This is a genomic window from Bradyrhizobium sp. B025, from assembly GCF_042257955.1.
Classification (GTDB): Bacteria; Pseudomonadota; Alphaproteobacteria; order Rhizobiales; family Xanthobacteraceae; genus Bradyrhizobium; species Bradyrhizobium diazoefficiens.
In genome coordinates, this window is the sequence record NZ_CP170150.1 from 2,067,867 (window position 1) to 2,294,984 (window position 227,118).

A 227,118-nucleotide genomic window follows, 5' to 3' on the forward strand; every position below is an offset into this window, starting at 1 on the left:
TTCACGAGCTTCCCCTTTCTCCGGAAGCCAGACACTGACCTTTCCGTAGTGAAGGTTTTCAGCCCCGTGATGGTTGATGGCCGCCCTCAACATCTCCAGATCACGGCGTGCGCCGCCGGGGCCGCCGCCTTTCTTTTGGCGGTGCTTGACGTAGCCCTTAGACTCTCGCGTGTTGATGTCGGTCAGGACCTTGCCGCCCCAATATTCATTGAGGCGGCCAATCGCTTGCACTAAGTGGCGCTCCTGGGCTGTAAGCTCGCTTTCCGTCTTCTCTGGGTCGACATGGTCGTCGAGGTAGATCGAAAGAACGTCAGCGATCGGAATGTCGTCGATCTCTCGCGCCTTCCGCTCAGGCCTCACCTGTTTGATTAGGTAGTCCGAGAAGAATTTGACTGCTTCCGCTGGAGCCTTTGACTGATCCGGAGTTGCAGCAACTCCTGTGGAGATTTCCTTGCTTCCGTCGAGCACAACCCAGACTGAATTTCGCACGATTGCCCCGTTCTTTCGGCGCGCAGCGCGCTTATAGAGGCGTGGCCCTTTACTGGTACGCGACATAACTTCCTCATTTCCTCTATATCGTTGAGCGTGACGTAGTGTTTGTTTGCGATGACCTCATAGGCGAGCCGGCCACGAGCAATCTCACGACGCAGTCCGGCCACCTTCATTGATCCATCTGGGAACGCGAGCTTGGCTGCTGCTTCCAATCTCAAGGGCGTCGTCGGCCCTATGATGCCGATGTCGGAGGAGAAGGGGGGCACCAAAACAGGTCCATCGTTGTCCTAAGTAGATGTGGAGCGTTGCGCTCCACATCTTTCGGAATCAGTGATTTCTACCGGACCATTTCGCGATCGAAGTGCCGCAGCCCATACCCGCTCTTTGTCTCCGAGCGATCGCCGTCCATGTGTAAGGAGGCGGGCGGGGGGGTAACGATGCCAGCTGCCACTAGGTTCTCCAGTGCCTCTCCTGCCCGGCGCGAGTTGAGCCCAGCCGATCGTACGATCTGCTCGATAGACATGTTTGAGACGCCGTCTGCGAGCGCGAAAAAGCACAAGGTGGACGCAACCCGCACTTCATCGAGGTTCGTGTCCGGATGGTCCCAAACCTCGCCGATCAGCTTTCCGATCGCGTAGCTCGCTGCGCTCAGATTCGCTTGCGCGAGGCGCCCTTCGCATTCTGCGGAGGGCGTCTCTCGATCAGTGGGGTGTTGCGGCTGGTTAGATTGCAGTTGGTTCAACAAATGAGTGCCTCTTCTATTCTGGGTGGCGACTGCCAACCTCTCATTTGCTTTATAACGATATACTGCAAAAAATGCAAGCGCATCGAGTGTTGTCGTTTGGCTCGAATTCGGCGATGAGGCAGCTGATCGGATAATCCTAGCGTGTCGAGGATTTGCATTTATTTGCATGACTTGCATTATATTTGCATTCGTGTTAAAGGCGAATGCTTCTCAGGGAGAACTATCGGAATGGTGCGTGGTCGCCGAAAATCGGGTCGATCGAAAGAGGCTGCTATCGAGTGGATCAGGCTTCTTATGCGGAAGAGGGATTGGAGCGGCTCGGATCTCGCCCGCAAGGCAGGCATCTCGCCGTCAACGATCCTTCGGGCTCTCAACCAGTCAGACTATGAATACGTCTTTTCACAGAGAACGCTGGAGAAGATCGCTCGCGGGGCAGGAGAGCCGTTGCCCGTCCACTTAAGGGACGACGCAACCGAGGTCGATCAGCTTAGCGGGAGTCATCCCACCAAATGGGGGTGGCAATCATCGTCTCATCCCTACCGGCTTATCGAAGTGCGGAGCGTATCTGCTCTGCCAGTCAGCTCTCATTCTAGGGTGAAGGTGTCAAAGGCTGAAGTCGTGCCGGCACCGTTTCGTTTGGAAGACGATAACACCGCGTTTGCGTTTCGAAATCCGGATGAGGCGCTGGGGCTGTGGTTCCGGCCGCGTGCGCTGATGTTTGCAACGAAGGCCCGTGATCCGAGCGGCGGAGACCTCGTGATGCTGACGGGAAAAGACGGTCGGACAAGAGTCCGGCTGCTGATGGGGATCAATGAGGGCGGCCTAAGCTTGTCGAAGTCCATGCCGGCCAAGGAGGATGAAACGATGGCGTTCGATGAAATCGGAGATATTGCGGTGATCGTGGAGGTCATAACCGACTGAGAAATCAATACGTGCAGGTCGAAACAAACTTCTAACAACAAGCTCAAGCGTTGACCGGCGCCAGAGCCTGAAACCAAGACGCTGAGGATCAGTAGGTCGAAAATGCTACGCGACGAGAGCAAAGATAACTCTAAGCCGACTCCCATCGAGTCACCGGATGGAATCCGAATCCTGATTTCGACCGGCAATAAGATGAAATTTCGGAACGCAATCCATGCGGATCGCGAGCTACCCGAGTTGATGAAGTCCATCCTCTACTTTCTGGTCGACAAGACAAACGAGGGGTATGGTGACGACCCGCGGCGGTTCGGTTGGGCTTATCCATTGCCCAGCACCATCGCCAAAAACTGCGGTTGCTCAGAGCGGGCGGTTTGGGACAACTTAGTTGCACTTGAAGACGGCGTGACCAAAAGTGGAGTGATCATCCCGGAGCGGTGGCGCATTCGGGTGAACCGCCACGGACAAGAGAAACGCAAGGGCGGCGGGCGCAATAAGCGCAGCTGGTACTTTCTCAATGCATGGCACGAGTTCGGTGCCGTGGATGAGCCTGCTGGCTATAAGAGGTCTGGCAAGCTTCACCATGTGTCTGGTGCTTACGGAGCATTTTCATTCCTGGACGAGGCCGATGGAAATTTTGTGTCGACCACGGATGGGATGTCCCGAAGGCAACAGTTCATTTCGCTCGCCAACTTGCATCACGAAATCTTCGGCCCGGTTGACCAGAGCGTTCTAGACCAGGCGTGGATGGCCTTCGAGAGCGGAATCAACTTTACGATCGCGGCGGTAAACATCTCCGGCAATGAGGAGCGAGCCTGGAGCACCTCGCTAGTCGAATGCTTGACCAAGAGGTTGTTTGATATCGAAGAAGAACCTGAAGGTACGAAACAGGAGGGTCATGTGCCGTCCTGAGTCGCTGCCGGTGTCGCTACCAACGGCACCGGCATGTTTGACGGTTCATCAAAACACTGAACGGCGCAGGAAAACTCTGAACGATCGGAAAACACTGAAGCCCATGCACTCAAACACTGAATGCCGTGCGCCTAAACACTGAACTCCATGCACCCAAACACTGAACGCCGTTCAGTCGACTCTCTTCACACCCTCTTTCTTGACCCCCTTAGAAACGCACATAAACACCGCGCCTCCGGCGGATCGCGGATACGCTGACTGACGGGGCCCGAGATTCGACGTCGGTATCCGTCCGCGCCATTTCAAGTTCGTCACATAACTGCCCCATACCCTGGGCCGATGACGTTCGAGACCGAGGACGCCCGCGGCAAGATCTTCCGCCTGCACAGCATCGCCGTGAACGGCAACGACGTCTCGTCGTGGGATATGCGGATCATCACCAGCGAATAGCATCAAGGTCGAGCGCTACTGAGCCGATCGGATTGCCGCATGAGCGGCGAGGCCTTCGCCCTATAGATTCCAGTCGCGACGTCGCGGCCGGCGTCGCGGATTGCCGGTTCTTTTGCCGGCCGTCCCAGTGTTCGGCTGTCCCACACACCTGGGGACTGGGACACTGGGACATTTCCCAGGGGCTAGACCGGCCTGAGCAGCAGGACGCCGACCAGCACCACCAGCTCCGCCACCAGGAAGCAGACGGCGCCGAGAGCCCCCTCAAAACGGATGCTGAACGGGTTCAGGGAAAAGTGAACCATGGTTTTGTGCCTCTCAATGCGCCGAGATCCACGGGGCCACGGACCCGGCCGCGCCAGGCACTCCTCATTTTCACCGGATCGCAGCAAGCCGCGAAAAAAAAGCGACGAGGGCTTCGCCCTGGATCAGATTGTCGCATGGTGGGCAAGCGCTCCGCGCTGGTACTCAACACCTCCCGCCTGGAGTGCTTATGAGATCACTGGCTTTGCTGTCCCTGCTTCTCCTCGGAGCCTGCGGGGGTGGCCACGGTCGCTATGAGCCGCCGGCCGTCGACAGCTACGGCAAACCTCCGGAGCAGCTCGCCAAGGACCAGCACGAGTGCATCGAGGAGAAGCGCACCCACGGCTTCGTCGGTGACGCTGGCATGATTACCGCGTGCATGGAACGCCGCGGCTACACCATCCTGACCCCGAAAGGCTGATCGTGCGTTTAATGATCTTGCTGGCCATCCCCATTCTTTCCAGCTGTGCGGCCCGCACCCCCTACGTCGAGCCGCCTGTCGTCGACATGGGCGGCGTCGATCAGAACCGCTACAACGCCGACCTGTCGGCCTGCACCAACGAGAAGATCGCAGCGACCTCGACCACCATCTGGACCAACGACATGATCTCGGTCTGCATGGAGCGGAAGGGCTATCGGGTGCTCTCTCACAAAGGCTGATGGCCGCTTCACCCTTCTTGCCGATTTAAATTTTACACGCTCCATAAAAGATCAATTAAAAATTCAAGAAGTACGGCGATACAACTCAAAATTCGTTTGCGCGGAAGCGATATCGTGCTACCTTTTCATACACAGTAGCACTTTTGCACACAGAACCCGGGTTAGCTCCCGAGGCAAGTTTCAGGGCCCCGATTTGGGGCCTTTGTCATATCTACACCGCGAGCCGCCCGGCATGACCGAGGCGGCTCTTTTTGTTGGAGTTCCCATGAAGAAGAAACCACTTTTCGGGGCGGACGAACTGATCTGCTCTCCGATGGCGCGCGGCACGTTCCGCCTTCCTAAAGTCCTGCTCGAGAAGGTCGATGCTGCGGCAGCCCAAGACGATCCGAGTTCGCCTAACCGCTCATCGGTCGTCAGGCGCGCCTTGATCCAGTACCTCCATCGCCAAGCAGAGGTTGCCGCCTAATGGCCATCGAAATTGAGGATGCGATCGTTGCGGCTGCACGATCTATCGGCTTCGCGATCAACTCCGCGACCATGACCACCGTCGCAATCGACCTTGCGGGATCGACAATCAAAGATGGCGTGATCATGGTTCCAGGCAAGGGCGGGTTGAAAGTCGAGGACTATCTCCAAGACCTGCGCGCCCGGGCACCAAGCGGCTTCAGTAAGGTGCAGCCACACGAGAAACCGGAATCTGAACGCACGGTCTCGGAAATGCGCCGCGGCCGCCGCCTGGATGCCGCGTGGCACGCACGCCATGCCAAGGCTACAGGCATCACCAAGGCCATGATGGACGAAATCATGAGGAACCGCGCATGACCTATCGAAGACTACGAAGTGCAGTTGCCACAAGGGAATCTGCCGGACAACAAGCGGCCGATGTCGGAGCAGAAGTTTGTTCAGGATCCCCTGGAGTCCATTCGGCGCGTCTCCGGTTCGCTGGGCAACGTCGTCGAGCGTTTAGGCCAGATCCAGCGCGACAGTCGCCTCTGCGAAGCCACTGAGCGTTGGGAGGTTCGACTGAGTGCGTTGGGCATTTTCGAAATGGTCGCCTCGGAAGCCGGCCACGCGTTTGGCTTGCCACATCTGCCCGAGGATCCGGTCAGCGAACACTCGCTGTCGCGAGGGATGGTGCCTCTCGTCGCTCACGCGGTCGTCTATCTCGAGGGAGGCGGGTTGAAGTATGAAATCAAGCAGCCGGTCTTTCAGGGTAAAATCTGGGCGGAAACCGCCGGAAAGATCGCTCGGGAGGTTCGTAGCCGGCTGTCGTTCGAGGGGACCGAGATTGCGCCGACGGGCGATCAATTGCGTCCCGACCAGCAGGGCGGCGGACTTGAGGTCAAGGATCGGGACGATTGAATTGCGGCGCGACGCGCGGGAAGGCGGGCGGCGGGCAAGGCATTGCCGCCAAAACGACAAGAAGCGGCTCGACCGTGATCGTGGTTCACTGGCCAGCTGGTGGCAGCGGCAGGCCCGTATCAATCTTTATCGCTGACCAGAGGAAATGATGCTCGATCCAGCAGCCGGCATCGAGGCCTATTTCGAGGCGCTCGCCAAATACCCCCGGCTCTTCGAGCCGCGCCGATATCGGCGGCTCGTGCTCGACCGTGCCCGCCTGGAGAGCTACGCGCGCGAGCATGGTGTCGCGCTCGGGCTTACCTTCTCCAACGACTACGTGCTCGTGCTTGTCGATCTGGTCGAGGTGGGCGAAGGCCCGGCCACGATCGTCCATCCTTATTTTCGGATCGTCTCGCGCGGTCAACTGCTGGGTGGGCACAATGTCGTGGTGGTGGCCACGGTTGCTGACCCGAAGCTTGGGAATGTCGGCGACATCGTGATGGTCGAGCAGGAGCGTCATGCGCTCGGACGGCTCATGCTGGAGCTGCCGCGCGGATTTGCCGAGCCGGGGATCGGGTTGGAGGCCAATGCCTTGAAGGAGTTGGAGGAGGAGACCGGCTATCTCGGTGCCGAGCCGCGGCTGATCGGAACCGTCTTGACGGATACCGGCCTGATGGACAACGAGGTCCACATCGTGCACGCCTCGGTCGTCGGCCGCCGGGAGCGATCTCCCGAGATCCGCGAGGTCATTACCCGAACTCTGTTGATGCCGGCCGATATGATCTGGTCGAAAATCCTGTCGCGCGAGATCAAGGACAGCTACACGCTCGAGGCAATCGGGATCTGGAGCAGGCTGTCGACGCACAGCACTTCTCGATGATGCTCGCTACCGCCGCGCCACCAGCACGCCCACCAGGAACGCCACCATCAGCGACGGCAGCGGCGCCTCGCGCACCATGCTGCGGACGATGTCCGGCCAGTGCTGCTCCGGGACCAGCCCTGGAGACCTGACTTCGGCTATCGGCGTCATGCCCCAATCCGACGCGAGGTCGGCGATCTCGCTCGCGGCCAGACGCGAACCGTCGCGGACGCGGAAGATGGCGGCCTCCGATCGCTCGCGTGGCGCGAGCGCCATCAGCGTCGCGATCGCCGTGCGCAACGTCATCTCGCCAAAACCTTGCAGCCGCACCGACTCCTCGGGCTCGGAGGTCATGCGAAAGCCCTCACAGCGCGAAGTGGTGTGCGATGGTGAATGCCATCGTCGCGCACAGGACCAACGTGGAAACCGCGCCGGCCACGCCGCGCGCGAGATGGGCTCGCGTCAGGTGCCTGGTCATGATTTTGCTCCATGCTCTGCATGGCAATGGCGGCGGCGGATGTTGGTTCCCAACGCCCCACCGAATCGCCGCTGTCCCGCCTACTTCCGCAGCAATTCGCTCAATGCCGCCGTCGCCTCGGCGCAGCGGATGTCGTCGATCTCGCGCGACAGGCTGAGTGCGCTTGATCTCAGCTCTTCGACCTTCCAGCTCTCAGGATGCTGGCTTTCGAGCTGACTGAGACGCTTGTTCAGATCGTCCAGTCTGGATTGGAGCTGCCCGATGCTGGCGGCCCCGTTCACTTTCCAAACGCGTTGTGCACGCATCGTAGTTCCCCTGTAGTCTCACGGCGTTGTGAGCGGGGTTCGTGGCTGGAATGGGAGTTTCTTTTGTCCGGCTTCAGACCGTGGGGAACCGTTGCAAAAGGGCAACGCGCGTTCCTGCGCGTCGACCGGCGCGGACAGTGCTACCGCCCATAGCCCGCGCCCTCCTGCATATGCCGTCGCGTTGCCTGGTCGGGCCCGGCACTGTTCGCGTCAGGCGGCGTGCGGCCAGTCGGTTGATCGCTTTTCAATGCGGCTTTCCAGGATCGCGATGCTCACCTGGAGGTTGTCGCGCCGGGCTCTCAGGTTCTGCGCGAGTATCGGGTAGGCGAGATTCTTTGGATCGGAGATTCCGGCCTTCCGCTCTTCCTCCAGAATGTCGGCGTCGAGCAATTGCGCGCGCCAACGCAGATCGGAGATCAGGGCGTGGAGCTGTGTCGGGATAGTCGCTTCGAAACGGGACGTCGGCTGCATATGATCGCCTCACTATGAGACAGGCCCACTGCGGGTCTGAGGGATTGGCGGAAGAGCAGCAAGGAGAGTGCCAGCGCGCCGGCTGAGGGCGAAGGCCTGCCCTGTCGTTGGGCATCGTGCCGGACAGCGAGGCTGTGCGCGTGACGCGTCGCGCGTTAGGGTCTGCCTCGACGTGATTCCGAAAGAGAACAAAGGAACGACGCGTGGCGAGATTTGTGACTATCGCGGCCGGCCAGCTTGGCCCGATTGCCCGAGCTGAGACGAGGACGGAGGTCGTGGCGCGGCTGATGGCGTTGATGCGCCAGGCGCGGGCCAACGGCTGCGACCTGATCGTCTATCCCGAGCTCGCCCTGACCACGTTCTTTCCGCGCTGGTATTTCGAGGACCAGGCGGAGATCGACGCCTTCTTCGAGCGCGAGATGCCGGGGGCGCAGACGCAAGCGCTATTCGACCTCGCCCGCGAGATCGGCATCGGGTTTTGCCTCGGCTATGCCGAGCTAACGGTCGAGGCCGGCGTCACCAGGCGCTACAACACCTCCATCCTGGTGGACAAGAGCGGCGCGATCGTCGCGAAATACCGCAAGGTTCATTTGCCCGGCCATGCCGAGCATGAGCCATGGCGCGAATTTCAGCATCTGGAAAAGCGCTACTTCGAGCCCGGCAGCGGCTTTGGCGTGACCAATGCCTTCGGCGGCGTGATGGGAATGGCGATCTGCAACGACCGCCGCTGGAGCGAGACCTACCGGGTGATGGGCCTGCAGGGCGTCGAGATGGTGATGATCGGCTACAACACGCCGGTGCACAATCCGCCTGCGCCCGAGCACGACGATCTCTCGCTGTTCCACAATCACCTGGTGATGCAGGCCGGCGCCTACCAGAACGGCACCTTCGTGGTCGGCGTCGCCAAGGCCGGCATCGAGGAGGGCGTCGACCACATCGGCGGCAGCTGCATCATCGCACCTTCGGGTGAGATCGTCGCGGCGTGCACGACCAAGGGCGACGAGATCGCGCTGGCGCGCTGCGACCTCGATCTCTGCAACTCCTACAAGCGCACCACCTTCAATTTCGACGTCCACCGCCAGCCCCGCGCCTACGGGATGATCGTCGAACGCAAGGGCGTGACGACGATGGCGGATGGGACACAAGTGCCGACGAAGGGGTGATGCTCCCGCCCGTTGTCTTGCGTTTCCGTCTCTCCCGCGTCGTCCTTGCGAAAGCCAGGACCCATTACCACAGGGAGAAGTTTGGCGAAGACTGGTTGGGCGGGACTAATACTGCCTTAAATCGATAAACCTCGCGGTATGGGTCCTGGCTTTCGCCAGGACGACGGTTGAGTTGAGCGCTTCCCAGATCCGCGGAGCGTCACGGTTGCCCGACGGGCAAAACACCTGCGAAGCTGTCAACCCGCCTTCGCTAAAATATTCCACTTTACCGAAATTCGGAAATGGCGTACGTCTCGCCCATCCCGGCTCATCCTTGAGGGGCGATCTTGTGTCGTCACGTTTCGCGAGCCGGGCTTGCGGTGGACGCGGCAGCGTCGGGTGCGAGGCCAAGGGCAGGGCGGATTGCTCTCCGTGAGCCCAGAACTTCGTGCTGGATGAGCGGCGCTGTCAGGTTCGTCTCGTCTGTAAGTTTCCGGCTCCGTCGACAGGGCTGGGAAAACTGCGGCGAAATGGCGGGCCGTGCGTACGGCAAAACCGTGTGGTCCTGGCCGTCGTTGCTACGGTCAAGCCTTGGCGGATGGGGCAGTCGCGTCAACCGGCGCGGCGCCGGTGAATTTCGCTGGGGTGAGGGAGGCCAGAACGAACTCGGCTCCCGGGAGAGCACGGCATAAGCCGTCCAACCACTGCGCAGGGAAGGCCGAGTGATTGGCTACACCTGTATGCTGCTGTGCGGTTCTTTTGCGCTACATCTTCGCGCAGCGGACCGCGGGTGCTAGATCAGCACCCGGCCTTCCCTGCGCCCTCTTGGCTCAAGAGTGTGGAGCGACGAGGCAAAGCTCGGGCGAAATGCGCCGCGAGGATGCGAAGGCGCGTCTGCGAGTTGAGATGCGAGTTAGAGGATGACGACGATGCCCCTTGCTCCGTCATTGCGAGCGCAGCGAAGCAATCCAGAATCCCTCCGCGGAAAGACTCGGGATTGCTTCGCTGCGCTCGCAATGACGATGTGGAGGCGGACGTGCGCCATTTCATCACTGTCACCCCCGCGCAACAGCGAAGCCGTTGTCGCCGGAGATGCGCGCTCAGTGGCGCAACCGCGCCGTTGAGCAAGCGACTGGTAACGGCACGCGGCAGGTCCCCCCAATCACAACCAGGTGTCTTGATTAGGGAACAACCATTCCCTATTATCCCGCAATGCAAAAATCCGCCCGCCGATCGCAAGCCATTGCTCAACCACCCGGTCGTCCCCGGGAGTTTGACATGGACACCGCCCTGGACGGGGCGGTGCGGGTGTTTTGCGAGCGCGGCTATCATGCCACCTCGATCGGTGACCTCACTGCCGCGATGCGGCTTGCCACCGGCAGCGTCTACAAGGCGTTTCGCGACAAGCACGCCGTGTTCCTTGCCGCCTTCGAGCGCTACGCCACGGTGCGCCGGGAGCAGACCCGCAGCGCGGCCGCGCGCGGTGTGAACGGCCGCGAGCGGCTGCGCCATGTGCTGCTGTCCTATGTCGAGCACTCCCAGGGCAGCGAGGGGCGCCGCGGCTGCATCGTGGTCGGCAGTGCGGTCGAGCTCTCCGCGGTCGATCCTGCGGTCCGCGCCCGCGTCAATGCGCAGCTCGCGACCAACGAGAACTTCATCGCCGGCCTCATTCGCGAGGGGCAGGCCGACGGCTCGATTCCTCGCCATGTCGCGGCCGACGACACCGCGCGGCTGATGATCTGCATCACGCAAGGAATGCGCGTCGTCGGCAAGGCGCGCCTGCCGCTCGACGGGACGCGCCTCGTCGGCGTCGCGATGAAGCTGCTCGCCTGAATTCTTGTCATATTAGGGAATGATCGTTCCCAATCTCTGGAGACCGTGTCAATGACGATGAATGCCACCATCGAGACCGCGCCCGAACCGGATGCGGTGTCGCAGCGCCTGACCTTCGTGCTTGCCGCGGCCTGTGGCATGGTTGCCGCCAATATCTACTATGCCCAGCCGCTGATCGCCCCGATCAGCGCCGCGCTGGGCCTGTCGCATGCCGCCGCCGGGCTGATCGTCACCATGACGCAGATCGGCTACGGCACCGGGCTGCTCTTCATCGTGCCGCTCGGCGATCTCGTCGAGAACCGTACGCTGATCTGCTCCGTCATCACGCTCGGCGCCGTGGCGCTGCTCGCCGCCGCGTTCGCGACGCACGCCCTGCCGTTCCTGATCGCCGCGCTGTTCATCGGGCTCGGCTCGGTGGCGGTGCAGATCATCATTCCCTATGCGGCGCACCTGGCGCCCGAGGCCATCCGCGGCCGCGTCGTCGGCAACGTCTCGACCGGCCTGATGCTCGGCATCATGCTGGCGCGGCCGGTATCGAGCTTCGTCACGGCGGCCTCGTCATGGCATGCGGTGTTCTTCGCCTCCGCGGCGCTGATGATCCTGCTCGCAGCCGTGCTCTGGATGGTGCTGCCGACGCGCAAGCCGGTGGCGCGCATGCATTACGGCACGCTGCTGCTGTCGATGCCGCATCTGGTGCGCACCATGCCGCTGCTCCGGCGGCGCGCACTCTACCAGGCGAGCCTGTTCGGTTGCTTCACCCTGTTCTGGACGGTCGCACCACTCCAGCTCGCCTCCGAGTTCGGCTTCTCCCAGCGCGGCATCGCGCTGTTCGCGCTGGCCGGTGTCGCCGGCGTGTTCGCCGCGCCAATCGCGGGGAGGCTCGCCGATCGCGGCCATAGCCGCATCGCGACGCTGATTGCGATGTTGCTGGCGGCCGCGGGCTTCCTCGTGACCTATATCGGCGCGGCCGGCTCGATGCTGAACCTCGCCTGCCTGGTCGTGGCCGCGATCGCCATCGATATCGGCGTCCAGGGCAACGTGGTGCTCGGCTTCCGCGCCATCTTCGCGCTCGGGCACGAGCATCGCAGCCGCCTCAACGGCCTCTACATGGCGACGTTCTTCGCAGCCGGCGCGGCCGGCTCCGCGGTCGGCGCCTGGGCCTTCGCGCAAGGCGGCTGGGCGCTCGCATCGGGAATCGGCCTCGCTCTGCCCGTCGCGGGCCTGCTCTATGCGGCCACGGAGTAGCGGCGGGATGGTGCGATGCGGCGTTTACCAAACGCCCGGGCATGCGTTTTCCGCCTCGCGATTTCCGTGCCGCTGTAGTACTTTGGTCGCAAGCGGGCCCGGTTAACGGGCGGCAGGGGGAGGCTGATGAGGCGTGCGGGGCTGTTTGGCGTACCGTGGGTACGGCCATGGTCGTGGCAGGCGTTTCTGCTGGGATTGGTCGTCGTCGGACTATCGGCGGTGTTTCAGGGCATCTGCGTCGCGCTCGGCGCAAAACTCTATTTCGCGGCGTTCCTGCCTGGCCTGTTCGTGCTCGGACTTGTCGCGGGCGCGCCGGCGGCGGCGTTCGCCACGTTGCTCACCATTCCGCTGGTTTGGTGGGCGTTCATGCCGCCCTTCTTCGAGTTCAATGCGCTGACCAGCGCAAACACCGATTCCATCAACCTGTTCTGCCTCCTCGCCGTGCTCCTGATCGGCCTTGCCGATCTCTGCCGGGAGACGATGACGATCGTCAACCGCGGCGGGCTGAAGCGTTCGGGCGAGAGCGCGGCAACGAATTCGCAATAAATCGGCGATGCGCTCGCGCCCACGTTGCGCGCGCGCAACAGTCCGGCAACCATTCGCCAGCTTGCCGCGCGCCGCTAACTTTTCGAAAAAGATTTGGCCGCAATTTCTCCCCCGGGAATGACGAGGGAGTTTTCGGACATGAACGGCCAGATCAACGGGAACGCCATCTTGGAGAACGTGCGCCGCTATCGCGGCATCGCATCGCTCTATCGCCAGACTGCTGCATTCCGCCCGGGCCAGAGCTGGTCGCTGCTGGAGCAGGCGAGGGATTGGGAAGCGCGGGCGCTGTCGGAGCTGGAAGCCTATTTCGCCACGCACATGGATCACACCGCTCCGCGCGCGGCCTGATCGTTAACCATCGCCGCAAGCAGACCGGCGACGAACATCGGCGATCGCTGGCTTCATTCGGCAGCGGAACCCGTGGCGACTACGGGGTTACCCCGGCGCCCGCACATGATAGCCAGTCGCCCGGATCTCCTTCACGTCGGCCGGGGGCGAGCGATGACCACCTTCAACCGTATCTTCACGACAGAGCGCCTGCTTCAGATCATCGTCATCCTCGCGGCGACGATCGCAATGAAGCTGATGGGCTGAGCATCGGCGAGCTAGCGCTCGCCGAACTCGGGCACGTCGGGCAGATAGTTCGACCCTTCCGAGCCCAGAAAGTCGAACATCGCCTGTGCCGGCGGCAGCAGCACCTTGTCGCTGCGGCGGATCACGTACCATTGCCGCACGATCGGCAGGCCGGCGACGTCGAGCACGATCAGCCGGCCCTCGGCAAGCTCGTGCGCCACGGTGTGGGCCGAGATGAAGGCGATGCCGAGCCCGGCGATCACCGCCTGCTTGATGGTCTCGTTGCTGCTCATCTCCATGCCGATGACCGGCTCGAGATCCGACTTCTGGAACATGCCCTCCATGAGCGTGCGCGTGCCCGAACCCGGCTCGCGGGTCAGGAAGGTCTCGTGCACGAGGTCGGTCAGGCTGAGGCCGGAATCCTTCTCCAGCCAGTGCCCCTTGCGAGCGACGATGATGTGCGGATTGCGTCCGAGCTGACGGACGTCGACGCTGACGTCGGCCGGTGGCCGACCCATCACCGCGAAATCGAGGTCGTAGCCGTGCATGGCCTCGCGGATCTCCTCGCGATTGCCGATGGTGAGCCTGATCTCGATCTTCGGGTACCGCTTGGTGAAAGCCGCGATCGCATGCGGGACGAAATACTTCGCGGTCGAGACCGCGCCGAGATGCACGGTGCCGCCGGTTCGCCCCGCGAGCAGGTCGAGCGCGCCCTGGCAGTCCATGATCGCGGCCTCGACGCGCTCGGCGAGCGCCAGAACCTCCTTGCCGGCTTCCGTCAGCAGCATGCCGTCGCCGGTCCGCTGCACCAAAGGCAGGCCGGCGAGGTCCTGAAGCTGGCGCAACTGCTGGGTCACAGCCGGCTGCGTCAGGCCGAGATGGCCGGAGGCCGCCGTCACGCTGCCCTTGGCCGAAAGCGCCGCGAGCGAGCGAAGCTGCCGGATCGTCAGATGCCGGAGCTGGGCCGCCGCATGGCTGGGGCCATTATAAGAAAATTCTTTGGCGCTCATTATGAATAGAAATTTTCCTTATTAAGCCTCCCCTGTCAATCTCCTCATGCCGGGACCGACCGCATCGACCTCCACCGGGGAGGGAAATGGATGCGGCGCCGGCCAGGGGATGGACGCAGATGACCGGGCAACTCAGGCTGGACGACCACCTTCAACGGTACTCGGAGACCGCACCCCACGCGCTGGCGGTGGCGACCGCGGTCGATGCCATCGCGGCGGCGGCGATCGAGATCGCCGACCTCATCGGCGCCGGCGATCTCGCGGACGCCTCGGGCCTGACCACGGGCCGCAACAGCGACGGCGACGTCCAGCGCGATCTCGACGTGCAGGCGGACGCGATCCTGCGCCGCTGTCTCGGCAAGCTGCCGATCGCAGCGCTGGCGTCGGAGGAGATGCGCGAGCCGCAGATCGGCGACCGCGCGGCCAGGATCTGCGTCGCGATCGATCCGCTCGACGGCTCCTCCAACATCGACATCAACATGACCGTGGGCACGATCTTCTCGATCCTGCCCGCGCCCGACGATCTCGCGCTCGCCTTCCATCAGCGCGGCTCGGCGCAGCTCGCGGCGGGCTTCGTCACCTACGGTCCGCAGACCTCGCTGGTGCTGACGCTCGGCGACGGCGTCGACATCTTCACGCTCGACCGCAAGGCCGGCTGCTTCCGCCTCGCGCGTAGCGCCATCCAGATCTCCGAGGCGGGCGAGGAGTTCGCGATCAACGCGTCGAATCGCCGGCATTGGGATCCTCCGGTGCGTGCCTTCATCGACGAATGCCTCGCCGGCGTCGAAGGCCCCGCCAATCACGATTTCAACATGCGCTGGGTCGGTTCGCTGGTCGCGGAGGCCTATCGCATCCTCACCCGCGGCGGCGTGTTCCTCTATCCCTCGGACGCGCGGCCCGGCTATGGCGACGGCCGCCTGCGCCTCACCTACGAGGCGCATCCGATGGCCTACATCATCGAGCAGGCCGGCGGCTCGGCCTCGACCGGACGCGAGCGCATCCTCGACCTGTCAGCGCAAAGCCTGCACCAGCGCGTGCCGCTGATCATGGGCTCGAGCAACGAGGTGCGGCGCGTCGAGGAGCTGCATTGCGATCCGCTGCTGGTTGCCAGCATCTCAGCGCCGCTGTTCGCGCGGCGCGGCTTCTTCCGGCTGTAAGCGAGGCGTCCCATGTCCAGGAAGCATCCGATCATCTCCATCACCGGCTCCTCCGGCGCGGGCACCACCTCGGTCAAGAAGACCTTCGAGCAGATATTCTTCCGCGAGAAGGTCAATGCCGTCTACATCGAGGGCGACGCCTTCCATCGCTACGACCGCGCCGAGATGCGCACGCAGATGGCGAAGGAGGCCGAGCGCGGCAACAGGCATTTCAGCCATTTCAGCCCCGAGACCAATCTGTTCGAGGAGCTGGAGCGTGCCTTCCGCGACTACGGCGAGACCGGCACGGCGGTGACGCGACACTATGTGCACGATGCCGAGGAATCTGCGCTGCACGGCACGCCTCCCGGCACCTTCACGGAATGGGAGCGGCTGCCGGAGAATTCGGACCTGCTGTTCTACGAAGGCCTGCACGGCGCCGTCGTCACCGACAAGGTCAACGTCGCGCGTTATGCCGACCTCAAGATCGGCGTCGTGCCGGTCATCAATCTCGAATGGATCCAGAAGCTGCACCGCGATCGCAGCGCGCGGGGCTATTCGACCGAGGCCGTCACCGACACCATCCTGCGGCGGATGCCGGATTACATCCACTACATCTGTCCGCAATTCACCGAGACCGACATCAATTTCCAGCGCGTGCCGACCGTGGACACCTCCAATCCGTTCGTCGCGCGCTGGATTCCGACGCCGGACGAATCGATGGTCGTGATCCGCTTCAAGAACCCGCGCGGCATCGACTTTCCCTATCTGCTCTCGATGCTGCCGCACAGCTGGATGTCGCGCGCGAATTCGATCGTGTGTCCCGGCGCCAAGCTTGATCTCGCGATGCAGCTGATCCTGACGCCGCTGATCATGCAGCTGATCGAGCGCAAGCGAAACCTGAAGTGAACAAGGGGAGAATTCGATGAACATCTCCGTCCATGCCGAAGCCGACGTTACGGCTGTCGCGCATAACGATCTCGCCAACGCCGTCCGCTTCCTCGCGGTCGATGCCATCGAGACATCGCAGTCCGGCCATCCCGGCCTGCCAATGGGCATGGCCGATGTCGCGACCGTGTTGTTCTCGCGTTTCCTGAAGTTCGACTCGGCGCACCCGAGCTGGCCGGACCGCGATCGCTTCGTGCTTTCCGCGGGCCATGGCTCGATGCTGCTTTATGCGCTGCTCCATCTCACCGGCGGCGATGTCAGCCTCGACGACATCAAGGCCTTCCGGCAGTGGGGCTCGAAGACGCCGGGCCATCCGGAATACGGCCATACGCCGGGCGTCGAGACCACGACGGGGCCACTGGGGCAGGGGATTGCCACTGCCGTCGGCATGGCGCTCGCCGAGCGCATGGCCAATGCGCGGTATGGCGATGGGCTCGTTGACCACTTCACCTATGTCATCGCGGGTGACGGCTGCCTGATGGAAGGCATTAGCCAGGAGGCGATCTCGCTTGCCGGCCATCTCCAGCTTGGCCGCCTGATCGTGCTGTTCGACGACAACGGCATCTCCATCGACGGGCCGACGTCGCTTGCGACATCGGACGACCAGCTCGCGCGCTTCGCCGCCTCCGGCTGGTCGGTGCGCCGCGTCGATGGGCACGATCCCGAAGCCGTTGCGCAGGCGATCGCCGAAGAGCGCGAGACCGCAAAACCGTCGCTGATCGCCTGCCGCACCGTCATCGGTTATGGCGCCCCGGACCGGCAGGGCACAGAGAAGGCCCATGGCGCGCCGCTCGGCACCGAGCAGACCACGGCGGCGCGCCGAACGCTCGGCTGGGATTATCAGCCGTTCGTGGTGCCGATCCCGATCCTCAAGGCGTGGCGCATGATTGGACAGCGCGGGCAGGTCGAGCGTCTCGCCTGGCTCGATCGCTACGAGAGTGCGACGCCCGAGCAGCGCGATTTGTTCGTCGAAGGCAAAGTCGTCGCTCTGCCGGCCGCCTATGCGCTGGCCGCGGCGAAGTTGCGCGAACGTTTTGCGAGCGAGCGGCCGAAGCTCGCGACGCGGCAGGCCTCGCAACAGGTGCTCGACGGCATCGCCGGGACAATTCCGGGCCTCGTCGGCGGCTCGGCGGACCTGACCCATTCGAACCTGACCCATGCCAAGCCGCAGACTCCGGTCACGCGCGGCGCCTTCGCCGGCGACTATATCCACTACGGCATCCGCGAGCACGGCATGGCGGCCGCGATGAACGGCCTCGCGCTGCACGGAGGCTTCATTCCCTATGGCGGCACGTTCCTGGCGTTCTCCGACTATAGCCGGCCGGCGATCCGCCTTGCCGCCTTGATGCGGCTGCGCGTCATCCACGTGATGACGCACGACTCCATCGGTCTCGGAGAGGACGGCCCGACGCACCAGCCGGTCGAGCATCTCGCCGCGCTGCGCGTGATCCCGAACCTCCTGGTGTTCCGCCCGGCCGACGCGGTGGAGACGCTCGAGGCCTGGGACTGCGCCCTTGCGGCGGAGCATCGTCCTTCCGTGCTCTGCCTGTCGCGGCAAGCCTTGCCGACGTTCCGCAGCGATGCGCGCGGCAGAAACCGAGTCGCGCGCGGTGCCTATCTCGTGGTCTCGCCGGACGGCGGCCGCGATGTGACGCTGATGGCGACCGGCTCGGAAGTCTCGATCGCGCTGGAAGCCGCCCGCCTGCTCGCGACCGAGCACATTCGCGCGGCCGTCGTCTCGGCGCCCTGCCTCGCGCTGTTCGAGGAGCAGCCGGAGGATTATCGCGCCACCGTGCTCGGCATCGCGCCGCGTGTCGGGATCGAGGCGGCCGTGCTCGGCGACTGGCCGCGCTGGATCGGCGCCGACGGTGAATTCGTCGGCATGCGCGGCTTCGGCGCCTCGGCGCCGGCGCCGGTGCTGTATCGCGAATTCGGCATCACCCCGCAAAGCATTGCGGAAGCCGCCCGCCGGGCGATCGCCCGCAAGAGCCAATAAGGAGGACGACCCTTGGCCCGTATCACCCTTCGCCAACTGCTCGATCACGCCGCCAGCCACGGCTACGCGGTGCCGGCGTTCAACATCAACAACATGGAGCAGGGCATCGCGATCATGCAGGCGGCCGCCGAGGTCGATGCGCCCGTGATCATCCAGGCCTCGCGCGGCGCGCGCAGCTATGCCGGCGATCTCATGCTTTCGCACATGATCGACGCGCTGGAGCGGACCTACCCGGACATCCCGCTCTGCATGCACCAGGACCACGGCAATGACGAGGCGACCTGCGCGTCCGCCATCGCGCACGGCTTCACCTCGGTGATGATGGACGGTTCGCTGAAAGCCGACGCCAAGACCGCGGCCGACTACGACTACAATGTCGCGATCACCCGCCGCGTCGTCGATCTGGCCCATTGGGTCGGCGCCTCGGTCGAAGGCGAGCTCGGCGTGCTCGGCTCGCTCGAGCATGGCGGCGGCGAGCAAGAGGATGGTCACGGCGTCGAGGGCAAGGTCAGCCACGACCAGCTGCTGACCGATCCCGACCAGGCCGTCGATTTCGTCCGCGCCACCAAAGTGGACGCGCTGGCCATCGCGATGGGTACCTCGCACGGCGCCTACAAGTTCAGCCGCAAGCCCGATGGCGATATCCTGGCGATGCGGGTGGTCGATGAGATTCACCGCCGGCTGCCGAACACGCATCTCGTCATGCACGGCTCGTCCTCGGTGCCGCAGCCGCTCCAGGACATGTTCAACCAGTTCGGCGGCGAGATGCCGCAGACCTGGGGCGTGCCGGTCGAGGAGATCGTGCGCGGCATCAAGAGCGGTGTGCGCAAGGTCAATATCGACACCGACTGCCGCCTGGCGATGACTGCCGTGTTCCGCAAGGTCGCGGCGCAAAGTCGCAATGAGTTCGATCCGCGAAAATTCCTCAAACCCGCGATGGACGCGATGCGCGACCTCTGTCGCGAGCGCTTCGAGCAGTTCGGCACCGCGGGCCACGCCGGCAGGATCAAGGTCGTTCCCTTGAGCGAGATGGCGCGGCGTTATCGCGCCGGCGAGCTCGATCCGCGCGTCGATGCCCGAGAGTCAGTCGCCGCCTAGTCATTCAGAGAGAGAAGAACAGGAGAGAGTCATGAACGCACATACCGGCACGGTTCGCGGCAAGGAGCGTTATCGCTCGGGCGTCATGGAATACAAGCGCATGGGCTATTGGGAGCCCGACTACACGCCAAAGGACACCGACGTCATCGCGCTGTTCCGCGTCACGCCGCAGGAGGGCGTCGATCCGATCGAGGCGTCCGCTGCGGTTGCCGGCGAGTCCTCGACCGCGACCTGGACGGTGGTGTGGACGGATCGCCTGACGGCCGCGGAGAAATATCGCGCGAAATGCTATCGCGTCGATCCGGTGCCGGGCACGCCGGGCTCGTATTTCGCCTACATCGCCTACGACCTCGACCTGTTCGAGCCGGGCTCGATCGCCAACCTCTCGGCCTCGATCATCGGCAACGTGTTCGGCTTCAAGCCGTTGAAGGCGCTGCGGCTCGAGGACATGCGTTTCCCCGTCGCCTATGTGAAGACGTTCCAGGGGCCGGCGACCGGCATCGTGGTCGAGCGCGAGCGACTCGACAAGTTCGGCCGGCCGCTGCTCGGCGCAACCGTGAAGCCGAAGCTCGGGCTTTCGGGGCGCAACTATGGCCGCGTGGTCTACGAGGCGCTGAAGGGCGGGCTCGACTTCACCAAGGACGACGAGAACATCAACTCGCAGCCCTTCATGCATTGGCGCGATCGCTTCCTCTATTGCATGGAGGCGGTGAATCGTGCGCAGGCCGCTTCCGGCGAGGTGAAAGGCACCTACCTGAACATCACCGCAGGGACGATGGAGGACATGTACGAGCGCGCAGAGTTCGCCAAGGAGCTCGGGTCGTGCATCGTCATGATCGACCTCGTGATCGGCTACACCGCGATCCAGTCGATGGCCAAGTGGGCCCGGCGCAACGACATGATCCTGCATCTACATCGCGCCGGCCACTCGACCTATACGCGGCAGAAGAGCCATGGCGTGTCATTCCGTGTCATCGCCAAATGGATGCGGCTCGCCGGCGTCGATCACATCCACGCCGGCACGGTGGTCGGCAAGCTCGAAGGCGATCCCAACACCACGCGCGGCTACTACGATGTCTGCCGCGAGGATTTCAATCCGACCAAGCTCGAGCACGGCCTGTTCTTCGACCAGTCCTGGGCGAGCCTGAACAAGATGATGCCGGTGGCCTCCGGCGGCATCCATGCCGGCCAGATGCACCAGCTGCTCGATCTGTTGGGCGAAGACGTCGTGCTGCAATTCGGCGGTGGCACGATCGGCCATCCCATGGGGATTGCGGCCGGCGCGATCGCCAACCGCGTGGCGCTGGAAGCGATGATCCTCGCCCGCAACGAGGGGCGCAACTACGTCCACGAAGGCCCGGAGATCCTGGCCAAGGCAGCCCAGACCTGCACGCCGCTCAAGTCCGCGCTCGAGGTCTGGAAGGACGTGACCTTCAACTACCAGTCCACCGACACGCCGGACTTCGTGCCAACGGCGCTGGAAACCGTTTGAGGAGATGAGACATGAAACTGACTCAGGGCTGCTTCTCGTTCCTACCCGATCTGACCGACGACCAGATCTATAAGCAGGTGCAGTATTGCCTCGCCAAGGGCTGGGCGGTGAACATCGAGTTCACTGACGATCCGCATCCCCGCAACACCTACTGGGAGATGTGGGGCCTGCCGATGTTCGACCTCCAGGACGCCGCCGGCGTGATGATGGAGCTCGCGGAGTGCCGCAGGGTGTATGGCGACCGCTACATCCGCATCAGCGGCTTCGATTCCAGCCCTGGCTGGGAGTCGGTGCGAATCTCCTTCCTCGTCAACCGGCCGCCGCAGGAAGCCGAATTCGAGCTGGTGCGGCAGGAAGTGGGGGGACGCGCAATCCGCTACACCACCGTGCGAAAGGCGCCCGCACACGTGTCCTAGTCATCCGGTTCCGCGCGGAGCTCTCCCTGCTCCGTATCCTTGGCGGACCACTGCTTCGCCGCCTCCCCGCGGCGAAGCTCTTTTCTTCGAGGTGCCGATGCTTGACGTGCCCCATGCGACGGCCGCCGAAGGCGGCGAGACCAATTTCGATCTCCGCAAGGAAGCCGAAGCGGCCGGGATCACGGATACGCTGCAGCAGCTCGAGCAGGAGCTGGTCGGCCTCCGGCCGGTCAAGAACCGTGTGCGCCAGATCGCTTCGCTTCTGCTGATCGAGCGCATCCGGCAGCGTGCGGGCCTCGCCTCCGCACCGCCGACGCTGCACATGTCGTTCACCGGCAATCCCGGCACCGGCAAGACCACCGTGGCGCTGCGCATGGCGAAGATCCTGCACGGCCTTGGTTTCGTGCGGCGCGGTCAGGTGATCTCGGTGACGCGAGACGACCTCGTCGGCCAGTATATCGGGCACACCGCGCCGAAGACGAAGGAGATCTTGAAGAAGGCGATGGGCGGCGTGCTGTTCATCGACGAGGCCTATTATCTGCACCGGCCGGACAATGAGCGCGACTACGGCCAGGAGGCGATCGAGATCCTGCTTCAGGTGATGGAGAACCAGCGCGAGGATCTCGTCGTGATCCTCGCCGGCTATGGCGAGCGGATGACCAGCTTCTTCGCCTCCAATCCCGGCTTCCGTTCGCGCATCGCCCACCACGTCGAGTTTCCGGACTATGCGGAAGCCGAGCTGCTCGTCATTGCCGAGCTGATGCTGAAGGAGCGCGGCTATCGCTTCTCGGCGGCCGCGCGCGAGGCCTTTGAGAGATACATCGCGCTGCGGCGGACCCAGCCGTTCTTCTCCAACGCCCGCTCGATCCGCAATGCCGTCGATCGCATGCGGTTGCGGCAGGCCGATCGCCTGGTGTCCGATCTCGACCGGGTGCTCGACATTTCCGACCTCGAAACCATCGACCCCGTGGACGTGCTGGCGAGCCGCGTCTTCAGCGGCGGGGCCGACGTGCGGAGTGCAAAGCCATGACCAGCGAGATTCTTATCGCCCCCTCGATCCTGGCTGCAGACTTCGCCCGTCTCGGCGAGGAGATCGCGGCCATCGACGCGGCCGGCGCCGACTGGATCCATTGCGATGTCATGGACGGACATTTCGTCCCGAACATCAGTTTCGGCGCCGACGTCATCAAGGCGATCCGGCCGGTGACGAAGAAGGTCTTCGACGTGCATCTCATGATCGCGCCGGTCGATCCTTATCTCGAGGCGTTCGCGAAGGCCGGGGCCGATGTCATCACCGTTCATGCCGAAGCGGGCCCGCATCTCGACCGCACACTGCAGGCGGTCCGTGCGCTCGGGAAAAAGGCCGGCGTCAGCCTGTGCCCGGCGACATCGGAAAGCGCGATCGAATACGTGCTCGACCGTATCGATCTGGTGTTGGTGATGACGGTCAATCCGGGCTTTGGCGGCCAGTCCTTCCTCGAGTCCCAGCTTGAAAAGATCAAGCGCATTCGAACCATGATCGGCGACCGGCCGATCCGGCTCGAGGTCGATGGCGGCATCACGCGCGACAACGCAGCTGCTGTAGCCGCCGCGGGTGCCGATACGCTCGTAGCGGGTTCCGCGGTGTTCCGCGGCAAGAGCAGCGCCGACTACGCCGGCAACATCGCGGCCATTCGCGTCGCCGCGGAGGCCGGTCGGGTTCCGAAGCTGCAGGATATTTCGGTGCAGCCGATGCGCGCCGGCGAAAGCGCGCGCCTCCGGTAGACTACGGGAGCCGTGCACTCCGGGTGCCGGTTGTGCCAACGCGTGCCACTTTCCTCCGGGGTTCCACGGAACCTGCCGCACAAGGCGATCGGATTCCTTCAGGTCGGGGTAACCACCGCGTCCGAGGCGAAGGTGCGATTAACGCCCGCGCAATGCTAGGTGTCTCAATCTGCGGTTCAGGAACGCGAGAGAGCGCGGGGATGCGGATCGAAGACATTTGCGGGCATGAGGCCCGCACGCGGCGTGGGGCGATGGCATGAGCATGCATCGCTTGTTCGCCGAGCAGCTTCGCTGTGCCACCGGAGTGACCGGCCAGCTCGATGTCGTCAAGCTGGGCGAGCTCGTCAGTGCGGCCTATGAGGCGAACGAACGCGACCGCCACCGGGTCATCGACGCACGTGCGCACACGCACGATGAGGTCGAGCAAGATCTGCTGCGGACCCGGGAGTTCCTCGACACCATCGTCGAAAACATCCCGATTGCCGTGTTTGCGAAATGCGCGAAGGATTCCCGCTACATCCTGCTCAACCGTGCCGGCGAGGACTATTACGGCCTGCCGCGTGAGCAGATGCTGGGGAGGACGCCCGAAGAGATTTTCCCGGCCGACGTCGCCCGCGTCGTCAACGAACAGGACCGCCGGGTCGTGGACACCGGCGAGCCGATGTTCCTGGAGGGGCATCTGCTCGAAGTTGGTGTCAACGGTCACGATCGCGTCGTCAATTCACGCAAGCTGCTGATCAGGGATGGGAACGGTACGCCTCAATACGTGGTCGGTGTGATCGAGGACGTCACCGAGCAGCTCGCGAGCCAGGCACGCATCAGTCATCTTGCCCATCATGATGCCTTGACCGACCTGCCGAACCGCAGCGCCTTCAACGCGGAGCTGGACGAACGGCTCGAGCTGGCGCAGGAGGCGTTGACCAGTTTTGCGGTGCTCAGCCTCGATCTCGATCGCTTCAAGGAGGTCAACGACGTGTTCGGCCATCCCGTCGGCGACATGCTGATGCGGGCGGCGGCGGATCGCCTTGCCGCGGAAGCCGACGGCGCTTTCGTCGCCCGCATCGGCGGCGACGAGTTCATGATCCTGATGCCGGACAACGCCCGCCGCGAGGATATGCTGACGCTCGCCGAGCGCCTGGTCGAGGTCATAGGCAAGGAGCTCGAGATCGACGACTATCTCTCCCAGGTCGGCGTCAGCGTCGGCATCGCCGTTTATCCCGATGACGGCGTGGATGCCGCGACGCTGCTCGCCAACGCCGATTCCGCGCTCTATCGCGCCAAGCGCGAGGGCAGGGCCAGGGTCCGCTTCTTCGAATCCGAGACGGACCAGGAACTGCGCGATCGCAGGCTGTTGCAGCACGATCTGCGTCAGGCGCTGGAGCAGAACCAGTTCCTCGTCCACTTCCAGCCGCAGGCGCGGATGGATGGCGAGGTCATCGGCTTCGAGGCGCTGCTGCGCTGGAATCACCCGACGCGGGGCTTCGTGCCGCCGGACCGGTTCATTCCGCTCGCCGAGGAGAACGGGCTGATCGTCCAGATCGGCGAATGGGTTCTGCGCGAGGCTTGCCACGAGGCGGCATCCTGGCCGCGGCCGCTGCAGGTCGCGGTCAATTTGTCACCGGTCCAGGTCCAGGCCGGCGACCTCGAGCGCTCGATCCACCAGATCCTGCTGGAGACGGGGCTTGCGCCGACGCGGCTCGAGGTCGAGATCACCGAGGGCGTGCTGATCGGCGATTTTACCCGCGCGCTCAACCTGCTGCGGTGGTTGAAGGCTCTCGGCATCCGCATTGCGATGGACGATTTCGGCACCGGCTACTCCTCGCTGTCCTATCTCCAGTCGTTTCCGTTCGACAAGATCAAGATCGATCGCAGCTTCATCTCCAACCTCGAGGCGACGCCGCAATCGGCCGAGATCGTCCGCGCGGTCCTGAGCCTCGCGCACGCGCTGAATATTCCGGTCATCGCTGAAGGGGTGGAGACGGAGGCGCAGCGCGCCTTCCTGACGCGCGAGGCCTGCGAGGAGATGCAGGGCTATCTCGTCGGCCGTCCCGACCTGATCGAACGCTATCTCGACCTGGTCGGCGTGACCGTGGAACGCCGCCTCTACGCCTAGCCATCGCCGCCAGAAACGAAATGAGCCGCCGGTTCCATGCCCGCGCGGCTCCAAAGTCGCAGGCTGCGTTGATAGCGTAGCCTTGGTGTACCGCCGTTACCTTGTTTGCGGCCATACGCAAAAATTTATACGCGCGATAGGGACGTCCGGCTGTGCTTTGCCTCACACATGCCGTAACTTTGTGGCTGGGTCGGCATTGAGCCGTGCCAAGAACAATCGCCAAACAATTGTAAAGTTTGCGCCAAAGCAAAGCGGCCGCGTTGCAGCACAGGTTAACATTCCCGAGACCGACCGGCATTGCGCAGAAAATGTTTCGCACAAGTGCAATGCCCCTGACGCAAACCGGAGAAATAAGCCGGGTGTGACCGAGAGGGAGATTCTCATGGAGAACGTACGTCGCTACCGGGCGCTTGCGTCCCTCTGTCGCCAGCAGGCGGCCTATCGGCCGCTCCAGAACTGGGAACTCCTCGGCCAGGCCGAACATTTCGAATACCTCGCCGAGCTCGCGCTGAAGGCGCATTTCGATGCGTGCAATGTGCAACGCGACGAGGACGCCACCGCAACCGCTGGATGGGAGACCCCCGCTGCGGCTTGAGAGCGTCGGGCCGGCTTCGGTCAGTGCGACATCAGCGTCGGCACCGTCATGGCTTCCAGCATGGCGCGGGTGACGCCGCCGAGAACGCGCTCCTGCAATCGCGAATGGCCGTAGCCGCCCATCACCAGGAGATCGAGGCTCTCGTCGGCCGCCAGCGACAGGATGGTCGGCTGAATCTCGGAGCGGGTCGCTGACAGGCCGACCGTGCGGGTCGAGAGCCCGCGCCGGCCGAGATGTCTTGCCAGATTGCCTGCCGACACTTCGCCGGGCACCGTGTCGGCTTCGTTGATCGTGATGATCACGATCTCTTCGGCGCGGGCCAGGAACGGTGCGGCGTCGCGCATCGCGCGGGCGGCGAGCCGGCTGCCGTCCCAGCAGATGCCGATCCGGTTCGCCTTGAAGGCGCCACGGAAGGTGTAAGGCAGGAACAGCACGGGGCCGCCCGCGTGGAACAGAATCTCGCGCGGCAGGTCGTTGTCGAACGAGCCTTGCTCCGGATTCGGCTGAAGTACGATGCTGAGATCGTGCAGTCGCGCCATCTCGCCGAGCGAGCCGGCCGCGTCCGCCGGAATCGCGCCGATCGGGCGGCACGTGTAGGAAATGCCGGCGTTCGCCGCTTCGCTTCCGAACACCGCGAGCGCGGCCTCGGCCCGCTCAACTGCCCGCTCGCGTTCCAGTTCGAACACGGCCGCCACGGCGGCCCCGCCCTCCATGACATAAGCCGCGCTGGTTGCGACATAGCCGACCGCGACCGCGTCGAGATGGGCGTTGAAATGCGCCGCGAGCGAGATCGAGCCGTCGATCACGGGACGCATCGGGCGCTCGGTCGGGACGTGGACGAGAATATCTTTGTACATGGCGCGCCTCCGATGGACATCATTCGGTGGCCGCAGTCTTTCACCGCGCGAAGGGGCGGCGTTGAGCTGCATCAAATGTGCGGCCCCGATTTTTGGCCCGGCCGCTGACCGCACCACCTTTGCCAAGATTTAATCGCGCGGACGGGACGCCGTAAGGTCGCGGCGGCCATGTTGCGTGCAAGGCGACACCTGACCCAACATGGACATTTCGACATGAATGACCGCGTCAATTCCGACATCACCACGTCCCGCAGGATCTTGAAGCCGCGCCGGCTCGCGCTGCTCGGCACCGTGGCCGCGCTTGGCGTGGCTGTGCTGGCGGCATCTCCCGGCTCTTCGCCGCTCGGCGTGACCTCCTTCATCGCGCCGGCCCAGGCCGCGGAAAGCGCTGCGACTCCGCCGGGCTTCGGCGACCTCGTCGCCAGGGTCAAACCTGCCGTCATCTCGGTGCGGGTCAGGATCGACCAGGACAACGACAAGAGCGCGATGCTGCAACAGAACCGGATGGATTCCGACGAGGACGCGCCGTTCGACCAGTTCTCGCGGCAGTTCGGCTTCCGCCTTCCGGGTGGCATGAACGGCATGCCGCGCCAGCGTCACCAGATGGTCACGGGCGAAGGCTCCGGCTTCTTCATCTCAGCCGACGGCTATGCCGTGACCAACAACCACGTCGTCGACCACGCCGAGTCCGTGCAGGTCACCATGGACGACGGGACGAGCTACACCGCGAAGGTGGTCGGCACCGATCCGAAGACCGATCTCGCGCTGATCAAGGTCGATGGCAAGAAGGACTTTCCCTTCGTCAAGTTCTCCGACCAGAAGCCGCGGATCGGCGACTGGGTGGTCGCGGTCGGCAATCCCTTCGGCCTCGGCGGCACCGTGACCGCCGGCATCGTCTCGGCGAGCGGCCGCGACATCGGCAACGGCCCCTATGACGACTTCATCCAGATCGACGCGCCCATCAACAAGGGCAATTCCGGCGGCCCGGCCTTCGACATGAGCGGCAACGTGATCGGCGTGAACACTGCGATCTTCTCGCCGTCGGGCGGTTCGGTCGGCATCGGCTTCGACATTCCGGCCACAACCGCAAAGCTCGTCGTCGCGCAATTGAAGGACAAGGGTGCGGTCACCCGCGGCTGGCTCGGCGTGCAGGTGCAGCCGGTGACATCAGAGATCGCCGACAGCCTCGGCCTGAAGGAGGCGCGCGGCGCGATCGTCGACAATCCGCAGGACAATAGCCCGGCGGCAAAGGCCGGCATCGAGGCGGGCGACGTCATCACCGCCGTCAACGGCACCGCGATCAAGGACTCCCGCGATCTCGCCCGCACCGTCGCCACGCTGGCGCCGGGCACGTCCGTGAAGCTCGACGTCTTCCACAAGGGCGCGAGCAAGACGGTGACCCTCGCGCTCGGCGAGCTGCCGAACGAGCGGCAGGCTCAAGGCAAGGCCGACGAGGGCAAGGCGCAGCCGGGCAACGGCACGCCGCGCCTCGGGCTCAGCCTGGCGCCGGCCGGCGACGTGCAGGGCGCCGGCCAGAAGGGCGTCGTCGTCACCGAGGTCGATCCGCAAGGGCCAGCGGCGCAGCGCGGCATCCAGACCGGCGACGTCATCCTCAATGTCGGCGGCAAGCCCGTCGCCAATGTCGGCGACGTCCGCGCCGAGCTGGCGCAGGCGAAATCGTCCGGCAAGAACAGCGTGCTGTTGCAGGTCAGAAGCGCGGACGCGACCCGGTTCGTCGCGGTGCCGCTCGCGTAAGTCGAGCTCCACCAGCGCAAATCCAAAAGGGCGGCCTTCGGGCCGCCTTTTCTCGTTTGCATCCGGGATACCAACAGCCCGCCGATAACATTCTCGTTAACGGCAGCATTGGTGACGGGTTCGTCCGAAAAAGCCGCGTTCGCTCGTCAGAGTTCGAAATCGCGTGTCGCCTTGGCGGCAATGAAGACGCCAAGGCGAGCTGCTAGAGTGGAACTTCGGACGTCCGGCCGTTTTGTGGAACCGGCCGGCGGTTCGTATTTGATCGGTGCCGACATGGATCGATTGAAGCTCTCGCTGAGATGTGCGCTGCTCGTGGCGCCGCTCGTACTGTCGGCTGGAAGCGCCCTGGGGCGTGATGACGGCCGCTACGCCGATTCGCCGCTCAAGCCCTGGTTCGACAGTCTGCGCAGCCATCTCGGCCCGTGCTGCTCGGATGCCGACGGATTTGCCGTCTCCGATCCCGATTGGGAATCGCATGACGGGCACTATCGCGTCCGCCTCGATGGGCAGTGGGTCGATGTGCCCGATGAAGCCGTCATCACCGAGCCGAACCGCGCCGGTCGCACCATGGTGTGGCCGGTGAAGACCGCGTTTGGCATCTCGATCCGCTGCTTCATGCCGGGCAGCATGATCTAGCGCCGATTGCCACTACCGCTTGGCGGATTTGCGCTTGGACTTTTTCTTGGCTGCTCTCTTGGCCGTCTTCTTCTTGGCAGTTTTCTTCGAGGCCTTTTTCGGGACCTTCTTGCCTTTCTTGCGCGCCTTCGACAGGCCGATTGCGATCGCCTGCTTGCGGCTCTTCACGCGTCCGCCGCGACCACCGCGGCCGCTCTTGGCCGTGCCCTTCTTGTAGCGCCGCATTTCGCTTTCGACATCGCTCCCGGCGCTGCGCGAGTAACGGCGCTTCTTTGCCTTGCGTGCCATTCAGATTCTCCCTTGGCCGGGAGAAAACCATTCGACACAGGCATGGTTCCGAAGGCGCGCCCGCAACGTCCGGATGCGCGACGCAGCCTGGCTAGAAGGAATTCGCCAGTTCGATCTCCGCCTCGAGCACCTGGATGCGGCGCGCAGCTTCAGTGAAGGACAGACCCCGATCATATTGCGTGGGCTGATAGGCCTCCTCGCTGAGCCGCTTCAACCTCAGGCCTTGTGCCCGCGTCATCTGCTCCGCGAGGAAAACCCTGGCGTCGTATTTACCTTGAACCTGCATCTGGCCTCTCCGTTCTGAAATCGTGACTTGACTATATGTTCTTATTTTGTTCTAACAAGCCATGGACAACAGAATTAATGAAATTCGACGTAAGATCAGTGCCTTGAGGCTGGAAATGGCCGATGTCGAGGCGTCCGTGCGCGAGCTCGTCGACCGCGATCGCGACTGCACAGAAAAGGCCCTGGCGCAGATGGATCTGCGCCGGAAAATCAATCTGCTGATCGGCGAATGGAAGGCGGCTGGCGGTGGTGATGTCCTGCCGGATGTTCGCGATCGTGTACGTCTTCGTTCCCTCAAGAAAGCCGCTGATCCCGCGCGCGCAATCGTGCGTCGCTGAGACATTTGGGAGCGTGCCGTGGAGGAAGACCCGGACACGTACCGGATCTTGAGACTGCGCGCCGAGATCCTGGAGCTGGGGTCCGCGATCCGGCAATTGCAGCGTGAGGGTCTCGACGACGCTGCGGCCCAGCTTCTGATCGCGCGCAAGCGGGCGCGGCTCGACCATCTCGTGAAGACAAACTCCGCAGGCGGCCCGAACATCGCCGACATCCGGCGCAGCTAAAGGCGTGCGCCGACGATGTGGCGTGAGAAGGATTGTATCGAACAGCAAAGCAAGAAGGCCCCGCGATCACGGGGCCTTCGATGAACGGCGGCGAGTCTACTTGGTGTTGCCAGTACCCTTGTTCGTCATGGTGCCGCCCTGATCGGAGCCGGGACCGGAGCCGCCCTGACCGGAAGGATCGGCGCCCTTGGATTTCGTGTTGGCGCCCGTCGTCTGCGAGGACGACGTCGAGGACTCATGTTTCGCCTTGTGCGACTTCGCCTGTGCGGCGAACGGGGCGGCGGCGAGGCCGGTTGCCAACATCACGGCGAGGGCGAGCTTGGTCGTCTTCATGCGCAGGAACTCCCTGAGTTAAAATGACGCAGGCAGCCAACTGCCATTCGCCGCAGGAGTTCCCGGCAAAGCAGCCTCGCGGGTTTCACGCGCGCTTCAAAATTCCTTGTCCTCGGCGATGATGAACACGATGCCCGTGAGCATCGCGCCGATCGCGAACGTCGTCACCAGCGTGACGACGAAAACGGCCGCGGCTGAATCTCCGCCATGGTTCAGCAAATTTGCCACCGCCGGGTTGGACAGAATGAGCACGAGACCGAAGGCGAGGCCGATCGCCGCGCCCATCATCGCGTGCGTCAAGAGCGTGATGATGCCGGAAGGAGAGATCAGCCTTGGCGACTTTTTCGGCGACTTTTTCGCGCCCATGGAACCGCCCTCGATCTTGCATGCAACGCAGCCGGCGATTGCGGGTTCCATCGGCATGAACGATTTGTCACGTCGGGCTTCATCCGACGTTCATGCCCACCTTGCGACCATGGAGCCCGTCAACACGGGAACATTCGATATGGGTAAGGTTGTCTTTCTCTATCGCTCGCTGGCCTATCGAAACGCGGCCGCCGACATGCTGCGCAAGGCGCGCAAGCTGCCGCGCGGTGCTGAGCGAAGCGCGGCCCGCCGCTATGCGATGGCGTTACGCGATCTCGCGCAAACGGAAGCTTGGCTCGAAGGGCGCATCGCCCATGAACCTCGGCCGGTGCGGCGCATGAAGGTCGCCGCGTCGGGTTAACCCGACGCGCGCTGGAGCGCGAGGGAGGTGGTGCCCTCGAACTTGCCGTGCGCGGCGCCGGTTGGGGTCTTCCGGGTCAACGGCACTTCCAGGCGGCACAACAGGCCCTCGGCGCGCCAATCGAATTGCGCCTTTCCGCCGAGCTGGGACTCGACGCTCGCAAGCAGGCTCCGCGTGCCGAAGCCGCGAGATTTCGGCGTCCTCACCAGCGGACCGCCGGATTCCTCCCAGATCAGTGTGAGGTGATCCTCCTCGACCTGCCAGCCGATCATGAGCCGGCCCGACCGCGTCGAGAGCGCGCCATACTTGGCCGAGTTGGTGAAAAGCTCGTGCAGCGCGAGCGCCAGCGTCTGGGCGGTTGCCGGCAGCAACTGAACCTCGGGCCCCGCCAGCTTGATCTGGCCACCGAGCGAGTAGGGCGCGAGCTCCTCGTCGATCAGCTTCGAGAGTTCGGCGCCCTGCCAGCTCGACAGCGACAGGATCGTATGCACGCGCGCCAGCGCGTTGATGCGTCCCTCGACGGCGTTGACGTAGGCCTTGACCTCGTCGGCACGGGTGAGACGCACGATCGATTGCGCCAGCGCCAGCGCATTCTTGGCGCGATGATCGACTTCCCGCGCCAGCAGATTCTGCCGCTCCTCGGCCCGCTTGCGCTCGGTGATGTCCACGGTGACACCGCTCACGCGCACCACGCGGCCGCTATTGTCGGCGGTGGCGGCAGCCGTGCCGACACACCAGCGCACATCGCCGTCGGGCCGCACAATGCGGAATTCCGTCTCATAGGCGCGTGTGCCCTTGCTGAATTCGGCGATCGCCTTGCGCAATTGGTCGACGTCATCGGGATGCAACAGTGCCTGAACGTTGGCCGGATTGACCTCGAAGCTCTCCGGGCTCACGCCAAAGATGCGATACTGCCCCTCGTCCCACATCCAGTCGCCGCTGACCCAGTCCCAGTCCCATGATCCCATCTTGCCGGCGGCGATCGCCATGCTGCGACGCTCTTCGCTCTCGCGCAGCTTCGCCGTGGAGTTCTCCAATTCCGCGGTGCGTGCACGGACACGGTCTTCGAGATCGTGGTTCAGCCGTTCGAGCTCGCGGGTCTTCCGGTACAGCTCGGCAAACACCTTGACTTTGGCGCGCAGCACCTCCGGCACGACCGGCACCGGAACATAGTCGACCGCACCCATCTCATAGCCGCGCAACCGGTCGATGTCGCTCACCTGAATGGCCGAGATGAAGATCATCGCCGTCTTCTGGAAGCGCGGATGCTCCCGGATCATCGCCGCGAGCTCGAAGCCGTCGAGCTCGGGCATGCAGACGTCGACCAGGATCACCGCGATCTCGGTCTTGAGCAGAACCTCCAGCGCTTCGCGGCCGGACGAGGCGATCACGAGGTTCTCGCCGAGTTCCTTCAAGATCACCTCATAGGCGAGCAGCTTGGCCGGCTGGTCGTCGACGAGGAGGATGTTGACCTTTTCGTGGTCCATTCGCGCATCCAGCTCAGCGGTGCAGCCACATGCGGATCGCAAGCAGCAATTGATCGGTGTTGACGGGCTTGGCGAGGTAGTCGGACGCGCCGGCCTCCAGGCATTTCTCGCGGTCGCCCTTCATCGCCTTGGCGGTCAGCGCGATGATCGGCAGGCGCAAGAAGGCCGGGTTCTCGCGGATCACGCCGATGGTCTGATATCCATCCATCTGAGGCATCATGATGTCCATCAGGACGATGGCGATTTCCGGGTTGGACTCGACCAGCGTCACCGCCTCGCGGCCGGTGGTCGCCGTCAGCACCTTCATGCCGCGCCGTTCCAGCACGCTCGACAACGCGAAGATGTTGCGGGCGTCGTCGTCGACGAGCAGCGCGGTCTTGCCGATCAGGTCCTCGTCGGAACTGTTCAGCTTCTCCAGCATGCGCTGCTTCTCGACCGGCAGTTCCGTGATCACGCGATGCAGGAACAACGCGGTCTCGTCGAGCAGGCGCTCCGGCGATTCCACGCCCTTGACCACGATGCTGCGCGCCATGGTGTGGAGCTCGGCATCTTCCTCCGCCGAGAGCTCGCGGCCGGTGAACACCACGACCGGAATGTTCGAAAGTGCTTCGTCGTGACGGATCTGGTCCAGCACCTCGAAGCCGCTCATGTCCGGCAATCTCAAGTCCAGCACCACGCAATCGCAGGGCGCCTCGCGCAGCGTCGAGAGTGCGCCTGCGCCGGTGTCGGTCGTCACGATCTCGATGTCGTCGTGATGCAGGAGCTCGCGGATCGAGAGCCGTTCGGCTTCGTTGTCCTCGACGATCAAGAGCCGCTTGCGTCGCGGCCGCGCATATTCCTTGATCTGCGTCAGCGCGGCCGAAACCCCTTCGGTCGTCGTCGGCTTGTTGACGAAGGAGAAGGCGCCGCGCGCCAGCGCATGCTGGCGGTCCTCGTCGAGCGTGATGATCTGCACGGGGATGTGGCGCGTCAGCGGATTGTGCTTGAGCTGGCTCAGCACGGTCCAGCCGAGCATGTCCGGCAGGAACACGTCGAGCGAGACCGCTCTCGGCTGGTATTGCTTGGCAAGTTCCAGCGCCTCGGCACCGCGGGCCGCAACCAGCACCTTGAAGCCCTTGTCGCGTGCGAGATCGACCAGCACGCGTGCGTAATGCGGGTCATCCTCGACGATCAGGAGGATGCTGTCGCCGGGTTCGAGGTTGAGGCGGTCGTCGGGAAGCTGCTCGATGACGCGCTGCTCGGGCGCCGTCGGTTGCAGCGCCGGCGGCTGGCTGTATTGCTGTGGCGTGGCGCGCGGCGCAAGTGTCGGGCCGGAATATTTCAACGGCAGATAAAGGGTGAAGGACGAGCCCTTGCCCGGTGCGCTGCGCAGATGGATTTCGCCGCCGAGCAGGCTGGCGAGCTCGCGGCTGATGGCGAGGCCAAGCCCGGTGCCGCCGTATTTGCGGCTGGTGCCGGCGTCGGCCTGCTGGAAGGCCTCGAAGATCAGCTTCTGCTTCTCCAGGGGAATGCCGATGCCGGTATCCGACACCTCGAACGCGATCACGGCCGGCGCGGAGTTCAGCACCGGGTGATCCGTGCCCCACCCGCCGAGCGCACCGCCGACCTTCAGGCGCACTTCGCCTTCGGCGGTGAACTTGAAGGCGTTGGAAAGCAGGTTCTTCAGGACCTGTTGTAGGCGCTTGGAGTCGGTGACGATGCTGCGCGCGAGGTTCGGGTCGACGTCGATTTTGAATGACAGGTTGCGGTTTTCCGCCTCGTGCCGGAACGGCCGCCCGACGGTTTCGAGCAGGTTCGCGGTCAGGATTTCCTCGGCGTCCACCGTCACCGTGCCGGACTCGATCTTGGAGAGATCGAGAATGTCGCTGATGAGGTTGAGCAGGTCGGTGCCGGCGCCGTGGATGGTGCGGGCGAATTCGACCTGCTTGGCCGAGAGGTTGCCGTCCGGGTTGTCGGTGAGCTGCTGTCCGAGGATCAGGATCGAGTTCAGCGGCGTGCGCAGCTCGTGGCTCATATTGGCGAGGAATTCGGACTTGTACTTCGAGGTCAGCGCGAGCTCGGTCGCCTTCTCCTCGAGCGCGCGGCGGGCCTGCTCGATCTCCTGGTTCTTGCGCTCGACCTCGACGTTGCGCTCGGCGAGCTGCTGCGCCTTCTGCTCGAGCTGGTCGTTGGTCTGCTGCAATTCGCGCTGCTGGGTCTGAAGCTCGCCGGCCAGCTGCTGCGACTGCTTGAGCAGGCCTTCGGTCTGCATCGTCGCCTCGATCGAGTTGAGCACGATGCCGATGGAGTCGGTGAGCTGCTCCAGGAAGGTCATCTGCGAGGTCGTGAACGAGGTCAGTGAGGCGAGCTCGATCACGGCCTTGACCTGGCCCTCGAACAGCACCGGCAGCACCACGAGGTTCTTCGGGGCGACGCGGAACAGCGCCGAGTTGATCGGCACCACGTCGGAGGGAATATCCGCGACCACGCGCGGCCGCCTGTCGAGCGCGCATTGGCCGATCAGGCCGTCGCCGAACGGCAGTACGCGCTGGTAGGGGTAGATGCCGTCGCCGGCGTAGGAGGCGAGCAGCAGGAGCCGTGGATTCTCCTCGTTCTCGACCTGGTAGATCACGCCGGTATGCGCGTTCACCAGCGGCGACAGTTCGGTCAGCAGCAGCCGGCCGACGGTGGCGAGGTCGCGCTGGCCCTGAAGCATGTTGGTGAATTTCGCGAGGTTGGTCTTCAGCCAGTCCTGCTCGGTGTTCACGTCCGTCGTGAGACGGAGGTTCGTGATCATCGTGTTGATGTTGTCTTTCAATTCCGCGACTTCGCCGCGGGCGTCGACCTGGATCGACCGCGTCAGGTCGCCCTTGGTCACGGCGGTCGCCACTTCCGCGATTGCGCGCACCTGCGAGGTGAGGTTGGCCGCCAGGAGGTTGACGTTGCCGGTGAGGTCCTTCCAGGTGCCGGCCGCACCGGGCACGTTGGCCTGGCCGCCGAGGCGGCCCTCGACGCCGACCTCGCGCGCCACCGACGTCACCTGATCGGCGAAGGTCGCGAGCGTCTCGGTCATGTTGTTGATGGTGTCGGCGAGCGCCGCCACCTCGCCCCGCGATTTCATCGTCAGGTTCTGCTTGAGGTCGCCGTTGGCGACCGCGGTCACCACCTTGACGATGCCGCGCACCTGCTCGGTCAGGTTCGCGGCCATCAGATTGACGGTGTCGGTGAGGTCCTTCCAGGTGCCGGCAACGCCGGGCACCGCGGCCTGACCGCCGAGCTTGCCTTCGGTGCCGACCTCGCGCGCGACGCGGGTGACTTCACCGGCGAAGGCGTTGAGCTGGTCCACCATGGTGTTGATGGTGTTCTTCAGCTCGAGGATTTCCCCCTTCACGTCGACGGTGATCTTGCGCGACAGGTCGCCGCGGGCCACGGCCGTGGTCACTTCGGCGATGTTGCGGACCTGCGTGGTGAGGTTCGCAGCCAGGAGGTTGACGTTGTCGGTGAGGTCCTTCCAGGTGCCGCCGACGCCGGGCACGACGGCCTGACCGCCGAGCCGGCCCTCGGTGCCGACCTCGCGCGCCACGCGCGTCACTTCGGCGGCGAAGGAGCGGAGCTGCTCGACCATGGTGTTCAGGGTGTCCTTGAGCAGCAGGATCTCGCCGCGCACGTCCACCGTGATCTTCTTCGACAGGTCGCCGCCGGCGATCGCGGTCGCGACCTCGGCGATGTTGCGGACCTGGGCCGTCAGGTTCGAGGCCATGAAGTTGACGTTGTCGGTGAGGTCCTTCCAGGTGCCGGCGACGCCGGGCACCTCGGCCTGGCCGCCGAGCTTGCCTTCGGTGCCGACCTCGCGCGCGACGCGCGTCACTTCGCCCGCAAAGCCGTTGAGCTGGTCCACCATGGTGTTGATGGTGTTCTTCAGCTCGAGGATTTCGCCGCGCACGTCCACGGTGATCTTGCGCGAAAGGTCGCCGCGCGCCACGGCGGTGGTTACCTCGGCGATGTTGCGGACCTGGGCGGTGAGGTTGCCCGCCATCGAGTTCACGCTGTCGGTGAGATCCTTCCAGGTGCCGGCGACGCCGGGCACGTTGGCCTGGCCGCCGAGCCGGCCCTCGGTGCCGACCTCGCGCGCCACGCGCGTCACCTCGCCCGCGAAGCGGTTGAGCTGGTCGACCATCGTATTCAGCGTGTCCTTGAGCTGAAGGATCTCGCCGCGCACGTCCACCGTGATCTTGCGCGAGAGGTCGCCGCCGGCGATCGCGGTTGCGACCTCGGCGATGTTGCGGACCTGCGCGGTGAGGTTACCGGCCATCGAGTTGACGCTGTCGGTGAGGTCCTTCCAGGTGCCGGCGACGCCGGGCACCTCGGCTTGGCCGCCGAGCTTGCCTTCGGTGCCGACCTCGCGCGCGACGCGCGTCACTTCGCCGGCGAAGGCGTTGAGCTGGTCGACCATTGTGTTGAGCGTTTCCTTCAGCTGAAGGATTTCGCCCGACACGTTCACGGTGATCTTCTTCGACAGGTCGCCCTTGGCCACGGCGGTGGCGACTTCGGCGATGTTGCGGACCTGCCCCGTCAGGTTCGAGGCCATCGAGTTGACGCTGTCCGTCAAATCTTTCCAGGTGCCGGCGACGCCGCGCACCTGGGCCTGGCCGCCGAGCTTGCCTTCGGTGCCGACCTCGCGGGCGACGCGCGTGACTTCGCCGGCGAAGGCGTTGAGCTGGTCCACCATGGTGTTGATGGTGTCTTTCAGCTCGAGGATCTCGCCGCGCACGTCCACGGTGATCTTCTTCGACAGGTCGCCTCCGGCGACCGCCGTCGTCACCTCGGCGATGTTGCGGACCTGTGCGGTCAGGTTCGACGCCATCGAGTTGACGCTTTCCGTGAGGTCCTTCCAGGTGCCGGCGACGCCGAGCACGTTGGCCTGACCGCCGAGCCGGCCCTCGGTACCGACCTCGCGGGCGACGCGCGTGACTTCGCCGGCGAAGGCGTTGAGCTGGTCGACCATTGTGTTGAGCGTTTCCTTCAGCTGAAGGATCTCGCCGGACACGTTCACGGTGATCTTCTTGGAGAGGTCGCCGCCGGCGATGGCGGTGGCGACGTCGGCGATGTTGCGGACCTGCGCGGTCAGGTTCGACGCCATGAAATTGACGTTGTCGGTGAGGTCCTTCCAGGTGCCGGCCACACCGGGCACCTGGGCCTGGCCGCCGAGTTTGCCTTCCGTGCCGACCTCGCGTGCGACGCGCGTCACTTCGGAGGCGAAGGAGTTGAGCTGGTCCACCATGGTGTTGATGGTGTCCTTCAGCTCCAGGATTTCGCCGCGCACGTCCACCGTGATCTTGCGGGACAAGTCGCCGCGCGCCACGGCGGTGGTGACGTTGGCGATGTTGCGGACCTGAGCCGTGAGGTTGCCGCACATCGCGTTCACGGAGTCGGTGAGATCCTTCCAGGTGCCGGCGACGCCGGGCACGATTGCCTGGCCGCCGAGCTTGCCGTCGGTGCCGACCTCGCGCGCCACGCGCGTCACTTCGGAGGCGAAGGAGCGGAGCTGGTCCACCATCGTGTTGATGGCTTCCTTGAGCTGAAGGATCTCGCCGCGGACGTCGACGGTGATCTTCTTGGACAAGTCGCCGTTGGCGACCGCGATCGTCACCTCGGCGATGTTGCGAACCTGGTTGGTCAGGTTGTTCGCCATCGAGTTGACGCTCTCGGTCAGATCCTTCCAGACGCCGGTCACCTCGGGCACCTGGGCCTGGCCGCCGAGCTTGCCTTCGGTGCCGACCTCGCGCGCCACGCGCGTCACCTCGGAGGTGAACACGCCGAGCTGCTTGATCATGGTGTTCACGATGTTCGCCGACTGCAGGAATTCACCGCGGAGCGGACGGCCGTCGACGTCGAGCTTGACGGTCTCGAGCAGGTCGCCTTGCGCCACCGCCGCGACCGCGCGGGTCACCTCGCGCGTCGGCCACAACAAATCGTCGATCAGCGTGTTGACGGAGCCTTCCATGTCGGCCCAGGAGCCGGAGGCGAGGCCGAACTTCACACGCTGCCGGGTCTTGCCCTCGCGTCCCACCACCTGGCCGACCAGCTCGAGCTGCTGCGCCATGCGCTGGTTGGCGGCGATGATTTCATTAAAAGTGTCGGCGATCTTGCCGTCGATGCCGAGATAGTCGCCGCTCATACGCACGGAGAAATCGCCGCTACGCATGGCCTGTAAGGCGAGGAGCAATTCCGGTCGGGAATCGGGCTCCGACGTACCGTTGATTTTTGGCTTTGGGACGCGACGACCGGAGCGTGATGCAGATCCGGGATCGAGGTCGCTCATACTGATTCCCCCGCAAGCGTCGGCCGAATCTTAGGCGTGACGCAATTAGTCAAACTAGAGCGTCAGCCTAATTCGAAATCAAGCGCCAAGGTTGCGGCGCGAGGAAATGGAACCTGCTTTGCTCAGCCCGACCACAGCAACGAAGAAAAAGCCGATTGGTTCCAAACGGTTCCAAAAGAATTTTGGGCCGGTTCGCCGCCTCTGCTGGCACTTGCCTGCCAATCGGCGGGGCGGGCACCACGGGCGGCGGCGGACGAAGGACGAAAGGGGCTATTTGTCTGCCATCGTCCGCTCAGCATCCTTCATCTGCGAACGCAGCACCGGCAGCTGGCCGTGGGCAAAGGCGGCTAGTGCGGCGTTGTCGGGAGCTTTGAGATAGTGCTCGAGCAGGCCAATGGTGGATTCATATTCAGGGATCTGCGCGGCATAGAAGGTTCGGACGTAGGCCGGTCCGTCCGAATTGTCGGGCTCGGCGAGGCTTGTGCTCGCCGTTGTCTTGCCGACGCGCGGCTCAGCGCCGATCGCCTCTTGTATGTCCTTCAACGCTTTGTCGCGTTTCGCCGCTTCCTCGGCGCGCAGGGCGGCGAGGTTCTTCATCTCCGCGTTGCCCTTCAGGTCGGTGCTTTCCAGCAGGCCCTGCTGGAAGCGGCTGAACGCGTAGAGGCCGTTGATGACATCGGTCGCCGTCGGCACGCGTTCGCCCGGCCTTCGCTCGCCGGTGCTATCGGCAAGCGCTGCGGTGCTGATGAACATCAGGATGATCGCGACAAGAACTCGCATCGATATCAATGACCGATGGCGTGCAAGGTTCCCTGAACGTTACGATCCGGTAAGGGCGGTTGCGACGCGACAGTTCCGTCCCCACGTCATGATTCATGAAACAGTCTGACATTTACAGGGACAACGCCGACAACTGCTTGCAACTCGCCGAGCGGGCGGAAGGGCAACCTGCCTATAAGCGCTATTTGCGCATGGCAGACGCCTGGACCGCGCTCGCGACAGAACAGGACTGGCTTGATGGCGAAATTCCGCCCGTAACGACCCGTGCCTCCCAAAAGCAGGATGCATAGGCGCTCTCGTTTGGGTGTGACGCCGCGCACGGAATGCAAGTGACCAATCCAGGATCATTCGGGAACAGTCAATCGCGTTGATTTTCGATTCCAGAAGGAGATTTTGCAATGGCTCCACGTCTTGCTCTTCTTTCACTCATTCTCGCTTTTGGCGTCTCGGTGGCGTTCGCGACGGTGACGACGGTGCGGCAGGTGCATCTGGAGAACGCATCGGCTGCGGTGCATGCGGCGCATAGCTAGCGCCGCGGCCTCTCGCCTGAACCGGAACATTCGACGCGCCGGTGCGTAAGCGCTTCGGGACATCTGGAGAAGCGAGAGGACATCATGGCGCATTCCGACCACGGTATCGTCAGGGATCAGCGCGCGGAGGATCAACCGCGCGACAAGCAGCGTGCGCAGACCGCGCACAAGACGGGCTCGCACAAGACGGGATCGAAGGGCTCGCCGTCGCGCGAGGCGACGCGCGATCCCAAGCTCAACGACAACAACAAGACGCCGGGATCCGGCGTGATGCCGGACGATTCCGGCGACGCCCCGACAGGCTAGTTCTCGCAAGGAACGAATCCCTGCGCGAAGAGTCGACGGATTGCTTCCGGTTGTCATGCCCCCGGTGCGCCGGAAGCAATCTCCAAGGACGGCCCTGGCACCCCACTGTGCCGGGGTCGTTCTGTCTTGCGAGGCCGATCGAATCAATCCTCGGCGTCGTTCTCGGATTTTCCTGGGGCGTGTCCGTCTGGCCCCCGGCCAAATACACCAAACTCGCTTGATTTGACGCCCGTTGACGGGTCGATGCTCGTCTCGATGCCCGCGGCTGCGAGTCCGAATTTGAGCAGTTCGCGTACCGCTGCGGCACGCGTTGGCATGCGGTGCTTGAACCGGAAATCATCCACTGCGGCCAGCTCTTCCGGGGAAAGCATGACTTGGAGCCGCTCGGCGCGAAGGTCGTTCATGGTCAATCACGCAAATTGAGCAAGAGCAAATTGAGCAAGATGAGTAATTTGCTAAACCGGCCAACTTGCCGCGAGTTCCACAGGAGTCCAAAAAAGCGCCAGTTGAGCAATATAGTCTAAATAAATCAATAGGTTAGTTGAAACGATTCGCGCGGAGGCGCATTCTCATAGGGAAAGGGAGATGCGTCATGACGGACGAGGTCAGGTTACCCCGCAAGCTTTCTGAGGAACGCGAAGCACAAAGGCCGGTGCGTCCAAGCCATCAGAAGGTCATTGAGCAAGTCGAGCGCTGGGCCAACAGCCCGGGCCTGCAACCCCCGAGGACGGACGATGCGAAGACGGTCTGAGCCCCACACATTCGCGCAACGTCTCGACGCGCACAGGCAACGGCTCGAGCATGAGCTTGCGAGCTTGCCGGTCGGCGTTCAGCGCGATTCCGTTGCCGCGCGCATCGAGCAGCTTCAGACCGCGGCCGAGATGTTTGAATTCCTGATGCCGCGGGAAGCTCTGGTGCCTCGCTGACCGCGGCCGGCATCAGGACGTTGAGCGTCGGGAAGCGATGTGAAGCTTTCGCCTCAGCCACCAGATCGACACGGAGACCGCGGCCCAGGTTGCGACGGCAGCGACGAATGCGCCGATGGTGCCCACCCAGCAATGAAGCGCAGGACCTGTTCGGTCATTGCCGTGCCCGCATCCTGCGCTTGTGGATCGGTTTCGCCAGCGTCCATTGCCGCAGCAGCCCGGCTAGTCGGCCGGATTGCGGCCGGTACGCGGATTGATGGGGTCGGTCGGCTTGCGCCGCAATCGCTCCGGCAGGAACGGTTCTTCCGGCGAGGCCGACGGCGCTGACCGTACGTCGGCATGGTGCTGCGCACGCTCATGCGGTGTCTGGGTGGAGTTGATGTGCCGCTTCACGTCGAGCCCATCGACGGGATCGTTGACGCCGTGCTGGATGTCGCGAAAGTCGCTCATGGTTCATTTCCTTTAAAGACTCAGAGAACCGCTCGTTTCCGGCGATGTTCCTGATGAGTCGCCGAACCGAACCCAATTTGGAACGATCACAATCGGAACCGGTTGGTCCACGCACTGGCTGAGTGGAGAAATGAGATGTTGAATCAACGCGAACTGGACCGCAGCGAAATGGGCCGGTTGATCGGCAGCGACAGGGTCGAGGGAACGTCGGTCTATGGCGCGGATCGCAACAAGATTGGTTCAATCGAGCGGGTGATGATCGACAAGATCAGCGGCAAGGTGTCCTACGCGGTGCTCGGCTTCGGTGGATTTTTGGGCGTCGGCAATGACCACTATCCCTTGCCGTGGCAGTCCCTGAAGTACGACACCGATCTCGGTGGCTACGTGACCGGGATTACAGCCAAGGAGCTGCAAGGCGCGCCGAAATATGGTGATCAAAGCGATTGGAACTGGGGTGACGATGCTGCGGTGCGCGGCATCAACTCCTACTATGGCGTTCCCTTCGCGTAGGCCCCGCACCAGAGGAGATCCGATGAGCAAGGAAAAGCCCACCGACGATCCCCGTCATCAGAACGATTGGGGATCGCACGCCCAGACGGACAAGCCCTGGAAGGGAAATCCGGAGAAGGAGCAGCGATCGGGCGAGGCGAAGCCCGATCTGGAAAAATGGCAAACCACCAAGACGCACTGACCCAGGTGCGCCGAGGCTGAAAGTATCACGAATGAAGAGCGCGGCATCGGCACCGCGCTTTCGCCCGCGATCGTCAACCGTGCCGATGATCTCACGGCGGCAGTGCTGCGCGCGCCAGCGCCGCTCAACCCACCGTTTCCCTCCGCCCGGGCCCCGCATGCACATGCACCTGCTTCGCATGCAGCACCTTGCCGCATTCCGAGCACACCATCACCGGGTCGAACAGCTTGCCGCAAGTCTTGTGCTCATGCAGCATCGGGCGACCGCGCTCGTCGCCCATGTGGGTGTCGCCCCAATGCACCATCGCCATGATGATCGGGTAGAGGTCGAGGCCCTTCTGCGTCAGGATGTATTCGTAGCGCTTGGGCGCCTCGGAATAGGGGACGCGGCGCAGGATGCCGAAACGGACCAGCTTCTTCAGCCGCTCCGACAGAAGATGCCGTGTGATCTGGAGCGAGGACTGGAATCCCTCGAACCGTCGCACGCGCAAAAAGCATTCGCGCAGGATCAGAAGCGTCCAGCGGTCGCCGACCACGGCGACGGTGCGGGAGAGCGAGCAGGACTCTTCGTCCAGCGTGTCCCACTTCATGATACGGTCTCCGACGCAGGCGTAGTAAGTCAGAAAAAGGAACTGACTTGAATGATCAGTGCAATTTGCACATGAGACTAGCATTCTGCCTCGCAATTTGACAGTTCTATTTTAGAACTATAGCCTTTGCTCCAAACATATCCGCACCGGAGGAGGCGACCTTGTCCAAGCGAAACGCGACAGCTGCCGTGATCGGGGCCGGCGATTTCATCGGCTCCGAAATCGCGAAGAAATTCGCCGCCGAAGGTTTTTCGATCTTCGCCGGCCGCCGCAACGGCGACAAGCTCGCGCCGCTGGTGAAGGACATCGAGGACGCCGGTGGCGAAATCCACGCGCGCTCGCTCGATGCGCGCAAGGAGGAAGAGGTCATCTCCTTCCTCGATGACGCCGACAAGCACGCGCCGCTGGAAGTTTGCATCTTCAACGTCGGCGCCAACGTCAATTTCCCGATACTCGACACCACCGAGCGCGTGTTCCGTAAAGTCTGGGAGATGGCCTGCTATTCCGGCTTCCTGGCAGGCCGGGAAGCTGCGCGGCTGATGCTTCCGCGCGGCGGCGGCAAAATCTTCTTCACTGGCGCAACGGCCTCCTTGCGTGGCGGCAGCGGCTTTGCCGCGTTCGCCAGCGCAAAGTTTGGTCTGCGTGCGGTGGCGCAGGCGATGGCGCGCGAGCTTGGGCCGAAGAACATCCACGTCGCCCATCTCATCATCGATTCCGGTGTTGACACCGAGTGGGTGCGGCAGCGCCGGCTCGAAGCGCTCGGCCCGAACGCGCTCGACAATCCCGACCTGCTGATGCCGCCGTCGGCCGTGGCCGATTCCTATTGGCAGCTCTACCAGCAGCCGAAGAGCGCTTGGACATTCGAGATGGAGATCCGGCCCTTCGGAGAGAAATGGTGACCGCGGCACGAGACTGCGGCTAGACTGATCCCAAGAAAACCGAAATCCGGGAGGAAGCCTACGTGAAGACCGCGATCACCGAACTGTTCGGCATCGAGCACCCCATCATCCAGGGCGGCATGCATTTCGTCGGCTTTGCCGAGCTGGCTGCCGCCGTCTCGAATGCCGGCGGGCTCGGCATCATCACCGGCCTCACGCAGAAGACACCGGAGCTGCTGGCGAAAGAGATCGCGCGCTGCCGCGACATGACCGACAAGCCGTTCGGCGTGAACCTCACGTTTCTGCCGGCCTTCTCGGCACCGCCTTATCCGGAATACATCGCGGCCATTGTCGAAGGCGGCGTCAAGGCGGTGGAGACTGCGGGTCGCAGCCCGGAACAGTATATGCCGGCACTTAAGGCGGCCGGCATCAAGGTGATCCATAAATGCACGTCAGTTCGCCATTCCCTGAAGGCCGAGCGCATCGGCTGCGACGCCGTCAGCGTCGACGGCTTTGAGTGCGGCGGCCATCCCGGCGAGGACGACATTCCGAACATGATCCTGCTGCCGCGCGCGGCAGAGGAATTGAAGATCCCGTTCGTGGCCTCCGGCGGCATGGCTGACGGGCGCAGCCTCGTCGCGGCGCTGTCGCTGGGCGCGGCCGGCATGAACATGGGCACGCGCTTCATCGCGACCAAGGAAGCGCCGGCGCATCAGAACGTGAAGAACGCGCTGGTCGCCGCCACCGAGCTCGACACCCGTCTGATCATGCGGAGCTTGCGCAACACCGAACGCGTCCTGAAGAACGCCAATGTCGATCGTCTGCTCGAGATCGAGCGCGAGAAGGGCGACAAGCTCACCATCGACGACATCCACGACCAGGTCGCGGGCGTCTATCCCAGGATCATGCTGGACGGGCAGATGGATGCGGGCGCCTGGAGCTGCGGCATGGTCGCAGGCCTCATCCACGACATCCCCTCCTGCAAGGAACTCGTCGATCGCATCATGAGTGAGGCGGAAACCATCATCCGCGGCCGCCTGATGGGGTTCCTGGACGGGACGGGTGCGACACGAAAGGTCGCCTGAACACCGCCGAACTTCTTAACCACGGTGGGACTTGACCGCTGGAATTGCGCGCGAGGCTTCCTAAATAGGGGTAAATTACCCCTTTAATAAATCAATTTCAGGAGGCGTCCGTGGTCCTGAAGAGCGCTCATTTTGCTGTTGCCGTTGCCCTCGTGCTCGCATGGGGCGGCGCATCGCGCGCTGATGACTACAAGCCCGATGAATATTTCGGTCTCGATCTGTCCAAGGCGGTGTTGTCGCCGAAGCGGCTCGGGCCGGAGACGCGGTTCGCACCGGTCGCGTTAGAGGCCCGCGGCGGCAACGAGGCGCAAGCCCGTGCCGAGCCGGTTGACGTGCCGAAGAAGGTCGCGGCCGAACGCGTGCACGTGGCCGAACCGAAGGCCGCGCACGTCAAGGCCGCGCAGCCGCGTGGTGCGGCCCGGACCAAACTCGCGCATCGCCACGGCAATCCGTTGGATGCGCAGGCGAGAGATACCCGTATCCAGACCTGGCCGTGCCGCTCCGGCGGCATCTGCAACTGGCAGCGCTAGCCGCGGACACGCCTTCTTCACCTCGCCCCGCTTGCGGGGAGAGGTCGGATTGCGAAGCAATCCGGGTGAGGGGGTACAGGTCCATCGATGATCTCACCTGTGGAGAGAGGCCCCTCACCCCAACCCTCTCAGGGCGAGCAAAGCTCGTCCCGACCCCGTAAGAACGGGGCGAGGGAGCGCACCGCGCTCGGGGCTGCATCTCACACGTCATCCCCGCGTCGCAAAACCGTAGGCGCGGAGTCAAGAAACCGTAAGGGTAGGAGTCAAGGAGCGCAGGCACCTTCCGTCGCGATTCGACGAAGGTCTCCTGAATGGCAACGCTCCGCGCCCCGCGCGCATGGACCCGGCGGCAATTCCTGGTCCGCTCCACCTCCGGCCTCGCCTTGGCCGCGCTCGCAAAGCCATCCATCAGCCGTGCCGCCGACCGACCGCAGATCGCCGGCGGCATCCAGTCCGGCGACGTCTCGGACGGCTCCGCCGTGATCTGGGCGCGCGCCGATCGGGCCGCGCGCATGCAGGTGGAATGCTCGACCGTCGAGAGTTTCAAGACCATTGTTGCCGCGGCCTCCGGCGACGCGCGGCCGGACGCCGACTTCACCTCGAAGCTGCTGCTGAGCGATCTGCCGCCAGGGCAGGACATCTTCTATCGCGTCCGCTTCGATGACATCGCGACCGGCATCGCCGGCGAAAGCCGCGTCGGCCATTTCCGCACTGCGCCGGCCGCAGGGCAATCGATCTCGTTCCTGTGGTCCGGCGACACCGCGGGGCAGGGCTGGGGGATCGACCTCTCGCGCGGCGGCTATCGCAGCTATCGCACCATGCTCGACAACCGCCCTGACTTCTTCATTCACTCCGGTGACCATATCTACGCCGACTGCACGATTCCATCCGAACAGAAGCTGCCGAGCGGCGAGACCTGGCGCAACATCGTCACGGAGGAAAAATCGGAGGTCGCGCACACGCTGGCGCAGTTTCGCGGCAACTACAAATACAACCATCTCGACGAGCATTTTCGCGATTTCCACGCGAATGTGCCGATGTTTGCGCAGTGGGACGATCACGAGGTCACCAACGACTGGTCACCGTCCGGCAGCTATGACGAGGCCGGTTATGAGGACGACGGCACGCCGCGCCTGGTCGCGCGCGCCCGCCGCGCCTTCTTCGACTTCATGCCGATCCGCGACATCGGCGCACGGCAGGGGCGGGTCTATCGCAAGATCGCTTACGGTCCGCTGCTCGACGTCTTCATGATCGACATGCGCAGTTTTCGGGGTGACACCTGGAACAAGGGCAGCGATCATCGCGGCTGGATCCTCGGCGCCGAGCAGTTGGCCTGGCTGAAGCGGGAGCTGGCCGCCTCGCGCGCGACCTGGAAGGTGATCGCCGCCGACCTGCCGATCGGCCTGATCAGTCTCGATGCGGTCGCGCTCGGCAATGGGCCGCCTGATAGACGCGAGCACGAGATCGCCGATCTGCTCGGCTCCATCAGGCGCGCCGGCGTGCGCAACGTCGTCTGGCTCACCGCCGACATGCACTACACCGCCGCGCACTACTACGATCCCAACAGGGCGCAATTCCAGGACTTCGAACCGTTCTGGGAGTTCGTCTCCGGCCCGCTGCATGCCGGCACCTGGGGCCCGGGCGAGCTCGACGACACTTTTGGTCCGGTCGCGATGTACCAGAACGGATGCAGCGAAGCGCAGGGCGAGAACCTCGCGCCCTGCTTCGGATTGCAGTTCTTCGGCCGCGTCGACATCGATGGCGCGAGCGGCGTGATGACCGTGACGCTGAAGGACGTCGACAACCGCGACCTCTGGTCGGTCGACATCGTGCCGCAGTCGCAGGCGCGCCCGACCGTGGTCGCGCAGCATTCGTGAGGCCGGTTCGTCATGCCCGGGCAGGAGCGCGAAGCGCGTCTTCGCGCTAGATGTTCCGGGCATCCACGTTCTGCGTGCCAAGGGGCAAGTCGTGGATGGCTGGGTCAAGCCCGGTCACGACGTTGGGGAGGCACTCAGTGCGCCGACGCTAACCCGATCTTGATTGGCCGCTCCGCGTCTCCCGCGCTACACTGACCGCTCCCGCCACCTCGTTTCCATCAACGAAGCGTCTGTCCCCGCGGCCTCACCGCGGGCATCTCGCGGGCTGAAATACGTCAGGAGCCTGTTTTATGGACAATCTGAACACACAGGGCATCAGCATGCCCAAGCTCGGCCTCGGCACCTTTCGCATGCAGGGCGATGCCTGCCGCGCCGCGGTCGAGAGCGCGCTGTCGGTCGGCTACCGCCACATCGACACGGCCGAAATGTACGCCAACGAGGAACCCATCGGCGCCGCGCTCGCCGCGGCCCGGCTGCCGCGTGGTGAGTTGCACGTCACCACGAAGGTCTGGCACGAGAATTTGGCGCCGGATGCGATCCGGCGGGCCTTCGACGCCAGCCTGAAGAAGCTCCGGCTCGACCACGTCGATCTCTATCTCGTGCACTGGCCGTCCAAGTCTGCGAACTGGGGCGCGGTGTTCGAGACCTTGATGAAGCTGAAGGAGGAGGGACGCACGCGGGCGATTGGCGTTGCCAATTTCACCACGGCGCTGCTCAAGATCGCGGTCGAGGACATCAGGGCGCCGATCGCCTGCAACCAGATCGAATATCACGCGATGCTCGATCAATCGAAGGTGCTGGCCTATCTCAATGCCAGGTCGATCCCGCTGGTCGCCTATTGCCCGCTGGCGCAGGGACGCGTTGCCTCCGATCCGGTGCTGGCGGAGATCGGCGCCAGGCACAACGCGACCGCTGCACAGGTTGCGCTGAAATGGCTGCTCGACCAGGGCGGCGTTGCGGCGATCCCGAAGGCCTCGCGCCGCGAGAGCCAGCAGGCCAATCTCGATGCGCTGAAGATCACGCTCGACGATGCCGACCGCAACAAGATCGCAGCGCTACCGAAGGACAGGCGTTGCGTCAATCCCGGCTTTGCGCCGGCGTGGGACTGACCATAAGCACGTCGCGAACGCAAAGAAATGGCCCCGCGAGGGGCCATTTCGATGTTGCGTTGCGCGTTAGTCCCAGTGGTGATGGCTGCGCTTGACCACGACGACACGATCGCGATGGTGCCAGCCGCGATGCCAGCCATGATCACGATGCTCGCGCATTTCGGCGCGGGCACCGTAACCGTAGCCATGGTGGCCGTCCCTGATCACCACCGTTTCGGCACTCGCCATCGTCGGTGCAATGATCGCGAGCGCGCCGAGAGCAGCAACCACATAACCAAGCTTCTTCATGATGTCCTCCTCCAACTCAATGCACATGAGAACCGCGCATTCGCGCGAACGTTCCGGAGGAACTGGCAGAGAATTCTGAACGGATGTTCAGATGCTCAATCGCAGCGTTGCTGCGCAGGGGTCGGCGCGCCCGTGGCGACGTATTTGCCGTCCCTGATCGTATATGCGCCGCGCTCGCTGCGATTGTAGATCGCGCGCAGGCTGCCGTCCTTGGCCAGCAGCAGCCCGAACTCGCGGGTCTGATGCAGCGATGGAAAGTACACCATCACATTGAGCAGGCCCTCGGCGTTGACCGTGGCGGACACGACTTCGTTCTCGTCCTTGGCCTCGCCGAAATTGCGCCGGTACATCACCCGGCCGTCCTTCTGGATCTCGTAAGTCAGGAGCGCCCCCCTGTCGCGGTCGGGCCGGGCCGCGCAATCGACCGCCCATGAGCCGAGCAGGCCCCATTGTTCGACCGTCGCCGCAAGCGTCTCGGCACCGGCCGTGGACGTGAACGCGACCCACACCACCGCCGCCGTGGTCCAGCGGCTCAACCAACGCGTCATGTCCTGAAAGGCCCCACCTCGAAGAATTCCAAAGTGTAGCATCCCGCCCGCGGTCGTCCACGCCAGCCGCCGATCGCTCGCGAATTTGATCCGCGTCAATGAGGCCGGCCGTATCGGGGGTAGGATGGCTGCTCCCGAAGGCGAACGTGGATAGACCAATGCTGAATCAAGTCATGGATTTTGCGGGCGAAGTGCTGCCGGGGAGCTGTGCCGTGCCGCCTTATTCGGAGACCGCGTTTCTGGCCGAGCTGGGCGACCGCTTGAAGTCCTCGCGCACGCGCTGCGACCTCTCGCGCCGGGAGCTGGCCCGCCGCTCCGGGATTTCCGAGCGCTATATCGCCCAGATCGAGGCCGGCAAGGGCAACGTCTCGATCGTCCTGTTGCTGCGGCTGGCCTCCGCGATCCACGGCAGCCAGCCCCAGGCGGCTTGACGAGGCGTTAAGCCCGCTTCTCCACATTGGCGCTGCGGGCCGGCACGCCGAACTCCTTGCGGCAGACCTCGGCCAGCACAGCGACGCCCTCGCGGATCTGCTGATGCGTCGGGCTGGCAAAGCACAGCCGCAGGCGTGAGCTGGAATGGCTCTTGCTGGTGGACCATTCCGGCCCCGGATTGATCGAGACACCGGCGGCAAGCGCGGCCTGATAGAGCTTCAGCGTATCGACCTGGTCGGGCAGCTTCACCCACAGGAAGATGCCGCCCTTGGGCTCCTCGAACTCCGCCGCCGTTCCGAACTGCTCATTGAGGGCTTCCATCAGCGTATCGAGCTTGGTGCGCAGCGTCTTCGTCAGGGCCGGCACGTGGCTTGCGAAATGCGGCTTGCAATAGGCCGCCAGCACCATCTGCTCCAGCGCACCGGAGCCGGCATCCGTCTTCAGCGACAGCATCCGCGACATCACATCCCAGGGCGCGACGATGAAGCCGACGCGCAGCGCCGGCGCGATCGATTTCGAGAACGAACCGATGTGGATCACGCCGCCGTTCGGGCTCATCGCATAAATCGCCGGCGGCCGCTGTCCCGACCAGACGAGATCGGCATAGCAGTCATCCTCGAAGATCGGCACGCCATACTCGGCCGCGAGCCGCACCAGCTCGGCGCGGCGGCTCTCCGGCATGATGCTGCCGGTCGGGTTCTGCACCGTCGGGATGGTGTAGATGTATTTTGGCCGGATGCCCCGGCTCTTCAGATCGGCCAGCGTCGTGGCCAGCACGTCCATGCGCATGCCGTCCGCATCGAGCGGAATGCCTGCTACGTTGACGCCGAGCCGTGCCAGACGGTTCAGCGAGCCCTGATAGCTGTCCTGCTCGAAGATCACGGTATCGCCGCGGGCGAGCAGCGTATTGTTGACGAGGTCGAGCGCCTGGAGCGAGCCCGAGACGATCAGGAGATCGTCGACCGTGCAGTTGATGCCGGCATCGCGCTTCAGTTTTGTTACGAGGAATTCGCGCAGCGGCAGGTAGCCTTGCGGCCCGTGCGCCAGACCGTAAGTGGCGAGCGATCGGCCCTCGCGTTGCAGGGCGAGGTTGGCCGCCTCGATCAGCTCATCCAGCGGCACCTGCTCGGAATCATTGTTGCCGCCGACAAAGCTGTATTTGGCAAGGCCCGTCCAGCGCGCGGAAGGGGCCGGCAGCCCTGCGGGAAACAGGGGCGCGAAATCGAAGCTGGACGTCATGGGAGCGTTCCTCGTGTTGTTCTTGTTGAGCGGCCGGCTTTGCGCCGGCCTGCCTTACGTCTTGTTGGCCGTCCGGGTCGGACGGCTTCTACTTCTTTGTGGCAGTCCGGGTCGGACGGCCCTGGCTGATGAAAGCGTAATGCGCATTGGCGACGCCGCCAACCATCAAGGCCTCGACCACCGGCTCGGCGATGTCGCCCGTTGCGGCCCAGTCGACAATGAAATTGGCCCCGGTCCCGCCGCGCACGTCATCGGTCGGAATGAAGATCGAGACGGTGGCGAGGGGCTTCAAGGCCACCGGCGCTTTCAGATAGCTCTCGACCTGTTTGCCTGCGGTGTCGAAATAGGCGATGCGGTTGACCACCAGCGGCTGGCTCTCGGAGGCGTTGTGAACGCTCAAGGTCACCGAGAAGTCGACGCGCAGCTTGCCCTGGCTCATCGCGACGCTGGAATAGGCCGGCACATAGAACCCGCCGGCGACGGCGAGTTGCTCCTTCGGCAGCACAGTGAGCGAATCGGCAAAGTTTTGTTCGATATTGACCTTGGATTGCGCCGCGGCCGGCAAGGCGAACGCGAACGGAGCTAGCACGGCTATCAGCCAGAGCACGATCCGCATGTGACGAATTGCTCGCTTGCCGCGGCGCAACCTGTCTCTAGGGTGCGGCAAAACGGACCAATTTCGCATGCATGAGCTTATTCGCGACATCACTCTCTGTATCCTGTTTGCCTGGATGCTGGGCCTGCTCGCCCATTTCTCCCGGCAACCTCTGATCCTGGCCTACCTTATCGCCGGCTTCTGCATAGGTCCATTCGGCGCCGGCTGGGTCAAATCGCAGGAATCGATCAGCGTCATCTCCGAGCTCGGCCTGATCTTCATGCTGTTCATGATCGGGCTGGAGATCGACCTGAAGAAGATCGTGCGGGCGGGAAAGGTGATCCTGTTCGCGGCGGGCGGCCAGCTGCTCGGCGGCTGCCTGCTCGGGGTCCTGTTTTTCGCCGGCATCGGCCTGTCGCTCGGCGGCGGGCATTTCGATGCGGTCTATCTCTGTATCGCCTGCGCGCTGTCGAGCACCGTCATCATCGTCAAGGTGCTCTACGAGAAGCGCGAGCTCGACACGCTGCCCGGCCGCATCACGCTCGGCGTGCTGGTGCTCCAGGACATCTTCGCCATCCTGTTCCTGGCGGTGCAGCCGAGTCTTGCCAATCTGCAAGTGAGCGTCATCCTGCTCTCGATCGGCCGCGTCGCGGTGCTGGTCGCCGCCGCGCTGCTGGTCAGCCGCTATGTGCTGCCGCGCCTGTTCCACCAGATCGCCCGCCGGCCCGAACTGATCCTGCTCGGCGCGCTCGCCTGGTGCTTCCTCGTGGCCGAGACCGCGGAGCGGCTGTCGCTGTCGCGCGAGATGGGCGCCCTGATCGCCGGCGTCTCGCTTTCGACCTTTCCCTATGCGCTCGACGTCACCGCCAAGGTCACCACGCTGCGCGACTTCTTCATCACGCTGTTCTTCGTCGCGCTCGGCATGACCATTCCCGTGCCCGGCCTCTCCGTGATCGGGCTTGCCTTGATGATCGCGGCGTTCACGGTGGTGAGCCGGCTCGTCACGACCTTCACGCCGCTCTACCTGATGAAGCAGGGGCTGCGTGCCAGCCTGTTGCCGGCCCTGAACCTCGCGCAGATCTCCGAGTTCTCGCTGGTCGTGATCCAGACCGGTGTCACCGACAACCACATCGCAGCCGAGACGGCGAACGCGGCCTCCTTCGCCTTCGTGGTGCTGGCCGTGCTCTCGACCTTCGTGATGACGCGCAGCGACGAGATCGCCCGCTGGGCGATCGGCCCGTTGAAGCGGATCGGCCTGCGCGATCTCGATCACGGCAATGGCCATGCCGAGGAGGGCCACGAGGGCGGCCATGGCGAGGCTCGCCGCATCGTCATCCTGGGCTTTTTCCGCGCGGCGAGCGCGCTGCTGGCCGAGATCGAACGGCAGGCGCCGGTGTTGCTCGAGCAGATCACGGTGGTCGATTTCAACCCCAATGTGTACCAGACCCTGCTTTCACGCGGCCTGCACGTGATCTATGGCGACATCAGCAGCGCGGACACGCTGCTCCATGCCGGCGTCGGCAAGTCCGAGATGATCATCCTCAGCGTGCCGGATGCGCTTCTCAAGGGCGCCAGCAACGAGAAGCTGGTCCGCCACGTCCGCACCCTCAACCCGACCGCCATGATCGTGGCTACGGCCGATCTTTTGTCGGATGTCGGCGAGCTCTACGAGGCCGGTGCCAGTTACGTCACCGTGACCCGACTCAGCGACGCCCACGAGCTGTTTACCGTGATCGAGGCCGCCCAGGCCGGCCTGCTCGCGGATAAGCGCGCCGAGCTCGACCTGCGGCTCGGCGAGCGGAGAGAGGTGCTGCCCTGACGGCGTCCGGCCGTCTTCCTTCCGGGGTTTGTGCGCCTATATCCCTGGTATCTTCGGTGCAAGCCTGAGACCCGCCGCCCTGACGGCCGTCTGGCATATGCGGTTGCGTCCAGGACACTAGCGCTTGGGGCCAAGTCCGGCTAAGGCGTCCGGCTAAGCCTCCGGCCCATAACCGATAGAGATTGGGAAATGCCCGATACCGTCCAGGAAGTCTTGCAGGCCTTTGCCAGGGGCGAGCTCGTCGTCGTCACCGACGATGAGGACCGCGAGGGCGAGGGCGATCTGATCGTCGCGGCCTCGCTCTGCACCGCCGAGAAGATGGCGTTCATCATCCGCCACACCTCCGGTATCGTCTGCGCGCCCGTGACCACGGAGGACGCGCGCCGCCTGCGGCTCGATCCCATGGTCGCCCACAACGATTCCGCGCATACCACCGCGTTCACGGTCTCGATCGACTACAAGCCCGACGGCGGCACCGGCATCTCCGCCGAGGAGCGCGCCTCGTGCTGCCGCGCGCTGTCCAATCCCAATGTCGGCGCCAACGATTTCGCCCGGCCCGGCCACATCTTTCCGCTGATCGCCAAGGACGGCGGCGTGCTGCTGCGCTCCGGCCATACCGAGGCCGCCGTCGACCTCTGCAAGCTCTCCGGCCTGCCGCCGGTCGGCGTCATCAGTGAGCTGATGAACGACGACGGCAGCGTGATGAAGGGCGAGCAGGTCGCCCGCTTCGCCGCCCAGCACAAGCTCAAGCACGTCACCATCGCGGACATGATCGCCTACCGCCAGGTGCGCGAGAAGCTGATCGAGCGGGTCTCGACCTTCGTCACCGACAGCCCGATCGGCCCCTTGCAGGGCTATGCCTATCGTTCGCCGTTCGATTCCATCGCCCACGTCGCCTTCGTCTACAACGGCGTCGGCGACGGCAAGAACGTGCTGACGCGCTTCCACAAGCCGAACATCGTCAAGGACATCTTCACCGGGCACAAGCGCATGGCGGCCGTGCTCGAGCATTTCGAGAGGTCCGGCCGTGGCGTGCTGGTTTACTTGCGCGACGGCGCTGCCGGCGTGCCGGTGGCTCCGCTGCCCGACGAGACGTCGACGGAGGCCGACCGCAACCGCCAGTGGCGAGAGATCGGCGTCGGCGCGCAGATCCTGCGCGATCTCGGCGTCACCTCGATCCGGCATCTCACCTCCTCGGTGCACGACTACAAGGGCCTGTCGGGCTTCGGCATCGAGATCGTCGCCAACGAGCTGCTCGAAATCTGACGACGTCGTTTCCGGGCGCGCGCCGTTGCGCGAGCCCGGAATGATCGAAACCAGGATGCAATTGAACTTGTTGCCGCGGCGCTTTACTTTGTCGGGCAATTGTTGACGGAACCAGACGCGAAAGGACGTTTCATGAGCGTGCGCCCTCAGACCAAGGACAAGCCGGCTGCGGCTTCTTTCCAGTGGGACGATCCGTTCCTGCTCGACGAGCAGCTTACCGAAGACGAGCGCATGGTGCGCGACACCGCGCGCGCCTACGCCCAGGACAAGCTGCTGCCGCGTATCACCAAGGCCTATCTCGAAGAGACGACGGATCGCGAGATCTTCAACGAGATGGGCGAACTCGGCCTGATCGGCATCACGCTGCCCGAGGAATATGGCTGCGCCAATGCGAGCTACGTCGCCTACGGCCTGGTCGCGCGCGAGATCGAGCGGGTCGATTCCGGCTATCGTTCGATGAACTCGGTGCAGTCCTCGCTGGTGATGTACCCGATCTACGCCTATGGCGACGAGAACCAGCGCAAGAAATACCTGCCGAAGCTCGCCAGCGGCGAGTGGGTCGGCTGCTTCGGCCTGACCGAGCCCGATGCCGGCTCCGATCCGGCCGGGATGAAAACCCGCGCCGAGAAGGTCTCCGACGGCTACCGCCTGACCGGCAGCAAGATGTGGATCTCGAACGCGCCGATCGCCGACGTGTTCGTGGTCTGGGCCAAGTCGGCCGCGCATGACAACCAGATCCGGGGCTTCGTGCTGGAGAAGGGCATGAAGGGCCTCTCCGCGCCGAAGATCGGCGGCAAGCTCAGCTTGCGCGCCTCCATCACCGGCGAAGTCGTGATGGACGGTGTCGTGGTTCCGGAAGACGCGCTGCTGCCCAACGTCTCCGGCCTCAAGGGCCCGTTCGGCTGCCTCAACCGCGCCCGCTACGGCATTTCCTGGGGCGCGCTGGGCGCAGCCGAGGACTGCATGCACCGCGCCCGCCAGTACACGCTCGACCGCAAGCAGTTCGGCAAGCCGCTGGCCGCGACCCAGCTGGTGCAGAAGAAGCTCGCCGACATGGAGACCGAGATCGCGCTCGGCCTCCAGGGCTCGCTTCGCGTCGGCCGCCTGATGGACGAGGGCAAGTTCGCCCCCGAGATGATCTCGATCATGAAGCGCAACAATTGCGGCAAGGCGCTCGACATTGCCCGCGTCGCGCGCGACATGCACGGCGGCAACGGCATCTCGATCGAGTACCACGTGATGCGCCACGTCCATAACCTCGAGACGGTCAACACCTACGAGGGCACCCACGACGTCCACGCCCTGATCCTGGGCCGCGCCATCACGGGCATTCAGGCGTTTTTCTGACGAGGTCATCCGTCATTCCGGGGCGCGCGAAGCGCGAACCCGGAATCTCGGGCCGCATTATTCCTGTTCCATCGAGATTCCGGGTCTGGCCCTGACGGGCCATCCCGGAATGACGTCAAAGAACAAAGAAGAAGCCATGTCCGACAACGACGACGTCCCGTTCAACCGCAACTTTCCACTCAAAGCCGGAATCGTCGAGGAAGTCCGCCCCGGCGTGCGGCGCGTGCTCTGTAACAATCCGAGCCCGTTCACCTTCAGCGGTACGGTCAGCTACATCGTCGGCACGGGCAACGTCGCGATCATCGATCCCGGTCCTGATGATGCGGCGCATGCGGCTGCGTTGCTCGATGCCGTGCGCGGCGAGACGGTGAGCCACATCTTCGTCACCCACACCCACCGCGACCATTCGCCGAATACGGCGCGGATCAAGCAGGCGACCGGCGCGCCTGTTTATGCCGAGGGCCCGCACCGCGCCTCGCGCCCGCGCTTCGAGAGCGAGAAGCACAATCCGGAATCCGGCGTCGATCGCGATTTCGCGCCCGATATCAGGATCGCTCATGGCGACGTCGTCGAGGGCGCGGGCTGGCGCCTCGAGGCGGTGGCGACGCCGGGTCATACCGCCAACCATCTCGCCTTCGCCTGGCCCGAGCGAAAATTCAACTTCGTCGGTGACCACGTGATGGGCTGGTCGACCTCGATCGTTGCGCCGCCCGACGGCTCGATGATCGACTACATGGAATCGCTCGATTGCTTGGCCGCCCGCGAGGAGGATCTCTATTTCTCAGGCCATGGCCCCGAGATACCGGATGGTCCGCGCTTCGTGCGTTTCCTGATCCGCCACCGCAAGGCGCGCGAAGCCTCTATCCTGCATCGTCTCGCCAAGGGCGAGGCCGACATCCCGACCATGGTGCGCGCGATCTATATCGGCATCGATCCACGGCTGACGACGGCCGCGGGCTATTCCGTGCTGGCGCATCTGGAAGATCTGGTCGCCCGCGGCGTGGTGGCGACGGATGGCGATCCCGTGATTGGCGGGACATACCGGATGGCGGGAGCCTAGCTCACCGTCACTTCTTCACCGTCTTCGCCGGTGCCTTCGGCGGCGTCACCGGGGTCTTCTTCACCGGCTTCAGCGCGTCCGCATCGGCGGCGGTGTTGAGATCGTCGATGAATTTTGTGACGCGGGCGGCGTTGCTGCCGAGGTCGCTCTCGAAATAGCGCGAGGCGGAGCGGATATCGACGCGGGAATCGTCGCCGTCGGGCACAACCCTGATGGAAATGTCCTCGCGCAAACCCATGATCGGCGTGCGCGCCACCGCCTCGATGCGTCCGATGCGGCGCGGCGGCTGCGGCGCGCGCTCGTCGATGACGAGCCATTTGCGCTTGTTGACGATCTGGAGTGCGATCGCATAGGCGCGGTCGACCGGGATCTCGAGCTCGATCGGCTCGATATCGGGATAGAAATGGCGCTGCTGCTCGGCCGAATAGAGGCCGGCATAAACCGCGGTATTGGCGCCTTCACCGGTGCGCAGGCGCGCCAGCGCGTCGAAGCGGGGCGGGTCGATCGGGTCGGTCGTGACGTCGTGGATGGCCGGCAGCTTGCGGTATTGCAGGCCGAGATAGGCCGGGTAGGCGAGGATCATGCCGTCGATCAGGAAGGCGAGCAGGATGCGCGCCATGCCGCGCGAGCCGTTCTGCCAGATCGCGGCGAAGCCGGCGAGGCCGAACAGGATCGAGAGCGCGGCGATGGCGAGGCCGCCGAAGAAGGTGGCGAGCGCCGGCTTCGGCTCCAGAAAGCCGAACCGGACGACGAGGATCGACACCGCCACCGCCACCACCGCGAACACGGCCAGATTGCGCGCCCAGCTGGCGAGGCTGGACACGGGCTCCGACTGGTAGGGAGCGGAAAACCTGCGGGCCATCGGGTGAGCTCTGCCGGGGTTTTGGAGGCGGTGCCGCGCCGATCTGGCGCGACGATAGGAGGCGTTGAGACCACGCCCCGGCGGCAAATTCAAGGGAGACCGGGTTGCTACTGCCCGTCATTCCGGGGCGCCCGAAGGGCGCCCCCGGAATCTCGAGATTCCGGGGTCGATGCCGTTGGCGTCGCCCCGGAATGACGTGTAAGTCCTACGCCGCCGCGTTCGGGAAGCGGTAATCCTTGAACTGGTCGCGCAGCGCGGTCTTCAGGATCTTGCCCGTGGCGGTGTGCGGGATGCCCTCGACGAAGGCGACGTCGTCGGGCATCCACCATTTGGCGATCTTGCCGTCCATGTACTTCAGGATGTCCTCACGGCTGGCCTGCTGGCCCTGCTTGAGCTGCACGATCAGCAGCGGCCGCTCGTCCCATTTGGGGTGGAAGACGCCGATCACGGCGGCCTCCGCCACGGCCGGATGGCCGACCGCGAGGTTTTCGAGGTCGATCGAGGAGATCCACTCGCCGCCGGACTTGATCACGTCCTTGGAGCGGTCGGTGATCCGCATGTAGCCGTCCTCGTCGATGGTCGAGACGTCGCCGGTGTCGAAGAAGCCGTCCTCGTCGAGGATGTTGGCATCGAGCCGATAATAGGCCTTGGCGACGGCGGGGCCGGAGACCTTGAGGCGGCCGAAAGTCTTGCCGTCCCAGGGCAGCTCCTTGCCGGCATCGTCGGTGATCTTCATCTCGACTGCGAAGGGCGCGTAGCCCTGCATCTGGAGCACGTCGAGCCGCGCATCGCCGGTCGCGTTCTGGAACGGCGGCTTCAGCGCCGCGACGCTGCCGATCGGGCTCATCTCGGTCATGCCCCAGGCGTGGCGGACGTTCGAGCCCATGTCGAGGAAGGCCTTGATCATCGAGCGCGGCATCGCCGAGCCGCCGCAGATCACCATCTTCAGGTGCGGCAGCTTCAGATTGTTGGCGGTCATGTGCTGGAGCAGCATCAGCCACACCGTGGGCACGCCGGCGGTGTGCGTCACCTTCTCGGTCGAGAGCAATTCATAGACCGAAGCGCCGTCGAGCTTGGCGCCGGGCATCACTAGCTTGGTGCCCTGCGAGGGCGCGGAGAAGGCGATACCCCAGCTGTTGGCGTGGAACAGCGGCACCACCGGCAGCATCGTCTCGGAGGCGCTGGTGCCGAGCGCATCGACGTTGTTGGCCATCAGCGCGTGCAGCACGTTGGAGCGATGCGAATACAGCACACCCTTCGGATCGCCCGTGGTGCCCGACGTGTAGCACATCGCCGCCGCCGTGTTCTCGTCAAAGTCCTTCCATTTGAATTTGCCGTCGGCCTGCGCAATCCAGTCCTCGTAGGCCACCGCATTCTTCAGCGTGGTCTCGGGCATATGCGCCTTGTCGGTCAGCACGACGTAGCGCTCCACGCTGGGCAGCTTGTCGGCGATCTTCTCCAGGATCGGAACGAAGGTGATGTCGGTCATCACGATGCGGTCCTGCGCATGGTTGATGATCCAGGCGATCTGCTCGGGGAAAAGGCGGGGATTGACGGTATGGCAGATGGCGCCGATCCCCATGATGCCGTACCACGCTTCGAGATGGCGCCAGGTGTTCCAGGCGATCGTTGCGACGCGGTCGCCGAGCTTGATGCCGTCGCGCTCCAGCATCTGCGAGACCTTGAGCGCCCGCTTGTGGATCTCGGCGTAGGTGGTGCGATGGATCGGTCCCTCGATCGATCGCGTGACGACCTCCTGCTTGCCATGAATCCTGGCGGCGTGTTCGATGATCCGGTGGCAGAGCAGGGGCCAGTCTTGCATCAAACCAAGCATTCCGACGTTCCTCCGAGAAGTCGCTGGACGCGTTATCGCTCTCAGCGTTGGGCCAAAGAATTGTCATGAGTTTTAGCCTGCCGGACTTTCGCCGCAAATGGTCTTGTCGCGGCTATATGTCCGCCGGCGCGGCAATGGTTACCGTCGCGCTGGGGCTGACGCTTGGGCTCGCGGATCGGGCGGAGGCGCGAAAATATGCTGCGCCGCTCGATATCTTTGGCTTTGGTACACCACGGCCGCGCGCGAAGGTTCATTCCGCCAAGATCCCGCTACCGAAACCTCGCCCCGCGGAGGCCCCCAAAGCACCGGACGGGGCCGCACCGGAGGCCGACGGCAAGCCTTCCCCGGACAAGCCGGCCGAGGCGCCGCCGCTGCCCGAGAAGCAGGTCTCGGCCTGCCGGCTCGCGCTGACCGAGGAGATCGCAATTGCACCCTCCATCCCCGATATCCGCGGCCCCGGCGGCTGCGGCGGCGAGGATCTGGTGCGGCTGGAGGCCATCGTGCTGCCGGACAAGCGCAAGGTGGCGGTCAAGCCGGCGGCGATCCTTCGCTGCACCATGGCGTCTGCGATAGCCGACTGGGTGCGCAAGGACATGGTGCCGCTGGCTACCAGTCTCGGCTCGACCATCAGCGATCTCGACAATTTCGATAGCTTCGAGTGCCGCGGCCGCAATCGCATCGTTGGAGCGTTGCTGTCCGAGCACGGCAAGGCCAACGCCCTCGACGTCCGCGCCGTCAAGCTCGCCAACGGGCAGTCGATTGGCCTCACCGATCGCACCATGTCGCGTGACGTGCGCGAGCGTGTGCTGCATTCGGTGTGCGCGCGCTTTTCCACCGTGCTCGGCCCTGGCTCGGACTGGTACCACGAGGACCATATCCATCTCGACCTGGCGCAGCGGCGCAACGACTACCGGATCTGCCAGTGGAACGTCTGGGATCCCCTGCCGCAGATCGCGCCGCTGCTGCCGGCGGAACGGCCCGAGGAGGCGCCGCCGCGCGAGGTCGCGTCCAAGCCTGAGGCAAAGGATGGGGCTGGTGACGAGGCGGCGGAGAAATCCCCCGCGCCTGCGGACAAGCCGGCGGCCGACAAGGTCCAGCCGTCCAAGCCGGCAACAAAAAAGCGCCGGTAAAACCGGCGCTTTTGAATGTCGGAGATCGGGAGAGGCGATCAGTAGCTGCCCGCCTGGCCAGTTCCGCCGGCGCCGAGCGCCAGGCGCGAATTGTAGGGCGAGTCGCCGTGCTTCGGCTCGAGCACCACCACGATGGTGCCGACCTTGACGCGGCCATAGAGGTCGATCGCGTCCTCGTTGGTCAGACGGATGCAGCCCGACGAGATCGAGGCGCCGATATATTCCGGCTGGTTGGTGCCGTGGATGCGGAACAGCGTGTCCTTGCCGCCCGAGTAGAGATACATCGCGCGGGAGCCCATCGGATTGTCCGGACCGGGCGCAACATAGGTCGGCACGCCCAGGCGCGAAATCTCGCCCGGGGTCGGATGCCAGGCCGGCCACTCGGTCATGCTGCCGACCTTGGCGATGCCTGACCAGGCCATGGCTTCTTCGCCGACGGTGATGCCGTAACGGATCGCCTTGCCGCCATCCAGCACGTAATAGAGGTAGTGGTTGTCGGAATCGACCACGATCGAGCCGGGCGATTCTTTGCGGTGATATTCGACGATGGCGCGGCGGAACGGCTCTGCGACCGGGGTGTTTTCGTACCGGACCTTGGCGAGCAGTTCCTTGTCCTTCGGCTTGAAGGCCTTGGTGTCGGTCGCTTCGAAATGCGTGGCCTGCATGCAGCCCGACAGCATCAGGCCAGCGGCCAAAATCCCCAACTTAACTTTCAGCGACGACATGATTTGGTTCCAATCAAAACAATACCGCGCGGGAAAGCCTGAGCTTAGCGCCCAACTTCCTCGACTCCGTTAATCCCATTATCGTTGAAATCTGCCACAATTCCAGCACTCAAGGCCTTTTCCCGCGCTGCGAGACCTCAGCTGTGGCTTTTTTGCCGCAAGTTTTTCAGGTTTACGCGGGTTTTGGGGCAAAGCGTGCCGGATTGTCGATTCTGTGTCACGGTTGGGCCACGGCGTCGCCACAAATGCAAACGCTCCGTTAATGTGCTTGTCATGATGAACTTGTCAGAATCGCGCTAAAGGCTGTCATTCTGTCGCAGGTTCTCTGGAGTTGTTCATGTTTTCGGTGTTTGTTCCCTCCGAGTCCTCCCTCAAGAAGGCCGTCATCGAGGATCTCACGGCGCTGCCGGAGAATGCGGTCTGGATCGACCTCTTCAGTCCGAGTGCGGCCGAGGACAAGGCGGTGGAGCGGCTTGCGGGCATCGCCATCCCGACCCGGGAAGACATGCAGGAGATCGAGATCTCCAGCCGCCTCTATATCGAGAACGGCGCGCGCTACATGACCGCGACGCTGATGTGCCACTCCGATACCGACATGCCCCGGACCACGGCGGTGACCTTCATCCTCGGCGACCACCGCCTGGTGACGGTGCGCTACGACCTGCCGAAGCCGTTCGCCCTGGTCGAGGCCAAGCTTGGCCGCTCGTGCACGCCGGCGATCACCGGCGAGATGGTGCTGATGGAACTGCTGGACGCCGTGATCGACCGCTGCGCCGACATTCTGGAGCGCTGCGGCGCCGAGATCGACCAGGTCTCGCACGACATCTTCGAGCCCGAGAGCGAGCGCCACGGCCACGCCAAGCAATATTCCCAGATCCTGATCTCGATCGGCCGCAAGGGCGATCTGACCTCCAAGGTTCGCGAGAGCCTGGTCTCGATCGGCCGCGTCGTCGCCTTCCTCTCGGCGGTGGTTGAGGGCGTGAAATGGTCCAAGGACATGCGCGAGCAGCTCAAGACCATGCAGCGCGACGTCTCCTCGCTGACCGACCACGCCTCCTATCTCTCCAGCAAGATTACCTTCGTGCTCGACGCCATGCTCGGCGTCGTCAATCTCGAGCAGAACAACATCATCAAGCTGTTTTCGGTCATGGCTGTTGTCCTGATGCCGCCGACGCTGATCGCCTCGATCTACGGCATGAACTTCAAGTCGATGCCGGAACTCGAATGGGCGCACGGCTATCCGATGGCACTGGTGCTGATGCTGATCGCGGCCATCGTCCCGTACTGGATCTTCAAGCTCAAGAAGTGGCTCTGATACCTACCGAGACCTTACGCCGTTCGTCGAGACATGGTGGTTGGTGTCGCAGAATAGAGCGGGATTGCGGCGTCGCGGTGATGCGTGGCTGCCGCCCCAATTCCTCCGGTAAAATTTGAGCGGTGAGCTGAACGTTTGCGCGAAACTTGTCTGCGATAAGTAGTGCGTAGCCGCGAGGAACAGCCATGGTTGAAAAACACATAACGTCGCCCCGGAACGTCATCGATCTGGCGAACTATCGTCAGGCCCTGGCGAACGGCAAGGCGTCGTCGATGTCGGCACGCATGTGCCGGCACTGTGGTGCTCCGCTGCTCGATGGTGAGAACGACGACGACTGCTCGACTGCATTCAGCACGGCCACGCCAAGGCCGCGCGAGAGGTCACGTCGGATTCGACTCGATTGAGCAACGGAAGGTAAGGGCGATCCAGGTCTTGCGGCGGCTTTGTCTGGATCGCCTGCTTCCCTAGGCACTTTTTCCAATTCCGTCATTGCGAGAAGCGAAGCGACGAACCAATCCAGACCGTCTCCGTGGGGGCGGCCTGGATTGCTTCGCTGCGCTCGCAATGACGACCGCTAAAAGCTGGTCTAGACGTGCTGGCCGCCGTTGATGTGGATCTCGGCGCCATTGACGTAAGACGAGGTGTCCGTGCACAGCACGTAGACGATCTTGGCGACCTCGTCGGGCGTGCCGAGCCGGTGCATCGGGATCTGCTGCTCCACGATCTTCTCGGTGCCGGGCGACAGGATCGAGGTGTCGATCTCGCCCGGCGCGATCGCGTTGACGCGGACGCCGACGCGGCCGAAGTCCGAGGCCATCTCGCGCGTCAGGGATGCAAGCGCGGCCTTGGAGGTGGCGTAGGCCGCGCCTGCGAAGGGATGCACGCGCGAGCCCGCGATCGAGGTGACGTTCACGACCGAGCCCCTGGCCGCCTTCAGCTCCTCGATAAGTCCGCGCGCCATCATGATCGGCGCGAAGAAGTTGACGTGGAAGACATGCGTCCAGGTATCGAGGTCGGTGTCGACCGAACCGAGCCGGGAGCCGCCCGGGCCCTTCGGCGAGATCGCGGCGTTGTTGACCAGCGCATGAAGCATGCCGCCCTCGAGGCGGTTGCGGATTTCGGAGATCGCGCGGGTCGTGTCCTTGGGGTCGGCGAGGTCGACCTGGATGTGGTCCTCAGGGCCCGCATCCCAGGGGCAGTCCTCCGGGAAGGGATGCCGCGAGCAGGTGATGACGCGCCAGCCCGCCGAGGAGAAGCGGATCACGGTAGCATGGCCGATACCGCGGCTCGCTCCGGTCAGGAGCAGCGTGCGTCGCGGTGCGTTTGACGAATGCGGCATGAAGGTCTTTCAGGTCGGGGCCTAAGGGTACATCCGCGTCTTGGACCACTTCTGGCCCGCGGCGTCACGACGAAATTCGATGCGGTCGTGCAGACGGAATGGGCGATCGTGCCAGAACTCGATGCGGACCGGCGTGATGCGCCAGCCGCTCCAGCCGGGCGGCCGTGGCACCTCGCCGATGATGTATTTGGCCGCGACTTTTGCGATGGCCTGTTCGAAGGCGAAACGGCTCTCCAGCGCCTCGGACTGCTTGCTCGCCCAGGCGCCGATCTGCGCCTGCTTGGGGCGGGTGGCGAAATAGGCGTCGGCCTCGGCGTCGGTCACCGGCGTCACGTTGCCGCGGATGCGGACCTGACGGCGCAGCGACTTCCAGTGAAAAAGTAACGCTGCCTTAGGATTTGCGGCGAGTTCACGGCCCTTCTGGCTCGCGATGTGGCTGTAGAAGACAAAACCCTCGGTATCGAAGCCCTTCATCAGCACCATGCGCACGTCAGGCAAGCCGTCCGGGTCGACGGTTGCGAGCGCCATGGCATTCGGATCGTTCGGCTCGCTCTTGATCGCTTCGTTCAGCCAGGTCTCGAACAGCGCAAAAGGCTCGTCGGCGGCGGTGAAATCACCGGATGTTAAGGGTGTCTGGTGTTTCATCGAGGTCGTGTCGGTCATGTCTGGAGTCCGAGTTGCGTTCCGCGGCCCAAAACGCGTTGTTGTCCGCTACCGCCCTATATAGGGCATGGGGACGCGTTGGCCTATCGGCGATCCGGCCGTCCGGCCTTGTCATGACGATGGTCCTGATCGGCTTCGGCGCCGGCGGCTGCAGCTTTTCGCGCAACGACACCAGCGCCTATGCCAAGGCCGACGACAGCGACCTCACCGGCTCGATCGCGCGGCCGGCGAATGACGCAGCACCGACCGAGACCGATCTTGCCTTCGCCCGCAACGCCGCCTCCGACGTGCTGAGCAAGGGCGACAAGGATTCCAGCCAGCACTGGGAGAATCCGGTGACCGGGGCGCGCGGCTCGGTGACGCCGATCGCGCAATCCTATGCCGCCGAGGATGGCCGCAGGTGCCGCGACTTCCTCGCCAGCTACGTCAACGGCAATACCGAAAGCTGGCTCCAGGGCGCCGGCTGCCAAAGCAGCCGTGGCCGTTGGGAGATTCATACGCTAAAGCCGTGGCGGAGCTAGGATTCGGCCGGCAATCCTAGTTGCAAAAATGCCACTCTCTCCCCACATGGTTCGCAGGTGGGGCGGGGAGCCCTTTGAACAATTCGATTTCTTTGAAGGAGACGTGACGGATGCGCGACCCCTATGAGGTCTTGGGGGTGCCGCGGAGCGCCAATGCTGCCGCGATCAAGAGCGCCTATCGCAAGCTTGCCAAGAAGCACCATCCCGACAGCAACAAGGACGACCCGAAGGCCGCCGAGCGTTTCGCCGAACTCAATTCGGCCAACGAGATCCTCGGCGACGAGGACAAGCGCAAGCAGTTCGACCGCGGCGAGATCGACGCCGACGGCAAGCCGCGCTTCCAGGGCTTTCCGGGCGGCGGCGGGCCGCGCGGCCGCGCGGGTCCCGGCGGGTTCGAGAGCTATACGTTCCGCTCCGGCGGCGGCCCGGGTCAGGGCGGCGGCGCGTTCGAGGACATCCTGAACAGCATGTTCGGCGGAGGGGTGCGCGGCGCGCGGCCGGGGGCCGGCGGCGCCGGGCAGTTCGAATTCGACACCGGCGGGATCGGGCTCGATCTCGACGTGAACGTCGCCATGTCCGTCTCGCTGGAGGAGTCGGTCAAGGGCGGCGAGAAGCGCGTCCGTCTTCCGACGGGCAAGGAGCTCAACGTCAAGATTCCGGCCGGCGTCACCGAGGGCCAGCAGATCCGGCTGCGCGGGCAGGGCGAGAGCGCCCAGGGCCATCCGCCGGGCGATCTTCTGATTACCATCGGCATCGCGCCGCACCCGCATTTCAAGGTCGAGGGCGCGGATCTCAGGATCGACCTGCCGGTCACGCTCTACGAGGCGGTGCTCGGCGGCAAGGTCCGCGTGCCGACCCTTGGGAATGCAGTCGAACTCTCGGTCCCGAAGAACACTTCCAGCGGCCGCACCTTCCGGCTGAAGGGCAAGGGCCTGCCGAAAGCAGGCGGAACCGGGGATCTCTTCGTCACTGTCAGGATTATGCTACCGGACGGGAACGACGCTGAGCTTGAAGCATTGATGGAGAAGTGGCGGGACCAACACCCCTACAATCCACGTAGCGGGCTTGGTTAGGGCGCGGTCGGAACTGAAGGGGTTTTCCTAAGGTCTACAGCATCCTCTCTTGCAGATGATGCTCATCATATGCCTGAGGCGCGATAGCGCTTCTCGGCTCATATGCTCGACGTGTCGGCTGTCCGGCGGGGCAGCCGATAAAAAGGTGCGGCCTCGAGAGGGGGACCAGCGCGGTACCAAAAACCCCAATCGAGGCCGCCCGCGTCGATCGGCGGATCGAACGCTGCTCATTTTCGCGTGATCATCCGGTGCGATAATGAGACGCGCCGATGTCTTGATTCCAAATTTTCAATGACGGAATCGAGGCACCGCGCTTGCGCGGTTGTCTAGGTGCCGTTTTTCTCTGCCTGGTCGTACACGGCCTGCGCCACCTTGGTCAGCCGGTCGCGATCGCCACCGCCGCTGACGACGTAGCCGACCCCGCGCTCCGCCCAGAACAGCGCGCCGTCCTTGTCCGTCTTGGCGTACCGCATCTGCGTTGCACCATTCTCGGTCTTGGCGGTGTAGATCGTGTACCGCTCGCCCGAGGCGCCCTCATACATCAGGAACGACGCCGGACCGTTCGGCCCTGGCAGGAGCCGGCCGCCGACCAGCTTCAACCCGCTCGCCTCCAGGTTCGGCGCGAACACGGTCCAGCCGCAGCGCCGGGTCAGCCAGGCCTGGAGATGGTCACGCTCGTTGCCGCCGACCTCGACGGGGTGGCGGACCTCGACGACATAGAGACGGTGGGCGTCGAGTGCGTCGGCCGTAAAACTCTGGAAGGTCGAGGGGGAGTTGGCGGCGCCATGCGCGATCCAGCCGGCGGTGCCGCCGGCGACGAAGGCAACCAGCACAGCCGCGGCGGCGCCATAGAGCCATTGCCGGGGGCGGCGCTCCAGCCGTTCGAGCTCCAGCCGTACTGGCACCGGCTCCTGGGCGACGGAATCGTAGCGGGCGTGCAGCATCTCGGCCATGTCGCGCCAGGACTGCACCCGCTCGGCATCGTCAGGATGGGCGGCAAGCCAGGCCTCGACGTCGGCGCGGCGCTCGGCCGGCAGCTCGCCATCGACATAGGCGTGCAACTCGTCTTCGGTGATCGGAATATTGCGGTCGTTCATATCGATCGTCTCTGGCTCTGCGGCCCAAAATATCCTTCGTGACTCAACTTCGCTCGCTTTGTCGGCAGGCTGCGGACGGACCCAACGCGTTGCATCAACCCTGCCATCATTTCACCCGCCTGAGCGCCGGGCGCTCACCCTCCAGCGAGGCTTTGACGTGGGCGCGGGCGCGTGCCAGGCGCGACATCACGGTGCCGATCGGCACGCCCTGGATGTCGGCGACCTCGCGGTAGCTCATGCCCTCCAGCATCACCAAAAGCAGCACCGAGCGCTGCTCCTCGACCAGCGTTGCCAGCGCCTTCTCGATGTCGCGTCCCTCGGCTTCGGTCCCGCTGGCGTCCGGGTTGTTCTCCGTCAGCTGCATGAATTGCGGCCGCCTTGCCAGCGAGCGTCGCCGGTTCTTGTTGAGGTTGGTCAGGATCGTATAGAGCCAGCTCCTGACGTCGCCTCCGAGAAACAGGCGCTCCGAACGCAGAGCGCGCACCAACGTATCCTGCACCAGATCGTCGGCCGCATCCGCATCGCGCGTGAGCGCGCGGGCGTAGCGGCGCAACGCCGGGATCATGGCTTCCACACTTTGGCGAAACGCGCTCATTGCCGCCTTGACGTCCTGGTGTTCGGCGCAAGCGCCTTACCCATCATAACACCCGAACGGAACGGCTATTCCGGCGCTCGAAACAGCGTTAACGCCGCGTATTAGGACTGTACCGCGAAGGAGGGCTGGTGTACCTCCAGACCTCAACGAGAGCTCGACGGGACGTTCAAAAATGGCGCAGAATTCAGGTCTGATGCAAGGCAAGCGCGGGGTGGTCCTCGGCGTTGCCAACAACCGCTCGATCGCCTGGGGTATCGCCAAGGCATGCCACGCAGCGGGCGCCGAGCTCGCCTTCACCTATCAGGGCGATGCGCTGAAGAAGCGCGTCGAGCCGCTCGCCGCCGAGATCGGCGGACTCGTGCTCGGCCATTGCGACGTCACCGACGCTGCGACCATCGACGCCGCCTTCGCGGTGCTGAAGGAGAAGTGGGGCAAGATCGACTTCCTGGTGCACGCGATCGCCTATGGCGAGCAGCTCGACGGCCGCTACGTCGACACCACGCAGGAGAATTTCTCCAAGTCGATGTTGATCTCCTGCTACTCGTTCACCGCCGTGGCGCAGCGCGCCGAGAAGCTGATGACCGACGGCGGTTCGCTCATCACGCTCTCCTACTACGGCGCCGAGAAGTGGATGCCGCATTACAACGTGATGGGTGTCGCGAAGGCGGCGCTGGAGGCGAGCGTGCGCTATCTCGCCGCCGACCTCGGCGAGAAGAACATCCGCGTCAACGCGATCTCGGCCGGGCCGATCAAGACGCTCGCGGCCTCCGGAATCGGCGACTTCCGCTATATCCTGAAGTGGAACGAGCACAACGCGCCGTTGCGGCGCAACGTCTCCACCGAGGACGTCGGCGGCAGCGCGCTGTATTTCCTCTCCGACCTCTCGCGCGGCGTCACCGGCGAGGTGCATCACGTCGATTCCGGTTACCACGTGCTCGGTATGAAGCGCCCGGACGCGCCGGATATCTCGCTCGGTGGCAAGGACTAGCCTTTAGCTGGAATGCCCGTGCCCACGATCTACTATCTTCGCCATGGCGAGACCGAGTGGAATGCGCTCGGGCGGCTCCAGGGCACCAGGGACGTTCCGCTGAACGCGCGCGGCCGCAGCCAGGCCGTGCAGGCCGGCGGCATTCTCGCCGATCTGTTCAAGCGCGACGGCCGCGACAAGGCGGCGCTGCCCTATGTGTCGAGTCCGCTCGGCCGCGCGCGCATGACCATGGAACTTGCGCGCGGCATGCTCGAATTGCCCGTGGCCGACTATTCGCTCGACGATCGCCTGCGCGAGATCGGCTACGGCGTCTGGGAAGGGCTGACGCTGGCCGAGAGCGAGGCGACCGATCCCGAAATCTATGCCAGGCGCCTTGCCGACAAATGGACGGTGGGCCCCGTAGGCGGGGAGACCTACGCCGATGTACAGGTCCGCGTGCGGGCCTGGTACGATCAGCTCCGGACCGACACCGTCGCGGTCGCCCATGGCGGGACCTGCCGGGCCCTGATGGTTTCGCTTGGCCTGGAGACGCCGGCCAGCGCCGCCGAGCTCTATATCGAGCAGGGCGCCGTCTACGTGTTCCGGGACGGGCGGCTGGAGAAGTTTAGTTAAGCCAAGTTTTCGTCATTCCGGGGCGATGCGCAGCACCGAACCCGGTGCGCCCTTGCGCACCTGAGAATCTCGAGATTCCGGGTCTGGTCCTTCGGACCATCCCGGAATGACAGGGAGTGTGCGGGTTTGACCCCCGGCCCCCCGCGCGTTACCACACGCCGGAACCGAGCGAGCACCAATGTCCTTCAACACCTTCGGCCACATGTTCCGCGTCACGACCTTCGGCGAGAGCCACGGGGTGGCGATCGGCTGCGTGGTCGATGGCTGCCCGCCCATGATCCCGCTCACCGAGGCGGACATCCAGGGCGATCTCGACCGCCGCCGGCCCGGCCAGTCGCGCTTCACCACCCAGCGCCAGGAGCCGGATCAGGTGAAGATCCTGTCCGGCGTGATGGCGCATCCGGAGACCGGCGTGCAGGTGACGACGGGCACGCCGATCGGGCTCCTGATCGAGAACACCGACCAGCGGTCGAAGGACTATTCCGAGATCAAGGACAAGTTTCGGCCGGGCCACGCGGACTTTACCTACGAGGCGAAGTACGGCCTGCGCGACTATCGCGGCGGCGGCCGCTCCTCGGCGCGCGAGACCGCGACGCGCGTTGCCGCCGGTGCCATCGCGCGAAAGGTGCTGCCCGACGTCAAGGTGCGCGGCGCGCTGGTGCAGATGGGCCCGCACAAGATCGACCGCGAGAAGTGGGACTGGGACGAGGTCGCCAGGAATCCGTTTTTCTGTCCGGACAAGGACAAGGCTGCGTTCTTCGAAACCTATCTCGACGGCATCCGCAAGAGCGGCTCCTCGATCGGTGCGGTGCTCGAGATCGTCGCTGAAGGCGTGCCGGCGGGCCTCGGTGCGCCGATCTATGCCAAGCTCGATTCCGATCTGGCGGGTGCGATGATGACCATCAATGCCGTGAAGGGCGTCGAGATCGGCGCCGGCTTTGGCGCGGCTGAGCTGACCGGCGAAGAGAACGCCGACGAGATGCGCACCGGCAATGACGGCACGCGCTTCCTGTCCAACCACGCCGGCGGCGTGCTGGGCGGCATCTCCACGGGGCAGCCGGTGGTGGTGCGCTTCGCGGTGAAGCCGACCTCGTCGATCCTCCAGCCTCGCCTCACCGTCGATCGCCAGGGCGCCGACACCGAGATCATGACCAAGGGCCGCCACGACCCCTGCGTCGGCATCCGTGCCGTCCCCGTCGGCGAAGCCATGATGGCCTGCGTGCTGGCGGATCACTTCATCCGAGACCGCGGGCAGGTGGGACGCTAGAGCGGGGTGAGGCGTTAGTGTCGCGGTACCAGCCCACCGCGCAGCTTGACGTCCCCAGAACTTCGTCCGCAAATGCGGACATGCAAAACTCCGAGCTCCAGCGCATCACCAACTGGCTGATCGACGGCGCGAGGTCGTCCGGGACCCCGGCCGAGATGATCGCCGACGTTTGCGAGCATCTGGTCGCAGCTGGCCTGCCGCTGTGGCGGTTCGGCATCTTCATCCGTACGCTGCATCCCGAAATCTTCGGCCGCAACTTCATCTGGCGGGAAGGCCAGGAGGTCGAGATCGGCACTGTCGATTTCGAGATCCTGGACACGCCTGAATTCGCACGCAGCCCGCTGCGGATCGTGTTCGAGGAGGGGCTGGAGGTCCGGGGACGGATGGACGACCCCGACAGCAAGCGGTTTCCGTTCCTCGACGACATGCGCGCCGAAGGCGTGACCGACTACCTCGCGATGCCGATGCCGTATCTCGACGGCTCGATCCACGCAACGAGCTGGACCACGCGTCACCCCAGCGGATTCAGCGACGACGACGTCGCGGCGATCCGGGCCATGATGGCGCCGCTCGCGCGCGTCAGCGAGATCGTCAGCCTGCGCCGTACCGCCGAGATGCTGCTCGACACCTATGTCGGTAACCGCGCCGGCGCGCGCATCCTCGGCGGCCAGATCCGCCGTGGCCACAACGACACCATGCAGGCGGCCATCTGGCTCTCTGACTTGCGCGGCTTCACCGCGTTGTCGGACCGGCTGCCGGCCGAGACCGTGGTCGAGATCCTCAATCAGTATTTCGACTGCCAGGTCACCGCAATCCGGGGCCATGGCGGCGAGGTGCTGAAGTTCATGGGCGACGGCCTGCTCGCGGTGTTTCCAATCGACGAGTATGTCGGCGATGCCGCCCATGTCTGTTCGCGCGTGCTGGAAGCCGCGCGCGAATCCCGCGCCAGCGTCGAGGCGCTCGCCTTTCCGGTCGGCGACGTCGTCGAGCGCTTCCGCTTCGGCGTCGCGCTGCATGTCGGCCACATCCTCTACGGCAATATCGGCGGCGGCAACCGGCTCGACTTCACCTGCATCGGCCCTGCCGTCAATCTCGCGGCGCGGCTGGAGAAGATCGCCGGCCGGCTCGGCCGCACCGTCGTGGTCTCGGAGGTCTTCGCGAACGCCTGCCGCCACGACTGGCGCGAGCTCGGCGAATTTCCGATCGCGGGGTTTTCGAAGGCGCAGCGCGTGTATGGGCTGACCGAAGAGACGCCGGTGGTGATGGCCTAAGGGCGTTCAGACCGACGATCGCGCCGGTCGGCTGAGCAGAGAGCTGCGGCCGCCGCTCCTGGCTGCTGCGCGCCTCAGTCCGTCCGCTCCAGATTGTCATGCACGCGCCGCTTCAGTGCATCGATGTCGATCTGATGCACGCTGCCGCTGCCGGCGAGGTCGAGCGCGTGCGCAGCGGCGGCGCCCATCGCCATGCAGGGGCCCATCACCCGAACGCTGGAGAGTGCGGCCTTGTCGGCATCGATGCAACGGCCGGCGGCGACGATGTTGTCGGCTTCCTGCGGCGTCAGGCTGCCGAACGGCACATAGTGGACGTGGTCCTTGTCGAAGACGTGCCAGTGATGGCCGGAGCCGTGGTCGTGCAGTTCGATCGGCCACGCCGTGCGGCCGATCGCGTCTTCGAATTTGGTGCCGGCGCGGACGTCGTCGACCGACAATTGCTGGCGGCCGACGATCCAGCGCGTCTGGCGGATCCCGGGAAAGCCATAGGCGCGGATGCGCGCCTTGCCGAAGCAGGCGGGGAATTCGTTCCTGAGGAAGGCAAAGGCGCGATCGGCCTGGTCCTTGCCCTCGATGCCCTTGCGGCTCGCCTCTAGCGGCTCCAGTGGCGTCTCGACATGGGTCATGTTCATGGCGGCAACGCCGCGCCCGGGAATGACGAAGGACAGGCCCTCGCGCCGCAACAGGCCGTAGTCGCCGGCCTTCTCTCGCATGCGCGCCGGCAATTCCTCCCGGCTCGGCACCTTGCTCTCGTCGATATTCTCGACGATCAGCATTTGCGTGCCGTAGATCGGGCCGTCGTCCGGCTCGCGGCAGGCAAAGCCCGCCTGCCACACCAGCGCGGCGTCGCCGGAGGCGTCGACGAAGCCGTTCGCCTCGACCTCGACGTCACCGTAGCGGGTGGAGAGATCGATCCCGGTCACGCGCCGACCGGCGACGCGGACGTTGCGCATCACGGCGCCGACGATCACGGTGACGCCGGCCGCAAGCATCGCCTTCTCGACCCAGCGTCCGAGCGCGACCTCGTCGTAGTAGACGACGGTGGTGTGCGGCCCGCGGCGGTAGAACAGCGCGTTCTCCTGCGCACCGAGGTCGCCAAGGAGATCGTCGGCGATGCCGTGGGTGAACTGGTAGCCGTCGCTGCCGTTCGAGAACAGGCCGCAGAAGGTGCCGATGATGGAGTTGACCGCCTGGCCGCCGAGCGCGGGCAGGCTGTCGACCAGCACCACCTTGCGTCCGGCACGCGCGCCCTCGATCGCCGCCGACATGCCGGCAGCACCCGAGCCGACCACGCAGATGTCGGCGACGACGCGCGAGGGCTTTTGGTTCGCGGCACGCCGGACGATTTTGGTGCCCGCGGTGACTTCGCTCGCGCTCATGGGTAGCTCCGTGTTCTTGTTGTCGTTGTCGTCAGTCATTTCGGCGCCGTCGGCCGGTCCGGGACGAAGGATTTGTCGATGATCTTCTCGGCATCGATATCGGGTTCGATCATCTTCTGGCGCTTGAACCAGGCGATCTGACGGGCGATGTCGGCGCTGTCGAGCGCGGGGTCGACGACCGACAGCCCGATGCGGAGCTGCTCGACCTTCTGCTCGGTGTATTTGGAGATGATCGCAAGCATCGCGTCCCCCTCCTCGCTGCGGACGAATTTGCCGTCCGCATCGCGTTTCAACAGCACGCGCACATAGTCGTCGGCGCCGCGGCGGTAGACGGCCAGCACCTTCTCGACCAGCTTGCGGTTCTTCTCGATCGTCGCGGTCGAAGCCACGACGCAGCCGAGCATCCAGGGCGTCTCGTCGCCGACGAAGCCGAGCACGATCGCGTCGCCAGAGGCGACCACCGGGCTGATCGTGGTCGTGGCGGTGAGCGCCGCGTCGAGCTGGCCGCCCTTGATGGCCGCGGCGACATTCGGCAGCGACTGCAGCGGAACGACCCGGACGGAGGTCACGTCGAATTTCAGCTTGTCGGCGATCAGGCCGAGCGAATAATGGAAAGTGGAGCCGACTTGCGTGATGCCGACGGAATGGCCGGGCAAGTCCTTCAGCGTCTTCAGGCCCGAATCATAAGCGCGCTTGGAGGCGACGTAGGCCGTGTTCTGGAAGCCGGGTGCCTCGCGCGCCGTGCCGGCAACCACCTTCAGTCCGCCCTTGCCCGCGAGGTTGTAGAAAGCGGCCGTGAAGCCGGTGAAACCGATGTCGATATCGCCGGACACGCTGGCTACCGCGATCGGCACGGCGGCATCGAAGAATTTCAGATCAGCCTCGATCCCTTCCTGCTCGAAATAGCCGCGCTCCTTGGCGAGGAACAACGGGGCTGCCGAGGAGAGCTTCAACAGCCCGATGCGGAGCCTTTCGCCCGCTTGCGCCATGCCGGTGGTGAAGAAGGCGATCGCCACCAGCGTCAGGACCAGTCGGCCTCTTGTCACGAAGCTTCTTATTGATATGCCCACGTCCGTCGTTTCCCGCTTTGCTTATTGTTCGGCCTGCGCCGGTTTTGCGGCATTGTCGGCGATCCCCGGCGGGAATGCAAAGTCGGAAAGCGCGGATGGCTTATTCCTCCGGCTCAGTCGTCAAAAGCAGTGGCGCGATGTTTCTGTGATCACCAGACGTCCCCCTCAATAAGCGACCTTCATCGCATCTTGCAAAACTTCTCGCCACCATGGTGCAGGCCGGCCGCGGCATGGCCTGGCTGCAGGAGAACCTCATCGCCGATCAGCTCGCATCGGGCGAACTGGTGAAGGCGGGCGGGCCGGAATGGGAGATTCCAATCGAGATCCATGTGTATCGTCCGAGATCGCGACTGACGCCTGCGGCGGAGGCGTTCTGGAAACACGTTCAGGAGCACCCGCGCCCGAGCACTGTGCGCAAGCCAGTGCGTTCCCGTCGCGGCCGGGGCTAGCGGCCTATTCCTCCGGCTCGGTCGTGAACAGCAGCGGATAGCCCTTGGCGCGGCCGGCGTCGGTGGCGCGGGTTGCCTTGGTCTCGGCGACGTCCCTGGTGAACACGGCGACCACGCAGGCGCCCAGCTTGTGCGCCGTGATCATCACCTTGTAGGCCTGATCTTCCGTCATGCGGAACTCGGCCTTGAGGATCATCGTGACGAATTCGCGCGGCGTGTAGTCGTCGTTGATCAGGATGACCTTGTGCAGCTTGGGCCGCTCGACCTTGGTCTTGGTTCTGGTTTTCGGCTTGGTGACGGCGTCGTTCATTCCGCCTCCTGGACACGGCGGGCTCTGGTTCCCTGCCGGAGCGATCAGCTCGCGGCTTTCTCACCATATTGCAGGACCTGCACCTTCTCCAAGGTGATCAGCCCGCTCGACATCATGCCATCCAGGATGGGCAGGAATGCGTTGATGTTGTCCTCGCTGTCGACGATTTCGATCAGCAGCGGCAGGTCTTCCGAGAGCCGCAGGATTTTCGAAGTATGCAGCCGGCTCGACTTGCCGAACCCCATCGGACCGCGCAGCACGGTGGCGCCGGCGAGGTGCAGCTCGCGCGCCTTCATCACGATCGCTTCATAGAGCGGCTTGCCGTCGAAATGGTCGCTCTCGCCGATGAAGATGCGGAGCGAAACAGCCTGATTGGGAATTTGCATGGTCAGCTCCTTTTCAAGCGGTTGTAGCGGCTCGCCATGATATGGCCGAGCCAGACCGACACCAGCCAGCAGACGACGGAGGATGCGACATAGGCCAGCGCGATGTATTTCATGCCGCCGTGGAACAGGCGGAATGTTTCCAGGCTGAAGGCCGAGAAGGTGGTATAGCCGCCACAGAACCCGGTCATGACGAACTGCCGGTGCTCGGGCCGTGCCAGCATCCGGCCGTCCGGGCCGGTCAGCGTCGCATAGAATCCGATGATCAGCGAGCCGGTCGCGTTGATGAACAGTGTCGCGAAGGGAAAGCCTGGACCGGTATCGAGCGCGAGCCCGACCAGGTAGCGCGTCAGGCCGCCGACGACGCTGCCGGCGGAAACCCAGGCATAGAGCATCGCGCTGCGCCAGCGCTCGGCGGAGGAGGGAACGTTCATCGGCCTCTACCCTCCAAGACCGTCAGCGAGCAGGAAGCCGCAGCTCACTGCGGCGAGGCACAGTCCAACCGAGAAGGCGACATTGCCGAGCGCGTGCATCGGCTCGCCGTTGCGGGCGAGCGTCAGCGTTTGCAGGCTGAACGAGGACACCGTGGTGTAGCAGCCGAGGAAACCGGTCACTGCGAACAGCCATGGATTGGGCGAGGCGAACATCGAGCCCGGATGGGTTGCCAGCGCGCCAAAAATGCCGATCAGGAAGCCGCCGGTGACGTTGATGGTCATGGTGCCCCACGGAAAGGTCTCGCCCAGCCGCCGCGCGACAGCGCCTGAGATGAAGTAGCGCGCACAGCCGCCGAGCACGCTGCCGACCACGATTGCGATCACTCCGCTCAGCACGACGAACGACCCCCCATCCTCATTTGCCCTCCGCTGCCAGCCCGTTGCCGACGGCGAGCAGCCCTACGAGCGACACCAGCGCGAAGCCGAGCCCTGCCAGGAACGTGCCGGCCGGACCATAGGCGTCCCACAGCGCACCGGCGATCACGCTCGCGGCCAGCAGTGCCAGGCCGGTGAACAGGTTGAAATAGCCGAATGCAGTGCCGCGCAAGCTTGGCGGCGCGGCGTCGGCGACGAGGGCCGAGAGCAGGCCTTGCGTCAATCCCATATGCAGCCCCCACAGCACGACCCCGAGCGCGAGGCCGCCGAGGCTCGGCAGCAGCGCGAGCGCGAGATCGGCGCCGGCGAGGAAGACGAGACCGAGCGCGAGCAGGCTGGTCCGGTTGATGCGGTCCGACAGCACGCCGGCCGGATAGGCCGACAGCGCGTAGACGATGTTCATCAGCACCAGCACCGCCGGCACCCACATCGCATTGAGGCCGATGTTCTGCGCGCGCAGGATCAGGAAGGCTTCGCTGAAGCGCGCCAGCGTGAAGACGATTCCGACCGCCACGACACGCCAGTAGACCGCTCCGAGCTGCCGCATCGCGGCGAGATTGAGCGGATTTTTCGCAGATTCCCGGCTCGGGTCCGGCTCCGGCTCGCTCACGGCAAAGGCGATCAGGCCGAAGGACAGAAAGGCCGGCAGCACGGCAACCCAGAACACGGCGGTAAAATTGTCAGCCGTCCACCACATCAGGCCGATCGCCGCGAGCGGTCCGACGAAGGCGCCGATGGTGTCGAGCGATTGGCGCAGGCCAAAGCTCGCGCCGCGCAGGCCGACGGGTGCGATATCGGCGATCAGCGCATCGCGCGGCGCGCCGCGAATGCCCTTGCCGACCCGGTCGATGAAGCGCGCCGCCACCAGCCATTCGACGCTGGGCGCGAGCGGGAATAGCGGCTTGGTGACGGCTGCCAGCCCATAGCCGAGCGCGGCAAGCAGCTTGCGGCGGCCGAGCCAGTCCGACAGCGCGCCGGAGAAGATCTTGGTGATCGAGGCCGTCGCCTCCGCAATGCCCTCGATGAAGCCGACCGTGAGCGTCGAGGCGCCGAGCACGGTGACGAGATAGACCGGCAGCAGCGCGTGGATCATCTCGGAGGAGACGTCCATCAGCATCGAGACGAAGCCGAGCACCCAGATCCCCCTGGGCAGCCCCGCGCGCGCAGCATTCGGTGTCGTCGTCGTCACGCCTTGGACTTCCCCTCGAACGTCCCCTTGGCCTTCACGTCCCGGCCTTCGCCTTCAGGCAACAAAAAACCCGCCATTGGCGGGTTTGTCCATGCTCCCGCCAAAGGCAGAGGCTCAAAAATTGCCCCACCTCAAGCAGGAGTCATCAGCCCATCACGGTCACCGACCGCCGGGCGGTTGTCGGGGGACTCCATCCCCATCTGTGCGGCCAGCCTAGCATGGAAATCACGCCGGACAAGTGGGCGGGGTGCGTGTCCGGTACTGTCATTCCGGGGTCGGCTCTTCGAGCCGCCCCGGAATGACGGAGCCTGTGGTCGCACGTGTTCCGATGACGCTAGCGCGGCAACACGGCGGCAGCTTTGCGTAATTCCTAACTCGAATGTGAAGCGCAGGCGATCTTCGCACTTTGCGGCAAGGCGATTGCATGTCACCATCGCGTCATACGACGGGAGACTGCGATGCGCTTGCTGTTCTCGATCGGGGCTGTGCTGGTGGCCGGCGTGCTTGCCGGGGGGGACGTCGCGGGCATCGCGGCACCAGGGCCGAAGTTTGAGCCGCCCAGGACTCAGCGGCTGGCGGCCGACAAGGATGCGCAGACGGTCGATGTCGAGCTGATCCTCGCGGTCGACGTGTCCTACTCCATGGACATGGACGAGCTGGCGATCCAGCGCGAGGGCTACGCGCAGGCGATCCAGTCGAAAGAGTTTCTCCAGGCGCTGAAGATGGGCCCGAACGGCCGGATTGCGGTGACCTATTTCGAGTGGGCCGCCTCGACCGACCAGAAGATCATCATTCCCTGGCGGCTGATCGACGGACCTGAGACCGCGGACGCGGTCGCCACCGAAATCATGAAGACGCCGATCCGGCGCGCCTCGCGCACCTCGATCTCCGGCGCGATCACGTTCGCGATGCCGCTGTTCGACGAGGATCCCTATCGGGGCTTGCGTCGCGTCATCGACATCTCCGGCGACGGCCCCAACAACAATGGCGGCCCGGTCACGGTGGCGCGCGACGCCGCGCTCGAGAAAGGCATCGTCATCAACGGCCTGCCGATCATGGTCAAGGAGCCGTCCTATTCGACCATGGATATCGACAATCTCGACTACTACTACGAGGATTGCGTCATCGGCGGTCCCGGCTCATTCGTCATCACGATCAAGGACCGCGAGAAGTTCAAGGAAGCGATCCGCACCAAGCTCCTGATGGAGGTCGCAGGCCGCGTGCCCGAGCGTCCCGTGATGCGGGTCGCCGACAAGGAGCCGCGCGTCAGCTGCCTGATCGGCGAGAAGATCTGGTCGGACCGCTGGGGACGCTAAGCGGCCTGGAACGTCACCGGGCGCGGCGGGGTCAGGCTCGCCTTCTAGGGCGCGGACTCATTGACGCGCAGCCAAGGCCTTATTGACGCAAGCTGGACGAAGGCCAAGTAGTTGACGGCAAGCTTGCCGGCGCGCCTCGGCTGCGAGCGCGTTATTTACCAGGTGAGGCGGAAGCCTCCAGTGCCCTTGTAGTTGCGGTTGTCCGAGCTGTTGTTGAGGCTCGCATTGTAGGAGACTTCGCCGAAGAGGGCGTAGCGCCCGTTCGCCCAGCTGTAGGTGCCGCCGCCGCCGATGCTGTCCCACAGCCGATCCTGCGCATTGACAAAACCGGTACCTGCGACATCGACATTGGTGCCGTTGAGAAACTCGTAACGCAGATTGGCGATGCCGTAGACATCGGATCGCACGATGCCCGTGCCGTCGCTCCATATCCTCTGATGATTGAGCGCAAGTCCGGCGCGGCCGAGCAGGCTGTCACCATCGCGCAACGACACCGGCGCGCCGAACCGATCGGCAAAGCTGTCGAAGGCGACCTTCGAATAGGAAAGCTGCGCCTGCGGCGTCAGCGACCAGCCGTTGCCGAAGCCGATCCGCTTGCCGGTTTCGGCGCTGAAGGCGTAGCCGAACCCTTCATTGCCGTGGGTCAGGCTGCCGGCCAGCACGGACGACAGATCGCTGCGATAGAACATCGACTGTGCCTGACCGTCGACATAGAAGCCGTTGTCGCCATACCAGGTCAGCGTGCTGCCGGCGCCCGTTCCCTCGACGCGAATACGTCCATTGCCGAAGAACGACGCGACATTGGCGGTCGTCAGGCCATATTGGGCGGTGAGGCCGACGAACAACCGGCCCCGTTCGTTCTCCAGCACAAGGCCATCGAGTCCTGTCTGCACTTTCAACTGGTCGGCCTTGTAGGTCGAGCCGGTGGTGTTGGCGGGCTGCAAGTCGGAATGGCCACCTTCGATGCGGCCCCAGAACGCCGTGGGCGCCGGCGAAGCCGCGGCTGTCAACGGCGCGGCACCGGCGCGCGCCATGGCGTCGCTGCCGCCCCAATAGCGGTTGCCGACGCGTTGCTGCAGCGTCGGCAGATCATTCATGCCAAGCAGCACTTGCGCATAGTTCTCGTAGAGCGGAACGCCCGGCTGATACAGCGGGCCGGGCGGTGCCGTCACCGGCGGATTGATCAGGCTCGAGCGCAGATACCAATCGCCGTCACCGGGTGTGGCGATGCCATTCTTCTGCAACGTATAGGCATAGGCGCCGCCGACCACGGCCTGCTCGCCGTGAAAGACGTAGCTGCCTAGAAGCGAAAAGCTGCCGTTGGACGCGCCGACCACGTCTATCACCTTGATGCCTTCGGTGGTCTGCGCGCCGGCGCCGCCGACATTGGTGACCCGGAGTGATGACGAGCCCGATGTGCTTCCTTGCACCCGCAACAGATCGGTCGGCGAGCTGTCGCCGCCGAGCCTGGCGTTGAGTTGAACCGTGCCGCCATTGCCCACGTAATTGCCGACCACGGTCAGCGTGGCTCCAGGGGCGCCGCCGAGAGTGACCGTGCCGGCATTACCGAGCGAGGTGAGCGTTTGATTAAAGCCGGCGAGGTCGAGTGTGCCGCCGGCGGCCACGTTGAAGGCCGACGCTGCGCTGAATGTATTCGCGGCTCCGGCGCGCAGGGTGCCGCCGTTCACATTTGTCGCGCCGGTATAGTTGTTGGCGCCCGACAGCGTCTGGGTGCCACCGGTAACGGTCAGGCCTCCCGTGCCGCCAATCACGCCGGCGAACGTGTCGCTCGCGTTTGTGATCGTCAGGTTCTTCGCGCCGAGGCTGACGCCGCCGCTGCCGGCGAGGCTCTGAATGCTGGTGCCGCCAGCGCTGATGCCGGAAATATCGAACGTCCCGTTGGTGACAACGCGGCTTGAATTGTTGATGGCGCCCGCACCGGTGAGCGCAAGGATACCGGCCTGGACCACGGTTTGGCCGGCATAAGGGCTGCTGGCGGCCAGGTTCAGAGTGCCGTTGCCGATCTTGGTCAATCCACCGGCGCCCGTGAAGGCGGAGGTGGCATCGGTGCCGACCGTGAACGCTCCGGTGTCGATCGTCAGCCCGCCCGCGAGGATGTTGAGCTTGGTTCCTGAAAATCCGTTGATGAAGGTCGCGTTGCTGGCAGTCGCCCGCAGGATACCATTGTCGAAATTGGCCTGGCTCGTCCCGGCCGCGCCCCGCAAGGATTGAGTTTCCAGTATGCCGCCGCCACTGATGTTGAGCGTGCCGGAAGATGAGGCGAAGTTACCCAGGACCGTGCCGGCTCCCGTAACGACAGCCCCGCCGTTTTGAATGTTAAGCGTGCCGACGCCTAGAAAGCCGACATAAAAAGTTGCAGCGGGGATGTTCCATTGCGACCCCGCACCGGTGACGGTCACGATGCCGGTGGCTCCAGCCGATATCCCGAGCCGCGATGAGCCGGTACTCGTCAACGTGCTGCCGTTCTGGATCGTCAGATTGCCGGCCGTTCCACCGCTGTTGCCAATGGACATAGTCCCCACCGAGACGTTGACCGGGCCGCTGACACCGAGGATCGTCTCCCTCTGCGGCGGCGCGCCCAGGATACCGATGTTGACGGTTTGACCCGGGATCGGAGGGGCTGCGGTCGTCCAGTTGCTCCCGGCCATCCAATCGTTGCTGGTCAAACCGGTCCAATTCGCCTGGGCCGAGGCTGATCGCGTGAACAGCGCCGATAGCACCACAACCAGCAAGCTCGCCAGGAGCAGGCGAAGCATTCGGGTTCGGCGGGTGCTGGCGGAACAATGCCGAGTCCGATTCGGACTCCTGCGAAGCGTGTCATCTGATTGCCGTCGGATGGTCGCAGCAGCCCCGATGCATTCGCGCATGCAGTATTCCAATTGCGTCCACACCGTTCGAGGGTGCGGATTGTCGTTGTCGTGTAGTCCACGAAGTACAACCACAACGCTAGGCGAGCAGAAGCGATCAGACAACAATCGAAACGTGCTTCTCAAAAGATGCATGCGGCGTGTGCCGTTTGCGCAACGAAAGACGCTTAACAAAGTTCTTTCGGGATCAGATCCGGTTGTCCGCCTCCCGGCCATTGACACGCGAGACTTACCTGAAATGAGACCATTTGCCCCATCTCGCCTTGCGGTTGAATTTAACCGACCGTTAACCGCCGCATGGCCCTAATCGGATTGTTTCCGTTTGCTTCCAGGTCTGTTCCGACATTGCTGTCCGGCGCACACGGCAGCGGATTCGCGAGACCTGTCCGCCGAGCAATCCAATGGCCATCGTCACATCGAGTACCAGCCAGATTTCGCCCGCGAACGAGCGGATCTTTCACCAGAGCGCTCTGGTCGGTGACTGGAAGGGCAATTGGGTGGGCAACAACCAGCCGGTCGGCTTCAAGGTCGTGAACATCCGCGGTGCGCGGGCGCAGGTCGAATACACCCATAACGGGCACACCGAGCGCGGCTTTGGCGAGGTCCAGGGCTCGCTTATCACCTTCGGCGGGGTCACCGTCGGCACCAAGGACGGCAAGAACATGGTGCTGCTGTTCTCTGCGGGCGGCGCCGGCAAGCAGACCGCCAATCTCGAGAAGCAGGCGCCGCCGGCCTCCGACAGCCGTCTCATGGGAAGCTGGGGCGGCTATTCCAGCGACAACGGCAAGAGCGCGAGCTTCAAGGTGCTCGCCGTCAACGGCAACGAAGCGCAGGTCAGCGTCACCACCGACGGCATCACCCGGCAGGGCACCGGCATCGTCTACAAGAACGTCATCATGTTCGGGCAGGCGCAGATTGCGACCGATGATGGGAAGAACGGCAAGGTCATCTACCAGGTCGGCACCAAGTCCTTCATGGTGCCGGTGACGAAATATCCACCGGCCGATTCATCGTCTTCGGTCGACAAGACCGCCTGAACGCTTCGCGTTCCCGACGCGCGCGGCGGCCGGCCGTCCTCACCATTTCGGTGCCCGTTTCTCCACGAACGCCCTCAGACCCTCCTGCGCCTCGTCCGACGTCGCGACGTTGCAGAAGTCGTCCACGGCGCTGGCAATGCTGCGCCGATAGTCGAGGTCGATCTGGCGCATGAAGGCGGCCCGGCCCATCCGCAGCACCGCGGCTGATTTCGCGGCGAGCTGCGCCGCGAGCCTCACGACCTCGGCCTCGAGCTCCGTATCTCCCACGACGCGGTTCACCACGCCGAGCTCGCGTGCCTCGGCGGCGCTGAAGACGCGGCCGGTGAACAGCAGCTCGAAAGCGCGGTGGCGCCCGATGATGCGCGGCAGATGCGCGTAGTGGATCGCGGGAATGACGCCGACGTCGATCTCGGGATAGCCGAACGTCGCGCTCTCGGATGCCAGCACCACGTCGCAGGACACCGCCATGGTCATGCCGCCGCCGCGGGCCGCGCCGCCGACCGCGGCGATCGACGGCTTTCCGAGACCGTACTGGGCGTCATAAAGGTCGATATAGAGCGCCTGGAGGAATTCGCGGATCTCGGCACCGGATTTGCCAAGCAGGATGTCGAGGTCGAGGCCGGCCGAAAAGCGCCTGGCGATCGCGCTCGCCAGCACAACCACGCGCGCATCCGGATCGTCGGCGGCGCGGCGCAGTGCCGCGACCACCGCCCGGATGACCTCGAGGCTCAGCGCATTGACCGGCGGGCGGTTGAGCGTGATGCGGGCGATGTTGCCCACGCATTCGTAGGCGACGGGGCTGTCAGATGTCACCGGGGTCTCCAGGCTTCTTGGGATCGTGCGGTATCAACCGCGGTTGCTGCGTGGCTATTTCGCAGCCAGCGGCGGCAGCGGGGGCACGCTGTCGTTCGGCGCTTCCGCCTGCATCGTGATCAGCGTCATCGAGACCAGGTCGTAATAGCCGATCAGGCCGATGACATCCATGATGCCGCGCTCGCCGAATTTTTGCTGGGCCGCGCGGTAGATATCGTCGGACACCTTCTTGTCGCGATAGAGCGCCATCGCGAGGTCGTAGAGCGCGGCCTCGTCGTCCTTCATCGCCTTCGGCCGCACGCCGTTGGCGACGTCCTTGGCGACATCAGGATCGAGCCCGGCCTTCATCGCAAGCGGATAATGCGCGAACCATTCATACTGCGCCGTCCATTGCCGCGCGGTGATCAGAATCGCGAATTCGCTGAGGCGCGCCGGCAGTGACGAATTCCAGCGCAGATAGTCCGACATCGCAGAGAGTTTTGGCGCCAGCTCCGGGTTGCGGATATAGGCGCGGTAGGGCGGGTTGGTGAATTTCGCGTTGCGCGGGGGCACCGCGATCGCGTCCGCCCATTCTCTCTGCGACGACGAAAGTTCGTCGGGTTTCAGCGGCACGAAGCGGGTCGGCTCGGCCGCGCGGCCGGCTTCCGAGGTCGCGATGGTGAACAGCACAGCCAGCGCCAGACCCAGATATCGCATCGTCATCCTCCCATTGCGGCGGACTCGCGCCGCCTGCTCGACGCCAACTTACGTTGCGGCGCGAGTGAGGCAAGGATGTCGGCACCGGGCGAGGCTGCGGTACGGGCATGGCCGCATGCCGCCTCCGTGCGCCCGGCGCGATCGAGATCAGATCCGCGCCTCCAGGATCAGGTTGAAGGGCGTCTCGGCGGCGCGACGGAAGCGCGTCAGGCCGCCTTCGCGGGCGACCTTGCGCAGCCTTGCTTCGCCCGCTTGTGCGCCCAGCGCCAGGCCGACCTCCTGGTCGAGCGAGGCCGGTGTGCAGATCATGGTCGACGCCGCATAGTAGACGCGACCGACCGGATTGAGATTGTCTTCGAGGCGGTCGCCCGCGAACGGCTCGACCAGCATGCAGGTGCCGTCCTTGTCCATGGCTTCGCGTACGTGGCTGATGGCGCCGACGGGATCGCCCATGTCGTGCAGGCAATCGAAGAAGCAGACGAGATCATAGCCTTCGGCCGGATAGGTCTTGGCCGAGTGAACAGCGAAGCTGACCCGGTCGCCCAGCTTGGCCTCATTGGCTGCCTTTCGCGCGGCCTCGATCGAGCCCTCGTGATAGTCGAAGCCGTAGAACCGGGAGTTCGGGAAGGCGTTCGCCATCAGCCGCGTCGAAACGCCATGCCCGCAACCGACGTCGGCGACCTTGGCGCCGCGCTTGAGCTTGTCCACCACGCCGTCGAGCGCGGGCAGCCACTCCTGCACTAGATGATGCATGTAGCCGGTGCGGAAGAAGCGGGCGGTGCCGCAGAACAGGCACTCGCTCCGCCGGTTCCAGCCGACTCCCTTGCCGGACTTGAATGCATCCGTAATTTTCGGCTCGTCGAGGAACGCCGCGGCAATGACATTGCCGACTGCGCCGAGGAACACCGGGCTGTCCTCGTCGGCAAGCGCCATCGCCTGCTCCGGCAACATCGAGAATTTTCCTGAAGCGGTATCATATTCGACGTAACCAGAAGCCGCCTGGCTCGACAGCCACTCGCGGACGTAGCGTTCGTTCGTCCCGGTGGCGCTTGCGAGTTCGGCAGAGTTCATGGGCCCCTTGGCGGCGAGGGCGCGGTAGAGGCCGAGCTTGTCGCCCAGCAGGACCAGCGATGCGTTCATCGCGGCCCCGACCTCGGTGATCATCTTGCCCATAAAGGCATTCAACCTGTCGGAATTGACCTCCATGACGACCTCCATGCTGTGTCGGGCATTTTCAAAGGTCAGCGCAAACTGCGCATTGCTGGATCGCACGAGGCTCTGGCGATCGCGATGACGGCTCGAGCTTGCGCGTCCTCTATGTGGGTCAATCCGGCGGATGGGAGGTTCAATTTGTCAGGAATACGTGACCCTGGAACCGGGGCCGCGGGGACCGCCATTGCTTCGCTGGCCATCGCGATATACCGAGGGTATAATTTGTGAGCATTTTGACGGTAGCCGGAATGTCCAGCCTTGCAGGTTCTTGCGGTCTCGCAGCTCTCTTCGCCGTGCTTTGCCTCGGCGGAGCGCCCGCTCATGCGCAAGTTGCACCCTTGAGGTATTGGATACCGGGCGGACCTTTCGGCTTTGGCGGCAGCGATGGCCAGAGCTCCGAAAGTTACGGCAATTTTCCAGGCTTCAATGCCAGCGACGCAGGCGGGCGCGCCAACTTTGCGAACGGCTTCTTCGTCGGTAGCCAGCGTGGCAACCTCAATTGGAGCGGTCTCGGCCAGGCTGGACAGGCCGGCAATTTCAGCGCGCTCTCCTATGACAGCACGCAGTTCGGCTACAACACCAAGACGGCGGGCGGCATGCCCGTCACGTTCTTTGCCGGCTTCGACACGCTGAAATACGGCAACGGCATTGGCAGTTCGCTTGCGCCGCTCACCTCCGGAGCCGGGCCCGGCTACGGCGCGTTCGCGGGGGTCGAATTCAAGCCGACCTCCAACCTCAGCCTGTCGTTCGGGGCCGGGTTCACCCAGCAGGACTCGGGCCGCATGGACAGCGATATCAGATCGAACATGCTGCCCGGCGAGTCACCGGCGCTCGGCGGCCTTCGGCGCTAGGAGACTATTGCGTCGGCCGCATCACCAGTTCGGGAGCGCGGCGGAGCGATTTCGGCAGATCGGGCCCGGCTCCGAAGCGCATCACGATATCGGGACGCCGCTCGCCGAGTCCGAGCGAGACTGCGAACTGCGGCCTTAGCGTCGCCACCTCGATCGGCTGGTTGACGAAGGAATATTTGAGCCCGAGCGCGGTCGCCTGCAGGCCGAACCGCTGGCAGGCACGGCCGACCGCAATCCAGTGCGACGTGTCGCTACGATCGGCGGCAAGCACGACGACACCCGCGGAGCTGTCGAGCTCGGCGCGGTATTTCCCGCTCTCGCCGCTTTCGGTGAAGAAGAACCTGAGCAGCGGTCGCGCGATCCATGCCGGCAGGGACGGGCTTCCCGAGGCCCGCGAGAACAACCCGTCCATGGTCGCGACCGCATCGGCCTCGTTGAAGCGCATCCAGCCCACGAGCTCGCGCATGAAGGCCTTGTCGCGCATTTGCGCGGCATTGCCTTCGAGCACGTAGTCGGTGATCTTTGCGATGGCGGCGCGTTCGGTCATAAGGATTGCCGAGACGTTCGGCTCCCGGCAGGCGTTCTCGAGCTGGCGCAGAATGTCGGGCGCCACCGGCTTGCCGTCGAAGGCTGCACGGGTGCATTGCCTGAGGGGAATCGCGTTGACGAGCGACGACGCTTCGGGGCGCGCCTGCTCCAGCGCGATCCGGACCTTGTCACCGTCGATAATCGGGTTCGCGCGCCAGCCGAGCGCTGATGCCGCGAGAACGAGGTTCTCGGCGGCGCAGCCGAGGCTGACGAAAAGGTGGTGATCGTCCGGATCGACCACCGGACAGCGGCGCGCGAAATCGGGCGCAATCACGATTTCATTGCCGCGGGCGGAGAAGATCCAGGGTTGGGTGTTGTGGCTGTTGGCGGCGAGCGTGGCAAAGCGCACGAGCTCGCGGTCCCGCGGCACCGATTGCAGCGGCGCTCGCGACGCTCGCACCGTTTCCTCATAGGTCGTCGTCGCCGCAGCCGAGGGGCGGGCGGTGATTGCCGCCGCGGAAAGTCCGAGCGCGGTGGTCATGAGTTGTCGCCGGTCGATCGCCATCATCCGCTCCACGGCCCTTTCGCCACGACGCTTCTAGCGTCCCCGGAAGCTCGGGCGGTTGACCGGTATCAAGGTTCGGATCGGCACCGGGTGAGGCGCCCGCGGCGGGCCGTCCCACGAGGCTTGCAGCTACCGCGCAAACCGCGCCACCAGCTCGACATGCGGCGTGTGGCGGAATTGGTCGACCGGCACGACGCCGTCGATCCTGTAGCCGCCGTCGATCAGCAGCCGTGCGTCGCGGGCGAAGGTTGCAACGTTGCAGGACACCGCGACGATGACGGGCACCGTGCTCGCGGCGAGCTTCAGTGCCTGCGCCTGTGCGCCCTGGCGCGGGGGATCGAACACGACGGCGTCGAAGTCGCGCAGCTCCTGCGGCACCAGGGGGCGGCGGAACAGGTCGCGCGGCTCGGACCTGATTGGCTTCAGGCCGGGCGTGCGCGCGGCCTTTGCCAGCGCGGCAACTGCGCCGGCGTCGTTGTCATAGGCGGCGACGCGCGCCTTCTCGGCGAGCCGCAGCGCGAATGGTCCGACACCGCAGAAGAGGTCGAGAACCTCCTTGGCCTTGCCGACGCGTTCGGCGACGAGAGACGCCAGCGTCTCTTCGCCCGCGACGGTTGCCTGCAAGAACGAGCCCGGCGGCAGCGTCACTTCAGTGCGGCCCATCTTCACCGTCGGCGGCAGGCGCTGCAGCACCAGCTCGCCATGCCGCGTCAGCCGCGCGAGGCGATGCTGCTCGGCGACGCGCGACAGCGCCGTGACCAGCGGCGTCGGCAGCGGGCCGGAGCCGCGCACATCGACATCGAGGCCGTTGGTGGTGGCGGTGACCTGGATGTCGAGCGGCTTCGTCACCGGCATTTTGGACGTGAGCGGCTCGGCCAGCGCCCAGGCGGCATCGAGCGCGCCGTCGAGTGCGGGATCGAGGATCGGGCAGCGATGAATCGGGATGACGTCGTGCGAGCTCGCTGCCGAGAAGCCGACCTTGAGGATGTCATGCGTGCCGAACCGGCCGTGCAGCGTGACGCGCCTGCGCCCCACGCCATGGGCATCGACCAGCGGCGCGACCTCGCAATCGATGCCGGCCTGCGCCAGCGTCTCGACCACGATGCTGCGCTTCCAGGCATGATACGGCTCGGCCGCCCAGTGCTGGATCGCGCAGCCGCCGCAGATGCCGAAATGCGGGCAGAACGGCGCGACGCGCTCGGGGCTTGCGACGTCGACCGCCAGCAGCTTGCGGCGGTCGGGATGGTTGCCCGCGACGTGGTCGACCTCGACGGTCTCGCCGCCGAGCGCATACGGCACATAGATCGCTTCGCCGGCGCCGAGCGCGACGCCGTCGCCGCGATGGCCGACGTGATCGATCCTCAGGCGCTCAACCACGGCGCGCGCCCAGGAAGAATTCGATGTTGCCGTCGCCGCCGGTGATCGGCGAGGGGAACACCTCGATGTCGGTGCAGCCGAGCGAGGCGGCGAAGGCTGCGATATCGTCGCAGATCTGCTGATGCACGGCGGCGTCGCGGATGATGCCCTTCTTGTTGTGCTTCCGCTCGGCCTCGAATTGCGGCTTGATCAGCGCCAGCAGGCTCATCGGTGCGGCCGCCAGCGACAGCGCCACGGGCAGCACGGCCTTCAGCGAGATGAAGCTGACGTCGATCACGACGACATCGGGCCGCGCCGGCAGGCGTCTGCCTTCATAGGCGCGGATGTCGGTCTCCTCCATCGACACGATTTTGGGATGATCGCGCAGCGAGGGATGCAACTGGCTGGTGCCGACATCGATGGCGAACACCAGGCTTGCGCCATTGGCCAGCAGCACCTCGGTGAAACCGCCGGTGGAGGCACCGACGTCGAGGCAGACATGGTCCTCGATCTCGATCGGGTAGCGCTCCAGCGCGCCGGCGAGCTTGACGCCGCCGCGCGACACGTAGGGGTGCGCGGGCTCGGCCTGGATCACCGCATCCTCGGCGATGGTCTCCGACGGCTTCGTCACCTGCTTGTCGTCGGCAGTGACGAGGCCGGCCTCGATGGCCGCGCGCGCCCGTGCCCGGCTCTCGAACAGGCCGCGCTCGACCAGCAGAATATCCGCGCGTTTGCGAGAAGGGGACATCACGCTCTCATGAGACGATTCTTGAGACGATTCTTGGGACGATTGATGCGCTTATGGTGCAATCAATCGCGCGGCCGCCATCCGGACGCAAGCCTCGAACGCGGCGAGATCGTGCCAGACGTCGATCGGCATCGTGGCCGGCGTCACCAGCGGGCAGCCGTGCAGTTCCAGCGCATGGATCATCATGAGGTTGTCGACAAGGCCAAAATCCTCGACCGTCAGGCCCTGCGCATCGACCAGCCGCCCGTCCTCGGTCGTGACGTCCATGAAACGGCCGACGCGGTCGGCATAGGTGGCGCCATCGTTGGAATAGGCGAGACACAATTTACGGCGCCCGGCCATGTAGCCAAGCTCGTAGACGGTCCCGGGATCGGCGCCGGCACCGCGGAACGGCGTCAGGTTGGCGATGATGGCGTCGGCCGCATCCATCATCGCCTCGTTGCCGCAAAAGATCTGCCGCGAGGCGTCGGGGGCGGTGAGGTCGATCTCGTTGTCGAGAGGATAGAGGCCGGTGAGCCCGAAGCGCTCGCAGATCTCGGCCTTGCGCCGGCCGATCTCGACCGCATCCGGCAGGAACACGTCGGGGCCTGCCAGATAGATTTTCATGGGAATACCGACCGAGGAGGCATCGAGTTGCCGCGGCGTCGGCGGTGCAAAACCTCTTCCGAAGGGAGAGGTCGCGCCGAAGGCGCGGGTGAGGGGTTACGCTCTCACGTGGGACCTGAACCCCCCACCCGGATCGCTTGCGCGATCCGACCTCTCCCAATGGGAGAGGTGGGTCCAGTGCCCGTACGACGTATCAAGCCAGCTTGACCGTCTCGGTCTTCACGTCCTTGCCGAGCGCTTCGAACACCTTGGCGACGATGCCCTTGGCGTCGAGACCGGCACGGGCGTACATCGCGGCCGGCGTGTCGTGGTCCTGGAACACGTCGGGCAGCACCATCGTGCGGAACTTGACCATGCCGCTGTCGAGCGCACCCTGGTCTGTCAGGAACTGCGCGACGTGCGAGCCGAAGCCGCCGACCGAGCCTTCCTCGATCGTGATCAGGATCTCGTGGTCGCGGGCGAGCTTGAGCACCAGCTCGGTGTCAAGCGGCTTCATGAAGCGCGCATCCGCGATCGTGGTCGAAAGGCCGTGCGCGGCGAGTTCGTCGGCCGCCTTCTCGCATTCGGCGAGGCGGGTGCCGAACGAGAGCAGGGCGATCTTGCTGCCCTGGCGGATCATGCGGCCCTTGCCGATCTCGAGCGGAATGCCGACCTCGGGCATCTCGATGCCGCGGCCTTCGCCGCGCGGATAGCGCAACGAGCTCGGACGGTCGTCGATCGCGACCTGGGTTGCCACCATGTGCACGAGCTCAGCCTCGTCGGCCGCCGCCATGATCACCATGTTCGGCAGACAGCCGAGATAGGCGTTGTCGAACGAGCCGGCATGCGTCGCGCCGTCGGCGCCGACGAGGCCGGCGCGGTCGATGGCGAAGCGGACGGGCAGGTTCTGGATCGCGACGTCATGGACGATCTGGTCGTAGCCGCGCTGCAGGAAGGTCGAGTAGATCGCGCAGAACGGCTTGTAGCCTTCGCTCGCAAGACCGGCGGCAAAGGTCACCGCGTGCTGCTCGGCGATGCCGACGTCGAAGGTGCGGTCCGGGAACGCCTTGTTGAAGATGTCGACGCCGGTGCCGGACGGCATCGCCGCGGTGATGGCGACGATCTTCTCGTCCTTCTGCGCTTCCTTGACGAGGCTCTGGCCGAACACGTTCTGGTAGGCGGGCGCGTTCGGCTTGGCCTTGGCTTGCGTGCCGGTCGCGACGTCGAACTTGACGACGGCATGGTACTTGTCGGCGGAAGCTTCCGCCGGGCCGTAACCCTTGCCCTTCTGCGTCACGACGTGGACCAGGATCGGGCCTTCCTCCATGTCGCGGACGTTCTTCAGCACGGGCAGGAGGTGGTCGAGGTTATGGCCGTCGATCGGGCCGACGTAATAGAAGCCGAGCTCCTCGAACAGCGTACCGCCGTCCATCATGAAGCCGCGCGAATATTCCTCGACGCGGTTGGCGCGGTTGGCGATGATCTTGGGCAGGCGCTTGTTGATCTGCTTGGCCGCCTCGCGCAGCGTGCGATAGGTCTTGCCGGAATACAGGCGCGACAGATAGGCGCTCATGGCGCCGACCGGCGGCGCGATCGACATGTCGTTGTCGTTGAGGATGACGATCAGGCGCGAGTTCATCGCCCCGGCATTGTTCATGGCCTCATAGGCCATGCCCGCCGACATCGCCCCGTCACCGATGACGGCGATAACGTTGTTCTTGCCGCCGGAGAGGTCGCGTGCCACGGCCATGCCGAGGCCGGCGGAGATCGAGGTCGAGGAATGTGCCGCGCCGAACGGATCGTAGTCGCTCTCGCTGCGCTTGGTGAAGCCGGACAGGCCGCCGCCGGTGCGCAGGGTGCGGATGCGGTCGCGCCGACCGGTGAGGATCTTGTGCGGATAGGCCTGGTGGCCGACGTCCCAGATCAGCCGGTCGCGCGGCGTGTCGAAGACGTAATGGATCGCGGTGGTGAGCTCGACCACGCCGAGACCCGCGCCGAAGTGACCGCCGGTTACCGAGACGGCATCGATGGTCTCCTGCCGCAGCTCGTCGGCGACCTGACGAACCTGCTCGATCTTGAGCTTGCGCAGGTCGTCCGGCGTCCGGATGGTGTCGAGAAGCGGCGTCTTACTGTATGCGTTCACGGCGATTTCCAATTTGTCAGCGCCGGAAGGTCGTTCCAGTGCGCGATGGGTTTGCACAATATCGGCGCAGCGCGAGTCCTTAAACCGTCGGAGCCACCTGCATGGGGCAAGGCCCCGTCTTCAAGCTTAGGTGAGCTTAAGTGCGCTCCGGTTCAGTCTCTGTGATCCCTGTCACTTAGATCGGCTTCGTCCGTCCCAGCCAATTTCATTAGCAATTTGAAGCACTTGTCGTCGGTAATCGATGCCTACGCAAGGCTAACAAAAAGCCACACTCCGCGCAGCTTTACACCAAAGCTTGGGCCAAAGCCAACCCGCTGGGGCGATTACGGGCATACGCCTGCAACCCCCGGGCCAGAGTGGTTAACTGCGGCGCCCGCGGCGGGGTTCCTGCCTTGCCCGGCTCCCCGGCAGGATTTTCGGCGAGAGGAGGGCTATTTTCCGCTCGATTCGCGGGGCCGAATGGCCCCGGCGGGGGAACTCTTCGATCTCGGTGCCCGGCCGCCCGCCCCATGAGCACACACAGCTGCGTGCGATCATGAAAAAATTGCAGGCGTCCGATGCCCGAAAGAGGCTTGGTCGGGGTCCCTTACTGGACGTCGAGCGGCGCGGTGCCGGTGGCCTGGCCGCTCGCATCGGTGGTGATCTTGTCGACGCGGGCTTCGGCCTGGCGCAGCAGTTCCTCGCAACGGCGCTTCAGCGCTTCGCCGCGCTCGTAGATCGTCACGGATTCCTCGAGCGGCACCTTGCCGTCCTCGAGCCGCTTCACGATCGTCTCGAGTTCCTCGATCGCGCGCTCGAAGGTGAGCCTGGAGACGTCGACTTGGGTATTTTCGGCCATATCCGTTTCCGATTGCCCGATTCGCTTGCCTCGCAGTGAAGGCGGGTTTTGCGGGCTTAATGTGGCGGGCGTCGTCAGGCGCCCATCAGGGCGCCGACATGCGCCGTAACAGATTCTTTCAGTCCTTGCAGGTCATAGCCACCCTCGAGCACCGAAACAACGCGGCCCCCGGCGGTCCTGTCGGCAAGGTCCATCAGCTTGCGCGTCACCCAGGCATAATCCTCCGCGCGCAGATTCAGCGAGGCCAGCGGATCGCGATAATGTGCATCGAAGCCCGCAGAGATGATGAGGAGCTCGGGGCTGAATTTTTCGAGCTGCGGCAGAATCAGGTTCTCGAAAGCGCTGCGGAATTCCGGGCCACCATCCTCGGACGCCAGCGGCGCGTTGACGATGGTGTCGTGGTCGCCGCGTTCGCCCTTCGCGCCGGTGCCCGGAAACAGCGGCATCTGGTGCGTCGAGCAGTACATCACCGTGGGGTCCGACCAGAAGATGTCCTGCGTGCCGTTGCCGTGATGCACGTCGAAATCGACGATGGCCGCGCGCGTGATGCCGTATTTGCGCTGCGCGTGACGCGCGGCGATCGCAACATTGTCGAAGAAGCAGAAGCCCATCGGCTTGCCGATCTCGGCGTGATGGCCGGGCGGGCGCACCGCGACGAAGGCGTTGCGGTGCTCGCCCGCCATCACCGCTTCGGTCGCCGCGATCGCGCCGCCGACGCCGCGCATCACCGCTTCCCAGGTGCCCGGCGACATCGAGGTGTCGCCGTCGATATAGACGAGCCCGCTGGATGGCGCGATGTGGCGCAGCTCGGTGACGTAGTGCTCGTTGTGGCAGAGCGTGACGAGATCGAGATCGCCCTCCGGCGCCTGGTCGCGGACCAGGAACTGGAAGCGCTCGTGCGACAGCGCTTCCTCCACTGCGCGCAAGCGGTCCGGCCTTTCGGGATGTCCCGGCGGCGTGACGTGGTCGAGGCAGGCCTTGTGGGAGAGGAGAAGCGTGCTCATCAGGTCGGGCTCACTGGGAACGGGCTCTTGACGTCGCTTGGCGCATCCGGCGCCAAAACGCAATGCAAAACGCAATCTATGCGCTCCACCGGGAATGGCAAACGGTTGTCCCGTTCCGGCCCGTTTGATCCGGATCAATTCACGCGCAGGATGCGGCTCAGCGGCAACGGGCCGATCGGCCCGTGCGCCTGGAAAAACCCGAACAACGCGTCGGCGTCGTAGCCGCCATATTGCGGCGCCGTGCCCTGTCTGGCGACCGTGAAGCCGTCGCCGCCGACGGCGAGGTAATCGTTGAGGGTGACGCGGTAGCCGCTTCCGGGCTCGATCGGCCTGCCGTTGAGCGTCATCCTCTCGGCCATCACGCGTTCGCCGAACGGCTTCGACGCATCCCAGGCGTAGCTGAACCCGTTCGACACCTGGAGGATTCGCGGCCGCCTCGGATCGAGCCATTGCTGCTCCAGCATCTCCTTGAGCTGGTTGCCTGTCAGCGTCATGGTGACGAGGCGGTTGCGGAACGGCTGGCTCGCGAACAGCTCGCCGAAGGACACCGCGCCGTTCTCCTTCGGAACGATATCGGTGCGGATGCCGCCGGGATTGGTGAGCGCGATGACAGCGCTGCCATTCATGGCCTCCTTGGTCGCGGCGAGCTGCGCGTCCGCGATGACGTCGCCGAGCGGGCTTTCACCGGCTTCGTTCGGAATGCGCGACAGCGTCTGCGTCACCGATCCGGCCGGGCGATTGGCGATCGGCGCGGCGAGCTTGTCATAGGCCTCGATCAGCGCGGTCTGCTCCGCGTCCTTCGCCAGCGAGGCATTGGCGACGATGACGTTCTCGGCCTTGGCGCCGACGATGTCGCGCGTTGCCGGATCGAGCTTGAGATCGATCGCCGTGACCAGCGTGCCGTACTTGTCGCCGCTCGTCACCAGCCGTCCGTCGATATTGCAGACATAGGCGCGATGGGTGTGGCCGCTGACGACGACATCGACGGCGCGATCGAATTTCTTCACGATCTCGACGATCGGCCCCGAAATGCCCGGGCATTCATTGTAGTCGCCGGCAGGCTCGCCGCCTTCGTGGATCAGCACGACGATCGCTTCCACCCCGCGCGCCTTCAGTTGCGGCACCAGCGCATTCACCGTTTCGGCCTCGTCGCGGAATTCGAGGCCGGCAATGCCCGAGGGCGACACGATGCCGGCGGTGCCTTTCAAGGTCAGCCCGATGAAGGCGACGGGAATGCCGTCGAACTCACGGATCTCATACGGCGGCAGCACGCTTTGACCGGTCGCCGTCTCCACGGTGGAGGCGGCGAGATAGTGAAATTTGGCGCCCGTGAAGGGATGCGGTCCCTGGCAGCCGTCGACCGGATGGCAGCCGCCGTTCTGCATCCTGAGCAGCTCGGCCTTGCCCTCGTCGAACTCGTGATTGCCGACCGAGGTGATCGCGAGCCCCATCATCGAGAGCGCTTCGACCGAAGGCTCGTCGTGGAACATCGCCGATAGGAACGGGCTCGCGCCGATCAGGTCGCCGGCGGCCACGAAGATCGTGTTCTTGTGCCCGTCGCGCAATTGCTTCACCAGCGTCGCCATGTACTCGGCGCCGCCGGCCGCCACCATGACCTTCTTGGCTCTGTCCTCGGGATCGTTGATGCGGATGCCGCCGGGCGGCGGCCGCAGATTGCCGTGGAAATCGTTGATCGCAAGGATGCGCAGCTCGACCGGCGCGGCGGTCTGGGCAGAGGCGGGCAGGGCGGCGAGCGCAAGGGCGAAAATGGTCAGGCGGAGAAGATGTCGCATGGAATAAGATTAGTCGTTGCGCGCGAAGATTTCACGAAGGTTCTCGCTGTCATTCCGGGGCGCGCGTAGCGCGAGCCCGGAATCCATTCATCTACCAACTCTGCGGCCCAATGGATTCCGGGCTCGCCACTTCGTGGCGCCCCGGAATGACGGGATCTACCGCTTCTTCCTGCTCGCAAACGCGTTGAACGCAGCGATGGCATCGTCCGACTTCAAGCGCTCGCCGAACAGATGGGCCTCCTGGTCGATGCGGCGGGTGAGTTGCTCCGGCGGGGCACGCAGCAGCTTGCGCGAGGTCGCGACAGCCTCGGCGGGCAGCCGGCAGATATCGCGCGCCACCTTGCGCGCCTCGACCTCGGTGTGCCCCGGCGAGACCACGGTGTTGACGAAGCCGGCGGCGTGCGCCTCCGCGGCGGTGAAGGTTCGTCCCATCACCAGCATCGCGAAGGCGCGCTGGTAACCCATCGTGTTCGGCATCAAGAGGCTGGCGGCGCCGACCGGCACCAGCCCGAGATGGATATAGGGCGCGGAGAAGGTCGCCGCGTTCGAAGCGAGCACGTAGTCGCAATGGAACAGCATCACGGTGCCCATGCCGATCGACGCGCCGTCCACGGCCGCGATGATCGGCTTGACGTTGAGGGCGAGCGAATAGAGAAACTTGGCGCCGTCCGAAAGCGTCTCCGGGCGTGCCGTGTCGGCCTTGAGAAAATCGTCGATGTCGTCGCCGGCCGTGAACACGCCGGAGCCGCCGGTGATGATCATGCAGCGGATATCGGGGTTGTTCTGCGCGGTGTCGATCGCGCGGCTCATCTCCCGATACATGTCCTGCGTGATCGCGTTCTTCTTGCCCGGACGGCGCAGGGTGATCACGCGCGTTCCACGCTCTTCGGCGACGATGATATTGCCATTCGGCATGATGACCCCCTGCGGTCGCCGCGACGGCTTGCCGCCGGCGAGTCTCGCAAGCATCAGCCTACATCATCTTGCAGACGTGCCAATCCGCCCGCTCGGCCTTTTCGACGACGATTCCCTTGATCCCGGCGCATGGCGCCGCCCGTCGCGGCGGTATTCCGTCCAGGGAACCATGATCGGCTGGATCGCACCGGCGCATCGCTCATGGACCATTGCGCATTGCAACAAATGGCTACAATGTTTCATTTGAAAAACCGGTGGTTGTGGTGCACGATCGTGCCGTTCCATTTGGCCGATTGCTCGATTGATGATTGCCGCGACGAGTGTCGACGAATCCTCGCTGCATTATCGCGGCTGGCGCGTTGTGCTGGCCTGTTTCCTGATGGCCTTCTTCATGTTCGGCTTCGGCCTCTACGGCCAGGGCGTCTATCTCGCCGAGCTTCAGCGCGCCCATGGCTGGCCGGGCACGCTGGTCTCCGCGGCCAGCACCTTCTCGTTTCTGCTGACCTCCGTCCTCGTCATCTTCACCGACGATCTGCTCGCCCGTATCGGGCTGCGTTCGCTGATCCTGTGCGGCCTCTCGGCGCTCGGTGCATCGACTGTTCTGCTGGCGCTGATGCAGACGCCCTGGCAGCTCTATCTTGCCTATGCGCTGATGGCGGTCGGCTGGACCGGCATGGGCACCGTGGTGATCGCGACGGTGCTGAACTCCTGGTTCGATCGTCGCCGCGGCCTCGCGCTCAGCCTCGCCTTCAACGGCGCGACCTGCGGCGGCATCGTCCTCGTTCCGCTGTTGCTGTCGCTGACCGCCAGCATCGGCTTCCGCTCGGCGATGCTGGCGGCCACGACGGTGATGGTGCTGCTGGTGCTGCCGGTGGTCGTCGGCTTCATCGGCTGGCCGGCCGGGCTGCCGCTGGCATCGGGCGAACGCCCCGCCGGTGGCGGCACGCCCGCGCCGGCCCATTCCCGCAAGGCGCTGCTCGCCAACGCGGCGTTCTGGACCATGGTGCTGCCGATCGCGATCGCGCTGCTGGCGCAGATGGGCTTCATCGTCCACCAGGTGACATTCCTCGAACCGCTGATCGGGCGCGCCAGCGCCGGCCTTGCCGTGACCATCATGGCCGCGATGGCGGTGGTCGGGCGCCTGTCGCTCGGCCTGTTCGTCGACCGGCTCGATCCGCGGCTCGCATGCGCGGCGTCGATGACGAGCCAGGCGGCGGCGCTGTTCGTGCTCCTGCAGAGCACGAGCCCGACGGCGCTGCTGGTGTGCTGTGCCGTCTACGGCTTCTCGATCGGCAACATGATCACGTTCCCACCTTTGATCATCCAGCGCGAGATCGGCTCTGCCGCCTTTGCCGCCGCGATGGGCTTGGGCACGTCGATCAGCGGCGTCGTCAGCGCCTTCGGCCCGGGCATCGTCGGCCTGGTCCGCAGCCTGACCGGCAACTACACGACGGCGTTTGCGATGTGTGTGGCGCTGGATCTCATCGCCGCGAGCATCGTGCTGTGGCGACCGGGGAGGCGGGCGAAGCTCGCAGCTTCATAGCCTGGATGGAGCGAAGCTCCAGGATGACCGACTGTGGGCCAACTGCGTCCCCAACATTCGGTGTCATCGCCCGACTTGATCGGGCGATCCAGTACTCCGAGACATCCGTAGTTTACCGAGAGGCCGCGGCGTACTGGATTCCCCGCCTTCGCGGGGAATGACAGCGGGGAGGAGGGTAGACCTTACCCCAGCAACACCGCATCCGCCGCCGCGACCGACTCCGCGCTTTCCGTCACGGTGCGCTCCAGCCCCGCCGCCTGCACCGTGATGTTCTCGGCGAAGAAGCGGGCGAGCGAGACGTAGCGCTGTGCATCGGCAAGGCCGTCGCTCTTCGCGGCGAGCGCCTCGGACGCCAGCATGCAGCCGCCGAGCGTGGCGCCGAACTGCTGCAGATACGGCGTTGCGCCGGCAAGCGCCTCGTTCGGCGCGGACGTGACGCGCTCCAGCAGCCACTTGCTGGTGCGCGTCAGCGCGTCCAGCGCTTCGCGCAGCTTTGCGCCCGTGGTGCCGAAAGCGGGGTCGTTGGAGGCTTCGACCTGCTTGACGACGGCCGAGAGCTCGTCGAGCAGCGCCCACACCGCGGCGCCGCCATTGGCCGCGAGCTTGCGCGTGACGAGGTCGATCGCCTGGATGCCGTTGGTGCCCTCGTAGATCGCCGTGATGCGGGCGTCGCGATAGTACTGCGCGGCGCCGGTCTCCTCGATGAAGCCCATGCCGCCATGCACCTGCACGCCGAGATAGGCGACCTCGTTGCCGATATCGGTGGAATAGCCCTTGGCCATCGGCGTCAGCAGCGCCGCGCGCGCCGCCGCGTCAGCGCGGACCTTTGGATCCCTGGCGCGGGTCGAAACGTCGATTGCGACCGCGGTCGCGTAGCAGATGGTGCGCGCCGCCGCGGTCTGCGCCCGCATCCGCATCAGCATGCGCTTGACGTCGGGGTGGACGAAGATCGCGTCCGAACCGTCGCCCTTCTTGCCGACGGCGCGGCCCTGCTTGCGCTCCTGCGCGTAGGACAATGCCTGCTGATAGGCGCGATCGGCGACGCCGACGCCTTCGAGGCCGACGCCGAGGCGGGCCTGGTTCATCATCGTGAACATGCAGCGCATGCCCTGGTTCTCTTCGCCGATCAGGAAACCAATGGCGCCGCCATGGTCGCCCATGGTCATGGTGCAGGTCGGCGAAGCATGCATGCCGAGCTTGTGCTCGACGCCGCTCGCAAAAATGTCGTTGCGTGCGCCGAGCGAGCCGTCGGCATTGACCATGAACTTGGGAACAAGAAAGAGAGAAATCCCCTTGGTGCCGGCGGGCGCATCCGGCAGACGCGCCAGCACGAAATGCACGATGTTGTCGGTCATGTCGTGCTCGCCATAGGTGATGAAGATCTTCGTCCCCTTGATGCGATAGGTGCCGTCGGCCTGCTTTTCGGCGCGGGTGCGCAGCGCGCCGACGTCGGAGCCGGCCTGCGGCTCGGTGAGCTGCATGGTGCCGGTCCATTCGCCCGAGACGAGCTTCTCGAGGTAGATCGCCTTCAGCTCGTCGCTGCCATGCGCATCCAGCGCCTCGATCGCCGAGGCCGTCAGCAGCGGGCACAGGCCGAAGGCGACGTTGGAGGCGCTCCAGATCTCGGTGCAGGCGGCGTTGATCGCAACGGGCAGGCCCTGGCCTCCGAACGCTTCAGGCCCGGACACCGCGTTCCAGCCGCCCTCGGTCCAGCGCTTATAGGCATCGGGCCAGCCCGGCGCAGTCGTGACTTTCCCGGCGTCGAGCTTGATGCCGTGCTCGTCGCCGACACGGTTGAGCGGCGCCAGCACGTCGGTGGCGAACTTGCCGGCTTCCTCCAGCACGGCGGCCACGATGTCGGCGTCGAAATCGCCGTAATGGCCGGCTTCCACGGCGGCCTTCAGGCCGGCGCCATGATTGAGCGACAGCAGCATGTCAGAGATTGGCGCGCGGTAGGTCATGGCTCACTCCCGTGGACAGATGTTGGCGCCGTCTTCCCATGAAACGCCGGAGGTCTCAACTGCCCGGACGCCGGCCGCCGGACGGCTCCGGCCCGGAACGGGCCTTCGTCCCGGGCGTATAATAGAGTGTGGCGCGGCCGGTCCCGGAAGCTGTGGTATTTTGCGCCTTCAGGCGGTTGAAATGCCGCGCCGCACCCTATAGACCGGCTGCGACCGAAGGGAATCTGCGGTAGCCAGTTCTTCCGCCGACCCCGGGTCGCCTGTTGGGGCGTAGCCAAGCGGTAAGGCAGCGGATTTTGATTCCGCCATTCGGAGGTTCGATCCCTCCCGCCCCAGCCAGCGCTTCCGACCAGCCTGAAATCGCGCACGAGGCCGGCCTGGCCGGGGAACTGCTGCACGGCTCTGCGACACATTGCTGCTGCACGGGGTGTCGTTCGAGATGGCTTTCCACACCTTTCGCCGGGACGCGGTGTATGTCTAAGGGGAAAATCGCGATCCGAAGGTTGCAGACAGAGCGACGCAATTCGTGGCACGATATGTTGCAGCATCTGGCGGGCCTTGCGGGTAAGCAAGGTTTGCGTCGAACTCGGAGCGGTTGATGAGGTTTCGGTCCGTTCTGAAGGCCGCTCTCGGGCTCGCCCTGATCTGTCCGGCGGCAAGCGCGTTGGCCGCTGAGGCCGATGACGACAGCGACGGCGACAAGAAGCCGGCCGTGCCGACGATGTACCTCGATCTCAGAACCTATTACGCGCAAATCCCACAGGGATCCTTGGCGTTTGGCTTTGGTCATCCCTCCTTCTTCAATGCGGTGCCAACGCTCGCCGGATCGAACGGCGCTGCATTGTCGACCGGATTGCCGGCAGCAAAATCACTCAACGTCGATCTTCCGTTTACGATCGATGTCACCGATCGCGTCTCGCTCTACGCCGGCGTGTCCGGCAGTTCCACGCAGTTTGCGGGCAGCGGATGGTCTTCGTTTGACATCACCAGTTGGAATATCGGTTTCCAGGCCGACATCTACCAGCAGAATGGCGGGAATTTCCCGACCGTGACGCTGCAATCCACGATCACCCAATCCGTTCCAAACGGCCCACTGACCGCAACGTCTTTCAACAACATTCTCGAGTTCGATTATGCTCTGGACAAGGACGAGACTCGCGGCTTTCTCGTAGGCATCCAGCACACACGCGTTGATGTGGGCAGCGCAGCGGTGAGAGTTAATCCAAATACGATCGGTTATGTCGGCGGCTATTATCAATGGCCGAATAACTGGAAGTTTACGGGGCGCGTCGGGGTACAGTCGTTCGAAGGCGCCCAGCTTCTGAACCTCGCGCCGATCCAGTCGTTCACCCAGCCCATCGTGCGACTCGATCTGGACCGCATGGACGACAATGACAACCGACTGTTTGGCTTGACCGCCGAGATCATGTGGCTGCCGAAACCGGCGTACCAGCTCACGCTCAGGACGCCACTATACGCGGTGCGCAACTAGCCGAGCGGCAGAGTCTCGCTAGTCGGCTATTGCTTGAGCTGCTTGATGAGATCTTCAATCTCGCGATTGCCTGGCATCAAGCGCGAGAGTTGCTCGGCATAAGCCCAAGGCAGAGGCGGAATCCCCTTTTTCGCGGCTCAGCGCGAGTGCCGCAGATAGGGTGTCCCGATCATCCGGATGCGCTTGCAAGTTGGTACTTAGAACGGCAAGGGCGCGGATATTGTTCTGGTGCGATCGTTGACCTGCATCAAAATGTCGTGCTCTTCCACAACATATCCTGCCAACCTAGCGGTCGGTCTGTCAGGAAGGTTGCGATTATGAAATCCATAACACGCAGAACTTTTGCCTGCGGAATTGCTCTGCTCCCGTCTTTCCGTTCCGCGCTTGCGCGCGCACAAGCCGCGGTCAGTCCCACCGAAGCCCGCGCAATTGCCAAGGAAGCCTATGTCTAGTACCCACTTTTCTTGGAACGTGAGTCGTGATTCAAGGTCGGGATGATACCCGAAGCAAGAGAAGTCCACCTTTCGAGGAAAGATCGCAAGGTGCTTGAGGCGTGCTGTCGCTCACCGGTGACGTTGCAGCGCGATTTGAAGCGGGCGCGGATAGTTCTGTTGGCGGCGGATGGGCGCAGCACCCGGTCGATCGCCAAGGAAGTTGGGGTCCAGCCGCGGATTGTCAGCCTTTGGCGGCATCGCTATGCCGACCATGGCCTTGAAGGGCTGCAAGACAAGCCGCGGCCTGGCAAGCAGCCGATCTATACGAAGACGACCGACAAGCGGATTCTGAAGCTGCTGGATAAGCCGCCACCGCAAGGGTTTGCGCGCTGGACCGGCCCCCTTCTGGCCGAGGCGCTGGGCGATGTCGATGTCCAATATGTCTGGCGGTTCCTGCGCAGCCACAAGATTGACCTGGTGGCTCGCAAGTCCTGGTGCGAGAGCAACGACCCGAACTTTACGGCCAAAGCCGCCGATGTTGTCGGCCTCTATGTCGCGCCGCCGGCGAAGGCCATTGTGCTGTGCGTGGACGAGAAGCCCTCGATCCAGGCTTTGGAGCGAGCGCAGGGTTATCTGAAGTTGCCCAATGGCCGCGCCTTGACCGGCCAAAGCCACGATTACAAGCGGCATGGCACCACAACATTGTTTGCGGCGCTCGAAGTCGCCACCGGAAAGATCATCGCGACCCATTCAAAACGCCGGCGCCGCGTCGAGTTTCTCGATTTCATGAACAGCGTCACCGCGACTTTTCCGAACCGCAAGCTTCACGTCATCCTCGACAACCTCAACACCCATAAAAAGAACGAGGACTGGCTCAAGGCCCACCCCAACGTGCAATTTCATTTCACGCCGACAAGTGCGTCATGGCTCAATCAGGTCGAAGTATGGTTTTCCATCTTGCAGGGGCAGTCGCTCAGCGGCACCTCCTTCACGAGCCTCAAGCAGCTTCAGGAACACATCGATGCCTACGTCAACGCATACAACGACAGAGCCGAGCCCTTCGTCTGGACCAAGAAAAAGGTCCGTCAACGCCGTTTCAAAGGCCGCCGTATCACTCAGCTCTGATTCCGGGTACTAGGCTACCCAATGGTGGATAGCTATCGCATCCAGCATGCCTATTTCGTGGATGCCAAGAACCCCGAATATAAAGCGCCATGGAACGAGCTCCGTAACTTCTCTCGTGTCTTCACCCCGGAAGACAAGGCGGTGCAAACGCCCAACTCGGACACACCCTACTCTTTCCTCGGCATGGACTTGCGGGCCGAACCCATCGTGCTCACCGTTCCGGTGATCGAAAGGGAACGGTATTTCAGCATTCAGCTCATTGACGCCTATACTTTCAACTTCGACTACATCGGGAGTCGTAGCACCGGCAACAATGGCGGTAGCTTCCTCATCGCCGGACCTAATTGGCAAGGCTCAACCCCGAAGGGGGTGACGAAGGTTTTACGCGCCGAGACCGAATTTGCGCTGGCTGCGTACCGCACGCAACTTTTCAACCCTGGCGACATCGACAACGTGAAGAAGGTGCAGGCCGGCTACAAGGTGCAGACGCTTTCGGCTTTCCTTGGCGCGCCGGCGCCGAAGGCCGCCTCCGCGATCGATTTCATCAAACCGCTTACGTCCGACACCGAAAAGACCTCGCTTGAGTTTTTCAACATCGTCAACTTCCTCCTACAGTTCTGCCCCACGAACCCCTCCGAGAAGGAACTGATGGCGCGGTTCGCCAAGATTGGCGTTGGGGCTGGCAAGAACTTCAACGCAAGCAATCTCACGCCTGAACTGAAAACTGCCATTGAGCAGGGTATGGCTGATGCTTGGCAGGCATTGGCCCAACTGCAAAAGCGAATGGATGCTGGGGAAGTAACCAGCGCCGACACCTTCGGCAGCCGAGCATATTTGAAGAACAACTACCTTTACCGCATGGCGGCTGCCGTGGTGGGCATTTACGGTAACTCCAAGCAAGAAGCGATGTATCCGCTGTATCTCGTAGATGCGGACGGTCAGAAATTCGATGGGGCAAACCGTTACACGGTGCGCTTTGCACCGGGCCAGTTGCCGCCGGTAAATGCCTTCTGGTCACTTACGATGTACGAACTGCCGTCGAGCCTGCTCTCGGCCAATCCAATTAACCGCTACTTGCTCAACTCGCCGATGCTGTCACAGTTCAAGCGCGATGCGGACGGCGGAATTACCTTCTACATCCAAAACGAGGCTCCGGCAGCAGACAGGCAACCCAACTGGCTGCCCGCACCCAAGGGTGGCTTCTTTGTCGTTATGCGTCTCTACTGGCCGAAAGCTGAGGCGCTCGAAGGGAAGTGGAAACAGCCGCCGATGCAGCGAGCAGTATAGTTTTCGTTCCTGCCGCCGAGGCATTGCAACGTCTGTTATTGGGCCCTTCCGCGACTTCCGGCGACGTCGAAAACGCCCTGGTTATGAGTACACGGCTTAGCCGAGCCGCTGATCCTCATCGCCAGCCTCTATTGCTTGAGCTGCTTGATCAGATCTTCAATCTCGCGATTGCCGGGCATCAAGCGTGAGAGTTGCTCAGCGTAGCCCAAGGCAGATGCGGAATCCCCTTTTTCGCGGCTCAGCGCGAGGGCCGCAGAAACTGATTCACGATCGTTGGGATGCACTTGCAAGCTGGTCCGTAGAACGGCAAGGGCGTCATCGCGGCGGCCAGAGGAGTGTAGCCCCACGGCATAGACGTAAGCATAGCGCGGTTGACCGGGGTCCAGCTCCGCTGCTTGACGCAATTCACCGAGCGCCTCATCGGCGCGCTTTTCCCGCACGAGCACGAGGCCGAGCGCGTGGTGAAGTGAGGCATTTTGCCCGGACTTGGTCAGGGTCTCGCGAAGAATGCGTTCGCCATCGCTGTCGCGCCCAAGCTGCCGGTAGAGATCGGAAAGATTGATGGCGGCAGGCGGGAACGATGGATCAAGCCTGAGGGCCGCCCGATATTCGGCCTCGGCTTCGGCGGCACCGGCCTGTCTTGCAAGGAAGTTGCCGAGCGCAGCCCGGGCGTCCGGACGATCCGCATTCAATTTCTGCGCCGCCACGAATTCGGCGGCGGCTTGCGTGAACTTGTTGCGATCGGCGGCCGGCTGGCGCGATGGCGGAACGGAGGCAAGAAGCTCGGCGGCGCGGATGCGCACGCCGCGCACCGGATCGGTCAATTGCGCAGATGCGAGCGTCCAGAGCTGGTCGGCCGGAATGCCCTCCAGCGCATCGAGCGCGCCCAATCTCACGAGTGGATCGGGATCGGAGAGAGCGCGACGGATCAGATCGGCGTCGGGAGCGGGCAACTCGGCCAGCGCGCCGGCGCGGACTATCCCGGGAGCGTCATTCGCGACAACGGCCGAAAGGAGAGCCTGCGCGTCGGCCGCTTCGCTCCATGCCGCATGAAATGCCCGCGCATAGGCCTGAAAACCCAGGCGCTGCGGACCGAACCAGGTTTCGACCTGTCGCGCCGCCCATGCGGCCGGCTTGTCGCGGTGGCAGTCGTTGCAGGCATTCGGTGTGCCAAGCTGCACGGAGAGATCGGGGCGGGGGATGCGGAAGCCGTGGTCGTGGCGGCGATCGACAACCATGTAGCGACGTTCCGGCATGTGGCAGGAGGCGCAACCTGGCGGCGGCGATACATTGGCATGCTGCCGGTGGGCGGCAGCTTCATACTTGGCCGGCGCATGGCATTGCGCACAGACGCCATCGCCGGGTGCTTTGAGTGCCGCACTGTGCGGATCATGGCAGTCGCTGCAGGTGACGCCCTTGGCGAACATCTTGCTCTGCTTGAACGAGGCGTAGTTGTAGGTCTCCTCGTCGTCGCGCATCTGGCCGTCGGCATGGAAGCGTTGCCGGTCGAGCAGCGACACCCGATGGGTTTCCGACAGGGACTTGCCCGGCGTCCAGTCTTCGGAGAACTGTCCGCGCCGCGCGTGGCAGCGCCCGCAGGTCTCGACTTCCTTGCGCAATGCTGCCGGAGACGTGCTGCGCACCGGAATCATGGTTCCGGCATCGGCTGACCAGGTGATGCCCGAGCGTTCGTCGAACCGGACAAGCAGGCCATTGTCCGGGCCGCGCGCTGCAGGCTTCTGCTGCGCCCATGACACATGTCGCGAGCCTGCGCCGTGACAGGCCTCGCAGCCGACGCTGATCTCGGAGAAGCTGGTCGCGAACCGGTCCTTCGCGGCGTCGTAATTCTTGTGCACGTTCGTCGAGTGGCACTCGGCGCACATGAAATTCCAGTTCTGATTGAGCCTGGTCCAGTGCAGGGGATCGCTGCTGGTGACGGCAGCATCCGGATAGAGATGGAACCAGCGCTGCCCGCCCTGATCTTTGGGGCGCGTGTCCCATGCAATCGACAGAGCCTGGATGCGCCCATCGGGGAATTCGATCAGATATTGCTGCAGGGGATCGACCCCGAAGGCGTATTTCACCTCGAACGTCGCAAGCTTGCCGTCCGGCCCGTCTGTCTCGATCAGAAATTTCCGGTCCTTGCGGAAGAAGCGCGAGCGTGTGCCGGCATATTCGAACGCGGCGTCGTTGAAGTCGCCGCGGACCGACGTGTCGGTCGCGTGATCCATGGCGTGGCGATGTTGCGAGCTTTGCCACAGCCGCGTCTCCGCCTGGTGGCAGCCGCTGCACGCCTGACTGCCGACAAAGCTCAGTTCTGCCTCGCGGGTCGGCGGAGACGAGATTTCGGACGTCTTGAACCAGGAAAGCCCGCTTGCGAGCAGAAAAAACAGCGCACCCGACCCGATTGCCAGCAGCGCGGCAGTTCGCAGGCGGAATGTCGGCGCGGGGCGTTGAGCAGGAGCCGAACGGCCTTGTTCAGGCCGGGCCTTCGTGGGGGCCTGCTGACGCCTGCGGCTCTTTCGAGAACCCTTCGTCACGTCCGATCACCCATCGCGTGCTGCGCAGGAAGATTTACATGCGAAGGTCGTTGTCGTGAAGGGCAATTCGGGTTTCGCGAGCGAGGTCGATGAGCGAGGCGCAGAACATCAGGAGCGCGGCCATGAACAGCATCGCAACGCCATATTCGTGGGCCACGTTGAACAGCGCACTGATGAAGGCAACGATGATGATGAGGGCGGTGAGGATCGCAGAGAGGATGGAGCAGAACAGCGACCTGTTCAAGAGCGACGCCCGGTGCCGCAGCCGGGGAATATCCGTCTTGAGGTAAGCCTTTGAGGCATCACCATCGGTGATGCCGTGAAGAAATTGGGCCCGGTCGACCACCCGGTTGATACGGGAAACGAGGACCGAGATGAAGGACGCGACGGCTCCCAGCAGGAAAGCCGGAGCCGCCACGTTGCCGATGATCCGTGCCAGCTGGTCGATCGAAGGCGTTACCGGTATTAACTGAACCACGTTCTCCATCTTCGCTCGATTCTCCAGCTTCCTCAGGTGTCGCGAATGCGCCGGATGGACGAGATCTTGAGCGTGTCGTCCTTCAGCGCAGTCTTGGTCTGGCAGATCCGAACGCTGAGATTGAAGGACAGGTTTGGCGGGCAGGCAGCGCGGCACCTACTGCGGTTGCGATGAAATCGCGGCGACGAAGGGCAATCGCTCCCGGTTCGGGAGCGCCGTCGAGCTCCGACACGTCGGTGCCGCCCTGCCATACGCTGGACAGCAGCCATCACTCCATGCACTTCCGGACGAACTGCACGCGTTCCACAAGCCCAAGGCCTTTCGCCTGCTTGCGGCAGCCTTCCAGTTTGTCGATGCGCAGCTCGACCTTCTGAGCCAAATTGAGTCCGATGTCGCCCGAAACCTGTGGCGCGGTGCCACCGGTCGGGGCCGTCTCGGCATCGGCGGACGGACCGTCTCCGGCGGCCCGCGCCGCAGCCTGCAGACGCTTGATGTCTTCGGGCGACAGCTTTGGCCGGTCGATATTCAGCGTGATCTTGTTCAGCTTGCCGGTGAAGGCGAACGGCGTGCTGTAGTCGTTATCGTCGACCGGCGTGCCGGTATCGGAGCCGATGTCGAGCGATTCGTCGAATTGCAGGATGAAGGGAAGCGTATGCTCCATCTTTTGGGTTGCGACCTCGGCGCCGTCAACCTTCAGCACCCCGGTGCCGCCCTTGCCGACGCCGCTGTAATCGCCGAACGCCATCGTCGCCGGACCGAGTCCATCATACCTGAAATCGAATTCAAGTATGTGCTTGCCGGGCGTGAGGTCCGGTCCTTCCCAGCGCACGCGCTTGAGATCGACCAAATTCCAGGTGAACACCGGCTTGTTCTTCAACACGTAGAAGCCGTAACCCGCGAACCGGCCGCCTTGGGTGATCAGCATGCCGTCGCTGCCGCCCTGAGGTATCTCGATCTCGACCTTGAAGTTGTAGGATGTATTGAGGACGCTCGGCGCGTCGCCGTTCGGAGTGCCGGTGATCGGCCTTGTCCAGACGAACTGCGAGCGGCCTGCGCTCAGGCTCGGCCGCGGTGCGAGGGCTCTGGCGACCAGCGTCGAGTCGAGCGGGAACACCTGGTACTTCGTTGCCTCCTTGACGAACAAATCCTGCAGTTCCTTGAGCTTCGCCGGGTTCTTTGCGGCGAGATCATCGGACTGGGTCCAGTCATTGCGCAGGTCGTAAAGCTCCCATTGGAAGTTCGCCGGGTCGACAGTCTTCGCGACTGTCACCCAGGGCGGCCGTATCACCGTGGTGCTGGCGATCCAGCCGTCGTCGTAAATGGCTCGATCTGCCATCATCTCGAAATATTGCGTCTTGTGCGTCGTGGGCGCATTCGCGTTGCTCTTGTCGAAGGTGTACATCATGCTGACACCTTCGATCGGGCTCTGCTTGATACCGTCCACCATGTCGGGCTGCTTGATCTGTGCCGCTTCGAGAATGGTCGGAACGATGTCGATGACGTGGTGGAACTGGTTGCGAATCCCGCCCTTATCCGTGATCACCTTCGGCCATGAGATCGCCATGCCTTGGCGGGTCCCGCCGAAGTGCGACACGATCTGCTTGGTCCAGGAGAATGGCGTATCGAACGCCCAGGCCCAGCCAATCGACATGTGGTTGTAGGTACGGTCAGTGCCCCAGACGTCGTAGAAATACTTTAGCTGGTCCTCGACCGATGGATTGGCGCCATTGAACATCGCCATTTCGTTCGGAGTGCCGTTGGGCTGACCCTCGGCGCTGGTGCCATTGTCGCCCTCGATGTATATGATCAACGTGTTGTCGAGCTTGCCCATGTCCTCGACTGCCTGGATCACGCGACCGATCTCGTTGTCGGCGTAGGCGGCATAGGCGGCGAACACATCGGCCTGGCGGACGAACAGCTTCTTTTCGTCGGCGCTAAGCTGATCCCATTCCTTGATCAGATCCTTCGGCCACGGAGTCAGCTTGGCGTTCTGCGGGATCACGCCGAGCTTCTTCTGGTTGGCGAAGATGGTCTCTCGCAGCTTGTTCCAGCCATCGTCGAACAGATGCATGGCGCTGATCTTGTCGACCCATTCCTTGGTCGGGTGATGCGGCGCGTGGGTCGCGCCCGGCGCAAATTTGATGAGGAACGGCTGATCGGGCGATAGCGCGTTCATCCGGTTCATGTAGTCGATGGCTTCGTCCGCCATCGCTGTCATCAGATTCCAGCCCGGCTTGTCGACAAAGGGATAGATCGGCGTGGTGTTGCGGACCAGCGTGCCCGACTGCCACTGGCTTGTGTCGCCGCCCATGAATCCGTAGAAATACTCAAAGCCCATGCCGGTCGGCCATTGATCGAACGGTCCGGCCTGGCTCGCCTGATATTCCGGTGTGTTATGGTTCTTGCCGAACCACGCGGTGTGGTAGCCGTTGTCGGTGAGGATGCGGCCGATCGTGGCCTTATCTTTGGTGATGATGCTGTCGTATCCGGGAAAGCCTGTGGCTTGCTCTGCGACCACCCCGAAGCCGGCCGAATGATGATTGCGCCCGGTGATCAGCGCGGCGCGGGTTGGCGAGCACAGTGCGGTCGAATGGAAATTGGTATAGCGCAGACCGTTCGCGGCGATGCGGTCGAGCGCCGGAGTCGGGATGACCCCGCCGAACGTGCTCGGTACGCCATACCCGGCATCATCTGTAATGATCAAAAGGACGTTCGGTGCGTTCTTGGGTGGCACGATACGCGCCGGCCAGTACGGCTTCGAATTCGTTGCGCCCTGTTCGATCTTGCCCCCAAACTTCTGCGGCGGCGGTGGAAGCTGGTCGCCGGGAATGGTGATGGTCGCAGCCGGGGAGCCCGGAGGTGGCGTGGTTGGCTGCGCTTGCTGTGCAAACGCCGGGGATATCGCCGATGCCAAAAATAGTACGGAAACAATCGCACGAAAATTCATTGCAAGCCCTCCTGAGAGGCGCTCAAACGCGCGGATGCTGTCATTCTTCAGGATCATGCAGAGAGTGACGTTGATGCAGATCAATCCACGGCATCCTCAAGATCGGTTTCAGCCGCTATATCGAGAAGTCTTCTGCGCTCTCGCGATCTCTCTTGGCTAACCAGGCGTGACCGAGGAAGATCACAAGGATCGCGTGGAGCGCGATCGCCGGCCATAAGAGGATACCAGTTAACTGGTGGCCGATCGCGAGGTAAAGGAGGTAGATTGTTGCCAGGACGTTGTAGGTCATCAGCGCGCGAACGGATGATGGCAGTGGGCCCATCGCGCCAGAAGGCCAGGTGGCGAGTGGCAGTCCGAGCAGAGCGATAGCCGTCAGCCGGCCGAGCGCGCTGCCGGCATCCGAAAATTCACTGCCGAATACCAGCCGGGCGAACCATGACGGTCGAGCGAACAGGACGAGACCGGTCGCCGCGGCCTCGATGGCCGCGGCGAGAACGGTCCATCTTGCGATCTCCATGCCTTTCAACATACCGATCTCTGCTGACGCCCGAACTCATCCCACGCGTCTGACTGGTGGAATCTTGTAGGTGCCATCGAGCAACGGCTTGCTCGGCTGGTACGCGCGGATGGTCAAGTTGAACGGAAGACTCGGCGGACAGGGCAGCCAGTTTGCTTCCTTGTCGGCGCCAGGCGTCGTGGCCTGGATGTAGATATCCAGCGAGCCGTCCGCATTGTACTTGAGTGGCATTCCGGAAAGAATCCCGTAGCGGTCAATTGAGTTCCGTACGTAAAAATTCTCGCGATAGGGCGAGACGGACCAGACGCCGCTGGCCGAGGGCGGAAAGTCATCCTTGCCGAAATGCAGAACGTACCTGGCGGCACCATCCAGAACATTGCCATCGCCGTCCACGAATGCACTGGGATACACGGCATCATCGGAGGTCAACGCACCAAGTCCGAGCCAGGCGATCAGGGCGCGGGTGTTGTAGTCGGTGCCATATCTCCCGATATTCAGCATGTTGATCCAGCCGTTCACAGACGGCGCTTCGTAAGGTCCCTCCTGAAACTTCAGCCATACCTCGCCCGGTGCGCCGTTCAGGCCCTTGATGATGGCGCGATCCAGCTTGCTGGTGTCGAACTCCTTGCCAGGTTCGATGCCGATCTCCTTGAGTTTCTCGAGCATCTTGGTGTCGGCCGGATAGGGCGGGTTGTCCTTCAACAGCGTCGCCAGACGCTTGAAAAACATCTCCCCCGTCATCAATCGCACCTGATCGTACGGAGTTGTGGTGAGGTCCACGGCAGGATCGATCGGAACGTCGCTGGGCGGCATATACGGCTTGCCCCATGCGCTGAGCGGCGTGATTAGGAGCTGATCCTGCAGGGCATGGATTTCCGGAAAGTCCTGCGGGCCCGCGGCCGACATCTGCACGAGCAACCATGCAAAGCGCGTCGGGCATCGGTAGATGTCCTTGATGTCCGACGGCGCGGTGCCGTTCCACTTGGGCCCGGCGACGAGGAAGTTGCCTGCGCCCGTGCCGGTGGTGCGGCTGCCGATCGAGCCAAAATCGTCGGTCCACATATTCATCAACTGCAGGACGATGTAACGCCCCTTCGTGTCGGGGTGCGAGGCAACAAGCGGCTCCTTGTCGAGATCAAGAACGGCGAACGACCACACCGAGTTGACGCTGATCCGCACGACATCCTTGAAATCCGGGCTGACGTAGCCCTTCATCCGACCGAATTGGTTGATGGGTGCCTTGTATTCTCCCGACTTTGATGTCGCCGTGATCACGCCATTTGTCACGTCCATCATGACCAGCGGGAAGCCATAGACGTAGCACTCCATACCAAGCAGGTACGCGATCTCCTCTTTCACATCATCTTTCAGGTCCTTAAGGTCTCCCAGCTCTCCCTTCAGAAATTGGCCTAGTTCTTCCGCTCGAGTCTGCGCGGTGCTCGATCCTGGCAGCGTGGCGGCCGCGCCCAGCGCCAGAGCGCCCAGACCCAGATCACGGCGGTGGATCCTGAACGAATTCATCCACTGATTGGCGATGTTCATGGCGATCTCCTGTGCCTTGAGTTCAATCGCGGGTTCAATGCAGTGCTAGTTCTTGCCTGTCGTTTGTGACTTCGGCTCAGGTTCGAGCTTGAAGGTCAGTTTGTTGATCTTGCCGGTGAACTTGAACGGAGTGTCGTAGCGATACTCCACGAGGGCCACTCCCGTGCGGGTGTCTTGGCCGACATCGAAGGTCTCATCCTCGGGGAAAGTGACAGGTATGGTGTGCTCCAGGGAATTCCTGGCTACTTCCTTGCCGTCCACCGAGAGCACGCCCGTGCCACCTTTGCCCAGGCCCGGTTCATCGGGCTTGAAGTCGAAGGCGATGGTGTGCTTGCCGGCGCCTAGCTCGGGACCCTCCCACGTCGTGCGCTTGAGGTCGAGCAGGTTATAGAGGAACACCACCTTGCCTCGGCCGACGCCAAACTCGCCTTTGCTCAGGAACAGGCCGTAGCCTCCGAAGCGGCCGCCATGGGTGACGATCATCCCCTCAGCTCCGCCTTCGGGAATGTCCACTTCAGCGGTGATGCTGTAGCTCTTGTTCAGGATGTCGGGCGCCGCACTGGCGGGCGTGCCGATCAGTTCGCCCGAATACGTGAAGACCGTTCGTCCGGCCGTGAGACTCGGGCGCGGCGTGTTCCAGCGCGCCAGCGTCGAGTTGTCGAGCGGCAGCACGTTGTACTTCTTCGCCTCGGCGTAGAAGAGATCCTGCATCTGCTTGAGCTTGTCAGGCATCTTGGCAGCGAGATCGTTGAACTGCGTGGGATCTTCCTGAACGTTGTAGAGCTCCCAGTTGTAGCCGGTGATCACGTCCGGCGGCGTCTTGGTGCTCAGCTCCCAGGGGAGCGTCGCAGGCGTCGTGGCCGCCACCCACCCGTCCTGATAGATGGCGCGATTGCCGAGCATCTCGAAATATTGCGTGGTGTGGCGCGACGCTGTGTTGGCGTCCGCTTTGTCCCACGTGTACGTCATGCCGACGCCTTCGATGGGAATCTGCTTGATCCCGTTGATCGTGTCGGGTTGCGAAATGCCGGTCGCTTCGAGAATGGTCGGCACGACGTCAATGACGTGGTGGAACTGGCGGCGGATGCCGCCGACATCCGTGATGTGGCCCGGCCAGGACATGACCACGCCCTGGGCCGTCCCGCCGAAGTGTGATGGCACCTGCTTCACCCACTTGAAGGGTGTATCCATCGTCCACGCCCAGCCGGCCGCGAAATGCGGGAAGGTCCGCTCCGATCCCCAGAAGGGATACCAGAGCAACTGATCCTTCACCGGCACGGGAACGCCATTGAAGGTGGTGAACTCGTTCGGTGTGCCGTTGAGCATGCCTTCGGCGCTCGCACCGTTGTCGCCGCCGATGTAGATGATCAGGGTGTTGTTTAGCTCTCCTAAGTCTTCGACCGCCTGGATGACCCGTCCGATCTCATGGTCGGCGTAGGCGAGATAGGCGCCATAAACATCCGCCTGCTTGATGAAGAGCTTCTTTTCGTCCCAGCTCAGCGAGTCCCACTCCGGCAGGTCCTTCGGCCACGGGGTGAGCTTGGCGTTCTCGGGCATGATGCCGAGCCGCTTCTGGTTGGCGAAGATCGTCTCGCGCACCTTGTTCCAGCCCTCGTCGAACAGGTGCATGTCGCTGATCTTCTTGACCCACTCGGGCGTGGGGTGATGCGGCGCATGTGTGGCGCCCGGGACGTAATAGATGAAGAACGGCTTGTCCGGCGCGACCTCCTTGAGCTGCTTCATGTGCTGAATGGCCTCGTCGGCCATCGCAGTCTCCAGATTCCAGCCGGGATTGCCCTGGAAGGGATAGATCGCCGTCGTGTTGCGGAAGAGATTCGGCTGCCACTGGCTCGCATCGCCGCCGACGAAGCCGTAGAAATAATCGAAGCCCATTCCGTTCGGCCATTGGTCGAACGGCCCGGCCTGGCTCGATTGATAGGACGGCGTGTTGTGATCCTTGCCGAACCACGAAGTCGCGTAGCCGTTCGCCTTCAGGATGGTGCCGATCGTGCCTTTCTCGATCGGGATGATCGAGTCGTAACCCGGGAAACCCGTTGCGATTTCGCCGACCACCCCATAGCCGACCGAGTGATGGTTGCGTCCGGTGATCAACGCTGCGCGGGTCGGCGAGCATAGCGACGTCGAATGGAAGTTCGTGTAGCGCAAGCCGGCCTTTGCGATCCGGTCCATGCTGGGCGTCGGGATGATGCCGCCGAAGGTGCTCGGTGCGCCAAAACCCTGATCATCCGTCATGATCACTAGCACGTTCGGCGCGCCCTTGGGCGGCACGACGCGCGGCGGCCACCATGGCGTCGACTCGGATGCCTTGTCCTTGATGACCCCACCGAACTTCGGATCGGGAGGCGGGAGCTGGTTGCCGGGAATGGTGATGGTCGCGGCCGGGGAGCCCGGAGGCGGCGTGGTCGGTTGCGCTTGCTGCGCAAATGCAGGGGCGGATATCGCCGATGTCAAAAATAGTATGGAAACAATCGCACGAAAATTCATTGCATGCCCTCCTGAGAGGTGCGCAAAACGCGCGGATATTGTCATCCTTCAGGATCATGCAGAGAGTGACGTTGATGCAGATCAACCCACCGGGGGCGACGCCGAGGGGCAGCGTCGGTCGCCCGGCTATCCTAACCAGCAGGGCACGCTCATCTTTTGTATGGGTTTACCGGTGCCACGCGGGTCAAGCATCTGCAACACGCCAGCACATTGGAGAGCAGAACGCGCTCACACTCGCCATCGTGTACCGGACGGCCGAACGACGGAGCTTGAGCGAAATCAACGGGACGAAATTTCAGGGTCGCACACTTCCAAGGGCAAGCTTTCTTGACCTTCGCCCCGGATCGACAGCGACCCGCTATGCGCGTCCACAAGCTCAATCATCCCGTCGCCGGTGCCGTGCTCGCGATCACCTTGGTTGCAGCAATTTCGTTGGCGTCCTGGCAGAAGCTTCCTGCGAAGCACCGGCTTGCAGTCAAGAGCGATCGTCTCGAGCAAATCGATCCTCGTGACCCGGGGCTCGGTTGTGCGCAAGCCGTGTGGCCCTATGGATGTGGTTGGCAACTGCCTCCGGAAAGACGAGAGACGAAAAGGCACGTCCCAAAACGGCGGCAGGGACTGCTTTGGTTTTTCTCATGACCAGGCGCGAGGTCTTCACCGCAGCGGCTCGACCTTTGCAGCCATGTCGGGCGCACGGCTGACCCTGTAGGTCGCGTTGCCACACTTCAGCACCCACACGGCGCGGTCGGACTTTGATCGTTGTCGATCCCTGACTGCACCGAGTGGCTTGTCACAGGCAAAGCCTTGCATGCGTATCTGCGCCGCGAGCATGCTCTGCGGCGTTTCCTGAGCGGTTTGGGCGGGCCCTGTCGTCAGTCCGCCCATCGTGCTTGCCAGCACCAGTACACCAAGCGTCCTGTCAACGTTACCCTCCTGCTGTGACCGGGGACCTGCCTTCGCGAGCTTTGGCATGAATCATGTGGCCGGAACCTTCCGTTCGCCAACGAACCTACTGCTTCTACTGCTTGTCTCGCATTGTCTTCGCGACCGTCTCCTTTTCCGCGGGTGACATCTCGTTCGGCCCGAGCTTCACGGTCAGCTTGTTGAGCTTGCCGGTGAAGCGGAATGGCACCTGGTAGTCCTGGTCATCCACCGACGTGCCGGTATCGAGGCCGACGTTGAAGGTCTCATCCCACATCAGGGTTATGGGAAGACTCCGCGGCATCGGATGGCTGTCCACCACCTTGCCGTCCACCTTCAAGGTGCCGGTGCCGCCCTTGCCCAGGCCCGGTCCGTCATATTTCCAGTCGAACTCCAGCGTGTGCTTGCCCGGAGCGAGCGTCTCCTTGGCCTGCCACTTGACGCGCTCCAGGGCGACCAGATTCCAGGTAAACACCGGCCGGCCCTTCAGCAGGTAGAAGCCGTAGCCGGCGAACCGGCCGCCGTCGGTCATCAGCATGCCCTCGCCGCCGCCTTGGGGAACGTCGACCTCGGCGGTGACCGTGTACGACCGGTTCAGCAGGCTCGGCGCGGAGCCTGTTTCCGGGAACGGCACGTTGCTCAGCTCACCCGAATAGGTGAACTGGGTCCGGCCCGGAGCGTAGCTCGGCTTGTGCGAAATGAACCTGGTCAAACGCGTGTCGTCGAGCGGGAACACCTGGTACTTCGCAGCTTCCATGGTGAACAATTGCTGCATGTCGCGCAGTTTGTCCGGCATCTTGGCGGCGAGGTCGTTCGACTGCGTCCAGTCTTCGTTGATATTGTAGAGCTCCCAACGGTAGGCGTTCATGACGTCCGAGGGCGGCTCCGCCAAACTGAGGTCCCAAGGCGGGCTCAGCGGAGGCGTCGAGGCCATCCAGCCATCCTGATAAACTGCCCGCTTGCCGAACATCTCGAAGTACTGCGTCGTCCTCCGGCTGGGCGCGCTGCCACCTTCCCAGGTGTAGGCCATGCTCACGCCTTCGATCGGCTTCTGGGCGATGCCGTTGACCGTCACCGGCTCGGGGACGCCAACCGCCTCGAGGATTGTCGGCACGACGTCGATTACATGGTGGAATTGGTGACGGATGCCGCCAGCGTCCTTGATCCGCGCCGGCCAGGCCATGGCCATGCCGTTGCGGGTGCCGCCGAAATACGACGCGATCTGCTTGGTCCATTTGAAGGGCGTATCCCAGGCCCACGCCCAGCCCACCGCGTAGTGGGGGTAGGTCTGGTCGGAACCCCAGGCGTCATAGAACTTCATGTTCATTTCGACCGTCGGGTGCACGGCGTTGGCAACCGCGAACTCGTTGTAAAGACCATGGAGCGTGCCCTCCGGGCTCGCGCCGTTGTCACCGCTGACGTAGATGACGAGCGTGTTGTCGAGCTTGCCGGTGTCCGCGATGGCCTGGATGACACGACCAATCTCGTAGTCGGTGTAAGCCAGATACGCAGCATAGACGTCGGCTTGCCGGGTGTAGAGCTTCTTCGCCTCGGGCGAAAGCGTATCCCACTTCGGGATGCTGTCCGGCCAGGCCGTTAGCTGCGCGTTCTGCGGAATCACACCCAGTCGTTTCTGGTTAGCGAAGATCTGTTCACGCAGGTCGTTCCAACCCTTGTCGAACAGATGCAAATCGCTGATCTTCTTGATCCACTCGGGCGTCGGATGGTGCGGCGAGTGCGTGCCGCCGGGCGCGTAGTAGATCATGAAGGGACGGTCGGGCTGGACGTCGTTCAGCATCTTGATGCGCCCGATCGCCTCATCGGCCATCGCGGTGATCAGATTCCAGCCGGGATTTCCCTGGAAGGGTTGGATCGGAGTGGTGTTGCGGAAGAGATTGTTCGGCTGCCATTGGCTCGTGTCATCGCCTGGGAAGCCGTAAAAGTAGTCGAAGCCCTTGATGGGTCCGGTCGGCCAGTTGTGGAAGGGGCCAGCCTGGCTCGCCTCCCACTGCGGCAGGTTGTGGTCCTTGCCGTACCACGAGGTGTCGTAGCCGTGCTGCCGAAGGATCTCGCCGATGGCGACGGCATCGCGCGGGATGATGCTGTTGTAGCCGGGGTAGCCGGTCGCCTGATCGACGACGACGCCAGTACCCACCGAGTGATGGTTGCGGCCGGTGAGGAGCGCAGCGCGCGTTGGCGAGCACAGCGCCACGGTGTGGAACGCCGTGTAACGCAGACCCGTCTGGGCGATACGGTCCAGCGCCGGCGTCGGGATCACGCCGCCAAACGTGCTTGGCGCGCTAAAGCCGACATCGTCCGTCATGATCAGAAGCACATTGGGCGCGCCCTTTGGCGGGACAATGCGCGCCGGCCAGTACGGCTTCGATTGCACGGCGTTGGGATTGATCTCGCCCCTGAACGGCTGCGGCGGATTCGGCAGGTACCTGCCGTCGATCGTGGTCGTCGCCCCGGGCGAACCGGGAGTGCCAGTGGTTTGCTGGGCGTTGGCGTTGAGGGCTGTCAACGGCATCAGCAAGAGAGCAGCGAGCAGAAAGCGCGAACTAATTCGGTGATGCAGGTTCGAGGCGCTCATCATTGGCTAACTCCCGAAAACCGAACTGATCTGACTTGGCTGGAAGCCGAAATCTTCTCTCCTGGTCGGCGGTACGTAGCCCCTACGTGAACCTCGGGGCAGTTTCCGTCTTAATCTGATCAAGACGGATCGCGCGCGAGCGGTGCTTTGAGCAGCTCGTGGCGTTATGTTTGCGGTGCAAATGCTGGAGGCGTGACGGTGAAGGCAGCGATCAGCGCAATAAGTATCTTGCGAGTATCCATTGCAATATACTCCGAACACGCGCGAACACTCTACTTCGGATCGCATCCGGCTGTCGAGCGCTGATCCAACTCGATGACACCCGAACGATGCCGGAGACATGAGCGACACAAACGGCTGAGGTTTGCTCGCTTATCATCCCGCACGAGTGCGTGACGAATGTCACAGCTACTTAACCAAGAGCGTTCGATGTGGCCGCCGCCTCTGGCAGGGGCACTATCTTGCAGTCTTCTTGCTACACACGGGCGCTGCTTGCCTAGATATGGATACCTCCGGTCAACGATGCTGTCGGTAATCCTACGGGCCAGCGGCGATGCTGAGTGCCTTTAGCGCAACATGTTGAGCCGAATCTGACGAAGTCGTTACCTTGGAGCGAGACATTGAATCGCCGATCGATACACTGTCATTCGTCGGCGGGAGGACGAGCGGATGAAGCGGTACCTATCCGAACCAAAGTCTCATTGTCGGCTTATTCGCGCAACGATCGGTCTGGCTGTGGCATTGGCCGGAGTCTCGTCCGACCCAGCATATGCCGACGAGGATGGCGTTTCATACTGGCTTCCGGGGCGCTTCAGCAGCCTCGCGGCAGTCCCTGCGGTCCCCGGCTGGTCGATGGCCGAGGTCTATTATCACACCAGCGTGTCGGCCTTCGGTAACGCAGCCGCGGCAAGAGAAATCCGCGTCGGCCGGATCCCCGCTAACGTCAATGTCGATTTGAATCTGCGTTTAAACGCGCAGGCGGACCTTGTCCTGCTCAACCCGACCTACACGTTCGCGACGCCGGTACTTGGCGGACAATTGGCAATCGGCATCACCGGCTTGTTCGGCCGATCCGCCGCGACCCTCGACGGAACGCTGACAACAGCGGTCGGGCCCTTTGTGACGACCCGCACGGGGACCCTCTCTGATTCAATCACCTCGGTGGGCGATCTGTATCCGCAAGCAACGCTGAAGTGGAACGCCGGCGTCCACAATTTCATGACCTATTTGACCGGCGACATTCCTGTTGGCGCCTACTCTCCAACCCGTCTTGCTAACCTCGGCATCGGACACGGCGCGATCGACGGCGGCGGCGGCTACACCTATTTCAATGAGAAGGCGGGGCACGAATTTTCCGCAGTCGCCGGGTTCACCTACAATTTCAAGAATCCTGACACGCAATATCGGAATGGCGTCGATTTCCACATCGATTGGGGTGCTTCGCAGTTTCTCTCGAAGCAGCTCTTCGTCGGGCTGGTCGGCTACTACTATCAACAGGTCACGGACGATTTTGGTCAGCCCCCGATCCTTGGGGGTTTTCGGTCGCGCGTGGTGGGAGTCGGTCCTCAGATCGGATACCTGTTTCCGGTCGGTGACCTGCAGGGATATTTGAACCTGAAAGGGTACGGCGAGTTTGCCGCAGAAAATCGGCCAGCCGGCTGGAATACGTGGCTGACTTTCTCGCTGTCGCCAATGGCGCCGACCAGCACGGTCGCGCCGACGCGAAGGATCGTGACGAAGTAAACGCGGCCTACGTTCGTCATCGCGCTTCGATTCTCTCAGCGATTCAGTGACGGGCTTTGGCGACCTGATCCCCCAGTTCGCACTGCGCTGGAATGCGGGCGTCAACAACTATATGACCTACGTCATGGGTGACATCCCGGTCGGCGCGTACCAGTCCGCGCGCCTCGCCAATATCGGGCTCGGACATGGGACGATCGATGCAGGCGGTGGCTACACCGATTTCAATCCGCAGACCGGCCATGAACTCTCTGGCGTGCTCGGCTTCACCTACAATTTCAAGAACACTGACACGCAGTATCAATGCGGCGTCGGCATGTACTTCGACTGGGGCGCCTCTCAAATCCTGACCAAGCCAATCCAGATCGGTCTGGTGGGCTACGTCTATAAGCAGCTCGGTTGCGATAGCGGCTCCGGCGATCGCCTCGGCTGCTTCCGCTCGCAGGTCGCGAGCGTCGGCCGGCAAGTCGGGTTCATCTTTCCGGTTGGCGACATGCAGGGCTATCTGAACCTGAAGGCCTACAAGGAATTTGCCGCGGAAAACCGGCCCGACGGCTGGAATGCCTGGGTGACGTTTGTCATCTCGCCGGCAGCGCCTGCGCCGACCGCGCCACCGAAGCGGATGACTACAAAGTAGTACCCACATCGCGCTGACGATCTCTCTGGAGACCAGCGGCAACACCTGTTGCGCGCATCATCAAGGCTGACGCCCATGGGCGGTCGGCCTTTGCTTCCTATTCAAAAGCGCGAGTCGTTTGAGATGGATCAAACCGATTGATCGCGGCTCATCGATTATTGACAACGAGGAAAAAAGGGCATCCGGGCGTGTACTGCTTCGAGGAGGCAGGCCATGGCGCAACAAGTACTGGGTGGGACTGCCGAAAACCTCGGCCTTGAGGGCCGCGACGTCGGCGAAGCAAAGTCGACTTTCGATCGCTTGTTGAGAGCTTATTTCGCAAGGCTGGTCGGAGAGTTTCCGGCGCTGAGCGACGTCAGCCACGAGCCTCCCCCTGGTCGACGAAATCGCCACTCCCCCTCGAACGAGCCGCACGTAGCGCGCGACGGAGTGGCGTAGCTCTCGCGCCCTGCGCAATGCGGGAACGCCGACGTGAGCTTGATCTGGATCAAGGCCGGTCCCGTAACGTCGTGCCCCGTTATGCCCGACGTTCGCCGAGTGCCGGAGAGTTCACATGTCTCTTGCTGCATCACGTGCCCGCACCGTCGTTCGTCCGTCGCAATCGCGGGCACAGCACTCGCTCCGGCGACTATCCCCATCCGCCTTGTTACCGAACGACGGGCCGTTTGACCGGCGCGGTCGGTTTACCGCCTGCGCCCGGCCAGCAAAGGAGCGCTGATCCCATGAAGAAGACGTGCTTGCTTACCGTCCTTTGCGGGCTTGAGGTTGTCCTGGTCACGGCCGCCCTCGCCAAGGCGCCGCACGCAAAGATCGCGGCGGCCGCCGATGCTCGCCGGGCTGTTCCTCCGGCGGTTAGCTGCGGGAACGGCTTCATCTGCAGGCAAGACCTCTTCGATCGCAACAACAGGAGCAACCTGCGATCCGATTGGCCCGGTCCCCCGGCTCAACCGGGGCAATTCTAGCGCGGTGCCTCGTGGTGGCAGTTCAAGGGGGGTCATTTGATAGAGCTTGAAGGAGGTCAAGATGACGATGGCAGCATTATCCGCAGCGCTCCTCGGGACCCAACTGCTCGTGATGCCCGTCTCCGATCGCGTCCCCGAATTGAAGGTAGAGGCGACGTGCCAGGCGACCACGGCTGATGACAAGGCAATGGGGCTTGCCCTTTCCCAGAGCTTCGCAGACTGCATGCGCGATGAGTTGGCTGCGCAGCAACAGCTCAGCACGGTGTGGAGCGCTGCGCCAAATCCCCTTCGCGATAGCTGCGAAGGGGAAGCCTCGGCCGGCGGAAGTCCGAGCTATGTCGATCTTCTCACCTGTATCCAAATGGCGGAGTGGGTGAAGTCGCCCTCGACGGCACCGCGTTTGAGAGGAGCGAGCAAGAACCGAAATTCGCAGTGATCCGGCGCTCGCTCGCGGAGCGCAACTCGCTTTTATTGGAAGCCCATTCGACAGGGGCTCTCCTGATCATTTGAACGAAGGAGTGATTTGTATGAAACATTTTCCGATCGTTGTCGCCGTGATGACAGCTGCGCTTGCGCCGACTCCTGTGTCAGCCCAGTCGATCAATCTGACCGGCATCTACAAATGTGTCCGAATGTGCCAGGGAAATTTGCCGGCTTACATTACCCAAAACGGGACTGAACTTAATCTCCTGACGGAAGCGGGGCAGCCGTCCCGCGCGTGGCCCGACTGGTACTGGCCGGCAACCCGGATCTGGATCGACGCATTCAACCAGAGTGCGGTCTATTCGCCGGATGGCATGCTCATTCAGTTCGACAATGGCACCATCTGGCAGCGCGATTTGGGGCCCGTCCCGCCACCGCCGCGCTCTCGCCGGTAAGAGACGGCAGGTGGCAAATTTCGCCATCGGTGCGCCCGTCGCTGTTGGGCGCAAGACTCGAAACGAATAGCGATTCAACAACGGAAGAAGGAGGTCGACCATGAAACATACCTGCAGAAACTGGTGCTTTGGAGCTGCCATTATTGCCGTCGCCGCGATCGGTTCCGTGCAATGGTCGCACGAGCGTGGTCTGTCATTTTCGGTCGACAGCGCGCAGGCGAGGGTGGGACGGCCGGCGACGCCCGCAAGTGTTGCCGGAGTCGCGCGACGGACCACGCGCCGGGCTGTCGTGGGCGGGGCGGTAGCGGCAGGGGCTGCGGCCACCGTCGTGGCGCCGGCATGCGCCCGTGTGCTGGTGAACGGAGTATGGGTCTGTCGCTAGGCAGCGCAAACGATCGAAATCTGATCTATTCACCGAATAACGGCACGAGCAGCAAGGCACATCAGAGATGTCAATATGACGACTGCGCGGCGGGTTGCCCGGTGCAGTGTTGCCGAGGCCGCTCAACCCTGGCGGCGTAGAAAGCCCGTGATCGTGACCTTGTCCCAGATGCCGGCCGCGGCGAAGGGATCGGCGCGGTTGAAGGCTTCGACCTCCGCTCGGCCCGGCGCCTCGATCAGAAACAGGCTGCCGATCATGGTTGCGCCGTCGTCGGAGACGAGCGGCCCCGACATCACGATCTTGACGCCGAAGCGCGAGGTGTCGCTGAGGAAGGTCTTGTGGGCGTCGTAATTGGCGAGCCGGGTCGGCAGCGCGCCGGTGCGGTCGATGGCATGAATGGCGAACAGCATGGTGTCTCCGTTTATGTCTTGGTCTTCTTGGGACGGCCGCGGGTGCGGCCGTCCGTGCTTGTGATGATCGGTTGGGTTACTTGGCGCCGAGCTTGCCGGCGTCCTCGAAGGTCGGGCAGGTCCGCTGCTCCAGCGGCACGTCGAACGGCTGGAAATTGTCCTTGGTGATGACGGTCGGCTTCAGCACGATCTCGCCGATGACGGGCTGACTGCGCAAGGAGCGGATCGCCATCATGGTGCCGAGGCAGCCTTGCGCAAATCCGTTGTAGTCGCCGCTCGCGAGCAGCTTGCCGGACTTGATCGCGTCGATCGCCTCCTTGGTGCCGTTGATGCCGATCACCTGCGCCTTGCGGTTGGCGCCGTCGAGCGCCTCGATCGCACCGACCGCCATGGCGTCGTTGGCGGCCAGCACGCCGTCGATCTGCGAATTCGACTGCATCAGGTTTTCCATCACCTGGAGCGCCTGGAGCCGCTGGTAGTTGCCGGGCTGCGAGGCCAGCAGCTTGGCGCCCGCGTTTTCCTTCAGCGCGTCGTTGAAGCCGCGGACGCGGTCGACATTGGTCAGGGAGCCCTTGACGCCCTCGATGATGACGATGTTGCCCTTGCCACCCAGCGTCTTGAGCAGGAAGCGTGCGGTTTCCAGCCCAAGGCTGTAATCGTCGGCGCCGACGAAGGAGAGGAATTTTCCGCCGGCCGAGCGGTCGGTGATGTTGACGACGGGGATCTTGGCTTCGTTGATCTTCTCGACCCCCGGCACCATCGCCTTGTAGTCGACCGGCGTGAAGACGATGGCGCTCGGCTTCTTCACCACGACGTCCTCGATCTGGCTGAGCTGCTCGGGGATCGAGTCCGGCTTGGTCGGGATGTACTGCAGCGTCTTCGCGTTCAGCGCTTTCGCCATGTTGTCGGCGCCGACCCGCACCGTCTGGAAGAACGGGTTGGTCTGGTTTTTGGTGAAGACGGCGATGGTCTCGCCGTCGGCACGCACCTCGGTGGTGATCGCGGCCGCCATCAGCAGCGGCAGCGCCAGATAGCCCAGTTTCAGTCTCATGTTGCCTCCATCCCTCATTTTGCTTGTTGGAACTCTAGGAACTCATTGCGTGCGGCGGCGGGTCTTCATGTCGAGCCAGACCGCGAGAATGACGATGATGCCGGTGACGAGCGGCTGCCAGTTGGCGCTGACCGAGAGCAGGTTCATGCCGTTCAGCACCAGCGTCAGGATCAACGCGCCGATGAAGGTGCCGAACACGGTGCCGACACCGCCGAACAGCGAGGTGCCGCCGATCAGCACGGCCGCGATTGCCGGTAGCGTCAGGCTCTCGCCGATGTCGGCCTCGGCCGAATTGAGCCGCGACAGGAAGATGATCGAGGCGAGCCCCGCCATGGTGCCGGAGACGGCATAGACCAGCAGCAGGCGCCGCGCGACCGGAATGCCGGAGAGCCGCGCCGCGACCGGATTGGCGCCGATCGCGTAGATCTCCTGGCCCCAGATCGTGCGCTGGGCAAACAGCGTTCCGATGCCGAGGAAGACCAGCAGCAGGTAGACCGGGATCGGCAGGCCGAACAGATAGCCGCTGCCGATCTGGCGGAAGCCTGCCGGAAAACCGTGAAGGGTCTCGCCCGCCATGTACCAGTAGGTGAGGCCGTTCAGCACCCAGAGCATGCCATAGGTCGCGATGAAGGAGGGGATGCGCAGCGCGGTGACCATGACACCGTTGAGAAGGCCGACGATGCCGCCGCAGGCAAGGCCGGTGAGGATGCCGAGTGCCGGCGAGCCGGTCTTGTGGATCACGGTTCCGGCGATACAGGCCGACAGCGCGACATTGGCGCCGACGGAGAGATCGAGGCCCGCGGTCAGCACCACCAGCGTCAGGCCGGAGGCGATGAAGAAGGTCAGGCTCGCCTGCCGGAGCACATTGAGGATGTTGCCGAGGCTCAGGAAGGAATCGCTGAGCACGGCCAGCACCGCGCAGATCAGCAGCGCCGCGAGCAGGCGATAGAACACCTGGATCGCGTCCTGCGACAGGAAGGAGCGGGGCGGCACGATCGCCTCCTTGGAGATGTCGGTCATGCGCGGCTCCGCAGGCCGTCGAGGAACAGGGCAACGATGACGAGGACGCCGACGCTTGCGACCTGCACCGACGAAGGCATCGAGATCAGGTTGAGCCCATTGCGAAGCACGCCGACCGCGATCACGCCGAGCAACGTGCCAAGCAGCCAGCCATTGCCGCGCTCGAACGAGGTGCCGCCGACCGCGACCGCTGCGATCGCATCGAATTCAAGGCCGAGGCCCGCGGTCGGATGACCTGAATTCATCCGCGCGGTCATCAACAGGCCCGCGATGCCGGCCATGGCGCCGCCGAGCGCATAGACCGCGATCAGCAGCTTGTTCGGCGAGAGGCCGGCATAGCGCAGCGCCTCGCGGTTGCCGCCGAGCGCGAAGATGTAGGTGCCGAAGCGGGTGTGATAGAGCAGGCCGTGAAACGCGGCGTAAGTCACCAGCGCCATCACGATCGGCACGGGAACGCCCAGCAGCGTCGCCGAGTAGATGTCGCGCACGCTGTGGGGGATGCCGACCACGCTCTGGCCGTCGCTGACGATCAGCGACAGGCCCTGGGCCATGCCGAGCGTGCCGAGCGTCGCGACGAAGGGCGGAATGCCGAGAATGGCGACCAGCCAGCCGTTGACGGTGCCGAAGGCGGCGCCGACCAGCAGGCCGGCACCTAAGCCCAAGAGCATCGACTTGGTCGCGAGCGATACGATCGCGACACAGAGCGAGGTCAGCGTCAGCACCGCACCCATCGACAGGTCGAGCCCCTCGGTCATGATGATCAGGGTCATCGGCAGTGCGAGCATGGTCAGGATGGTCGACTGCACCAGCACGTTGGAGAGATTGGCGACCGACAGGAAGCCGGGTGCGATCGCGCTGAACAGCGCGATCAGCAGCACCAGCACGATGGCAACGCCGGGAATGCGTTGCAGCGGATTGGGCTCGGAAACGACCGCAGCTTCACGCATGATGCATCCCCAGTCGCACGATGTTCTCCTCGGTCAGTTCGTTGCGCGTCAGGTGTCCCGCGATGCGGCCCTCGCGCATCACATAGGCGCGGTCGCAGACATGGCAGATCTCGACCTGCTCGGACGAGATCATCAGTGCGGCGGCGCCTTCCGCGACCAGGCGGTCGATCAGCGCAAAAATCTCGGACTTGGCGCCGATGTCGATGCCTCGCGTCGGCTCGTCGAAGATGAAGAGCTTCGAGCCGGCGGCCAGCCACTTGCCGATCACGACCTTCTGCTGGTTGCCGCCCGAGAGCAGGCCGACGGTCTGGCGCGCGCTGGGCGTCGCGATCCTCAGCTGCCGGATCAGGCCGTCGGAGGTGCGCTGCGCCGAACGCTGGTCGAACAGTCCGCTCGGGAACAGTTTTCGCAGCGCCGACACCACCAGATTGTCGCTCACCGACCGCAGCAGAGCGAGGCCCTCGCTCTTGCGGCTCTCCGGGATCAGCGCGATGCCGCGGCGGGCGGCGAGATCAGGCTCGCCGGAGATGGTCTTGCCGTCGAAGATGATCTCGCCGGAGCTGACGGGATCGGCGCCGAAGATGGCGCGCGCGACTTCGCTGCGGCCGGAGCCGACCAGGCCGCACAGGCCGACGATCTCGCCCCGGCGCACCTCGATGTTGATGTCGGAGATCCCGGTCGAGGAGCTCAGGCCCTTGACCTGCAGCAGTACCTCGCCGGGCTTGTCGGCGAAATTGCGCGGATAGGTCATGTCGACGGTGCGTCCGACCATCATGCGGACGAGCTGGTCCGGCGTGACGTCGGCCGGGCGGACGCCGTCGATGCGGCGGCCGTCGCGCAGCACCGTGATGCGATCGCCGAGCGCGAACACCTCCGCCATGCGGTGCGAGATATAGACGATCGACACGCCGTCGGCTTTCAGCCGCGCGATCAGCGCGAACAGGAGCTCGGTCTCGCGGTCGGACAGCGCCGCGGTCGGCTCGTCCATGACGAGGATGCGTGCGTTCTGGCTGATCGCCTTGGCGATCTCGACCATCTGCTGCTGCGCCACCCCAAGCTTGTCCACGATCGTGGAGGGATCGATGTCGAAGCCGATGGTGCCGAGCACGCGTTTGGCGTCGGCGAGGATCTTGCGCCGGTCGATCGTGCCGGGGATGCGGCCCTTCGGCTCGCGGCCGAGGAAGATGTTCTGGGCGATGTCGAGATGGGGGACCAGCGAGAACTCCTGGAAGATCACGGCGATGCCGAGCTTCTGCGCATCCGCGGCGGAGCCGATCGCGACCTTCTCGCCCCTGTAGTAGAACTCGCCGGCATCGGCGCTGTAGGCGCCGCACAGCACCTTCATCAGGCTCGACTTGCCGGCGCCGTTCTCCCCGAGCAGCATGTGTACTTCGCCGGGGAAGACGGCAAAGGACACGTCATCCAGCGCCTTGACGCCGGGAAACTCCTTGCTGATGCCGCGCAGCTCGAGCAGTGGCGTGGGTGAGGTGACCTCGATCGGAAGCGCGTCGCTCATGCCTTGGCTCCGCCCGCAAAGATCTTTCCGGGATTCATCAGTCCATCAGGATCGAGCGCGGTCTTGATCGCTCGCATCACGTCCACGGCCTCGCCGAGCTCGTCAGCGAGATAGTCGATCTTGCCGAGCCCGATGCCGTGTTCGCCGGTGCAGGTGCCGTCCATGGCAATGGCGCGGGCGACCATGCGGGCCTGGAGCGCCTTGGCGCCCTCAGCTTCGTCCGGTTTTGCCGGATCGATCAGGATCAGCATGTGGAAGTTGCCGTCGCCGACATGGCCGACGATCGGCGCGGTGAAGCTGTGCTCGTCCGCGTCGCGCCGCGTCTCGGTCAGGCATTCCGCCAGCCGCGAGATCGGCACGCAGACATCGGTGATCACGGCGCGCGCGCCGGGCCGGAGGCCCAGGCCCGCATAGAGCGTGTTGTCGCGGGCGTGCCAGAGCCGGCTGCGGTCTTCCTGCGCCTTGGCCCAGGCAAATCCATGACCGCCATGGTCGGCGGCGATCGCCTCTGCGGCCTCGGCCTGCTCGGCGACGGAGGCCTCGGAGCCGTGGAATTCGAAGAACAGGGTCGGGGCCTCGCGATAGCCGAGCTTTGCGTAGGCATTGATGCCGCGCATCATGACGTCGTCGACGAGCTCGATGCGCGCCACGGGGATCGCGGACTGGATCACGGAGATCGCGGTGTCCACGGCATTGTGCAGGGTGTCGAAGCTGCAAACCGCGGCCGAGATCGCCTGCGGCACGGGATGCACCTTCAGCGTGATCTCGGTGATGAGCCCGAGGGTGCCTTCGGCGCCGACGAACATGCGCGTCAGGTCGTAACCGGCGGCCGACTTGCGGGCGCGCCTGGCGGTCCGGATCACGCGCCCGTCGGCCAGCACCACCTCCAGCGCCATGACGTTGTCCTTCATGGTACCGTAGCGCACCGCCATGGTGCCGGAGGCCCTCGTCGATGTCATGCCGCCGATCGAGGCATCGGCGCCCGGATCGATCGGGAAGAAAAGACCGGTGCCGCGCAGCTCCGCATTGAGCTGCTTTCGCGTGATGCCGGGCTGCACCACGACGTCCATGTCGCTGTCGTGCACGGCCAGCACCTTGTTCATGCGCGCGAAGTCGAAGCAGACGCCGCCGGCGACCGAAGCCGCATTGCCCTCGAGCGAGGTGCCGGCGCCGAACGGGACGATCGGCATGCCCGCGCTTGCGCACAGCTTCACGATGTCGACCACTTCCTGCGTGGTTTCAGGAAAGACGACGATGTCGGGCGGCAAATTGCGATAATGCGACTCGCTCTGGCCGTGCTGATCGAGCACGCCGCGCGCGACGCTCGCGCGCGGGCCGATCATGCCGGTGAGGCGATCGGCCAATGCTCCTGTGCTGACCCGCGGTCCCATCCTTGCTCCCTGTCTGCCCCGATGACGGACTCTTGCCGGTCCGCTGCGTTGTGGTTCGGCTTAGGCGGCTCTTGCGCTGCTCGCAACCTGCTTCAGGCCGAAATCGTAGTTGAGATGGAAATAGTCGGTGTCCACCATGCGACCATCCGGCGCACGCCCCGCCGGGTGGCGGACGAACTCGCGGATCAGGCTGTCCTTGACGCCGAACACCACGTCGCTGTCGAGATATTTGTCGCCGGCGACGAACACATGGGTCACGAGCTGCTCGAAGCCGGGCGCCGAGATCATGAAATGCACATGCGCCGGACGCCAGGGATGGCGGCCCTGCACCTCCAGCATCTCGCCGACCGGGCCGTCATGCGGGATCGGATAGGCGGCCGGCTTGATCGACCAGAAATGGAAGCGGCCATTGGCGTCGGTGTGGAAGCGCGCGCGCATCGCGAGATCGCCGATCTGGTCGAGCTGCTGCACGTCGTAATAGCCGTCATCGTCGGAATGCCAGACGTCGACGACGGCGCCCGCCAGCGGACGTCCGTCGACGGTCGAGACCGATCCGGTGACCAGCATGGGATCGCCTTCCATGGGACCGGAGATGTCGGAGCCGATGTCCTTCTCCGGCGCGGCCTGGACGAAGAACGGGCCGAGCACCGTGGTCTCGGTCGCACCTTCCGGCACCGGGTGGTTGATCGCGTCGACCAGCATGGAGACGCCGAGCGTGTCCGACAGCAGGATGAACTCCTGGCGCTTGTCGTCGCACATGTGGCCGGTGCGGGTCAGGAAGTCGATGCCGTATTCCCATTCCTTCTGGGTCGGGCGGACCTCGCGGACGAAGGCGTGAAGGTGGCGCACCAGCGCCTCGCTGACCTGCTTGATGCGCGGATCGGTTGCGCCTGCGATCCGCTCCAGCACCGCCTCCGTGATCGTGGTCTCGTTGAAGTTACGCATGGGTGTCTCCGTTGATCAGAGCTTCGGTTCGCCGAGGCCGGACAGCCGCTCGAGATGCTTGACGGTCGCGATGAAGTCGGCCTCGCCGTCGCCCTGCGCGACCAGCGAGCCATAGGTCTCGCGCACTTGCGCCGCGAGCTGCAGCGGCACGCCGACGGCGTGGCCGGCCCCGAGAATGAGATCGAGGTCCTTGGCCATCTGCTTGCAGGAGAAGGTCGATTCGAAATCCCGCGTTCGAAGCGGCGCGGTCTTGTACTTCACCATCGGCGAGGCCACCGCGCTGTCGTCGAGCACCTTCAGGATGTCCTGCCAGACGATGCCGCCCTTGCGCGCCAGCGCCAGGCTCTCCGCCATCATCGCGGCCGACACCGCGATCATCAGGTTGACCGCGAGCTTGGCGTAACGGGCCTCCTCGCCGGGCCCGAGATAGGTCTGGGCGCGGGTGAAAGCGGCGAACAACGGTTTTGCGTTGTCGAAGGCGTCCTTCGGACCCGAGACGAAGCAGGTCAGCGCGCCGGTGTGGACGATGCTGGCGTTGCCGGAGACCGGCGCGCGCAGATAGAGAACGCCGCGCGCCTGCGCGCTGGCCGCAACTTCGGTGGAGGCTTCGACACTCACGGTGCTGGTCTCGATCAGAACGGCTCCGGGGGCCATCGCGGCGATGACGCCGGTGGGACCGAGCAACGCGCCGCGCAAGGCTGCGTCGTCCGGCAGCGACGTGATGACCGCTTCCTTGCCGCTTACGGCCTCGGCCGGTGAGGCGGCGATCGAAATGCCCTGTGTGCGCGCCTCGTTGGTCCGTGCCGCGCTCCGATCGAACGCGGTGACGGCATAGCCGGCCTTGGCGACGAGTTGCGACATCGGCAGGCCCATCTTGCCGATCCCGATGAACGCGACATGTTTTAAAGCGTCAGTCATTGTTGTTGTCCATTGGCGCCTTCAGGCGGCGCGTCCCTGTCGTTCGATATCCTGCACCAGCCGCCGGCCCGATTGCGCCAGCAGCTCCTTCTTCGCCTCCAGCCCCTCGACCAGCAGCCGGCCGCTCCGCTTCTTCCACGCGCCGCCGATCATGATGGACTCGATGTTGGCGAGGCTCGTCTGCATCACGACGGTCGCGACGGGATCGTGCACCGGGACGAGATTGAGATCGGATGCGTTGATGATGACGAGGTCGGCGAGCTTGCCCGGCGTCAGCGAGCCGATCTGGCTCTCCCGGCCGAGCATGCGGGCGCCTTCCATCGTGATCCAGCGCAGCGCCTCGCGCACGGGGATGGTGGTGGTCGCAGGAATGGTGCCGCTGCCCCGGCGCGTCTCCGCATTGTCGAGCGCCCGCTGCATCGACAGCGCGACGCGGGCGGCGGAGAAGAGATCGCCGGCCAGCACGGATTCAAGATCAATGCCGATCGTCGGTCGCACGCCGCGCTTCAGCAGGCGTCCCGTGATCGGGAAGCCGTGGCCCTGGATCATCTCGTTCTCTGGCGTGACCGAGAACGACACGCCGAGATCGACCATCCGGTCGAGGAGATCGTCGGGCAGATCGTTGCCGTGGACGATATTGACGCCGGCGCCGACGAGGCCGGCCGCGATCAGCTTCTCCCAGCCATCCGGCGTCTTGGCTGGACCGCCGCCCTGGTGCATCGAAGCGATCAGCTTCAGCTCCCGCGCCAGGCGGAAGTCGTGCATGGCGACGTCGAGCGTCGAATAATGCGGACCCAGAATGGCAAGCCCGAGCGTGACGAGACCGTCGCGGTCGGCGAGGGGGCCGGCGAGCAGCCGCTCGACCTCGCGGCGCGGATGCGGCACTTCCGAGAAATGCGGCTCGCCGGGCTTCGGCTCCGGTTTCGGCGAGCCGTGGAAGAACGCGGCGCGGATGCCGCTCTCGATCAGGCCGCGCACGGCGGCATCGGTGTGATCGGGCGTCGGATTGTTGTGGCACCAGTCGACCAGCGTGGTGGTGCCGCAATTGATCTGGTTCAGCGCGCCGGCCAGCGTGGCGATGTAGATGTCGTCGGGCCGGAACACGGTCGCGAGCCCGGCATGCATGCGCCGGAAATATTCGAGCAGCGTCCAGTTCGCGGCATAGCCGCGTAAGCCCGTCTGCCAGGTGTGCATATGCGCGTTGACGAGGCCGGGGATGACGATGCGCCCCTTGCCGTCGACGATTTCGGTCTCGGCCGCGCCGCTGCCGAGGTCGATCGACGGCCGCACGTCAAGGATGCGGCTGCCTTCGACCAGCACGTCGCCGGTGCGGAGGTCGCCGATCGCATCATCCATGCTGATGATGGTGGCGGATCTGATCAGCGTGCGCCGCATCGCTTCAAGCCACAGCTTTGGTGGTAACAGGCGGCTCGCCGGCCCAGGCGCGCGCGATCAGGTCGCGGATGGCGCCTCGCTCGAGCAGCCGCGGATTCCAGTAGGCGTTGGTGACGGCGAGATCGGCCGCCTTGTCGATGCCGCTCTCGGGCATGCCGACATCGCGTAGCGCCAGTTTTGCATTCAGCCGTTTCGCTAGCTCGTAGAGTCCCTGCGACGCATCGGCCGCGCCGATCGCGCGCGCGACGCGCGCCATCGCCTCGGGCACGGCGGGGGCGTTGTAGGCCAGCGCATGCGGCAGCACGATGGTGTGCGTCTCGGCGTGCGGCAGATCGAAGGTGCCGCCGAGCGTGTGGCAGAGCTTGTGATGCAGCGCCATGCCGACCGTGCCGAGGCAGACGCCGCACAGCCAAGCGCCATAGAGCGCCTCGGTGCGGGCCTCGCGATCGTCGCTTCTGGCGGCAATGGCGGGCAGGGCACGCGCGAGCGCGCGAATGCCTTCTTCCGCCATCAACGAGGTCACGGGATTGGTGTCGCGCGCGTAAAGCGCTTCGACCGCATGCGCGATCGCGTTGATGCCTGATGTCGCAGCCAGGCTCGCCGGCAGCGTCAAGGTGAGATCGACGTCGTAGATCACGGTCTCCGGCAGCACGGCCGCATCGCGTACCGTGGTCTTCAGGCCATTCTCGGTCTGGCCGACGATCGGCGTCATCTCCGAGCCGGCATAGGTGGTGGGGATGCAGAGCTGGTTGACGCCGGTGCGCAAGGCGAGCGCCTTGCCGAGGCCCGTCGTGGATCCGCCGCCGAGCGAGACGACGCAATCCGCATCGCACGCCTTCATCGCCGCGAGCGCCCGCTCGGTAGCGTCAACCGGCGTATGCATGGTCGCACCCGGAAAGATGCCGGCATAAAGCGGGCCGAGCGCGGTCCCTAAGCTTTTGCCCTGCGCCTCCTGCTGCGGCGTCGTCAGCACCAGTGCGCGCTTGCCGCCGAGTCGTTCCACCTCGGCCTTGGCGGTAGCCAACGTTCCGCTGCCGAACACGACGCGGCAGGGCAGGTTTTCAAAGGTGAACGAACCGATCATGCGCCGGTCTCTTTGATGGGATAATCGACCTGAAAGCGGCCGATCCGCAAGTCGCCAAGCGCCTCGCGCACGCGCAGGTGCTCCGGGTGGGTGGCGTAGGCCGCAAGCGCGGCCTGGTCGGTGAATTCGGAGAACAGCACGACGTCGCAAGCGTAATCGACAGCGCTGACGTCGAGGCCGACTTCGATATGAGTGAGGCCGTCGATCCGGCCGCGCAGGCCCTCGAACAGGGTCTTGACCTTGGCCCGGGCGGCGGACCGCTCCTCGGGGGTCTCCCCGCGCAGCCGCCACATCACGATGTGCCTGATCCGGCCCGACATTTCCCAGTTTCCTCGCCTGTCATCTTGCTTGTGTTGGGCCCATTTTGGCTTGCGGGATACGGAAATAAAGGCCAATATTTGTAAGTCTCTTTTCCTAAAAGTGGAAAAATGGATCGCCTGCTCCAACTGGAGGTGTTCGCCAAGACGGCCGAGCTCGGCAGCCTGTCCAAAGCCGCCGAGGCCTTGCGCATGTCGAACGCGGCCGCGAGCCGCCATCTCAGCGCGCTCGAGGAGCGCCTCGCCGTTCGCCTGATCGAACGCAACACGCGCCGCCTGTGGCTGACGGAGGCGGGGCAGGAGCTGCTGGAGCGGTCCAGCCGGGTGCTGAGCGAACTGGCGGAAGCGGAGGACATCGTCAGCGATCGCGCGCTGTCGCCGCAGGGCATGCTGCGGGTCACGAGCTCGCTGTCCTTTGCGGTGATCTATCTGGCGCCGATGCTGCCGGCCTTCCGTGCGCGCTATCCGAAGCTCAACATGCAGATCACCACCGCCAACCGCTATCCTGACTTCATCGAGGCGGGCATCGACGTGGCGATCCGCACGCGCGAGCAGGAGCCGGATTCGAACATCATCGTCCGCCGCATCGGCCAGATGCGTCGCGTGCTGGCAGCTGCGCCCTCCTATCTTGCAAGCGCAGGCGAGCTCGAGCAGCCCGCCGATCTCGCGCGCCACAACATGCTCGTCTACAACCTTGCGAATGATCCCTATTCGCTGCGCCTGCGCAAAGGCAATGGCGCGCAGACGGTGCGCATCACGCCGACGCTCGACAGCAATGACGGCCAGGTCATCCGCGGCGCGGCGCTGGCGGGTCTCGGCATCCTCATCCAGCCGCTCTACATCGTCCAGAGCGATATCGCGGCGGGCCGTCTCGTCCCGGTCCTGCTGGATTGGGAGCTGCCTCTGCTCACCATGAACATCGCCTACCAGAACCGTGCCGGGCTGCCGGCCAAAATCAGGGCCTTTTCCGACTTCCTCGTCACCCACATCCGCGAGCATTCGCAGCCGGGGATATGGATGGACGCGGCGAAGTAAGTGACAGACATTGAAATCCCGACTGTTTCCGAGAAGGCATATCCATTGAAATCCAGGACATCCGGGACGGCGTGGCGGCATGCCAATATCGGCCGCCTGCTCAACAACGCGGTGCGACGTTTCGAAGGCCGCGTGCTCGAATTGATGAGCGAGCGGGGGCATGACGAGACGCGCATCGCCCATGTCAGTCTCACCCGCAATCTCGACGTGGAGGGGACGCGGCTCACGGAGCTCGCCCGCCGCGCGTCGATGAGCAAGCAGGCGATGGGCGAGCTGGTCGATCAATGCGCCGAGCTCGGATTGGTGGACCGCATCGCCGATCCGACCGACCGGCGCGCGCGCATCGTCATGTTCACGCCGGCCGGACGCAAATGGCTCGATGCGTTCCGCGATGCCGTCGACATCGCCGAGCAGGAGATGCGCGCCGAGCTTGGCAAGGCCACGATGGAGGCGATCTTGAAGGGACTGGCGGTCTATGGCGCGCAGTTCGACACGCTCGACGACGCCGAATAGTCAGGCTACTTGACGATATCGTCAGGCAACCTTACCATGCAGGATAATGCTGGTAGGGAGAAGCGCCTTGGAAACACGTCTGACGGCCGCCGTGCTCATCGTAGGCGGGGGCCCATGCGGGCTGATGCTGGCCAACGAACTCGGCCGCCGCGGCGTCTCCGCGATCCTGGTCGATGAAAAGCCGGGCACGGCGTTCAATCCGCAAGCCAATGCGACGCAGGCGCGCTCGATGGAGCATTATCGGCGGCTGGGTTTTGCCGACGAGATCAGGCGCGAAGGCCTGCCGGCCGATTATCCGACCGACGTCGCGTATTTCACCCGCTACACCGGCTATGAACTGGCGCGGTTTGCATTGCCGTCGTCCTCGCGCGCGAGCGAACTCGTCAAGGGCCTGTCCGGCTCCTGGAGCGCCGCGGAGCTGCCGCATCGCGTCTCGCAGAAATACGTCGAGGCGGTGCTGCGCCGGCACGCCGAACGGCTTCCCGGAATAAAGCTCAACTACGGTCATCGTCTCATCGGCTACACCGAGAGCGATGACGGCATCGTCGCCGACATCGAATGTCTCGACGATAACAGCCGCTTTCAGGTTCAGGCAGATTTCCTGGTCGGCGCGGACGGGCCGCGCTCGCAGGTCCGGCAATCGCTCGGCATCGTGTATGGCGGCGAGACCGGGACGCAGCGCGACTTCATGGGGGGCCGCATGCTGGCGGTCTATGTCCGTTCGCCGGAGTTCTACGCCAGCATCCCGCATGCCAAAGCGTGGATGTATAATTGCTTCAACGGCGATCGCCGCGCCTTCATGGCCTCCGTGAACGGGCGCGACGAATTCGCGTTTCACACCCAGCTCCGGCCGGGCGAAGACGAGAGCTCGATCACGGTCAACGAGGCCAAGGCGGCGTTCCAGCGCGCCTGCGGCGCGCCGATCGCATGCGAGGTGTTGTCGTTCCTGACCTGGACCGCCGGCCACGCGCTGGTCGCGAATGCGATGCAGCGGGGCAGGGTGTTCCTTTGCGGCGATGCGGCGCATCTGTTCACGCCGACTGGAGGCCTCGGCTACAACACCGCGATCGAGGATGCGGTCAATCTCGGCTGGAAGCTCGCAAGCGTCGTCAAGGGCGTGAGCCCGGCCGCGCTGCTCGACAGCTACGAGGTCGAGCGGCGTCCGGTGGCGCTTCGCAACACCGACTATGCGCGCCGCTTCGCCGACTCCCTCGGCCTGTTCGCGCCCGCGCCGGAGATCGAGGACGCCACTGACGCCGGCGGCGAGGCGCGGCGGATCGCGGGCGTCTATCTCGAGCAGCACGCCCGCGCCGAGTTCAACATCCCCGGCATCACCTTCGGCGGACGTTACGACGGTTCGCCGATCATCGTCTCCGACGGCAGCCAGCCGCCGCCGGACGCCGCGAATGTCTACGTTCCGAGCGCCTGTCCCGGCGGCCGCGCACCGCATGCGTGGCTGGACGACGGCGTGTCCTTGTACGACCTGTTCGGTTTCGAGTGGACGCTGCTCCAGTTCGGCGACGTCACGTCCAGCCATGCTCCGCTCGGCGAGACGGCCCGCGCGCTCGGCGTCGACGTCAAGCTCGTCACGCTGCCAAAGTCCCTGCGCGATCTCTACGAGGCGGACCTCGCTCTGATCCGTCCGGACCAGATCGTGGCCTGGCGCGGCAGCGCGTCGCAGGCCGGGACGATCGGACGCGTTCTTGCCCGCGCGCTCGGGCACGGCGCGGGCGATGGCGCGCGGCTGGCAAGCTGATCTGTTCCCGCGGCCACATCCAACCCGTGGCCGCACGGCAATAACAACAAACGCAATAACAACAAGCAACGACAACGGAGGAGGAAAACGTGACCACAGGAGCATTCGAGGACTACGACGAACATGCCGCCACCGCTGCCGCTACCGCGCAGACGGCGAGCGGCCGCTGGCGCATTCTGATCGCCGGCACCATCGGCACGGCGATCGAATGGTACGACTTCTTCATCTACGGACTGATCGCGCCGCTGGTGTTCGATCAGTTGTTCTTCCCGAAATTCGATCAGCTCACGGCGACCATCGCTGTCTTCGCGACGTTCGCCGTCGGATTTCTGGCGCGTCCGCTCGGCGGGATCGTGTTCGGACATTTCGGCGATCGTCTGGGCCGCAAATCCGTCCTGCTCTGCACGCTGCTGATGATGGGGCTTGCGACCATGTCGATCGGACTGTTGCCGACCTACGCCAGCGCAGGCGTGGCCGCGACCATCGCGCTCGTCGTGCTGCGCTTCCTCCAGGGCTTTGCGCTCGGCGGGGAATCGACCGCGGCGATCCTCATGGCAATCGAGACGGCGCCCGGCAACCGGCGCGGCTTCTCTGCCGCGGTGATCCAGGCCGCGGGACCCGTCGGCGTCGTGCTGGCCTCGTTCGCGGCGCTGGCGATCTCCCGGCTGCCGGAGGCGGATCTGCTGTCCTGGGGCTGGCGCGTTCCGTTCCTGATCAGCGCGGTGTTGGTCGCGCTCGGCGTCTACATGCGCTTGCGCATCGAGGAGAGCGCGACCTTCCGCGAGGCGAGGCCGGCTGAAACCGTGCCTGTCGTCGAGGCGGTGAAGGGACATTGGCGGCCGATCCTCATCGTGTTCTTCGCCGAGATGGCGCAGACGTCCTACTTCTACCTGACGGCCATCTTCACCATCTCGTTTGCGACGCGCCAGCTCGGCGTTCCGAAGGACGTGATCACGCAGGCCGTGCTGTTCGCCAATCTCGTCGGGCTCGTGGCCATGCCCCTGATCGGGGCCTGGTCCGACCGGATCGGACGCAAACGCCTGTTCCTTGCCGGCGTCGCGCTCGCAACCATCTCGATGTTTGCATTCTACGGTGCGATCGCGAGCCGTGACACGCTGCTGGTGACCTGTGCGGTGATATTGGCCGCAGGCGTAATCCATCCCCTGATGTTCGGCACCGAAGGGAGCTATTTCCCGGAGCTGTTTCCGACCCGCATCCGCTTCACCGGCGTGTCGATCGGAAAGCAGCTCGGCACGGTGCTCGGCGGCGGCATCGCGCCGCTCGTCGCCACCAGCCTGTTCGCGCAGACGGGCTCCACCTACGCGATCACAGGATACTACGTCGCGCTCGCGCTGGCAGCGATGATCGCGCTCGGCTTCGCGCACGAAACCAGCAAATCGCGGCTGCTCGGCTGAGCCCAGCCACAAACATCAGGGAGGTTCTCATGGACGTCAATCTTCTCATCAGCGGGCGGGATCAGGCCGCTTCGACCGGCAAGGTATTCGAGCGGCGCAATCCGCTCTCGCAGGAGGTCGCGAGCCGCGCGGCCGCCGCGACGGTTTCCGACGCCGACGCGGCGGTGGCGGCGGCGTCCGCCGCGCTCGCCGCGTGGTCGGCACTCGGCCCGAACGCGCGGCGCGCCCTGCTCTTGAAGGCCGCCGATGCGCTCGAGGCCAAGCGCGATGCCTTCATCCGGATCATGATGGCCGAGATCGGCACCACCGAAGTCTGGTCGGCCTTCAACGTCAAGCTCGCAACCGGCATGCTGCGCGAGGCGGCGTCGCTGACCACGCAGGTCGCGGGCGAGGTGATCCCGTCCGACAAGCCGGGATGTCTGGCGATGGCCGTCCGCCAGCCGGCCGGCGTGTGCCTCGGCATCGCGCCCTGGAACGCTCCGATCATTCTCGGCGTTCGCGCCGTGGCGACGCCGCTCGCCTGCGGCAACACGGTAGTGCTCAAGGCCTCCGAGATCTGTCCGGGAACGCACCGGCTGATCGGGGAGGTGTTCAGGGACGCGGGATTTCCGCCCGGCGTCGTGAACGTATTGACCAATGCGCCGGCCGATGCGCCGGCGGTGGTGGAACGTCTCATTGCCAATCCGGCGGTGCGGCGGATCAATTTCACCGGCTCGACTCGCGTCGGCCGCGTCATCGCCGAGCTCGCCGGCCGCCACCTCAAGCCGGTGCTGCTCGAGCTCGGCGGCAAGGCGCCACTGGTCGTGCTCGACGATGCCGACCTCGATGCCGCGGTCGCCGCCGTGGCGTTCGGGGCCTTCATCAACCAGGGCCAGGTCTGCATGTCGACGGAGCGCGTGATCGTGGATAAGGCGGTGGCCGATCAGTTCGTCGCTAAGCTTGCCAAGAAGGCCGGCGCGCTTCCGGCCGGCGACCCGCGCTCCGGGCCGGTGGTGATCGGTTCGATGATCGACGAGGCGCCGGCCAGGCATGTCGTTGCGCTGATCAATGACGCGATCGGCAGGGGCGCCGTCAAGCTTGCGGGTGGAGAGCGGGCCGGAACGGTCGTGCCCGCGACCGTGCTCGACCGCGTCGTCCCGGGCATGCGCATCTACAGCGAAGAGAGTTTTGGTCCCGTCGTGTCGGTGATCCGCGCGCGCGGCGTGGATGATGCGGTCCGCCTCGCCAACGATACCGAGTACGGTCTTTCGGCCGCCGTGTTCGGCCGCGACGTCGCGCGGGCGCTGACGGTGGCCCAGCGCATCGAAAGCGGCATTTGCCACGTCAACGGACCGACCGTGCACGACGAGGCGCAGATGCCGTTTGGCGGTGTGAAGGGATCGGGCTACGGCCGTTTCGGCGGTCAGGCCGGGATCGCCGAATTCACCGAACTGCGCTGGATCACGATCGAGACCCAGCCTCAGCACTATCCCTTCTGATCGCGTCACCACACGGCGAAACATGCCGGGAAATCAACCCATGAACTCAAAAGTCCTGACGGTCCGGGAAGCAACCCTCGGCGTGCTTCGTTCCTTCGGTGTCGATCGTGTGTTCGGCAATCCGGGCTCGACCGAGCTCGCCTTTCTCGGCGACTGGCCCGACGACATCGATTACGTGCTCGGCCTGCAGGAAGGCTGCGTCGTCGGCATGGCCGACGGCTATGCGCAGGCGACCGGGCGTCCGGCCTTCGTCAACCTGCACTCGGCGGCCGGGCTCGGCCACGCCCTCGGCAATCTCTTCACCGCGTTCCGCAACAAGACGCCGATGGTCGTCACGGCGGGCCAGCAGGCGCGCAGCCTGCTGCGGATGCGGCCTTATCTCTTCGCGGAGGATGCCGAGCAGTTTCCGAGGCCCTATGTGAAGTGGAGTTCGGAACCTGCGCGGGCGGAAGATGTGCCCGCGGCCATTGCGCAGGCCTTCCTCACCGCCATGCAGCATCCGCGCGGCCCGACATTCGTGTCGGTGCCGTCGGATGATTGGGCGCGGGCGGCCGTCGCGCCGCCGGTGCGCCACATCGCAACGGAGTTTGCGCCCGATCCGGCGGCGATCGTCCGGCTCGGCGCAGCCATCGCAGCGGCCAGCAAGCCTGCCTTTGTCGTCGGACCCGAGATCGATCGCAACGGCTGCGTCGATGCCATGGTCGCGGTCGCCGAACAGGCGAGGGCGGCGGTTTGGGCAAGCCCGATGTCGAGCCGTTCGAGCTTTCCGGAATTGCATCCGCAATTCGCAGGCTTCCTTCCGGCAGCGCCCGGAGGGCTCGCGCGCGCCTTGCGCGGCGTCGATCTGATCGTCGTGGTCGGAGCGCCGATGTTCACCTTCCACGTCGAAGGACAATGCGAATTGCTCGACGACGGAACGCCGGTCTGGCAGATCACCGACGATCCGGCCGAGGCCGCGGCCGCGGCGGTCGGTGACACCATCATCAGCACGCTCCCGAAGGCGCTCGTCGCGCTTCGCTCAGCGCTGCCCGACATCGCGACGCGCGAGATGCCGGCCGCGCAGACCCGGCCTGCCGCTCCCGCCGCGCAAAATCCGATTCCTCCGGCCTATGCGCTGAGCCGGCTGTCGGCGCTGATGCCGCGCGATGCGTGGTCGAGGAGGCGCCGTCGCATCGTCCCGCGATCCAGCAGTTCCTGCCGCGGCCGGGCGCGGACAGCTTCTACACCATGGCAAGCGGAGGGCTCGGCTACAGCCTGCCGGCCTCCATTGGCGTGGCGCTGGCGCGGCCGGGCCGTCGCATCGTCGCCCTGATCGGCGATGGATCGGCGATGTACTGCATCCAGGCGATCTGGACTGCGGCGCAGCGTCGCCTGCCGATCACTTTCGTGATCATGAACAATTCCGGCTATGGCGCGATGCGGGCCTTCAGCCAGCTGATGCAGGCGCATCGTCCGCCTGGAATCGACCTGCCCGGGCTCGACTTCGTTGCGCTCGCCAGGGGGCACGGTTGCCCGGGCCGCCGCATAACCGACGTCGCCGATCTCGACCGCTGTCTCGCCGAAGCATTGGCCTCGGGCGGCCCCGCGCTGGTCGACATCGCCGTCGACGACGCCACGACGGACCTGTTCAACCATCCGCGCTAGATTTGTTCGGCGATGAAACCCCCTTTGGCGTCGGCGCGCGCCGGGTCCTTCAGCATCGGCGTCCTGCGAACCTCAAGAACTCGTGGAGCTGCGGATCGCTTCGCCGGCACCGATCACCTGCGATCGCAGGCGACGGTCGGCGGAACGCGCGACCAGACAATACAGGACCAGCGCGAGGAGCGACGACGCTGCCATGACCGCCGTCATCGAGAGCGCAGTCCGTCCGTCGAAGCGAACCGCCACCAGCCCGCTCGATATGGCGCCGGCGATCAGTTGAATGCTCCCGGCAGCCGCGCTGACGGCGCCGGCGATCTCCGGGAGGTGCTGCATCGTCGCGCTCATCACGTTCGGCACGCTGAGCCCGAAGCCGAGTGCCACCGCCATCAGCAGCGCGACGACAAGCGCCGTGGGCATCCAGCCGGTCAGTGTCATCCCGAGCAGCACGACGCTCGCCGCAGCCGACAGCGCCAGCCCGATTGCGAGCATGTGGCTTGAGGATATCCCGCGCCGGCCGAGCTGCCCGTCGAGCAAGGCACCGCCCATCACGGATGCCGAGCAGGCGCTGAAAATCAGGCCGTATTGCTCGGGCGAGAGCCCGACGGCGCCGACGAAGAACAGCGAGGCGCCGGTGACGTAGGCAAACACCGTCGCGCCGCCCGCGGCGCCGACCAGGATGTAGGCAACCGAGACCGGATGCGTCAGCACCCGGCGATAGCTGTCGATCACGGCGGACGGCACCAGGCGCCCGGACGGCGCGATCGCTGCCGTTTCGGCGAAGCGAAACATCACCACCACCAGCAGCATGAAACCTATCGCGGCCTGGGTTGCATAGATCGATTGCCAGCCGGCAGCCGCCAGCAGCGCCGCGCCGGCCGTCGGCGCGATCACGGTCGCGACGTTGACTGCGACCATGATGTTGCCGATCTTGCTTCGCGCGGCGTCGCCGTCGAAGAGATCGCGGATGATGGCAAAGGTCGTGGCGGTTGCGGCGGCGCCGATGCCTTGAACGAAACGGCCGAGCAGCAGAACCGGCAGCGAGGAGGCAAACGCACAACTGATGCTGGCGGCGACGAACAGCGCGAGGCCGAAGCCCAGAACAGGCTTGCGGCCAAGGCGGTCCGAGACGGGTCCGTAGATCAGCGGCGCGGTGGCGAGGCTGAGCATGAAGGCGCTCATCGTCAACCCGACATCCGACGCGCTCACGCCCAGTGTGGCGCCGGTGGCGGCCAGTGCCGGCAGGTTGATGTCGATGCCGGAATACGGCACGGCCGCAAGAAGGCCGAGCAGCAGCGTGAATGCAAAGGTGTCTGGTTCGATTCGCATGGGCGAGCATCCGGTGACATGTGACGAACTTCTACGGAGCGACGGAGCGCGGTCGCTCCGCCCTCCATCGCTCCGTTCAGACGTGCGATCAGGCACGCCGGCCGGAGCGCCGTCCCTGGCTCGCTGCGATTGCTCGCAGGCGTGACACTTCCGTCTCGTCGGTCACGAGTTCGCCGATGACCCGGAGAATTTCCGTCCGCGTGTCGATCTCGGCGAACTCGTCCGCGATCTGCGTTGCGCGGAATTGATAGCGCGGTTGGTCGAGCACCGTCCGCACCGCCTCGCGCAGGGCCTGCGGAGTCGGCTCGTTGGTCGCAAGGTTGATGCCGACGCCGGACCATGCGACCCGCGCGTTGACGTCGGCCTTGTCCTCGGTCAGTCCCGCGGTGACCAGCGGGATGCCGAAGCTCAGGGCCTGATTGACGCTGCCATAGCCGCCATTGGTGACGAGCACGTCGACGTTCGGCAGCAGCCATTCAAACGGCAGGTAGCTCGCGATGCGTGCGTTCGACGGGACCTTGCCGGGAATGGCGTCCACCGGGCGGCCGCCTGCGGTCGCGATCACCATGATGTCGGGCTCGTCGGCCAGCGCCGCCAGCGTCGGGGCAACCAGCAGGTTGAAATTGTGGTTGGCCACCGTTCCCTGCGTCACCAGAACGATCTTGCGTGTACCATCGAGCTCCTCGGCCCATGACGGCGGTGGGACCTGGTTGGCGATGATCGGAGGCGTGCCGACGAAATGCACGGAGGACGGGATCTCGCGCGGAAATTCGAAGCTCGGCACCGACAATTGCAGATAGGCGTCGCCGAGAGCGACCACGGAATGGAAAAGCGGCATTGCTATCGGTCCGACGCCGAGGCCCTTCAGGGTCCGGTTCAGGCGCAGTGACACCGGCTGATCGACCGCCGCATCGAAGTCCCGCGCCATGGCCGCATAATGATCGCGTTCGTCGTCGGTCCGTGCCGGCGGCAAGCCGAGGAAGTTCGGCGCACCGTCCTCACGCGCCCAATGCAGGAACGAGGTGCCGCAGAGCGCGATGGGGGGCCGCTGCGAGCGCGGTCCGAGCAGCATCGGGAGCACGCCGAACAGCATGTCGTCGCCGACGATGATATCGGCCGGGAATTGCTGCAACGCCTGCAGCAGCCCCTGGTGCTGGGCCGGAATGGCGTCGACGAAGATGCGCTCGCAGGCCACGCGGAACCACTCCAGCCCCGGCGGGATGGTCTTGAGTTCGGGGACCCGCGAGAAGACGTCGTTCGGATCGAAGTCCGCGCCCTCGGGAAGGGGAAAGAACTTGACGCCGCTGGCCTCGACGCGGGCGCGAAAGGCGGTGCCGGTCATGAGAGCAATCTCATGACCCTCGGCGACCAGGATCTGCGTGATTGCCAGCATCGGATTGAGATGACCCGTCGCAGGCGTCGAAGCGATAAGAATCTTCATGGGAGATGACCTCTTGATGATCGATGTACGGTCGCCACCGGGCGGCCGCTCTCGTGAGCAAGAGGGAATTGAAGGGATCGCGGTTACACCAAGGCTTCCGATGGTCGCCAAATGGTTACGGCGGCAACGCATCGTGGCGCGGCCAAGGCCGACATGCCGGTGGCGATGGTGTCGTCGTGCAAGGACTACAGTTGTAACGCGCGCGGCCGGCCGTGAAACGGAGCGGTAATGCCGCGCTCGTAACCCGGCAGAGCGCCGTTTGGCGCGCCGCGCCATTCGGCGGCGATTTTGGCCGAAGCCGATTATTGACGACCGAGATAGCGCGCGGCCTTGACCACGCAGAATTCGTTGAGGAAAACGTCATGCAGAATATTGTCGCCCTGGTTGCGATGGTTGCTCTCATCGTGCTCCTGGTCTGGTCGGGCGTTTGCGCCCTGCGGGCACGGAATCCACTGGTGAAGTGGGGCTGCGTGGTGCTGGCGGCAATGCTTACGATCCCGCTGTCCGGCGTGAGCGCGTTGACCGCAGCGGGCATCGCCAAGCAGTACGCGCGCTCCGCGCCGGCCCCCGATCTCAAGGTCGAGGCGACACCGGAACGCATTGCCCGCGGCAGGGCGGTCGCCGACGGCTTCTGCGCCGGGTGTCACTCGAAAAGCGGCGTGCTGTCGGGTGGCGGCGACGTCGGCGAGGATCTTCCGCTTCCGATCGGCTCGTTCGTGCCCGCGAATTTGACTCCCGCCGGAGTCCTGAAGCATTGGTCCGACGGCGAGATTTTTCGCGCCATTCGCAATGGCGTCGATGCGCGGGGGCGATGGCTCGCGATCATGTCCTTTACCAATGCCGGCCGGCTGAGCGACGACGACACCAAGGCCGTGATCGCCTACATCCGCGCCTTGCCCGCGAGTGGTGAGGAGACCCCGGATCCACCGGATCGCTTCAGCGTGCTGGGCCTTGCGATGCTGGGTGCCGGCCTGTTGCCGGATGCAAAGCCGGTCTTCACCGGTGTGATCACCGCGCCGCCGAAGGGGCCGACGGCGCGCTACGGCAGGTACTTGCTGTCCTATCAGGATTGCCGTGAGTGTCATGGCAAGGATCTCTCCGGTGGCGTGCCCGGCCAATTGCCTCCGCTCGGACCCGACCTCGGTATCGTCAAAGACTGGAGCCAGGCGCAGTTCATCACGACCATGCGCACGGGTGTCGATCCGAACGGACATCGGCTCGACGACCAGATGCCGTGGCGGCCGATCGGGCGGATGGACGACGACGAGCTCGCTGCGATCTACCTGTACCTGGCGGGTCTCCCGCGCTCCTGACATATCCTGACAAACGATCTGTTGCGGCTGGCCTTTCCCGGCTGCACCACTGTCGTTAGCACGCCGGATGCGCGCAACGGCAAAAGCTCACGCGCAGGTGAAGTCGACGTCGCGCGCGCAGGAAAATGTTGGCAGTCTTCTCGCCATCGCTCGCGCAGTCGTCGTCACTGCAGTCGTCGTCACTGCCGAACAGTCACCTCGTCGCCGACGAACGATCTCGCACACCGGCGCATTGGAATCGCTCAAAAGTAGCATTTGCTAGGATCACAATTATTCACGTCTGCGACATCCGGCGGAGTTGGCCGCAGAAATACCGGGTTACGGCATCATCAAGTGGTCATGAACGTTGTCGTCGCATGGCGACGGTTTTGTTGTCCCCCATATTATTCCGAGTGATTGCGAATCTTGAACGTGACCCGGTTGGTGACGACGGATTTTGAGAGTGAAGTATGCTTGCAGATGTTGGCCACATCGTTGTTGTCGATGACGATCCCACCTTGCGGCAGATGGTGATCAGATATCTGGAGGAGCACAATGTCCCGACCAGGGCGGCGTCCAACCGGTCTGAACTGTACCACTATCTCGAGGCCGGTCAGCCCAGTCTGATCATCCTCGACCTTCGCCTCGGTCAGGAAGACGGCCTGGACCTGCTGCGGGAAATCCGGTCGCATTCCGACGTGCCTGTCATCATCACGACCGGCCACCGCCCCGACGAGATCGATCGCATCGTCGGGCTCGAGCTCGGCGCTGACGACTACATCATCAAGCCGTTCTCCTTGAGAGAGCTGCTGGCACGCGTCCGGGCGGTGTTGCGGCGGCAGGAGATGGGCCGTGCCGCGCGCGCCCGCGATCCCGAGCGCGGCGGCTATCGCTTCAACGGCTGGAAGCTGGAACGCCGCGGCCGAAAGCTCATCGATCCCAGCGAAGCGCCGGTACCGCTCAGCAAGGGAGAGTATGCCTTGCTGCTGGCCTTCCTCGAGGCGCCGCAGCGCCCCCTGACACGCGAGCATCTGCTTCAGGCCACCCGCATCCACGAAGACATTTTCGATCGCAGCATCGATGTTCAAGTGTTGCGGCTGCGGCGCAAGCTGGAGGTCGATCCGAGTGCGCCGCGCGTCATTCAGACCGAGCGCGGCGTCGGCTATGTCTTCGCGGTTCCCGTAGATCCGTTCTAGGGCGCAAGATCCGGACCCGAAGGGTCACGTTAGCGCGAAGTGTGCGGCGGTCTTCCCTCGCGACAAACGCGGAACGCGTCTGCGCGGAGATCATGTTCGAACAATGTGGCGGCCGCCGGATTGCAATTGTAACCCCTTTGCCTGTGGCGGTGATCTCGGCGTAACAGCCGGCCGGCACATAGTCTCCCACGAACAGCGTGTGGGAGATCTACGATGAAGACGCATTCTCACGGTGTCATCCGTATTGTCCGGCCGGATGACGCGGAGCCCGATGGGCAAGGCTGGTCCGATGGCCGCGGGATGGCCCGTCTCGGTTCTGGCGGCACCGCGCGGCAGGGCCTCGCCGACATCGGTTCGGATTCGGCGCCGCCGGCTGCGCAGCCGGGCCAGGAGCTCAGCACATTCTGGTGGGCGGTCCTTACCTTCTTCATGGAAGGGTTTGCCCTTTATGGTGCCGCGTTGCATCCGACCGCGGCCATGCCGGTTCACGCAATACTGGCGGCACGGAGGGATTGGCAGTCGCAGCCCAACGCCAGCGAGCCGGCGGAACCGGTGCAGGGCCGCGGCAGCGACGGGGCCGAGAGCAGCGGCAATGTCGTCGAACTCGGTCGCTCCCGGCGATTCGAGGTGCAACCGGAGCGTCGCTGGAGTCCGCTGCGTTCGGCCGGTGAGACGTTGACGGTCTTGCTGTCGCACGCGCGCCGGGAGCGCGAGATCAGACGAGCTGTTGCCGCTCTCAAGGAGCTCGACGACCGGACATTGCGCGATCTCGGCATCCACGGCCGGTCGGAGATCGAGGGGATGGTGAGGTACTGTCATGATTGCTGAGGCGCTCTACCTTGCCTTCGCCGGACTGGGCCTGTTTCGCGCCGCGCCTCGTTCGATGATCTGGTGCGGCCTCCGTTTCCGGATCCGGCGATCGCCGCATTCACGAAATCATCGAGCCTCGATCAAAAGCCCTTGAATAGACGCGGTTGCTTTCGCTTCCGCCCCCATATCACTGACGGTGCGACGATTGACTGGATTTCGCGGAGCCGGATCAGGCGCCGGCTATCGGGGGGGCTTGATCGCCATTTGCGCGGTGCTGCTGTGCTGCGTGGAAGTCACGCCCGCGCCGTCGCAGCCGCCGTCGGCGCACGCATTTGACCGCGGGGAGCCGATCTCGCCAATTCCCGCGGCCCCTGCCGCCGACCCGCTCAAGGTCGCCCTTGGCGAGAAGCTGTTTGGCGATCGCCGGGTCTCGCATGACAATTCCCGCGCCTGCCAATCTTGTCACGATATCGCGACGAACGGCGCGAGCCAGAAGCGGCACGATGTCGGCCTCAACGGGGCGGAGCTTGCGCTCAACACGCTCACCGTCTTCAATTCGACGCTCAGCTTTCGTTTCGGCTGGGAAGGAAAATTCCGTACCCTCGAGGCCGATATCGAGGCATCGCTGCAAAGCCAGCACACCATGGGCAGCAGCGCGGCGGAGGTTGCCGCAAAGCTCGATGCCGATCCCGACATGCGCGATCGTTTCGTCACGGCCTATGGCCGCCGTCCGGAAGGCGCCGATGTCGTCGACGCGCTGGCGAGCTTTCAACGCACGCTGGTCACGCCGGGCAGCAGGTTCGATCGCTGGCTGAAGGGCGACGACGCAGCCCTTTTGGCCGGCGAGCTGGACGGATACCGCCTGTTCAAATCGCTGGGTTGCTCCGCCTGCCATCAGGGCGTCAACGTCGGCGGCAATCTGTTCGAGCGGCACGGCATATTCCATCCCCTCGCGTCGCCCGAGCCCAGGATCCTGCGCGTGCCGAGCCTGCGCAACGTCGCGACGACCGCGCCGTATTTTCATGACGGCAGCGCGCCGACGCTCGATGACGCGGTTCGCAAGATGGCGCTGGCCCAGTTGAACGCGACGCTGACAGACCAGCAGGTCAAGGCGCTCGTCGCCTTTCTCAACAGCTTGACCGGGACCTATCGCGGCGCGCCCGTCGGAGGCTCGCCGTGAAATCCGCTCCCGCCGTGATCAGTGTCGCGTTCGTGCTCGGGCTTCTCACCTGGTTGCTGTTGCACGGGCTGAACATCAACTCGGCGCGCTATGACAGCCAGCTTCGGTCGCTCGGGGATTTCACCCGGTTCGAACGCGGGATGACCAGGGAGGTCCTCACCGCGCGTGCCGGCCTGTCGCGCAACTATGACGCGCTGGTGCATATGGTAAATGCCTATGACGATGCCCTGACGCGGCTGCGCGACACGGCAGGCCTCGACGCCGAGCAAACCAAGGTGATCGATGTCCTGTCGGCGCGTGCCGACCGGCAGGAGAGCCTGATCGAACGGTTCAAGAGCAGGAACGCGTTGCTGCAGAACTCCTTTGCCTATTTCGGCCTGTTCAGCGACAGATTGGCCACATCGGAGTCCCGGCCGCTGGTGACGGCCGCCTCCGCGCTGGCGGCAGCCATGCTCCGCCTGACGCTCGATACGTCGGATGCCGCAGCGCGCCAGGTCGAGGACCGACTGGAAGAGCTGGCGCAACTGCAAGCGCCGCCGGCGGAGACGGATTCGGTCCACGCGCTGCTGCTCCACGGACAGATGCTGCACGACCTTCTGCCTGACATCGACACGATCCTGAAGACGCTCGTCGCCGAATCCAACAACCGCGAGCAGGATGCGATGCTGGCTGTGATCCTGAAGCGCCAGCTTGCCGCGCGCGCCTCGGCGCGCAAGACGCGGTTGCTCCAATATATAACTTCGCTGCTGCTGCTCTCCGGCATCATCTATTTCGGAATGCTGTTGCGCAAACGGGCCATGGCGCTGCGCCGCCGCGCCGCATTCGAACACGTGATCGCCAATATCTCGATGCTGTTCATCAATTCGAGCAACGACGGAATCGATGCGGATGTCGAGATGGCGCTTCGCCAGCTAGCCGGATGCATCGGCGCTGACAGGGCCTATTTTGCCTGCGTGGTCGGCACCACGATGCACACCTATCGGTGGTCGCGCGACGGCATCGCATTCGAGCCCGGCTGGCCGGAGCGGGTGCTGAGCCTCGCACCGCGATTGGACGGCGGCGAAGACGGCATCGTCTATATCCCCAGGATGAACGCCTCGCATCCCCATGACGCGATGCTCACCGAGGCGGGTGTGAGCGGCTGGCTGTGCATCATGGCGGCCTACGGAAGCCGCGATGGAATTCTCGGCTTCGATGCGGTGCGCGGAGGTGCGCTCACATATTGGTCCGAAGTCTCGCTGTTTCGCATGGCCTTTGACGCCATCGGCAACGCGATCCGGCGGGCCCGCCTCGAAGGGGAGAAGGAGCGCCTCCAGGCGAGCCTGCAACAGGCGCGTCGCATGGAGACCATCGGGACCTTTGCCAGCGGCATCGCCCATAACTTCAACAACATCGTCGGCGCCATTCTCGGCCATGCCGAAATGGCCGATGCGCGGGTCGCGCCGGGAAGCCGGCCGGCCGCGAGTCTCGCCGAAATCCGCCGGGCCGGCGAGCGGGCGCGTGAGCTGATCGAACAGATTCTCGGCTTCGGGCGCCGCGGCGAGGGCAGGCGGGAGCGCGTTTGCCTCAGGACCCTGGTCGACGAAACCAGATCGCTGCTGGCCGCATCGCTGCCTTCGCACGTCACATTCGAAGTGGACGAGACGGCCGACATTGCCATCGTGACGGGCGAGCCGGCCCAATTGCAGCAGGTCATCCTGAACCTGTGCAACAACGCGGCGCAGGCGATGAAGGAGCCCGGCCGTATCGAGCTCCGCATCAAGGTGCACGATCTCGCCAAGCCGTTGTCGATCGGGCGGAGCGAGGTCGGTCCCGGCCGCTTCACCGTCATTTCGGTCGCCGATCCCGGGCCGGGCATGGACGAGGCGACGCTGGAGCGGATCTTCGAGCCGTTCTTCACCACCCGCCCGGACGGTAACGGCCTCGGGCTCGCGACGGTTCGCGAGATTGTCGAGCAGCATGGCGGCGCCGTCGCCGTGCAGAGCAGGCCGGATGCCGGCACGCGCTTCGACATCTGGCTGCCATCGGGCGAGCCAGTCGAGCCGCAGCCCGCTCAACACGGCTCGGATCCGGCGTTCCTTGGGGCCGGCGAAACCGTGCTCGTCATCGACACCGACCGCCGCCGCCTGTTGCGCTATGAGGAAATCCTCGCAGCGCTGGGTTATGAGCCCGTCGGCTTCACTGGGCTCGCGGAAGCGATCGCCGCCTGCCGGGCCGCGCACGCCCGTTTCGACGCGGCGCTGGTCTGTCATCTGCCTGGCGGCTCCTCGCTCGATCTCGCGGCGGCGTTGCATGATGCGGCGCCGGCCCTGCCGATCATCCTCGCTGCGCCCTCGACGCGCGACCTGGCGATGCCGTCGCTCAAGACATCCGGCATCACCGAGCTCGTCCATCACCCGCTGGCGTCGGCGGAGCTCGCCAGCGCGCTGGCGCGGAGCCTCGTCTCGTCGGCCACGAGCGGAAGATTGCGGCGAGCCGCCGGGGCTTGCTAGCCCGCCGGCCCGCGACGACAAGGCCTACGGTTGCAGTGGTAACGCGATATCACCGCCGGCGAAATGGCCGGGTAGCCGGGATCTCCTATTCTTCGCAGGCGCGTGTTCGCAAGGTGCGAATGCGCAGGCGTCACCGCGATAGGAAACAGATGATGTCAATCAGACTTGGCGTGACCACCGTCGCAGCTGCGTTGTTGTTCTGGCCGGTTTCGAATCTCAAGGCAGGAGGGAGCGCGGGCGCCCCCACGCGGATCGCCTCGCCCGGCAATCCTCCTCCGACAAAATTCGCAGACCTTTTCCGGCAAGCACCCATCGGGCACCGGCAGCCTCGGCCCGGCGATTTGTCCGAGCCTGTGCAGGCTGCGCCCGTCGACGTCGAGCTGCGACGGCTCGATGCCGAAATCGACCGCAAGCTGATCATCTGCCGCGGCTGCTGATCATGCCGGATGGCGGCGTGCACAAGGCCCGCCGCCTCCGCGTGCTAGTTCGACGCCAGCGCCGTCTTGGCCACCTCGGCCATCCAGCCCGATGCGACCGGGAGGATCGCGTCGTTGAAATCGTAGCGCGGGCCGTGCAGCTCGGCGCCGTCGCGCAAGTCGCCGTTGCCGATCCAGACGAACGCGCCGGGCCGGTGCTTGAGGTAAAAGGCGAAATCCTCACCGGCCATGCTGGGCGCAAGGTCGCGCCTGACCTCGGCCCGCACCTTCTCCGCGGCGGCGCGCGCAAGGCCCGCCTCATCAGGCGTGTTGACCACGACGCCGACGCCCATGACGATCTCGGGCGTGACCTTGACGCCAAAGCTCGTGGCGACGCCGGTGCAGATCTCGCCGATCCGCGCGAGGAGGACGTCCTTCACCGCCTCGCGATGAAACCGCAGCGTGCCGCGGATCGCGACCTTGCCCGCGATCTGGTTCGGTGCGGTGCCGCCTTCGATCGTGCAGAGCGAGAGCACGGCGGTGTCGAGCGGATCGACACTGCGCGCCACGATCGACTGCAGCGCCACGATGAGATGGCCGGCCGCCATGACCGGATCGCGCGTCAGATGCGGCATGCCGGCATGCCCGGCATGGCCCTCGATGGTGATGGTGACGCGTCCCCCAGAGGCCATGACGACGCCGTCATGGACCGCGATGGTGCCGGCGGCAAGGCCCGGCCAGTTGTGGAAGCCGAACACCCGGTCCATCGGGAAGCGCTCGAACAGCCCGGCACCGACCATCGCGCGCGAGCCGCCATAGCCCTCCTCGGCCGGCTGGAAGATGAAATCGACCGTGCCGCTCCAGCTGGTGTCGGCGGCGAGCAGCGCCGCGGCGCCGAGCAGCGAGGCGGTGTGCCCGTCATGGCCGCAGGCATGCATCACGCCTGATGTCTTCGAGGCGTAGGGCAGGCCGGTATCCTCGGTGATCGGCAGCGCGTCCATGTCGGCGCGCAGGCCGACGCGGCCCTGCGCGTGACCGCGCGTCAAGGTCGCGACGACGCCGTGGCCGCCGATGCCGGCCTCGAAGGGAATGCCGAGCTCGGCGAGCCTGTCCTGCACGAAGGCCGCGGTCGCCTTCTCCTGGAGCGACAGTTCGGGATGGGCATGCAAATGGCGGCGCCACGCGGTCAGTTTCTGGTGCAGTTCGGGTGTCAAGATACGGATCTCTCGTGTCGGTTGGCGGAGGTTCGTAGGATGGATTTCGCTGCGCTCGACCCATCCTGCAGGCTCACATGCTCACCGCATCGTCGCAAGCTGCACGGTCAGCGCGCAGGCGCGGTCGTATTCGTCGAGATTGATCCATTCGTCGACCGTGTGCGCCTCGTTCTGGCCGGCGCCGAAGGTCACGGTCGGAATGCCGTGGCGGACCATCCAGTTGGCATCGAGGCCGCCATTGGCGGCGCGGACATTCGGGGTGCCGCCGACCGCGGACACCGCCTCGACCGCGCGTTTGACGACGGGGAGGTTGTCCTTCATGCGGAACGGGTAATAGTCGGTCTCGGCCTTGAACTTGACCTTGCCGGACTTGCCTTGCGCATTCGTCACCTTCTTGGCCGCCTTCTCGAACGCGGCCTTGTAGGCTTTCGTGATCTCCTTGAAGAATTTTCCGTCGTGGCTGCGGCTTTCGCCGCGCACATGCACGTAGTCGGTGACGACGTTGGTGGCATCGCCCGCGGGGCGCCCTTCGCCGCCGGTGACGGGGCCGATATTGCTCGTCCCTTGCTGCTTGCCCTTTACCACCTTGCCGAACCAGCCGCCGGCCTTCACGTCCGCAAGGGCGAGCGCCATGATCATGGTCGAGGAGATGCCGCGCTCCGGCGCGACGCCGGCATGCGAGGCGCGACCGAAGATCTCGACGGTCCAGCGGTCGGCCCCGACCGCGCCGATGATCACGTTGGAGGCCGAGCCGCCGTCGTAGTTGAAGGCCATCACCGGCGAGCCGAGCTCGTCGAGCTTGACGTGGCGCGCGCCGTAGAGCCCGCTCTCCTCGCGCACGCAGAACAGGAGCGTGATCGGCGGATGATCGAGCTTCTGCTTTTCGAGTTCGGCGGCCAGCGTCACCAGCACGCCGCAGCCGCAGCGATTGTCGCCGCCGAGCGCGGTCTTCGCCTCGTTGACGATCTTGCGCCCTGATTTTTTCGGCTTGGCGCCGGCGCACAGCGGCACGGTGTCCATGTGGGTCATGAACATGATGCGCGGCTGGTTGTGCAGCGCGCCGCGGCCGGGCAGGTCGACGATGAGGTTGCCGGTCTCGGTCGGCACCGGAATGCGGGTGTTGGCGTCGTCGAGCCGGATCGCCTTCGCCGGCACGCCGCTCTGCTTCAGCGCGGCGGTGAGCTCCCGCCCGATTGCCGCCTCCTGTCCGGTGACGCCCTCGACGGAGAGGAAGCGCATGAGGCGATCGGTGGCGGCTTTGGTGTCGACAGGCATGGACTGGAATTCCCTTGATGCAGGTAGCGGCGCAGGCTCGTAGGATGGGTAGAGCGAAGCGAAACCCATCGACCCGTGTGCGAAGATGATGGGTTTCGCGAAGCGCTCTACCCATCCTACGAACGCGGCGACGTATAAGTCAAAAAGATCAGCACGCCGAACGCCAGCGCCGCCGCCATGAACAGCAGTACGGCCGGCAGCCCCGCGAGCGCCGCCACCGCGCCGGTGACGGACTGCATCAGCGCGGTGCCGAGAAAGAAGGCGAGATTGACGGCAGCGAGTGCCTTTCCCGCGACCTGCGCGTCGACGAGTTGCCTGGACATGCCGAACAGCAGCGGCTGGGCGGAGGTGAAGAGCCCGATGAGCACGAACAGTGCCAGATCGTAGTGCGGCGGCATGACGGTCACGCCGAACAGCCATGCAACGGCAAAGTGCGGGGCTCCCAACGCCATCAGCGCAAGCAGCAGCGCCGCGCACGCGTGAGTGCCGGCCACCAGCTCGCGGCGGCGGCCGATCCTGCGGTCGATCATGCCGATGAGAAGCGGCCCCACGATCATCGCGAGCGTGAAAGCACCGAGCTGGTTGCCGGCCTCGACCCGCGTCAGTCCCTTGATCTCCATCAGCCATGGTCCGCCCCACAGGCCGCGCAGCACCAGCGAACTCGCCAGCGACACCAGCGCCAGCGCGATCAGGCCGCGCAGCGGCCGCGACAGGCCGAGCCTGAGCACCTCGATCATCTGCGCCATCGGCGAGGAATGGTCCTTGTGCTCGGCCGGCTGGTTCGGCACCAGCGCGAACACTGCGAGCGCCACCACGACGCCGCCAGCTGCGGAGACCCAGAACCCGGCACGCCAGCCCCAGGTGTCGACCACGAAGGCGAGCGGGCTCGACGACAGCAGCATGCCGATATTGCCGATCGAGAGGATCGCGCCCGACCACAGTCCAAATCGCGCCGCCGACAATTGCTTGGCCGCGAGCGTCATCGGGCACATCAGCATGCCCGAGGTGGCGACGCCGAGCATGAGCTGGCCGACCGCAAAGCTCTCGGGGCCTGTCGCAAAGCCCGACGCGACCGCGCCGAACACGGTTCCCGCCAGCAGGGCGAGCGACACCGGCCGCACGCCGAAGCGATCCATCGCCGCACCGACCGGAATCTGCGCGGCGGCAAAGGCAAAATGATAGACCGAGGTCAGGCTCGCCAGCGCCTGCGGCTCGATATTGAAGTCCGCCGCCATCAGGTCGAGGCTGATGGCTGGAATGGTGCGCAGCAAGGTCGAAAGCATATGACCGCAGGCGAGCGCGACCAGCGCGAAGATCAGCGCGCGGGTGGCGCTTCCCGCCTCGTCAGTGGCTGCGGTCCCCATGAGTGTCCCGTCCCGTGAAGGTTTTGGCTGGGGTACATGATTGACGGGACGGTGCCAATGGGGGAAGGGCAGGCCCGGCTATTCGAGATTGTGGCGTCCGAACTTTCAGCTCGTCGGGTGGGTCGAGCAACACGAAACCCCTCAACCCGATTGCAACGAAGATGAGTCTCGCGAAGAGCTCGGCCCATCCAACGAGCTTAGTCGTCGCTGTCAGGCGCTTGTAACGCCATCTCGGGACCTTGGCCCCTTATAGGCTGTGGTGCCACGCTTCGAGATACAACGGAGACCTGCGCACCTCTTCAACAGTGCTCCTCGATAGGCCCAAGTCGGCGAGCAGCCGATCATCGAGTTCGAGAAGTTCCCCGTACTGGCGCCGTCGTTCCCACGCGCACGCCATTCCAGCCAGCCACACAAGTGGAAGCTTCCACCATCGCAGGTCGGGAAGAGGCAGTGAGGGCGGGTTGATGATGTAAGCGGAATTGGAAGTAGTGCTGCCGCAAGACATGTTTCACCTCCATATTGGAGCGAAACAACACTTGGCTGCGGGAGCTCATCGGGCGGTTGTCAATGTCCCGAGCGATTTATGTATCACACGCTCCGTGGGTGCTCAAGCGATAGTCAGTGAATATGAACTCAGTCATCCGCAGCAGCGGTTGGGGAAGGGCAGGCCCCTTATTCCGGATTGTGACCTTGCGATCCGGTCCTAGAGGTTCTTGATGATCGAGACGAAAGTCGGCGGCGCCTTGGTGGACGCGCCGGTCGAAAGGCCACCTCCGGCTTCGAATGCGCTTTCCGCGATCTCGTAGCCGAGCATGCGGTAGCTCTCGAATTGCGACTCCGTGAAGAATTGATTCAGCGTCGTCTCGTGCGGAAAGGTCGGGTGGGATATCGCGTAGCTCAGGACGCCCATGGGCTCCGTTCCGTGCAGGCCCGACTTGAAGTACAGCAGCAGCCCGTTTTGCGACGTGCCGCCATCGGCCTCGCCATAGAGAATATCGCCGACCGCCCAGTAAGGCGCTTTCGTTGCAGGGCTTGGACGTTCCGTGAAGCGCTTCTTGAGCAGGTCCAGGCCCCGCAGGTCGATGCGTACGCCGAGATCGATCCAGATCTTGCGCAGCGCGTTGCCGAGATCCTCGAAGGAATAATCGGGGTCGCAGCCGGCGTCGCTGACAACGATCACGCGGCAGCGCCGGCGGACCATCTCGTAGAGGCCGAGATTCTCGAAGTGCCCGCCGTCAGTCAGGTAGACCCAGCGCTCGGTCTCGCTGGTCAGGCCGAACATCTCCATGAAGAACGGCCGGAGCGCATCTGTCGGCTTGACCTCCGCGTAGTAGGCATTGTCGCCGCGCGGGTTGGCCAGCCACCAGCCAAGGCGCACGTTGAACAGCGCCATCAGGAAAGCGACGCCCGGCGACGAGTTGTAGCCCATGCTCGGACTGACGGCCGCGCCTGAAATCGCCATGGCGGTCCCAAGGGTGAGCATTCCGCCGTAGGGCCGGGGCTGCTTGGTCGTCGCGTAGGTCGTCCGGTATGCACCGTCCGAAAATACGGCGCTGCCGCTGCCGCAATGGAGCGGCGAGAACGTGAAGGGCGCCGCCATCCGTTCTTGCCATGCCAGATTTCTCGACGACACGAGGTTGAGTGCCGCGCCGATGACGTGGAACGGCTTCCAATTGGCCCCCGTCGGTGCAACGCCATGCTCCCAGAGCTCATGCAGATACGGGCTGTCGCGGCCGTCGAAATCCGTAAAGGCGTTCTTGGTCTTGTCGCGGTCCTTCTCTTTGCGCGACGCACCGAGAAAGGCACGAACCAGTCGGTTCCGGTAGAGGCTGTGGAGCGAGTAGCGGTTGATGCTGAGGACATGCGAGGCTGCATAGATCAGTGCTCCAAGCGCGACGCCGGCTATGAGCACGACTTTCCAGGGCAGATGATCGGCGCCAGCCGCGAGTGCGAACGCCCTGTCCCAGGCGATGGACAGCAGAGCGACCAGGACTGACGCGAAAATTCCCGCTGCGATCGCCGCAATCGTGTTGAGCCCGAGATATTGGCGAACGCCCGACACCTGCTCGGCGGCGGCCCTGGTCTTCGAGCTCGCTCCCAGGATGACGGAAAGCAGGCCAGAAATACCTCCCCCCGTCGCGAGCGAGGGGACGAACGCGCTGCCAAGCTGACTCTCGATCCATCTTGCGGCCGGTGGCGTGCCAAGCACGAGCCCGAACCACAGCAGCCAGCCGAGATAGGCCAGCGTGAAGAGTCCGCTCGACCGCGCCTGGAATTCGAGCCCAACGTCCACCTCGGACAGGAATTCGGCAAACGAGATGTAGATCACGTCGGCGACGATACGCGCCATCACGATCCAGGGCAGGCCGAGGACGCAGGCAAAACCCGCTGTCGCGGCAACGGAACCCGACGGGCCGTAATGCCAAAGCAGAACCAGTCCCGCGGCACCCAGCACGCCAAAAGCGGCGCCGGCGACGCACCAGGCGAAAAGATCGATCCATGGATGCTTGGGACGAGCCGCGAGCGGTGGGCGGGCCGACTTTCCAAAGACCAGGGTCCACAAGCGCGCCAGCACCCAGGAGGCAAGAAAGAATAGAACGCCAAGGATGGCGCCGCGAAGCACCACGACGGCGTAAAATTGAGCTTTTTCGACCTGCTTGTCGACTTTGAACCCGACGGCCGTGGTCACGCCCGTGAGCATCGACAGACCGTATTGGCTTCGCAACACGAAGACCAGCAACGCGGCACCGACAAGGAAGGGCATGAGATCGCAAACGAGAAACCGGGGTTGCGAGACATTGATGCATCCGCGGCCGGGACGGTTCGCGACGGAGAACGACAAGGACGCCAGAAAGCAGAGGGTTGGTATGAACATGACAACCAGGAACCAGGCCGACGTATTCTCGCGTCTGATGCTGTCGGCATCGATGACCGCAAAGTAGAGTGCGTTGGTGATGAGCACTGCAAGGATCATCGGAGGAACGAGCAGGACCCAGTTCAGGAACAGGTTGCGCAGGACGCCGGCAACGTCGCTCCACAGGTCGGGAGAAATCGGCGAAAAGCTGGGGGCGAGAAAGTGCGAGTTGCGCCGGAGGTTGGAAACCGGCTCGGCTTCTTCGTGATCGCCGAGTTGACCGACGCTGTCTCGCCGATTGAGCGCCGAAACCACCGTGCTCGGACTGGAGCGCCGCTCGCGCTCCTGATGGAGCCAGGCTGATAGCCAACTGCCGATATAACCGCCGCCCGACACGGTCGACAGATACTCGAACTCCGTCAGAGCCGAGCCGGTCTTCCCGCCCTGGTGCTTCGACGTGACCTCCAGCGCCGCAAGCCGTTGCAGGATGCCGAGCGCAAACGCCGCGCTGCGGATTCCTCCGCCGGAAAGGCAGAGGGCCCATCGGTCGTCCGCGTTCAACGCCTGGTAGACGTCGAGGAGTTTTCCCGGGACCGGGTCCGTCGGCGATGGTCTGGGCAGTGTTTGGGAGGGCTGCTGCGCAGGTTGCGGCGATGTCACGGACGGCGGTTGGGTTGGTGTCTGCGAAGCGCCGGATGCCGGCTGCGCTGGTGTCGGCGAGATGTCGGGATCTTTTGGTGCGAATTCCAGCGGGACGCCCGCGAGCGCCCGCCGCTCCTCCCAAAGGACCTGTGAAAGGTTCAATGCCCCCATGACGCCTCTCCCCCTGTTTCACTGAGATCGGCCCAAGCGGCCTGTTCAGTGTCTCCGCTGGGTCAGTTCTGGTCGGCGGGCCGAGCGTAGGCTTGACCGGAGCAAGCTAGCGGCACCGGCGACATCAAGCGTGTGAGGCAATTCACAAACACGTAGAAATTGTCATGGCAACTGCGTGGAAGCGGTCGTGACGCTAGGCACGTTGTCCATCAGAACGAGTCTGACGCCGCTGCCTGAGGCGATGAACCAGGCCGGCCGTCAGGACGTTGTTCCCGGCAAGATGTGGTATCATGGGGACCTGGATCTGCAGCTGGCGGCGGCAATGTCTTCCACCGAGAGTGCAACCAAGACGACCAGTGACGCGGCCCGCCGGGAGCGGAGGAGGAGCAATTCCTTACTGTTCGCTCTCGCCGTTGGATTTCTGGTCTTTGGTGCAGCCGCGGGTGCACTCTATTACGCATTGCGGCCGGAGGTTCTGCGGATCGCCGTTGGACCGCCCGGCAGCGACGATTACAAAGTCGTCGAGGCAATGGCCGATGCCTTCAGGAGGGAAAGTCGAACCGTCAGGCTGTCCCCGGTCAAGACTGACGGGGCGGTGGAGTCACTCGCCCTGCTTGGGGCAGGCAAGGCGGACCTTGCCGTCGGCCGCGGTGATCTGGAAATGCCCGCCGAGGCGCAGACCGTCGCCGTCGTGCGCAAAAACTTCGTCGTGCTGTGGGCGCCCTCCGAGCCTGCTGGCAAGGGCTCGAAAAGAAAGCGGTCGCCGAAAATCAAGGAGGTCGCCGATCTCGCAGGGCACCGTGTCGGCGTGATTGGGCGGACCCCCGTGAATGCCGCGTTGCTGCGGGTCATCCTGAGCGCCTCCGGCGTGGACGCTGAGAAGGTCGCGGTGACGCACTTTGGCACTGAACAGATCGGGGAGCTGGCGCGCGATCCCGCCCTCGATGCATTCATGGCAGTCGGGCCACTCGACAGCAAGATCACATCCGACGCCGTTGCTGCTACGGCGCGGGCCCGCGGCGAGCCGAAATTTCTCGCCATCGAGACATCGGAAGCGATCGCCTTGAGGCATCCCCGGTATGAATCGGAGGAAATTCCGCCCAGCGTCTTCAATGCGGATCCGGCTTGGCCGGGTGACAAGGTCGAGACGGTCAGCGTCAGCCACCTCATCGTGGCAAGAAAGAGCATGTCCGAAACCACGGTAGCCGCGTTTTTCCGGCAGCTCTTTGCCGTCCGTCAGGCGATTGCGCGGCAGGTACCTGGCGCTGCTCACATCAGCAAGCCGGACCTCGAGAAGGACACCGAGCTGCCCGTCCATCGGGGAGCGGCGGCCGTCATCGACGGCAACGAACGCACTTTTCTCGACCGGTACGGCGATTACTTCTGGTTCGGGCTCCTGCTTCTCTCCGGGATCGGCTCGGCCGGCGCCTGGTTGCGCCGCTATTTGAACCGCGAGGAAAGGGAGGACAACACCAGCCATCGCAAGAGAATCCTGGCCATGGTCGCGAGCGCGCGTACCGCGGAATCCAACCAGGAACTGCTGACCCTGCAGCGTGAGGCGGACGCCATCATCGCTGAAACCCTCGAGTGCTACGATGACGGCGCTGTCGAGGAAGAGGAACTCGCCGCATTCGGGCTGGTGCTCGACCTCTTGAGCAATGCCATTGCCGAGCGGCGAGCCGCGTTGCAACGAACCAGCTTCGAAACCGTTCGAGGCGCGACAGCAGGCTCCACGCTGCGAGGATAAGGGCGGCCATTTGAACCGGCCGTTGCGGATTCCGCCGCGCCGGCGCCGCCGTGGCGGGATCACGGAGACCATCTGGGACACCAGCATCGCCTCGATGGAATCCTTCGGTGCGATGCTCTTGATCATGGAGACCATGAAGGCGAGATTGGCTTCGTCGGTTCTGTCCGATCGCGCTCGCGCGCCGCCAAGGGGCAATGGTGCGTTTTGGCTCGATTACGTCACCGCCGACGAGGCATGCCGGCCGGGGCCAGCGCGATTGCCACCGGTTGGGTCGAACGAGACGACCGGTGAGAGCCGCGGAGGTGTGATAGGCAAGCGACCGATCTGGCAGGGTCTCCGGGGGGAGCTCGACGGCGCGCGTTTCGCATCTACTGCACAACAGTTGCTCTTCCCTCAATGGTTGTGCATACTTGCGCGTGGGGCCGTTCCTTAACGAAAGGACCATCTGTCATCCGGGCAACTTCGGGGGGAGTATGTCTGTTCTGTTTTTGCGTTCGACTATTGCCGCATTTCTTTTTCTAACGCTCGCTGCCTGTGGCACGCTCATTGCGCCTTATGACGATACGTTCGATCAAGGCCTGAATAAGTTCTCGGACGATACGGCCAAACTTCTTGCGTCGGCGTCAGCCGGCGCGGCCGAGCAGTCATATGGGTCCAAGGAAACTACGGCCTATTACGCGAGCGCGTACAACCTTCTCGATCGTCTCGATGCAAGAGCCCAGCTCTCGCGGACCAGCATTGCATGCCCAGCCAACGAGGCTCTCAAGGCGACAATACCCGATCCGATGACGCTTCCGGCGGGGTATGAAAAGTACGATTGCAGAGAGGTTCAGCTCTATATCGTCCGCAGTTTCGTTCGCCAGCTGGAGGCGGACCACAAGAGCGGCGGAGCTCTTTCACGAGCCGAGGCAAAGATATCGGGAGGCCAGCTCCAAAGAGCAATTCTTGGAGCCATTCAGGTCTTTTTGATCAACAAGCCGAGTAAATAATTAGGGGGCAAGATGGCGACCGATGTCAATTCGATCATCAAGCAGATATTGGATGCCGCGTCGCAGCGCGGTGGAGAAACCTGGGACAAGATAAAGAGCGGCGCGCCTTTGTATACGAAGGCATACGCCCAGAGTCTGGCCGACATAGCGGAGGCGGTTGCATCTGGAGATATGTCTGTCGCCGACGGCGAGGCCCATGCCCAAACTGCCAGGCTGTTGCTCATTCAGGGCTTTGCGTTCAGCTCTCAAGTGGTGCTGTACGAAGTGCAAAAATTCATCGACGGTGTGATCCAGACCCTGAAGGACGCGATCAACTCGAAGCTTCCCATTGCTCTTCTCTAGACGTTCCTCGGAGGCATTTTGTGTCAAATCCGCCAACTGAAGCTCCCAAGAGCGGCGATACGCCGCAAGACCGGCTTGCAAAACTCTTGCCCGGCGACGTCACGGCCGCGTTCCTCAGCGCAAAAGTGGCGCTGGTCGCTCAAGCCAACGATCAGGCATATCCGTATGTTTTCTGGACCTTTGTCGTCGTGCTCTGCCTTTGTCCATTTTATTTCTGGTTCGTGACCAAGGCCAAGTCGATATTCCACACGTCATTTCTCACGGCCTCATTCGCCGTCTTCGCAATCTCGATCGCCAACGTGGAATTCGAGGCGTTCTTCAAAGAGACGATTCCGCAAGCTGTGGTTCGCGCGGTGGCGATTGTGCTTCCCATCCTGTGGACTTATCTCGTCACGCAGATTTCCGTGGCGGCGCTCGACCAGCAAACGCCGCCCGGTGGTGTCCCCAAGCCGGATAGCCCTGGGGGCGCAGTCGGCGCTGCGGCAGCTGGACCCGTCAATGCTGGCGCCAACTCGTGAATGCTCTCGTCTCTTTCGCAGTGACTTCTGCGCTCTGCGTGATCGCCGGGACCGCGGGGGCCCAGGACGTTTGCTTGCGTCCAACGCCAGTTGCTGCGTTGAACCAGGTCCGGACCAATATCCTGGCTCTCAGATCGAGCTTTGGGCCCGCTTCTATCGCTGAAGGGTGCAGCCGTCTTGATCACGACGGACGCTTCACCGGAATAATTCAATTCTACCTGCTCCCGCCCTCATCAAACGATACGAGCCCCGCATACGTCTTGATCAAATCATACCGAACGTTTGCGAGGCCAACGCAGGACAAGATCAAGATGAGTCGCGGAGGAGGTTGGCATACCGACAGATCAACGTCTGCGAGACCGGATTACATGTCGCCACCTCAGTTGAAAGACAAGCCGTTCAGAGGGAGCGTGGCCCAGTGGAATGAAGCCCACACGTCCGGCGCCATGCCTGAGATCATGACGAACAAGCTTGGCCAGCCCTTCCACGCTTATGCCGATGTCGACAAAGCCTTGCCGTCGACGGAGCCGGCTGCGTTCTGGCAAGCCGGCGCTTTCGACTTCAGCAAGGGATCGCAAACCAACTATGTGATCCGCTTCCCGGCCAACTCCAGTAACCCGATTCCGTTCGAGGTGGGCTATGGCGAAGACCTGATGGAACTTCGCCTCGAATTCTATTCGAGTATCGATGCTCTGTCCGAGAAGAACTACAGCTTTGTTTTTAGATGATGCCATGCGTGTGGGAGGAGGCGACAGGTTCGCAGTTCGATGCGCTCCTTTCGATCGGTGCAATCCATTTCGTCCGGAGTGCCGTCGCATACGAGCGGAACACGCGGATGAAGTTGCGTCCAAACATTCTCAAAGGCGATCCGGGCAATCGGCTGTCGGTTTAGGATTGGCCGCTCAGATCCTTGAGTAGCTTCCGTCCCTCTGCCAGCAATAGCTGGATCTGCCGCCGTTCGGCGATTGCCTCTTTTGCGAACAGCCCGTGCGTTCGCGCGTTTTCGTTGTCCCTCGGCGCTCCCGATCTCCTCGCCCCGCCATGCATGCGACATCGCATCTTCCCGTGTGCGGCTGGCGCGCGGCAGGCATCGCCATCGCGAGTCCTGGCGCCGCAGCGGGGACTGCTCCGCATCGGGATGGTGTTGCGGGTGTGGCCGCCGGTCATGGGGTGGCGCCTTGCGTTGCCTCGCTCGGGCTCGCCTCCGCAACAAGCACGTTCGCATGCTGCGTGACGTTGCCCACGATCGCGTGTCCTCCGTCCTGAACGGACAGGTTTTTCACCGTGATCGCGCGCTCGTCGCTGTTGCGGTGGCGGCTCAGGGCCTCGACCTGAGCGGCGAAGGTGCGGGTCAGCCGGGTCAATGCGCGCGTGACGCTTTCCTGCTGCGGGAGGTTGTCGGTGCAGGCGAGGCGACAGGCGCAGCGCATCGTCGCCACGTGCACGGAGACCATCTGCGACACCAGCATGGCTTCGATGGAATCCTTCGGCGCGATGCTCCTGATCATCGAGACCATGAAGGCGACATTGGCCTCATCGGGCTTCTGTCCGACCGCGCTCGCTTTCACCAATTGCCTGAGAATGCCGTGCAGCGCGTCGCGGTCAACGGCACCGAGTGCCTCGGCCAGCAGCCGCTCGCCGGCTTGCGGGTCCGGATGGGTGATCGCAATGCGCCGCTTGTACAGTCTTATCCGCGGGCTCGCGGCGGGGCCGCCGCGATCGCTTGTTGTAAGCGGCGAGGTGGTGGGGCGGTTCGGTGCTGTCGTCATGTGCTGTGTCCTTTGCCGGCGCGGGCGCGCACGAGCGACCGTTCGCTGCTGCGCGCGGATGCGAATTTCGGGATGTCGATGAAGGGCTTACCCGCGACCACGTCGAGGCGGCCCCGGTGGGGCCGGCCGTTACGCTCACGATGGTTGCGATGATGGCATTCTGCCGGTGTTTTGCCCGACGAGTCAAACGGCGTTGCGAAGCGCGCAAGTCCTTGTTCTTCCAAGCACCGGCTACTGTGCATGGGGTTGTTTTCGCGCTTTTTGTTTTGAGCCGGCGCTTACGTGCCGTGCGACGGAATTGCGAGGCGCGTCGTGTGTGGAAACGCGATTGCGCAATCCCGTGCGGCCGCTCATCATGATCCTCGAACGCGCCGCACCAACAAGCAAGTACAAGCGGCGCCGAAGTCTGGGGAGAGAACGAATGCAACGAACGGCTCGCCTGCTGGCAGTCATCGCCGGATTGTGCGCCTGTGCGCCGGCGACAGAGGCCCTCGCGCAGAAATATCCGGCGCGGCCGGTCAAGATCATGGTCGGCTTCAGCGCGGGCGGGCCGGTCGATGTCGTCGCGCGCATCATCGGCGACCGGCTGGGCAACAAGCTCGGGCAGCCCTTCGTGATCGAGAACCGCGCCGGCGCCAACGGCATGATCGCCGCCGAAGGCGTGGCTCGTGCGGATACGGACGGCTACACCATGCTCGCCTGCAACTCGTCCACCATCACGCTCAACAAGACGCTGTTCAAGGACATCCGCTACGACCCGGAAAAGGACTTCGCGCCGCTCACCACCGTCGTCTCGGCGCCGCTGGTGCTGGTGGTCAATCCGGAGAATCCCAGGACGGCCGACATCAAGACCGTGGCCGATCTAGTTGCCGCGGCGAAGGCGAGGCCCGGCGAGCTTGCCTACGGTTCGGGCGGCAACGGCAACCTCGCCCATCTCGCCATGGAGCTGCTCGGCCAGAAGGCCGGCATCAAGATGATCCACGTGCCCTATCGGGGCGGCGCCGCGTCCGAGGTCGGCATCCTCGCACAGGAGGTGCTGGCGGTGTTCGATCCCCTGTCGGCCGTGCCGCTGGTGAAGGCCGGCAAGCTGCGCGCGCTCGCGGTGTCCTCCGCCGAGCGGCTGCCGTCGCTGCCTGATGTGCCGACGGTTGCGGAGGCAGGCTATCCCGGTTTCGACCTGTCGTTCTGGGTCGGCTTCTTCATGCCGAAGGCGACCCCCGCGCCGATCCTGGAGGCGCTGCACCGGGAGATCGTCGCCGCCGCCAAGGATCCGGCGGTCGCGGAGAAGCTCGGCTCGCAGGGCGTGGTCAGCGTGCTGAGCCCGGCCGAGTACGCCGCGAAGATCGCGAAGGAGACCAGGGAACTCGCCGAGATCGTGGCGGCGGCGAACATCAAGGCTGAGTGAGGTGGGCGCGGCTGTCGCGCCGCGGTGGCCTTAACCTCTCCCGCTTGCGGGAGAGGTCGGCGCGCAGCGCCGGGTGAGGGCTTTTTCTTCTGGGAGATTGTCCCGCCGCGGAGAGACCCTCTCCCCAACCCTCTCCCGCAAGCGGGAGAGGGAGCGCACCTCCTTCGCGGTAGCCATCACAGCCACAGGATCTGCTTGCGGCAGCCCAAATCGTTCAGCAGCGACAAGCCGGTGTGAGCTAGCTCGAAGAGCGTTCGCGCGCCGCAAAGCGGATCGCACGAGCTTTTGCACTCTTTCCGGCCGCGCGGGCCGCGATCATGCTCCGCGCCTTGCCGTGGGCCCCGGCATTCCTGCGCAGCAAGGTTGCGAACCGCTTGCGTGCACGGCTCGCCGAGAGCCGCGCCGCCAGCTGCTCGGCCTTGCGCATGATGGTGACGACCGACGGTGTCAGGTTCACCGGAACCCAGGCGACGTCCTTCATCTTGGACAGGCTGCCAACGCCTTCGCAAGGCGCTTCGCGCGGCAGGTCGATCCGGATTGCGAGAGCCTCCGCGCGCTCGGTCCAGTCCTCGGCCCTGGTGCCCGTGATGATGCGGACATAGTCGCGCGTCTCGCGCGGCAGCTCGCTCTCTCTGGCGAGCCACTTCTGGATGCGGCCGGGACCTGCGTTGTAGGCGGCCGCGGCGAGGCCGAGATTGCCGAAATCGTCACGGAGCTTGCGCAGGAATTTTGCCGATGCGGGCAGCGCTTTGATGGGATCGAAGGGATCATCCAACCCGACCTCGGCCGCCGTCTCCGGCATGAACTGCGCGACGCCCTGCGCACCGGCCGGGCTGACCTCGTTGGAACGAAAGCGGCTCTCCTGCCAGAGCAGGCGCGCGAAGAACGGCACGGGAATGCCGCTGGCCTCGGCGGCTTCGCGAAGCGCGTGGCAGAATTGTTCGGTCGGTGAGACCGGAATCTGCACGACGGTTTCGACTGTGGGGACCGGTTCGATCGTCTCGACGTAGGCCGCGCGCGTATTTGCCAGCTCAATGGCCTGCACGCTTGCGAGGAAGAGTTCGGCGAGGGGAACCAGAGAAGGACCGCGATCGGTCTTGAGAGCAGCGTGGTCGATGCTTGACGGCTGCCAGGAGGACGACGAGCCGACGTCGCACATCAGAATCAGGAACGCAGCGCAAGCCGCGACGACAAATCGCATCTCGGTAAGAGTCCTCGAACTGTGGGGGAACGACCAGCGCGTGCGCCGGTGAGGAGGACTTCATTAACCGTAATTGCGGCGAAGCTGCGATTCCGCGCGAGGGCAGGTGTTAGTACGGGGGCCTGCCGCAGAACATGCGCCGCCGGCCCCGCGGATCTACGGGGACCGCGAGCAAATGCGACGTGCGAGTGGTGGCACGGAGGCTAGTCCTTCGGAAAGTCCTTGCGCATCGCGATCTCGGCGGCATCGCCGGGCGACAGCACGGTCTGGTCGAAGGCCGGCTGCGGCCTCGTCATGATGTCGTAGAGCGAGATGCCCTTGATCGGCTTGCCCATCAGCTCGCGGACGCAGTCGGCGAGCGTGCCGTTGTAGACGAGATAGGGCGGACCCCGGTCCTTCTGCCTCTCGCCCTTTAGCGATGGCCACTTCTTCAGTTCTGCCGGCGCGTCATAGGCGATCGGCGATCCCTCTTTAAACATGCGTCTGGTTCCGGGCGGCGTATATAGGCCAGAAGCCTAGAGCCGCCCGGTAAACGCACGTTAAAGAATTAGTTCAAATCAGCCGGCAACGAAGGCGAGCAGGGTGCCGTTGGCCTTGGCCGGCGGCACCACGATCGCGGGCCCGCTGCGCAGCGCTGCCGTGCCCAGCGCCTTCTCGGTCGCCGCGAGATCGCCGCTGACCAGCACCAGCGCCGCGCCGCCGCGCTCGGAGAGGCCCGCGAGCGGCACGCCGGGATAGCGCTTTCCGAGCTGGTCCAGCGTCAAATAGACGAAGTCGGCACGATCGCCGCCGGAGGGCACGGTAACCGCGCCGTCGGCCTCGGTCTTCGGTTCGCGGTCGATCAGGCGCGCGAGGTGCGCGGCCTCCTTCGCGGGCTCGGGCGTTGCGATCAGCGTCTGCTTGATCCGCTTCGCCGCATTGGCGTGCTTCATCAGTTCGGGGATCCACACCGTCTCGCGGGTCTTGTGCTGGCAGGCGAAGATGCGCACGCCGCCCGGCGCTTCCGCGGTCGGCCACATGAAGGTGCGGAATTTCGCCGCCGAGACCGTGCCGTCAGGCAGCGTCACCGGCCGCTCGAAATCGGTCGGGCCGATCGGCGTCAGGCCACGCGCGCGGATTTCCTCTGCGCCGGCGGCGCTATCGACCGCCGTGAAGGCGATACGCTCGATGCCTTCGCCGCGTGTGTCGAGGAAGGCGCGGGCCGGCGCATTTTGCTCGGTCGCGGCCAGCACGCCGAGCAGCTCCATATAGTCCGGGTCGAACATAATGGTGTAGTTGCCGGTGCCCATATGCGCGCTGTGGGTGCCGCGCGGCGACACCGTGAAGCCGAGCTGCCGGTAGTTCTCGGCGGCCTTGTCGAGGTCCTTCACCATGACCACGGCGTGGTCGATACCGATGACGTTCTTGAGGGCCACTGTGATTTCCCCGCGGCAGATGCAGATTGAATTTGGACGGCACGAACGGCCGCCGTCCCAATCTAGGCCGGATAGACGATCAAGTCATTTTCAATTCAGTGGGACATGCGGAAATTTCATTCCGCGAAACGTGATATCGACGCGCGATGGCGTCAGCGCGCCTGCTCGATATAGGCGGCGAGGATGGCACGCTCCTCGCCGGTCATTTCGGTGATGTTGCCGGGCGGCATCGCGGTGGACCAGGCCGCGACGCGGCCGATCAGGCGAATGTTGCGCTGGATGTGCTCGGGCGCGTCGAGCAGGATGCCCTTCGGCGCGGTGACGATCCCGGCCCAGACCGGTTCGGCCGCGTGGCACATGCTGCAGCGGGACATCACGATCTCCTCGACATTGGCGACCGTGACCGGTGCCGATAGCGCGCCGGTCTTCACCTCGCGCGGGCCGGCCGCGGAGAGGAAAAGGATCGCGATCGCGCCCGCGGAGGCGACGCCCCACACCCACCACGGCGATTGGCGCCCGGCGTGGCGCTCGTTGAAGAAGTGGCGGATCACGGGGCCGAGCGCCAGGATGATCGCGACGATGATCCAGTTGAAGCGCGTGGCGTAGAGCAGGGGATAGTGGTTGCTGATCATCAGCACGACCACCGGCAGGGTCAGATAGTTGTTGTGGACCGAGCGCTCCTTGCTGGTCTTGCCGAGCTTCGGATCCGGCGCCTGTCCCGCGATCAGCGCTGCGACGATCTTCTTCTGGTTCGGGATGATCAGCGTGAAGACGTTGGCGACCATGATGGTGCCGATGATCGCCGCGATCTGGTTGAACGCGCCGCGACCGCTCAGCACATGGGTGAAGGCGTAGGTCAGCGCGACTAGGAACAGATAGCCGCCGATGGCGAAGGGCAGCTCGCGCTGGGCAAGCCCGGTGCGGCAGGCAGCCTCGTAGAGCGCCCATGCCAGAGCCAGGCTGAAGAAGCTGAACAGCCCGGCCTGGAACGGCGTGAGATCGAGGATCGACTTGTCGACCAGGAACAGGTCGGCCTCGAGATAATAGACCACCACCATCAGCGCGAAGCCGGACAGCCACGTGGTGTAGGCCTCCCATTTGAACCAGGTCAGCTCGTCCGGCATCTGGGTGGGCGCGACCAGGTATTTCATGATCCGGTAGAAGCCGCCGCCATGGACCTGCCAGGCTTCGCCCTGCACGCCATCAGGCAGATCGCCGGGCAGATCGCTCTTGGGCTTGAGGCTGAGGTCGAGGGCGATGAAATAGAAGGAACTGCCGATCCAGGCGATCGCCGCCACCACGTGCAGCCAGCGGAGCAGCAGGCTCGCCCATTCCGATATGATGGATCCCCACATGATCACCCCATCAGGTGCGACATGGACGCCGCAGCTTTCATGGCCGCAACCGGCGGCCCCTCCCTTGCAATGTGTTGCACCTATCCGTGATGTTTTCCAGTACGATGGGCCGCGGCTGATGCACATCGTGCGGGCATGAGCTGATGTGGGATGCGGCAGGCGTTTTTCCCGCCGGATCGATCGGCGTTGACGCTTGAGACATGCGCGCCGGGAGGAAGACGACGTGAAAAACAGGATATGGTCCGCAGCGATGGCCGCGGGATTGCTGGTCGCGGCCGCGACATCTGCGCAGGCCGAGCCGGTGATGCAGGGCAGGGACGCCTATGGCGACTGGCAGTCCGACAGGCCCGGCACGGTCAGGTTGATCCGGCCGCGGGATCTGGTCAAGCCTGGTGCCACGCGGTCGGTTGCGAGCTTCGCGCGCGTGGTGCCGCGGCCGTCGGATGCCTCGCCGCAGGTGCCTCCGGGTTTCAAGATCGAGCTGTTCGCCGAAGGCTTGCGCGCGCCGCGCATCGTACGCGTCGCGCCGAACGGCGATGTCTTCGTCGCGGAGACGCGGGCGGGTACCATCCGCGTGCTTCGTGCAGGAGAGGGCGGCAAGGTCGCGGCCAACGAAGTCTTTGCCAGCGGTCTGCGGCAGCCATTCGGCGTTGCCTTCTTTCCGAACGGCGACAATCCGCAATGGGTCTATGTCGCCAACACTGACAGCGTCGTCCGCTTTCCCTATCAGGCCGGTGACCTCAAGGCGCGCAGCAAGGCGGAGAAGATCGTTGCGAGCCTGCCGCATGACGGCGGCCATTCGACCCGCGACATCGTCTTCACGCCCGACAACAAGCGCATGCTGGTCTCGGTCGGCTCGCTCAGCAATGTCGCCGAGGGCATGGGCACGCCGCCGGGCGGGATGGATGCGTGGTCGAAAACGCAGCCGCTCGGCGCGGCCTGGGCCAGCGAGACCGAACGTGCCACCGTGCTGGCGTTCACTCCCGACGGCAAGGAGCGGAAGATCTACGCCACCGGCATCCGCAATTGCGTCGGCCTCGCGATCCAGTCGCAGACCGGCCTGCCGTGGTGCTCGACCAACGAACGCGACGGCCTCGGTGATGACCTCGTGCCCGACTACGTGACCAGTGTGAAGGAGGGCGCCTTCTACGGCTGGCCGTGGTTCTATATCGGCGGCAACGAAGACCCGCGTCATGCCGGCGCGCGACCGGACCTCAAGGACAGGGTGACGATCCCCGACGTGCTGATACAGCCGCATTCGGCATCGCTCGGCATGACCTTCTATGAGGGCACGCAGTTTCCGTCCGACTACCAGGGCGATGCCTTCGCCGCCGAGCACGGCTCCTGGAACCGCTCGAAGCGCACCGGCTACAAGGTGATCCGCATCCGGATCAAGGACGGCAAGCCGACCGGCGAGTACGAGGATTTCGTCACGGGCTTTGTCGTGAGCGACATGGAAGTGTGGGGAAGGCCGGTGGGTGTAGCCGTGGCGAAGGATGGATCGCTGCTGGTGTCGGAGGATGGCAACGGCACGATCTGGCGGGTGACGCATTGACGCGGAGCGAGCTCTCTTCGCCTCTCCCCGCGTGCGGGGAGAGGCCGACGCGCGCAGCGCGGCGGGTGAGGGGGACTCTCCGCGAGTCCAACTCTCACCGTTTTCGCGGAGGCGGCCCCTCACCCCGACTCTCTCCCGGTAAGAACGGAAAGGGGGAAGAAAGACCTACCCCCGTCTCACACTCGCTCCGCCATCCACCGGCAGCGTCACGCCGGTGATGAAGTTCGCTTCGTCCGACGCCAGGAACAGCGCGGCGTTCGCGACGTCCCACCCCGTGCCCATCTTCCTGCGCAGCGGCACCTTGCTGTCGCGCTCGGCTTCGACTTCGGCGCGGGTCTTGTGCCATTCGCGGGCGCGGGTATCGACGGCCATCGGCGTGTTCATCAGGCCGGGCAGGATGACGTTGGCGCGGATGCCGTATTCGGCGTTCTGGTAGGCGAGCTGTTCGGTAAAGGCGATCATCGCCGACTTCGTCGCCTTGTAGGCGACGTAAGGGTAGGTGGTGATCGCCGCCATCGAGGAGATGTTGATGATCGCGCCGCTGTTCTGCGCGCGCATGATCGGGATCACTTCTTTCGCAGCGAGAATGCAGCTCTTCAGATTGATGGCGACGACGCGGTCGAACGCCTCTTCGGTGATCTCCAGCAATTCGGCATCGCCGCCGGACAGGCTGACGCCGACATTGTTGTGCAGCACGTCGATCCGGCCCCAGCGCGACTGCGCCTCCTTGACCATCGCCTTGATGTCGGCGGTTTTGGTCACGTCGGCCTTGAAGGCTGCGGCGATGCCGTTCGTCACGGCGATCATCGCGACGGTTTCCTGCGCCGATTCCAGATGATGATCGACGCACAATACCTTGGCGCCCTCGCGCGCGAAGGTCAGCGCGGTGGCGCGGCCGTTGCCCATGCCTTCGCCAGGGCTCTGGCCGGCGCCGACGACGATTGCAACCTTGTCCTTCAAGCGCATGTCAGTTCACTCCGGGGATCGGGTACTGCTGGAGTACCTCTTTGTAAGTGGGCTCGTTGTCGATCTTCATGGTCGCGAGCACGCGCACGACGCCGCAATAGAAGGCAATGGTGAGGACGAGATCGACCATGTGCTCGTCGGAAACATGCTGCTTGATCTCGGCAAAGGTCGTGTCCGACATCGCGAGCTCGCGTACCATCTCGCGGGCGCCTTTCAGGACCGCCCTGGCCAGCGGCTTGAGCTTCGAGGGCTTGCCCTCGGTCTCCGCCATCAGGCCTGCGATGTCCTCGTCGGTGACGCCGAACTCCTTGCCGATCTTCACGTGATGGGTGAACTCGTATTCCGATTTCTCCATCCAGCCGACCTGGAGGATCGCAAGCTCCCGCAGGCGCGGGTCGAGCTTGCTCTTGAAGCGGATGTAGCCGCCGATGCCGTTGAAGGCGCGCGCCATCTCCGGCGAGTTGACCAGCAGCTTGTGCAGATTGGTGTTGCGCTTGAGCATGTCGCGATATTCAGGCGCGACCTGGTCGGCCTCGAGATAGGGCAGGCGGGCCATCGTGTGTCTCCTCAGTGTTCTCTGGACTCGCGTTCGGGCGCCTGCAGCGTCACGCCGCCATCGACCACCAGCACTCTTGCGCCGGCGCGGGCCAGCAGAATTGCTGCAGCGCGGCCGTTGCCGATGCCGTCGCCCGCGGCGCCGCTGCCGCTGATGGGCGCCACCTTGCCGGCGAGGCCGGCATCGTCCTCAGGGCCCTGCATCCCGTTTCATCCCGATATTTTCGTGCAAACTAGCAATGGAGTGCGGAGGTGAGAAGGCCGGCCGTCCCGCGTAGATGTCATTGACATCGCATGGAATTGCATGCCGCCGCGCGAGACGCTCCGCGGTTGAGCGGGCGCGGCGCGGAACCATCTTCACACAACTGCGTTTGCGGCGGGGGCGTTTTTCACGTTAGGCTTGCCCCCGGGGCTTCCCAATCGCCAGTGGCTTGCCGATGAATCTGCTCGATCCACAAGGGCCGGTGGCTGCCGCCAACAGCACCATCCTGGTCGATTCCGTCTTCATCATGCTTACGATCGTGGTGCCGACCATCATCGTGATCCTGGCGTTTGCGTTCTGGTTTCGCGCGTCCAATACCAAAGCGCGCTTCCAGCCGGACTTCGTCTATTCCGGGCGCGTCGAGATGGTGGTGTGGGCGATCCCGGCGCTCACCGTGATCCTGCTCGGCGGCGTGGCCTGGATCGGCTCGCATCGGCTCGATCCCGCGGCGCCCGTGCCGGGCACCGGCAGTCCGGTGCGGATTCAGGCCGTCTCGCTCGACTGGAAATGGCTGTTCATCTATCCCGACCAGCGCATCGCCACCGTCAACACGCTGACGGTGCCGGCCGGCGCCGAGCTGAATTTTCAGCTCACCTCGTCGAGTGTGATGAACGTGTTCTTCATCCCGCAGCTCGGCAGCATGATCTACACCATGAACGGCATGGTGACGAAGCTGAACCTGCGCGCCGACAACGAGGGCAAGCTTCAGGGACTGTCGGCGCATTTCTCCGGCGACGGCTTTCCCGACATGATGTTCGACGTCAACGTGATCTCGCCGCTCGCCTTTCCGGATTGGGTCGCGAGCACGGCGAAGTCCGATGCCGTGCTGAACGAGGAGAGCTACAAGAAGCTGATGCAGCAGGGCATCGAGAGGGGCAGGCCGACCTATCGCCTGGAAGATCCCCGCCTGTTCGACCTGATCGCGACCCAGCACATTCCGCCGGGGCCTGGTCCGGAACTGCTATCCGATGCGGGCCGGCCGCACAGTGGAGGCCACGATGCTCGGTAAGCTCGATTGGTCGGCCATTCCATTTGATCAACCCATTCCGCTGATCGCGGGCGCGGTGGTGCTGGTCGCGATCCTCGCGGTGCTGGTCTGGGTCGTGGTGAAGGGGCATCTGCCGTATCTCTGGCACGAGTGGATCACCAGCGTCGACCACAAGCGGATCGGCGTCATGTACATCCTGCTGGCTTCGATCATGCTGCTGCGCGGCGGCAGCGACGCGATCATGATGCGGATCCAGCAGGCCGTGGCCTACCAGTCGCAGGGTTATCTGCCGCCGGAGCATTACAACCAGATCTTCTCGGCGCACGGCACCATCATGATCTTCTTCGTGGCGATGCCGTTCGTGATCGGGCTGATGAACCTGGTCGTGCCGCTCCAGCTCGGCGTCCGCGACGTCGCATTTCCGACGCTCAATTCGGTCGGGTTCTGGCTGACCGCGACCGGCGCGCTGCTGGTCAATCTCTCGCTCGTGATCGGCGAGTTCGCTCGTACCGGCTGGCTCGCCTTCCCGCCGCTGTCGGGGCTGTCCTATTCGCCGGGCGTCGGCGTGGATTACTACGCCTGGTCGCTCCAGATCTCCGGCGTCGGCACGCTGGTCGCCGGCATCAATCTCGTCACCACCGTGCTGAAGCTGCGGACCAAGGGCATGAACTATCTGCGCATGCCGATGTTCTGCTGGACAACGCTGGCCTCCAATCTCCTGATCGTCGCGGCGTTTCCGATTCTCACCGCCACGCTCGCGATGCTGCTGCTCGACCGTTACCTGGGCTTCCACTTCTTCACCAACGAGGCCGGCGGCAATGTCATGATGTTCATGAATTTGATCTGGGCCTGGGGGCATCCGGAGGTCTACATCCTGGTGCTGCCGGCCTTCGGTATCTTCTCCGAGGTGGTGTCGACCTTCTCCGGCAAGGCGCTGTTCGGCTATCGCTCGATGGTGCTCGCCACTATGGCGATCTGCGTGATCTCCTTCATGGTCTGGCTGCACCACTTCTTCACGATGGGGGCGGGACCCGACGTCAACGCCATCTTCGGCATCGCCAGCATGATCATCGCGGTGCCGACCGGGGTGAAGATCTACAACTGGCTGTTCACGATGTATGGCGGCCGTATTCGCTTCGCGACCCCGATGCTGTGGGCAGTCGGCTTCATGGTCACCTTCATCATCGGCGGCCTGACCGGCGTGCTGGTCGCGGTGCCGCCGGCCGACTTCATGCTCCACAACAGCATGTTCCTGGTGGCGCACTTCCACAACGTCATCATCGGCGGCGTGCTGTTCGGCGCGTTCGCCGGCTTCGAATACTGGTTTCCGAAGGCGTTCGGCTTCCGCCTCGACGAGCGCTGGGGCAAGCTCGCGTTCTGGTTCACCTTCCTCGGCTTCTATGTCACCTTCATGCCGCTCTATATCGCCGGCATGCTCGGCATGACCAGGCGGTTGCAGCATTACGACGTCGCGGCGTGGCGGCCCTGGATGCTGGTTGCGGCGGCCGGCATGGCCGTGCTGACGATCGGGGTGATCTGCCAGATCATGCAGCTCGTCGTCAGCATCAGGAATCGCGAGGCCCTGCGCGACCGCACCGGCGATCCCTGGGACGGGCGCTCGCTGGAATGGGCGACCTCCTCGCCGCCGCCGGTCTTCAACTTCGCTTTCAGTCCCGATGTGCGCGGCGAGGATGCCTATTGGGACATGAAGACCCATGCCCGGCAGCAATCGTTCGAGCACGATGCGCCCGAATATCACGACATCGAAATGCCGCGGAATTCCCCGACCGGCTTCATCTGCGCGTTCTTCGCCACCATCATGGGCTTTGCGCTGATCTGGCACATCTGGTGGATGGTGATCCTGGGCGGCATCGGCGCGTTCGCGACCTTCGTCGTGTTCGCCTGGCGCGACCATGACGAATACGTCATTCCGGCCGACGAGGTCGCCCGCATCGATCGCATCAATCTCGAGGAACGTCGCAGCCTCGTCAGCATGGCGGGGGTGGTCTGATGTCGATGACCGCGACTGTCGGCCGTGCGCATGCCGATCCCCATCATATCGGGCTCGTGGTCGAGCATCCCGGGCCGGCGTCGAAGCGGATCGTGACCGCCTACGGCTTCTGGGTATTCCTGCTCTCCGACATCGTGATGTTCTCCTGCTTCTTTGCGGCCTATGCGGTGCTGTCTGGCCAGACCGCCGACGGCCCCAAGGGCTCGGAAATCTTCGAGCAGCGGAACGTCGCGATTGAGACGGTCTGCCTGCTGCTGTCGAGCTTCACCTGCGGCATGGCCAGCATCGCCGCCGACGTGCGCAACCGGTTCTGGTTCTATCTCGGCATGGCCGTGACCTGCGTGCTTGGCCTGATCTTCCTGACCATCGAGTTTCGCGAGTTTGCCGATCTCGTCGCGCGCGGCTACGGCCCCTCGCGCAGCGCCTTCCTGACCTCGTTCTTCTCGCTGGTCGGCTGCCACGGCCTGCACGTCTCGGCCGGCGTGCTCTGGCTGCTGACCATGATGGCCCAGGTTTTTGCAAAAGGCTTTCGCGCCGACGTGTTGCGGCGGATGATGTGCTTTGCGCTGTTCTGGCACGCGCTTGATATCATCTGGGTCGGGGTGTTCTCCGTCGTCTACCTGCTTGGGGGGGCCGCATGAGCGATCAGACCCATATTCCGACCGGGCACGATCTCGCGCCGGGCGAGGAAGAGCAGCATAGTGTCGGTGAGCGGATCCTGGGTTACGTCGTCGGTCTTGTGCTGGCGCTGTTGCTCACGGCGACGTCGTTCTTTATCGCCGGCACCGATCTGGTCTGGCAGCCTTCGATCCCGGTCGCGCTGATCGTGCTGGCGATCGCGCAGATGGGCGTGCACCTGGTGTTCTTCCTGCACATCACCACGGGCCCTGACAACACCAACAACGTGCTGGCGCTGGCCTTCGGACTGCTGGTCGTCTTCCTGGTGGTCGGCGGCACGGTCTGGATCATGTCGCACCTGAACGGGAACATGCCGCCTATGGACCAGATCATGCGGATGCGGAATTAGGGGGCACAAAAAAGAAGAGCCGCTTGTTTGTGACAAGCGGCCCAAGTCTAGGGAGGAAACGCCCGAGCAAAGCAATCCGAACCGGATTGCTGCCAAGGAAACGCACGCGCAAGCGCTTGCGTAGGCTTATAAGCTAAGCAACTCCCGACGGAGTTCAATTCCGGATCAATACTGTCTCCGGCTACCGCTCACGGCGGCGTGAACGGCTTGTTCACTTGGGCCGGCGGCAATTATAGGCCCTGCGGAAGCCGGCGGCCTGGGCGTCGTCCTCCGAGCAGAACCAGCGGTCCGGCTTGGTCGTCGCCGGATAGCTTGGGCAGCCCCGCAAATGGTAGATGCCGATATTGCCGGTGACGCGGGCGCGCACCGCGAGCTTGCCCTTGACGCTGCAACTCGGCGGCATCGTCAGCTCGTCCGGAAACAGCACGGCGCGGATCTCCTTGTCGCGGTCGGAGCGGCAGGCGGCGCCCAGCAGCGCGCCATCCTTCTTGCCGCTGCGGAATTCTTGCGGTGCAACAAAGCAGCCTTTCCAGATCCCGGCCGAAGCCGTCTTGGCTTCGGCTGCCGCCGGCTTGACGTTGGCCTTGATCGGCTCGCGCGCGATGGCGAAGCCGAGCTTGACCAGTTGCTCGTTCAGGCTGGCCTTGTCGCCCTCGGCCGTACAGATGGCGCGGTGGCGTTTGCCAAAGCTCTTTTCCGGCCCGACATCGTCACAGCGCACCGCCCGTTTGCCGATCAGCTTGGCCAGCTGGTCGCGGGCCTCGATGCCACAGGTCCAGGGATCCGCGTGATCGTCGATGCAGACCTGGTCGAGCTCGGGCGCGTCGACGCCGTCGAGCCGGTAGGTGACGTCGCCAAGCTGGATGGAATTGGCGTCCCGGACGGTCGCCGTCGCGGTCAGTGCGAACGCAGGCGCTGAGGAGGCCAGAAATCCGGGCAGAGCAAGAAACAAAACAAGCGCGAAAGCGCGGGCGGCGGCAAATGAATTCTCGAAGGACATACGGTCTCGCTATCGATTGCTCTTTCGCCTCGTTCCTATCATCAGGATGTGGCGATACCAATGGTCTGCGCCCTGCGAAGTGCGACATTCCGGCCCCGCGGCTTTACTCAGCCGTCGCTCTGACCCTATCGTTCGTGCCGGCCTCACGGACTGCGGAGGCCGAATCGCCCGGGAAGCGGCGAGGGGGAGGAAAAAGATCGCGATGAAAGACCCCGTGGACGTCCTGATCATCGGCGCCGGCGCTTCAGGCGCGGCGGTGGCGTGGTCGCTGGCCGAGACCAAGATGCACATTCTCTGCCTGGAGCAGGGCGGCTGGATGAACCCGGCGGAATATCCCAGCACGGGCCGGGACTGGGAAGCCAAGTTCTACGGCGAGTGGTCGTCGAGCCCGAACGTCCGCGGCCGGCCCGAGGACTATCCGATCAACGACGACAATTCGCCGATCAAGGTCGTCAACTACAATGCGGTCGGCGGCTCGACGGTGATGTACACCGCGCACTGGCCGCGGCTGCATCCTTCCGATTTCAAGGTGAAAACGCTCGACGGCGTCGCCGACGACTGGCCGATCGACTACGACGCGCTGACCCCGTTCTTCGAGGAGAACGACCGGATGATGGGCACATCCGGCCTGTCGGGCGATCCGCTCTCGCCGCTGACGCATCCGCCGATGCCGCAACAGCCGATGGGATTGTCCGGTGCGATCATCGGCAAGGCCATGAACAAGCTCGGTTGGCACTGGTGGCCGTCGGACACCACGGTCGCGACCATGGATTATGAGGGCCGGGCTCGCTGCATCAATCTCGGCCATTGCACGCCGGCCTGCGCGCAAGGCGCCAAATCCTCGACCGACATCACCTATTGGCCGCATGCGGTCCGCGCCGGCGTCGAGCTGCGCACCCATTGCCGGGTGCGCGAGATCACCACCGACGAGAACGGCATGGCCTCGGGCGTGGTCTATTGCGACAAGGACGGCGTCGAGCAGTTCCAGCCGGCGCATGTCGTCATCATCGCCTGCAACGGCGTCGGCACGCCGCGGCTGCTCTTGAACTCCGCGTCGGGGCGCTTTCCGAATGGGCTTGCCAATTCGTCGGGCCTTGTCGGCAAGAACCTGATGTTCCATCCCTATGCGCAGATCTACGGCTATGTGAAGGAGCCGACCGATAGCAACCGCGCGCCCCCGACCTGCCTGTGGAGCAAGGAGTGGTATGACACCGATCTGTCGCGCGGCTTCGTGCGCGGCTACGGCGTCCAGTTCGTGCGCGGGGCAGGGCCGGTGTTCGAGGCCGTCGTCAGCGAGCAGAAGGGCATCCTGCCCTGGGGCGCCGATCATCACCGCGTGTTCCGCAAGCTCAACGGCCATCGGCTGGGTTTCTCCGCGATCTGCGAGGACCTGCCGGAAGAGCACAATTGCGTCACGCTCGATCCTGTCCTGAAGGACAGCCACGGCATTCCCGCGCCGAAGATCGACTATACGATCAGCGAGAACAGCCGGAAGATGATGGAGCACGCGCTGGCGCGCGGCCGGGAGGTTCTCGAAACCGCCGGTGCGACCGACATCTGCGTCAACTCGCCGATCCCGTGGGGCGGCTGGCATCTGCTCGGCACGGCGCGGATGGGCACCGATCCCGAACGTTCCGTCGTCAACGAATGGGGCCGCTCGCACGACGTGAAGAACCTCTTCATCGTCGACGGCAGCATCTTCGTCACCTCGGGCGGGGTCAACCCGACCTCGACCATCCAGGCCCTCGCGCTCTACATCGCCGACCAGATGAAGCAGCGTCTCGCCAATTTGTTCGATTGAGGATTTTCATGACCGAACAGATCACCCTCACGCCGCGGCAGCGCCAGGATTTGCGCGCCATCGCCGCGATGATCATTCCACCGAGCGAGGAATACCGGGTTCCCGGTGCCGATGACGAGATCATCCAGGCCGACATTCTTGCGACCCTCGGCCGCGACACGAGGCCGGTCGCGGCTGCGCTCGATCATCTGGCGCGGCTCGCCGGCATGCCGCTGGCGGACCTCGAACCCGCCGCGCGCGATGGCGTCGCGCAGCAGTTCCGCAGCTCCGGCGGCGCGGCTGCCGCAACCCTCGTTCGCGTGGTTCTCCAGTGCTACTACCGCGACGACCGCGTGCTGCGTTCGCTCGGGCTGGAGCTGCGCGCGCCGTTCCCGAAGGGCTATGTGCTTCCGGACGGCGACTGGTCGCTGCTCGACCCGGTCAAGGCGAGGGCGGGCACGCTGCGGCGCGCGCCCTAGCCACTTGGGCAGTCAATACCCGGCAGTCCAGCCTTGCGCTCCAGGCGGGTCTCTTGCGCCGGCAGGAACAGGCCACCATCTGTGTGAGCCTCAAGGACTCTCGCCATGCTGGATTTTACCTCAGATATCGCCGGTGACGCCGCGTCATCGCGAACGACAGCTTCTGCGCCGGTCGATGACCGGGCGCTGCTGGATGCCTATTCCAATGCCGTGATCGACGTCACCGACCGCGTCGGCCCTGCCGTCGTGCGCGTCGAGACCGGGCCCAAGGTGCCGAACGGCCGCGAGCGCGGCGGGCTCGGCTCGGGCATCGTGATCTCGCCGGATGGGCTCGTGCTCACCAACAGCCATGTGGTCGGCGCCTCCAAGGAGATCCGGCTGCGGGATGTGGAAGGCCATGTCGGCGACGCCCAGGTGCTCGGCGCCGATCCCGACACCGATCTTGCGCTGCTGCGCGCCAACGGCGTGCGCCACTTGCCCTATGCCGCGCTCGGCAACTCCAAGACCCTGCGGCGCGGCCAGCTCGTGATCGCGATCGGCAATCCGCTCGGATTCGAATCGACCGTGACCGCGGGCGTGGTCTCGGCGCTGGGACGCTCGATCCGTTCGGTCAGCGGCCGCACGATCGAGGACGTCATCCAGACCGATGCCGCGCTCAATCCCGGCAATTCCGGCGGGCCGCTGGTGTCGTCGAATGCCGAGGTGATCGGCATCAACACCGCTATCATCAATGGCGCGCAAGGCATCTGCTTTGCGGTCGCCAGCAACACCGCCCAATTCGTGCTGGCGGAGATCATCCGCCACGGCTATGTCCGCCGCGCCTATATCGGCGTCGCCGGGCAGACCGCGCCGGTCCCGCGGCGGCATGCGGTGCTGGCCGGCGTCGAGAATAAGATGGGCGCGCTTCTGATGCAGATCGAGCCGGACGGGCCGGCCGCGAAGGCGGGCCTGTTGCCCGGCGATGTCGTGATCAGGCTCGACGGCGTCGAGATCAACGGCGTCGACGACCTGATCCGCGTGCTCGACCGCGACCGGATCGGCCGGCGGCTCGCCATGGACGTGCTGCGGCTCGGCCGCCTGCGGGCGATCGACATCGACCCGATCGAGCGCAAGCCCGCCCGCTAGCTGCGAGCCCGCGGGCGAGGTATGACGATGTCATGCCTCGCCTCCGGAAAATTGCCGCATGATGCCGGCGCATGAGACTTACGACGTCATTGTCGTCGGCGCCGGTGCCGGCGGCATGACGGCGGCGGCGGTCGCCGCCGCCGAAGGCCTGAGTGTGCTGGTGATCGAGAAGACCGCGTTCGTCGGCGGCACCACCGCGTGGTCCGATGGCATGGTCTGGATTCCTGCTAATCCCAAGATGAAGGCGGCGGGGCTTTCCGACAGCGTCGCCGATGCCGTGCAGTATCTGTCGAGCACGGTCCCCGAGCCCGCCAATGCCGGCCTGCGCGCGGCCTTCCTCGCGCGCGGGCCTGAGGCCGTCACCTATCTCGAAGCCAAGACGGAAGTGCGGCTCCAGCCGGTGAAGACCTGTCCGGACTATTATCCCGAACGGCTGGGCGCGACATCAGGCGGGCGCGCGCTCGAGCCCGTGGCTTTCGACGGCACGCGGCTGGGCCGGGCTTTCGCGCGATTGCGGCCGCCGCTGCCGGAGTTCACGCTGTTTGGCGGAATGATGGTCAATCGGCTCGACATTCCGCACCTGCGCCGGATCGGAAAATCGCTGCGTTCGACCCTGCGCGCGGCGCGGCTGGTCTCGGAATACATGATGCAGCGGCTGCGCAGCTCGCGCGGCACCACGCTGCATCTCGGCAACGCGCTCGCCGCGCGGCTCTACGCCTCGCTGCTGGCGCGGCAGGGCGAGATCCTCTTCAGCGCGGATGTCGAGGATTTGTCGATGCAGGGCGATCGCGTCAGCGGGGTGGTGATCCGTCACGGCTCCCGCGACCGCGCGATCGCGGCGCGCCGCGGCGTGGTGCTTGCGACCGGCGGCTTTTCGCACGATGCCGCTTTGCGTAAGCGATTCTTCCCGCCTGCGGCAGGATTTGTCTCGGCGACCAGTCCATCAGGCACAGGCGACGGGCTTCGGCTCGCGACGACGGCCGGTGCTGCGCTCAATACCGAGGCGACGAGCCCGGCCTATTGGGTGCCGGCCTCGCTGTTCCGCCGCGCTGACGGCAGCCGTGGTGTTTTCCCGCACACGGTGACCGATCGCGCCAAGCCCGGCGTGATCGCCGTCAACGCTGCGGGCCGGCGCTTCGTCAACGAGGCGCTGTCCTACCACGAGTTCGTGCTCGCCATGCTGCGCGACGGCCATGGCGAGCCCGATCGGCCGTTCTACCTGATCTGCGATCGTCAGTTTTTGTGGAGCTATGGCCTCGGCCACATCAAGCCGTTCACGCGTAACTTTCGGCGCTATGTCGCGAGCGGCGAGTTGGTCGAGGCTCCCGACATCGCGCAGCTCGCTGCGAAGATCGGCATCAAGCCGTCTGTGCTCACAGCGACGATCGCGGCCTACAATATTGACGCGAAAGAGGGACGCGATCCCGAATTCGGCCGCGGCAGCACGATCTACCAGCGTCACCTCGGCGATATCAGCCACAAACCGAACCCCTGCGTCGCGCCGATCCTCCGCGCGCCGTTCTTCGCGCTACGGATCTATCCGGCCGATCTCGGCACGGCGATCGGCATGAAGGTCGATGCGCAGGCCCGTGTGCTGCGGGGCGACGGCACGCCGATTGCGGGCCTTTACGCCTGCGGCAATGACATGGGCTCGATCATGAACGGCAACTGCCCTGGCCCGGGGATCACACTCGGGCCGGCGCTGACGTTCGGGTATATCGCGGGACGGCATCTGGCGGAGGGTGGTGTGACGCGCGAGTTGGCAAAAGAGCAGATGTGATCTGGGCGGCGGCCTCTTCGCCTCTCCCCGCTTGCGGGGAGAGGGAGAGAAACATTACTCCGCCGCCGCTGCAAACCGGCTGTTCTCGAGCTCTGCTTCCAGCCGCGCCGTCTCGGCCATCGCCTGCTTGATATTGCCTTCCTTGACGTGGCCGAAGCCGCGGATCGTCTCGGGCACGCGAGCAAGCCTTGCCAGCAGCGGGATCTGCGCCGCTTTCAGCCCAACGATTCGCTGATCGATCATCGTCAGATAATTCTCGATCAGCTTCCGCTCGGTCCGGCGCTCCTCAGTGCGGCCGAACGGATCGAACGCGCCACCGCGCAGGAATTTCAGCTTGGCCAGCACGCGGAAGGTGTGGATCATCCAGCCGCCGAACTCCTTCTTCCGGAGATGCCCGGTCGTCTTGTCGCGCTGCGCGAAGATCGGCGGGGCGAGGTAGAACTTCAGCGAAAAGTCGCCGTCGAACTTCTCCGAGACCTTCTTGGCAAAGCTGCCGTCGGTGTAGAGCCGCGCGACCTCGTACTCGTCCTTGTAGGACATCAGCTTGAACAGATTCTTGGCCACGGCCTCGGTCAGCTCCGTGGACGCGGGCGAGGCCGCGCTCTCCGCCTTGCGCACCTTGGCGACGGCTGCGAGGTAGCGGTCGGCATACGCCTTGTCCTGATAGCCGGTCAAAAATTCCGCGCGCGTTGCGATGATGTCGTCGAGCGATTTGGTCGGCGCGGACGCCCGGCTCTTGAACTGGAGCACGCTGCGCACCCGCGACATGTCGTGGGCGGCCAGGCGCCCCCAGGTGAAGGCGAGCTTGTTCATCTCGATTGCGGCGCCGTTGATCTCGATGGCGCGGAGCAGGGCCTCCAGCGACAGCGGAATCGCGCCCTTCTGGAAGGCGAAGCCGAGCATGAAGGGATTGGTCGCGATGGAATCGCCCATCAAGGCTGCGGCAATGCCTGTCGCGTCGATGATGTCGAGATTCTTGTCGCCGACGGCGTCGCGCAACACGGTCTGCATCGTGCCCATCTCGAAATCGAGATCGGGGTTTTGCACGAAGCTCGCGGTCGGCTGCAGATCGGCATTGATATAGGCCTTCGTCACCCCGCGTTCGGCGCGGCTGAGCGCGGAGGGACCTGCCGAGACGATCATGTCGCAGCCGAGGATGACGTCGGCGCCGCCGGTGGTGATGCGGACGGCGGAGATATCCTCAGGCTTCGGCGCGATGCGGACATGGCTCATCACCGCGCCGTTCTTTTGCGACAGGCCGGTGAAGTCCAGCGCCGAGCAGCCGCGGCCGTCGACATGGGCGGCCATGCCGAGCAGCGCGCCGATGGTGATGACGCCGGTGCCGCCGATGCCGGTGACGAGGATGTTGTAGGGGCCGTCCAGCTCACGCGCCGGCGGCAGCGGCAGATCGGCGAACAGCTGGCCGGAGTCCACCGACGACGTCTTGATGCGCTTGAGCGTGCCGCCATGCACCGTGACGAAGCTCGGGCAAAAGCCTTCGACGCAGGAAAAGTCCTTGTTGCAGTTCGACTGGTCGATCTGGCGCTTGCGGCCGAACTCGGTCTCCAGCGGCTGTACCGAGACGCAATTGGAAGCTTGCGAGCAGTCGCCGCAGCCTTCGCAGACGAGCTCGTTGATGAAGGCGCGCTTGGCGGGATCGGGATAGAGCCCGCGCTTGCGGCGGCGGCGCTTTTCGGCCGCGCAGGTCTGGTCGTAGATGACGACCGTGAGGCCCTTGATGTCGCGCAATTCGCGCTGCACGGCATCGAGCTCGCGGCGGTGATGGATGGTCGCGCTTTGCGGGAAGTAGTTGCCTTCGGGGTATTTGCCCGGATCATCCGAGACGATCGCCAGCCGCTTGACGCCTTCGGCCCAGACCTGGTGCGCGATCTGCGCGACGTTGAAGGCGCCCTCGGCGGGCTGACCGCCGGTCATCGCGACGGCGTCGTTGTAGAGGATCTTGTAGGTGATGTTGATGCCGGCGGCGGAGGCGGCGCGAAGGGCGAGAAGCCCGGAATGGGTGTAGGTGCCGTCGCCGAGATTCTGGAAAATGTGCGTCTCGGTGGTGAAGGGCGACTGGCCGATCCAGTTCACGCCCTCGGCGCCCATGTGCGAGATCAAATCGGTGCGGCGGGTCGGCATGCTCAGGGCCATGCCGTGGCAGCCGATGCCGGCCATGGCGCGGCTGCCCTCCGGCACGCGCGTCGAGGAATTGTGCGGGCAGCCCGAGCAGAAGAACGGCGTGCGCGCGAGCTTGATCGGCGCGCTGGCGGTGACGGGATTGTCGAACGCCTCGAGCCGGGCCAGGCGCTGCTCGAGCACCGGGCTGTGATGGCCGAGCTTGCGCAGCCGCGCCACCAGCGCGCCAGCCACGATGGTCGGCGTCAGCTCGCCCTCGCTCGGCAGCAGCGGCGCGCCGCGCTCGTCGCGCTTGCCCGTGACGGTCGGGCGCCTCGACGCGTCGATGTTGTAGAGGATGCGCATCAGCTGGTCTTCGATGAAGCCACGCTTCTCCTCGACCACCAGAACATCCTGAAGTCCTTCGGCGAAACACCTGGCGCCGCTCTCCTCCAGCGGCCAGGTCAGCGCGACCTTGTAGATGCGAAGGCCCAGGTCCTGCGCGTCCTTGTCGGTAATCCCTAAGTCGGCAAGTGCCTGGCGCAGATCGAGATAGGCCTTGCCGGTTGCGACAATGCCGAGCCGGGCCGGCTTTGAATCGAGCACGATGCGGTCGAGCTGGTTGGCGCGGGCAAAAGCCTGCACGGCGGCCATCTTCGGGCCGAACAGGCGCCTCTCGGCGTCCAGCGGCGGATCGGGCCAGCGGATGTTGAGGCCGCCGGGCGGCATCTCGAAATCATCGGGCAGCTTGATCTGGATACGTTCAGGGTCGCTGTGAATGGAGGCCGAGCTTTCGACGGTCTCGCTGATCGCCTTGAAGCCGACCCAGCAGCCGGAGAAACGCGACAGCGCAAAACCGTAGAGGCCGAGATCGAGATAGTCCTGCAGCGTCGCCGGATTGATCACGGGGATCAGCGCCGCCGCGAACACCTGCTCGCTCTGGTGCGCGAGCGTCGAGGACTGGCAGCCATGGTCGTCGCCGGCCAGCGCCAGCACGCCGCCATTGAGCGAGGTGCCGGCCGCGTTGGCATGCTTGAGCGCGTCGACCGAGCGGTCGACGCCGGGGCCCTTGCCGTACCAGATGCCGAACACGCCATCGACCTTGGCGCCGGGAAACAGCCCGACTTGCTGGCTGCCCCAGACCGCGGTCGCAGCCAGGTCCTCGTTCAGGCCGGGAACGAAGGCGATGTCGTGCTGCTGGAGGTGCGACTTGGCGCGCCACAGCGCGTGGTCGTACATGCCGAGCGGGGAACCGCGGTAGCCCGAGATGAAGCCGCCGGTGTTGAGTCCTTGAAGCCGGTCGCGTTCGCGCTGCAACATGGGTAATCGAACCAGGGCCTGCGTGCCGGACAGGAATATCCGCTTCGATTCGAGCCGGTATTTATCGTCCAGCTCGACCTGCATCAGCGTCATTTCGGAAGTCCTTGTTGTCCTGGTCGGGCGAGGGATTTTGCGCCGCGGGAGGCTTGCGGCTGAGCGAAGCGGGAGATCGCAGTCAAGAGCATGGGCCGGCGAAGTCAATATCGCTGGCCGCATCCGTGGCGCTCCTGCTAGTCATGGCTTGTTGTGGAGAACATCATGAGCGCAGACGCATTCGACACCGAGATCACCGAGACGGCCGAGGCCTTGATCGGGCCGTGGCGCCAGCCGCGCCAGATGCTTCACGCGCAAACTTACGACGCGCACGCCTCGATCCATGACGATGCCACCGCGCAGAAGCTCGGATTCAAGGGCGGCACCATCGAAGGACCGACGCATTTCAGCCAGTTCGCCCCGCTCGGCGCGCGGTTGTGGGGACAGGCGTGGTTCGAGAGCGGCTGCCTGTCCGCGCATTACCGCAGCGTCTGCTACGAGGGCGAGGAGGTGCAGGCGATTCTGTCGAAGCCATTGCCGGGCGCGAGCCAGTGCCAGATCCAGATGGTCAAGCGCGACGGCACCGAAGTGCTGCGCGGCACGGCCTCGGTCGGCGAACCGCACGCGGCGACCGCGCTGGAGACCCGCCTCACCGAGCTCAAGCCGCTCGCCGATCCCGTGATCCTGCGCGAAGTGACGGTCGCGCAGACCAGCAAGCGCCAGCCGGTGCGGATGGCGTTCGACCAGACCATGGGCGACCTCTATCCATTCTCGCTCAGGCAGAAGCTCGCCGTCATCACCGAGAACTCTCCTTACTATTCGGGCTCAGACAATCCGTGGGGCAGGGCGATCATCCCGATGGAGATGCTGAGCGTGCTGTTCCAGTACCGCTCCAAGGACGATCCGTTGCCGGCCAAGGGCCCGGCGGTCGGTCTGTTCGCCGACCAGGAGATCAGGCTGGTGAAGGGCCCGCTCTTCGTCGACGAAAAGTACGAAGTCGAGCGCGAGGTGGTCGCGCTGTCCGGGAGCCGCCGCACCGAAAGCGCCTGGGTCAAGACGCGCGTGTTCGACAAGACGGGCACGATGGTGGCCACCATGCTGCTCAACATGGCGACGCTGAAGGACTCGTATGGGCCGTATGAGGAAGAGTATCGGCGACTGTATGGGGCGGGGCGGTAGAGGCAGGGCGTCACCACACACGCTCCTTGTCATTCCGGGGCGACGCGGAGCGTCGAGCCCGGAATCCATTTCGCCTCGGGTATTGCGGCCTGATGGATTCCGGGCTCGCGACTTCGTCGCGCCCCGGAATGACGCCGCTTCCCCGCCCATCCTTTAAGCAAATGCACGTCGCAAAGCCGTCGCACAGGGAATAAGCAGCCGTCAGCTGCTGACGTAACCTTCTGAGTGCGCAGCAAATTCTCTCGCGGCCTGTGTCCCACCGCAATTGTACACAATGGCACGGCGTTTGCAGAACTGCTGGCAAAGAGAGTTCTCGCGGGGGCCTTGAGTCATGTTGAACTCGACCAAGCCGACACTGGGCGTCATCAGCGCCGAGCCCGAGCCGATCAGGCTCGACTGGCCCGCCACCGCGCTTCTCATCATCGACATGCAGCGCGATTTCATGGAGCCGGGCGGCTTCGGCGAAACGCTCGGCAATGACGTCAGCCAGCTTGCGCGTGCGGTGAAGCCGATCGGCGCGGTGCTGAAGGCGGCGCGCGACACCGGCATGCTGGTGATCCACACGCGCGAGGGCCATCTGCCCGACCTCTCCGACGCGCCGCCGGCGAAAGTCGAGCGCGGCGCGCCGAGCCTTCGCATCGGCGATCCCGGCCCGATGGGGCGCATTCTCATTCGCGGCGAGGCCGGCCATGACATCATCCCCGAGCTCTATCCGCTCGACAGCGAAGTCGTGATCGACAAGCCGGGCAAGGGCGCGTTCTACGCCACCGAGCTCACCGACGTGCTGGAGAAATACGGCATCGAAAATCTGCTGGTGTGCGGCGTCACCACCGAAGTGTGCGTCAACACCACGGTGCGCGAGGCCAATGACCGCGGCTATCGCTGCGTCGTGATCTCGGACGGCTGCGCATCCTACTTTCCCGAGTTTCACGAGATGGGCCTGAAGATGATCAAGGCCCAGGGCGGCATCTTCGGCTGGGTCGCGGACTCAGCCGCAGTACTGGAGGCGATGAAGATTTCCACATCAGCTTAGGGGCATCACCATGAGCACAACGACGGGGACGGCCGGCAAATCTGATCTGAACACGTCCGGGTTCAAGCCGGCACTATGGACATCGGGCGACTGGAACGCGTTTTTCGGCTTCGGCACCAACATCCTTGTCAACATGCTGGTGCTCACGGGCCTCTTGCGCTTCGTGCTGAAGATGCCTGATAGCCTCGTGTTCGGCCGCATCCTGCCCGCGCTCGGGCTGATGATGTGCCTGTCGACCTTCTATTACGCCTACCTCGCCTACCGCTTGGCACAGAGGACCGGCCGCACCGACGTCTGCGCGCTGCCCTCGGGCGTCAGCGTGCCGCACATGTTCATCGTCACCTTCGTGATCATGCTGCCGATCACGATCAAGACCGGCGATCCGCTCAAGGGCTGGTCGGCCGGCCTCGTCTGGGTGTTCTTCCAGAGTTTTATTCTCATGATCGGCGGCTTCATCGCGCCGTTCATTCGAAAAATCACGCCGCGCGCGGCGCTGCTCGGCACTCTCGCCGGCGTCTCCGTCACCTTCATCTCGATGCGCCCGGCGCTCGAGATGTACATGACGCCGCAGATCGGTCTCGTCTGCTTCGCCATCATTCTGGTGAGCTGGTTCGGCGGGGTGAAATACTGGCGCGGTATTCCGGCGGGTCTCGTCGCCATCGCGGCCGGCATGATCATCGCCTGGGGCTCGAACCTCTTCGGCCTCGGCCTCGGTGGGCTGAGCGTCAAGGGCGTCGGTGATGCCTTCGCCAACTTCGGCTTCTCGGTGCCGATCCCGGCGGTGGGCTACGTCTTCTCCGGCTTCGAATTCCTCGGCATCATCCTCGTCACCGCCATTCCGTTCGGTATCTATGACCTCGTCGAGGCCATGGACAATGTCGAGAGCGCGGAAGCCGCCGGCGACGAATATCCGACCACGCGCGTGCTCACCGCCGACGGCGTCGTCAGCCTGATCGGCTGCCTGATGGGCAATCCCTTCATCAACGCCGTCTATATCGGTCATCCCGGCTGGAAGGCGATGGGCGGCCGCATCGGCTATTCGGCTGCGACCGGCATCATGGTGGTCGTGCTGGCTTGGTTCGGCATCATCTCGGTGCTGCTGGCGCTCGTGCCTGTCGTCGCGATCTCGCCGATCCTGCTTTACATCGGCATGCTCATCGGTGCGCAGGCGTTCCAGACCACGCCGGTCAAGCATGCGCCCGCGATCGTGCTGGCACTGACGCCGCATCTGGCCGCCTGGGCCAAGCTCCAAATCGACACCATGCTGGGCTCGACCATGATGGCGGCGACCAGCGTCGGCGGGCTCGCCGCCGACAAGGCCGATGCGGTCAAGGCCGCGGCGATCGCCGCGCTACCGCAGCAGGGCGTGTTCTATCACGGGCTGGAGGTGATGGGCGGCGGCTCCATCCTCGGCGGCCTCATCCTGGGCGCGATCGGCGTCTTCATCATCGAACGCGACTTCGAGAAGGCCTCGGCCTTCGCGCTGGTCGGTGCGGTGCTCACCTATTTCGGCTTCATGCACGGCGAAGCCGTCGGCATCGGCGGCGGCTTCGGCGTCACGCCCGCGGTTGCGTTCGCCTATGCAGTGATGGCGGCCGGCCTGTTCGCGGCCAGCAAGCTGGGGACCACCGAGCACTATGCCGCGCATCCGGAGATGCACGCCGCGCCGGCGGAGTAGCGGAGAAGATATCTATCGCGGCCGGACGACCTGAGCCGTCCGGCCGTTTTCTTTCTGGCCCTCTACGCCGGGGCAACTCAGCCGAGCCGGCCAATCCATTCGCGGAATAGCTCCGGGCCGGCTTCCACCGCCGCTGCAAGGTCCTGCAGGCGGGTGTCGCGCGCTATGCGCGGCGAGTAGCCGAAGTGCTGCCGGAAGCTGCGGCTGAAATGGGCCTGGCTCACGAAGCCGAACGCGGCGGCGATCTCGGCATTCCAGCGATCTTCATCGGCGTCATCAAGCAGCACGTGGATCGCTTCGAGCCGCCGCCCGCGAATGTAGTCGGCGACGCCCGCGAGCGGCGCGAAGACGCGATAGAGCACCGAGCGCGACACGCCGATCTCGCGGCAGATGGTTGCCACCGACAGGTCGTTGCGGCCCAGATTCTGGTCGATGAAGCGGCTGGCGCGGTGAAGGATGGCGATGTCACGCCGGGCAAGCCCCTGCTCGCGCGGCCGGGCGGCCACGCCGAAGCATCCGCGCAGCAGATCGAGCGTCGTCCGGACCGCATCGGGCGCATCGTTCTCCTCCATCGCCGGAAGCCTGCGCCGCAACAGCGCCATATGATCGGCGAGAACGCGGCCGGCGGCGCCGTCAAGGACGAGGCCATGCAGGTCGAGGCCATCGGGCGCGGCACTGACGATCGGATCGCGCTCGACGTCGAGGCTGATGGTGTCGGTCGCGGTGGCGATGCCGTCGAAGGGCCGGGTCAGATCGAGCACCAGCACCTGGCCGGGACCGGCCGAGATCGGCTCGCCATCGACTTCGCCGCTCCAGGCGCCGCGCCTGAGCAGCAGCAGCGCGAATGAATTGCGGCCATCGGCCTTGGCCAGTGCGGCGGAACGGGTGAAGCGCACCGGCGCCATCCGGGTGGACGCGGCGACCAGGCCACCGAGCAACCAGGCCTCGGCCAGGACCTCGAAGTCGTCCCGGTCCGTGCCCTCGGGGACCGACACGTCATAGTGCGTGAGAATCGCCCGGTAGCGGTCGAGCCGCTCGGCGCCAGGCAGCTCCGCGGTGTCGAAGCGCAGATACGGAATTTTCGTCATGCCAGGCCGCTCCCTCGGCAGTTGGTCTGCAAATTGGGACGATCAGGCAAGTTTCCGCACCGTCGAACCGCAGTCTCCGGACATGAATATTCATATTATTGCGCGCGGGCCAGACGTGCGTGTTTGCCGGCCCGCGCAATTTGCAATGACGTGAAGGTAAGGCGATGGACATGCGGGGGATGACGGTTGCGGTGGGGCCGGACGAGGATCGGGTTGTCGCGAGGGGGACGCCGCGGCGTGCCTGCAGGCAGTCCTTGCTCGGAATTTGCACCGCCGCGGTGCTTGCCCCCTTGGCTGTCCTGCTGGATGCGTCGTCGGCGCAGGCGCAGTTCGTTTGCGTCAATGCCAGCAACAGTGCGGCCGGTGCGAGCGCGAGCTCGATAGAAAGCGTGGCTTGCGGCACCAATGCTTCCGCGACCACGGGTGGCTCCGCATTCGGCGAATCGAGCTCTGCCGGTCCCGAGGCCGCGGCCTTTGGCGCCGGCAGTCTGGCCTCTGGCGGCCTCAGCACAGCGCTGGGCTATCGAAGCACTGCCAGCGGCTTCTTCAGCACGGCGGCTGGCAGCGCCAGCGCGGCCACCGGCGCCCTGACCTCGGCATTTGGCTACCAAAGCTCCGCGAGCGGTTACACCGCCACGGCCGTGGGCTATCGGGCAGGCGCAGGTGGTGACGGCAGCACGGCTCTTGGCTACGCGACAGTCGCGGGCGGCAACGCCAGCACGGCCGCGGGCAATTCCAGTCGCGCGGACGCCGAAAATGCGCTTGCAGTGGGTACAAACGCGAACGTCTATGCTGCCGGCACCAACGGCACGGCCGTCGGTTACAATATCGGCGTGAACGGCGCCAATAGCACCGCGGTCGGCGCTAGCAACGCGATCTCCGGCGACAACAGCGGTGCGTTCGGCACCGTGCAGATCGTCCGAGGCGACCGCAGCTTCACACTGGGCGGCAACAACACGATCAACGGCACCAGCCAGGCCGGCTGGGGCAACGTCGTCAACGTGGTCGGCTCCAACAACACAGTGGCCGGCACCGCGAGCGCAGTCGGCTCCTCGGTGTTCGGCACCGGCAATGCCGTCAACGCGCCCAATGCGCTGGTGATGGCGAACACGGCGACCGTGGCCGGGTCAGGCGGCATCGCGATCGGCAACACCGTATCGGTCGCAGGCGCCAACGCCGTCGCCGTCGGCAACAACACCAGCGCCGGCTTCGCCAACTCCGCCGCGATCGGCAACGGCGCCGCAGCGACGCGCGCCAATCAGCAGGCGTTCGGCACGGCAGGCAACACCTACACCATGGCCGGCATCGCCTCGTCGGCCAGCAAAGCCGCGCAAAGCGGCGCGACGCAGCTTGTCACGTCCGACGGCGCCGGCAATCTTGCGACCACCACGCTCGCCAATCTCGGCCTAGCCTCGACGAGCGATCTCAGCGCCATCAATGCCCAGCTCGCCAGCATCAATGGCCGCCTCGACGACCTCAGCACGCGAACGAGCAAGACGACCAGCGGCGTCGCCATGGCCTTTGCCATGGCCGGCGTGCCGACGCTGCTGCCGGACGAGACCTTTGCCATGACGATGAACTACGGGACCTTCGAGCGGGCCAACGGTCTAGCGTTCAATGCGGCGCTGCGTATCAATCGGAACATGCAGTTCAACGGCGGCATCGGCTACGGGCCGGACGAGAAGGTCGCCGGCGGACGCGTGGGCCTGCGCGTGGGCTGGTGAGCCCACCGCGATCGTCTTCTTACGATGGGCGGCGTCGGGTGATCACCCGCCCTTGACTGCACCCGCGGTGAGCCCGGCCACGATCTGCCGCTGCGCAAACACCGTCAGCAGCAGTACCGGGAGGGTGACGATCAGCGCGGCAGCGGCGAGCGGCCCCCAGCTCAGCTGGTCGAACGAGATCATGTTGTAGACCGCGACGGGCAGGGTGCGCGTCTCGCGTCCGGCCAGCACGATGCCGAAGACGAAGTTGTTCCAGGAGAAGATCACGGCGAGGATGAAGGCGACCGCGATCCCCGGCTTGGCGATCGGCAGGGCGACGTGGCGAAAGACCTGCCAGCGCGTGGCGCCGTCGATCAGGGCGGCCTCTTCCAGCTCGAGCGGCGTGGTCTCGAAATAGCCGACCATGATCCAGATCACGATCGGCACCGTCACGACGAGGTGGATGATGATCTGCGGCACCAGCGTGCCGAGCAATCCCAGCCACTGGAATAGCAGGAACAGCGGAATCAGGTAGGACAGGCCGGGCGTGATGCGCGCGATCAGGATCACGATCGCGGATTTGTGCGCGGCCATGCGCGCGATGCCGTAGCCGGCGGGGACGCCGACGATCAGCGCCAGCGCGGTCGCACTGCCGGTGACGACCAGGCTGTTGATGAAATAGGTCAGGAAGCGGTTGGAGGCCAGCACGTCGGCATAGTTCTTCCAGGCGATATGCTCGGGGAAGAACACCGGCGGGTAGGCGGCGTTGTCGATCTCGAATTTGAGCGACAGCGACAGCATCCACAGGAAGAACAGGATTGCCGGCGACACGATGACGAACACCGAAAGCCACAGGCCGATCTTGCCGATGATCTGACGAGGTGTCATGCGTCGCTCGCGATTTCGGTCCACACCATGCGCTGGCGGGCATACAGCATCACCGCGGCAAGCAGGACGATCAACAGGAAGAACACCACCGCGATCGCCGAGCCGTAGCCGAGGTCGTAGTAGGTGAAGGCGACGCTGTAGAGGTAGATGTTGATCGTCTCCGACGCCGAGCCGGGTCCGCCTTGCGTGATCGCGAAGATGATGTCGAAGCTCTTCACCGCGTCGATCATGCGGATCATGCCGGCGATGAACAGGAACGGCATGATCAGCGGCAGCGTGATGAAGCGGAACATCTGCCAGAGATTGGCGCCGTCGATCTGCGCGCTCTCATATGGCTCGGTCGGGATTGCGGCGAGGCCGCCGAGCACGATCAGCATCACGAGCGGCGTCCATTGCCAGGTCTCGACCAGCACCAGCGAGGGAATGACGGTCGCGGGATGAAACACCCAGAGCTGCGCCGGTATCCCGACCAGCGACAAGATGTAGTTCAGCACGCCGAGCTGCGGGTGGAACATCATGGTCCAGACCAGCGCGATCGCGACGGGCGTCGCCATCATCGGCATGATGAAGACGCCGCGCAGGAAGCCGCGGCCGGCGAATTTCTGGTGGAACACCACGGCTGCGAACGTGCCGAGCACCAGCGGCAGCAGCACCGACAGCGCGGTGTAGACGATGGTGTGGCCGACCGCCTCGAGAAAGCGCGGATCGCTGGTCAGCCGCAGATAGTTGGAGAGCCCGACGAAGGTGGTCGGCGAGCCGACCTTCCACTCGTTCAGGCTCATCCAGATGGTGAAGACCCACGGGAAGATGATGATGGCGAGCACGACGACCAGCGCCGGCACCACGAACGGCCAGTAGGACGGCGGGCGCAACTCTTTCTCCGGCGCGGCATCGGACCGTGCCGCGGCCGGATCAGCTTGTGTCAACGCACTCACGCCTTTTCGCTACGCTCCAGGATCGGCCGGAACTGGTCGTTGGCCTTCTTCAGCTCGGCGGCCGGGTCGGCCCCGGACAGCGTCGCGGTGAGCGCCGCGCCGACGATATCGCGGAATTCGGCGACGGGGACGACCACGGGCAGGCCGAGCTTGCTGATCTTGCCGGACTCGATCACCGATTGCAGCCACTCCGGCGGCATCTTCACGCCCTTCTGGATCTCGGGATCGTTCAGGATCGAGCTGCGGAACGGGACGCCGCCGCCGGCCTGGAGCAGGCGCGCGCCCTGCTGCTTCGAGACCACCCACTGGCAGAGCAGGTAGGCGGCTTCCTTGTTCTTGCTCGCCGCCGCAATGCCGATGCCGTCGCCGTAAGTGGACGAATAATGTCCCTTGGGTCCGGCGGGCACGACGGTGTAGCCGACCTTGCCGACGACGCGCGAGGCGGCCGGATCCTCCAGCGGCGGCGCCCAGCCGACGCCGTCGATCCACATCGCCGAGCGTCCTTGCGTGAACGAGGCCATCGACTCCATCCAGTTGAAGCCGGCGACGCCGGGCGGGGCGGACTTCGTCAGCAGCGTCTGGTAGAGCTTCGTTGCCGCGATCGCTTCCGGGCCGTCGGTCAGGATGTTGCGCTTGTCGTCGAGGAATTCGCCGCCATAGTTGAGGAAGAAGTTGGTCCACAATGCCATGTTGGCGTTGCGCAAGCCCCGCCCGACGAAGCCGTAGGTGCCTTCCTTGGGATCGGTGAGCTTCTCGGCGGCAGCGACCATCTCGTCGAGGGTCTTCGGGACGGCCACGCCCTTCTTCTGGAACAGCTCCTTGTTGTAGTAGAGGATGAAATAGTCCACCGACCACGGCAGCGACAGCATCTGCCCCTTGTCGTTCTTGGCATATTGCAGGCCCGCGGCGGAAAAATCGCTCTCGACGAGATCGGGCGCGGTCAGTGACGGGTCCTTCATGAAAGGCGTCATGTCGGCGAGCCAGCCGGCCTTCTCGAACTGCCGCTTCTGCACGTGATAGCTGAGATGGACGACGTCGAAGCTGGGCCGGCCCGAGGTGAACTCGATCACGACCTTCTGGCGCTGCTGCTGCTCGGGGATCTGCTCGGCTTCGACCTGGATGCCGGTGAGTTCGGTGAACTCCTTGATGTTCTTTTGCAGGTTGTCGCCGCGCGGACCCTTGGCGAGGATCACCTCCAGCTTGGTCCCGGCATATTTCTTCCAGTTGACCTCGGCGCGCGCCGGCAATCCGGTCAGGCTGAGCGCGCCAGCCGCTGCCGTGCCGGTCAAGAGCGTACGGCGCGAGATTCTGTAGTCGACCACTTCAAAGTCCTCCCTGTGACTCATCGTCTTTGGGAGGGATACTAGCGACCGTGCCACGCCTGCCTAGTCCTAATTCGAAGGAATCAGGGCCGCACGGCCGGTGTTTCCATCGGCAGGCCGCGCGCCCGCGACATCAAATAGAGCTCGAGCGCGACGAGCTCTGGGGCGCCGTAGTCGTAGGCCTGGGCGCGCACGCCGGACATGCAGCTGCGCAGACGCCGCTCCAGCGACCCCAGCGTCTGCCATTCCAGCCGATACAGCGGATAGCCGGTCGGCTGCGCTTGCGTGATCGGAGCGCCCGCCAGATGCCTGTCAAAGTTGTCGTCGTGGCAATTGGTGCAGGCGAGGTTGAGCTGGCCCTCGCGCTGCATGAAGAGGTCGCGGCCCTGTTCGACGAATTGCTTGAGTTGCGGGTCGTCGCCGGCCGTGATCGCGACGCCGCGCGACTGGTGGGCGACGAAGGCGGACAGCGCCAGCAGGTCGCGGCTCTCGTAGGGGAGCGGCGTTGCCTGCTGATGATTGGCGCGGCAGAGATTGATGCGTTGATCGAGTGTGATGGGACGGCCCACCGCCTTCTCGAAAGCGGGATAGCGCGCCGCGACGCCCTTCATGCTGCCCCGCGCATCGCCGTGGCAATCCGCACAGGCCTTCTCCGCGCTGCCGGTCTTCTTCGTCCAGAGCGCCTCGCCATCGAGCACGAACAGCATGCCCGGATTGGCGGTGTCGTCATCCTGCATGGCGCGCGTGTCCGGCCCCATGAAAGCGTAGCCGGAGCGGCGCGCCTCGGGCGCAATCTCGCCGGCAAGCAGGGCAGGAGCCGCGGCCAGCAATGTCGCCACCGCTATCGCGCGCCAAAATTTCATTCGACCGTGATCGATGCCGAGGCGGTGGACGAATAGCCGTTGTCGCCGGTCCATTCGAACTCGAACTTGCCGCTCTCTTTCGCGACCGTGAAGAACGAAAGGTAGGGGTTCGCGGCGATCGCCGGAAACAGATCGGCGCGAAAGATCTCCGCGCCGTTGTAGCAGCAGGTGAAGCTCGTGATGATGTCGCGCGGCACCAGCTTGCCGTCCGCGGTGTGGCGGAAGCCGGTTTCCATGATGTGCGAGGTCAGCGTGCGGATTTCGATGACGTCGCCGCGCTTGGCCTTTGCCGGAACGTTGATCAGCGCGGCCATCAGTTCAGCTCCTCGGTGCAGGCGGCCAGCGTCACGACGATGTCGGCGGCGACCTGCCAGAAGCTGTCATCGGAGAGACGCGCGATCGCGACCACCTTCTGGGTGTCGGCGAGCCGGATCCGCGTCGAAACCTGGGCTCGGCCGGCCCACGGGCCGAGATGGAAATTGCCGATGTTCGGCTGCGGGTTCTTCTCGTTGAAGACGTGGATGCTCTTGACGTAGTCATCAGGCGTCATCGGGCTTGCGACGCTCACGGTCATCGGCACGGTGTTGCCGTTCTCGACCAGCGGCGGAATGTCGAGCTTCACCCTGCCGGTGCGAATCGGGGCCTCACCGACGACGTTGCGGATCGCCGTGTTGAGCATCGCGGGCGTCGCCTCCAGCGGCCGCAGCGTGACGATCGGGATCGTTCCGGCGGCGGTGATGCCTCCGGCAAGGCTCAGGAATTGTCGTCGCGTGGTTGGCATGAGCAGTCCTAGTCCCGAAGCGTTGCAAGGTAGGCGACGATGTCCTCGATCTCCGCGGCCGACAATATCGGTTTGCCGGCGAAATTGCGCCCGACCCGGACGAGGCCATCATTGCGATAATAGGACGGCATGATGGTCTCCGCGTTGAAGCGCGACGCATCGACCAGACGAAGCCGCAACTGGCTCACCGACCACCGGTTCCCGGCGCCGGAGAGATCCGGCGCGAGGTCGCCCTGGAACCGCGTTTCCGGAAACGGGCCGGAATGGCAGAGGATGCAGGTCGTCGTGCGCGCGAGCACCAGCGCGCGTCCGCGCGCGGCATCGCCGGGCGTAGCGGTGAGCGAAGCCGGAATGCCGTCGCCGACGATTGTGTAAGGCGCGAGCTCGTCCGCTTGGGTGGGCAAGGCCAAGGCAAGGCTCGCTACGATGAATACCGCAATCGCAGATCTTGGATTGAATGACTGAGGCCGCCGCGAACTCCTCTTACCTCTCCCGCTTGCGGGAGAGGTCGCCGCGTAGCGGCGGGTGAGGGCTCTTTCCTCTTGGGGGGTCTCGCGGGCGGAGACACCCTCTCCCCAGCCCTCCCCCGCACGCGGGGGAGGGAGCGCGTCGTGCTCGTGGCGGCAGGCTCGTCCCATCATTGCCCTAGCCAAAGGTGTCTGCCGTGATGGTTTGAAACCAGCGCGCGGCCTCGTCAGCCTCGCGGGCGCGCAGCTCGCGCGGGGCATCGACCGGGCTGGTCGCGCCGCCCTCGACCTCGGCAAAGATATCGCCTCTGGGCTGGTAGTTGCCGGCGAGCGAAAAGCCGTAACCGGGTGCGACGGTGGTGTAGCAGACACCGGTGAGCCGCGGCGTCTCCGGGGCGCGGCCTGCGAGCAGGTTGACGATCGCGGCGGCGCAGGCCTTGCCTTGCGCGCTTGCGGCCGACGCCGATTTGGGAATGCCGCCGCCGAGGCAGGCATCGCCGATGACGTGGATGTTCGGGACGAGCTTCGACTCGAAAGTTACAGGATCGATCGGGCACCAGCCGGTCGCATCCGCTGCGCCCGCAATCTGGGCGAGGTGGCCGGCGCGTTGCGGCGGGATGACGTTGGCGACGTCGGGGGTGTAGTTGCCGAACTCGGTGATGATGGTCTTCGTCGAAGCGTCAACGGAGGTCACGCGGCCGCCCTGCGACAGCGCGATGCGTTCGATCATGTCGCCATAGAGCTCCTTCCAGGCCCGCTCGAACAGCCGCTGCTGCGAGAAATTGTCCTTGGCATCGAGGACCAGCACCTTCGAGCGCGGCTTCTTCGTCTTCAGGTAATGCCCGATCAGGCTGGCGCGCTCGTAAGGCGCCGGCGGACAGCGCGATGGATTGGCCGGGATTGCGATGGCGACCGTGCCACCGTCTTCCATCGCCTCCAACTGCCGGCGCAACAGCAGCGTCTGTGCGCCGGCCTTCCAGGCGTGCGGCATCTTTTCCGACGCCGCCTCGTCGTAGCCGGGCAGGGCTTCGACATGGAAGTCGATGCCGGGCGAGAGCACGAGGCGGTCGTAAGTGAGCGTGGCGCCGTCGGTCGTCGTGACGCTGCGCCTTTCGGGATCGACGGTTGTTGCCGCCTGGGCAACGACGGTGATGCCTTCGGCGACAAGCTTGTCATAGCCGAGCTGCTGCGCCTCGATCTCGCGCAGGCCTGCGATCACCTCGTTGCTGAACGGGCAGGATGTGAAGACCTTGTTCGGCTCGATCAGCGTCACCTGCAATTTGGCGTCGGCGCGTTTGAGCGCGCGGGCACAGGCCGCGCCGCCAAAGCCGCCGCCGACCACGACGACGCGGCCCGCCGATTGCGCGCGCAGGATTGAAGGTACTGCGTACGATGTGGCCGCGGCGGTGATGCCGAGGACGGTATTCCGCCGTGTCACCGGCGCATTCATGGGTCTCATCCGGAAAATGCCGCGGCGGCCGTCGTGGCCGCCGCGAGTTGTTGCTTGAGCGTGATCTTCTCGGAAAACCGCTTCGCTCTTTGCGCTAACGCGGCCCTTCGGGTCCGGATCATGCTCTAGGCGAAAGTGATGTTCTGGTCGCGCAGCGGAACGGAACGGATGCGCTTGCCGGTCGCGGCGAAGTACGCGTTGAGCACGGCCGGTGCGGCAACACCGATGGTCGGCTCACCGACACCGCCCCAGAATCCGCCGCTCGGCACCATCACCGATTCCACCTTCGGCATCTCGTTGATGCGCATCGAGTTGTAGGTGTCGAAGTTGGTTTGCTCGATCTTGCCGTCCTTGACGGTGCAGCCGCCGTAGAACAGCGCGGACAGGCCATAGACGAAGGAGCCCGCGATCTGCCGTTCCACCTGCGCCGGATTGACGACGTAGCCGGGGTCGGTGGAGGCGACGATGCGGTGCACCTTGATCTTGTTGCCGTCGGTCACCGAGATCTCGGCGGCGCCGGCGACGTAGCTGCCATAGCCCATCACCTGCGCGATGCCGCGATAGACGCCTTGCGGCGCCGGCGTGGTCCAGCCGATCTTCTCGGCCACGGCATTGAGCACCGCCAGATGCTTGGGGTGATTGCCCATCAGCTTGCGGCGGAACTCGAGCGGGTCCTGGCCTGCGGCATGGGCCAGCTCGTCCATGAAGCATTCCATGTAGATCGCGTTGTGATTGACGTTGACGCCGCGCCAGAAGCCGGGCGGAACGTGCGGATTGCGCATCGCATGCTCGATCAGCAGGTTCGGCACCGAATAGCCGAACGCGGCCTCGCCGGATTGGGCGACACCCTGGAACGCGGCCGGGTCCATTCCGTTCTGGAGCGCTTCGGGGCGAAGCGAGAACAGGATCGACTGTCCCGACAGGCGGTAGTGCAGCGCGACCAGGTTGTTGTCGGCGTCGAACGCGCCGGTCATCTTGCACTGGGTGATCGGGTGATACCTGCCGTGCGCCATGTCCTCTTCGCGCGACCACAACAGCTTGACCGGCGTGCCCGGCATCTGCTTGGCGATCATGACCGCCTGGCGGACGTAGTCGGTCTGGCCGCGCCGGCCGAAGCCGCCGCCAGGCATTACCTTGTGCACGTCGCACTTCTCTGCCGGCAGGCCGGAGGCCTCCAGCACCGCCGCGAAGGCTGCCTCGCCGTTCTGCGTGCCGCACCAGACCTCGCATTTGTCCGCGGTGTAGAGCGCCGTGGCGTTCATCGGCTCCATCGTGGCGTGGTTCTGGTAAGGGTAGTTGTAGACGGCCTCGACCTTCTTGACGGCGCCGGCAATCGCCGCCTTGGCGTCGCCGTTCTTGTTGCCGACATAGGCCGGCTGCCCGTTGTCGAGGCCTTCCGCCAGCCACTTCGCAATCGACTCGCTGGAGACCTTGGCGTTGTCGCCTTCGTCCCAGACGATCGGCAGCGCTTCCAGCGCGGTCTTGGCGTGCCACCAGGTGTCGGCAACGACCGCGACCGCGGTATCGCCGACCTTGACGACCTTCTTGACGCCTTTCATGCCGGCGATCTTGGCCTCGTCATAGCTCTTCAGCTTGCCGCCGAACACCGGGCAGTCCTTGATCGCGGCGTTCAGCATGCCCGGCAGCTTGACGTCGATGCCGTAGACCATCGTGCCGGTGGTCTTGTCGGCGGTGTCGAGGCGCAGCACGCCCTTGCCGATCAGCTTCCAGTCCTTCGGATCCTTCAGCTTGACGTCGGCCGGCGGCGTCAGCTTGGCCGCAGCCTCGGCGACCTTGCCGTAGGTTGTGGTCCTGCCCGACGGCGTATGGGTGATGACGCTCTTCGCGGCGGTGCATTCCGACGCCGGCACTTTCCACGAATCGGCGGCGGCCTGGATCAGCATCACGCGCGCGGTGGCGCCGCCCTTGCGGACATAGTCCTGCGAAGAGCGGATGCCGCGGCTGCCACCGGTCGAGAAATCGCCCCAGACGCGCTTGCGGGCGACGCTCTGGCCGGGTGTCGGATATTCGGTCGAGACCTTCGACCAGTCGCATTCGAGTTCCTCGGCGACGAGTTGGGCGAGGCCGGTGAGCGAGCCCTGGCCCATCTCGGAGCGGGCGATGCGGATCACGACGGTGTCGTCGGGCCTGACCACGACCCAGGCGCCGATTTCGGGCGAGCCGTCGGCTGCGCGCACCACGGCGGGACCGCCGAAGGGGATATCGAGGCCAATTGCGAGGCCTGCGCCGACCGCGGCGGTGCCGATGACGAAGGCACGGCGGTTCATCTTGGGAGAGACGTGCTTGTTCATGGGGCGGTTCCTTACGCGCTGGCGATCGTGTGGATCGCTTCGCGCACCTGCTGGAAGGTGCCGCAGCGGCAGATATTGGTGATGGCCTCATCGATGTCGGCGTCGGTCGGCTTCGGCTTCTCGTTCAGCAGCGCTGCCACCGCCATGATCATGCCACTCTGGCAATAGCCGCATTGCGGAACGTCCTTGGCGATCCAGGCTTCCTGCACCTTGTGCAGCGTGCTGCCGGACGCCAGCCCCTCGATCGTGGTGATCTTCTTGCCTTCGGCCTCGGCGACCGAAACGCCGCAGGCGCGGGTCGCGATGCCGTCGATGTGAACCGTGCAGGCGCCGCATTGTGCAATGCCGCAGCCATATTTGGTGCCGGTCAGCCCGGCATTCTCGCGGATCGCCCAAAGCAGCGGCGTATCCGGCTCGACGTCGAGTGTGAGGGATTTTCCGTTGATTGTAAGGTTTGCCATCGCAGTCCCCTGATTGGTCCAATCCACCGATTGGACTCAGGGGCGCAATGTGTCCGGCAAATTGGAACTGTTCAAATCAACAGTCCGCGGGGTGGCCGTCAAAGAGATCGGGGGGCGCCGGGAAGATTGTTGGGTGTTCGGTGTTGCAGTCAATTGCCCGCTCGCGACCGCGGAGGCGATCGTTCATGAAATGGCCCGTCACAAGCTGAGGGCGTTTGGTGTCGCAAACGAGAATGCGATCCGGATCATCAGCAAAAGACGAGCTCTATCCCAGTCCGGTCCGCAGCGACATCCGCGCCCTGCTGGCGCGCAATGCCTCGCGGATGGAGAAGGGCTTCGAGACGTTGGGCAGCATGCCCGCACTGACGCGCCCGGCCGCGAGTTTCTCGGCGCGTTCTTCGCCTGGTGCAGCGATGTCCTGGCGAGCAGGCGGAAGCTGCTTGCGAGCGAACGCTGCTGATTGCTCGCTTCGCCGCGGGCCGGGTTCCAGGCGCCAATCCGCGGCTTGGGGCGACGCCCGGCCGTGAACGCCGGTTCCAGGCCCGATCACCGCTGCATTGCGGCGACAGTTTGTCCCCTTTTGCCGGGATGCAAGACGAGGTCGCTCTGGTACACTGAGTCGAAGCCAGAGGAGTTCCATGGACGTGCCGAGCCCCTGCAACGTGTTGATGCTCTACCCGCTGTTCACCGCGGAGTCGTTCTGGAGTTTTGGCGAATCCTGCAAGCTGATGGGCGTGAAGCGACCCGCAGCTCCCCTCGGCCTGATAACCGTTGCCGCGATGCTGCCTGCCGACTGGACGGTGCGCCTCATCGACTGCAACACGTCGCCCCTGGGTGACGAGGATCTCGCCTGGGCCGACGTCGTCTTCACCGGCGGAATGCTGCCGCAGCAGGCCGACACGCTGCGCCTGATCGAGCTATGCCGCGCTGCGGGCAAGCCGGTGGTCGTCGGCGGCCCCGATCCGACCTCGAGCCCCCACATCTATGAGAGGGCCGACTTCCGGGTGCTCGGCGAGGCCGAGAGTGTCATCGACGAATTCATCGCGGCCTGGGAGGGCGGTGCGCGCTCCGGCGTCTTCACTGCGCCGAAATTCCAGGCCGACGTCACCAGGACGCCGGTGCCGCGGTTCGACCTGCTCAAATTCGAAGATTATCTCTATATCGGTGTGCAGTATTCGCGCGGCTGCCCGTTCACCTGCGAGTTCTGCGACATCATCGAGCTCTACGGACGCGTGCCGCGAACCAAGACGGCCGAGCAGATGTTCGTCGAGCTCGAGACGCTCTACCGGATGGGCTACCGCGGCCACCTCGACTTCGTCGACGACAATTTCATCGGCAACAAGAAGTCGCTGCGGCTGTTCCTCCCGCAGCTCGCCGAATGGCAGCGCGCCCACGGCTATCCGTTCGAATTCTCCACCGAAGCCTCGATCAACCTCGCCGACGATCCGGAACTGCTGGAGCAAATGGGGGCGGCCAATTTCTTCGGCATCTTCGTCGGCATCGAAAGTCCGGATCCGGCGACGCTGGTCGCGATGCGGAAGAAGCAGAACACGCGGCGCAACATCGCCGAGAGCATCCACAAGATCTACGCCGCCGGCATTCTCGTCACCGCGGGCTTCATCGTCGGCTTCGACAATGAGAAGCTCTCGATGGCGGAGGCCATGATCGAATTCATCGAGGAGGCGGCGATCCCCGTCAGCATGGTCGGCCTGCTCTATGCGTTGCCCAACACGCAGCTGACGCGCCGCCTGGAGCGCGAAGGCCGGCTGCACCCGGGCCACGATCTGGCGCCGACCATCGGCGCCGATCAGTGCACGGATGGGATCAACTTCGATCCGGTGCGCCCGCTGCGCGACATCCTGATGGATTACAAGCGGGTGCTGGAGCGCATCTACAGCCCGGCTGCCTATGCCGGACGCATCGACCGCTTGATGACGCTGCTCGACCGTTCGCGGCAGCGCCACGCGCTTGCGGAGGGCGATATCCGTGCCAAGCTCGGCGCGATGGAGACCGTGCACCGCGTGGTCACGGCGATCCCCGAAGCGCGCGGGCCGCTCTGGCAGACCTTCATGAACTGCGCCAAGCGCGACACGTCATCGGCGCGGATCGCGGTGCAGATGATCGCGGCCTATGCGCATCTCGGGCCGTTCTCGCGCAAGGTCATCGCCGCCATCGACACGCGCCTCGCCGCGCTCGACGACGAGACGGTCATCCCGGCGGCAACGGTCGACGTGACGGTGGCGCGGCACCTGGCCTGAGGGCCTTACTTTACCGCCAGCCGCAGGAAGCTCATCACGCTGCCGAGCGCGGCAAAGCCCGCGCCGAGCGCCAGCGCGACGGTCGCGCCGTCGTGGCCGGCGAGGGCGAAGCAGAGCGCCGCGAGCGCGGCCCCTGTCGTCTGTCCGGTCAGGCGCGCGGTGGCGACGATGCCGGAGGCGCTGCCGCTGCGATGCGGCGGCGCGCTCGACATCACCGCCTTCATGTTCGGCGCCTGGAAGAAGCCGAACCCCATGCCGCAGATCACCATCCGCCAGATGATGTCGGCGATGGCGGGGTTGGCCGGCAGCATGGCGAGCAGCGCCATGCCGAGGCCGAGCAGCACGAGGCCGATGCCGCCGAGCAGCCCGACCGCATGCCGGTCCGACAGGCGCCCCGCGATCGGCGCCATGATGCCGACCACCAGCGGCCACGGTGTCATGAAGAAGCCGGTCTCGACCTGCGAGCGTCCCAGCACGTCCTCGAAATAGAACGGCAGCGAGACGAAGGCGAGGCCCTGCACCGCGAAGGAGCACACCGCCGTTGCCGCCGACAGCGCGAACATCGGCCGGCTGAACAAATCGATCGGCAGCATCGGCGCGGGGTGATCGGCGTGGCGGCGCGTCAGGATGAAGCCGAGCGCGAGGGCCGTGACGAGCTCGATGCCCACGACGACCGGCGACAGATTGTGCGCGGCGCTGCCGATGCCCGTGATGAACAGGCCAAGGCAGGCCGACGCCAGGATCGCGCCGAGAAAATCAAAACCGTGATCGGCCCGCGGCGTCTTCGGCAGCATCGCAAAGCCGATGCCGATCGCAACGAGGCCGAAGGGGATGTTGACGGCAAACAACCACGGCCAGGGGCCGAGCGCGAGGATTGCGGAGGCGATCGAGGGCCCGAAGGTGAAGGCGGTCGCGACCACCAGCGCGTTGTGGCCGAAGCCGCGGCCCAGCATCCTTCCGGGATAGACGAAGCGCACCAGCGCCGTGTTGACGCTCATGATGCCGCTGGCTCCGAGGCCCTGCAGCGTGCGCGCGACCAGCAGGCTGTCCAGCGACCATGCCACCGCGCAGAACAGTGAGGCGATGGTGAACAGGATCAGGCCGCCGAGATAGATGCGCTGGTGCCCGACGATCTCGCCGAGCGCGCCGAGCGGCAAGAGCGTTGCCACCAGCGCGATCTGGTAGACGTTGACGACCCAGACCGACTGCTCCGGACTGACATGCAGGTCGGCGGCAATGGCGGGCAGCGCGATGTTGGCGATCGCGGTGTCGAGCGAAGCCATCGCCAGCGCGGTGAAGATGGCGGCGATCGCCCAGCGCCGCTGCGCGGCCGGCAAGCCGTCGGCGATGGGATGGTCGGGCTCGCGCGCGGCGGCAGGTAACGTGATCGTCATTGCGTTGGCGCGTTGCTCCGGCGGCGTGGCTAGGCGGACTTTTGGCATGTACTACGCCGCAGGCCGCTTCCACAGGCATATGCTTGCATGCTGTGTATGCGCGAAGATGAGGCGATGCCGCCGGGCTCTGGCGTATGATCGCGCCGGCGCTGCAATTTTGGGGAAACGTCATGCAACTCGTCGTTCTGCCCGGTGACGGCATCGGACCGGAGATCACGACCGCGACATCGGGTGTGCTGCGCGCGGCCTCGGAGCGCTTCCAGCTCAATCTGCGGCTGGAGGAGCACGCGGTCGGGCACGCGAGCCTGAAGCAGTTCGGCACGACGGTGCGGCCCGAGCTGCTCGACATCGTCCGCGGCGCCGACGGCCTGATCCTGGGGCCGACCGCGACCTTCGACTTCAAGGATGAGGCGCATGGCGAGATCAATCCGTCCAGGCACTTCCGCAAGAACCTCGACCTCTACGCCAATGTCAGGCCGGCGCGCACCTATGCCGGGCGGCCAGGCCGCCTCGGCGATTTCGACCTCGTCGTGGTGCGCGAGAACACCGAAGGCTTCTACGCCGATCGCAACATGGAGCAGGGCAATGGCGAGATGCTGGTCACGCCTGACGTCGCGATCTCGCTGCGCCGGATCACGCGGGCGTGCTGCGAGCGCATCGCGCACGCCGCCTGCCGTCTCGCGATGAAGCGGCGCAGGCACCTCACGATCGTGCACAAGGCCAATGTGCTCAAGATCGGCGACGGGATGTTCCTGGACATCTGTCGCGCGGCGGCGAAGGGCTATGCCGGCCTCGAAGTCGACGACATCCTGGTCGACGCCATGATGGCGCATGTCGTGCGCAACCCCGATCGCTTCGACGTCATCGTCGCCACCAACATGTTCGGCGACATCCTGTCCGATCTCACGGCCGAGCTGTCCGGCAGTCTCGGCCTCGGCGGCTCGCTCAATGTCGGCGACCGCTATGCCATGGCGCAGGCGGCACACGGCTCGGCGCCTGACATCGCCGGGCAGGACGTCGCCAATCCGGTCTCGCTGATCCTGTCGACCGCGCTGCTGCTGGCCTGGCATGGCGAGAGGAGCGGCGCGGTGCGCTACGAGGAGGCCGCGCGTGCGATCGAGACGGCGGTGGCGAAGGCGATCGGCGAGGGCAGGGCAACGCGCGATGTCGGCGGCAGGCTCGGCACGATCGCGGCGGGGGCTGCGATTGCGGAGATCTTGCAGGGGGCTTGAGGTGCTTCGGAGCGTGCTTTCCGGCTCTTTTTTGGGCGAAACAAAAAGAGTCGAAAAACAACCCCATGCACAGTAGAACACCCCTTGATCGATAAGGGATTTTTGCGATGCGTCGCGGCGACATCCGCAGCTGCGATCGCGTTGACCCGTCGGGCAAAACACTGGCAGGATGCGATGCTGGCGGCGATCGGGGACTGGGCCATGGCGCGTTCTCGTCACGCGCAATGTGAGCCTCGGACCGCACGGCGGGGCGTCTCCTCCGGCCCACGTTGAGGCAGATCAATACTCGCCTCGCAGGCCCGCCCGACCCTTCCATCAGCGCATCCATGGAAAGGGCGGCCGACATGCAAACCCTGCTCAGGGAAATCCGGAATACGCCCTTGCTCTGGATGCTGGTCTTCGTGCCCATCGTGCTGCTGGCCGAGGCGGCTGCCCCGCATTCCCACACGCTCCTCTTCGTGCTGGCGGTGCTTGCGATCGTGCCGCTGGCGGCGCTGCTCAGCCACGCCACCGAAGCGGTCGCGGCGAAGACCGGCGATGCCGTGGGCGGACTGCTCAATGCGACGCTCGGCAATCTGACGGAGCTGATCATCGCCATCACGGCGCTGCGTGCAGGCCAGTACATGCTGGTAAAGGCCTCGATTGCGGGCGCGATCGTGACCAACGCGGTGTTCATGTTAGGGGCCTGCCTGCTGCTCGGCGGCCTGCGCTACCACGTGCAGGAGTACAACCGTGCCGGCGCGCGGCTCTCGTCGGGCCTATTGCTGATGGCAACCGTCGCCCTGCTTGCGCCTTCCGCGGTCGCCGATCTCGAGCACCTGCCGCAGGGCGGAGGCATCTTGAACAAGCTCAGCGTCGGCATTTCAGTCCTGCTGATCTTCGCTTACGCGCTCGGCCTGTTGTTCTCGCTCGGGACGCACAAGGAATTGTTCGCAAGCGCCGATCATGGCGACGACAAGGAGGCGCATTGGCCGATCGGCATCGCCGTCGGCACGCTGCTGGTCGTCACGGTGCTGGTCGCGCTGGTCAGCGAAATCTTCGTGGAATCGGTGCAGAAGGCGGCGGAAACCTTCGGGATGAGCCCGGCCTTTGTCGGCTTCATCATCGTTTCGCTGGTCGGCGCTGCCGCCGAATTTGCGGTGGCGTTCGGCGCGGCGCGCAAGGACCGGCTCGACATGGTCGTCAGCATCGCGCTCGGCAGCGCCTCGCAGATCGCGCTGTTCGTCGCCCCCGCGCTGGTGCTGCTCAGCTACGTCGTGGGGCCGACGCCGATGAACCTGCAGTTCTGGCCGGGCGCCGTCACCATGGTGATGATCGCCACGGTCACGTCGGCGTTCATCACGGCCAGCGGACGCTCGGCATGGTTCGTCGGCGCGCTGATGATCTTCATCTACGCAGTGTTTGCGCTGACCTTGTATGTCGTCCCGCCGGCGGGCGAGGGATGAGGTGCTGTTGCCCGTCGGCACGAGGGTGAACTAGCTCGTCCGGGAAATGGCGGCCCGCGGCAAGCCATCCTCCGGAACGGCGAATGCGTTTTCGCTAATAGGCCCAGTAGCTGCCGGAGGGCAGGCAATTGTCGTCGCCATAGCCATAGCCATAGCCATAGTCGCCGCTATAACCGTAATAGGACGCGGGCGGGTAGCTGTAGCCGTAGGCGGGATAACCGCCATAGCTGCCATAATAGGCGCTCCGCGCAATCGCGCCGCCGCCGACGGCGCCGGCAACGCCATAGCCGAGTCCGCGATAACCGTAGCCGCGATAGCCCCAGCCGCCGCGGTAGCCCCACCCGACGCCGCGATAGCCATAGCCGCCACGCCAGCCGCCGACCCATCGCACTTCAGTGGTGTTCTGATCGACCATCGATTTCATCGTCGCCAGATGCGTCGGGATCGGCCCGGCCTGGACACCCATAGCGGGCAGCAGGGCGCCGGCTCCGGCGAGAATGAGGGTGCGCAAAGACTTCGAGGAGGTCATGATCGATCATCTCCTTGGCTACGGGCGGCGCTTTCTGCGCCACCATCGACAATTGATTCCGGCGTGGCGTTGCCGTGGCGGGCTTGATCTAGATCAAGCGTCGGGGTCGCGGCACCGCCGCGCCGTCAGGAGACGCTGCCCGATGCTCTAGGCCTGCAACCGCGGAACGAGACGAATCGCGTTCTCATGGCCAATCGCATCGAGATCCTCAGTCGAAAGGCCAAGCTTCTGCAACTGCGCGAACTGGCCAAGGCCGAAATACGGATAGTCGGTGCCGTAGGTGATCTGGGAGGCGGGTACGAGCTTGAGCAGCGCGGCCATGGACGGCGCGAACGTTGCATTCGCGGTGTCGTAGTGAAGCCGGCGTAGCTCGCCTTCGATCCCCTCCGGCGCAAACTCCTTGAGATCGGGCCGCGCCCCATAGAACGAATTGATGCGCCCGGCCATCATCGGAATCGTGCCGCCGGCGTGCGAGAACAGCCATTTGATGTCGCGGTGGCGGGCAAATGCACCGCTGAGCAGAAGGCTCGTCACCGTACGTGTGGTGTCGTGCGGGACTTCGATCACCGCGGGAAACGTGCCGACGCTGAGCGCGCTGCAGCAACTCGCGACCAGCGGATGCACATAAACGACCGCCTTGCGACGGTTCAGCTCTTCGAACACCGGCCTGTAGGCGGCATTGCCGAGCCATTTGTCGCCGTAGCTGCTTTGCAGCCCGATCCCGTCCGCCTTCAGCGTGTCGAGCGCATATTCGATCTCCTTGAGCGTGGCATCGACATCCAGCATCGACAAGGTTGCGAACAGGCCGAAACGGCCCGGATGGTCGCGCATCATGTCCGCCGCGTACTCGTTGCAGGTGCGCGCGAGCCGGCCAGCTTCCGCCGGCCCGAGGTCGAACCACACCCCTGGCGTGGAGGCGACCGACAGGATGCCTGTGCGTATGCCATTGCGGTCCATGTCCTCGACGAGCTTCTCGCGGGTCCAGGCAACCTGACCGGGAAAGTGCGGCTGCTTGCGGGCGTCTTCGTAGCCAAGCCAAAGCTTCTGGTATTCGGGCGGATAGAAATGAAGGTGGGTATCGATCAGCGCCGGCCTGGTCTGTCCGCGCACCGCAACGGCCGGGATGGCCGAGGCAAGGCCGAGCGCACCCACTCCCGCGAGAAAGCCGCGCCGCGACCAGGACGGGCCGCAACAGGTAGAGCAGCGCTGATGCCCTCCCGATTTCCGATCCCAAATGAGCATGTTGCGGGTCTCCTGTTACGAATTGGCATGGACGGGGGGCCTGTGGTGCTTCCATAGGCAGGAGGTTTCGCCCATTCGCAGTCCGCGGAGCGGCTGCAGCACGGGCGTTGATTGTTGGGGATCGGAATGTGCCGATTTTTCGTCGCCGCGCGATATCCCTCGTCACGCCTTCGCATCACAGCAGCAACTTTGTGTGAACGCGGCCCGGCGTTGCGTCCCATGACTCCGGCTCGCCCGACAGCCGACGGGGATGTCTTCCTCAGAAAGGCGCTCGCGATAGTCCGGCGGAAAATTGTCGCGGGTCTGTTCGCCCGTGATGCGCCGGGCGGTCTTCGAGGAGTCGAAGCGATGGACGTTTTCCCGATCAGCGCCGGTCGCCGTCATCCTTGTCCGAGAGGCCGCTCGATGAACGTTCGTCGTATTCGGCCCTGAGCTTCGCAAGGATGGATTGCAATGTCTCTTGCTCCGTCGAGCTCTCGTCATTGCTCTGCCCCCGCAGGCGCCGCAGCCTGCTGCGGAGCATATCGTACGCTTCGAGAAGGGGCGGGCTCAGCGAAAAGAAGGCGCCGAGCGCAATCGCGATGATCACATGGCGAAGCGAAACGGGGGGATCCTCGCCGGGCGTAGCGGCATCATGGCGGACTGGTACTGGCGAAAGACCGGCTGACCGGCCGTCGGCGCGGGACGGCCGCGGTTTTCGCGGCGGGATCACGACGACGACAAAAAGGATGTTGAGCAACAGCCAAATGCCTAAAATGACGAGCAGCGTACGCATGAATAATCCAAGGACAGCGTTACCTGAGCTGACGGCAGTATGGTTTCAAATATCGATGCTTCCACGAATCCGTTCACGCGAGCGGCAACTCGCATGCAATGAAAAAGCTGTCTGATGCCGGACAATGAAGTCGTTACCTTAATCTCGAGCGTGGACAGCAGAGGTCGGGACACGGCATCGCGCGGCATGATCCTGGCGCCTGCCACGGGGCTACGGGACGCTGAGTTCGACAAGGTGAGTTAAGCCGGTCGGGTCCCGTCGGACGGAAAAATCGAGGCGATCGAAACCGGCCGCCGTCGCGATTTTCCGAAGTTCCGGCTCGGAGCGATGAACCAGCTTCCAGTCTGCGATGGCCTCCATCCACACGCGAAACGGATTCCCTGCGGCGATATTGGTGAAGACGATCGAGCCACCGACCCTCAGAAGGCGGCAGCGCAATTCCCCCAGAACGGAAATGATCGTTCGGTCGTCGAGGTAGTCGGACAGGCAGCCGCAGACGACGACATCGAACGGGCCTTCGTCCTGGACCTGTCGGATCGCCCGTCTCACGTCGCCGCAGACGATGTGAACATCGCAATAACGGCTCAGTCGCTCTTCGGCGAGAGCCAGGGCTTGCCTGTCGAGATCCACGAGAACGACCGTGGATCCCGTAAATCGATGTGGTGCGATCTGGAAGTCGGCACCTCCGCCACACCCAATCGAGAGGATGCGCCCCGGCGTCGTGGCGCACATCTTGAGGTACTGCCACCAGATCCTGTTTCGATGCTGTTGCACGATGGCGGTATTGAGTGCGTGCCATTCGATCCAGTCGCCCGGATCGGCCGTGGTCGGCAGGCTCGCGCCGGCTGCGAGCAGTTCGACAGTTTCGAAATCACCGGGATAGCCGCGCGGCCACTCCTGAAGTCTGCGGACAAATGAGGAGCGGGCGTGGAGATGACGGGCGGGTGCGAGGAGCCTTTGAATATTCGGTGAGTTCCATGCCGGAGCCGGAAGCTTGGCCAAGGCGCAGCAAAGAGCGTGCATTTGAGAGGCTGTCCCGTGCATTGCCGCTGCTGGATCCCTCGGCATCAGCTCAAAGAAGCGGCAGAAGTCGCCCACCTCCCGGTCAAGCTCGTCCAAATCAATCCCGCTGTGCGTTTCGTCCATTCGTCCCAACCTCCAGGATCGGGATAGAGTGGCGAAGGCCGGCCATTCGCGCATGACCCAGTTGGGTCATGCCTGCGGAATTGCTCGAGAACCCAATGCGCGCAGCACGTTATCCAGAGCCGGTGTCGATTGACAGCGGCGGGCAAGTATCCAAGGATTGTCCGAATATGGACGATTTCTTTTTGGGTGATGCGATTGCGGCGTTTTGATTTCCAGCGATTGGAGCAGTCGAAAGCCCGGTTGGGCGAAGTGGTGCTGGACCCCGGCCAGTGGATACCGCTCATGGAGGACATTTGCTCCGCGGCAGCGACGTCCGGTGCGGGGCTGCTCCAGAGTGATGTCCGGACTTCCGATGTCCCGGTGACGCCTTCGACGAAAGAGGCTTTCCAGGGCTACTTTGCCGCCAATCTTCACGTGGAGGACGTTCGTGCCGTCAGGGGAGTTCCGCTACTGCTTTCCGGCAGGAAGGTTCTGCGCGACCAGGATATCTTCTCCTCCGAGCGAGACATGCTCAAGACTCCCCTCTACAGACATCTCGGACAGCTTGGATTTCAATGGTGGTCGGCGATTTCCTTTTGGGCAGGGCCGGCAATGTGGGCCCTCGCGCTACAGCGCAAGCGTGGGGAAGGAGCCTTCGAAGATGACGATCTGAAGGCGTTTGCGCTGCTCTCGGACGCGCTGACCGAGGCCGCCACGCTCTCCCATGCAGTGGGAAGGCAGGTGTTGCTCGGGTCTTTGAGCGCTTTCGATTCGATCAACGAGCCGGCGCTGTCAATGACCAGCATGGGGCGCGTGCTGGAGATCAATGCGGCGGCGGCCGAAATCTTCGATGCCGACTTCCGCGTCCATAACAACAGATTGTACATGCGAGATGGCAAGGCAACTCGTGCTCTTGACGCGAGGTTGACTAACTCCGATCGGGAGCTCCGTCTTCGCGCCGGCAGCCGCATTGGCGACATCATTGTCGCGCGGCGAGAGACCAAGCGTCCGATCGTCATCAAGCTGTTGCCCGTACCGGGGGCGGCTCGATCGCCATTTCTGGGGGCGAGGTTCATCCTGACGCTCACCGACATGGAGGTCGTCCGTAAATCTGAAATTGAATTGCTCTCGGCAATCTTTGCGCTGACGGCGGCCGAGGCAAAGGTGGCGCGACTGATAGCTGCTGGATGGTCGCCGGAAATGATCGCCGACGACCTGGCGCTGTCCCGCGAAACGGTCCGCAACCAGATCAAGGCGGTCTTCAGCAAAACGGCCACGCATCGACAGAACGAGTTGGCGGCTTTGATCGGTCACATGCGCAATCTCTAGCCGAGATACTCCTTACCTTTTGAACGCGTTTGACAACGTGGTCATTGCCCGCAACGTGCCCGCTGTTGGCCTGCGGCCAACTCGTCAAGGCAGGCTGACGCCAGCCGCTCCCGAGAGCACAGCGAACATGTCATGCTCTCGTGCCCGATCGGTTTCAGAGCCCCATCCTAGAACTGATACCGCCGCAGCCCCCCATCCACCGGGATCACCGTCCCCGTGATGTACCGCGCCACCGGCGAGGCCAGGAACACCGCGAGTGCCGCGAGATCCTCCGGTTCGCCCCAATAGCCGACCGGGATCTCTTCTTCCGCAAAACGCTCGCGATAGTCCGGCGGATAGTTGCGACGGATCTGCTCGCTCATGATGCGGCCGGGCGGGATGCAGTTGATGGTGATGCCGTGCTCGCCGATCTCGCGCGACAGGCCCTTGGCCCAGGCGTGCACGGCGGCCTTCGCGGCAAAGGCCGCGTTCAGGCCTTCCGGCTCGGACTTGCCGGTGATGTTGACGATGCGGCCCCATTTGCGTTCGATCATCTGCGGCAACAGCGCATGCGCGATGCGGCGGTAGCTGGTGAAGTTCAGCGCGATCGCCTCATCCCATTTGCTGTCGGGCGCATCGACGGGCAGGGGCCGGCTGCCGCCGGCATTGTTGACGAGGATGTCGACATGGCCGAGCTCGCTCACGGCGAAGGCTGCGATCTTCTCCGCGGCGTCCTTGGCCATCACGTCCTGCTCGAACGGCGTGATCAGTCCGCCGCCGACTTCGCTCACCAGCTCGGCAAGGAGATCGGTCCGCCGCGCCACGCCGACGACGCGCACGCCTTCGGCCGCCAGGCCCTTGGCGATGGCGCGGCCGATGCCGATGCTCGCGCCGGTGACGACAGCGGTTTTCGATTTGAGCCCGAGGTCCATGGTCGCACGCTCTCTTGTTTGCTTTTGCTTGTTGCCGTTTCCTGCCCATCCCTGCCAGGACGAATTGCCTGACCGGGACGAGCAGTGGTAACCAAGAGCCACGTTGAAGGAAACACGAAAAACAAAAGGCGTCGAACGATGGTCTGGGATCCGCAGCAATATCTGAAGTTCTCCGGCCACCGGCTCCGGCCCGCTGTCGACCTCCTGATGCGGATTCCGGATTTCGCGCCGCGCGAGATCGCCGATCTCGGCGCAGGCGCGGGCAACGTCACCAAGCTGATCCGGGAGCGCTGGCCGGATGCGACCGTGACCGGCGTCGAGGGCTCGGCGGAGATGGTTGCCGCCGGCCGCAAGGCGGCGCCGGACGTGCAATGGTCCCATGAAGACCTCGGCCGATGGCGTCCCGCCAAGCCATATGACCTGATCTATTCCAATGCCGCACTGCACTGGCTGCCCAATCATGCGGCACTGTTTCCCTCGCTGATGGAGAAGGTCGTGCCCGGCGGCATGCTGGCGGTGCAGATGCCGCGCAACTTTCTGGCGCCTTCACACGTGCTGATCGGCGAGACCGCGCTGAACGGACCGTGGCGCTCAAAGGTCGAGCATCTCGTCACCCCGCCGCCGGTCGAGGGGCCGGCCTTCTATCATGATCTTCTTGCGCCGATGTCCGTCAATATCGACATCTGGGAGACCGAATATCTTCAGGTGCTCGAAGGCGAGAACCCCGTGAAGGAATGGACCAAGGGGACCTGGCTGACGCGCTATCTCGACGTGCTCGCGGGCGACGAGAAGGCTGCCTTTGAGGCGGCCTATGGGATGCGGGTTGCGAAGGCGTATCCGAAGAATGCGGCGGGGCAGACGCTGTTCCCGTTCCGGCGTCTGTTCATGGTCGCCCAGCGCAAGGGCTGAGGGCATTGCCGCAATGCGACATAAGCGTTCGTCGTGTCTTGCGGCGTGACATCAGACCTTCATGGTGAGGAGCCCGCCAAAGCGGGCGTCTCGCACCATGCAGGCCGAGCACCTTCGGTAAGCCTCGGATCTCATATGCGGTAGCCCGGGAGAGGGGCCAGCCCCGGGTTGCGCGCTCAGTGGCAGACAAGCTAGCTTGGCTGCGGGAAAATTGGGCTTAGGTCTAGTTGTTCGGCTGGCGGATTGCTGCCACTACTGGCCTGCAAAACAAAAAGAACCCGGTTTCCTAGGGGTATTGGGGAGGTCCTTCATGCGCAAACTGCTTCTTGCGGTCGCAGCGGCCACGTTTGCTTTGGCTCCGGCGATTGCCCAGGCCCAGAGTCCCATTGTCATCAAGTTCAGCCATGTCGTCGCCAACGACACCCCGAAGGGCAAGGGTGCGCTGAAGTTCAAGGAGCTCGCCGAGAAGTACACCGACGGCAAGGTCAAGATCGAGGTCTATCCGAACTCCTCGCTCTACAAGGACAAGGAGGAGATCGAGGCGCTCCAGCTCGGTTCGGTGCAGATGCTCGCGCCCTCGACCGCGAAATTCGCGCCGCTCGGGATCAAGGAATTCGAGGCACTCGACCTGCCCTGGCTGTTCAAGGACGACGAGACCTATGCCAATGCGATGAAGGGCACGGTCGGCAAGTGGCTGTTCCAGAAGCTGGAGGCCAAGGGCATCACCGGCCTCGCCTATTGGGACAACGGCTTCCACATGGTGTCGTCGAATCGGTCGCTGATGAAGCCGGAGGATTTCAAGGGCCTGAAATTCCGCATCTCCGGATCGAAGATCGCGGACCAGTACTTCCGCCTGATGGGTTCGATCCCGCAGATCATGGCGTTCTCCGAGGTCTACCAGGCGCTGCAGACCGGCGTGGTCGACGGCTGCGAGAATACCGCGTCCAACTACTGGACGCAGAAGTTCTACGAGGTACAGAAGGACATCACCGTGTCCTATCATGCCCATCTGCAATATGCGGTCATCGTCAACTCCAAATTCTGGTCCGGCTTGCCGCCCGACATTCGCGCCCAGCTCGAGAAGGCGATGAACGAGGCGACCGACTACACCAATTCGATCGCGCGCCAGGAGAACGAGGACGCGCTCGCCGAGATCAAGAAGGCGGGCAAGACTACGCTGCATTATCTCACTGACGCCGATCGCAAGGCGTGGCAGGAAGCGATGCAGCCGACTTACAAATGGGCCAAGGGGCGGGTCGGGCAGGAAGTGCTCGATCTCGTCGCCAAGGAACTCGACGTCAAGATGAACTGACGCGATTTCCGGAGAAATAATACAAACGGTCGGGAGTGTGTGCACTCCCGGCCGTTTCGCATCGGTAGGGGGACCTTGATTTGCTTCGCGTGCTCAATCAGGCGCTTAATCATCTCGAAGAATGGTTGATCGCGACGCTCATTGCGGCCGCAACCGGCCTGATCTTCATCGCGGTCATGCACCGCTATGGCGCGGGCGAGTCGATCGTCCTGTCGCGCTGGGCGACCGCGCACGGGATGACCTGGCTCGCGACGCTGTCGATGACGGTGTTCACCTTCCTGTCCGAGCTCGACCTGTCATGGGCGCAGGAACTCTGCATCTACATGTTCATCTGGATGGCGAAGTTCGGCGCGGCCTATGGCGTGCGCACCGGCATCCATGTCGGCGTCGACCTGCTCGTCAACCGCCTTCCCGAACATTCGCGCAAGCACGTGATCCTGTTCGCGCTGCTCTGCGGCGCGCTGTTCACCGGCATGATCGCCGCCTTCGGCGCCTCCTTCGTGAAGGAGATGTTCCACACCGGGCAGCAGTCCAACGATCTGGAAGCGCCGATGTGGTTCGTCTATCTGGCGATCCCGCTCGGCTCCGGCCTGATGTGCTTCCGCTTCCTCCAGGTCTCATGGTTCTACTACTGGACCGGCGAGCTGCCGCACCACGACGAGACTCATGTCGAAGGCGTGGAGGCCGACGTCTCGCCCGCGCTGCATCCGCAGCCCGCCGGCGCCGAGACCAAAGCCGCCGCGCGAAAAGTGTCACCGCTCGGCGTCATCCTGATCCTGGCGCCGATCCTGATCTTCGCCATGTGCCTCGCCGAGAAGTTCGGCGTGGTGCTGCTGCCGCACTGGATGCGGGCCGCGACCGTCTTCGCGCTGCTGATCGCGCTGATGCTGACCGGCATCCCGGTCTCGATCGCGCTCGGCCTCACCGTGATGACGTTCCTGTTCACGCTGACCACGGTGCCGATCGAGGCGGTCTCGATGAAGCTCTTCACGGGCATCGAGGGCTTCGAGATCATGGCGATCCCGTTCTTCATCCTCGCCGGCAATTTCCTCACCCATGGCGGCGTCGCGCGCCGCATGATCAATTTCGCGACCTCGCTGATCGGCCACTGGCACGGCGGTCTCGGCCTTGCCGGCATCGTCGCCTGCGCGATGTTCGCGCTGGTCTGCGGCTCGAGCGTCGCGACCGTCGCCGCGATCGGCGCGATCGTGCTGCCCGAGATGGTCCGCCACGGCTATCCCATGCATTTCGGCGCCGGCATCATCACGGTCGCGGGTTCGCTCGGCATCCTGATGCTGCCGTCGATCCCGAAGATCGTCTACGCGGTCTCCACCAATACCTCGATCGGCGCGCTGTTCGTCGCGGGCCTCTTGCCCGGCATCATGCTGACGACGATGCTCTGTATCGTCACCTGGTGGCTCGCGCGCAAGCGCGACTATCCGCGGATGCCGAAGGCGAGCTGGGGCGAGACCGTCCGCACCTTCCGCGAGAGCATCTGGGGATTGATGCTGGTCGTCATCATCATCGGCGGCATCTACAGCGGCCTGTTCACCGCCACCGAGGCGGCGGCGATGGCCGCGGTCTACTCCTTCGTCATCGCGGTGTTCGTGTACAAGGCCATCGGGCTGAAGGACGTGCCGCGAGTGCTGCTCCGCGCCGCCAACACCAGCGCGATGCTGCTCTACATCGTCACCAACGCGGTGCTGTTCTCCTTCGTGCTCTCCAACGAGAACCTGCCGGCGACACTTGCCGACTGGATCGCCGCGCAGAACCTCGGCTGGGTCGGCTTCCTGCTGGTGGTCAACGTGCTGCTGCTGCTCGCCGGCAACTTCATGGAGCCGAACTCCATCATCCTGATCATGGCGCCGATCCTGGCGCCGGCGGCCAAGAAGCTCGGCATCGACCTCGTGCATTTCGGCATCGTGATGGACGTCAACATGGAGGTCGGCCTTTGCCATCCGCCTGTCGGCCTCAACCTCTATGTCGCCTCGATGATCGCGCGAATGCGAATAACCGAGCTCGCGGTCGCGGTGCTGCCGTGGCTGATCACCATGCTCGGCTTCCTCGTCATCGTGACCTACTGGCCCGATTTGACGCTGTGGCTGCCGCGGGTGCTGGGGATGCATTAGCGAGGGCGGCGAATTCGGTCCCTCTCCCCCTGTGGGAGAGGGCGGCTTCGCGAAGCGAAGCCGGGTGAGGGGGGTTCTCACCGCGAGTCCCCATCACAAGTGAGTTTGCGGAGACAACCCCTCATCCGGCGCTTCGCGCCACCTTCTCCCACAAGGGAGAAGAGAAGGACGCCTGTGCGGCCTCCGCCAATGATGGCAATCACCCGCGAGATGCGGTTAGATGCGCGCAACAGGCCGGAGGAAACCAAAATGACTGAACTCAGCCGCTCGCCCAAGGACGCGACGCCGTCCGTCATCGCGCAGCAAACGGCGATGCTGAATGCGCTGCCGTTTTCCGACACGCGGGATTTCGACGATGCCGCGCGCGGCTTTCTCGGCACGATCGAGAATGCGGCGATCACCAACCCGCAGGGGCGGACGGTCTGGAGCCTCGAGCCCTACGGCTTTCTCTCGGCCGAGGAAGCGCCGCCCACGGTCAATCCCAGCCTGTGGCGGCAGTCGCGCCTCAACATGCGGCATGGGCTGTTCGAGGTGGTGCCCGGCGTCTACCAGGTGCGCGGGCTCGACATCGCCAACATGACGCTGATCGAGGGCGACAGCGGCGTCATCGTCGTGGACACGCTGACCTCGATCGAAGGCGCGCGCGCCGCGCTCGATCTCTACTTCAGGCATCGCGGCATGAAGCCGGTGGCCGCCGTCATCTTCACCCATACCCACACCGACCATTGGGGCGGCGCACGCGGCGTGCTGGAGGAGGATGCGCTGGCTACCGGTGCCGTGCCGATCATCGCGCCGAACCTGTTCATGGAGCACGCCGTCTCCGAGAACATCATCGCGGGGCCAGCAATGCTGCGCCGGGCGCAATATCAGTTCGGCCCGTTCCTCGCCAAGGGCGTGCGTGGGCAGGTCGATTGCGGGCTCGGCAAGTCGATGGCGGCGGGTTCGGTCGCGCTGCTGCGCCCGACCGATCTGATCATGGCGACCGGCGAAAGGCGCGTGATCGACGGCGTCGAATTCGAATTCCAGATGGCGCCGAACAGCGAGGCGCCGGCGGAGATGCACTTCTTCATTCCGCGCTACAAGCTGTTGAACCTCGCGGAAAACTGCACCCACAATTTCCACAATCTGCTGCCGTTCCGCGGCGCCGACGTGCGCGATGCGCTGGCCTGGTCGAAATACCTGGGCGAGGCCCTGAGGCTGTGGGACGGCAAGGCGGAGGCGATGTGCGGCCAGCATCACTGGCCGGTGTGGGGCCGCGAGCGCATCGGCATCATGATCCGGCAGCAGCGCGATCTCTACAAGTACGCGCATGACCAGACCATCCGCTTGATGAACCATGGCCTGACCGCCGCCGAGATCGCCGAAACGATCCAGCTGCCGAAGAGCCTGGAGGGCGCCTGGCACGGCCGTGGCTATTACGGCCACATTCGCCACAATGTGAAGGCGATCTACCAGAAATATCTCGGCTGGTACGACGCCAATCCGGTCAATCTCGATCCGCTGCCGCCGGTCGCCTCGGGCAAGAAATATGTCGAGTACATGGGCGGCGCCGACGCGATTCTCGCGCGCGCTCGGACGGACTTCGACAAGGGCGAATTCCGCTTCGTCGCGCAGGCGCTCGGCCATCTCGTCTTCGCCGAGCCTGACAACGCGGCGGCACGCAGCCTGCTGGCTGATACGCTGGAGCAGCTCGGCTACGCCGCCGAGAGCGCGACCTGGCGCAACGCCTATCTGTTCGGCGCCCAGGAGTTGCGCCAGGGCATGCCGAAGGCCCCACCGCGCCCGCCGATGCCGCGCGAGACGCTGGCGGCGCTGCGCACCGAGCAGCTCTGGGACGTGCTCGGTATCCGCCTCAACGGCCCGAAGGCGGAAGGCAAGCACATCGTGCTGAACTGGCGCTTCTCCGACACCGGCGAGACCTTCGCGCTCAACCTGGAAAACTGCGCGCTCACCTATAGCGAGGGCGTGCAGGCGGAAAACGCCGACGCGAGCTTCACGCTGGCGCGCGCGACGCTCGACGAGGTGATCGCGAAGCTGACGAGCTTTCCGGAGGCGGTCGCCGCCGGCAAGGTCCAGCTCGCCGGCAACCCGATGCGGCTCGCCGAGCTGATGGGCCTGATGGACGAGTTTCCACGCATGTTCGAGATCGTGGAGCCGAAGCGGGCGGTGGTGGGGTAGGCGAGTGCGCCGTTGATTCCGTTCTTCCCTTCTCCCCTTGTGGGAGAAGGTGGCGCGAAGCGCCGGATGAGGGGTCTCTTTCCGCGGGAATGCCTTCGGGTGTGGAGGCAACCCCTCACCCAAACGAGTTTGAGGCTTGGCTGTCGCAGCCCTCTCCCACAAGGGGAGAGGGCACTTCGACTGGCAGCGGCGTAGAAGTGCTACTCCGCGCTGCTCACCAGCTTGATCTTCGGTGCCTGCGCTTCCGTCAGGCTGCGATAGGCCGCGAGATAGTCCAGCGCCATTCGCCGCGCCGTGAAGCGCTTTTCGAACTGCTTGCGGATCGCCGCGCGGTCCAGTTGCGGAAGGCGCTTGACGACGCCGGCGGCGCTGATGATGTCCTCGACGACGAAGCCGGTCAGGCCCTCGTCGATGATCTCCGGCACCGAGCCGCGGTTGAAGGCGACGACCGGCGTTCCGCAGGCCATGGCTTCGATCATCACGAGGCCGAACGGCTCGGGCCAGTCGATCGGCAGCAGAAGTCCGAGCGCACCGCTCAAGAATTCCGACTTCTCGTGATCGCTGATCTCGCCGATGAACTCCACCAGCGGATTGTTCGCGATCATCGGCCGGATCAGCTCGTCGTAATAATCCTGGTCGGCGCGATCGACCTTGGCCGCGATCTTCAGCGGGATGCCGCAATGGGTCGCGATCTTGATGGCGCGGTCGACGCCCTTTTCCGGCGCGATGCGGCCGAGCACGGCGAGATATTCCTGCCTGGCCGGCTTCGGCGTCAGCAAGTTCTCCGGCAGGCCGTGATGGATCGTCGTCACCCAGTTCGCCTGCGGCACCGGCCGCCGCTGGGCATTCGAGATCGAGATCACCGGCATCTTGGAGAAGATGTTGAACACCGGCTGATGCTCCGGCAGGTCGAGCCGGCCGTGCAGCGTGGTCAGGAACGGTGTGGGCTGCCGGTGGAACAGCGACCAAGGATAATAGTCGAGATGGAAGTGGAGGAAGTCGAACTCCTCGTCGTCACATTTCTGCCGCACGCGCTCAAGCAGCACCATGTGCAGTGCGTTGGGGTCGCGCACGGAACCGTCGAGGCGAAGCGCCCGCGGCCAGAGGGCGTCCAGCTTCGCCGACGTCTGCGAGTCGCCGCTGGCGAACAGCGTCACGTCATGTCCCAGGGCCACCAGCTCTTCCGTCAACCAATGCACCACCCGCTCGGTGCCGCCATACAGCTTGGGTGGAACAGCCTCCGTCAACGGAGCTACCTGCGCGATGCGCATCTCGCCTTCTCCTCTGCGATCATGAACGTTGGAAACCCCCAACCTGTACGGCACCGGCCATGCCAGCGAAGGGAACGTTCCCGCACTTGCGAAGTTCCTCTCAACAAACGTTACATATTCGACACATCGCGCGCCTGTCTCGATGCTGCCATCTCCTCTTCGCAGATCGTCCGCATCCGCATGTCGTGATCGCCTGGCCCGGAACCCGGGCGAAGCGGTCGATGTTCAGTCGGCTGGTACAAAAAAACTCTAATCAACACGACGGGGCGATAGCCATATGGATCATCTTTCTGGATACGCGCGCAGGCCATTTGCCTTTGTCTTGCGCTATCTTCGGCGACGGCTTGCCTCGCACCTGGTGATCCTGACCGCTGTTGTCGCAGCCGTTGCCTGCTCGGTAGGCACGCAGTATGGCGTCAAATCCCTGGTCGACAGCCTGTCGGCGGGAACCGCGCATGGCGGCAGCGTATGGCTGGCATTCATTCTGCTCATGTCGCTGATCGCCGCCGACAACTTCCTGTGGCGGATCGCGAGCTGGACGGCGAGCTTTACGTTCGTTCGCGTCACCGGCGATCTGCGCCGGGACATCTTTCGCCATCTGACCGGACACGCGCCGAGCTACTTCTCCGATCGTATGCCTGGCATGCTGACCAGCCGTATCACGGCAACATCGAACGCGGTGTTCACGGTCGAGAACATGTTCGTCTGGAACGTGCTGCCGCCGTGCATTGCCACAATTGCGGCAATCATGCTGATTGGAACCGTCAGTCCTTACATGGCGCTCGGCCTGATCGTGGTCGCGGGCGGCATGGTGATTGCGATGTTCCATCTGGCCGCGGCCGGCAAGCCGCTGCATGACGACTTTGCCGACAAGGCCGCCGTCGTCGACGGCGAGATGATCGACGTCATCAGCAACATGCCGCTGGTCCGGGCCTTCTGCGGCATCAGCCACGAGCACGAGCGGTTCGACGCGACCGTGAACCGGGAACTCACCGCGCGCGGCCGCAGCCTGCGCTATCTGGAGAAGCTGCGGCTCACGCATGCCGGCGTGACCGTCGTGCTCACCATTGCGCTGATGGCCTGGGCGATCACGCTCTGGCAGGACGGTGAGGCGACGACCGGCGACGTCGTGCTGGTCTGCACCCTCGGCCTGTCCATTCTCAACGCGACGCGCGACCTCGCCGTGGCGCTGGTCGACGTGACCCAGCATGTCGCGCGCCTGACCGAGGCGATCGCGACGCTGCTGGTGCCGCACGACTTGCGCGATCACCCCGAGGCCGAGCCGCTGGTCAAGAGCGGCGCCGCGATCGCGTTCAACAACGTCACCTTCGGCTATCCCGGCGGCGAGAAGATTTTCGAGCGGTTCAGCCTGCGGCTCCAGCCCGGCCAGCGCGTCGGCCTGGTCGGCCAGTCCGGCGGCGGCAAGTCGACGCTGTTCACGCTGCTGCAGCGCTTCTACGACGTGGACGAAGGCAGCGTCACCGTCGACGGCCAGGACATCGCGATGGTGACCCAGCTCAGCCTGCGTGAAGCGATCTCCGTCGTGCCGCAGGACATTTCCCTGTTCCACCGCTCCATTCGCGAGAACATCCGCTACGGCCGGCCGAACGCGACCGACGACGAGGTGCTGCGCGCGGCGATCGCGGCGCGCTGCGATTTCATCGATAGCCTGCCGGAAGGTCTCGACACCATGGTTGGCGACCGCGGCGTCAAGATGTCCGGCGGTCAGCGCCAGCGCATCGCGATCGCACGGGCCTTCCTGAAGGACGCGCCGATCCTGCTGCTGGACGAGGCCACCGCGGCGCTCGACAGCGAATCCGAGGAGGCGATCCGCGAGGCGCTGACGCGCCTGATGCGCGGCCGCACCGTGATCGCGATCGCGCACCGCCTCGCGACCCTGCGCAATTTCGACCGCGTGATCGTATTGAAGGGTGGTAAGATCATCGAGGACGGCTCGCCCGAGCGTCTGATGCAGGGCCATGGGCCCTATCGGGAGCTGGTGACGCAGGAAATGAGCCGGCTCGCGCAAGCCGCCGCGTAAACCCGATAGTCGCGTTCGCGTTGGTTGCGTTTCCAAACAGGCGCAGGGGAGCAGCTCATGGCAGCCGAAGTCGTCACCAAGTTCGTCTCTGTGGCGCGGACCGTGGAGCAGGTCGCGGAGCAGCCGTTCTATATCCCGATGACGGGGCCGTCGGCGCGGCCGCGGCGCTCGCTCAAGCACGACGACACCTTCATCGTGCTCGACAGCCATGGCGATATCGGTGCATCGGCCGGCGGGCCGGACGGCCTGTTTCACCATGACACGCGCTACCTCGCGCGGCTGGAGCTCGTGCTCGACGATCTCCAGCCCCTGCTGCTCGGCTCCAACCTGCGCGACGACAATTCGGCGCTGACCGTCGATCTGACCAACCCCGACATCTACCGTCAGGGCAGCCTCGCGCTGCAAAAGGACCTGCTGCACATCGTGCGCACGATCTTCCTGTGGCGCGGCACCGCCTATCAGCGCATCGGCGTGCAGAACCACGGCGACCGGCCGGCCGGCTTCG

Annotated in this window: 208 protein-coding genes, 1 tRNA gene, 5 pseudogenes and 1 riboswitch (2 of these 215 running past the window's edge); of the genes and pseudogenes, 110 read left to right on the plus strand and 104 right to left on the minus strand. The window is 64.4% G+C overall.

Annotation, left to right across the window (positions count from 1 at the left end; translation table 11 throughout):
- On the minus strand, positions 1–555 hold the 5' portion of the coding sequence (locus tag ACE10W_RS09550) for a site-specific integrase (protein WP_304551240.1). 654 nt of this gene lie to the left of the window's left edge; only the first 555 of its 1,209 coding nucleotides appear in the window; the start codon lies at positions 553–555; its stop codon lies beyond the left edge, outside the window.
- A 910-nt stretch (positions 556–1,465) separates the two neighbouring features.
- Between ACE10W_RS09550 and ACE10W_RS09555 the strand changes: the two genes are divergently transcribed.
- From ACE10W_RS09555 to ACE10W_RS09590, 8 genes are all read left to right on the plus strand, one after another.
- Positions 1,466–2,158, plus strand: coding sequence for a helix-turn-helix transcriptional regulator (locus ACE10W_RS09555; protein ID WP_304551241.1), 693 nt, complete (start codon positions 1,466–1,468; stop codon positions 2,156–2,158).
- Between the two features lie 102 nt (positions 2,159–2,260).
- Entirely contained in the window at positions 2,261–3,067 is an 807-nt protein-coding gene (locus ACE10W_RS09560; protein ID WP_375762594.1) for a hypothetical protein, read from the plus strand.
- Positions 3,068–4,007: 940 nt separating this feature from the next.
- On the plus strand, positions 4,008–4,238 hold the full coding sequence (locus ACE10W_RS09565) for a hypothetical protein (protein ID WP_304551243.1): 231 nt from the start codon (positions 4,008–4,010) through the stop codon (positions 4,236–4,238).
- An 11-nt stretch (positions 4,239–4,249) separates the two neighbouring features.
- On the plus strand, positions 4,250–4,477 hold the full coding sequence (locus tag ACE10W_RS09570; protein WP_304551244.1) for a hypothetical protein: 228 nt from the start codon (positions 4,250–4,252) through the stop codon (positions 4,475–4,477).
- A gap of 265 nt (positions 4,478–4,742) precedes the next feature.
- A complete protein-coding gene (locus ACE10W_RS09575; RefSeq protein WP_304551245.1) occupies positions 4,743–4,943 on the plus strand; it encodes a hypothetical protein in 201 nt (66 codons plus the stop codon).
- A complete protein-coding gene (locus tag ACE10W_RS09580; RefSeq protein WP_304551246.1) occupies positions 4,943–5,299 on the plus strand; it encodes a hypothetical protein in 357 nt (118 codons plus the stop codon). Before ACE10W_RS09575 ends, ACE10W_RS09580 begins: the two co-directional genes overlap by 1 nt.
- A gap of 18 nt (positions 5,300–5,317) precedes the next feature.
- A complete protein-coding gene (locus tag ACE10W_RS09585) occupies positions 5,318–5,839 on the plus strand; it encodes a hypothetical protein (RefSeq protein ID WP_304551247.1) in 522 nt (173 codons plus the stop codon).
- 148 nt (positions 5,840–5,987) lie between these two features.
- Positions 5,988–6,698: an NUDIX hydrolase gene (locus tag ACE10W_RS09590; RefSeq protein WP_304551248.1), complete on the plus strand. Its 711-nt coding sequence runs from the start codon at positions 5,988–5,990 to the stop codon at positions 6,696–6,698.
- A 6-nt stretch (positions 6,699–6,704) separates the two neighbouring features.
- Here ACE10W_RS09590 and ACE10W_RS09595 read toward each other — a convergent pair whose 3' ends face one another.
- The 3 genes from ACE10W_RS09595 to ACE10W_RS09605 form a co-directional block, all read right to left on the minus strand.
- Entirely contained in the window at positions 6,705–7,031 is a 327-nt protein-coding gene (locus ACE10W_RS09595) for a hypothetical protein (RefSeq protein WP_304551249.1), read from the minus strand.
- A 204-nt stretch (positions 7,032–7,235) separates the two neighbouring features.
- The gene (locus ACE10W_RS09600) at positions 7,236–7,460 is read right to left on the minus strand and encodes a hypothetical protein (RefSeq protein ID WP_011085360.1); all 225 of its coding nucleotides are present in this window, start codon (positions 7,458–7,460) and stop codon (positions 7,236–7,238) included.
- 210 nt (positions 7,461–7,670) lie between these two features.
- Entirely contained in the window at positions 7,671–7,931 is a 261-nt protein-coding gene (locus ACE10W_RS09605; protein WP_011085361.1) for a hypothetical protein, read from the minus strand.
- Positions 7,932–8,134: 203 nt separating this feature from the next.
- On the opposite strand from ACE10W_RS09605, the gene ACE10W_RS09610 reads away from it, so the two are divergent.
- The 5 genes from ACE10W_RS09610 to ACE10W_RS09630 all read left to right on the plus strand — a co-directional run bounded on the left by ACE10W_RS09610 (position 8,135) and on the right by ACE10W_RS09630 (position 13,045).
- Positions 8,135–9,094 (plus strand): N-carbamoyl-D-amino-acid hydrolase, encoded by a 960-nt coding sequence (locus ACE10W_RS09610; RefSeq protein WP_304551253.1) that lies wholly within the window; start codon positions 8,135–8,137, stop codon positions 9,092–9,094.
- Positions 9,095–10,351: 1,257 nt separating this feature from the next.
- Positions 10,352–10,906: a TetR/AcrR family transcriptional regulator gene (locus ACE10W_RS09615; RefSeq protein ID WP_236842199.1), complete on the plus strand. Its 555-nt coding sequence runs from the start codon at positions 10,352–10,354 to the stop codon at positions 10,904–10,906.
- A gap of 51 nt (positions 10,907–10,957) precedes the next feature.
- Positions 10,958–12,151 carry an MFS transporter gene (locus ACE10W_RS09620; RefSeq protein WP_304551255.1) on the plus strand — a complete coding sequence of 398 codons (1,194 nt, stop codon included), beginning with the start codon at positions 10,958–10,960 and terminating at the stop codon, positions 12,149–12,151.
- 126 nt (positions 12,152–12,277) lie between these two features.
- Positions 12,278–12,697, plus strand: a complete 420-nt coding sequence (locus ACE10W_RS09625; RefSeq protein ID WP_304551256.1) for a DUF4118 domain-containing protein — start codon at positions 12,278–12,280, stop codon at positions 12,695–12,697.
- 138 nt (positions 12,698–12,835) lie between these two features.
- Positions 12,836–13,045: a hypothetical protein gene (locus ACE10W_RS09630; protein WP_161536043.1), complete on the plus strand. Its 210-nt coding sequence runs from the start codon at positions 12,836–12,838 to the stop codon at positions 13,043–13,045.
- Positions 13,046–13,302: 257 nt separating this feature from the next.
- Here the strand turns inward: ACE10W_RS09630 and ACE10W_RS09635 are convergent, their stop codons facing one another.
- Positions 13,303–14,280 (minus strand): LysR family transcriptional regulator, encoded by a 978-nt coding sequence (locus tag ACE10W_RS09635; protein ID WP_011085366.1) that lies wholly within the window; start codon positions 14,278–14,280, stop codon positions 13,303–13,305.
- Positions 14,281–14,399: 119 nt separating this feature from the next.
- On the opposite strand from ACE10W_RS09635, the gene ACE10W_RS09640 reads away from it, so the two are divergent.
- The 10 genes from ACE10W_RS09640 (at position 14,400) to ACE10W_RS09685 (ending at position 25,838) form a co-directional block, all read left to right on the plus strand.
- Positions 14,400–15,437, plus strand: a complete 1,038-nt coding sequence (locus tag ACE10W_RS09640) for a class 1 fructose-bisphosphatase (RefSeq protein WP_304551259.1) — start codon at positions 14,400–14,402, stop codon at positions 15,435–15,437.
- Positions 15,438–15,449: 12 nt separating this feature from the next.
- The gene (locus tag ACE10W_RS09645; RefSeq protein WP_011085368.1) at positions 15,450–16,325 is read left to right on the plus strand and encodes a phosphoribulokinase; all 876 of its coding nucleotides are present in this window, start codon (positions 15,450–15,452) and stop codon (positions 16,323–16,325) included.
- 16 nt (positions 16,326–16,341) lie between these two features.
- Complete coding sequence (gene tkt / locus ACE10W_RS09650; RefSeq protein ID WP_304551262.1) at positions 16,342–18,360, plus strand: transketolase; 2,019 nt, start codon at positions 16,342–16,344, stop codon at positions 18,358–18,360.
- Positions 18,361–18,372: 12 nt separating this feature from the next.
- Positions 18,373–19,458, plus strand: a complete 1,086-nt coding sequence (gene fba, locus ACE10W_RS09655; protein WP_304551264.1) for a class II fructose-bisphosphate aldolase — start codon at positions 18,373–18,375, stop codon at positions 19,456–19,458.
- Positions 19,459–19,489: 31 nt separating this feature from the next.
- Positions 19,490–20,950 (plus strand): form I ribulose bisphosphate carboxylase large subunit, encoded by a 1,461-nt coding sequence (locus tag ACE10W_RS09660; protein ID WP_304551266.1) that lies wholly within the window; start codon positions 19,490–19,492, stop codon positions 20,948–20,950.
- Positions 20,951–20,961: 11 nt separating this feature from the next.
- Entirely contained in the window at positions 20,962–21,366 is a 405-nt protein-coding gene (locus ACE10W_RS09665) for a ribulose bisphosphate carboxylase small subunit (protein WP_011085372.1), read from the plus strand.
- 97 nt (positions 21,367–21,463) lie between these two features.
- The gene (gene cbbX / locus ACE10W_RS09670) at positions 21,464–22,396 is read left to right on the plus strand and encodes a CbbX protein (RefSeq protein WP_060910898.1); all 933 of its coding nucleotides are present in this window, start codon (positions 21,464–21,466) and stop codon (positions 22,394–22,396) included.
- Positions 22,393–23,130 carry a ribulose-phosphate 3-epimerase gene (rpe, locus tag ACE10W_RS09675; RefSeq protein WP_304551270.1) on the plus strand — a complete coding sequence of 246 codons (738 nt, stop codon included), beginning with the start codon at positions 22,393–22,395 and terminating at the stop codon, positions 23,128–23,130. The genes cbbX and rpe overlap by 4 nt, the downstream gene beginning before the upstream one ends.
- 256 nt (positions 23,131–23,386) lie before the next feature.
- A complete protein-coding gene (locus tag ACE10W_RS09680) occupies positions 23,387–25,243 on the plus strand; it encodes a bifunctional diguanylate cyclase/phosphodiesterase (protein WP_304551271.1) in 1,857 nt (618 codons plus the stop codon).
- Positions 25,244–25,625: 382 nt separating this feature from the next.
- The gene (locus ACE10W_RS09685; RefSeq protein WP_028175381.1) at positions 25,626–25,838 is read left to right on the plus strand and encodes a hypothetical protein; all 213 of its coding nucleotides are present in this window, start codon (positions 25,626–25,628) and stop codon (positions 25,836–25,838) included.
- A 20-nt stretch (positions 25,839–25,858) separates the two neighbouring features.
- Here ACE10W_RS09685 and ACE10W_RS09690 read toward each other — a convergent pair whose 3' ends face one another.
- The gene (locus ACE10W_RS09690) at positions 25,859–26,695 is read right to left on the minus strand and encodes a universal stress protein (protein WP_028175380.1); all 837 of its coding nucleotides are present in this window, start codon (positions 26,693–26,695) and stop codon (positions 25,859–25,861) included.
- A gap of 213 nt (positions 26,696–26,908) precedes the next feature.
- On the opposite strand from ACE10W_RS09690, the gene ACE10W_RS09695 reads away from it, so the two are divergent.
- Entirely contained in the window at positions 26,909–28,450 is a 1,542-nt protein-coding gene (locus ACE10W_RS09695) for a Do family serine endopeptidase (protein ID WP_304551272.1), read from the plus strand.
- Between the two features lie 273 nt (positions 28,451–28,723).
- Entirely contained in the window at positions 28,724–29,086 is a 363-nt protein-coding gene (locus tag ACE10W_RS09700) for a hypothetical protein (protein ID WP_028175378.1), read from the plus strand.
- A 12-nt stretch (positions 29,087–29,098) separates the two neighbouring features.
- On the opposite strand, the gene ACE10W_RS09705 is transcribed toward ACE10W_RS09700, so the two are convergent.
- Positions 29,099–29,374, minus strand: a complete 276-nt coding sequence (locus ACE10W_RS09705) for a DUF6496 domain-containing protein (protein WP_011085379.1) — start codon at positions 29,372–29,374, stop codon at positions 29,099–29,101.
- Between the two features lie 91 nt (positions 29,375–29,465).
- Positions 29,466–29,660 carry a DUF3072 domain-containing protein gene (locus tag ACE10W_RS09710; RefSeq protein ID WP_028175376.1) on the minus strand — a complete coding sequence of 65 codons (195 nt, stop codon included), beginning with the start codon at positions 29,658–29,660 and terminating at the stop codon, positions 29,466–29,468.
- A 115-nt stretch (positions 29,661–29,775) separates the two neighbouring features.
- Here ACE10W_RS09710 and ACE10W_RS09715 point away from each other — a divergent pair, with 115 nt between their 5' ends.
- Both ACE10W_RS09715 and ACE10W_RS09720 read left to right on the plus strand, forming a co-directional pair.
- Positions 29,776–29,997 carry a hypothetical protein gene (locus ACE10W_RS09715; RefSeq protein ID WP_038965906.1) on the plus strand — a complete coding sequence of 74 codons (222 nt, stop codon included), beginning with the start codon at positions 29,776–29,778 and terminating at the stop codon, positions 29,995–29,997.
- A gap of 18 nt (positions 29,998–30,015) precedes the next feature.
- Positions 30,016–30,222 (plus strand): hypothetical protein, encoded by a 207-nt coding sequence (locus ACE10W_RS09720; protein ID WP_038965905.1) that lies wholly within the window; start codon positions 30,016–30,018, stop codon positions 30,220–30,222.
- A gap of 96 nt (positions 30,223–30,318) precedes the next feature.
- On the opposite strand, the gene ACE10W_RS09725 is transcribed toward ACE10W_RS09720, so the two are convergent.
- Together ACE10W_RS09725 and ACE10W_RS09730 are read right to left on the minus strand one after the other, a co-directional pair.
- Positions 30,319–30,555, minus strand: coding sequence for a hypothetical protein (locus tag ACE10W_RS09725; RefSeq protein WP_011085382.1), 237 nt, complete (start codon positions 30,553–30,555; stop codon positions 30,319–30,321).
- A 96-nt stretch (positions 30,556–30,651) separates the two neighbouring features.
- Positions 30,652–30,921 (minus strand): hypothetical protein, encoded by a 270-nt coding sequence (locus ACE10W_RS09730; protein WP_028175372.1) that lies wholly within the window; start codon positions 30,919–30,921, stop codon positions 30,652–30,654.
- On the opposite strand from ACE10W_RS09730, the gene ACE10W_RS09735 reads away from it, so the two are divergent.
- Positions 30,863–31,282, plus strand: a complete 420-nt coding sequence (locus tag ACE10W_RS09735; RefSeq protein WP_231166658.1) for a hypothetical protein — start codon at positions 30,863–30,865, stop codon at positions 31,280–31,282. The two genes, ACE10W_RS09730 and ACE10W_RS09735, sit on opposite strands and share 59 nt — an antisense overlap.
- Here the strand turns inward: ACE10W_RS09735 and ACE10W_RS09740 are convergent.
- From ACE10W_RS09740 to ACE10W_RS09750, 3 genes are all read right to left on the minus strand, one after another.
- Positions 31,279–32,769, minus strand: coding sequence for an HWE histidine kinase domain-containing protein (locus ACE10W_RS09740; RefSeq protein ID WP_011085384.1), 1,491 nt, complete (start codon positions 32,767–32,769; stop codon positions 31,279–31,281). The genes ACE10W_RS09735 and ACE10W_RS09740 overlap by 4 nt on opposite strands.
- A 13-nt stretch (positions 32,770–32,782) precedes the next feature.
- Positions 32,783–39,070, minus strand: coding sequence for a HAMP domain-containing protein (locus tag ACE10W_RS09745; protein ID WP_304551276.1), 6,288 nt, complete (start codon positions 39,068–39,070; stop codon positions 32,783–32,785).
- Between the two features lie 270 nt (positions 39,071–39,340).
- Positions 39,341–39,850: a DUF4142 domain-containing protein gene (locus ACE10W_RS09750; protein WP_028175369.1), complete on the minus strand. Its 510-nt coding sequence runs from the start codon at positions 39,848–39,850 to the stop codon at positions 39,341–39,343.
- Positions 39,851–39,945: 95 nt separating this feature from the next.
- Between ACE10W_RS09750 and ACE10W_RS09755 the strand changes: the two genes are divergently transcribed.
- The 3 genes from ACE10W_RS09755 to ACE10W_RS09765 all read left to right on the plus strand — a co-directional run bounded on the left by ACE10W_RS09755 (position 39,946) and on the right by ACE10W_RS09765 (position 40,686).
- Positions 39,946–40,140 carry a hypothetical protein gene (locus ACE10W_RS09755; RefSeq protein WP_028175368.1) on the plus strand — a complete coding sequence of 65 codons (195 nt, stop codon included), beginning with the start codon at positions 39,946–39,948 and terminating at the stop codon, positions 40,138–40,140.
- A 108-nt stretch (positions 40,141–40,248) separates the two neighbouring features.
- Positions 40,249–40,380: a hypothetical protein gene (locus ACE10W_RS09760; RefSeq protein ID WP_257787559.1), complete on the plus strand. Its 132-nt coding sequence runs from the start codon at positions 40,249–40,251 to the stop codon at positions 40,378–40,380.
- A gap of 84 nt (positions 40,381–40,464) precedes the next feature.
- Positions 40,465–40,686, plus strand: coding sequence for a hypothetical protein (locus ACE10W_RS09765; protein WP_011085387.1), 222 nt, complete (start codon positions 40,465–40,467; stop codon positions 40,684–40,686).
- Between the two features lie 143 nt (positions 40,687–40,829).
- On the opposite strand, the gene ACE10W_RS09770 is transcribed toward ACE10W_RS09765, so the two are convergent.
- Positions 40,830–41,090 carry a hypothetical protein gene (locus ACE10W_RS09770; protein WP_028175367.1) on the minus strand — a complete coding sequence of 87 codons (261 nt, stop codon included), beginning with the start codon at positions 41,088–41,090 and terminating at the stop codon, positions 40,830–40,832.
- Positions 41,091–41,278: 188 nt separating this feature from the next.
- Here ACE10W_RS09770 and ACE10W_RS09775 point away from each other — a divergent pair, with 188 nt between their 5' ends.
- Both ACE10W_RS09775 and ACE10W_RS09780 read left to right on the plus strand, forming a co-directional pair.
- Complete coding sequence (locus ACE10W_RS09775; protein WP_165448144.1) at positions 41,279–41,437, plus strand: hypothetical protein; 159 nt, start codon at positions 41,279–41,281, stop codon at positions 41,435–41,437.
- On the plus strand, positions 41,421–41,612 hold the full coding sequence (locus tag ACE10W_RS09780; RefSeq protein WP_028175366.1) for a hypothetical protein: 192 nt from the start codon (positions 41,421–41,423) through the stop codon (positions 41,610–41,612). The genes ACE10W_RS09775 and ACE10W_RS09780 overlap by 17 nt, the downstream gene beginning before the upstream one ends.
- Positions 41,613–41,834: 222 nt before the next feature.
- On the opposite strand, the gene ACE10W_RS09785 is transcribed toward ACE10W_RS09780, so the two are convergent.
- Complete coding sequence (locus ACE10W_RS09785) at positions 41,835–42,062, minus strand: hypothetical protein (protein ID WP_027546226.1); 228 nt, start codon at positions 42,060–42,062, stop codon at positions 41,835–41,837.
- Positions 42,063–42,197: 135 nt separating this feature from the next.
- Here ACE10W_RS09785 and ACE10W_RS09790 point away from each other — a divergent pair, with 135 nt between their 5' ends.
- Together ACE10W_RS09790 and ACE10W_RS09795 are read left to right on the plus strand one after the other, a co-directional pair.
- A complete protein-coding gene (locus ACE10W_RS09790) occupies positions 42,198–42,572 on the plus strand; it encodes a PRC-barrel domain-containing protein (RefSeq protein ID WP_028175365.1) in 375 nt (124 codons plus the stop codon).
- Positions 42,573–42,594: 22 nt separating this feature from the next.
- The gene (locus ACE10W_RS09795) at positions 42,595–42,753 is read left to right on the plus strand and encodes a hypothetical protein (RefSeq protein ID WP_165448145.1); all 159 of its coding nucleotides are present in this window, start codon (positions 42,595–42,597) and stop codon (positions 42,751–42,753) included.
- A 124-nt stretch (positions 42,754–42,877) separates the two neighbouring features.
- Here the strand turns inward: ACE10W_RS09795 and ACE10W_RS09800 are convergent, their stop codons facing one another.
- On the minus strand, positions 42,878–43,342 hold the full coding sequence (locus ACE10W_RS09800) for a helix-turn-helix domain-containing protein (RefSeq protein WP_304551278.1): 465 nt from the start codon (positions 43,340–43,342) through the stop codon (positions 42,878–42,880).
- Positions 43,343–43,503: 161 nt separating this feature from the next.
- Here ACE10W_RS09800 and ACE10W_RS09805 point away from each other — a divergent pair, with 161 nt between their 5' ends.
- From ACE10W_RS09805 to ACE10W_RS09825, 5 genes are all read left to right on the plus strand, one after another.
- Positions 43,504–44,241 carry an SDR family oxidoreductase gene (locus ACE10W_RS09805; RefSeq protein ID WP_271558166.1) on the plus strand — a complete coding sequence of 246 codons (738 nt, stop codon included), beginning with the start codon at positions 43,504–43,506 and terminating at the stop codon, positions 44,239–44,241.
- A 62-nt stretch (positions 44,242–44,303) separates the two neighbouring features.
- A complete protein-coding gene (locus ACE10W_RS09810; RefSeq protein ID WP_304551279.1) occupies positions 44,304–45,305 on the plus strand; it encodes a nitronate monooxygenase family protein in 1,002 nt (333 codons plus the stop codon).
- Between the two features lie 110 nt (positions 45,306–45,415).
- On the plus strand, positions 45,416–45,835 hold the full coding sequence (locus ACE10W_RS09815) for a hypothetical protein (protein WP_028175362.1): 420 nt from the start codon (positions 45,416–45,418) through the stop codon (positions 45,833–45,835).
- Between the two features lie 311 nt (positions 45,836–46,146).
- A complete protein-coding gene (locus ACE10W_RS09820; RefSeq protein WP_304551280.1) occupies positions 46,147–47,712 on the plus strand; it encodes an alkaline phosphatase in 1,566 nt (521 codons plus the stop codon).
- A 290-nt stretch (positions 47,713–48,002) separates the two neighbouring features.
- Positions 48,003–48,821, plus strand: coding sequence for an aldo/keto reductase (locus tag ACE10W_RS09825; RefSeq protein ID WP_271558171.1), 819 nt, complete (start codon positions 48,003–48,005; stop codon positions 48,819–48,821).
- 66 nt (positions 48,822–48,887) lie between these two features.
- Here ACE10W_RS09825 and ACE10W_RS09830 read toward each other — a convergent pair whose 3' ends face one another.
- Both ACE10W_RS09830 and ACE10W_RS09835 read right to left on the minus strand, forming a co-directional pair.
- Positions 48,888–49,109, minus strand: coding sequence for a hypothetical protein (locus tag ACE10W_RS09830; protein WP_304551281.1), 222 nt, complete (start codon positions 49,107–49,109; stop codon positions 48,888–48,890).
- Between the two features lie 95 nt (positions 49,110–49,204).
- Positions 49,205–49,657: a hypothetical protein gene (locus tag ACE10W_RS09835; protein ID WP_038965896.1), complete on the minus strand. Its 453-nt coding sequence runs from the start codon at positions 49,655–49,657 to the stop codon at positions 49,205–49,207.
- A 158-nt stretch (positions 49,658–49,815) separates the two neighbouring features.
- Here ACE10W_RS09835 and ACE10W_RS09840 point away from each other — a divergent pair, with 158 nt between their 5' ends.
- Positions 49,816–50,088, plus strand: a complete 273-nt coding sequence (locus ACE10W_RS09840; protein ID WP_028175357.1) for a helix-turn-helix domain-containing protein — start codon at positions 49,816–49,818, stop codon at positions 50,086–50,088.
- A 7-nt stretch (positions 50,089–50,095) separates the two neighbouring features.
- Here the strand turns inward: ACE10W_RS09840 and ACE10W_RS09845 are convergent, their stop codons facing one another.
- Both ACE10W_RS09845 and ACE10W_RS09850 read right to left on the minus strand, forming a co-directional pair.
- Complete coding sequence (locus ACE10W_RS09845; protein WP_011085398.1) at positions 50,096–51,328, minus strand: PLP-dependent aminotransferase family protein; 1,233 nt, start codon at positions 51,326–51,328, stop codon at positions 50,096–50,098.
- Positions 51,329–51,416: 88 nt separating this feature from the next.
- Positions 51,417–51,944 carry a DUF3124 domain-containing protein gene (locus tag ACE10W_RS09850; RefSeq protein ID WP_304551283.1) on the minus strand — a complete coding sequence of 176 codons (528 nt, stop codon included), beginning with the start codon at positions 51,942–51,944 and terminating at the stop codon, positions 51,417–51,419.
- Between the two features lie 67 nt (positions 51,945–52,011).
- Here ACE10W_RS09850 and ACE10W_RS09855 point away from each other — a divergent pair, with 67 nt between their 5' ends.
- The 4 genes from ACE10W_RS09855 (at position 52,012) to ACE10W_RS09870 (ending at position 57,415) form a co-directional block, all read left to right on the plus strand.
- A complete protein-coding gene (locus ACE10W_RS09855; RefSeq protein WP_060910913.1) occupies positions 52,012–53,742 on the plus strand; it encodes a cation:proton antiporter in 1,731 nt (576 codons plus the stop codon).
- 189 nt (positions 53,743–53,931) lie between these two features.
- A complete protein-coding gene (ribB, locus tag ACE10W_RS09860) occupies positions 53,932–55,008 on the plus strand; it encodes a 3,4-dihydroxy-2-butanone-4-phosphate synthase (protein ID WP_011085401.1) in 1,077 nt (358 codons plus the stop codon).
- A gap of 132 nt (positions 55,009–55,140) precedes the next feature.
- Entirely contained in the window at positions 55,141–56,355 is a 1,215-nt protein-coding gene (locus ACE10W_RS09865) for an acyl-CoA dehydrogenase (protein ID WP_011085402.1), read from the plus strand.
- 136 nt (positions 56,356–56,491) lie between these two features.
- Complete coding sequence (locus ACE10W_RS09870; RefSeq protein ID WP_028175354.1) at positions 56,492–57,415, plus strand: MBL fold metallo-hydrolase; 924 nt, start codon at positions 56,492–56,494, stop codon at positions 57,413–57,415.
- Positions 57,416–57,422: 7 nt separating this feature from the next.
- Here ACE10W_RS09870 and ACE10W_RS09875 read toward each other — a convergent pair whose 3' ends face one another.
- Together ACE10W_RS09875 and ACE10W_RS09880 are read right to left on the minus strand one after the other, a co-directional pair.
- A complete protein-coding gene (locus tag ACE10W_RS09875; protein ID WP_011085404.1) occupies positions 57,423–58,277 on the minus strand; it encodes a DUF1499 domain-containing protein in 855 nt (284 codons plus the stop codon).
- A gap of 205 nt (positions 58,278–58,482) precedes the next feature.
- Complete coding sequence (locus ACE10W_RS09880; protein WP_011085405.1) at positions 58,483–60,111, minus strand: fatty-acid--CoA ligase; 1,629 nt, start codon at positions 60,109–60,111, stop codon at positions 58,483–58,485.
- Positions 60,112–60,176: 65 nt separating this feature from the next.
- On the opposite strand from ACE10W_RS09880, the gene ACE10W_RS09885 reads away from it, so the two are divergent.
- Positions 60,177–61,241 carry an extensin family protein gene (locus ACE10W_RS09885; RefSeq protein ID WP_304551285.1) on the plus strand — a complete coding sequence of 355 codons (1,065 nt, stop codon included), beginning with the start codon at positions 60,177–60,179 and terminating at the stop codon, positions 61,239–61,241.
- 38 nt (positions 61,242–61,279) lie between these two features.
- Here ACE10W_RS09885 and ACE10W_RS09890 read toward each other — a convergent pair whose 3' ends face one another.
- Entirely contained in the window at positions 61,280–61,966 is a 687-nt protein-coding gene (locus tag ACE10W_RS09890) for a L,D-transpeptidase (protein ID WP_011085407.1), read from the minus strand.
- 337 nt (positions 61,967–62,303) lie between these two features.
- On the opposite strand from ACE10W_RS09890, the gene ACE10W_RS09895 reads away from it, so the two are divergent.
- Complete coding sequence (locus tag ACE10W_RS09895) at positions 62,304–63,281, plus strand: magnesium transporter CorA family protein (protein ID WP_011085408.1); 978 nt, start codon at positions 62,304–62,306, stop codon at positions 63,279–63,281.
- Between the two features lie 185 nt (positions 63,282–63,466).
- Positions 63,467–63,685 carry a hypothetical protein gene (locus ACE10W_RS09900; protein WP_074077209.1) on the plus strand — a complete coding sequence of 73 codons (219 nt, stop codon included), beginning with the start codon at positions 63,467–63,469 and terminating at the stop codon, positions 63,683–63,685.
- A gap of 182 nt (positions 63,686–63,867) precedes the next feature.
- Here ACE10W_RS09900 and ACE10W_RS09905 read toward each other — a convergent pair whose 3' ends face one another.
- Positions 63,868–64,620, minus strand: coding sequence for an SDR family NAD(P)-dependent oxidoreductase (locus ACE10W_RS09905; RefSeq protein ID WP_011085409.1), 753 nt, complete (start codon positions 64,618–64,620; stop codon positions 63,868–63,870).
- 21 nt (positions 64,621–64,641) lie between these two features.
- The gene (gene pdxH / locus ACE10W_RS09910) at positions 64,642–65,283 is read right to left on the minus strand and encodes a pyridoxamine 5'-phosphate oxidase (RefSeq protein ID WP_011085410.1); all 642 of its coding nucleotides are present in this window, start codon (positions 65,281–65,283) and stop codon (positions 64,642–64,644) included.
- A gap of 113 nt (positions 65,284–65,396) precedes the next feature.
- Here pdxH and ACE10W_RS09915 point away from each other — a divergent pair, with 113 nt between their 5' ends.
- Positions 65,397–65,804 carry an RT0821/Lpp0805 family surface protein gene (locus ACE10W_RS09915; protein WP_304551286.1) on the plus strand — a complete coding sequence of 136 codons (408 nt, stop codon included), beginning with the start codon at positions 65,397–65,399 and terminating at the stop codon, positions 65,802–65,804.
- Between the two features lie 110 nt (positions 65,805–65,914).
- Positions 65,915–66,877 (plus strand): J domain-containing protein, encoded by a 963-nt coding sequence (locus ACE10W_RS09920; RefSeq protein WP_304551287.1) that lies wholly within the window; start codon positions 65,915–65,917, stop codon positions 66,875–66,877.
- Positions 66,878–67,203: 326 nt separating this feature from the next.
- Here ACE10W_RS09920 and ACE10W_RS09925 read toward each other — a convergent pair whose 3' ends face one another.
- Together ACE10W_RS09925 and ACE10W_RS09930 are read right to left on the minus strand one after the other, a co-directional pair.
- The gene (locus ACE10W_RS09925) at positions 67,204–67,974 is read right to left on the minus strand and encodes an anti-sigma factor (protein WP_011085413.1); all 771 of its coding nucleotides are present in this window, start codon (positions 67,972–67,974) and stop codon (positions 67,204–67,206) included.
- A gap of 106 nt (positions 67,975–68,080) precedes the next feature.
- Positions 68,081–68,569 carry a sigma-70 family RNA polymerase sigma factor gene (locus ACE10W_RS09930; protein ID WP_011085414.1) on the minus strand — a complete coding sequence of 163 codons (489 nt, stop codon included), beginning with the start codon at positions 68,567–68,569 and terminating at the stop codon, positions 68,081–68,083.
- A 172-nt stretch (positions 68,570–68,741) separates the two neighbouring features.
- On the opposite strand from ACE10W_RS09930, the gene fabI reads away from it, so the two are divergent.
- From fabI to ACE10W_RS09950, 4 genes are all read left to right on the plus strand, one after another.
- Entirely contained in the window at positions 68,742–69,557 is an 816-nt protein-coding gene (fabI, locus tag ACE10W_RS09935) for an enoyl-ACP reductase FabI (protein ID WP_011085415.1), read from the plus strand.
- A gap of 12 nt (positions 69,558–69,569) precedes the next feature.
- Entirely contained in the window at positions 69,570–70,169 is a 600-nt protein-coding gene (locus tag ACE10W_RS09940) for a histidine phosphatase family protein (protein WP_011085416.1), read from the plus strand.
- 178 nt (positions 70,170–70,347) lie between these two features.
- Positions 70,348–71,436, plus strand: a complete 1,089-nt coding sequence (gene aroC / locus ACE10W_RS09945; RefSeq protein WP_011085417.1) for a chorismate synthase — start codon at positions 70,348–70,350, stop codon at positions 71,434–71,436.
- 80 nt (positions 71,437–71,516) lie between these two features.
- Positions 71,517–72,707, plus strand: coding sequence for an adenylate/guanylate cyclase domain-containing protein (locus ACE10W_RS09950; protein WP_304551291.1), 1,191 nt, complete (start codon positions 71,517–71,519; stop codon positions 72,705–72,707).
- Positions 72,708–72,781: 74 nt separating this feature from the next.
- On the opposite strand, the gene ACE10W_RS09955 is transcribed toward ACE10W_RS09950, so the two are convergent.
- Both ACE10W_RS09955 and ACE10W_RS09960 read right to left on the minus strand, forming a co-directional pair.
- On the minus strand, positions 72,782–74,086 hold the full coding sequence (locus tag ACE10W_RS09955; protein ID WP_304551292.1) for an FAD-dependent oxidoreductase: 1,305 nt from the start codon (positions 74,084–74,086) through the stop codon (positions 72,782–72,784).
- A gap of 35 nt (positions 74,087–74,121) precedes the next feature.
- The gene (locus ACE10W_RS09960) at positions 74,122–75,132 is read right to left on the minus strand and encodes an ABC transporter substrate-binding protein (RefSeq protein WP_304551293.1); all 1,011 of its coding nucleotides are present in this window, start codon (positions 75,130–75,132) and stop codon (positions 74,122–74,124) included.
- Between the two features lie 233 nt (positions 75,133–75,365).
- Here ACE10W_RS09960 and ACE10W_RS09965 point away from each other — a divergent pair, with 233 nt between their 5' ends.
- Positions 75,366–75,605, plus strand: a complete 240-nt coding sequence (locus ACE10W_RS09965; protein ID WP_011085421.1) for a LysR substrate-binding domain-containing protein — start codon at positions 75,366–75,368, stop codon at positions 75,603–75,605.
- A 4-nt stretch (positions 75,606–75,609) separates the two neighbouring features.
- Here the strand turns inward: ACE10W_RS09965 and clpS are convergent, their stop codons facing one another.
- From clpS to ACE10W_RS09990, 5 genes are read right to left on the minus strand one after another with little or no spacing between them, the layout of a single operon-like run.
- The gene (gene clpS, locus ACE10W_RS09970; protein ID WP_011085422.1) at positions 75,610–75,915 is read right to left on the minus strand and encodes an ATP-dependent Clp protease adapter ClpS; all 306 of its coding nucleotides are present in this window, start codon (positions 75,913–75,915) and stop codon (positions 75,610–75,612) included.
- Positions 75,916–75,959: 44 nt separating this feature from the next.
- The gene (locus ACE10W_RS09975) at positions 75,960–76,301 is read right to left on the minus strand and encodes a DUF190 domain-containing protein (protein ID WP_011085423.1); all 342 of its coding nucleotides are present in this window, start codon (positions 76,299–76,301) and stop codon (positions 75,960–75,962) included.
- A gap of 2 nt (positions 76,302–76,303) precedes the next feature.
- A complete protein-coding gene (locus tag ACE10W_RS09980) occupies positions 76,304–76,732 on the minus strand; it encodes a CrcB family protein (RefSeq protein WP_011085424.1) in 429 nt (142 codons plus the stop codon).
- A gap of 6 nt (positions 76,733–76,738) precedes the next feature.
- On the minus strand, positions 76,739–77,128 hold the full coding sequence (gene crcB, locus ACE10W_RS09985) for a fluoride efflux transporter CrcB (RefSeq protein WP_304551294.1): 390 nt from the start codon (positions 77,126–77,128) through the stop codon (positions 76,739–76,741).
- A gap of 19 nt (positions 77,129–77,147) precedes the next feature.
- Positions 77,148–78,356, minus strand: a complete 1,209-nt coding sequence (locus ACE10W_RS09990) for an MFS transporter (protein WP_304551295.1) — start codon at positions 78,354–78,356, stop codon at positions 77,148–77,150.
- A gap of 129 nt (positions 78,357–78,485) precedes the next feature.
- A riboswitch (Fluoride riboswitch) is annotated at positions 78,486–78,563 on the minus strand.
- A 251-nt stretch (positions 78,564–78,814) separates the two neighbouring features.
- Between ACE10W_RS09990 and ACE10W_RS09995 the strand changes: the two genes are divergently transcribed.
- Entirely contained in the window at positions 78,815–79,672 is an 858-nt protein-coding gene (locus ACE10W_RS09995; protein WP_011085427.1) for a DUF1194 domain-containing protein, read from the plus strand.
- Between the two features lie 44 nt (positions 79,673–79,716).
- Here the strand turns inward: ACE10W_RS09995 and ACE10W_RS10000 are convergent.
- Positions 79,717–79,806, minus strand: a pseudogene (locus tag ACE10W_RS10000) (IS5/IS1182 family transposase); the annotation flags it as partial.
- Positions 79,807–79,827: 21 nt separating this feature from the next.
- Entirely contained in the window at positions 79,828–82,776 is a 2,949-nt protein-coding gene (locus tag ACE10W_RS10005) for an autotransporter outer membrane beta-barrel domain-containing protein (RefSeq protein WP_304553713.1), read from the minus strand.
- Positions 82,777–82,961: 185 nt separating this feature from the next.
- Between ACE10W_RS10005 and ACE10W_RS10010 the strand changes: the two genes are divergently transcribed.
- Positions 82,962–83,597: a hypothetical protein gene (locus tag ACE10W_RS10010; RefSeq protein ID WP_028175344.1), complete on the plus strand. Its 636-nt coding sequence runs from the start codon at positions 82,962–82,964 to the stop codon at positions 83,595–83,597.
- Positions 83,598–83,636: 39 nt separating this feature from the next.
- Here ACE10W_RS10010 and ACE10W_RS10015 read toward each other — a convergent pair whose 3' ends face one another.
- From ACE10W_RS10015 to ACE10W_RS10025, 3 genes are all read right to left on the minus strand, one after another.
- Complete coding sequence (locus ACE10W_RS10015) at positions 83,637–84,410, minus strand: enoyl-CoA hydratase/isomerase family protein (protein ID WP_304551296.1); 774 nt, start codon at positions 84,408–84,410, stop codon at positions 83,637–83,639.
- A 54-nt stretch (positions 84,411–84,464) separates the two neighbouring features.
- On the minus strand, positions 84,465–85,106 hold the full coding sequence (locus tag ACE10W_RS10020) for a carboxymuconolactone decarboxylase family protein (RefSeq protein ID WP_304551297.1): 642 nt from the start codon (positions 85,104–85,106) through the stop codon (positions 84,465–84,467).
- 147 nt (positions 85,107–85,253) lie between these two features.
- A complete protein-coding gene (locus ACE10W_RS10025) occupies positions 85,254–86,312 on the minus strand; it encodes a class I SAM-dependent methyltransferase (protein WP_028175341.1) in 1,059 nt (352 codons plus the stop codon).
- A gap of 254 nt (positions 86,313–86,566) precedes the next feature.
- Here ACE10W_RS10025 and ACE10W_RS10030 point away from each other — a divergent pair, with 254 nt between their 5' ends.
- Positions 86,567–87,169 carry a hypothetical protein gene (locus ACE10W_RS10030; protein WP_304551298.1) on the plus strand — a complete coding sequence of 201 codons (603 nt, stop codon included), beginning with the start codon at positions 86,567–86,569 and terminating at the stop codon, positions 87,167–87,169.
- 4 nt (positions 87,170–87,173) lie between these two features.
- On the opposite strand, the gene ACE10W_RS10035 is transcribed toward ACE10W_RS10030, so the two are convergent.
- The 9 genes from ACE10W_RS10035 to ACE10W_RS10075 all read right to left on the minus strand — a co-directional run bounded on the left by ACE10W_RS10035 (position 87,174) and on the right by ACE10W_RS10075 (position 97,644).
- Positions 87,174–88,238 (minus strand): Acg family FMN-binding oxidoreductase, encoded by a 1,065-nt coding sequence (locus tag ACE10W_RS10035; RefSeq protein WP_249163248.1) that lies wholly within the window; start codon positions 88,236–88,238, stop codon positions 87,174–87,176.
- A gap of 153 nt (positions 88,239–88,391) precedes the next feature.
- On the minus strand, positions 88,392–89,639 hold the full coding sequence (locus tag ACE10W_RS10040) for a class I SAM-dependent RNA methyltransferase (protein WP_304551299.1): 1,248 nt from the start codon (positions 89,637–89,639) through the stop codon (positions 88,392–88,394).
- Entirely contained in the window at positions 89,632–90,366 is a 735-nt protein-coding gene (locus tag ACE10W_RS10045; RefSeq protein ID WP_304551301.1) for a TlyA family RNA methyltransferase, read from the minus strand. Before ACE10W_RS10045 ends, ACE10W_RS10040 begins: the two co-directional genes overlap by 8 nt.
- A 51-nt stretch (positions 90,367–90,417) precedes the next feature.
- Positions 90,418–90,972 (minus strand): nucleoside 2-deoxyribosyltransferase, encoded by a 555-nt coding sequence (locus tag ACE10W_RS10050; protein WP_304551303.1) that lies wholly within the window; start codon positions 90,970–90,972, stop codon positions 90,418–90,420.
- A gap of 193 nt (positions 90,973–91,165) precedes the next feature.
- The gene (gene dxs / locus ACE10W_RS10055) at positions 91,166–93,094 is read right to left on the minus strand and encodes a 1-deoxy-D-xylulose-5-phosphate synthase (RefSeq protein ID WP_028175335.1); all 1,929 of its coding nucleotides are present in this window, start codon (positions 93,092–93,094) and stop codon (positions 91,166–91,168) included.
- A gap of 586 nt (positions 93,095–93,680) precedes the next feature.
- Positions 93,681–93,932, minus strand: coding sequence for an exodeoxyribonuclease VII small subunit (locus ACE10W_RS10060; RefSeq protein ID WP_008132970.1), 252 nt, complete (start codon positions 93,930–93,932; stop codon positions 93,681–93,683).
- A 74-nt stretch (positions 93,933–94,006) separates the two neighbouring features.
- Positions 94,007–94,936: a histone deacetylase family protein gene (locus ACE10W_RS10065; protein WP_304551314.1), complete on the minus strand. Its 930-nt coding sequence runs from the start codon at positions 94,934–94,936 to the stop codon at positions 94,007–94,009.
- A gap of 134 nt (positions 94,937–95,070) precedes the next feature.
- Positions 95,071–96,729, minus strand: coding sequence for a bifunctional UDP-sugar hydrolase/5'-nucleotidase (locus tag ACE10W_RS10070; RefSeq protein WP_304551316.1), 1,659 nt, complete (start codon positions 96,727–96,729; stop codon positions 95,071–95,073).
- Positions 96,730–96,885: 156 nt separating this feature from the next.
- Positions 96,886–97,644: an enoyl-CoA hydratase-related protein gene (locus ACE10W_RS10075; protein WP_011085440.1), complete on the minus strand. Its 759-nt coding sequence runs from the start codon at positions 97,642–97,644 to the stop codon at positions 96,886–96,888.
- 304 nt (positions 97,645–97,948) lie between these two features.
- Here ACE10W_RS10075 and ACE10W_RS10080 point away from each other — a divergent pair, with 304 nt between their 5' ends.
- Positions 97,949–99,187, plus strand: coding sequence for an MFS transporter (locus ACE10W_RS10080; RefSeq protein WP_011085441.1), 1,239 nt, complete (start codon positions 97,949–97,951; stop codon positions 99,185–99,187).
- A 182-nt stretch (positions 99,188–99,369) separates the two neighbouring features.
- On the opposite strand, the gene ACE10W_RS10085 is transcribed toward ACE10W_RS10080, so the two are convergent.
- Positions 99,370–101,148: an acyl-CoA dehydrogenase gene (locus ACE10W_RS10085; RefSeq protein WP_011085442.1), complete on the minus strand. Its 1,779-nt coding sequence runs from the start codon at positions 101,146–101,148 to the stop codon at positions 99,370–99,372.
- Between the two features lie 264 nt (positions 101,149–101,412).
- On the opposite strand from ACE10W_RS10085, the gene ACE10W_RS10090 reads away from it, so the two are divergent.
- The 4 genes and pseudogenes from ACE10W_RS10090 to ACE10W_RS10105 all read left to right on the plus strand — a co-directional run.
- Positions 101,413–101,487 (plus strand) — tRNA-Gln (locus tag ACE10W_RS10090).
- A gap of 259 nt (positions 101,488–101,746) precedes the next feature.
- The gene (locus tag ACE10W_RS10095; protein ID WP_011085443.1) at positions 101,747–102,640 is read left to right on the plus strand and encodes a hypothetical protein; all 894 of its coding nucleotides are present in this window, start codon (positions 101,747–101,749) and stop codon (positions 102,638–102,640) included.
- 494 nt (positions 102,641–103,134) lie between these two features.
- The gene (locus ACE10W_RS10100; protein ID WP_011084514.1) at positions 103,135–104,199 is read left to right on the plus strand and encodes an IS630-like element ISRj1 family transposase; all 1,065 of its coding nucleotides are present in this window, start codon (positions 103,135–103,137) and stop codon (positions 104,197–104,199) included.
- Positions 104,200–104,205: 6 nt separating this feature from the next.
- Positions 104,206–105,486, plus strand: a pseudogene (locus ACE10W_RS10105) (DUF1254 domain-containing protein); the annotation flags it as partial.
- 128 nt (positions 105,487–105,614) lie between these two features.
- Here the strand turns inward: ACE10W_RS10105 and ACE10W_RS10110 are convergent.
- The 8 genes from ACE10W_RS10110 to ACE10W_RS10145 form a co-directional block, all read right to left on the minus strand.
- Positions 105,615–108,026, minus strand: coding sequence for a tetratricopeptide repeat protein (locus tag ACE10W_RS10110; RefSeq protein ID WP_304551319.1), 2,412 nt, complete (start codon positions 108,024–108,026; stop codon positions 105,615–105,617).
- 34 nt (positions 108,027–108,060) lie between these two features.
- On the minus strand, positions 108,061–108,513 hold the full coding sequence (locus ACE10W_RS10115; protein WP_049832581.1) for a DUF2721 domain-containing protein: 453 nt from the start codon (positions 108,511–108,513) through the stop codon (positions 108,061–108,063).
- A 259-nt stretch (positions 108,514–108,772) separates the two neighbouring features.
- Positions 108,773–111,451 carry an arylsulfatase gene (locus ACE10W_RS10120; RefSeq protein WP_304551321.1) on the minus strand — a complete coding sequence of 893 codons (2,679 nt, stop codon included), beginning with the start codon at positions 111,449–111,451 and terminating at the stop codon, positions 108,773–108,775.
- 115 nt (positions 111,452–111,566) lie between these two features.
- Entirely contained in the window at positions 111,567–111,980 is a 414-nt protein-coding gene (locus ACE10W_RS10125) for a hypothetical protein (RefSeq protein WP_304551323.1), read from the minus strand.
- A gap of 24 nt (positions 111,981–112,004) precedes the next feature.
- Positions 112,005–113,510, minus strand: coding sequence for a DUF1254 domain-containing protein (locus ACE10W_RS10130; RefSeq protein ID WP_375762595.1), 1,506 nt, complete (start codon positions 113,508–113,510; stop codon positions 112,005–112,007).
- Positions 113,511–113,555: 45 nt separating this feature from the next.
- Positions 113,556–116,015, minus strand: coding sequence for an arylsulfatase (locus ACE10W_RS10135; RefSeq protein ID WP_304551326.1), 2,460 nt, complete (start codon positions 116,013–116,015; stop codon positions 113,556–113,558).
- Positions 116,016–116,669: 654 nt separating this feature from the next.
- On the minus strand, positions 116,670–116,987 hold the full coding sequence (locus tag ACE10W_RS10140) for a hypothetical protein (RefSeq protein WP_304551328.1): 318 nt from the start codon (positions 116,985–116,987) through the stop codon (positions 116,670–116,672).
- Positions 116,988–117,033: 46 nt separating this feature from the next.
- Positions 117,034–119,532 carry an arylsulfatase gene (locus ACE10W_RS10145; protein WP_304551330.1) on the minus strand — a complete coding sequence of 833 codons (2,499 nt, stop codon included), beginning with the start codon at positions 119,530–119,532 and terminating at the stop codon, positions 117,034–117,036.
- A gap of 666 nt (positions 119,533–120,198) precedes the next feature.
- On the opposite strand from ACE10W_RS10145, the gene ACE10W_RS10150 reads away from it, so the two are divergent.
- The 4 genes and pseudogenes from ACE10W_RS10150 (at position 120,199) to ACE10W_RS10165 (ending at position 123,746) form a co-directional block, all read left to right on the plus strand.
- Positions 120,199–121,272, plus strand: a complete 1,074-nt coding sequence (locus ACE10W_RS10150) for a transporter (RefSeq protein WP_011085453.1) — start codon at positions 120,199–120,201, stop codon at positions 121,270–121,272.
- A 19-nt stretch (positions 121,273–121,291) separates the two neighbouring features.
- Positions 121,292–121,906 (plus strand): annotated as a pseudogene (locus ACE10W_RS10155) (transporter); the annotation flags it as partial.
- A gap of 1,023 nt (positions 121,907–122,929) precedes the next feature.
- Positions 122,930–123,304 carry a hypothetical protein gene (locus ACE10W_RS10160; protein WP_038965870.1) on the plus strand — a complete coding sequence of 125 codons (375 nt, stop codon included), beginning with the start codon at positions 122,930–122,932 and terminating at the stop codon, positions 123,302–123,304.
- 91 nt (positions 123,305–123,395) lie between these two features.
- The gene (locus ACE10W_RS10165) at positions 123,396–123,746 is read left to right on the plus strand and encodes a hypothetical protein (RefSeq protein WP_161536001.1); all 351 of its coding nucleotides are present in this window, start codon (positions 123,396–123,398) and stop codon (positions 123,744–123,746) included.
- Between the two features lie 504 nt (positions 123,747–124,250).
- Here ACE10W_RS10165 and ACE10W_RS10170 read toward each other — a convergent pair.
- From ACE10W_RS10170 to ACE10W_RS10220, 11 genes are all read right to left on the minus strand, one after another.
- Positions 124,251–124,538, minus strand: a complete 288-nt coding sequence (locus ACE10W_RS10170) for a YciI family protein (RefSeq protein WP_011085458.1) — start codon at positions 124,536–124,538, stop codon at positions 124,251–124,253.
- A 76-nt stretch (positions 124,539–124,614) separates the two neighbouring features.
- Positions 124,615–125,589, minus strand: coding sequence for a sugar ABC transporter substrate-binding protein (locus ACE10W_RS10175; RefSeq protein WP_063921423.1), 975 nt, complete (start codon positions 125,587–125,589; stop codon positions 124,615–124,617).
- Between the two features lie 42 nt (positions 125,590–125,631).
- Positions 125,632–126,609 (minus strand): ABC transporter permease, encoded by a 978-nt coding sequence (locus tag ACE10W_RS10180; RefSeq protein ID WP_304551338.1) that lies wholly within the window; start codon positions 126,607–126,609, stop codon positions 125,632–125,634.
- On the minus strand, positions 126,606–127,556 hold the full coding sequence (locus ACE10W_RS10185) for an ABC transporter permease (RefSeq protein ID WP_011085461.1): 951 nt from the start codon (positions 127,554–127,556) through the stop codon (positions 126,606–126,608). Before ACE10W_RS10185 ends, ACE10W_RS10180 begins: the two co-directional genes overlap by 4 nt.
- Complete coding sequence (locus ACE10W_RS10190) at positions 127,549–129,072, minus strand: sugar ABC transporter ATP-binding protein (protein ID WP_060910944.1); 1,524 nt, start codon at positions 129,070–129,072, stop codon at positions 127,549–127,551. Before ACE10W_RS10190 ends, ACE10W_RS10185 begins: the two co-directional genes overlap by 8 nt.
- Complete coding sequence (locus ACE10W_RS10195) at positions 129,069–130,463, minus strand: FAD-linked oxidase C-terminal domain-containing protein (RefSeq protein WP_304551343.1); 1,395 nt, start codon at positions 130,461–130,463, stop codon at positions 129,069–129,071. Before ACE10W_RS10195 ends, ACE10W_RS10190 begins: the two co-directional genes overlap by 4 nt.
- Before the next feature lie 60 nt (positions 130,464–130,523).
- Positions 130,524–131,408, minus strand: a complete 885-nt coding sequence (locus ACE10W_RS10200; protein WP_161535998.1) for an intradiol ring-cleavage dioxygenase — start codon at positions 131,406–131,408, stop codon at positions 130,524–130,526.
- A gap of 15 nt (positions 131,409–131,423) precedes the next feature.
- Positions 131,424–132,326, minus strand: a complete 903-nt coding sequence (locus ACE10W_RS10205; protein ID WP_304551346.1) for an NAD(P)-dependent oxidoreductase — start codon at positions 132,324–132,326, stop codon at positions 131,424–131,426.
- 21 nt (positions 132,327–132,347) lie between these two features.
- Positions 132,348–133,721: an amidohydrolase family protein gene (locus ACE10W_RS10210; protein ID WP_304551348.1), complete on the minus strand. Its 1,374-nt coding sequence runs from the start codon at positions 133,719–133,721 to the stop codon at positions 132,348–132,350.
- A gap of 4 nt (positions 133,722–133,725) precedes the next feature.
- Positions 133,726–134,805, minus strand: a complete 1,080-nt coding sequence (locus ACE10W_RS10215; protein ID WP_304551349.1) for a maleylacetate reductase — start codon at positions 134,803–134,805, stop codon at positions 133,726–133,728.
- Positions 134,802–135,125, minus strand: coding sequence for a Dabb family protein (locus tag ACE10W_RS10220; protein ID WP_028175559.1), 324 nt, complete (start codon positions 135,123–135,125; stop codon positions 134,802–134,804). The genes ACE10W_RS10215 and ACE10W_RS10220 overlap by 4 nt, the downstream gene beginning before the upstream one ends.
- A 108-nt stretch (positions 135,126–135,233) precedes the next feature.
- Between ACE10W_RS10220 and ACE10W_RS10225 the strand changes: the two genes are divergently transcribed.
- The 6 genes and pseudogenes from ACE10W_RS10225 (at position 135,234) to mdlC (ending at position 142,963) form a co-directional block, all read left to right on the plus strand.
- Positions 135,234–136,157: a LysR family transcriptional regulator gene (locus ACE10W_RS10225; protein ID WP_011085469.1), complete on the plus strand. Its 924-nt coding sequence runs from the start codon at positions 135,234–135,236 to the stop codon at positions 136,155–136,157.
- 45 nt (positions 136,158–136,202) lie between these two features.
- Positions 136,203–136,670: a MarR family winged helix-turn-helix transcriptional regulator gene (locus tag ACE10W_RS10230; RefSeq protein ID WP_028175557.1), complete on the plus strand. Its 468-nt coding sequence runs from the start codon at positions 136,203–136,205 to the stop codon at positions 136,668–136,670.
- Between the two features lie 46 nt (positions 136,671–136,716).
- On the plus strand, positions 136,717–138,426 hold the full coding sequence (locus ACE10W_RS10235; protein WP_304551353.1) for an FAD-dependent oxidoreductase: 1,710 nt from the start codon (positions 136,717–136,719) through the stop codon (positions 138,424–138,426).
- 89 nt (positions 138,427–138,515) lie between these two features.
- Positions 138,516–139,841 carry an MFS transporter gene (locus ACE10W_RS10240; protein ID WP_304551354.1) on the plus strand — a complete coding sequence of 442 codons (1,326 nt, stop codon included), beginning with the start codon at positions 138,516–138,518 and terminating at the stop codon, positions 139,839–139,841.
- 29 nt (positions 139,842–139,870) lie between these two features.
- Positions 139,871–141,319, plus strand: coding sequence for an aldehyde dehydrogenase (locus ACE10W_RS10245; RefSeq protein WP_304551357.1), 1,449 nt, complete (start codon positions 139,871–139,873; stop codon positions 141,317–141,319).
- Positions 141,320–141,341: 22 nt separating this feature from the next.
- Positions 141,342–142,963, plus strand: a pseudogene (mdlC, locus tag ACE10W_RS10250) (benzoylformate decarboxylase).
- Between the two features lie 72 nt (positions 142,964–143,035).
- On the opposite strand, the gene ACE10W_RS10255 reads toward mdlC, so the two are convergent.
- A complete protein-coding gene (locus ACE10W_RS10255; protein WP_304551360.1) occupies positions 143,036–144,286 on the minus strand; it encodes a multidrug effflux MFS transporter in 1,251 nt (416 codons plus the stop codon).
- A gap of 88 nt (positions 144,287–144,374) precedes the next feature.
- Entirely contained in the window at positions 144,375–145,727 is a 1,353-nt protein-coding gene (locus tag ACE10W_RS10260) for a glycosyltransferase (RefSeq protein ID WP_304551363.1), read from the minus strand.
- Positions 145,728–146,089: 362 nt separating this feature from the next.
- Here ACE10W_RS10260 and ACE10W_RS10265 point away from each other — a divergent pair, with 362 nt between their 5' ends.
- From ACE10W_RS10265 to ACE10W_RS10290, 6 genes are all read left to right on the plus strand, one after another.
- The gene (locus ACE10W_RS10265; RefSeq protein ID WP_304551365.1) at positions 146,090–147,040 is read left to right on the plus strand and encodes a c-type cytochrome; all 951 of its coding nucleotides are present in this window, start codon (positions 146,090–146,092) and stop codon (positions 147,038–147,040) included.
- A gap of 449 nt (positions 147,041–147,489) precedes the next feature.
- On the plus strand, positions 147,490–148,215 hold the full coding sequence (locus tag ACE10W_RS10270) for a response regulator (RefSeq protein WP_011085479.1): 726 nt from the start codon (positions 147,490–147,492) through the stop codon (positions 148,213–148,215).
- Between the two features lie 300 nt (positions 148,216–148,515).
- Complete coding sequence (locus tag ACE10W_RS10275; protein WP_304551368.1) at positions 148,516–149,043, plus strand: DUF1127 domain-containing protein; 528 nt, start codon at positions 148,516–148,518, stop codon at positions 149,041–149,043.
- A gap of 235 nt (positions 149,044–149,278) precedes the next feature.
- On the plus strand, positions 149,279–150,205 hold the full coding sequence (locus ACE10W_RS10280) for a cytochrome-c peroxidase (RefSeq protein ID WP_304551370.1): 927 nt from the start codon (positions 149,279–149,281) through the stop codon (positions 150,203–150,205).
- Positions 150,202–152,697, plus strand: coding sequence for a two-component system VirA-like sensor kinase (locus ACE10W_RS10285; RefSeq protein WP_304551372.1), 2,496 nt, complete (start codon positions 150,202–150,204; stop codon positions 152,695–152,697). The genes ACE10W_RS10280 and ACE10W_RS10285 overlap by 4 nt, the downstream gene beginning before the upstream one ends.
- A gap of 170 nt (positions 152,698–152,867) precedes the next feature.
- Positions 152,868–153,134 (plus strand): hypothetical protein, encoded by a 267-nt coding sequence (locus tag ACE10W_RS10290; RefSeq protein WP_375762596.1) that lies wholly within the window; start codon positions 152,868–152,870, stop codon positions 153,132–153,134.
- Between the two features lie 44 nt (positions 153,135–153,178).
- On the opposite strand, the gene ACE10W_RS10295 is transcribed toward ACE10W_RS10290, so the two are convergent.
- The 5 genes from ACE10W_RS10295 to ACE10W_RS10315 form a co-directional block, all read right to left on the minus strand.
- The gene (locus ACE10W_RS10295) at positions 153,179–154,327 is read right to left on the minus strand and encodes an amidohydrolase (RefSeq protein WP_304551375.1); all 1,149 of its coding nucleotides are present in this window, start codon (positions 154,325–154,327) and stop codon (positions 153,179–153,181) included.
- 81 nt (positions 154,328–154,408) lie between these two features.
- Positions 154,409–155,602: a M20/M25/M40 family metallo-hydrolase gene (locus tag ACE10W_RS10300; RefSeq protein ID WP_304551377.1), complete on the minus strand. Its 1,194-nt coding sequence runs from the start codon at positions 155,600–155,602 to the stop codon at positions 154,409–154,411.
- Positions 155,603–155,718: 116 nt separating this feature from the next.
- A complete protein-coding gene (locus ACE10W_RS10305) occupies positions 155,719–156,966 on the minus strand; it encodes an MFS transporter (protein ID WP_028175545.1) in 1,248 nt (415 codons plus the stop codon).
- A 247-nt stretch (positions 156,967–157,213) separates the two neighbouring features.
- Positions 157,214–157,471 carry a DUF1127 domain-containing protein gene (locus ACE10W_RS10310; protein WP_082901029.1) on the minus strand — a complete coding sequence of 86 codons (258 nt, stop codon included), beginning with the start codon at positions 157,469–157,471 and terminating at the stop codon, positions 157,214–157,216.
- A gap of 198 nt (positions 157,472–157,669) precedes the next feature.
- Positions 157,670–160,633, minus strand: coding sequence for a patatin-like phospholipase family protein (locus ACE10W_RS10315; protein WP_304551380.1), 2,964 nt, complete (start codon positions 160,631–160,633; stop codon positions 157,670–157,672).
- 322 nt (positions 160,634–160,955) lie between these two features.
- On the opposite strand from ACE10W_RS10315, the gene ACE10W_RS10320 reads away from it, so the two are divergent.
- The 5 genes from ACE10W_RS10320 to ACE10W_RS10340 all read left to right on the plus strand — a co-directional run bounded on the left by ACE10W_RS10320 (position 160,956) and on the right by ACE10W_RS10340 (position 164,957).
- A complete protein-coding gene (locus ACE10W_RS10320) occupies positions 160,956–162,380 on the plus strand; it encodes a TAXI family TRAP transporter solute-binding subunit (RefSeq protein WP_304553715.1) in 1,425 nt (474 codons plus the stop codon).
- A 473-nt stretch (positions 162,381–162,853) separates the two neighbouring features.
- Positions 162,854–163,369: a hypothetical protein gene (locus ACE10W_RS10325; protein WP_304551381.1), complete on the plus strand. Its 516-nt coding sequence runs from the start codon at positions 162,854–162,856 to the stop codon at positions 163,367–163,369.
- Between the two features lie 12 nt (positions 163,370–163,381).
- Entirely contained in the window at positions 163,382–163,711 is a 330-nt protein-coding gene (locus tag ACE10W_RS10330) for a hypothetical protein (RefSeq protein ID WP_304551383.1), read from the plus strand.
- Positions 163,712–163,731: 20 nt separating this feature from the next.
- Positions 163,732–164,229, plus strand: coding sequence for a hypothetical protein (locus tag ACE10W_RS10335; protein ID WP_304551385.1), 498 nt, complete (start codon positions 163,732–163,734; stop codon positions 164,227–164,229).
- Positions 164,230–164,597: 368 nt separating this feature from the next.
- The gene (locus ACE10W_RS10340) at positions 164,598–164,957 is read left to right on the plus strand and encodes a hypothetical protein (protein WP_304551387.1); all 360 of its coding nucleotides are present in this window, start codon (positions 164,598–164,600) and stop codon (positions 164,955–164,957) included.
- 160 nt (positions 164,958–165,117) lie between these two features.
- Here the strand turns inward: ACE10W_RS10340 and ACE10W_RS10345 are convergent, their stop codons facing one another.
- The gene (locus tag ACE10W_RS10345; protein WP_369525317.1) at positions 165,118–165,396 is read right to left on the minus strand and encodes an HGGxSTG domain-containing protein; all 279 of its coding nucleotides are present in this window, start codon (positions 165,394–165,396) and stop codon (positions 165,118–165,120) included.
- Positions 165,393–165,998, minus strand: a complete 606-nt coding sequence (locus ACE10W_RS10350) for a hypothetical protein (protein WP_304551389.1) — start codon at positions 165,996–165,998, stop codon at positions 165,393–165,395. The genes ACE10W_RS10345 and ACE10W_RS10350 overlap by 4 nt, the downstream gene beginning before the upstream one ends.
- Before the next feature lie 421 nt (positions 165,999–166,419).
- Between ACE10W_RS10350 and ACE10W_RS10355 the strand changes: the two genes are divergently transcribed.
- Entirely contained in the window at positions 166,420–167,403 is a 984-nt protein-coding gene (locus ACE10W_RS10355) for a tripartite tricarboxylate transporter substrate binding protein (protein ID WP_304551392.1), read from the plus strand.
- A gap of 238 nt (positions 167,404–167,641) precedes the next feature.
- On the opposite strand, the gene ACE10W_RS10360 is transcribed toward ACE10W_RS10355, so the two are convergent.
- The 4 genes from ACE10W_RS10360 to ACE10W_RS10375 form a co-directional block, all read right to left on the minus strand.
- Complete coding sequence (locus tag ACE10W_RS10360; RefSeq protein WP_304551393.1) at positions 167,642–168,604, minus strand: lytic transglycosylase domain-containing protein; 963 nt, start codon at positions 168,602–168,604, stop codon at positions 167,642–167,644.
- Between the two features lie 203 nt (positions 168,605–168,807).
- Positions 168,808–169,083 carry a hypothetical protein gene (locus ACE10W_RS10365; protein ID WP_304551394.1) on the minus strand — a complete coding sequence of 92 codons (276 nt, stop codon included), beginning with the start codon at positions 169,081–169,083 and terminating at the stop codon, positions 168,808–168,810.
- 78 nt (positions 169,084–169,161) lie between these two features.
- The gene (locus ACE10W_RS10370; protein WP_304551395.1) at positions 169,162–170,019 is read right to left on the minus strand and encodes a VOC family protein; all 858 of its coding nucleotides are present in this window, start codon (positions 170,017–170,019) and stop codon (positions 169,162–169,164) included.
- 152 nt (positions 170,020–170,171) lie between these two features.
- Positions 170,172–171,374 carry a urate hydroxylase PuuD gene (locus ACE10W_RS10375; protein ID WP_304551396.1) on the minus strand — a complete coding sequence of 401 codons (1,203 nt, stop codon included), beginning with the start codon at positions 171,372–171,374 and terminating at the stop codon, positions 170,172–170,174.
- A gap of 223 nt (positions 171,375–171,597) precedes the next feature.
- On the opposite strand from ACE10W_RS10375, the gene ACE10W_RS10380 reads away from it, so the two are divergent.
- Positions 171,598–172,929 carry a sorbosone dehydrogenase family protein gene (locus ACE10W_RS10380; RefSeq protein WP_304551397.1) on the plus strand — a complete coding sequence of 444 codons (1,332 nt, stop codon included), beginning with the start codon at positions 171,598–171,600 and terminating at the stop codon, positions 172,927–172,929.
- A 165-nt stretch (positions 172,930–173,094) separates the two neighbouring features.
- Here the strand turns inward: ACE10W_RS10380 and ACE10W_RS10385 are convergent, their stop codons facing one another.
- Genes ACE10W_RS10385 through ACE10W_RS10395 form a run of 3 tightly spaced genes read right to left on the minus strand, consistent with a single transcriptional unit; the run spans position 173,095 to position 174,654 of the window.
- Positions 173,095–173,895: an SDR family NAD(P)-dependent oxidoreductase gene (locus ACE10W_RS10385; protein WP_161535974.1), complete on the minus strand. Its 801-nt coding sequence runs from the start codon at positions 173,893–173,895 to the stop codon at positions 173,095–173,097.
- A gap of 1 nt (position 173,896) precedes the next feature.
- Entirely contained in the window at positions 173,897–174,451 is a 555-nt protein-coding gene (locus ACE10W_RS10390; RefSeq protein ID WP_304551400.1) for a carboxymuconolactone decarboxylase family protein, read from the minus strand.
- 11 nt (positions 174,452–174,462) lie between these two features.
- Positions 174,463–174,654, minus strand: a complete 192-nt coding sequence (locus ACE10W_RS10395) for a hypothetical protein (RefSeq protein WP_246740324.1) — start codon at positions 174,652–174,654, stop codon at positions 174,463–174,465.
- Positions 174,655–174,887: 233 nt separating this feature from the next.
- Between ACE10W_RS10395 and ACE10W_RS10400 the strand changes: the two genes are divergently transcribed.
- Genes ACE10W_RS10400 through cyoD form a run of 4 tightly spaced genes read left to right on the plus strand, consistent with a single transcriptional unit; the run spans position 174,888 to position 178,738 of the window.
- Positions 174,888–175,721 (plus strand): ubiquinol oxidase polypeptide II, encoded by an 834-nt coding sequence (locus tag ACE10W_RS10400; RefSeq protein WP_011085499.1) that lies wholly within the window; start codon positions 174,888–174,890, stop codon positions 175,719–175,721.
- Positions 175,711–177,711, plus strand: coding sequence for a cytochrome o ubiquinol oxidase subunit I (gene cyoB / locus ACE10W_RS10405; protein WP_011085500.1), 2,001 nt, complete (start codon positions 175,711–175,713; stop codon positions 177,709–177,711). The genes ACE10W_RS10400 and cyoB overlap by 11 nt, the downstream gene beginning before the upstream one ends.
- On the plus strand, positions 177,711–178,352 hold the full coding sequence (locus ACE10W_RS10410) for a cytochrome (ubi)quinol oxidase subunit III (protein ID WP_011085501.1): 642 nt from the start codon (positions 177,711–177,713) through the stop codon (positions 178,350–178,352). The genes cyoB and ACE10W_RS10410 overlap by 1 nt, the downstream gene beginning before the upstream one ends.
- Positions 178,349–178,738 (plus strand): cytochrome o ubiquinol oxidase subunit IV, encoded by a 390-nt coding sequence (gene cyoD, locus ACE10W_RS10415; RefSeq protein ID WP_011085502.1) that lies wholly within the window; start codon positions 178,349–178,351, stop codon positions 178,736–178,738. Before ACE10W_RS10410 ends, cyoD begins: the two co-directional genes overlap by 4 nt.
- Positions 178,739–178,949: 211 nt before the next feature.
- Here the strand turns inward: cyoD and ACE10W_RS10420 are convergent, their stop codons facing one another.
- The gene (locus ACE10W_RS10420; RefSeq protein WP_011085503.1) at positions 178,950–179,738 is read right to left on the minus strand and encodes a thermonuclease family protein; all 789 of its coding nucleotides are present in this window, start codon (positions 179,736–179,738) and stop codon (positions 178,950–178,952) included.
- A gap of 202 nt (positions 179,739–179,940) precedes the next feature.
- Between ACE10W_RS10420 and ACE10W_RS10425 the strand changes: the two genes are divergently transcribed.
- The 4 genes from ACE10W_RS10425 to ACE10W_RS10440 all read left to right on the plus strand — a co-directional run bounded on the left by ACE10W_RS10425 (position 179,941) and on the right by ACE10W_RS10440 (position 184,902).
- Positions 179,941–181,539, plus strand: coding sequence for a GMC family oxidoreductase (locus ACE10W_RS10425; RefSeq protein ID WP_304551406.1), 1,599 nt, complete (start codon positions 179,941–179,943; stop codon positions 181,537–181,539).
- Between the two features lie 8 nt (positions 181,540–181,547).
- The gene (locus tag ACE10W_RS10430) at positions 181,548–181,997 is read left to right on the plus strand and encodes a hypothetical protein (protein WP_304551407.1); all 450 of its coding nucleotides are present in this window, start codon (positions 181,548–181,550) and stop codon (positions 181,995–181,997) included.
- Between the two features lie 105 nt (positions 181,998–182,102).
- Positions 182,103–183,122, plus strand: coding sequence for a S1C family serine protease (locus ACE10W_RS10435; protein WP_304551409.1), 1,020 nt, complete (start codon positions 182,103–182,105; stop codon positions 183,120–183,122).
- A 58-nt stretch (positions 183,123–183,180) separates the two neighbouring features.
- Positions 183,181–184,902: an FAD-dependent oxidoreductase gene (locus tag ACE10W_RS10440; RefSeq protein WP_304551411.1), complete on the plus strand. Its 1,722-nt coding sequence runs from the start codon at positions 183,181–183,183 to the stop codon at positions 184,900–184,902.
- Positions 184,903–184,956: 54 nt separating this feature from the next.
- On the opposite strand, the gene ACE10W_RS10445 is transcribed toward ACE10W_RS10440, so the two are convergent.
- The gene (locus tag ACE10W_RS10445) at positions 184,957–188,433 is read right to left on the minus strand and encodes an indolepyruvate ferredoxin oxidoreductase family protein (protein ID WP_375762597.1); all 3,477 of its coding nucleotides are present in this window, start codon (positions 188,431–188,433) and stop codon (positions 184,957–184,959) included.
- Between the two features lie 165 nt (positions 188,434–188,598).
- On the opposite strand from ACE10W_RS10445, the gene ACE10W_RS10450 reads away from it, so the two are divergent.
- The 3 genes from ACE10W_RS10450 to ACE10W_RS10460 all read left to right on the plus strand — a co-directional run bounded on the left by ACE10W_RS10450 (position 188,599) and on the right by ACE10W_RS10460 (position 192,263).
- Positions 188,599–189,552 carry a hypothetical protein gene (locus ACE10W_RS10450; RefSeq protein ID WP_304551415.1) on the plus strand — a complete coding sequence of 318 codons (954 nt, stop codon included), beginning with the start codon at positions 188,599–188,601 and terminating at the stop codon, positions 189,550–189,552.
- 331 nt (positions 189,553–189,883) lie between these two features.
- Positions 189,884–190,585 (plus strand): cysteine hydrolase family protein, encoded by a 702-nt coding sequence (locus ACE10W_RS10455; RefSeq protein ID WP_027546369.1) that lies wholly within the window; start codon positions 189,884–189,886, stop codon positions 190,583–190,585.
- Positions 190,586–190,595: 10 nt separating this feature from the next.
- Complete coding sequence (locus ACE10W_RS10460) at positions 190,596–192,263, plus strand: regulator (RefSeq protein ID WP_304551417.1); 1,668 nt, start codon at positions 190,596–190,598, stop codon at positions 192,261–192,263.
- Between the two features lie 77 nt (positions 192,264–192,340).
- Here the strand turns inward: ACE10W_RS10460 and ACE10W_RS10465 are convergent, their stop codons facing one another.
- The gene (locus ACE10W_RS10465; protein ID WP_304551418.1) at positions 192,341–193,351 is read right to left on the minus strand and encodes a helix-turn-helix domain-containing protein; all 1,011 of its coding nucleotides are present in this window, start codon (positions 193,349–193,351) and stop codon (positions 192,341–192,343) included.
- Positions 193,352–193,641: 290 nt separating this feature from the next.
- On the opposite strand from ACE10W_RS10465, the gene ACE10W_RS10470 reads away from it, so the two are divergent.
- Positions 193,642–195,075: a hypothetical protein gene (locus ACE10W_RS10470; RefSeq protein ID WP_304551419.1), complete on the plus strand. Its 1,434-nt coding sequence runs from the start codon at positions 193,642–193,644 to the stop codon at positions 195,073–195,075.
- A gap of 42 nt (positions 195,076–195,117) precedes the next feature.
- Here ACE10W_RS10470 and ACE10W_RS10475 read toward each other — a convergent pair whose 3' ends face one another.
- The 10 genes from ACE10W_RS10475 to ACE10W_RS10520 all read right to left on the minus strand — a co-directional run bounded on the left by ACE10W_RS10475 (position 195,118) and on the right by ACE10W_RS10520 (position 204,533).
- Positions 195,118–195,942: a carbohydrate ABC transporter permease gene (locus ACE10W_RS10475; protein ID WP_304551420.1), complete on the minus strand. Its 825-nt coding sequence runs from the start codon at positions 195,940–195,942 to the stop codon at positions 195,118–195,120.
- Positions 195,939–196,877 carry a carbohydrate ABC transporter permease gene (locus tag ACE10W_RS10480; RefSeq protein ID WP_304551421.1) on the minus strand — a complete coding sequence of 313 codons (939 nt, stop codon included), beginning with the start codon at positions 196,875–196,877 and terminating at the stop codon, positions 195,939–195,941. The genes ACE10W_RS10475 and ACE10W_RS10480 overlap by 4 nt, the downstream gene beginning before the upstream one ends.
- Positions 196,874–198,223 (minus strand): ABC transporter substrate-binding protein, encoded by a 1,350-nt coding sequence (locus tag ACE10W_RS10485; RefSeq protein WP_049832539.1) that lies wholly within the window; start codon positions 198,221–198,223, stop codon positions 196,874–196,876. The genes ACE10W_RS10480 and ACE10W_RS10485 overlap by 4 nt, the downstream gene beginning before the upstream one ends.
- A 59-nt stretch (positions 198,224–198,282) precedes the next feature.
- On the minus strand, positions 198,283–199,062 hold the full coding sequence (gene soxA / locus ACE10W_RS10490) for a sulfur oxidation c-type cytochrome SoxA (RefSeq protein WP_028174733.1): 780 nt from the start codon (positions 199,060–199,062) through the stop codon (positions 198,283–198,285).
- Positions 199,059–199,376 (minus strand): thiosulfate oxidation carrier complex protein SoxZ, encoded by a 318-nt coding sequence (soxZ, locus tag ACE10W_RS10495; RefSeq protein WP_304551424.1) that lies wholly within the window; start codon positions 199,374–199,376, stop codon positions 199,059–199,061. Before soxZ ends, soxA begins: the two co-directional genes overlap by 4 nt.
- The gene (locus ACE10W_RS10500) at positions 199,376–199,843 is read right to left on the minus strand and encodes a SoxY-related AACIE arm protein (RefSeq protein WP_028174735.1); all 468 of its coding nucleotides are present in this window, start codon (positions 199,841–199,843) and stop codon (positions 199,376–199,378) included. Before ACE10W_RS10500 ends, soxZ begins: the two co-directional genes overlap by 1 nt.
- Before the next feature lie 8 nt (positions 199,844–199,851).
- Positions 199,852–200,253: a sulfur oxidation c-type cytochrome SoxX gene (soxX, locus tag ACE10W_RS10505; RefSeq protein WP_231166664.1), complete on the minus strand. Its 402-nt coding sequence runs from the start codon at positions 200,251–200,253 to the stop codon at positions 199,852–199,854.
- Between the two features lie 235 nt (positions 200,254–200,488).
- Positions 200,489–201,760 carry an NAD(P)/FAD-dependent oxidoreductase gene (locus ACE10W_RS10510; protein WP_028174737.1) on the minus strand — a complete coding sequence of 424 codons (1,272 nt, stop codon included), beginning with the start codon at positions 201,758–201,760 and terminating at the stop codon, positions 200,489–200,491.
- A gap of 125 nt (positions 201,761–201,885) precedes the next feature.
- Positions 201,886–204,072: a molybdopterin cofactor-binding domain-containing protein gene (locus tag ACE10W_RS10515; RefSeq protein ID WP_028174738.1), complete on the minus strand. Its 2,187-nt coding sequence runs from the start codon at positions 204,070–204,072 to the stop codon at positions 201,886–201,888.
- Positions 204,073–204,083: 11 nt separating this feature from the next.
- Positions 204,084–204,533, minus strand: coding sequence for a (2Fe-2S)-binding protein (locus ACE10W_RS10520; protein WP_028174739.1), 450 nt, complete (start codon positions 204,531–204,533; stop codon positions 204,084–204,086).
- A gap of 49 nt (positions 204,534–204,582) precedes the next feature.
- Here ACE10W_RS10520 and ACE10W_RS10525 point away from each other — a divergent pair, with 49 nt between their 5' ends.
- Positions 204,583–204,993: a hypothetical protein gene (locus ACE10W_RS10525; protein WP_231166665.1), complete on the plus strand. Its 411-nt coding sequence runs from the start codon at positions 204,583–204,585 to the stop codon at positions 204,991–204,993.
- Between the two features lie 178 nt (positions 204,994–205,171).
- A complete protein-coding gene (locus ACE10W_RS10530; protein WP_161535954.1) occupies positions 205,172–206,791 on the plus strand; it encodes a B12-binding domain-containing radical SAM protein in 1,620 nt (539 codons plus the stop codon).
- A gap of 5 nt (positions 206,792–206,796) precedes the next feature.
- On the opposite strand, the gene ACE10W_RS10535 is transcribed toward ACE10W_RS10530, so the two are convergent.
- Positions 206,797–208,185 carry an MFS transporter gene (locus ACE10W_RS10535; RefSeq protein WP_161535953.1) on the minus strand — a complete coding sequence of 463 codons (1,389 nt, stop codon included), beginning with the start codon at positions 208,183–208,185 and terminating at the stop codon, positions 206,797–206,799.
- Between the two features lie 170 nt (positions 208,186–208,355).
- Between ACE10W_RS10535 and ACE10W_RS10540 the strand changes: the two genes are divergently transcribed.
- Both ACE10W_RS10540 and cax read left to right on the plus strand, forming a co-directional pair.
- Positions 208,356–209,417 carry an isocitrate/isopropylmalate dehydrogenase family protein gene (locus ACE10W_RS10540; RefSeq protein ID WP_304551429.1) on the plus strand — a complete coding sequence of 354 codons (1,062 nt, stop codon included), beginning with the start codon at positions 208,356–208,358 and terminating at the stop codon, positions 209,415–209,417.
- 344 nt (positions 209,418–209,761) lie between these two features.
- Positions 209,762–210,862, plus strand: coding sequence for a calcium/proton exchanger (gene cax / locus ACE10W_RS10545; RefSeq protein WP_304551431.1), 1,101 nt, complete (start codon positions 209,762–209,764; stop codon positions 210,860–210,862).
- A gap of 94 nt (positions 210,863–210,956) precedes the next feature.
- On the opposite strand, the gene ACE10W_RS10550 is transcribed toward cax, so the two are convergent.
- From ACE10W_RS10550 to ACE10W_RS10565, 4 genes are all read right to left on the minus strand, one after another.
- Positions 210,957–211,391 (minus strand): hypothetical protein, encoded by a 435-nt coding sequence (locus ACE10W_RS10550; RefSeq protein ID WP_304551433.1) that lies wholly within the window; start codon positions 211,389–211,391, stop codon positions 210,957–210,959.
- Positions 211,392–211,538: 147 nt separating this feature from the next.
- The gene (locus ACE10W_RS10555) at positions 211,539–212,633 is read right to left on the minus strand and encodes an amidohydrolase family protein (protein WP_011085528.1); all 1,095 of its coding nucleotides are present in this window, start codon (positions 212,631–212,633) and stop codon (positions 211,539–211,541) included.
- A gap of 364 nt (positions 212,634–212,997) precedes the next feature.
- A complete protein-coding gene (locus tag ACE10W_RS10560; protein WP_304551434.1) occupies positions 212,998–213,408 on the minus strand; it encodes a hypothetical protein in 411 nt (136 codons plus the stop codon).
- A gap of 210 nt (positions 213,409–213,618) precedes the next feature.
- The gene (locus tag ACE10W_RS10565; RefSeq protein WP_304551435.1) at positions 213,619–214,554 is read right to left on the minus strand and encodes a class I SAM-dependent methyltransferase; all 936 of its coding nucleotides are present in this window, start codon (positions 214,552–214,554) and stop codon (positions 213,619–213,621) included.
- Between the two features lie 195 nt (positions 214,555–214,749).
- Here ACE10W_RS10565 and ACE10W_RS10570 point away from each other — a divergent pair, with 195 nt between their 5' ends.
- Positions 214,750–215,862 (plus strand): helix-turn-helix transcriptional regulator, encoded by a 1,113-nt coding sequence (locus tag ACE10W_RS10570; protein ID WP_161535948.1) that lies wholly within the window; start codon positions 214,750–214,752, stop codon positions 215,860–215,862.
- Between the two features lie 167 nt (positions 215,863–216,029).
- On the opposite strand, the gene ACE10W_RS10575 is transcribed toward ACE10W_RS10570, so the two are convergent.
- A complete protein-coding gene (locus tag ACE10W_RS10575) occupies positions 216,030–216,773 on the minus strand; it encodes an SDR family NAD(P)-dependent oxidoreductase (protein ID WP_011085532.1) in 744 nt (247 codons plus the stop codon).
- Between the two features lie 138 nt (positions 216,774–216,911).
- Between ACE10W_RS10575 and ACE10W_RS10580 the strand changes: the two genes are divergently transcribed.
- The 5 genes and pseudogenes from ACE10W_RS10580 to ACE10W_RS10600 all read left to right on the plus strand — a co-directional run bounded on the left by ACE10W_RS10580 (position 216,912) and on the right by ACE10W_RS10600 (position 223,301).
- Positions 216,912–217,682 (plus strand): methyltransferase domain-containing protein, encoded by a 771-nt coding sequence (locus ACE10W_RS10580; RefSeq protein WP_161535947.1) that lies wholly within the window; start codon positions 216,912–216,914, stop codon positions 217,680–217,682.
- 310 nt (positions 217,683–217,992) lie between these two features.
- Positions 217,993–218,994: a DctP family TRAP transporter solute-binding subunit gene (locus tag ACE10W_RS10585; protein WP_028174751.1), complete on the plus strand. Its 1,002-nt coding sequence runs from the start codon at positions 217,993–217,995 to the stop codon at positions 218,992–218,994.
- A 335-nt stretch (positions 218,995–219,329) separates the two neighbouring features.
- Positions 219,330–219,548 (plus strand): annotated as a pseudogene (locus ACE10W_RS10590) (TRAP transporter small permease); the annotation flags it as partial.
- A gap of 291 nt (positions 219,549–219,839) precedes the next feature.
- On the plus strand, positions 219,840–221,123 hold the full coding sequence (locus tag ACE10W_RS10595) for a TRAP transporter large permease (protein WP_028174752.1): 1,284 nt from the start codon (positions 219,840–219,842) through the stop codon (positions 221,121–221,123).
- Between the two features lie 249 nt (positions 221,124–221,372).
- Positions 221,373–223,301, plus strand: a complete 1,929-nt coding sequence (locus tag ACE10W_RS10600) for an alkyl/aryl-sulfatase (protein ID WP_304551436.1) — start codon at positions 221,373–221,375, stop codon at positions 223,299–223,301.
- A gap of 200 nt (positions 223,302–223,501) precedes the next feature.
- On the opposite strand, the gene ACE10W_RS10605 is transcribed toward ACE10W_RS10600, so the two are convergent.
- Positions 223,502–224,572: a glycosyltransferase family 4 protein gene (locus ACE10W_RS10605; protein ID WP_028174754.1), complete on the minus strand. Its 1,071-nt coding sequence runs from the start codon at positions 224,570–224,572 to the stop codon at positions 223,502–223,504.
- 277 nt (positions 224,573–224,849) lie between these two features.
- Between ACE10W_RS10605 and ACE10W_RS10610 the strand changes: the two genes are divergently transcribed.
- Positions 224,850–226,613: an ABC transporter ATP-binding protein gene (locus ACE10W_RS10610; protein WP_011085538.1), complete on the plus strand. Its 1,764-nt coding sequence runs from the start codon at positions 224,850–224,852 to the stop codon at positions 226,611–226,613.
- 57 nt (positions 226,614–226,670) lie between these two features.
- A protein-coding gene (locus ACE10W_RS10615; RefSeq protein ID WP_161535944.1) for an amylo-alpha-1,6-glucosidase crosses the window boundary here: on the plus strand, positions 226,671–227,118 show its start. It continues 1,757 nt past the right edge of the window; only the first 448 of its 2,205 coding nucleotides appear in the window; it begins with the start codon at positions 226,671–226,673; the stop codon falls past the right edge of the window.

Excerpts from the sequence above, each read along its gene's own strand:
- ACE10W_RS10445 (WP_375762597.1), bottom strand. The coding sequence starts at position 188,433 with ATGACGCTGATGCAGGTCGAGCTGGACGATAAATACCGGCTCGAATCG.
- ACE10W_RS09940 (WP_011085416.1), top strand. The coding sequence starts at position 69,570 with ATGCCCGTGCCCACGATCTACTATCTTCGCCATGGCGAGACCGAGTGG.
- ACE10W_RS10210 (WP_304551348.1), bottom strand. The coding sequence starts at position 133,721 with ATGCGGCGCACGCTGATCAGATCCGCCACCATCATCAGCATGGATGAT.
- ACE10W_RS10465 (WP_304551418.1), bottom strand. The coding sequence starts at position 193,351 with ATGACGAAAATTCCGTATCTGCGCTTCGACACCGCGGAGCTGCCTGGC.
- ribB (WP_011085401.1), top strand. The coding sequence starts at position 53,932 with ATGCCCGATACCGTCCAGGAAGTCTTGCAGGCCTTTGCCAGGGGCGAG.
- ACE10W_RS09555 (WP_304551241.1), top strand. The coding sequence starts at position 1,466 with ATGGTGCGTGGTCGCCGAAAATCGGGTCGATCGAAAGAGGCTGCTATC.
- ACE10W_RS09905 (WP_011085409.1), bottom strand. The coding sequence starts at position 64,620 with ATGCCGCATTCGTCAAACGCACCGCGACGCACGCTGCTCCTGACCGGA.
- ACE10W_RS09790 (WP_028175365.1), top strand. The coding sequence starts at position 42,198 with ATGTTGAATCAACGCGAACTGGACCGCAGCGAAATGGGCCGGTTGATC.
- ACE10W_RS10430 (WP_304551407.1), top strand. The coding sequence starts at position 181,548 with ATGACCGAACAGATCACCCTCACGCCGCGGCAGCGCCAGGATTTGCGC.
- ACE10W_RS10610 (WP_011085538.1), top strand. The coding sequence starts at position 224,850 with ATGGATCATCTTTCTGGATACGCGCGCAGGCCATTTGCCTTTGTCTTG.
- ACE10W_RS09715 (WP_038965906.1), top strand. The coding sequence starts at position 29,776 with ATGGCCGATGTCGAGGCGTCCGTGCGCGAGCTCGTCGACCGCGATCGC.
- ACE10W_RS09725 (WP_011085382.1), bottom strand. The coding sequence starts at position 30,555 with ATGAAGACGACCAAGCTCGCCCTCGCCGTGATGTTGGCAACCGGCCTC.
- ACE10W_RS09895 (WP_011085408.1), top strand. The coding sequence starts at position 62,304 with ATGTTTTCGGTGTTTGTTCCCTCCGAGTCCTCCCTCAAGAAGGCCGTC.
- ACE10W_RS10540 (WP_304551429.1), top strand. The coding sequence starts at position 208,356 with ATGCAACTCGTCGTTCTGCCCGGTGACGGCATCGGACCGGAGATCACG.
- ACE10W_RS09750 (WP_028175369.1), bottom strand. The coding sequence starts at position 39,850 with ATGCGAGTTCTTGTCGCGATCATCCTGATGTTCATCAGCACCGCAGCG.
- ACE10W_RS10100 (WP_011084514.1), top strand. The coding sequence starts at position 103,135 with ATGATACCCGAAGCAAGAGAAGTCCACCTTTCGAGGAAAGATCGCAAG.
- ACE10W_RS10535 (WP_161535953.1), bottom strand. The coding sequence starts at position 208,185 with ATGACGATCACGTTACCTGCCGCCGCGCGCGAGCCCGACCATCCCATC.
- ACE10W_RS10160 (WP_038965870.1), top strand. The coding sequence starts at position 122,930 with ATGACGATGGCAGCATTATCCGCAGCGCTCCTCGGGACCCAACTGCTC.
- ACE10W_RS10030 (WP_304551298.1), top strand. The coding sequence starts at position 86,567 with ATGTCCAGCCTTGCAGGTTCTTGCGGTCTCGCAGCTCTCTTCGCCGTG.
- ACE10W_RS10085 (WP_011085442.1), bottom strand. The coding sequence starts at position 101,148 with ATGACCTACCGCGCGCCAATCTCTGACATGCTGCTGTCGCTCAATCAT.
- ACE10W_RS09635 (WP_011085366.1), bottom strand. The coding sequence starts at position 14,280 with ATGAGCGCCAAAGAATTTTCTTATAATGGCCCCAGCCATGCGGCGGCC.
- ACE10W_RS10550 (WP_304551433.1), bottom strand. The coding sequence starts at position 211,391 with ATGACCTCCTCGAAGTCTTTGCGCACCCTCATTCTCGCCGGAGCCGGC.
- ACE10W_RS09840 (WP_028175357.1), top strand. The coding sequence starts at position 49,816 with ATGCTGAATCAAGTCATGGATTTTGCGGGCGAAGTGCTGCCGGGGAGC.
- pdxH (WP_011085410.1), bottom strand. The coding sequence starts at position 65,283 with ATGACCGACACGACCTCGATGAAACACCAGACACCCTTAACATCCGGT.
- ACE10W_RS10355 (WP_304551392.1), top strand. The coding sequence starts at position 166,420 with ATGCAACGAACGGCTCGCCTGCTGGCAGTCATCGCCGGATTGTGCGCC.
- cbbX (WP_060910898.1), top strand. The coding sequence starts at position 21,464 with ATGCTTGACGTGCCCCATGCGACGGCCGCCGAAGGCGGCGAGACCAAT.
- ACE10W_RS09915 (WP_304551286.1), top strand. The coding sequence starts at position 65,397 with ATGACGATGGTCCTGATCGGCTTCGGCGCCGGCGGCTGCAGCTTTTCG.
- soxA (WP_028174733.1), bottom strand. The coding sequence starts at position 199,062 with ATGAAATTTTGGCGCGCGATAGCGGTGGCGACATTGCTGGCCGCGGCT.
- ACE10W_RS10060 (WP_008132970.1), bottom strand. The coding sequence starts at position 93,932 with ATGGCCGAAAATACCCAAGTCGACGTCTCCAGGCTCACCTTCGAGCGC.
- ACE10W_RS10390 (WP_304551400.1), bottom strand. The coding sequence starts at position 174,451 with ATGGCCCGCCTGCCCTATCTCGAGGCCGACCAGGTCGCGCCTGAATAT.
- ACE10W_RS09630 (WP_161536043.1), top strand. The coding sequence starts at position 12,836 with ATGAACGGCCAGATCAACGGGAACGCCATCTTGGAGAACGTGCGCCGC.
- ACE10W_RS10420 (WP_011085503.1), bottom strand. The coding sequence starts at position 179,738 with ATGTCCTTCGAGAATTCATTTGCCGCCGCCCGCGCTTTCGCGCTTGTT.
- ACE10W_RS09795 (WP_165448145.1), top strand. The coding sequence starts at position 42,595 with ATGAGCAAGGAAAAGCCCACCGACGATCCCCGTCATCAGAACGATTGG.
- ACE10W_RS10565 (WP_304551435.1), bottom strand. The coding sequence starts at position 214,554 with ATGGACGAAACGCACAGCGGGATTGATTTGGACGAGCTTGACCGGGAG.
- ACE10W_RS10560 (WP_304551434.1), bottom strand. The coding sequence starts at position 213,408 with ATGCGTACGCTGCTCGTCATTTTAGGCATTTGGCTGTTGCTCAACATC.
- ACE10W_RS09625 (WP_304551256.1), top strand. The coding sequence starts at position 12,278 with ATGAGGCGTGCGGGGCTGTTTGGCGTACCGTGGGTACGGCCATGGTCG.
- ACE10W_RS10120 (WP_304551321.1), bottom strand. The coding sequence starts at position 111,451 with ATGAATTTTCGTGCGATTGTTTCCGTACTATTTTTGGCATCGGCGATA.
- ACE10W_RS10135 (WP_304551326.1), bottom strand. The coding sequence starts at position 116,015 with ATGAATTTTCGTGCGATTGTTTCCATACTATTTTTGACATCGGCGATA.
- ACE10W_RS10300 (WP_304551377.1), bottom strand. The coding sequence starts at position 155,602 with ATGCCTGTCGACACCAAAGCCGCCACCGATCGCCTCATGCGCTTCCTC.
- ACE10W_RS09800 (WP_304551278.1), bottom strand. The coding sequence starts at position 43,342 with ATGAAGTGGGACACGCTGGACGAAGAGTCCTGCTCGCTCTCCCGCACC.
- ACE10W_RS09855 (WP_060910913.1), top strand. The coding sequence starts at position 52,012 with ATGCATGAGCTTATTCGCGACATCACTCTCTGTATCCTGTTTGCCTGG.
- ACE10W_RS09560 (WP_375762594.1), top strand. The coding sequence starts at position 2,261 with ATGCTACGCGACGAGAGCAAAGATAACTCTAAGCCGACTCCCATCGAG.
- ACE10W_RS10255 (WP_304551360.1), bottom strand. The coding sequence starts at position 144,286 with ATGCGAATCGAACCAGACACCTTTGCATTCACGCTGCTGCTCGGCCTT.
- ACE10W_RS10070 (WP_304551316.1), bottom strand. The coding sequence starts at position 96,729 with ATGCGACATCTTCTCCGCCTGACCATTTTCGCCCTTGCGCTCGCCGCC.
- ACE10W_RS09740 (WP_011085384.1), bottom strand. The coding sequence starts at position 32,769 with ATGGACCACGAAAAGGTCAACATCCTCCTCGTCGACGACCAGCCGGCC.
- ACE10W_RS10450 (WP_304551415.1), top strand. The coding sequence starts at position 188,599 with ATGAGCGCAGACGCATTCGACACCGAGATCACCGAGACGGCCGAGGCC.
- ACE10W_RS10005 (WP_304553713.1), bottom strand. The coding sequence starts at position 82,776 with ATGGCCGGGAGGCGGACAACCGGATCTGATCCCGAAAGAACTTTGTTA.
- ACE10W_RS09785 (WP_027546226.1), bottom strand. The coding sequence starts at position 42,062 with ATGAGCGACTTTCGCGACATCCAGCACGGCGTCAACGATCCCGTCGAT.
- ACE10W_RS09700 (WP_028175378.1), top strand. The coding sequence starts at position 28,724 with ATGGATCGATTGAAGCTCTCGCTGAGATGTGCGCTGCTCGTGGCGCCG.
- ACE10W_RS10345 (WP_369525317.1), bottom strand. The coding sequence starts at position 165,396 with ATGACCGGCGGCCACACCCGCAACACCATCCCGATGCGGAGCAGTCCC.
- ACE10W_RS10360 (WP_304551393.1), bottom strand. The coding sequence starts at position 168,604 with ATGCGATTTGTCGTCGCGGCTTGCGCTGCGTTCCTGATTCTGATGTGC.
- ACE10W_RS10530 (WP_161535954.1), top strand. The coding sequence starts at position 205,172 with ATGGACGTGCCGAGCCCCTGCAACGTGTTGATGCTCTACCCGCTGTTC.
- ACE10W_RS09615 (WP_236842199.1), top strand. The coding sequence starts at position 10,352 with ATGGACACCGCCCTGGACGGGGCGGTGCGGGTGTTTTGCGAGCGCGGC.
- ACE10W_RS09870 (WP_028175354.1), top strand. The coding sequence starts at position 56,492 with ATGTCCGACAACGACGACGTCCCGTTCAACCGCAACTTTCCACTCAAA.
- ACE10W_RS10440 (WP_304551411.1), top strand. The coding sequence starts at position 183,181 with ATGATGCCGGCGCATGAGACTTACGACGTCATTGTCGTCGGCGCCGGT.
- ACE10W_RS09865 (WP_011085402.1), top strand. The coding sequence starts at position 55,141 with ATGAGCGTGCGCCCTCAGACCAAGGACAAGCCGGCTGCGGCTTCTTTC.
- ACE10W_RS09925 (WP_011085413.1), bottom strand. The coding sequence starts at position 67,974 with ATGAACGACCGCAATATTCCGATCACCGAAGACGAGTTGCACGCCTAT.
- ACE10W_RS09680 (WP_304551271.1), top strand. The coding sequence starts at position 23,387 with ATGAGCATGCATCGCTTGTTCGCCGAGCAGCTTCGCTGTGCCACCGGA.
- cyoB (WP_011085500.1), top strand. The coding sequence starts at position 175,711 with ATGCTCGGTAAGCTCGATTGGTCGGCCATTCCATTTGATCAACCCATT.
- ACE10W_RS10400 (WP_011085499.1), top strand. The coding sequence starts at position 174,888 with ATGAATCTGCTCGATCCACAAGGGCCGGTGGCTGCCGCCAACAGCACC.
- ACE10W_RS10500 (WP_028174735.1), bottom strand. The coding sequence starts at position 199,843 with ATGCCAACCACGCGACGACAATTCCTGAGCCTTGCCGGAGGCATCACC.
- ACE10W_RS10595 (WP_028174752.1), top strand. The coding sequence starts at position 219,840 with ATGCGGGCCGCGACCGTCTTCGCGCTGCTGATCGCGCTGATGCTGACC.
- ACE10W_RS09820 (WP_304551280.1), top strand. The coding sequence starts at position 46,147 with ATGGCAACGCTCCGCGCCCCGCGCGCATGGACCCGGCGGCAATTCCTG.
- ACE10W_RS10265 (WP_304551365.1), top strand. The coding sequence starts at position 146,090 with ATGCAGAATATTGTCGCCCTGGTTGCGATGGTTGCTCTCATCGTGCTC.
- ACE10W_RS10050 (WP_304551303.1), bottom strand. The coding sequence starts at position 90,972 with ATGAAAATCTATCTGGCAGGCCCCGACGTGTTCCTGCCGGATGCGGTC.
- ACE10W_RS09580 (WP_304551246.1), top strand. The coding sequence starts at position 4,943 with ATGGCCATCGAAATTGAGGATGCGATCGTTGCGGCTGCACGATCTATC.
- ACE10W_RS10225 (WP_011085469.1), top strand. The coding sequence starts at position 135,234 with ATGGATCGCCTGCTCCAACTGGAGGTGTTCGCCAAGACGGCCGAGCTC.
- ACE10W_RS09830 (WP_304551281.1), bottom strand. The coding sequence starts at position 49,109 with ATGAAGAAGCTTGGTTATGTGGTTGCTGCTCTCGGCGCGCTCGCGATC.
- ACE10W_RS10315 (WP_304551380.1), bottom strand. The coding sequence starts at position 160,633 with ATGGGGGCATTGAACCTTTCACAGGTCCTTTGGGAGGAGCGGCGGGCG.
- ACE10W_RS09965 (WP_011085421.1), top strand. The coding sequence starts at position 75,366 with ATGGTGCAGGCCGGCCGCGGCATGGCCTGGCTGCAGGAGAACCTCATC.
- ACE10W_RS10260 (WP_304551363.1), bottom strand. The coding sequence starts at position 145,727 with ATGAAGATTCTTATCGCTTCGACGCCTGCGACGGGTCATCTCAATCCG.
- ACE10W_RS10605 (WP_028174754.1), bottom strand. The coding sequence starts at position 224,572 with ATGCGCATCGCGCAGGTAGCTCCGTTGACGGAGGCTGTTCCACCCAAG.
- ACE10W_RS10580 (WP_161535947.1), top strand. The coding sequence starts at position 216,912 with ATGGTCTGGGATCCGCAGCAATATCTGAAGTTCTCCGGCCACCGGCTC.
- ACE10W_RS09665 (WP_011085372.1), top strand. The coding sequence starts at position 20,962 with ATGAAACTGACTCAGGGCTGCTTCTCGTTCCTACCCGATCTGACCGAC.
- ACE10W_RS10395 (WP_246740324.1), bottom strand. The coding sequence starts at position 174,654 with ATGCAGGGCCCTGAGGACGATGCCGGCCTCGCCGGCAAGGTGGCGCCC.
- ACE10W_RS10520 (WP_028174739.1), bottom strand. The coding sequence starts at position 204,533 with ATGGCAAACCTTACAATCAACGGAAAATCCCTCACACTCGACGTCGAG.
- cyoD (WP_011085502.1), top strand. The coding sequence starts at position 178,349 with ATGAGCGATCAGACCCATATTCCGACCGGGCACGATCTCGCGCCGGGC.
- ACE10W_RS10455 (WP_027546369.1), top strand. The coding sequence starts at position 189,884 with ATGTTGAACTCGACCAAGCCGACACTGGGCGTCATCAGCGCCGAGCCC.
- ACE10W_RS09570 (WP_304551244.1), top strand. The coding sequence starts at position 4,250 with ATGATCTTGCTGGCCATCCCCATTCTTTCCAGCTGTGCGGCCCGCACC.
- ACE10W_RS09760 (WP_257787559.1), top strand. The coding sequence starts at position 40,249 with ATGGCTCCACGTCTTGCTCTTCTTTCACTCATTCTCGCTTTTGGCGTC.
- ACE10W_RS09890 (WP_011085407.1), bottom strand. The coding sequence starts at position 61,966 with ATGTCGTCGCTGAAAGTTAAGTTGGGGATTTTGGCCGCTGGCCTGATG.
- tkt (WP_304551262.1), top strand. The coding sequence starts at position 16,342 with ATGAACATCTCCGTCCATGCCGAAGCCGACGTTACGGCTGTCGCGCAT.
- ACE10W_RS10140 (WP_304551328.1), bottom strand. The coding sequence starts at position 116,987 with ATGCCAAAGCTCGCGAAGGCAGGTCCCCGGTCACAGCAGGAGGGTAAC.
- ACE10W_RS10555 (WP_011085528.1), bottom strand. The coding sequence starts at position 212,633 with ATGCTCATTTGGGATCGGAAATCGGGAGGGCATCAGCGCTGCTCTACC.
- ACE10W_RS09765 (WP_011085387.1), top strand. The coding sequence starts at position 40,465 with ATGGCGCATTCCGACCACGGTATCGTCAGGGATCAGCGCGCGGAGGAT.
- ACE10W_RS09745 (WP_304551276.1), bottom strand. The coding sequence starts at position 39,070 with ATGAGCGACCTCGATCCCGGATCTGCATCACGCTCCGGTCGTCGCGTC.
- ACE10W_RS09590 (WP_304551248.1), top strand. The coding sequence starts at position 5,988 with ATGCTCGATCCAGCAGCCGGCATCGAGGCCTATTTCGAGGCGCTCGCC.
- ACE10W_RS09880 (WP_011085405.1), bottom strand. The coding sequence starts at position 60,111 with ATGCTTGGTTTGATGCAAGACTGGCCCCTGCTCTGCCACCGGATCATC.
- ACE10W_RS09660 (WP_304551266.1), top strand. The coding sequence starts at position 19,490 with ATGAACGCACATACCGGCACGGTTCGCGGCAAGGAGCGTTATCGCTCG.
- ACE10W_RS10010 (WP_028175344.1), top strand. The coding sequence starts at position 82,962 with ATGGCCATCGTCACATCGAGTACCAGCCAGATTTCGCCCGCGAACGAG.
- clpS (WP_011085422.1), bottom strand. The coding sequence starts at position 75,915 with ATGAACGACGCCGTCACCAAGCCGAAAACCAGAACCAAGACCAAGGTC.
- ACE10W_RS10065 (WP_304551314.1), bottom strand. The coding sequence starts at position 94,936 with ATGAGCACGCTTCTCCTCTCCCACAAGGCCTGCCTCGACCACGTCACG.
- ACE10W_RS10410 (WP_011085501.1), top strand. The coding sequence starts at position 177,711 with ATGTCGATGACCGCGACTGTCGGCCGTGCGCATGCCGATCCCCATCAT.
- ACE10W_RS10325 (WP_304551381.1), top strand. The coding sequence starts at position 162,854 with ATGTCTGTTCTGTTTTTGCGTTCGACTATTGCCGCATTTCTTTTTCTA.
- ACE10W_RS10115 (WP_049832581.1), bottom strand. The coding sequence starts at position 108,513 with ATGGAGAACGTGGTTCAGTTAATACCGGTAACGCCTTCGATCGACCAG.
- ACE10W_RS09710 (WP_028175376.1), bottom strand. The coding sequence starts at position 29,660 with ATGCAGGTTCAAGGTAAATACGACGCCAGGGTTTTCCTCGCGGAGCAG.
- ACE10W_RS09835 (WP_038965896.1), bottom strand. The coding sequence starts at position 49,657 with ATGACGCGTTGGTTGAGCCGCTGGACCACGGCGGCGGTGGTGTGGGTC.
- ACE10W_RS10275 (WP_304551368.1), top strand. The coding sequence starts at position 148,516 with ATGGCCCGTCTCGGTTCTGGCGGCACCGCGCGGCAGGGCCTCGCCGAC.
- ACE10W_RS10425 (WP_304551406.1), top strand. The coding sequence starts at position 179,941 with ATGAAAGACCCCGTGGACGTCCTGATCATCGGCGCCGGCGCTTCAGGC.
- ACE10W_RS10220 (WP_028175559.1), bottom strand. The coding sequence starts at position 135,125 with ATGTCGGGCCGGATCAGGCACATCGTGATGTGGCGGCTGCGCGGGGAG.
- ACE10W_RS10200 (WP_161535998.1), bottom strand. The coding sequence starts at position 131,408 with ATGCGTAACTTCAACGAGACCACGATCACGGAGGCGGTGCTGGAGCGG.
- ACE10W_RS10305 (WP_028175545.1), bottom strand. The coding sequence starts at position 156,966 with ATGGGGACCGCAGCCACTGACGAGGCGGGAAGCGCCACCCGCGCGCTG.
- ACE10W_RS10235 (WP_304551353.1), top strand. The coding sequence starts at position 136,717 with ATGCTGGTAGGGAGAAGCGCCTTGGAAACACGTCTGACGGCCGCCGTG.
- ACE10W_RS10195 (WP_304551343.1), bottom strand. The coding sequence starts at position 130,463 with ATGGGACCGCGGGTCAGCACAGGAGCATTGGCCGATCGCCTCACCGGC.
- ACE10W_RS10045 (WP_304551301.1), bottom strand. The coding sequence starts at position 90,366 with ATGTCCCCTTCTCGCAAACGCGCGGATATTCTGCTGGTCGAGCGCGGC.
- ACE10W_RS09755 (WP_028175368.1), top strand. The coding sequence starts at position 39,946 with ATGAAACAGTCTGACATTTACAGGGACAACGCCGACAACTGCTTGCAA.
- ACE10W_RS10320 (WP_304553715.1), top strand. The coding sequence starts at position 160,956 with ATGTCTTCCACCGAGAGTGCAACCAAGACGACCAGTGACGCGGCCCGC.
- ACE10W_RS09850 (WP_304551283.1), bottom strand. The coding sequence starts at position 51,944 with ATGCGGATCGTGCTCTGGCTGATAGCCGTGCTAGCTCCGTTCGCGTTC.
- ACE10W_RS09955 (WP_304551292.1), bottom strand. The coding sequence starts at position 74,086 with ATGAGCGCGAGCGAAGTCACCGCGGGCACCAAAATCGTCCGGCGTGCC.
- rpe (WP_304551270.1), top strand. The coding sequence starts at position 22,393 with ATGACCAGCGAGATTCTTATCGCCCCCTCGATCCTGGCTGCAGACTTC.
- ACE10W_RS10435 (WP_304551409.1), top strand. The coding sequence starts at position 182,103 with ATGCTGGATTTTACCTCAGATATCGCCGGTGACGCCGCGTCATCGCGA.
- ACE10W_RS10365 (WP_304551394.1), bottom strand. The coding sequence starts at position 169,083 with ATGTTTAAAGAGGGATCGCCGATCGCCTATGACGCGCCGGCAGAACTG.
- ACE10W_RS09595 (WP_304551249.1), bottom strand. The coding sequence starts at position 7,031 with ATGACCTCCGAGCCCGAGGAGTCGGTGCGGCTGCAAGGTTTTGGCGAG.
- ACE10W_RS10175 (WP_063921423.1), bottom strand. The coding sequence starts at position 125,589 with ATGAGACTGAAACTGGGCTATCTGGCGCTGCCGCTGCTGATGGCGGCC.
- ACE10W_RS10205 (WP_304551346.1), bottom strand. The coding sequence starts at position 132,326 with ATGACTGACGCTTTAAAACATGTCGCGTTCATCGGGATCGGCAAGATG.
- ACE10W_RS09600 (WP_011085360.1), bottom strand. The coding sequence starts at position 7,460 with ATGCGTGCACAACGCGTTTGGAAAGTGAACGGGGCCGCCAGCATCGGG.
- ACE10W_RS09875 (WP_011085404.1), bottom strand. The coding sequence starts at position 58,277 with ATGGCCCGCAGGTTTTCCGCTCCCTACCAGTCGGAGCCCGTGTCCAGC.
- ACE10W_RS09975 (WP_011085423.1), bottom strand. The coding sequence starts at position 76,301 with ATGCAAATTCCCAATCAGGCTGTTTCGCTCCGCATCTTCATCGGCGAG.
- ACE10W_RS10460 (WP_304551417.1), top strand. The coding sequence starts at position 190,596 with ATGAGCACAACGACGGGGACGGCCGGCAAATCTGATCTGAACACGTCC.
- ACE10W_RS09705 (WP_011085379.1), bottom strand. The coding sequence starts at position 29,374 with ATGGCACGCAAGGCAAAGAAGCGCCGTTACTCGCGCAGCGCCGGGAGC.
- ACE10W_RS10130 (WP_375762595.1), bottom strand. The coding sequence starts at position 113,510 with ATGAACATCGCCAATCAGTGGATGAATTCGTTCAGGATCCACCGCCGT.
- ACE10W_RS09900 (WP_074077209.1), top strand. The coding sequence starts at position 63,467 with ATGGTTGAAAAACACATAACGTCGCCCCGGAACGTCATCGATCTGGCG.
- ACE10W_RS09735 (WP_231166658.1), top strand. The coding sequence starts at position 30,863 with ATGATGCCGGAAGGAGAGATCAGCCTTGGCGACTTTTTCGGCGACTTT.
- ACE10W_RS10575 (WP_011085532.1), bottom strand. The coding sequence starts at position 216,773 with ATGGACCTCGGGCTCAAATCGAAAACCGCTGTCGTCACCGGCGCGAGC.
- ACE10W_RS09920 (WP_304551287.1), top strand. The coding sequence starts at position 65,915 with ATGCGCGACCCCTATGAGGTCTTGGGGGTGCCGCGGAGCGCCAATGCT.
- ACE10W_RS09685 (WP_028175381.1), top strand. The coding sequence starts at position 25,626 with ATGGAGAACGTACGTCGCTACCGGGCGCTTGCGTCCCTCTGTCGCCAG.
- ACE10W_RS10485 (WP_049832539.1), bottom strand. The coding sequence starts at position 198,223 with ATGAGTCACAGGGAGGACTTTGAAGTGGTCGACTACAGAATCTCGCGC.
- ACE10W_RS09620 (WP_304551255.1), top strand. The coding sequence starts at position 10,958 with ATGACGATGAATGCCACCATCGAGACCGCGCCCGAACCGGATGCGGTG.
- ACE10W_RS10340 (WP_304551387.1), top strand. The coding sequence starts at position 164,598 with ATGTCGCCACCTCAGTTGAAAGACAAGCCGTTCAGAGGGAGCGTGGCC.
- ACE10W_RS10025 (WP_028175341.1), bottom strand. The coding sequence starts at position 86,312 with ATGGAGGTCAATTCCGACAGGTTGAATGCCTTTATGGGCAAGATGATC.
- ACE10W_RS10510 (WP_028174737.1), bottom strand. The coding sequence starts at position 201,760 with ATGAATGCGCCGGTGACACGGCGGAATACCGTCCTCGGCATCACCGCC.
- ACE10W_RS10215 (WP_304551349.1), bottom strand. The coding sequence starts at position 134,805 with ATGATCGGTTCGTTCACCTTTGAAAACCTGCCCTGCCGCGTCGTGTTC.
- ACE10W_RS09995 (WP_011085427.1), top strand. The coding sequence starts at position 78,815 with ATGCGCTTGCTGTTCTCGATCGGGGCTGTGCTGGTGGCCGGCGTGCTT.
- ACE10W_RS10035 (WP_249163248.1), bottom strand. The coding sequence starts at position 88,238 with ATGACCACCGCGCTCGGACTTTCCGCGGCGGCAATCACCGCCCGCCCC.
- aroC (WP_011085417.1), top strand. The coding sequence starts at position 70,348 with ATGTCCTTCAACACCTTCGGCCACATGTTCCGCGTCACGACCTTCGGC.
- ACE10W_RS10600 (WP_304551436.1), top strand. The coding sequence starts at position 221,373 with ATGACTGAACTCAGCCGCTCGCCCAAGGACGCGACGCCGTCCGTCATC.
- cax (WP_304551431.1), top strand. The coding sequence starts at position 209,762 with ATGCAAACCCTGCTCAGGGAAATCCGGAATACGCCCTTGCTCTGGATG.
- ACE10W_RS09690 (WP_028175380.1), bottom strand. The coding sequence starts at position 26,695 with ATGTACAAAGATATTCTCGTCCACGTCCCGACCGAGCGCCCGATGCGT.
- ACE10W_RS10075 (WP_011085440.1), bottom strand. The coding sequence starts at position 97,644 with ATGCCGAATGGCAATATCATCGTCGCCGAAGAGCGTGGAACGCGCGTG.
- ACE10W_RS10145 (WP_304551330.1), bottom strand. The coding sequence starts at position 119,532 with ATGATGAGCGCCTCGAACCTGCATCACCGAATTAGTTCGCGCTTTCTG.
- ACE10W_RS09605 (WP_011085361.1), bottom strand. The coding sequence starts at position 7,931 with ATGCAGCCGACGTCCCGTTTCGAAGCGACTATCCCGACACAGCTCCAC.
- soxZ (WP_304551424.1), bottom strand. The coding sequence starts at position 199,376 with ATGGCCGCGCTGATCAACGTTCCGGCAAAGGCCAAGCGCGGCGACGTC.
- ACE10W_RS09775 (WP_165448144.1), top strand. The coding sequence starts at position 41,279 with ATGACGGACGAGGTCAGGTTACCCCGCAAGCTTTCTGAGGAACGCGAA.
- ACE10W_RS09845 (WP_011085398.1), bottom strand. The coding sequence starts at position 51,328 with ATGACGTCCAGCTTCGATTTCGCGCCCCTGTTTCCCGCAGGGCTGCCG.
- ACE10W_RS10245 (WP_304551357.1), top strand. The coding sequence starts at position 139,871 with ATGGACGTCAATCTTCTCATCAGCGGGCGGGATCAGGCCGCTTCGACC.
- ACE10W_RS10165 (WP_161536001.1), top strand. The coding sequence starts at position 123,396 with ATGAAACATTTTCCGATCGTTGTCGCCGTGATGACAGCTGCGCTTGCG.
- ACE10W_RS10270 (WP_011085479.1), top strand. The coding sequence starts at position 147,490 with ATGCTTGCAGATGTTGGCCACATCGTTGTTGTCGATGACGATCCCACC.
- ACE10W_RS09930 (WP_011085414.1), bottom strand. The coding sequence starts at position 68,569 with ATGAGCGCGTTTCGCCAAAGTGTGGAAGCCATGATCCCGGCGTTGCGC.
- ACE10W_RS10585 (WP_028174751.1), top strand. The coding sequence starts at position 217,993 with ATGCGCAAACTGCTTCTTGCGGTCGCAGCGGCCACGTTTGCTTTGGCT.
- ACE10W_RS09780 (WP_028175366.1), top strand. The coding sequence starts at position 41,421 with ATGCGAAGACGGTCTGAGCCCCACACATTCGCGCAACGTCTCGACGCG.
- ACE10W_RS10020 (WP_304551297.1), bottom strand. The coding sequence starts at position 85,106 with ATGCGATATCTGGGTCTGGCGCTGGCTGTGCTGTTCACCATCGCGACC.
- ACE10W_RS09640 (WP_304551259.1), top strand. The coding sequence starts at position 14,400 with ATGACCGGGCAACTCAGGCTGGACGACCACCTTCAACGGTACTCGGAG.
- ACE10W_RS09770 (WP_028175367.1), bottom strand. The coding sequence starts at position 41,090 with ATGAACGACCTTCGCGCCGAGCGGCTCCAAGTCATGCTTTCCCCGGAA.
- ACE10W_RS09950 (WP_304551291.1), top strand. The coding sequence starts at position 71,517 with ATGCAAAACTCCGAGCTCCAGCGCATCACCAACTGGCTGATCGACGGC.
- ACE10W_RS10080 (WP_011085441.1), top strand. The coding sequence starts at position 97,949 with ATGATTGCCGCGACGAGTGTCGACGAATCCTCGCTGCATTATCGCGGC.
- ACE10W_RS10310 (WP_082901029.1), bottom strand. The coding sequence starts at position 157,471 with ATGTCTTGCGGCAGCACTACTTCCAATTCCGCTTACATCATCAACCCG.
- ACE10W_RS10375 (WP_304551396.1), bottom strand. The coding sequence starts at position 171,374 with ATGTGGGGATCCATCATATCGGAATGGGCGAGCCTGCTGCTCCGCTGG.
- ACE10W_RS09730 (WP_028175372.1), bottom strand. The coding sequence starts at position 30,921 with ATGGGCGCGAAAAAGTCGCCGAAAAAGTCGCCAAGGCTGATCTCTCCT.
- ACE10W_RS10330 (WP_304551383.1), top strand. The coding sequence starts at position 163,382 with ATGGCGACCGATGTCAATTCGATCATCAAGCAGATATTGGATGCCGCG.
- ACE10W_RS10350 (WP_304551389.1), bottom strand. The coding sequence starts at position 165,998 with ATGACGACAGCACCGAACCGCCCCACCACCTCGCCGCTTACAACAAGC.
- ACE10W_RS09825 (WP_271558171.1), top strand. The coding sequence starts at position 48,003 with ATGGACAATCTGAACACACAGGGCATCAGCATGCCCAAGCTCGGCCTC.
- ACE10W_RS10190 (WP_060910944.1), bottom strand. The coding sequence starts at position 129,072 with ATGAGCGACGCGCTTCCGATCGAGGTCACCTCACCCACGCCACTGCTC.
- fabI (WP_011085415.1), top strand. The coding sequence starts at position 68,742 with ATGGCGCAGAATTCAGGTCTGATGCAAGGCAAGCGCGGGGTGGTCCTC.
- ACE10W_RS09575 (WP_304551245.1), top strand. The coding sequence starts at position 4,743 with ATGAAGAAGAAACCACTTTTCGGGGCGGACGAACTGATCTGCTCTCCG.
- ACE10W_RS10515 (WP_028174738.1), bottom strand. The coding sequence starts at position 204,072 with ATGAACAAGCACGTCTCTCCCAAGATGAACCGCCGTGCCTTCGTCATC.
- ACE10W_RS10475 (WP_304551420.1), bottom strand. The coding sequence starts at position 195,942 with ATGACACCTCGTCAGATCATCGGCAAGATCGGCCTGTGGCTTTCGGTG.
- ACE10W_RS10170 (WP_011085458.1), bottom strand. The coding sequence starts at position 124,538 with ATGCTGTTCGCCATTCATGCCATCGACCGCACCGGCGCGCTGCCGACC.
- ACE10W_RS09885 (WP_304551285.1), top strand. The coding sequence starts at position 60,177 with ATGAGTTTTAGCCTGCCGGACTTTCGCCGCAAATGGTCTTGTCGCGGC.
- ACE10W_RS10385 (WP_161535974.1), bottom strand. The coding sequence starts at position 173,895 with ATGCGCTTGAAGGACAAGGTTGCAATCGTCGTCGGCGCCGGCCAGAGC.
- ACE10W_RS10095 (WP_011085443.1), top strand. The coding sequence starts at position 101,747 with ATGAGGTTTCGGTCCGTTCTGAAGGCCGCTCTCGGGCTCGCCCTGATC.
- ACE10W_RS09695 (WP_304551272.1), top strand. The coding sequence starts at position 26,909 with ATGAATGACCGCGTCAATTCCGACATCACCACGTCCCGCAGGATCTTG.
- ACE10W_RS10125 (WP_304551323.1), bottom strand. The coding sequence starts at position 111,980 with ATGTTGAAAGGCATGGAGATCGCAAGATGGACCGTTCTCGCCGCGGCC.
- ACE10W_RS10150 (WP_011085453.1), top strand. The coding sequence starts at position 120,199 with ATGAAGCGGTACCTATCCGAACCAAAGTCTCATTGTCGGCTTATTCGC.
- ACE10W_RS10180 (WP_304551338.1), bottom strand. The coding sequence starts at position 126,609 with ATGACCGACATCTCCAAGGAGGCGATCGTGCCGCCCCGCTCCTTCCTG.
- ACE10W_RS10185 (WP_011085461.1), bottom strand. The coding sequence starts at position 127,556 with ATGCGTGAAGCTGCGGTCGTTTCCGAGCCCAATCCGCTGCAACGCATT.
- ACE10W_RS09645 (WP_011085368.1), top strand. The coding sequence starts at position 15,450 with ATGTCCAGGAAGCATCCGATCATCTCCATCACCGGCTCCTCCGGCGCG.
- ACE10W_RS09980 (WP_011085424.1), bottom strand. The coding sequence starts at position 76,732 with ATGAACGTTCCCTCCTCCGCCGAGCGCTGGCGCAGCGCGATGCTCTAT.
- ACE10W_RS09565 (WP_304551243.1), top strand. The coding sequence starts at position 4,008 with ATGAGATCACTGGCTTTGCTGTCCCTGCTTCTCCTCGGAGCCTGCGGG.